The sequence below is a fragment of the Streptomyces sp. NPDC055099 genome, from assembly GCF_053607685.1.
This window is the reverse complement of sequence record NZ_JBSGUA010000002.1, coordinates 394,088-619,979: the sequence shown is the minus strand read 5'-3', so window position 1 is coordinate 619,979 and position 225,892 is coordinate 394,088. Positions and strand designations below refer to the sequence as shown.

The window sequence follows — 225,892 nt, the reverse complement described above, 5'->3', positions numbered from 1 at the left end:
CTTCGTAGAGGAATCCGAGGATGGCCAGTTCGAGCATGCCGTGCATTCTGCCGCACCGGCGCTGTACCTCTCACACGCAATACATCGGTGACGATGTATTGTCCTCCCGGAGTAGGAGTGGGACGAGTCAGGGAGTGGCGATGCGACAGGCACGGTTCGACGCGCAGGGCAGCTGTGTCCGCTGGACGGAGAGCGAAGGGTCCGACCCGGCCCGGGTGTACGTGCACGGGCTCGGCGCGGCGTCGTCGGTCTACCACGCCCACATCGCGGCCCGGGCCGAGCTGAGCGGACGCCGGTCGCTCTTCGTCGACCTGCCGGGCCACGGCATCAGTGACCGCCCGGCGGACTTCGGGTACTCCCTGGAGGACCACGCGGACGCCCTGGCCGCGGTGTTGGACGCGGCCGAGGTGACCGGCGCGGAGATCGTCGCGCACAGCATGGGCGGCTCCGTCGCCATCGTGCTCGCGCACCGACGCGGCGACCTGGTGTCCCGGCTGGTGCTGACCGAGGCGAACCTCGACCCCAACCCTGCCGTGACAGAGGGCAGCAGCGGCATCGCGGCCTACGAAGAGGAGGATTACGTCGCCCACGGCCACGCGCGCGTGCTCGACAAGGTCGGCCCCCTGTGGGCGGCGACCATGCGGCTTGCCGACCCCCGCGCCCTGCACCGCAGCGCGACGGCACTGGTGAGGGGGACGCGGCCGACGATGCGCGCGATGCTCATGGAACTGCCGGTCGAGCGTGTCTACTTGCAGGGCGCGCGGAGCGGGGAACTCCCGGGGGCGGAGGAGCTGACGGCATCCGGGGTGCAGGTCGTGACCGTGCCGGAGGCGGGGCACAACGTCATGTTCGACAACCCGCAGGCGTTCGCCTCGGTCATCGCCGGACGCGGGTGACAGTCCGACGCCACGGTCGTCCTAGTCCCCTCGTACGGCCAAGGCCTAGTCCTCTCGTACGGCCAGGGCGAGGAAGCGCGCGTCCTCGTCGACGTAGGAGGTCAGCCGCCAACCGGCGCCGGTGAGCAACGGGCGGAGGTTCGCCTCGGCGCGCAGATCGTCCTGCGTGATCTGGCGGCCCTGCCGCGCCGCGAGCGCCGCCCGGCCGATGGGATGGAAAAGGGCGAGGATCCCTCCGGGACGCACGACACGCCTCAACTCCCGCAGGTCCTCGGTCGGATGGGCGAGGTGGGAGATCAGGCCCGCGCCGAACACGGCATCGAGAGACGCGTCGCGCACCGGAAGCCGGGACACGTCCGCGAGCAGGAGTCGCCCTGCGCGGTCCCTGCCCGCCCGTGTGGCGGCCTCCAGCATGGCGGGCGTCAGATCGATCCCGAGCACGACTCCCGAGGGCCCCACGGCGTCCCTGAGCGCGGGCAGTGCGCGTCCGGTGCCGCACCCGGCGTCGAGGACACGGCCGCCGGGGCGCAGGCCGAGCTCGGCCGCGGCGGCCCGATAGGCGGGGCCGTCGTCGGGGAAGCGGCTGTCCCAGTCTGCTGCTCGGGCGGAGAAGAAGTCACGGACGCGCGTGTGGTCATCGCTCATGTGGCCATGATTGCTCAACGACCGGCATGCGCGTCGGGGGCACACGTTCGAGCGTCACGCGATCGTTCAGGGCCCTCTCTCAGTCATATTCCAACACCTTTCGAACTGCGCCCCCGTTGTGCGCCCCTGTTCGGACTAGCGTCCCGGGGCCATGGGACACCTGGACCACGCCACCTTCGGCTGGCTGACCCCCGTGCTGTCGTACGTGATGGCCTGTATCGGCGCCGCTCTCGGGCTGCGCTGCACCGTCCGTGCGCTCGGCGCCACGGGTACATTGCGCCGCAACTGGCTCATCACCGCGGCCTCCGCCATCGGCGCGGGCATCTGGACGATGCACTTCGTGGCCATGCTCGGCTTCGGGGTCACCGGCACGGAGATCCACTACAACGTGCCCCTGACCATCCTGAGCCTCGTCGTGGCGATGGCCGTCGTCGGAGTCGGGGTCTTCGCCGTCGGCTACGGCCGTCACCGCGGACGCGCGCTCGCGCTCGGCGGGCTGACCACCGGGCTCGGCGTGGCGTCCATGCACTACCTGGGCATGGCCGCGCTGCGGCTGCACGGCAACGTGCGCTACGACCCCGTGCTGGTCGGTCTCTCCGTGGTGATCGCCGTCGTCGCCGCGACCGCGGCCCTGTGGGCGGCGCTCAACATCAAGTCACCTCTTGCCGTCGCCGTCGCCTCACTTGTTATGGGCGGCGCGGTGAGCAGCATGCACTACACCGGCATGCTGGCCGTGAGCGTGCGGGTCACCGAATCCGGCGCCGCGCTGGCCGGCGCGACCACCATGCAGTTCATCTTCCCCCTGGCGGTCGGCCTCGGGTCCTATCTCTTCCTGACCTCGGCGTTTGTCGCGCTCTCCCCGACCTCGGATGAGCGCGAGGCCTCCGTGGCGGCCCAACGGCCGGTGGAGGGTGCCGCCGGATAGCGGCGCATCCGGGCCGGTCACGGACGGGCGGACACACCCCGAAATCTCTCCGAGCGAGGAGGCCATGCCTACCCCCCGTAGGACCCCTGACCCGGCCGACGGCGCAGCGCCGCCGCGGACCGGCGCCCCGGCGCGCGGTCGACGCGCGCACGCGGGACCGCCCGCCGACGAACGGCCCGACACGAAAGCCCCCTCGGAACCCGGCCCGCCGAAGGCCCAGGCGTCGCGAGACCGCACGTGGTGGCCACGCCCTCGCACCGTACGAGCCAAGATCGTCTGCCTGCTGATGGTGCCGGTCGTCTCCCTGATCGGACTGTGGGGGTACGCCACGGTCAGCACGGCCCAAGACGTGGCGCACCTACGGCAGTTGCAGCGCGTCGACACAGAGGTGCGTGGCCCCGTCGACTCGGCCATCGCCGCACTGCAGGCAGAGCGTGTGACAGCGGTGCGCTACGCGACCCGGCCCGCACCCGACGGCGGCAGCGAACTCAACCGGCGCGCGGAACGCACGGACCGCGCGGTCGCGAAGCTGCGCCGCGGCGAGGACGGGACGGTCGCCGACGGTGCCGACCTGCCCACCGGCGTGGCAAGCAGGCTCGCGTCCTTCGTCACCGCCGCCGAGGGCCTGAGTTCCCTGCGGGCCGACGTGATCGACGGCCGCACGGGCTGGGACGCGACCTACGGCCAGTACACCAAGACCATCTCGGCCGCCTTCGGGGTCGGCGGCGCGCTCACCGGCGTCCAGGACGCCGAACTCGGCTCCGACGCGCGCGTGCTGCTCGAATTCGCCCGGGCCGCCGAGATGCTGGCCCGCGAGGACGTCGTCCTGGCCAGCGCCCGGCTCGACGGCACCCTCGACGGTGAGCGACTGCGGCAGTTCACCGGAGCCGTCGACACCCGGCGCACCCTGACCGAGGCGGCGGTCGCGGATCTGCGCGGTGCCGAACGAGCAGCCTGGCAGGACCTCACGGAGGGGAGCGCGTACGCCGACGTACGCGCCTTGGAGGACAAGGTGCTCCTCGCGCCACCGGGCCGCAAGGCCGCCGAAGCGGCTTCGGCCGCCAAGTGGGACAACTCCCACGCGGCGGTACGCGACGAGCTGCGCACGATCGCCGCGCGCGCCGACCGCGACGGCCGGGCCGACCCCTTGACCAGCGGACTGCTCACACCGGCAGGTGCCGCCGTGCTGCTCGGGCTCGTGGCCGTGGCCACCTCACTGGTCATCTCCGTACGCATCGGGCGCGGCCTGGTCGTCGAATTGGTGAGCCTGCGCAACGGCGCCCTGGAGATCGCCCGCCACAAACTTCCGCACGCCATGCGGAGGCTGCGCGCCGGCGAGGAGATCGACATCCACGCCGAAGCACCCCCGGGACCGCCCGCGGAGGACGAGACGGGACAGGTCTACGAAGCGCTCGGCACGGTGCACCGGGCGGCCCTCCACGCCGCCATCGAGCGCGCCGAACTCGCCAGCGGAATCTCGGGCGTCTTCGTCAACCTAGCCCGCAGGAGCCAGGTCCTCGTCCACCGCCAGCTCAACCTGCTCGACGGCATGGAGCGCAGGGCGGACGACCCGAACGAACTCAGTGACCTCTTCCGGCTCGACCACCTCACCACCCGCATGAGGCGACATGCCGAGAGCCTGATCATCCTCTCCGGTGCCGCACCGGGGCGCGCCTGGCGCCTGCCCGTGTCCCTGACGAACGTGGTCCGAGCGGCCGTCTCCGAAGTCGAGGACTACGCGCGCGTGGAGGTCCGACAGCTGCCCGCCGCCGCGGTCCTCGGGACAGCCGTCGCCGACCTCACCCACCTCCTGGCCGAACTCGTCGAGAACGCCGCCCAGTTCTCGCCGCCCCACACCAAGGTGCGCGTCAACGGCGAACCGGTCGGCAACGGCTACGCCCTGGAGATCGAGGACCGGGGTCTTGGCATGGGCGCGGAGGCCCTGGCCGAGGCCAACCGCCGCATCGAACAGTCCGAAGCACTCGATCTCTTCGACAGCGACCAACTGGGGCTCTTCGTCGTCAGCAGGCTCGCCGCGCGACACGGAATCAAGGTGCACCTGCGCACGTCCCCGTACGGCGGCACCACCGCCGTCGTCCTCCTGCCCACCGCACTACTGCAGAGCACCACGCCGGAGAGTCCCGGAGATCACACCATGGAACGTGACCGCCAACTGAACGCGCACGCACGCGTGCCCGACGCCGCCCCGCTGAACGGCACCTCGGTGCCGGCCCCGGCCGCCCGCCCCGCGTTGGCTCCCTCGACGGACGCTCCGCCCAAGACACCCCCGGGCGTCACGGCCCTGCGCCCGCACAAGCCGCCGGCGACGGAACCCGAGGCCGCCCCAGGGCCCTCGGACGATCTCCCGCGCCGGGTACGTCAGGCCAGCCTGGCCCCCCAGCTGCGCGAGCGCCCGCACGACGTGGCAGCCGGATCCGTGAGCGTCCGAGAAGACACCGAACGCAGCCCCGAAGACGTACGGGACCGCATGTCCGCCTACCGCGACGGCTGGGCCCGCGGCGGCGGCCGCAGGCCGGGCATCGTCGGCGCGGTCCCGGACATCCCAGGGCCGGCCCCGGCCAGTGACAGCACCGAAGGAGACCAGGCATGATCCAGGATCAGAGCATCACCGCCGGCAGGACCGGCGAACTCGACTGGCTGCTCGATGACTTGGTGCTGCGCGTCGGAGAGGTGCGGCACGCCGTGGTGCTCTCCAACGACGGACTCGCCGTCGGCGCCTCGACCGCCCTCAACCGCGAGGACGCCGAACACCTCGCCGCGGTCGCCTCCGGGTTCCACAGCCTCGCCAAGGGCGCGGGCCGGCACTTCGGAGCCGGGGGAGTGCGCCAGACCATGGTGGAGATGGACGACGGCTTCCTGTTCGTGGCAGCGGCGGGCGACGGCTCATGCCTCGCCGTGCTCAGCTCCGTGACCGCCGACATCGGCCTCGTCGCCTACGAGATGGCACGCCTGGTCAAACGCGTGGGCGAGCATCTGCACACCCCGCCGCGCTTCGCGGCGCAGCCGCCGGCCGTCGGATGAAACAGGGCGGCCGACGCGGATGACCGAGGACAAGAGCGCCGCCCCGCGCGACGCGGGCAGCCAGTGGTACGACAACGAGGCCGGACCCCTGGTCCGTCCCTACGCGATGACCGGCGGGCGGACCCGACCGGGCCCCAGCGGAGTGCGCTTCGACCTGATCGCACTCGTCGCACTGGACGCGAACGCACCGAGCCCCGGGGACGACACCGCGCTCGGCCCGGAACACCGGTCGCTCATCGAACTGTGCCGCACCGAGACCCAGTCGGTGGCCGAACTGGCGGCCGAAGCCGATCTGCCCGTGGGGGTGGTCAGGGTACTGCTCGGCGACCTGCTGGAAATGGGCTGCGTGAAGGTGAACCAACCCGTGCCACCCGCACAGCTACCCGACGAGAAGATCCTGCGAGAGGTGATCGATGGGCTCCGAGCACTCTGACGCCGACGGCGGCGACACGACCGCCATGGCGTTGAAGATTCTGGTCGCGGGCGGCTTCGGGGTGGGCAAGACCACCCTGGTCGGCGCGGTCAGCGAGATACGCCCGCTGCGCACCGAGGAAATCCTCAGTGAGGCGGGCCAGTCGGTGGACGACACCGGCGGAGTCGACCGCAAGACCACGACGACCGTCGCCATGGACTTCGGCCGCATCACCATCAGGTCCGGCCTGTCGCTGTACCTCTTCGGTACGCCGGGGCAAGACCGTTTCTGGTTCCTGTGGGACGAGCTGTCCCAGGGCGCGCTCGGAGCCGTCGTCCTCGCGGACACCCGGCGGCTCGAGGACTGCTTCCCCGCCGTCGACTACTTCGAGCACCGGCACATCCCGTTCGTGGTGGCCGTCAACTGCTTCGCGGCCGCGCGTACGTACGGTGCGCACGAAGTGTCACGGGCCCTGGACCTCGACCGCGGCACCCCTGTGGTGCTGTGCGACGCACGGGACCGCGATTCGGGAAAGGAGGTGCTGATACGCCTGGTCGAGTACGCCGGGCGGATGCATACCGCCCGGCTGCTCGACACGGTGGGCTGAGATCGGGCGTCGAGAGAACGTCAGTCGTCGGCGACCGCGCCCTGCGCGATCACCTTGTCGATCTTGACGCGCACGAGCAGCTCACCGGGCACGCCATTGCGCTCCCCGAACTCCTCGGCACGCCCTTCGCCCATGTAGCGGGCGCCGAGCCGGGTGGCCCAGTGCCGCACCTCGTCGAGATCGTCGCTCAGCCGCGCCTGCCCCTGCAGGATCACGAACGTGAAGGGAGGCCTGTCGTCGTCCACACAAAGGGCGACACGCCCGTCTCGCGCCAGATTCCGCCCCTTGACGGTCTCTGCCCCGGTGTTGAACACCAACTCGTCCCCGTCCAACAAGAACCAGATCGGTGCGATATGGGGGCTGCCGTCCGCCCGGACGGTCGACAGCTTGCCGGTACGGGTGCCCTGTGAGACGAAAGCCCGCCACTGGTCCTCGGTCATCTTCTGTGCCATGTCCTCATCATGCTTGCCGGAGGGCCGATGGTGGGGAAGGCTGGCAGGTCAGTTCCTTCAGCCAGGGGGAACAGAAGGCGGGGAGACGGGAACATGGTGCAGAACACGGGCCTCGGTTGGCTGCTCGACGACTTGACCAAGCGCATGGAGCCCGTACGGCACGCGCTGGTGCTGTCCAACGACGGCCTGGTGACCGGCGCGAGCTCGGAACTCAAGCGCGAGGACGCGGAGCACCTGGCCGCGGTCTCGTCGGGTCTGCACAGCTTGGCCAAGGGCTCAGGGCGGCATTTCCGTGCGGGCAGCGTGCGCCAGACGATGATCGAGTTCGACGACGCGGTGCTGTTCGTGACGGCGGCGGGCGACGGCAGTTGTCTGTGCGTCCTCAGTTCCGCGGAGGCGGACATCGGCCAGGTCGCGTACGAGATGACACTCCTCGTCAACCGTGTCGGCGAGCACCTCGCCGTAGGCGCCAGGCAGCCGGAGCGGACACCGGTCGTAGATCTCTGATCCACCCTCTGACCTGCTGAAACGTCGTCGCGTCGAGAGTTATCCACAGGCTCGGCGCGGATCGCGTTGATCGCGCTACGGTCTTCCCGAGAGCAAAGACGCCTCACGGGGGAGAGCCACCATGACAGGTCACACGATCACGCAGGAAACCATCGAGACCGCCGCCACGACAGCGCAGACCTCGGTCGCGCAGAGCCGAGCGGCACGAGAACTGGGATTGAAGCGCGGCGAGTTCGAGCTCGCCGTGATGCTGGGACGCATCCGCACCGTCGCCGACACGGCCGGTGGGCGCCGCCGCGTCACACGCGAGGAGATCGAGCGCGTCCGCGCCGGGGACGGCTTCCCGGCGGCGTGGCTCGAGCGCATCAGAGCCGTGGGGACCACTGAGGGCGCGGCACTCATGGGCATCTCCACGGCCCGGTTCACCCGGCTCACACGCGCAGGCTTCGTCACCCCGGTGAAGTTCTATCTCAACCGCTATCGAGCAGTGGTCTGGCTATATCTGGCGGAAGAGCTGAAGCACTTCGCCGAATCCGAGGTCAACGCCAGCCTGCTCACCGGCCGAGCCCCCAGCACGATCCGCGCTCAAATGGAGGCGGGCGTCGACCTGCGGGCACGGAACTGGCGGGGCCGCCATGCCGGAGCACTGCTCCGCCAGTCCGACGACCCCTGGGAGCGCGCCGCGGCCGTGGCCTCACTGCTCGACCCGGTCCAGATCGCGGAAATCATCCGGGACCCGTACGAACGCGCCTATGTACGAAAGCTCATGCCTGACCCCTTCGGCCAAAGCGTGCCGGAGTCTCCGGCGGGACGGATCATCCACAAGATCATGACCGCGGACCAGCCGGACGAGATCCGCTGGCTGCGGGCCAACCTCACCATCGGTCTCTCCCAGGCCCGAGGCCTGCGTCCGGCGCCACGGCCCGCGCCGAAACCAGAGCCGATTGCCGAACCGCGCCCGCACGACCCCGCGACGCACCGCACGCCACAGCCCGCGTCGCATCCCGAGGCTCAGCCCGCCGCGCTGCCCGAGGAAGGCAGGAGTCAGCGGGTGTCGGAGCCACGAGGTCTGCTCAAGTGGATGCGCCGCAGAGGAGCGTAGACACGGCCGCTCGGGCGCGAAGGCAGGACTCGTGCGGATCGCGCCGCTACATGGTGGCGTCGAGGTCCTTGGCGTAGTGCTCGATCGCGCGGCGGTACGTGGCGATGTCCGGGTCCTGGCTCGTGGTGGCGAGCAGGGTCAGCAGGATCTCCATCGCGTCGTGTGCCCGGCCGGTGTTGTAGAGAGCCATGGCCAGGAAGGTCTTGAGGGCGGCGTCGTCGGGGAACTCGGCTGCCGCGTCCCTCAAGGTCGTGACCGCTTCCGGATACCGGCCCAGGACGCGGTAGGTGCTGCCCAGCCCCAGGAGCGCACCCCGGCGATCGTCGGGAGACAGGCCCGTCTCCTTGACCGCGCGCACGTAGTGCGGCACGGCCTCGGCTTCCAGACCGAGTGAATCGTGCACCCACGCGGTCTGGTACGCCACCTCCGCGTCCAGGGGGAACTGCGCGCACAGGGCGAGCAGTCGTTCCCGGGCCTCCTCCCGGCGGCCGTCCTCGCGCAGCCCGATGGCCTCGGCGAGCAGGCGGTCGCGGTGCGCGGCCAGGTCCCCGTCCTTTGTCAATTCCCCGTCCCTCTCTCTGCCTTGTCCCGAGCCTTGACCGAATGATCGGAGGCATCAATGTCATTCTGCCGGAAGTGGATGCGTCGCCTAAAGGCGTTTCGGTGGCGGGCCCGTGGACCCTCGTGGCGTGAGGGTGGGTGTGGGCACCGGGTGAGGCGCGACGCGCCGGCCGGACAGGACCTCGTAGAGGGAGCGGGCCACATCCGTCCCGAAGGCGTGGATGTCGTGGCTCATCGCGGAGAGCGTCGGGTGGGTCAGCTTGCACAGCTGCGAGTCGTCCCAGGCGAGCAGGGAGATGTCTGCGGGCACCCGCAGGCCCATCTCGGCGGCGACGGACAGCCCGGCCACGGCCATCAGGTCGTTGTCGTAGATGATCGCGGTGGGTCGCTCCGCCGCGGCGAGCAGCGAGCGCGTTGCTCGGGCGCCCGCCTCTCCGGAGAAGTCGGTGGCCAGCTGACGGCCTTGCGGCAGCCCGAGGTCGGCCATGGTCGTGGTGAACGCGGCGCCGCGGATCAGGCTGTGTCCCAGCTCGGCGGTGCCGCCGATCCGGGCGATGGAGCGGTGTCCCAACGCCGCGAGATAGCGCACTGCTTCGGTGACGGCCGTGGTGTCGTCGGTCCACAGCGAGGTGAACGGCCCCGTCAGCGAGGGGTGGGCTACGGCGACCACGGGCATGCCGAGCTGCGAGAGGACGGGGACGCGGGGGTCGTGCTCACGGAAGTCGACCAGGACGGAGCCGGCGATCTGCCCCGACCGCCACCAGTGGCGCTGCAGGTCGATCTCCTCGTCCAGGCTCTTCACCAGGCGCAGGAGCAGGGCGCTGGACTGGTCGGAAAGGACGCTCTCCAGGCCGGAGATGAACTCCATGTAGAAGGGTTCGAGGCCGAGTTGGCGTGCGGGGCGGCTGATCGCGAGGCCGATCGTGCCCGTGCCCTGCTTGTTGAGCGCCCGAGCCGAGCGATTCGGCTCCCAGCCCATCGACCGGGCGACCTCCATGATCCGGGTGCGTGTCGCCTCCGACACTCCTGGTTTGTTGTTGAACGCCAGGGACACGGCCGCTCGCGACACCCCGGCGCGGGCCGCGACATCCCGGATGGTCAGTCTCTGCTGCGTCATGCGGGCTCCATCAGGAAGAGGGCTGACTTGACCGCGGCGAAGGCGGTGGCGGTTGTGCGTGTCATCTGCCTTGTCCTTCAGGGGAGTTGCGGGCGGCCCTGACGTGGCCCGCTGATGACCTGGCGCACAACCTAGACAGGAATTGGGGCCTCGTCCATAGACCGGTTCAGTTTTCGTTTCCGTGGAACATCAACCCATCCATGGCGCATTACTGAACCTTTGCTTAATTAGACAAGCATCTAGACAACGTTGTCTCCGATGGGCAGAGTGTGCGCTCGACCGCGAGCCGCTCCGGTCTCGCGTCCCCGACAGAGGGGCTTTCCCATGCACAGAAAACGCATCACCGCGTTCCTCGCGGCGGCGCTCCTTGCGCTGTGCCTCACCCCCGACGCCCAGGCGTTCCCGAGCAGTTCCAAGCAGCAGGTGATCAACTACCTGCGTTCCGTCTCGGGTTCGAACATCGTGTCCGGCCAGCACAACAAGGAGCCCGCGAGCAATCCGGGCCAGTACACCCAGCAGGTCAAGGACGTCACCGGGCAGTACCCGGGCCTGTGGGGCGGGGATCTGATGTTCCGGGCCGAGGACGTCGCCAACCGGCAGCGGGTGATCGACCAGGCGAAGACGGAGTGGGCCAACGGTTCACTCGTGTCGCTGACCTGGCACGTCTGTCCGCCGACGATGGGCAGCTCCTGCGAGTTCGAGGGCGGCGTCAAGTCGCGCATCACCGACGCCCAGTTCTCGCAGGTCGTCACCGACGGCACGGCGCTGAACAACGCCTGGAAGCGCCGCCTCGACGAGGTCGTCCCGTACTTGCAGCAGCTGAAGGCGGCCGGAGTGCCCGTGCTGTTCCGGCCGTTGCACGAGATGAACGAGCAGTGGAACTGGTGGGGCAAGCGTCCGGGTGCCAACGGCGGGGCCAAGCTCTACCGGATCACCCACGACTACCTCGCGGGCAAGGGCCTGGACAACCTCATCTGGGTGTGGAACGTCCAGGACAACCCGGAGGGCGGCTGGGCCAACTACTACCCGGGCAACAGCTACGTCGATGTCGCCTCGCTCGACGTCTGGTACAAGAACTACCCGAGCACCTCCGACTACCAGCAACTGCAGAGCATCGCGGGCAGCAAGCCGATCGCCCTCGCGGAGATGGGCAAGGTCCCCAACGCGGCGCTGCTCAACAGCCAGACCCGCTGGTCGTACTTCATGATCTGGTCGGAGCAGCTCAAGGGGAACAACACCAACGCCGAGATACAGGCCTGCTACTTCCACCCACGCGTACTCAACCAAGGTGAGGTGAAGCTTCCAGCCGCCTAGCCGGTGCCCCGGCCCAGGCGCGCAAGCGGCCCCTCACGCCCCCTCCTGCGGGGAGCGAGGGGCCGTCACCCGTTTCGCCGACCCTGGGTGCCGGGCGTGCCGGCGTTGCGTTGAATCCGGAGTGACCTATGCCTCCGGGAGCAAGCATGTCTGTGCCACACGGGCCGAGCGAGCCACGGCCGAGCACCCCACCGCCGGGCTCGGGCGCTTCACCGGCGGGGTCCGGCGCTTCACCCTCCCGCCCGAATGCCTCCCGCCCGAGTTCCTCCCGGCCCCGGCGCGGACGGCTTCGCGGGATCGGTCAGTGGTGCGCCCGCCACTGTGTGACCGTCATCGTGGTGTGGCTCGCCGCGCTGGTCGGGCTGCAGGTCCTCAACCACGCCTACGGCGGTGCGTACTCCGACGACTTCTCCCTGCCCGGCACCGCCTCGCAGAAAGGCCTCGACGTACTCAAGGCACACGAACCCGCGGCCGGCGGCTACAGCGCCCAGGTCGTCCTGCACGACGCGGCCAAGCCCCTCAGCGACCAGAGCGACCAGGTCAGCTCGGCGGTCAGCAGTCTGCAGAAACTTCCCCACGTGCTGTCCGCGCAGAGCCCGCTGCCCGCACAGCAGCAGCCCGCCGGGACGCCGAACCTGGGACCGCTGTCCTCCGACGGCAAGACGGGCTACATCACCGTCCGCTTCGACGTACAGCCCTCCACCCTCGGTGCCGACTATCTCAACGGCGTCGACAAGGCGGTGCAGCCGCTGCGTTCCGCCGGTGTGGAGGTGGAGTACGGAGGCCCGCTGGGCGAGCTCGCCCGCCCCGAGGCGGACGACCGCACGAGCGAGGCCATCGGTTTCGGCGTGGCGATCGTGGTCCTCCTCATCGGATTCGGCAGCGTGCTCGCCGCACTGCTGCCCCTGGTGACGGCGCTGGTCAGCGTGGTGTGCGGCCTTGCCTGCCTGGGCCTGCTCGCGGCCGCCTTCACCTTCGCCACCGTGTCACCGACGCTGGCCACGATGATCGGTCTCGGCGTCGGGATCGACTACGCCCTCTTCCTGGTCACCCGCCACCGGCAGAATCTCCTCACCAAGGACCCCGTCACGGCGGCGGGGCACGCGACGGCGACCAGCGGCCGGGCGGTCCTGGTCTCCGGATGCACGGTGATCATCGCCCTGTCCGGGCTGTGGGTCTCCGGGATCTCGTTCATCGGCAAGCTGGGCCTGGCCGCCGCGGTCACCGTCGTCACGGCGGTGCTCGGGGCGCTGACCCTGGTGCCCGCCCTCCTCGGCCTGATCGGGCGCCGCATCGACACGCTGCGGGTGCGGACCCCGATCGCCGAGACGAGCACCGGCCCGGGGACCAAGGATCAGGGCGGCTGGCATCGCTACGCGCAGCGCGTGGAGCGGCGGCCCTGGTGGTTCCTCGTCGGCGGCGCCGTCGTGCTCGCCGTCCTGTCCGTCCCGGTCTTCTCCATCCAGCTCGGGCACATCGGCGACGGGGCCGACCCGAAGTCCTTCACCGACCGGCGCGCCTTCGACCTGATGTCCTCCGCCTTCGGCCCCGGCTCGAACGGCCCGATGACCCTCGTCATCGACCAGAGCGACGTACCCCAGTCGGACAGGGCGGCACTGAAGAGCCAGGCGCAGAAGGCCCTCACCGATGTGCCGGACGCGGCCGCCATCACGCCGCTCACGGCCACGTCGGACGGCGACGTCCTGATCTCCACGGCCTACTCCGTGGCCGCCCCGCAGGACGAGCGGACCACCGACCTGCACAAGAACCTCAGCGACGACGTGCTCCCGCACGCGGTCTCCGGGACGAAGGCGAGCACGTACGTCACGGGGACGACCGCCGCGCAGGCCGACTTCCTGGAGATCGTCTCCAAGAAGCTGCCGCTGATCATCGCGGTGGTGGTGGCGCTCGCCTTCCTCGTCATCCTCGTCGTGTTCCGCGGCCTGCTCGTCGCGGTCAAGGCCGCGGTGCTCAACGTCCTGTCGATCGCCGCGTCGTACGGGGTCGTGGTGGCCGTCTTCCAGTGGGGCTGGGGCGGACCGGCGCTCGGGGTGTCGGGCAAGGTCCCGATCGAGAGCTACGTACCGATGATGATGTTCGCGATCGTCTTCGGTCTGAGCATGGACTACGAGATCTTCCTGCTGTCCCGGGTCCACGAGGCGTGGCAGCGCACCCGGGACGCCAGGGCGAGTGTCGCCCACGCCCTGGAGATCACCGCACGGGTCATCACCTGTGCCGCCCTGATCATGGTGAGCGTCTTCGCCGCGTTCATCATCAGCGACAACATCGTGGTGAAGATGCTGGGGCTCGGCCTCGCGGCCAGCGTGCTCATCGACGCCACCGTGGTCCGTCTGCTGCTGGTGCCCGCGGTGATGACACTCCTGGGCAAATCCGCCTGGTGGGCGCCGCGTTGGCTGGACCGGCTGCTCCCGCACATCGATGCCGAGGGCGAGAGCCAGGCCGTACCACCGGTCGGCAAGCGTGACTGAGGCGAGCGCTCACGCCCTCGTGGAGGGCCGGCCGTCCATGTGGCGCTCACCGTAGGGCCGGAAGAGCCCCTCCTGGACGACGGAGACCAGCAGCCTGCCCTCGAGGTCGTAGATGCGGCCGCGTGCCAGACCGCGGCCGCCCGTCGCGATCGGCGACTCCTGGTCGTACAGGAACCATTCGTCCGCGCGGAAGGGACGGTGGAACCACATGGCGTGGTCCAGCGAGGCCATGTCGAAGCCGCGCGGACCCCACAGGGGTTCCACCGGGATGCGGACGGCGTCCAGGAGCGTCATGTCGCTCGCGTACGTCAGCGCGCAGGTGTGGACGAGGGGGTCGTCGCCGAGCGGGCCGACCGCGCGCATCCAGACCGCGCTGCGCGGCTCTGCGTCCTTGATCTCCTCGGCGGTCCAGCGCAGCCGGTCCACGTAACGGATGTCGAAGGGCTGGCGCCTGGCCATGCGCTCCAGTTGCTCGGGGAGCTCGCCCAGATGCTCGGTGATCTCCTCGACGACCGTCGGCAGCGACTCGGGGTCGGGAGCCGTGATGCGCGGCGGCAGCTGGTGCTCGAAGGCTCCTTCCTCGGGCTGGTGGAAGGAGGCCGTGAGGTTGAAGATGGTGCGCCCCTGCTGGACCGCGGTCACCCGGCGCGTGGTGAAGGAGCGCCCGTCCCGCACCCGCTCGACCTGGTACACGATCGGTACGCCGGGACGGCCGGGCCGCAGGAAGTAGGCGTGCAGCGAGTGCACCGGGCGCTCGCCCTCGGTGGTGCGCCCCGCGGCCACCAGGGCCTGCCCGGCGACCTGCCCGCCGAAGACCCGCTGCAGGGACTCCTGCGGGCTGCGGCCACGGAAGATGTTGACCTCGATCTGCTCCAGGTCCAGCACGTCGACAAGACGGTCGGCGGGGTTGTTCATGGCGGTTCCTCGACTCCTGTCCGGGGGAAGCTCGGGGCGGTCAGCGGTCAGCGGTCAGCGGTCAGCGGTCAGAGCTGGCCGACGTCCGTGACGCGGACGACGGCGCGGCCCTCCTCGTCGGAGGCCGCGAGATCGACCTCCGCGCTGATGCCCCAGTCATGGTCGCCGTTCGGGTCGGCGAACGTCTGCCGGACGCGCCACAGACCGTGCTCCGGGTCTTCCTCGATGAGCAGCAGCTTGGGGCCGCGCGCGTCGGGACCGGTGCCGAGGTCCTCGTACTCGTCCCAGTACTTGTCCATGGCCGCGCCCCAGGCGTCCGCGTCCCAGCCGGAATCGGCGTCCAGCTCGCCCAGCTCCTCGACGTGGTCGAGCGCGGCGAGCTCGACGCGGCGGAAGAGCGCGTTGCGGACCAGGACGCGGAAGGCGCGGGCGTTGGCGGTGACCGGCTTGACCTGGTCGGCGCGCTCCTGGGCCTCCTCGGCGGTCATCACCTCGGGGTTGGCCAGCTGCTCCCACTCGTCGAGGAGGCTTGAGTCGACCTGACGGACCATCTCGCCGAGCCAGGCGATGAGGTCCTCCAGGTCCTCGGACTTCAAATCGTCCGGGATGGTGTGCTCAAGCGCCTTGTACGCGCTCGCGAGATAGCGAAGGACGATCCCCTCGGTGCGGGCGAGCTCGTAGAAGGACGTGAACTCCGTGAAGGACAGCGCCCGTTCGTACATGTCGCGGATCACGGACTTGGGCGAGAGCGGGTGGTCGCCGACCCACGGGTGGCTCGTCTTGTAGGTGTTGTACGCGTGGAAGAGCAGCTCCTCCAGGGGCTTGGGGTAGGTGACGTCCTGGAGCCGCTCCATGCGGTCCTCGTACTCGACGCCGTCCGCCTTCATCAGCGCGACGGCCTCGCCGCGCGCCTTGTTCTGCTGGGCGGCGAGGATCTGGCGCGGGTCGTCCAGGGTGGACTCGACGACGGACACCATGTCCAGGGCGTACGAGGGGGACTCCTGGTCGAGCAGGTCGAAGGCGGCCAGGGCGAACGTCGACAGGGGCTGGTTGAGCGCGAAGTCCTGCTGCAGGTCGACCGTCAGACGCACGATGCGGCCCGAGGCGTCCGGCTCGTCGAGCTTCTCGACCACACCGCCGTCGAGCAGCGATCGGTAGATGGCGATGGCGCGGCGGATGTGCCGCAGCTGCTGCTTGCGCGGCTCGTGGTTGTCCTCAAGGAGGTGACGCATCGCTTCGAAGGCGTTGCCCGGGCGGGCGATCACCGCCAGGAGCATGGTGTGCGTGACGCGGAAGCGGGAGGTCAGCGGCTCGGGCTCGGAGGCGATGAGCTTCTCGAAGCCGGACTCGGTCCATCCCACGAAGCCCTCGGGGGCCTTCTTGCGCACCACCTTGCGGCGCTTCTTCGGGTCGTCGCCCGCCTTGTTCAGCGCCTTCTCGTTCTCGATGACGTGCTCGGGCGCCTGCGCCACGACCAGGCCCGCCGTGTCGAAGCCCGCGCGTCCCGCGCGGCCCGCGATCTGGTGGAACTCCCGGGCGCGCAGGGTACGTACGCGCGTGCCGTCGTACTTGGTGAGGGCGGTGAAGAGGACCGTGCGGATCGGGACGTTCACGCCGACGCCCAGCGTGTCCGTGCCGCAGATGACCTTCAGGAGGCCGGCCTGCGCCAGCTTCTCGACGAGGCGCCGGTACTTGGGCAGCATGCCCGCGTGGTGCACGCCGATGCCGTGGCGCACGTACCGCGAGAGGTTGCGGCCGAACTTGGTGGTGAAGCGGAAGTTGCCGATCAGCTCGGCGATCTTGTCCTTCTCCTCGCGGGTGCACATGTTGATGCTCATCAGCGACTGCGCGCGCTCGACGGCCTGTGCCTGCGTGAAGTGCACGATGTAGACCGGCGCCTGCTTGGTCTCCAGGAGCTCGGTGAGCGTCTCGGTGATGGGCGTCAGGCGGTACTCGTACGACAGGGGGACCGGGCGGGTCGCGGAGCGGACCACGGAGGTGGGGCGTCCCGTACGGCGCGTCAGGTCCTTCTCGAACATCGAGACGTCGCCGAGCGTGGCGGACATGAGGATGAACTGGGCCTGCGGCAGCTCCAGGATCGGGATCTGCCAGGCCCAGCCGCGGTCGCCCTCGGCGTAGAAGTGGAACTCGTCCATCACGACCTGGCCGATGTCGGCGTGCTTGCCGTCCCGCAGCGCGATCGACGCGAGGACCTCGGCCGTGCAGCAGATGACCGGCGCGTCGGAGTTCACGGACGCGTCACCGGTCAGCATGCCGACGTTCTCGGTGCCGAAGAGCTTGCACAGGTCGAAGAACTTCTCCGACACCAGCGCCTTGATCGGAGCCGTGTAGAAGGTGACCTTGTCCTGGGCCAGTGCCGTGAAGTGCGCGCCCGCCGCGACCAGGCTCTTTCCGGAGCCGGTGGGCGTGGACAGGATCACGTTGGCTCCGGAGACCACCTCGATCAGCGCCTCCTCCTGAGCCGGATAGAGAGTGATCCCCGTTTCCTCGGCCCACGAGGAGAAGGCTTCGAAGAGGGCATCGGGGTCGGCATCCGGCGGCAGCTGATCAATAAGGGTCACACCCCCATCTTGCCTTCCTTCTGTCCCGATCCGGGAACCGGCGGTCTGTCTGAAGATCACGAACGCTACGCTGTGTGGCCAACGGGGCGTCAGCACAACAGAAATGGGGCGGGCAACAGCCATGATGGGTCCGGCACACTCACTGTCGGGGGCCGCGGCCTGGCTCGGCGTCGGAGCGGCAGCGGCGGCCGCGGGGCACACGATGCCCTGGCCGGTCCTCCTCGTAGGTGCCCTGATCTGCGCCGGGGCCGCGCTCGCACCCGACCTGGACCACAAGTCGGCGACCATCTCGCGAGCTTTTGGACCCGTCTCCCGAGGCCTGTGCGAGATCGTCGACAAGCTGTCGGCCGCCGTCTACAAGGCGACCCGCAAGCAGGGCGACCCGCGCCGCGCCGGCGGGCACCGCACCCTCACGCACACCTGGCTGTGGGCCGTCCTCATCGGGGCGGGCGCCTCCGCCCTCGCCATCTTCGGCGGCCGCTGGGCGGTCCTCGCGCTGCTCTTCGTCCACATGGTGCTCGCCATCGAGGGCCTGCTGTGGCGGGCCGCGCGCGGGTCGAGCAGCGATGTGCTGGTGTGGCTGCTCGCCGCGACGAGCGCCTGGATCCTGGCCGGAGTCCTGGACAAGCCCGGCAACGGCGCGGACTGGCTGTTCACCGCGCCGGGCCAGGAGTACCTGTGGCTGGGTCTTCCGATCGTGCTCGGCGCCCTGGTGCACGACATCGGGGACGCGCTCACGGTCTCCGGCTGCCCGATCCTGTGGCCCATCCCCATCGGCCGCAAGCGCTGGTACCCCATCGGGCCGCCGAAGCTGATGCGGTTCCGGGCGGGCAGCTGGGTCGAGCTGAAGGTCCTGATGCCGGCCTTCATGCTGCTCGGGGGAGTGGGCGGGGCGGCGGCTCTCAACTACATCTGAGGGCGGATTCTCATCCGGGCGCTCCCCGGCGATGAGTTCCGGCGGCAAGCGTGGTCTATACGGTCATGACGACAACGCACACGCTCAAGACACCCGGCGCCGAGCTCACCTACGACGTGCACGGCCCCGTGCCGACGGCGGACGGGCGCCCCCCGCTGTTCATGATCGGCCAGCCCATGACCGCCGACGGTTTCGCGGCCCTGGCGGCCCGCTTGCCCGATCGCACCGTGGTCACCTACGACCCGCGCGGCCTCGGCCGCAGCAGCCGCAGCGACGGCAGGGACGATCACGACCCCGAGGTCCAGGCCGGTGACGTACACGCCCTGATCCACACGCTGGGAGCCGGGCCCGTCGAGCTGTTCGGCAGCAGCGGCGGTGCCGCGGTCGGGCTGGCACTGGTGACGGCGTATCCCGACGACGTGATCACCCTGGTCGCGCACGAGCCGCCGCTGCTCTCCGTGCTCCCCGACGCCCGAGCCGCCGAGCGGGCGCGGGGCGGTGTGCGGGAGGCGTACGACAAGAGCGGCTGGGGCGCGGGTATGGCGGCCTTCATCGCGATGACGTCGTGGCAGGGCGAATTCACCGACGCCTACTTCGCGCAGCCCGCCCCCGATCCTGCCGCCTTCGGCCTGCCGACACAGGACGACGGCTCGCGCGACGACCCGCTGCTCTCCGACCGGTCCTGGGCGGTCAGCGGCCTTCGGCTCGACGTCGGTGCCCTCGCCGCGGCACCTACGCGGATCGTGCTCGCGGTGGGGGAGGAGTCGGAGGGCGTGTTCACCTGGCGTACCTCGGAGGCGGCGGCCGCGCTGCTGGGACAGCGGCCGGTCGTGTTCCCCAGCCACCACGGCGGCTTCACGGACGCCAGTTCCGGATACCCGGGCAAGCCGGACGAGTTCGCGCTCAGGCTGCGCGAGGTGCTGGACAACGGGCCTGACTCCGCGGGCAGCCAAGCGTAGGGGCGGTCCGGTCCCCGGTGTCCTGGTCGGCGGGACGGAGCGCGAAGGAACGCTTCGTCCCGCCGGTACTTCGTCCCGCCGAAGCGGGGCTCCCCCTACCCGTGCCAGGACCGCCACAGTGCGGCGTACGCGCCGCCCGCGCCCACCAGCTCGTCATGGCTGCCCAGCTCGCTGATCCGGCCGTTCTCGACCACCGCGATGACGTCCGCGTCGTGTGCGGTGTGCAGCCGGTGGGCGATGGCGACGACCGTACGGCCGTCCAGGACGCGCGCGAGGGAACGTTCCAGGTGGCGTGCCGCGCGCGGGTCGAGGAGCGAGGTCGCCTCGTCGAGGACCAGGGTGTGCGGGTCGGCGAGGACCAGGCGGGCCAGTGCGATCTGCTGGGCCTGCGCCGGGGTGAGGGCGAAGCCGCCCGAGCCCACCTCGGTGTCCAGGCCCTCGCTCAGGGCCCGCGCCCAGGTGTCCGCGTCGACCGCGCCAAGGGCCGCCCACAGTTCGGCGTCCCGCGCCCCGGTCCTCGCGAGCAACAGGTTGTCGCGCAGGGAACCCACGAAGACGTGGTGCTCCTGGTTGACCAGCGCGACGTGGGAGCGCACGTCCTCGGCGGGCATGGCCGACAACTCCGCGCCGCCCAGCGTGACATGACCGTCCCGCGGTGCGTAGATCCCGGCGAGCAGCCTGCCCAGCGTGGACTTGCCCGCGCCGGACGGGCCCACCAGGGCGACCCGCGAGCCCGGCTCGACGGCGAGGGAGACCTCCCGCAGGACGTCGACGCCCGCGCGGTAGCCGAAGTGCACGTCGTCCGCGAGCACATCGCGTCCCTCGGGGGTGACGGAGCCGTCGCCCGCATCCGGTTCGATGTCCCGTACGCCGACCAGGCGGGCAAGTGACACCTGAGCAACCTGCAGCTCGTCGTACCACCTGAGGATGATCCCCAGCGGATCGACGAGCATCTGCGCGATCAGTGCGCCCGTGGCCAGCTGGCCGACACCGATCCAGCCCTGCAGGACGAACACTCCGCCGATCATCAGGACCGAGCAGAGCACGAGGGTGTGGGTGAACGTGATGACTGGGAAGAGGACGGAACGCAGGTAGAGCGTGTGCCGTTCCCACGCGGTCCACTCACGGATACGACGCTCCGACAGGTCCACGCGGCGCTTCCCGAGCCGGTGCGCCTCCACCGTCCGCCCCGCGTCGATGGTCTCGGCAAGAGCGGCGGCGACCGCGGCGTACCCGGCGGCCTCCGAACGGTAGGCGGAGGGCGCCCGCTTGAAGTACCAGCGGCAGCCGACCACGAGCAGCGGCACCGCGACGAGGATGGCGGGGGCCAGCGGCGGCGCGGTCACGGCGAGTCCGCCGATGAGCAGCGCGGCCCACACCACGCCGATCGCGAGCTGAGGCACCGCTTCCCGCATGGCGTTCGCGAGCCGGTCGACGTCCGTGGTGATCCGTGAAAGGAGGTCGCCTGTCCCGGCCCGCTCCAGCACACCCGGCGGGAGCCCGACCGACCGCACGAGGAAGTCCTCGCGTAGATCGGCCAGCATCCGCTCACCGAGCATCGCCCCGCGCAGCCGCACCTGATGGACGAAGAGGGCCTGCACGACGAGAGCGACGGCGAAGAGGCCGATGGTGCGGCCCAGATGGAGGTCGCGAGCGCCGTCCGCGACGTTCTCGACCAGATCGCCCAGCAAGTACGGACCGGCCATCGAGGCGATCACGGCGCAGGTGTTGACCGTGATGAGCAGGGCGAAGGCCCGGCGGTGCCGCTTGACCAGCTCGCGTACGTAGGCCACTACCGTCGCGGGCGCGCCCACGGGCAGGGTGTCCGCGGTGGTCGGGGCCGCCGGGTCGTACTCCGGTGGCGCCAGGCCGATCATGCCGTCTCCTCGATGTCGATGTCGATGTCGGTCCCCATGTCGGTCCCGATGCCGGTCTGCGCTTTCGGCGCCTGTTCCTCGTCCGTCTCGCGTGTGACGACCGCCCGGTAGCGCGGCTCGGTGTGCACCAGTTCGCGGTGCAAGCCCACCGCCGCGACCTCACCCTCGTGCAGGAAGACGACCCGCTCGGCCCGGTCGAGGAGGAGCGGCGACGAGGTGAGGACCACGGTCGTCCGTCCCTTGCGCAGGCCCTTGACGCCGTCGGCGACCCGCGCCTCGGTGTGCGAGTCGACGGCGGACGTCGGCTCGTCGAGCACGAGGACGCCGGGGTCGGTGACCAGCGAGCGGGCCAGTGCGAGCCGCTGCCGCTGGCCGCCCGACAGGGAGCGCCCGCGCTCGGTGACATGGGCGTCGAGCGGGGCCTCGTCCACCGATGCCTGCGCCAGGGCGTCCAGGACGTCCGCGCACTGCGCGGCCTCCAGGGCCTCGTCGGCGCTCACCGCTCCCGACGCCGGTACGTCGAGGAGTCCGCGGAGCGTGCCGGAGAGCAGCACCGGGTCCTTGTCCTGTACGAGGACGGCGGTTCGGGCGGTGGCCAGCGGAACCTCGTCGAGCGGTACCCCGCCGAGCCGTACGGACGGCAGCTTCTCGGCGTCGTCGAACGCGGCGTGTCCGCCCAGGCGTTCGGCGAGCCGTCCCGCCTCGTCCGGATCCCCGCACACGACGGCGGTGAGACGTCCCGAAGGCGCGAGGAGCCCGGTCGCGGGGTCGTACAGATCACCCGTGGGCGTCATGGCGTCGCCACGCGGTTCGTCATGCGCGTCGTCACGCGGTTGGTATGGGGCTTCGTCACCGGCCTGCGTGGTGCGTTGCAGGGAGAGCACTCGGGCGGCGCGCTTGGCCGAGGGGCGCGAGAAGCTGTAGGCCATCGCGATCTCCTCGAAGTGCCGCAAGGGGTAGGTCAGCAGTGTGACCGTGCTGTAGACGGTGACCAGCTCGCCGATGGTGATGCGGCCCTCGCGGGCCAGGTTCACGCCGTGCCAGACGACCACGATCAGGAGCAGCCCCGGCAGCAGCACCTGGACGGCCGAGATCGCCGCCCACATGCGGGCGCTGCGCACGGCCGCCGTACGCACTTCCTGCGAGGCGTGGCGGTAGCGGTCGAGGAAGAGTTCCTCGCCGCCGATGCCGCGCAGCACCCGCAGGCCCGCCACGGTGTCCGATGCCAGTTCGGTCGCGCGCCCGGCCTTCTCCCGCTGGTGGTCGGCCCGCCGGGTGGCGCGCGGCAGCAGCGGGAGCACGGCGAGCGCGAGCACCGGGACCCCCACCGCGACGACGACACCGAGAGCGGGCTGGTACACGACCAGGCCCACGCAGACGAGGACGACCGTCAGCGCGGCCGCCGCGAAGCGTGAGGCCGCCTCCACGAACCACCCGATCTTCTCCACGTCGCCGGTGGACACGGCGACCACCTCACCGGCGGCGACGCGCCGCGTGAGCGCCGAGCCGAGCTGGGCGGTCTTGCGGGCAAGGAGCTGCTGGACCCGGGCGGCCGCGGTGATCCAGTTGGTGACCGCGGTGCGGTGCAGCATGGTGTCGCCCAGCGCGATGGCCATGCCGCACAGCAGCATCACCGCGCCCGCGACGGCGAGGCGTTCCCCCGACCGGTCGACCACGGCCTGCACGGCGACGCCGACGAGGTAGGGGAGCACCGCGATGGAGCCGAAGTGCAGCAGGCCCCAGGCGAGGGACTTCAGCTGGCCGCCGAGCTGGTTCCGTCCGAGCCAGCGCAGGAAGTGGGGGCCCGAGCGGGCATCCGGCATGCCCGGGTCGGCGTACGGAAGATCGCGAATCTGCATGACGTGTGACGTCCCAGGGTCGGAGAGACGGAATCGTCGGTTCGGCGGAGCGTGCCGGCGTGAACGGACGGTGGCGAACGGGCGGGGAGCGGCTCCGCGAAGGGAGCGGCCGACATCGGGCGAAGGTAAGAGGCGTGGAGGTAACAGGCGCGGAGGTAACAGGCCGTGAAAGGTTCGCCTCGCACGGTCGCGCGAGGCAAACGATTTTCCGTCGGCGAGTAAAGATTCGGCCCCTTCTCGGTCGCGGCCAGGGCGCCGACGCGGCTCGCGTGAACCGAGTGCGACCATGGACGGATGCGTATAGCCGGTGCGGTGCGAGCGGCGGCCGCCGTCGCGGCCTGCGGTGTTCTTCTGACGTCCTGCGGCAGTTCGGACGGAGCGGGGCCCGGAGCCAGGGACGACCAGGGCGCGGGCCACGCGAAGAGAGCCGAGGCGTCGCCGACGACCGACCTCAAGCGCATCCCCGACGTGGGTGACCGCCTGCAGAGCAAGATCCCCGGGAACTCCCGGCAGGTCGTCGCGGTCTACGGCGAGGGCGTGGACTCGGCGAAGTCGACGGTCGTCCTGTACGAGAAGTCCGGCTCGACATGGGACAAGACCCGTAGCTGGGCCGCGCACAACGGCAAGAAGGGCTGGACGACCGACCACCGCGAGAACGACAAGCGCAGCCCGGTCGGCGTCTTCACGCTCACCGACGCGGGCGGCGTCCTCGCCGATCCCGGCGCCGGCCTCCCGTACACCCGCAGCGCGTCGATGCAGGCGCCCCGCTACTGGGCCAAGTCGCACTGGCACGACTTCGACTACGTCATCGCCATCGACTACAACCGCGCCAAGGGCACCCCGCCCACCGACCCGACGCGCCCCCAGGGCCAGTCCAAGGGCGGCAGCATCTGGCTGCACATGGACCACGGCAGCGGCACGTCGGGCTGCGTCAGCCTGTCGAAGGAGGGCATGCGGTACCTCCTGAAGAACCTTGACCCGAAGCAGCACCCGGTCGTGCTGATGGGCGACAAGGCGAACTTGAAGGCCTAGGGCTGGGCCAAGGCCCTTAAGGCCCTTCTGGCATCACCTTTCCCCGGGGCGGGAGCGACTACCCCGGAGCGGTCACGCGGCCCCGCATCCCGGAAGGCACTGTTCCGGTTCGACGACGCGGTGGGCCTCGTCCTGCCGACGGGGTACTCCTTCAACCTCGACGGTGCCTCGATCTATCTCTCCGTCGGCACGCTGTTCATCGCGCAGGCCGTGGGCGTGGACCTGAGCCTGGGCCAGCAGATCACGGTCGTCCTCGTCCTGATGCTGACCAGCAAGGGCATGGCGGGCGTGCCCGGTTCGGCGTTCCTCGCGCTGTCCGCGACCGCTTCCGCGCTCGGGGTCATCCCGGCCGGCGCCGTCGCCCTGCTGCTCGGCGTGGACCGCATCATGGACGCGATGCGCGTCGCCACGAACCTGCTCGGCAACTGCGTCGCCGTCTTTGTGGTCTCTCGCTGGGAAGGCGCACTGGACACGGCACGGGCGAAGAAGGTTCTGGGCGGTGAGATCGCCTTCGTGCCGGAACAGACGGAACAGGCGGAACAGATGGAGCGGGCGGAACACACGGAACAGACGGAGGGGACGCAGGAACCCGGCAGCGCCGATGTGCGCGCTGCCGGGCCCAAGCCCCTTACGCCTGCGGCTTCTCCGAGTCCACTCCCGGACGCGCCTTCTTCCACATCCCGCGAGTGAAGTCCGGGATGGCCTGCGGCGCGCCCTTCGCCTTGATCGAGAGATGGCTCAGGGGGACGGGCGACGTCCAGACCGCGGCGTCGTAGACGTCGAAGTCCGGCACGAGGCCGAGCTGCATGGTCTGCATCAGTCGGAAGATCATGATGTAGTCCATGCCGCCGTGCCCGCCCGGCGGGTTGGAGTGCTCCTTCCACAGCCAGTGGTCGAAGTCGTTCGCGTACTTGGCGAAGTCGCCCCACTGGTCGTTCGTGTGGTCCGGCTCGATGTAGATGCGCGCCGGGTAGTCCTCGAAGACGCCCTTCGTGCCGCCGAGGCTGTTGATCCGGGAGTAGGGGTGCGGGGTGCTGACGTCGTGCTCCAGGCGGATCACCCGGCCCTTCGCCGTCTGGACGAGACTGATGGTGCGGTCACTCTCGATGTACGTCTCCTTCCAGCTCGGGTCGCCCGCGGGCATGTGCTCCTTGCGGTACTCGGCGAGACCGAGGGCGGGCGTGCCGAAGCTGGAGATGTGCGTGACGCGGTCGCCGCGGTTGATGTCCATGTAGTTGGAGACCGGACCGAAGCCGTGGTTGGGGTAGAGGTCGCCGCGCAGCCGCGTGTGCCACAGGCGCCGCCAGGGGCCCTCGTAGTAGTCCGGGTCGAACATCAGTCCGCGCAGATCGTGGTTGTAGGCACCCGCACCGTGCAGCAGATCGCCGAACTTGCCCGCGTGGGCCATGCGCAGGACACGCATCTCGTTCTTGCCGTAGCAGCAGTTCTCCAACTGCATGCAGTGTCTGCGCGTGCGCTCGGAGAGGTCGACCAGTTCCCAGAGCTGGTCGAGCTGGAGGGCGACCGGACACTCCACGCCGACGTGCTTGCCGTTCAGCATCGCCGTCTTGGCCATGTCGAAGTGCCAGTCCCAGGGCGTCGCCACGTACACGAAGTCGACGTCACCGCGCTTGCACAGGTTCTCGAAGTCGTGATCCCCCTTGGTGTACGTCGCCGGGGCGGGCTGGCCCGCGTCGGTGACCTTCTTCGCCGCCGCTGCCGTCTTGTCCTTCACCGGGTCGCAGAGCGCGACGACCTTCACTCCCGGGATCGCCAGGAACAGGTCGATCATGCTGCCGCCGCGGTTGCCGAGCCCGACGATGCCGACCCGCACCGTGGAGCGCCGCTCGAACGGTACGCCGACCATGGTCTTGCCCTTGCGCGGCGGCGCGTCGGCGGCCGTGGCCGCGCCCGCGGGCGCGCCCTGCGGGGCGTCGGCGTGCGCCGTGCCGCCGGTGAGTGCGCCGAGTCCGAGCCCGGCTCCGGCGAGGCCGGCGGTGCGGAGCACGGCGCGGCGGGAGGCGCCGTCCGCGGAGTCTTCAGGGGTCGCGGACTCGTCGGGGTTCGGGGTGGCGTGCTCGTCGTGCATCGGACCTCCGTGGCTTGGATGCCTGCGCTGGAACGGATGCCACCCTGATGGCGGGAGGGGCGTGGCGCAAGGGACCGAAGTGGCCAGGGAGTTGGACTTATTTCATCGGCGTGTGGTGCTCACGGATACGGCGTGTGGTGCTCGCGGATCCGGCGTGTCGTGCTCACGGACGCGTGGCGCGCTCCAGCTCCAGGAGTACGGAGTAGTAGGAGCGGCCCGTGGCGTGGTCCATGCCCACCTCGCACATGCGGTTCGCCGAGAGGTGCGCGTCGAAGGGGCGGGCGGTGACCTCGGCCGCTTCCTTGCGGGTGGCCGACTCCGTCAGCTCCTTGTGCAGCATGCCGCGATCGCCCGCGAAGGCGCAGCAGCCCGCGTCGTCCGGGACGACCACCTCGTCCGCACAGGCCTCGGCGAGGGTGCGGAGCTGCGCCTCGTCGCCGAGATGGCTCATGGAGCAGGTGGGGTGCAGGACGGCGGAGCCGACCGTGCGGTGCACGGTCAAGTGCGGAAGTAGCTCGTCCGCGGCCCAGACTAGGGAGTCGACGACGGTCAGCTCCCGGTGCAACTCGCGGTTGTCGGCCGTGAGATAGGGCACCACCTCGTGCGCGATGCCGAGCGTGCAGGACGAGGCGTCCACCACCAGCGGCAGCCTGCCGCCCGCCGTCCAGGCCCAGGCCGCCTCGACGATGCGATTGGCCATCACCGCGTTGCCCTGGTCGTAGCCCTTGGAGTGCCAGATCGTGGCGCAGCACGTCCCCGCCACGTCGTCCGGAATCCAGACGGGCCTGCCCGCGCGCGCGGCGAGCGCGACCATCGCCTCCGGCAGGGAGCGGTCACCGGGGCTACCGAAGATGCGGTTGACGCACGCCGGGTAGTACACGGCGCTCGCGCCCCCGCGCGGCGTGCGCGGGAGTCTGCGGGCGGCCGCTCCCGGGATGTCCGGCAGCCATTCGGGGACCAGGTCGGGGCGGACGGCCTTGCGGGCGGCGCGCGTGACCGAGGTCAGGAGCCGGTCGCTGATCCGGTCGGCCGCGGCCACCGCGAGCCTCGCGGCAGCCTCGACCGCCTTGAAGTTCCTGGCGGCGACGGCGGCCGCCCTCTCCTCGCGTGGCGAGTGCCGTGCGTGCCGGAAGTCCTTCATCAGGGCTCCGGTGTCGATGCCCACCGGGCAGGCCAGCTTGCAGGTGGAGTCGCCGGCGCAGGTGTCCACGGCGTCGTATCCGTACGCCTCGACCAGGCCGTCCTCGACCGGGGAGCCGGGCGTCTGACGCATCATCTCGCGGCGCAGCACGATCCGCTGGCGCGGAGTGGTCGTCAAGTCCTCGCTGGGGCACGTCGGTTCGCAGAAGCCGCACTCGATGCAGGGGTCCGCGATCAGCTCCACCTTGGGGATGGTCTTCAGGCCGCGGAGGTGGGCCTTGGGGTCGCGGTCCAGGACGATGCGCGGCGCGAGCACGCAGTCCGGGTCGATGACCTGCTTGGTGCGCCACATCAACTCCGTGGCCTTCGGCCCCCATTCGAGCTCCAGGAACGGGGCGATGTTGCGTCCCGTAGCGTGCTCGGCCTTGAGCGAGCCGTCGAAGCGCTCGACGGTCAGCCGGCAGAACTCGTCCATGAACGCGGCATAGCGCTCCACGTCCGAGGGCAGGCCCGCGTCGAAGGCGAGCAGGAAGTGCAGGTTGCCGTGCGCGGCATGTCCGGCGACGGCGGCGTCGAAGCCGTGCCGTGTCTGGAGCTCGAGGAGGGCCCCGCAGGCGTCGGCGAGCCGCGACGGCGGCACCGCGAAGTCCTCGGTGATCAGTGTCGTCCCGGAGGGCCGAGAGCCGCCGACCGCTGTCACGAAGGCCTTACGGGCCTTCCAGTAACCGCCGATCGCCTTCGGGTCGCGGGTGAAGGTGTTGGTCACCGAGGCGACGGGCGCGACGAGTTCGAGTCCTTCGAGGACCTTGGCGGCCGCCGCTTCGTACGCCTCGCGGCCTGCCTCGTCCGGGGCGCGGAACTCCACCAGGAGCGCGGCAGTCGACTTCGGGAGCTGTGCCCAGTCGGCGGGCACTCCCGCGACGCTGGTCGAGGCGCGCAGGGTGTTGCCGTCCATCAGCTCGACAGCCAGTGCTCCCGCTTCGTTGAACAGGGGGACGGCCGTCGCGGCGGCCGGCAGCGAGGGGAAGAACAGCAGGGCCGTGGAGAGATGCCGGTCCAGCGGAAGCGTGTCGAAGACGACCTCCGAGATGAACCCGAAGGTGCCCTCGGAGCCGACCATCAGGCCGCGCAGGATCTCTACGGGGGTCGCACCGTCGAGGAAGGCGTCCAGGCGGTAGCCGTTCGTGTTCTTGATCTCGTACTTGGCGCGGATGCGGGCCGTGAGCTCCTGGTCCGCCTCGATCTCGCGCTTGATCTGCAACAAGCCCTCGCACAGGGCAGGTTCGGCGTGCGCGAGCTGCTCGTCGGCGTCCGGGTCCGCCGTGTCGACGACCGTTCCCGTCGGCAGGACGAAGGTGAGTGAGGCCACCGTGCGGTACGAGTTGCGGGTGGTGCCCGCCGTCATCCCTGAGGCGTTGTTCGCGACGACTCCGCCGATCGTGCAGGCAATGGCGCTCGCCGGGTCGGGGCCGAGCACACGGCCGTGCCGGGCGAGTGTGGCGTTGGCCCGCAGGATGGTCGTCCCGGGCCCGATGCGGGCCTGCTCGCCGTCGCCGATGACCTCGACGCCCGCCCAGTGCTTGCGCACGTCGACCAGGATGTCCTCGCCCTGGGCCTGGCCGTTCAGCGAGGTGCCCGCCGCGCGGAAGACGACCTCGCGGCTCCTGCCGTGCGCGTACGACAGGACGGCCGAGATGTCGTCGATGTCCTCGGCGACGACCACGACCTGCGGCACGAAGCGGTAAGGGCTCGCGTCCGAGGCGTACCGCACGAGGTCGGAGATCTTCGTCAGGACCTTGTCCTCGCCGAGCAGCGCGCACAGCTCCGAGCGCAGGGGCTCGGGGGTGCCCTTGGCCTGCCGGTCCGGCACCCGGTCGTGCGCCGGTGCCTCCGGGTGCGAGACGGGGCGCAGGGCTTCCGGCTTGGGCTCCAGGAACGGCATCGGCTCTCCTCGGCGGGGTCGGACGGTCGGACGGTCGTGCGGCGGCGGACGTCCGGCGGTGTCAGCGGCCCGGGGCGTCCCGTACGTCGAACAGCGCGTTCAGCAGGCCGCCGAGCTGCTTGCGCTGCTCGGCGTCCAGTGGAGCCAGGATGTCCTCCGCGGCGGCCAGGCGCGCGCCGCGCAGCTCGCCGAGTGCCTTGCGGCCCGCGTCCGTGAGCTCGATGCGGATCACCCGGCGGTTGGTCGGATCGGGGACGCGACGCACGAGATCACCGGCCTCCAGGCCGTCGACCAGGCTCGTCACGGCACGCGGGACCACTTCGAGGTGCTGGGCGAGGTCGGCCATGCGCGGCGGGGTGTCGTACTGCACGAGGGTGCGCAGCAGGCGCGACTGGGCCGGGGTGATGCCGATCGGCACCAGATGGCGCTTCTGGATGCGGTGCAGCCTGCGGGTCAGCCGCAGGAGCTGTTCGGCGAGGAGTCCGTCGGCGTCCGGGGTGTTCATGCGGGAACATTATCAGGACCTTGTGCATTGTGAGTATAGGTAACAGTGAGCTATGATCGCTCAGCCATCGTCGGCGGTGTCCCCGTCGGCGGCCGTCCCACCTCCCGTAGGAGCCCATGCCTCACGACGAACCCAAGTGGACACCGCAGCCCCTGGTCCCCGGCCAAGAGGAACAGCCGCGGCAGATCCGCCGCATCCTGCGCCTCTTCCGGCCCTACCGCGCCCGCCTCGCGATCGTCGGCCTGCTGGTCGCCGCCGCCTCCCTGGTCTCGGTCGCCACCCCCTTCCTGCTGAAGGAAATCCTCGACACCGCGATCCCGCAGGGACGGACCGGCCTGCTGAGCCTGCTCGCCCTCGGGATGATCCTCAGCGCCGTCGTCACCAGCGTCTTCGGCGTCCTGCAGACCCTGATCAGCACGACGGTCGGACAGCGCGTCATGCACGACCTGCGCACCGCTGTCTACGGCCGGCTGCAGAGCATGTCGCTCGCCTTCTTCACCAGGACCCGCACCGGAGAGGTCCAGTCCCGCATCGCCAGCGACATCGGCGGCATGCAGGCGACGGTCACCTCCACCGCCACCTCCCTGGTCTCGAACCTCACCAGCGTGATCGCCACCATCGTCGCGATGCTCGCCCTCGACTGGCGCCTGACCGTCGTCTCGCTGCTCCTGCTGCCGATCTTCGTGTGGATCAGCCGCAGGGTCGGCCGCGAACGCAAGAAGATCGCCACGCAGCGCCAGAAGCAGATGGCCGCGATGGCGGCGACGGTCACCGAGTCGCTCTCCGTCAGCGGCATCCTGCTCGGCCGCACGATGGGCCGCTCCGACTCGCTCACCAAGACCTTCGCCGACGAGTCCGACCGCCTCGTCGACCTGGAGGTCCGCTCGAACATGGCGGGGCGCTGGCGCATGGCCGTCATCTCGATCGTCATGGCCGCCATGCCCGCGGTCATCTACTGGACCGCGGGCCTGGCCTTCCAGATGGGCGGCCCCACGGTCTCGATCGGCACGCTCGTCGCCTTCGTCTCGCTCCAGCAGGGCCTGTTCCGGCCCACCGTGAGCCTGCTCTCCACCGGTGTGCAGATCCAGACCTCGCTCGCGCTCTTCCAGCGCATCTTCGAGTATCTGGACCTGCCGATCGACATCACCGAGCCCGAGCACCCGGTGCGCCTCGACAAGATCAAGGGCGAAGTCCGCTTCGAGGGCGTCGAGTTCCGTTACGACGGGGAGGACGGCCGCAGCCGCCCGATCCTCGACGGCATCGACATCACCGTCCCCGCCGGCGGCAGCCTGGCCGTCGTGGGCCCCACCGGTTCGGGAAAGTCGACCCTCAGCTACCTGGTGCCGCGGCTGTACGACGTGACGGGCGGCCGCGTCACGATCGACGGCGTCGACGTACGCGACCTGGACTTCGACACGCTGGCCCGCGCGGTCGGCGTCGTCTCCCAGGAGACGTATCTCTTCCATGCCTCGGTCGCCGAGAACCTGCGCTTCGCCAAGCCCGACGCCACGGACGAGGAACTGATCGCCGCCGCCAGGGCCGCCCAGATCCACGAGCACATAGCGTCTCTGCCCGACGGGTACGACACGGTCGTCGGCGAGCGTGGCCATCGCTTCTCCGGCGGCGAGAAGCAGCGCCTCGCCATCGCCCGTACGATCCTGCGCGATCCGCCCGTGCTCATCCTGGACGAGGCGACCAGCGCCCTGGACACGCACACCGAGCACGCCGTGCAGGACGCCATCGACGCGCTGTCCGCCGACCGGACGACGCTCACGATCGCCCACCGGCTCTCCACGGTCCGCGGTGCCGACCAGATCGTGGTCCTGGACGCGGGCCGGACCGCCGAGCGCGGTACGCACGAGGAGCTCCTGGAAAAGGACGGCCGATACGCCGCTCTGGTCCGCAGGGACGCCCAACTGGAACCAGCGACATGAAAATATGCTCGGTATGTCCGCATTTGCGAGATAATGTGCCCGCATGCTGCAGACCAAGACTCCGCGCCGGGGCACGATTCGACTGACGCGTCGGGGCCGGATCGCCCTGATCGCGACCGGAACCGTCGCGGCGGTCACCGCCGTGGCGGTGCCGCTGCTGCTCCCGGACGACGAAGCGGGCCCCGAATCGCTGACCATCCCGGAAGGCTGGCGCACCAGCCAGGTGTACGAGGCCGTCGACAAGGCCCTCGATGTACCGGCGGGCACCACGAAGAAGGCCCTTCCCCAGGCGAACCTCAAACTCCCCGGTGACGCCCGCGGAAACCCGGAGGGTTACCTCTTCCCGGCCACGTATCCCATCGACAAGAAGTCGACCCCCGCGTCCGTGCTCTCGTACATGGTGAACACGGCCGCCAAGAAGTTCGGCGGCAATCAAGTCACGGCGGGCGCCGACCGCAACACCCTGAACGTCTACCAGACCGTCACCATCGCCAGCATGATCGAAGCCGAGGCCGGCTCCAAGGCCGACATGGGCAAGGTGGCCCGGGTCATCCACAACCGCCTCGAACAGGGCATGCCGCTGCAGATGGACTCGACGATCAACTACGCCCTGAACCGCTCCACGCTGAAGACCCGCGACAGCGACACGAAGATCAACAGCCCGTACAACACCTACACGCGCATGGGCCTGCCCCCCACCCCGATCGGCAACCCCGGCGAGGAGGCGATGCGCGCGGCGATCAATCCGACGCCGGGCAACTGGCTGTACTTCGTGACGGTGAAGCCGGGGGACACCCGCTTCACCGCGAACTTCGAGGAACAGCAGAAGAACGTGGCGGAGTTCAACAAGAACCAGAGCGAGAAGAAGGGCGAGGCCAAGCAGGCCGGCTAGGTCCCGGACGTCCTGGTCCCGGGTCTCACACCGTGACCGGGGCGTCCTCCAGCAGGGAGTCCTTCAGCAGTCGCTTGATGTCCCGCACCGCCGCGCGCCCGGCACGGTTGGCGCCGATCGTGCTGGCCGAGGGGCCGTAGCCCACCAGATGGACACGGGGCTCGACGACGGCACGGGTGCCCTCGATGCGGATGCCGCCGCCCGGCTCGCGCAGCCGCAGCGGTGCCAGGTGTTCGATGGCCGCCCGGAAACCGGTGGCCCAGAGAATGACGTCGGCGTCCACGCGGTGCCCGTCGTCCCACTCGACGCCGCTCGGCGTGATGCGGTCGAACATCGGCAGCCGGTCGAGCACCCCGTCGGCCCTGGCCTGACGGATGGCGTCGTTCACGGGCAGCCCGGTCACGGACACCACGCTCCGCGGCGCGAGTCCCTGCCGCACCCGCTCCTCGACCATGGCGACGGCCGAACGCCCCCAGTTCTCGTCGAAGGGTCCCTCGCGGAAGACGGGCGGGCGCCGGGTGACCCAGGTGGTCTCCGCGGCGTACGGGGCGATCTCCATCAGATGCTGGGTGCCCGAGGCCCCGCCGCCCACGACGATCACCCGCTGCCCCTTGAACGCCTCGGGCCCCGGGTAGACGGCCGTGTGCAACTGCCGTCCACGGAAGGTCTCCTGCCCGGGGTAGCGCGGCCAGAACGGCCGGTCCCACGTCCCCGTGGCGTTGATCAGCGCGCGCGTCGACCAGACCCCGGCCGACGTCTCGACGAGCAGCCGCCCGCCCTCGCCCTCGCGCACCTTGTGTACGTCGACGGGACGGTGCACCCGCAGGTCGAAGCGCTGCTCGTACTCCTCGAAGTACTTCTGGATGACCTCCGAGGAGGGGCGCGCGGGGTCGGCGCCCGTCAGTTCCATGCCGGGCAGCGCGTGCATGCCGTGCACTTTCCCGTAGGTGAGCGAGGGCCAGCGGAACTGCCACGCGCCGCCGGGTCGCGGCGCGTGGTCCAGGACGACGAAGTCCCGGTCCGGCGCGAAACCGGCCTTGCGCAGGTGATGGGCGCTGGACAGCCCCGCCTGCCCGGCGCCGATGACGACGACGTCCACCTCGCGTGCTGCCGCGTCGTGCACCGCTGCGTCGCGTACCGCTTCCTGTGCGGTCGCTTCCCGCGCCGCCGCGTCCCGTACCCCGATGTCGTTCACGCTTCTACTAACTCCATCGGGGTACGGGATCTTCCCGCGCGGGCCCGTGGGTCAGCGCCCGCCCGCCACCAGGAGCGGGGCACCGCCCGGAGCGGAGGCCGGACGCCCGTTCGCCGCGGGCACCCCGGCCGGCTGCGATGCCGGAATCCGGGGCAGCAGCCCGCGCGCCGCCAGGTCCGGGATCACGCCCTCGCCGAACCAGTACGCCTCCTCCAGATGCGGGTAGCCCGACAGCACGAAGTGCTCGACGCCCAGCGCGTGATACTCCTCGATCCGGTCGGCGACGTCCGCGTGGCTGCCGACGAGCGCGGTACCGGCGCCGCCCCGCACGAGACCGACGCCCGCCCACAAGTTCGGCGAGATCTCCAGCTCGTCGCGGGAACCGCCGTGCAGCGCGAGCATCCGCTGCTGGCCGACCGACTCGCTGCGGCCGAGCGCCTGCTGGGCGGCGGCGATGGTGTCCGGGTCCAGGTCGTCGAGCAGCCGGTTCGCGGTGGCCCACGCCTCGGCGGCCGAGTCGCGCGAGATGGTGTGCAGGCGGATCCCGAACCGGACCGTGCGCCCCTGCTCCTCGGCGAGACCACGAATCCAGTCGATCTTCTGCTTGACCTGCTCGGGAGGCTCGCCCCAGGTCAGGTACACATCCGTGTGCCGCGCCGCGACAGGACCGGCCGCCGCCGACGAGCCACCGAAGAAGATCTCCGGCAGCGGGTCCGGCGGCAGCGCGGTCACACCGCCCTCCACGTCATAGTGCTCGCCGTGGAAGTCGAAGGGCTTCCCGCCCCACACACCCCGTACGACGGACAGGAACTCGTCCGTGCGGGCATAGCGGCGATCGTGGTCGAGATGGTCGCCGAAGCGCCGCTGCTCGGTCGAGTCGCCGCCCGTGACGACGTTCAGGAGCAGACGTCCGCGCGTGATGCGCTGATACGTGGCCGCCATCTGCGCGGCGAGCACCGGCGAGATGACGCCGGGCCGGAATGCCACCAGAAACTTCAGCCGCTCGGTGTGCTGGGCGAGGGCCACCGTCGTCAGCCAGGCGTCCTCGCACCACGTGCCGGTCGGGGTCAGCACCGCCTCGAAGCCCAACTGCTCGGCCGCCTTGGCGATCTGGATCAGATAGTCGATGTCGGGGGCCCGCACCCCGCTGACCGGGGTGACGCGGGAGCGCTTGATCCCGCCGTCGGTGTAGGCGTGCCGGTCGACGAGGGTGCGGCCGTCGCCGCCGGTCGGCAGGAACCAGTTGAGGTGGACGGTCATGGTCAGGACTCCTTGCGGTACGTGCGCGGCTTGCTGGTCGAGGGCGGCAGGTCGCCGTTGAAGCGGGTGTCGACGAAGTCGCCGAAGTCGATGCGGCGCGGGATGAGCTTCTGCTCGGCGAAGGTGTCCGCGATCTCCTGCTCGGAGGCGATCACGTTCTTGTCGACGGCCACCGGGACCCGCGTGCCGTTGCTGCGCTTGACCGCGGCGAGCGCCACCTCGTAGGGCAGGCCGGTGTCCTTCGCCCAGACCTTCGCCCATGCCTCCGGGTGGTCGTGGACCCAGTCCTGGGCCTTGCGCAGCCGCTTGAGGTAGTCGTCGATCGCGGCGGACTTCTTCTTGTCCTTGAGCGCGCCCGGCGCCGCCACCTGGAAGGTGAGGCCGTTCACCAGACCGTCGCCGTCGGTCAGGACGTGCCCCTTCTTGCTCTCCAGAACCTGCGAGGTGTACGGGTCCCAGACGGCCCAGGCGTCCACCTTGCCGCTGGTGTACGCGGCCAGCGCGTCGGCCGGCTGCAGATACTTGACCTTGACGTCCTTGATGCCGAGCCCGGCCTCCTTGAGGGACGCGATCAGCTGGTAGTGGGCCGACGAACCCTGCGCCACGGCGACCGACTTGCCCTTGAGGTCCTCGGCCTTCTTCACGGGAGAGCCGTCTGGCACGAGAATCGCCTCGCCCGACGCGGTGCCGTGGTGCGCGGCCACCACGGCGATCTTCGAGCCGGCTCCGGCCGCGAAGACGGGCGGCGTGTTGCCGACGGCGCCGATGTCCACGGCCTCGGCGTTGACGGCCTCCAGGAGGGGAGGCCCGGAGGTGAAGGTGGACCAGCGGATCTTGTACTTCAGGTCGTCGAGCTCCCCGGCCGCGCGCAGCACGGCCTCCGAACCGCCCTTCTGGTCACCGACGTTGAGGGTGAGGGACCCTTGGCCGTCGGTTCCGCCGCCCGAGCCCGCGGACGAGGTGCTCGCGGAGGGGGAGCCGGAGCAGGCGGCGAGCAGCAGGGCCAGGGAGAGGAGCAGGGCGGGGGCGGCGAGGTGTCGTCGCATGGTGAGTCCGTTCGGTCTGGGCGGGCTGTTGGTTCTGTTCGTGCTGCTGGGGAGGCAGTCCGTGGTGGTCATGCGGGGGTTTGTGCTGGTCATGGGGAGGGGGGTCAGCGGGGATCACGCCGCAGCGGCGTCCGCGGAGTGGTCGGGAGCGTCGACACCAAGGCGCTGCAGCAGCTCGGCCCGCAGTTCGCCGAAACGCGGATCGGAGATGCCGCGCGGCCGGTCCAGATCGATCTCGGTCTCGTACGCGATGACCCCCTCGTCCATGACGAGCACCCGGTCGGCGAGGAGCACGGCTTCCTCCACGTCGTGGGTGACCAGCAGGACGGCGCAGCCGCGCCGCTGCCACAGCTCGTCGACGAGGCGCTGGGCCTTGATGCGGGTGAGCGCGTCGAGCGCGCCGAACGGCTCGTCGAGCAGGAGCAGATCGGGTTCGCGCACCAGGGCGCGGGCCAGTGAGGCGCGCTGGGCCTCGCCGCCCGAGAGCGTCTTGGGCCAGGCGCTGGTGCGGTGCTTGAGGCCGACCTCCTCCAACGCCCGCTCGGCGACACCGCGTTCGGGCTTCCCGGGCAGTCCGAGCAGGACGTTGCGCCACACCCGCTTCCAGGGCATGAGCCGGGGCGCCTGGAACGCGACGGCCTTGCGGCGCGGCACGAGGACCGTGCCCTCGATGTCCCGGTCGAGCCCGGCGAGGATGCGCAGAAGAGTCGACTTGCCGCAGCCGCTGCGTCCGAGCAGCGCCACGAACTCGCCGGGCCGCACATCGAGGTCGAGGCGATCGATGACGGCACGCCCGTCGAAGGAGCGGGTCAGCCCCTCGACCCGTACGGCCGAACCGGCCGCCTTCGTCCGCGTGTTGGGGGTCACCGGCCGGTGAACGTCGGTCGCCATTGCAGCAGCAGCCTTTCGAGGGTGCGGACGATGAAGTCGGCGATGAGGCCGAGGAAGGCGTAGACGATCAGGCAGACGACGATCACGTCGGTCCGCAGGAAGTCACGTGCCTGGACCATCAGGAAGCCGATCCCGGAGTCCGCGTTGATCTGCTCGGCGAAGACGAGGGCGAGCCAGGCGATGCCCAGGGAGTAGCGCAGCCCGGTCATCGCGCCCGGCAGCGCGCCCGGCAGGATGACGTGCCGCACGAGTCCCCACCGTGAGAGCCCGAGGGACTCGCCGGCCTCGATGAGCTGCGAGTCGACGCCGCGGATGCCCGCGTACACGTTCAGGTAGAGCGGGAAGGAGACGCCCAGCGTGATGATGGCGACCTTGGGCGCCTCGCCGATGCCGAACCAGATGATGAACAGCGGGATGAGCCCGACGAACGGCACGGTGCGCAGCATCTGCACGCTGGCGTCCACGAGATCCTCGCCGACCCGGAACAGCCCGGAGATGAGCGCGAGCGAGGTCCCGACGACGGTGCCGAGCAGCAGTCCCACCGCGACCCGTTGCAGGGAGACCCCCATGGCGGAGGTCAGCGAACCGTCGGCGAGGAGATCACGGGCGACGCCCGCGATGGTCCCCGGCGACGCGAGGATGTCTTTGCTCAACGCCCCTGTGGAGCTGAGGAGTTGCCACAGGGCGAGCAGCGCGAGCGGGCCCGAGGTGCGGCGCAGCCAGCGGGGGACGCGGGCCCTGCGGGTGGATGAGGGGACGATGGGAACGAGACGCGGTTCATCCGGCCGGACGTCTCCCGCGTCCCGGGCGGGGCGATCGGACTTGGATATTCCCGAAATGTCCGGCGGGGAATCCGGCGGGGCATGACTGATGCTCATGGCTGCTCCACGGCAGGAGGGAGGGATGCCCGAACGGCCTACGCGCGGGACGGGGAAATCAACCGCGCGAAGGCATCAGGGCAGAGAAGGGCGAGAGAGAAAAAGAGAACTGAGAAGGCGTCAGCAGCCGCGACGACACGCGGCGGAGGCCACCCGCAGCAGGTCGATGTGACCGCGCGTGGTGAGCAGGGCTGAACGCAACATGCCGCAGAACGTAGCCAGGTCGTCCGCGTACGGTCAATGCCGTCTCGAAAGGCGGACGCCGCATATCAGCGAACGGAAGATCCCTGAGGGAGGATGGACCCATGTCCGATGCTTTCACCACACGTGTCCTGAACGTCACGACCGGGTCGTCCGAGAAGGTCTTCGACCTCACCGGCGACATCGAGGGTTTCCTGAGTGAGGCGGCGGCCGGCCGCGACGGCCTGCTCAATGTCTTCGTCCCGCACGCGACTGCCGGCGTCGCGATCCTGGAGACCGGCGCGGGCAGCGACAACGACTTGCTCGCCGCGCTGCACACCCTGCTCCCCGCCGACGACCGCTGGCAGCACCGCCACGGCAGCCCCGGCCATGGCCGCGACCACGTCCTGCCCGCCCTGGTGCCGCCGCACGCGACGCTGCCGGTGGTGGGAGGCCGCCTCGGGCTGGGGACGTGGCAGTCGGTGTGCCTGGTGGACACCAACCGGGACAACCCCCGGCGTGAGGTCCGGTTGTCGTTCCTCGGATGAAGGGCGCGGGTCTCGGCGGTTTCCGGCCGGTTTGCGGGCGGATCATGGCCGAGACCCGAACGCTCCGTTGACAGGTTTCCGGGGCCTTCGTAGCTTTTCAAATCGTTGGGAACATCGATGATTTGAGAAGTAGATCATTTAGATCTCGGGGGAATGATGTCCGGACGAACGACCTCGGTGGGCGGACGGGGGTGGACCCTGACCGTGGTGTGTGTGGCCACGTTCATGCTGCTGCTCGACCTGACCGTGGTGAATGTGGCGCTGCCCGACATCCGGGATGCGTTCGACGCGAGTTTCACCTCGCTCCAATGGGTGCTCGACGCATACGCCCTCGGTCTCGCCGCCGTGCTGCTGACAGCCGGATCACTGGCCGACCGCCTGGGGCGCAAGCGCGTCTTCAACATCGGCTTCGTCGTGTTCCTGGCGGCCTCGCTCGCCTGCGGCCTGGCGAACGACGCCGTCGTCCTGTCCGTGGCCCGGGGGGTCCAGGGACTGGGGGGAGCGGTCCTGTTCGCGGTCGGTCCCGCGCTGATCGGCCAGGAGTACCAGGGCAAGGACCGGGGCAAGGCCTTCGGCGTCTTCGGCGGCGTGGTCGGACTGTCCATCGCCTTCGGCCCCCTCATCGGGGGCGCGCTCACCGACGGCCTGAGCTGGCGCTGGATCTTCCTGGTGAACGTGCCGGTCGGGCTGCTCGCCATGGCCGTGAGCGCGCTGCGGATGCGTGAGTCGCGGGCGGAGTCGGCCCCGGCGGTGGACTGGTGGGGGATGGTGCTGTTCACCGGCGCGCTGACCCTGCTGGTCCTTGGGCTGCTGCGGGGGGAGGCCGAGGGGTGGGGCAGCGCACCCATCGTCGGCATGTTCGTGGCCGCCGTGCTGCTGCTCGTCATGTTCGCCGTCGTGGAGCGGCGGCGGGGCGAACGGGCCATGTTCCAGCTGTCGTTGTTCAGGAACACGACGTTCAACGGGGTGTCGGTGGTGACGCTGCTGTGCGCCGCCGCGACCATGTCCGCGATCTTCCTCCTGGTGTCGTACGTGCAGAACGTCCTCGCGTACTCGCCGTGGGAGACGGGCCTGCGGTTCCTTCCGCTGACCGGGACGCTGTTCGTGGCGGCCGCGATCTCCGGGTCGCTGACCACCCGGGTGCCGCAACGGCTGCTGATGGGAACCTCCCTCGCACTCATCTCGGTCGGGCTCTTCCTGGTCGCGCTCACCGGTCCGGACACGTCCTGGACCGCGCTGCTGCCGAGCATGTTCGGGATCGGCCTGGGCATGGGGCTCTTCAATCCGCCGCGTGCCTCGCTGTCCATCGCCGTCGTGGAACCGTCCAAGGCGGGCATGGCTTCGGGGATCAACGAGACGTTCCAGCAAGTGGGCGTCGCCATCGGCATCGCGGGGTTCGGCGCCGCGTTCCAGGGCAGGGTGACCGACCTCTTCACACAGTCCGACGCGGGGCGGCAACTGGGGGCGTCCGCCCACGAGTTCGGTGAGGCCGTGGCGGCGGGCGGCGGCGCGGAGGCTGCCGGCCGTGCGCCCTCGGGGGCGGCTCCCGCACTCGAAGCGGCGGCCCGCGCCGCCTTCGTGGACGGGCTGACGGATGTGATGGTGGTGTGCGCGCTCGTCGCCGCGGTCGGTGCGGTGGTGGGCTTCGCCTTCATCCGTACGCGCGACCTGCACGAGAGCGCCCGGGGCGAGACCGTGGACGTGGAGAGCGGCCCGGCCGTGGTCAATGCCGCCGAGGCGCACGGGCTCTTGGAGGGGGAGAGCGCCGGAGCGCCGGTCGTGGCTCACTCCGTACATGCCGGGGGAGACGGGTGAGCCACCGGGTCGGGGGAGATGGGTAACCCGGTCGGAGACGGCCGGGCTACCCGCCCGAACGCCCGCGGCACCCTGCGGGACACCGGCCTTGGAGGCCGGTGTCGGCGCCAGTACCCTTGACGTGATCGACGATCGGCACGGGGGATGCTCGGCAGGACCGAGCAACGACATCCCCTGATCCGGTCCCTTCACCGAGATGTCAGCAGCAAAGGGGAGCGGCCCGGATGACTGAGGCGACGCCCACTCCGGCGCAACCCGCCGGGCTCGACTTTCCCCTCGTCCGCAGGACCGGTTATCTGCTGAACAAAGCAGGGTCGATCCTGATGGAGGACGCGGAGAAGGCGCTGATGGCGCAGGGCATGCGCCTGCGCTATTTCTACGTTCTCGCGGCGCTGGAAAGTGATCTGAGTCTGTCCCAGCAGGATCTGAGCAGACTCCTCCACCTCGATCCGACGACCATGGTGGCCCTGATCGACGAGATGGAGCGGGCCGGTCATGTGGAGCGGCGGCGCAACCCGTCGGACCGCAGGCGCTACATCCTGCGTCTCACCGACGACGGCCGCGCGGCGCTCGAACGCGCGGGGCGCGCCGTCGACGCCGTGGAGCAGGACTTTCTCTCCGTCGTACCCGCGCAGGACCGCGAGCGGTTGCGGACACTGCTCGGTGATCTGCTGGCCGACCGCTGGCCGCGCGTGGTCGCCTGCGAGTGAGGTCCTGAGGTCCTGAGGTGCGGATGCCTGGAGCCCGGATGCGCGGCCGAATTCCAAGAATTCTGCGGTGCAACTGGAGTTAAAGAATCCCTATTTGAGGTTTACTTTGGGTCGATCTGTGGAGGCCGTCACAGATTATCTTGACTAATTGCTTTCCCCTTGATGCGCCGGATAGTGTTTTTTCTGTCCGGGTCGCATGACTCGTGACACGGGGGAAGGTAAGGGTAAACGGGGAATGAGCAACAAGGAATTAGTATACGGATCTCTGGAAAGTTGCCTGGGGCCGGGCAGCTCCCGCTTTTTCGGAAGCGGATACAAGCGCGTCACCCAGGGCCTCAAGGACATCACCACCGATGGCTCCGCCGACCCGGGTGCGCTGGTCACCGCGCGCGGCACGCTCACCTATCCGCGCGACTGGTCCCGCAAATCGGGCGCCGGTGAGCTGCGGCCGCATCTGAGCAGCATCGACGCGCTGGTGCTCGCCGCGAACCTGGCGGAGACGCACCTCGGGCGGGCCTTCGGTCTCGACGCCGCCGAGCGGCGCAGGATCTGGCTGCGCAGCGCGGACGTACGCGCCGGCAGCACGCCCCACGAGGACCTCGCGGACTTTCCCGTGCACGGCAAGCTGGTCGCCGTCGACGGTCCGAGCGGGGAAAACGCCACGCTGGCCAGTACGTTCGACTGCCGTGTCGGGAGCCTCAAGGTGCGCTGCACACTCGTGCACGACCAGGGCAGCCGGGCGGGGACCCCGGTCACGTACGACGACGAGAAGCAGGCGCTCGGACCGGCGCGAGCCCGTCACTACGGGGTGGGCTACAAGCGGCGCGACCAGTACGCCGAGCAGGTCCGCGTCGACCTCGACCGGCAGCAGATTCAGGGGCTGCAGCGCGTCGTGGCCACGGACGAGGACGCGCACCCCTGGGGAGACGCGCAGACATGCGGGGCGGAAGCGGCCTACGGGCCCTCGGTCTCCCTGGTCGACGCGCTGGTGGGCGTGGCCCAGTTGGCGCAGGTCCTGCTCTACGCACAGGACGGGCTGACCCGCGGCAGCACCGACACCCTCTGGATGCGGCGCTTCGTCATCAGCGCGGGCACGCCGGTGCGCCCCTTGGGGCACAGCTTCACCCCGACCGTGCGCACCGCGAGTTCCCGGCTCCTGTCCATGGGCGACGCCCGCTGGCGCACCGCGGAACTGACCGTCGACGACTTCGCGGGGATCGACGGCCGCTGCTGGCTGGCGCACCGCCTGCCCGGCGTCGCCGCATAACCGCAGGGGCAGGCGCAAAAACAAGGCACGTCCGCAATGCAAGAAATGCAAGACGCGCAGGGAACGCAGGGAACGCGAGAAACGCAAGAAACGCAAGAACAGCAACGGGGGAAAGAGATCATGCGCTTTACGCCCACGCTCCGATCAGGAGACGTGCTCGTCGTGCTCGAAGGGCCGGCCCGCCTGGTCTGGAAAGAGCACGCTCACGGGTTTGGCCCGAGGCAGTGGACACCGACGGGATTATGGCCGGACGAAAAGCAGCGTGCCGAGGTGCGCGAGCATCTGGAGGAGGGACGGCCGCTGCTCGTCCTGCTGGACGAGGCCCGGTGCCGCGTACCCATGCTGCGCGAGGAGTGGCGGGCCGCGCCCGGTCAACTGCTGCGGCACCAGACCGAGTTCCAGGCGGACAGTCAGACTGACATCGGCTTCGAGGGGGCCGCGGACGACGAGGTCGTCGAGGTCGCTCTGCCGTTCCTCGACTGGCTGCCCGAGGTGCACCGGGAGCGTGCGGCGCGCTTCCTCGCGGAGAGCGACGCCGAACTGGCCCGGACGCCGATGGCGTTCCTGCCGCCGCTGATGACCGAGGAACCGCGTGCCGGAACACCGCTGAGCCCGCGTTTCGCCCGGCGGCTGCTGCCCACCGCGCTGACGGCCGACCGCCTCGCGGCGGCCGTCGAGCACCTGTTCGCCGATGCGTCGCGCTACTGCGTGGCGGCGACCGGCGCGGCGAGGTGATCCCGATGAGCGAGCACGCGATGGACGAGCACCTCAGCCTGGGGGAGATCGGCCTCCTGATCGCCACGACAGCCACCCGGAATCTTGCGCTCACCGGCCGGCGTACGGCAGAACTCCGCCGCCGGAAGGCCCAGCGGGCCCGTCAGGCACAGGACACCACCACCCCCGGGAGTCACTGATGGGACGCTCCGTCATGGTCACCGGCGGCAACCGCGGCATCGGACTCGCCGTGGCCACCGCCCTGGCGGCCGACGGTGAGCGTGTCGCCGTCACCCACCGGGACACCGCACCGCCGAAGGGGCTGCTCGGTGTCCGCGCGGAGATGACGGACACCCAGAGCATCGATGCCGCCTTCAAGGAGGCGGAGGCCGCACATGGGCCGGTCGAAGTGCTCGTCGTCAACGCGGGCATCACCCGGGACACCCTGATCCTGCGCATGGACGAGCAGGACTTCACGGACGTCGTCGACGTCAACCTGCACGGCGCTTTCCGTACGGTGCGACGTGCCGTGCGCGGCATGGTCCGGGCCCGCTGGGGCCGGATCGTGCTGATCTCCTCCATGACCTTCGCGTACGGAGCGCCGGGCCAGGTCAACTACGCGGCGGCCAAGGCTGGGCTGCTCGGCATGGCCCGCTCCCTGGCCTGGGAGCTCGGCCCGCGGAACATCACGGTCAACATCGTCGCGCCAGGCCTGATCGACACGGACATGAGCCGCGAGATCACCGACGACCGCCGCGAACACCTGCTGTCCATCACGCCGCTCGGCCGTGTCGGTGAGGCATCCGACGTCGCCGCCGCCGTGCGCTACCTCACCGGCGAGTCGGGCCGCTTCGTCACCGGAGCGGTCCTGCCGGTCAGCGGAGGCCTGGGCCTGGGCGCCTGACCACACCACCCACCCCTGGCTTCGGCCGGGCCACCCACACCCGGCTCCGACCGGGCCACACACCACGGGAAGAGAACACACCATGGGGAACACAAGCACCCCCACGCCGCACACCGGTCTGCACCTGGCGATCTCCGGGACCTACTCCAGCGGCAAGAGCACCACGACCGAGACGCTGTCGATGGCCACGGGCATCCCGCGCACACACGCGATGACGTCACGGGAGATCCTCGTGGACCTGGTTCCGGGCAAGCAGGTCCAGGAACTCAGCGCGATGGAACTGACGATGCTGGGGTTACGCCGGCTCGAGGAGCGGATCCACCACGAGGCGGGCGAGGGCCCGTTCATCTCGGACGGCTCCGTGATCCACGAGTGGATCTACGGCGAGGCCCGCATGCGGGTCGGCATCAACCCCGGGGCGAACCTGTTCCTGCGGGCGGTGAAGAACCTGGCCGGACTCCCGGTCAAGCGGTTCTACCGCCAGTACATGGACGCCTACGGCGCGGTCGCCAAGGCCCGTGCCAAGCGGATCTACGACGCCTATGTGCACCTGCCGGTCGAGTTCGAGATGAAGGCGGACGGCCACCGGCCGGTCTCCGAGAAGTTCCGCCAGATGTCCGACGACCTGCTGATCGAGACCCTGGAGGAGCTGGAGATCCCGTACCACGTGGTGGGCGGCAGCGTCCGCGAACGCGTGGAGCGGATCGTCGAGATCTTCGGGCTGCCCCTGGTGATGCCACTCGACGAGGCGATCGAACGGGCCGGGGCGAAGGTGCGCCGGGCCACCGAGATCCTGGAAGAGGACGCCCGCTTCCACGAGGCCCAGCGAACCAAGTCCCTGCGCCGACGGGCCGCTTACGCGGTGCGCTTCTGACCGCGGCTTCCGGTGGGCGGCTCTGGTCGCCCACCGGGAGCGGGGCCGGCCGGCTCAGGCGGTGAGCTCCGCCAGAACGGCCCGGCCCGCCGCGCGGTGTTCGGCTGCCGTGGTGGGGTCCGTCGTGTCGAGGATGGTGGCGATGCCCTCGTGTGCCAGGGCTTCCTCGTTGCGGTAGCCCAGGCGTGGGGCGAGGTCGAGGGCCTGGCGGTGCAGGCGCAGGGCCTCTTCGGGCAGGCCCGCGAGGCGGCAGGTCTCCGCGTAGCCGTTGAGGAAATGGATCTTCCAGTGTTCCTCGAAGAGCTCGTCGAGCAGCGCGAACGCCTTGCGGTGGCTGGCCAGCGCCTCTTCGTGGCGGCCCATGCGCCGGAGCGCGACACCCAGGCAGTTGAGGCACCACGCCTCGTTGTGCAGGTGCCCGTCCTCGCGGGCCAGCGCCAGCGCCTGGTGCAGGTGCTGCGCAGCCTCGTCGGGCTCCTCGTCGGCGATGGCCACGCCGAGGGTGATCCGGGCCGTCAGCGCGGGCGGCGCCGCGGGGTCCGCGTGGGGGATGTCCAAGACCTCCCGGGCCCGCTGCGCCGCCTCCTCGCGGTGTCCCAGTTGCAGCATCGCCCAGGCCTCGGACGCGGCCGCGGCGGCCTTGCCCGTCGGGCAGTCGGCCTGCTCGTACAACTTCCCGGCCAGCCGGAAGAGTTCGAGCGGCTCCTCGACGAACCCCTCGTCCCATTTCAGGTAGCCGCGCCGCAGGGTCAGCTCGGCCTCCGACCCCAGGTTTCCCACGCGAGCCGCTGCCTCGTACGACGCGGCGGCCTCCGCCATACGGCCCGCGTTGTAGCGGGCGAAGCCCAGGTCGCTGTGCGCGTTCGCCAGTTGGAGCGGATCGCCGATGCGTTCGGCGGCGGCCAGCGCCCGCTCGAAGAGGACGTTGAGGTGCGTCGTGCCGCACCGCCGGGCGAAGTACGCCCGCAGGAAACGCGGCAGCTCGCACACGTGCGCGTCGGCCCCGACGGCGGACGCCGTCTCGAAGGCGGCCACCAGGTTCTCGTACTCCGCGACGAGCCAGCCGAACGCCGCGTGCTTGTCGGGGAAATGACGCAGGGCGGCCGGAGCCCGGCCCGCCGATGGCGCCCGGACGGGGGACAGGAACGGCATCGCGGCGTCGGCGGCCGCCGCCGCGTGCACGTAGTAGTCGAGGAAGCGGCCGAGGGCCCGCTGCCGTTCCTCCGGTGAGTCCTGCTCCTCCCCGGCCCGGCGCGCGTGCTGGTGCACCAGATCGTGCAGGCGGTAGCGGCCCACCGTCGACTCCTGTACGAGGTGCGCGTCGACCAGGTCCTCCAGCATCGCCCGCGCGCTGCTCAGCGGCACGTCCGCGAGGGACGCCGCGAGATATTCGTCGAAGGAACCTCCCGGCAGCAGGCCGAGCAGCCGGAACAGGCGGGCCTGGGCGCGGTCCAACTGCCGTACGGACATGGCGAACGCGGTGTCGAACTCGCTCGCCCCTTCGGCCATCCGCTCGACCAGGATGCCCGCGGTCCAGCCGGGCCGGTGTCGCAGCCGGGCCGCGGCCAGGCGCAGCGCCAGCGGCAGGTGGCCGCACAGCCGCAGCACCTCGGCGGCGGACTCCGGGTCGCGGGCGAGCCGTCCCTCGGGACCGGTCGGGTCGCCGCTGGCACGGGCCAGGAGTTCCGCGCTCTCCTGCGGGCTCAGCACGTCGAGCGACACAGGCGGCACCTCGTCCAGGCCGAGGAGCCGGTTGCGGCTGGTGATCAGGGCCACGGACGGTCCGGCGCCCGGCAGCAGGGGGCGGACCTGGTCGGCGTCGGCGGCGTTGTCGATCACCACGACGACGCGCCGGTCGGCCAACTCGGCGCGCCAGCAGGCGGCCAGTTGCTCCACGCCTTCGCGGGGCACCTTCTCGGAGGGCACATCGAGCGCGCCGAGCAGCATCCGCAGCGCGGAGTCGGGGTCGAGCGGCTCCCGGCCCTCGGTGAACCCGTGCAGATCCACATAGAGCTGCGCGTCCGGGTAATCGGCGGCCAGCCGGTGCGCGGCATGGATCGCCAGGCAGGTCTTGCCGACCCCCGCCATGCCGTCGACGGCGACCACCCGGTGACTGGCCACCGCGGCGAGTACGGAGGCGAGTTGAGCCTCGCGGCCGGTGAAGTCGGGCACGTCGCGCGGCAGGTCGTTGCGGGGCCTCGGCCTGCCGTGGCGGCTGGATCGCGGGGGCGCGGGAAGCGGGTTGGAGGAGCGTTCCCACAGGGGGCGCAACGGGCGGGGGTCGCGCTTGACGAGACGGCAGAGCGCGACCACCGCGGGCCAGGGCGGCAGGGTCTGGCCGCTGAGGTAGCGGGACAGCGACGAGGAACTGAGGCCCGCGTCGCGCGCGAGGGCCCGTACGCCGAGCCCGGACAGTTCCTGGATCAGGCGGAGCCGCGCGGCCAGTTCGTTCTGCGGATCCGCCTTCGCCGTGCGTCCCGGCTCATCCACCAGATACCCCCCGTGTCCCGTGTCGCCAGAAACCTACCGGGCCACGTCGTCGCTGCTCAAGGGTGTTTCAGCTGTCCCACGGTGTCCCACCGCCGTGGTCGGGGCGAGCGGATCGGGCTGATATGGAGTCACGCCCCGGGGGAACGGGGCCGACCCGGAAGAAGGAGAACACCGAGATGCAGTCCCGTATGCAGAACCCCGCCGTCGTCCTGTCCGACGCCATGCCGGCCATCCAGACGCTCTTCAAGGCCGTGCACTCCGGAGGGGTGGAGGCGCAGACCCTGGAGCTGGTGCACCTGCGGGTCAGCCAGATCAACGGCTGCAGCGCATGCGTCGACGGCGGCGCCAAGTCGGCCCGCAAGGCGGGCGTCAGCGACGAGCGGCTCGCCACGGTCGCCGCCTGGCGCGAGGCCCCGTACTTCACCGAGCCGGAGCGGGCCGCGCTGGAGCTCGCCGAGGCCGCGACGCGCCTCGCCGACCGCGCCGACGCGGTGAGCGACGAGGTGTGGGACGCCGCCGCCACCCACTTCGACGAGAAGCAGCTGGCCGCTCTCGTCCTCATGACCGGTGTCACCAACTTGTTCAACCGCCTCAACGCCACGACCCGCCAGATTGCCGGCGCCTGGGGCTGACGCACCCCGTCGGAGGAGCCGCCACGGCGGCTCCTCCCGGGCACAACCGCTCATCACCCACTCACGTACGTAAGGAACCCACCATGACGACCGCACAGAAGACCGCGAAGTTCGACGGATTCACCGACGAGGAGCGCGGCGCGATGAAGGCCCGCGCCCAGGAGCTCAAGGCATCCGCGCGCCGCGGCTCGCGCGCCGACAAGGCGGCGGAGGAGGAGGCCGCCGTGGTCGCGAAGATCGCCGAGATGCAGGAGTCGGACCGCGTCATGGCCGAGCGGATCCACGCCGTGATCAAGGAGAACGTGCCGGAGCTGGCGCCGAAGCTCTGGTACGGGATGCCCTCCTACGCCAAGGACGGCAAGGTCGTCTGCTTCTTCCAGAGCGCACAGAAGTTCAGCGCGCGGTACGCGACGTTCGGCTTCAGCGACAAGGCGGGCCTCGACGAGGGCGCCATGTGGCCGGCCTCGTACGCCCTGAAGGAGCTGACCGCAGAGGGCGAGGCGCGGATCGCGGAGCTCGTGCGGAACGCGGTGAGCTGAGCCGCCACGTCAGGGTGAGGTCGCATACCGCGTGCCGACGTTCCCCGCGTGCCATTCGTGGTTGCCACCGACCCAGTTCGACAGGCCCGTCATGAAGCGGGCGACGAGTGGGTCGGTGGTGGAGAGCGCGGCGGCCTGTTCCTCGAAGAGGTGGACGATGTCGTTGTGGACCTCGATCGCCTTCTGGAAGGCGTCCTCGATGGAGCACTCCTCCTCGGCGGCGATCACGGTCGGCAGGCTGTAGTGGAAGCGTTCGCTCTGCTGCTCCTTGCGCAGCGAGTAGAGGTCGTTGCAGAGGGTCGCGGCGTTCGAGGACAGGGCGACGGCGCGCTGTACGGCGGGCTCGGCGAAGAGGTGGGCGGACAGCTCGTAGCCGCCGACGGCGTCGGTGATGGTCAGGCACGGGCGGAAGTTGTTGAACTGCCGCTGCACCAGGTACTCCCACACCGCAGGTGTGCGGCGCTGGGTGATGCAGTCGCCCTCGGCGTTGTAGCCGAGGTAGAGGCCGGCGATGTCGTGCCGGTAGCGGTGTGCCTGGGCCGGGGTGGACAGGGCCCGGAAGTGGTCCATGGCCGAGCGCATCGCGCGCAGCGCGGGGTGGGATTCCACCCCGGACCGCCAATCGGTCTCGTAGCGGGGGGTGTTGTGAGCCGGGTCTATCGCCGACTGGGCGACCGCGAGTGCCGCGCCGCGCCGGTCCGCGTGGCCGCCGTACTCCGCTTCGCAGAAGTAGTCGTCCACGGCGTTCTCGCCGACCAGCAGGCGTGCCGCGGCCATGAGGTGGTCGATGCCCGGCGCGTCCGGGTGGCACAGGACCACCGACCGCCCCGGGTCGAAGCCGACGAGCGCCTCCCGGTGCTCGGGGCCCGGGTAGAGGCCCACCTCCTGCTCGGCCCACTCGACGAGCCGGTGGTTGATCTCGTCGGCGAGCGCGCGGTCGTCCCGCACGGCCGGCGGGCAGTAGAGGCCTTCGATCCGTCGAGAGGACGGTTCGGAGTCCGCGTGGGTCTCCGCGGGTGACGCCGCGTCCGCTTCCGTGCCCGGTGCGAGGCGCAGGGAGTCGGTCCCGATACCGGACGGGCCCGAGAGGATCCGTGCCAGCGGCCGGGGTGAGGGAAGAGCCTTCGTGGGTCCGTCGGGCGTATGCGTTCCGGGAATGGGCGCCTTCATCCGCAACTCCGTCCACGGAAGGCTTCTCGGGCTTCGACGCAGGGATAGCACGGCCCTTGGGGCGCAACAAGGCGGTCCGCTCGATTTCCGGCCGTCCTCGGACGCGGAGGCTGCCGCTCCCGCAGCGGGTCACGCGTTGTTTGTGCAGCGTATCCGGGATGTGGGGAATCTGGCGCAAATGCGTGGTGTGGGCCTGAGGTCGCTCTCGACCGGCATCCTGGCGCGCTGCTTCACTTGCCGCGCAGCTCCTGGCAACGCAATGCGTGGGAGGGGACGAGGATGGCGACCGCAGCGTCGGCAGAGCAGTCGGAGCAACCTGAACAGAGCGCGGGGCAGGCGCAGTTGAGCCTGGGCATCGCGGCCGCACGCAATCTGGCGACCACCACCAAGACCGTTCCGCAGATGCAGAACATCAGCTCCCGCTGGCTGCTGCGGACGCTGCCCTGGGTGGAGGTGGGCGGCGGCACCTACCGGGTGAACCGGCGCCTGGTGTACGCGGTCGGTGACGGCCGGGTGACCTTCGTCCAGGAGGGCGCCGAGGTCCGCGTCGTCCCCGCGGAACTGGGCGAGCTCTCGCTGTTGCGCGGATACGACGACCCCGAGGTCCTGCGTGCGCTGGCCGAGCGGTTCCAGCAGCGGGAGTTGGCCCCGGGAGAGGTGCTCGCCCAGCAGGGGCGGCCGGCCGACCACGTCTACCTGATCGCGCACGGCAAGGTGGAGAAGACCGGGACCGGCAAGTACGGCGAGGAGACCAGGCTCGGGATGCTCGCCGACGGCGGGTTCTTCGGCGGGCAGGTGGTCGCGGACGAGCCCGGCGACTGGGAGTTCACGACGCGTGCGGTGACCGCGTGCACCGTCCTGGTGCTGCCCCGGCAGGCGTACGAGGAGGTCGCGGGGCAGAGCGAGGGGCTGCGGACCCACGTGCGGCAGCGTCAGGCCGAGGGGGAGCGGCCGCGCAACAAGCGCGGCGAGGCCGACATCGCGCTCGCGGCCGGGCATGCGGGCGAACCGATGCTGCCGGGGACCTTCGTCGACTACGAACTCGCGCCCCGCGAATACGAGTTGAGCGTGGCCCAGACGGTTCTGAAGATCCACACCCGGGTCGCCGACCTCTACAACGACCCCATGAACCAGGTCGAACAGCAGCTGCGGCTCACCATCGAGGCACTGCGCGAGCGCCAGGAGTACGAACTCGTCAACAACCGGGAGTTCGGGCTGCTGCACAACGCCGACTACGGCCAGCGCATCTCCACCCACTCCGGGCCGCCCACGCCCGACGACTTCGACGAACTGCTGAGCATGCGGCGCCAGACCAGGGCGTTCTTCGCGCACCCGCGTGCCGTCGCCGCCTTCGGCCGTGAATGCAACAGGCGGGGCATCTACTTCGGCGACACCGAGGTCGGCGGCCACCGGCTGCCCGCATGGCGTGGGGTGCCGATCTACCCCCTGGGGAAGCTGGAGGTCTCCGCCGAGGGCGCCACCTCCATCCTGGCGATGCGGATGGGCGAGGAGGCGGAGGGGGTGGTCGGCCTGCGTCAGACGGGGATACCCGACGAGTACGAGCCGGGTCTGAACGTGCGCTTCATGGGCATCAACGACCAGGCCGTCATCTCCTACCTGGTCAGCGCCTATTACTCGGCGGCCGTACTTGTCCCCGACGCGGTCGGAGTCCTGGAGAACGTCGAGGTCGCCCGGACGCCCGCCTGACACCGAAGGAGCTCTCACGATGACGGTGACTCCGGATGCCTCCGCCCGCGTGGTGCGCACGGCCTACCAGCGGGCGGTCGCGGACTACTGGAACAACGAGAAGGACCCGGTCAACCTCCGCCTCGGCGATGTCGACGGCCTCTACCACCACCACTACGGGATCGGCGACTGGGACCCGTCGGTCCTCGACGGTCCCGAAGAGACCCGGGACGAGCGCGTCATCGAGGAGATGCACCGTCTGGAGTCGGCGCAGGCGGACGTTCTCCTCGACCACTTGGGGGCGATCGAGCCCGGCCACCGTCTGCTCGACTCGGGCTGTGGCAGGGGCGGCACCAGCATCATGGCCCATCAGCGCTTCCGCTGCCGGGTCGACGGTGTCTCCATCTCCGAGGCACAGGTCGCATTCGCCAACGACCAGGCCCGTAAGCGTGGTGTGGCCGGGAAAGTGGGCTACCACTTCCGTAACATGCTGAACACGGGCCTCCCGGTCGGCGCCTTCCAAGGGATCTGGAACAACGAGTCCACCATGTACGTGGACCTGTTCCCGCTGTTCGCCGAGTACTCCCGGCTGCTGGTGCACGGCGGGCGCTACGTCTGCATCACCGGCTGCTACAACGACGTGACCGGTGGCCGCTCCAAGGCGGTCAGCCGCATCGACGAGCACTACACCTGCAACATCCACTCCCGTGGGGACTACTTCAAGGCGCTGGCGGCCAACGGCCTGGTCCCCATCAACGTCGTCGACCTCACCGCCGCGACCATCCCCTACTGGGAACTGCGGGCCAGGTCCCCGCTGGCCACCGGCATCGAGGAACCCTTCCTGACCGCGTACCGCGAAGGCAGCTTCCACTACCTCCTCATCGCCGCCGACCGCATCTGACCCGCCCCGCGTTCGCCCCGCTCGGGACTCAGTACGCCGCCGTGAACCGGGCGCGGTGGTGCTTGGGTCGCTCGGCCTCGTCGAGGAGGGCCACCGCGAGGTCTTCCATCGAGAGCGCGGAGACTCCGTGGGCGTCGACGATCAGTTCGTCGGCGCCAAGGCGGAAGCGGCCGGTGCGCTCGCCCGGTTCGAGGAGGGACGGCGGACTGAGGTAGGCCCAGTCGACGTCATGGGCGGTGGTGCGGCAGGCGTCGAGTTGTTCGTTGCAGGCCAGGGCGATGGGGCGCAGGGACGGCGGAAAGTCGGGGGCGTCCACGACCAGGGTCCCGTCGGTGCCGGGGAGGGTGAGACCGGCGGCGCCGCCGACGAGCAGGAGCCGTACGCCCGTGGCGTGCAGTCCGGTGAGCAACGCCCGGGTGACAGCGGCCAGTTCGGGTTCGCGGCCGGGGGCGGGGCGGGTCGCGGTGATCACCAGGTCCTGGCCCGCGGCGAGCGCCGTGACGGTCCGCGGGTCGGCGGCGTCACCGGTGCGGATTCTGGCGGCGGCGGGCAGTCCCGACGCCCGGGCCGGGTCACGGACTACCGCGGTGACCTCGTGCCCACGGGCCAGGGCCTCGCTGACGACGCGGCGGCCGACGTTGCCCGCGGCTCCGAAAACGGTGATGTTCATGGGTGCTCCTCAACTACGTGGATACGGAGGGCCAATGGGCGGGGCGGTAGCGGTCCCAGGCCCACACGGTCACGGCGCCGATGGCCAGGGCCGCCCCCAACGCGCAGGTCCCCGACCAGCCGGCCGCCGCCCAGACCACGGAGGCGAGCGCGGAGCCGGTGGCGCCGCCGAGGAAGAGGCTTGTCGCGAACGCCGAGTTGATGCGGTTGCGTGCCTCGGCGTCGAGCGCGAACAGGATGGTCTGGCTGCTGTTGAGGACCGCCTGCTGGCCGATGTTCAGGGCGACCACCCCGACCGCGAGCCAGAGCAGGGACCGCTCTCCCGCCAGCAGGGTCAGCCAGCCCGTGAGCAGCAGGGCTGTCGCGACGCCGGCCACGTGCTGGGCGTGGCCGGTGTCGCTCAGGCGCGCCGCGAACGTCATCGACAGGATGCCCACGGCGCCGACCAGGCCGAACAGCCCGATCGCGGGGGCCGCCCAGTGGAAGGGCGCACCGGCCAACAGGAAGGTCAGCGCGGTGAGCTGGACGCTGTAGGAGGCGAACGACAGGGCGCCGAGGAGGGCGCGGCGGCGCAGCACGCTCTCCTCGCGCAACAGGGAGAGCGTGGAGCGGAGCAGGGCCGGGTAGCGCAGGTCGGCGCTGACCGCGAGGTACGGCAGGCGGTGGTGGAGGACGACGGCGGCGCCCGTCATGAGGGCGGCGAGCACCCAGTACACGGTGCGCCAGCCGCCCAGTTCGGACAGTCCGCCCGCGGCGGTACGGGCCAGCAGACCGCCGAGCAGCACGCCGGACATGACGGTGGCGACGGCGCGGCCCCGGGTCGCCGCGCCGGCGAGGGCGGCGGCGTGGGCGACGACCACCTGCGCGCCGACGGAGGTGAGGGCGGCGAGGACGGTGCCGGTGAGGAGGACCGGGCCGCTGGGAGCCAGAGCCGAGACGCCGAGGAAGAGGGCGGTGGCCAGGAACAGGGTCACCGCGAGGCGGCGCCGGTCGACGACGTCGCCGAGCGGGACGAGCATGAGGAGCCCGAGCGCGTACCCGGCCTGGGACGCGGTGACGATGAGCCCCGCGAGGACGCTGCCGAGGTGGAGGTCGTGGGAGATGAGGTCGAGCAGCGGCTGGGCGATGTAGTTGCCCGCCGCGGACAGGCCGGTGGCGACGGCCATGAGGAGCAGCAGGCCGCGGCTTGGGGCGCTGCTCGCGTCCGGGTCCCTCGCGCGATGGTGGTCAAGTCCCGTCTGTGTCATGGCAGTCAGCCTGCGGCCGATGCCATTGATGAGTCCAACACATCCTTGTCATCCGAACGATCGCGCAGCACGATGGATCGCATGGAATTGCAGCAGTTGCGCTATGTCGTCGCGGTCGCCGAGACGGGTGGGTTCACGCGGGCCGCCGAACGGTGCCTGGTGGTGCAGTCCGCGCTCAGTCATCAGATCGGGAAGCTGGAGAAGGAGCTCGGGGCGCGGCTGTTCGAGCGGACGAGCCGGCGGGTGGCGCTCACGCCGGCGGGCGAGGCGTTCCTGCCCGCCGCGCGGCAGGCACTCGAGGCGTCGGAGCGGGCACGGGCCGAGGTGGCCGCGGCGACCGGTGAGATCCGGGGGCGCCTGGCCATCGGGGCGATCTCGACGGTGACGGCGGTCGACGTGCCGGGCCTGATGCGGGCCTATCACGCCACGTATCCGCAGGTCACGATGCGGCTGATCGACGGCATGAGCGAGGCTCTGGTGCGTGGGGTGCGGGAGGGGGCCCTGGATCTGGCGTTCCTGGGGGTGCCGCCGTCGTTCCGTACGGACGAGCCAGGCCTTGGCAGCCGGACGCTCGTGGTCGACCGCCATGTGGCGGTGGTCGCCCCCGACCACCCGCTGGCCGCCGCGGCGTCCGGTGAACCGCTGCCGCTCGAACGGCTGTCGGACGAGGTGTTCGTGGACTTCCCCGCGGGCATCGCGGCGCGGGCGCAGACCGACGAGGCGTTCCAGGCCGCGGGGCTGCGGCGCGAGGTGGCGTTCGAGGCCAAGGGGCTCGAGTTCTTCGCCGACCTGGTGCGTGGCGGGCTCGGCATCGCGCTGCTGCCCTCCCGCCTGGTGCCGAGGCTGCCCCGGCTTGCGGTGCTGCCGGTCGAGGGCGGGCCGGTCCGTGAGGAGCGGCTGGTGTGGAGCCGGACACGGAACTCACCGGCGGCGGCCGCGTTCCTGGAGTCGATCCCGCAGTCCATGCCGGACTGATCGTCGGCTGCCGCCGGGCACAGATACCGGCACCCGGGTGAGCCGTGTCTCACCAGGGCGGCGCCACTTGTTTATGCAACGAGTTGCATAGCAGGATCGGGGCATGGCGCTAGAGCACGCGATCCTCGTCTCGCTCCTTGAGAAACCGGGCTCCGGCTATGAGCTGGCCCGGCGGTTCGAGCGGTCCATCGGCTACTTCTGGACCGCCACCCACCAGCAGATCTACCGCGTCCTCAAGCGCATGGAGAGCGACGGCTGGATCGACGTCCGGGAAGTCGCGCAGCAAGCGCGCCCGGACAAGAAGGAGTACTCCGTCGCCGCCCTCGGGCGGACCGCGCTCTCCCGGTGGCTGCACGAGCCGATCGAACCCGAGAGCGTGCGGCACGAGCTCGCCGTGAAGATCCGCGGCGCGGCCTTCGACGATCCGGCCGCGCTGATCCAGGAGGTCGAGCGGCACCGCCAGGCGCACACCGACCGGCTCGCGCGCTACCTCGCGGGGGAGCTGCGTGACTTCACCGGACCCGACGCGCCCGCCACGCCCGACGCCGGGCAGGAGCTCCAGCATGTCGTGCTGCGCGGAGGCATCGCCTACGAACGCATGACGCTGGCCTGGCTCGATGACGTGCTCGCCACCCTCCACCGGCTCGGCCCCCAGGGCTGACCCGGCCTGACGTGCCACGAACCACCCCTCATCTCTTCGAACCCGACCAAACCTCCCGAGCCGGAAAGGCGAACACCCATGGCCGACCCGCTGCTGTTCAACCCGCGCACCTACGACCCGAAGCACTTCGACCCCGAGACCCGCAGGCTGCTGCGCGCCACCGTCGACTGGTTCGAGGCCCGTGGCAAGCGCCGGCTGATCCAGGACTACCGCGACCGCGCCTGGCTGGCGGACTTCCTGGAGTTCTCCGCCAAGGAGGGCCTCTTCGCGACCTTCCTCACCCCGGCGTCCGCCGCCGGGGACAAGCCGGACGCGCGCTGGGACACCGCCCGGATCGCCGCCCTGAACGAGATCTTCGGCTTCTACGGGCTCGACTACTGGTACGCGTGGCAGGTCACGATCCTGGGCCTCGGCCCGGTCTGGCAGAGCGAGAACGAGACCGCCCGTGCCCGTGCGGCCGAACTCCTCGACCAGGGCGAGGTGTTCGCCTTCGGCCTGTCCGAGAAGACGCACGGCGCCGACATCTACTCCACCGACATGCTTTTGGAGCCGGACGGCGACGGCGGCTTCCGGGCCACCGGCTCCAAGTACTACATCGGCAACGGCAACGCGGCCGGGCTCGTCTCCGTCTTCGGCCGCCGCACCGACATCGAGGGCCCCGACGGCTACGTCTTCTTCGCCGCCGACAGCCGCCACGAGTCCTACCACCTGGTCAAGAACGTCGTCGACTCGTCGAAGTACGTCAGTGAGTTCCGCCTGGAGAACTACCCGGTCGCGCCCGCGGACATCCTGCACACCGGCCGCGCCGCCTTCGACGCCGCCCTCAACACCGTCAACGTGGGCAAGTTCAACCTCTGCACCGCCTCGATCGGCATCTGCGAGCACGCGATGTACGAGGCCGTCACCCACGCCACGGGCCGCGTCCTCTACGGCCGCCCCGTCACCGCCTTCCCGCACGTGCGCCGCGAGCTGACCGACGCGTACGTCCGCCTCGTCGGGATGAAGATGTTCAGCGACCGCGCCGTCGACTACTTCCGCTCCGCGGGCCCCGACGACCGCCGCTACCTCCTCTTCAACCCCATGACGAAGATGAAGGTGACCACGGAGGGCGAGAAGGTCATCGACCTGATGTGGGACGTCATCGCGGCCAAGGGCTTCGAGAAGGACAACTACTTCGCGCAGGCGGCCGTCGAGATCCGCGGCCTGCCCAAGCTGGAGGGCACGGTCCACGTCAACCTGGCCCTGATCCTCAAGTTCATGGGCAACCACCTGCTCAACCCCGCCGAGTACGAGCCCGTGCCCACCCGCCTGGACGCGGCCGACGACGACTTCCTCTTCCGGCAGGGACCGGCCCGCGGCCTGGGCGCCATCCGCTTCCACGACTGGCGCACCGCCTACGACGCGTACGCCGAGGTGCCCAACGTCGCCCGCTTCCGCGAACAGGCCGACGCGCTCTGCGAGTTCGTCACCACCGCGGCTCCCGACGAGGAGCAGAGCCGCGACCTCCTGCTCGCCGTCGGCCAGCTGTTCGCGCTGGTCGTGCACGGCCAGCTCATCCTGGAGCAGGCACGCCTGACCGGCCTCGACCAGGACGTGCTCGACGAGCTGTTCGCCGTGCTCGTACGCGACTTCTCCGCGCACGCCGTCGAACTGCACGGCAAGGACTCCGCCACCGAGGCGCAGCAGGACTGGGCTCTCGGCGCGGTACGCCGCCCGGTCGTCGACGACGCGCGCTCGGCACGCGTGTGGGAGTGCGTCGAGGCGCTGGCCGGGGAGTACGAGATGGCTCCCTGATCCTCTTCAGCATGCATCCCGGGCGGATGGTGGAGGCGATCAGGCCTTACCATCCGCCCATGGGGCGGGACATGAGGGTTGTGCTGAAGGGGCGCGGGGGCGCCATGCGGCTGGAGAGCGGAGAGGTGCGTGTGGTGCGGGGGCGCGCGACGTGGCGGATACCGCTGCGGGCCGTGGGCGCCGTGGAGAGTGATGGCATGACCTCGGTGCGGCTGCGGATCAGCGGCGACACCTCGGGGGACGGGTTCCAGGTCAGCAGCGGCAACAGCAACGCGGTGGGCGCGTTCACCGAGGCGCTGCGGCAGGCCATGGAGGGCGTCACGCCGGTGGCGGACGGCGCGGCGCTGGTGACGACCGGGACCACGCCCCGGCCACCGCTTTCGCTGAGTACGCGCGCGGCCCAAGTGAGCATGGGAGTGTGCGGCTATCTGCTGCTGCTCGTCCTGCTGTTCACGGTGGTGCAGGCACCGGACCAGGTGAAGTGGCTGGCTCCCACCGCGTTCTTGCTGCCCGGCGGCGCCGGACTGCTGGCGCTGGCCTGGAAGTTCTTCCTCCGCGACCCGTGGATCCTGCGGCGTCGTGGCGTGACGGTGCCCGGTGAGATCGTCGACTACCGCACGTCGACCAGGCAGCAGGCCATGAACCCCGTCCTGCGGTTCACCACGACCGGGGGCGTGACGGTGACGCATGAGTCGTCGGTCACCGTGCTGATGCGGCGCCGCGATCCGGCCGTGGACGTCACCTACGATCCGGACGATCCCAGCAGGGTCCGCGGGGGCCGGGCGCTCGCCCACATGGGCGCCGGCCTCGTCCTCGGCGCGTTCGGCGCGACCGTGGCCCTCGTGCCTGTGACCGGATTCCTGATGACCGTGCTGGGCGATCTGCTGCAGGGCTAGACGAACCCCGGCGCACGCACCGCGGGAAACCCCTTGGATCAGACGGCGAACACCTGGGAGTCGTCGGCGAACGCCTTGAACTCCAGGGCGTTGCCTGCCGGGTCGAGCAGGAACATCGTGCGCTGCTCACCCTTCTCGCCCTCGAAGCGTACGTACGGTTCGATGACGAACTCGATGCCTGCCGTGCGCAGGCGCTCGGCCAGTTTCTGGAACTCGGGGACCGGCAGGATCAGCCCGAAGTGCGGCACCGGGACGTCGTGGCCGTCGACCGGGTTGTGCACGCGCTGGGCGCCCTTCGGCGCGAGATGCGTGACGAACTGGTGGCCGTGCAGATTCCAGTCCACCCAGGTATCCGCGCTGCGGCCCTCCTCCAGGCCGAGCACCTCACCGTAGAAGAGCCGCGCCGCGGCGAGGTCGTCGACCGGCATGGCCAGGTGGAACCGGGGGATGGGGGAGTCGGGGTCGGTCATGGCGCTGCCTCCTGTGACGGGAGTCTTGGCGGACCTTGGGACGAGCCCCCGGGTCACCCGCGGGCGCAGTCCGGGCACATTCCCCGGTACGTCACCTCGGCGGCGGACACGGTGAAGCCGTACCGCTCGGAGGCCGGCAGCGCGGCCAGGGGGTCGCCGCCGGGATGGACGTCGCGGATGGCGCCGCAGCCCGAGCACACCAAGTGCTGGTGGGGCTGGTGGGCGTTGGGGTCGTACCGCTTCGCGCGGCCGGTGGACACCTCGATGACCTCGCCGAGGGTGACCAGCTCGCCGAGGGTGTTGTAGACCGTGGCACGGGAGATCTCCGGCAGCCGGTCGGTGGCGCGCGCGAGGACCTCGTCCGCGGTCAGGTGGACATGCTCACCGTCGAGTACCTCGGCGACCACCCGACGCTGCGCGGTCATCCGCCAGCCACGTCCGCGAAGCCGTCCCAGAAGATCGCTCATGCTTACCAGCCTAACTGTGCTTTGTCTGACGACTGAATTCGTACGGACCCGTCTGTCGTATTGACTTGGACTTGGTCCATCGTAGGATCAGTTCCGGCCGACGGCCAAGGGACAGGGCAACAGCAGGGAACAGCACGTGACTTCAGGAGACGGGTCCGCTCGGCCCGGCATCCGGTACCCCGCTCGTGGAATCTCAATCCGGCGGGTCCTCCCGGCCGCCGAGGCCCGTGCCACCTCTGGGCGCCCCAAACTTTCCCGCCGTTCGCAGTTCCAGAGCACCGTGATCCGCCCCGTCCGGAAGGATTCCCATGACTGAGAACCATGACGCGATCGTCACCGACCCGAAGCCGGAAGAGACCGGCGGCTGCCCGGTCGCGCACGGTCGCGCGCCGCACCCGACCCAGGGCGGTGGAAACCGCCAGTGGTGGCCGGAGCGGCTCAACCTGAAGATCCTCGCCAAGAACCCCGCGGTGGCCAACCCGCTGGGTGAGGAGTTCGACTACGCCGAGGCGTTCAAGAGCCTCGACCTGCCGGCCGTGAAACGCGACATCGCCGAGGTCCTCACCACCTCGCAGGACTGGTGGCCCGCCGACTTCGGCAACTACGGCCCGCTCATGATCCGCATGGCCTGGCACAGCGCCGGCACCTACCGCATCAGCGACGGCCGCGGCGGCGCGGGCGCCGGGCAGCAGCGCTTCGCCCCGCTCAACAGCTGGCCGGACAACGTCAGCCTCGACAAGGCCCGCCGGCTCCTTTGGCCGGTGAAGAAGAAGTACGGCCAGAACATCTCCTGGGCCGACCTCATGGTCCTCACCGGCAACGTGGCCCTGGAGACGATGGGCCTCAAGACCTTCGGCTTCGCCGGTGGCCGCGCCGACGTCTGGGAGCCCGACGAGGACGTGTACTGGGGCCCCGAGACCACCTGGCTCGACGACGAGCGCTACACCGGCGACCGCGAGCTGGAGAACCCGCTCGGCGCGGTCCAGATGGGCCTCATCTACGTCAACCCCGAGGGCCCCAACGGCAACCCGGACCCGGTCGCCGCGGCCCGCGACATCCGCGAGACGTTCCGCCGCATGGCGATGAACGACGAGGAGACCGTCGCGCTCATCGCGGGCGGCCACACCTTCGGCAAGACCCACGGCGCGGGACCGAGCGAGGCCGTCGGCGACGACCCCGAGGCCGCGTCCATGGAGCAGCAGGGCTTCGGCTGGAAGAACACCCACGGCACCGGCGTGGGCAAGGACGCGACCACCAGCGGCCTCGAGGTCATCTGGACCACCACGCCCACGAAGTGGGGCCACGACTTCTTCAAGCACCTCTTCGAGTACGACTACGAGCTCACCCAGAGCCCGGCGGGTGCGCACCAGTGGGTGGCGACGAACGCCGAGGAGATCATCCCCGACGCCTTCGACGAGTCCAAGAAGCACCGTCCGCAGATGCTCACCACGGACCTGTCGCTGCGTTTCGACCCGGTGTACGAGCAGATCTCGCGGCGTTTCTACGAGAACCCGGACCAGTTCGCGGACGCGTTCGCCCGCGCCTGGTACAAGCTGACGCACCGTGACATGGGCCCGGTCGTGCGCTACCTCGGCCCGGAGGTGCCCGACGAGGTGCTGCTGTGGCAGGACCCGCTGCCGGCGGCCGAGGGCGAGCCGGTCGACGCCTCGGACATCGCATCGCTCAAGGAGAAGATCCTCGCCTCGGACCTCACCACCGCGCAGCTCGTCTCCGCGGCCTGGGCCGCGGCGTCCTCCTTCCGCGGCAGCGACAAGCGCGGTGGCGCCAACGGCGGTCGTATCCGTCTGGAGCCGCAGCGCAGCTGGGAGGTGAACAACCCGGACAGCCTCGCGCAGGTGCTGCGTACGCTCGAGGGCATCCAGTCGTCCTTCAACTCCGGTGCCAAGAAGGTCTCGTTGGCCGACCTGGTCGTTCTCGGCGGCTCCGCGGCGGTCGAGAAGGCGGCCAAGGACGCGGGTGTCCAGGTCGAGGTGCCGTTCACGCCGGGCCGTGTGGACGCCACGCAGGAGCAGACGGACGTCGAGTCGTTCGCCGCGCTGGAGCCGACCCACGACGGCTTCCGCAACTTCGTCGGCAAGGGCAACCGCCTGCCGGCCGAGTACCTGCTGATCGACAAGGCGAACCTGCTGACCCTGAGCGCGCCCGAGCTGACGGTCCTCGTCGGCGGTCTGCGCGTCCTGGGCGCCAATCACGCCGGTTCGAAGCACGGCGTGTTCACGGACAGGCCGGGCACCCTGTCGAACGACTTCTTCGTCAACCTGCTCGACATGGGCACGACCTGGAAGTCGACGTCCGAGGCGCAGGACGCGTTCGAGGGCCGTGACGCGAGCGGCGCGGTCAAGTGGACCGGCACCCGCGCCGACCTCGTCTTCGGCTCGAACTCCGAGCTGCGCGCGCTCGCCGAGGTCTACGCGAGCGATGACGCGAAGGAGAAGTTCGTGAAGGACTTCGTCGCGGCGTGGAGCAAGGTGATGGACCTGGATCGGTTCGATCTGGTCTGAGTTCTCTGAGTTGGGTGGGATGTCCGGGGCGGCCTGTGCGGGTCGGCCCGGACATCCTTTTGCGGATGTCCCGAAGGTCTCGCTCTAGGTGTGCTGTTCCGGCATGTCACCCGGTCGTGTCACCTGTGCGGCGACAAGGCCTACAGTTCCCGTCGCAACCACCGCTACCTACGGCGGCGTCAGATCAAGCACACCAACCCGGAGCCGGCCAATCAGCAGGCGAATCATGAACGTGCTCAAGGGGTTTCGGGCCCTCGCCACGAGGTACGACAAGCGTTCCTACGTCTTCCACGGCACCGTAGCTGCCAGCCGGATCTGGCTCCGGCCCTGAGCACGGGATACAAGCTGTCGCGCACGGCTCCCGTGCCTGACGATGCACCCGCGCAAAGTCCACTTGATCGACCGGCTTAGGGTTCCTGCATGACGAGCACACTCTGTCTGCGGGAGATCACCCAGGACAACTTCGACGCAGCGATCGGTCTGCGGGTTCATCCGGATCAGGAGCACTTGGTCGCGCCGGTCGTGAAATCTCTGGCCGAGGCGTACATCTATCCCGGCATAGCCTGGCCTCGCCTCATCCTTGACGGTGACCGTCCCGTCGGTTTCCTCATGGCCTTCTTCGATATCGACTGGAGGGGCGACGGCACAGGCTCCGACATCCGTTCCGGCCTCTGGCGGCTCAACATCGCAGATGGCGAACAGCGTCGAGGCTACGGTCGTTTCGCGGTGGAGTCCGTTGCTGCTGAAATCCGCGGTCGCGGCGGCGCTCGTCTGACCACCACTTGGCATCCGGGCACGGGCGGCCCTGAAGCTTTCTACCTCGGGCTCGGATTTCGTCTGACAGGTGAGACCAGCGGAGGCCAGACAGTCGGCGAGCTGGACTTGTGTTAGGACTCGACCTATCGGACATGTCCTAGACCCCCACGGCCGGTACGCGCCGAGTGCATCGCCTCGACAGTCGTCGTCAGCAGCACGTCGAGCAGAGCCGCACGCGCTTGGTTTTCAAACGTTCCCCGCGATGCCCGCAGGCCCGCGGGCAGGATCAGTGGTGTGCGATCGACGCGGCGAAACTCAACGGGGAGCTTGATGGACAGTTCGGCCCACACGACCTTCCCACCCACGAGCGGCCGGTAGACATCCCATCGCTTGGCAAGCTGCTCGACCAGCAGTAGGCCGCGGCCGCCTTCCGCTTCAAGCGAGGGGTTTCTCCGCACGGGCGGTGCTTCCACTCGGTCCCAGACCTCAACGTAGAGGCAGGGTCCGAGGGATCGAAGCTGTATCCCGATGACGTGCTCGTCGACGATCTGCCACGGCTGTGGCTCCGGCTCTGTGATGCCACTCGCCTTCACCGCGTTGGTGACCAGCTCACTCATGATGAGCGACGCGGTCTCCGTGTGGTCTGCGAGTTGCCAGAGCGCCAGTGTGTGACCAACGAACATCCGCGCGCAACCGACGGCCCTTGGTACGGCAACCACGCGAAGCGAGGATGCGTACAGAGGAATCGGGATCACGGTCTCGGCGCTCACGACGCAGCACTCCTCGGCTGCGCGATCTTGCTCTGGATGACCCAGAGGTGCGCGCCGATCTCGCGCTCGATGTGGTCACGCATGGCGGTTTGCAGACCAGGAAGCCGGGCGAAGTGCCAGAGAGACGGCACGATCACGTGGTTCACGTCTGTGGTCCTGAGCGCATCGATCATCGTGAAGTAGGCCGACTCTTCATCGGAACCGAGCCTTTCGACGAAGAGCCGTCCCAGCTCGAAGCCTTCGTGGGTGGCATGGACAGCCAACTCACGCTCGATTGTTTCGTTCTCGCTTGGGTGATCACCTGTGGCAAGACGCATGTAGCCAAAGACGATGGGTCGCATCCGTTCCTCCTGAGTGGCTGGAAACGGTTGGCGAGCGGTGGTACGGGGATTCCATCTGCTCGCCAACCTGTGAGCCAGAGAAGCGGATCTACCAGCGAGGACGCCACAGCGAACGTGCTGCACACGTGCCGCATCCGTGTGGCATTGCCTGGTCTGGCCTGCACGGACGCCGGGGGTGCCGATACGGTGGAAACTCGCCCCGAGCACCGGAGGGTTGGGCGGTGGCAACGAAGCGCGTACGTCTGGCTCAACGTCGCAAAGCTGCAGGCTTCACGCAAGAAGGCTTGGCGGAGTCCCTCGGCGTCGAGCGTTCAACAGTAGGTCGCTGGGAGAGCGCCGACACGGAGCCACAAGCCTGGGTACGGCCAAAACTGGCGCGGGCACTTGAGGTCTCGAGTGACGAACTGCAAGCGCTCCTGGGCGACGTCATCGCTACCGATGTCCGCCCCGGTGCGCATGTGGCATATGCGCTGGAGAACCCGGCGTCGGCCGACCTCGTGGTGGTGGCCTACCTTCACGAACAGCTGCGCCAGCTCGATGAGTCCTACGACCAAGAGGCGTCGACGGCTCTCCTCGGCCGAGCCGGTCAGCTGCACGGTCAGGTGCGCTTCCTCCGCGAAAACGCCACGAACCCTCGCGTACGTCGTGCGCTCTACGCGGTCGAAGCCGACTCAGCGACGTTCATGGGGCAGCTGGTGTGGGATGTCAGTCAACGACGAGACCACCATGCGCCCGTGCAGTACTTCAATGAGGCAGTTGGTGCAGCGAAGCACGCGCACGATCCCTCGGCCGAGGCATACGCCACGCTCCGAAAGAGCTTCGTCGCGCTCTACGGTGAGAAGAACCCGGTACGCGGGGTGACGCTCGCCGAGCAGGCTGCCGAGGCCGCCAAACTGGCCAGTCCGTCACTGACAGGACTCTCGCTTCTTCACGTCGCCGAGGGTCACGCCATGAGCGGCGCGCTCTCCGAGTGCGAAAATGCCCTCAAGAAGGCTGATACTCAGTTCAACCGTGTGCACCCCGATGACGTGGCCGCGCCGTATTACACAGTCAACGAGTTCAACCGGCTCGCCGGGTCGTGCTACCTGTTCCTCGACCTACCGGAGCGGGCTGAGCCCATTCTGCGCATGAATTCGCGGGCGCTGGCGTCCAAGAAGAAGAGTCAAGCCATCGCGCTGGGGAATCTGACCTTGGCGCTCATCCGTCAAGGCAAGCTGGACGAGGCGGCGAGCGTCATGCATCGCACAATTGATGCCGTCGAGCTGACGCGCGGCGGAGGTGGTCTTAATCTGGCGTTCACTGCCGGGCGCGAACTACGGCAGTGGCGGCACGAGCCGTGGGCGCAGGAAATCAATGACAGGTTGCTTGCACTCATGGCCATATAGGACAGGCGGGGCGTGACTGACATCGACCAGGCCAAGCAAGCCGTCCGCGAGCGAGTGTGGCGGCGACTCATTGACGGTGGTGGCGCACCAGCTGATTCGTACGGGAAGATCCCCGGCTTCTACGGGACCGAGGGAACGGCCGTTCAGTTGGCCGGTCTGGATGAATGGCAGCGAGCCGCGACCGTCAAGGCGAACCCAGACTGGGCACAGCTCCCCGTCCGTGTCCGCGCCCTGAAGGACGGCAAGCGCGTCTACATGGCCGTACCGAGGATGGCGAGCGCCGAGCCCTTTTACTTGCTCGATCCCAGAGCACTTGGCATGCCGCCCGAGGCGGCCGCCGAGAAGCAGGGCGCGGCCGAGGTTGCCCCGCGGGTCGGTGTGCAAGAGGTCGCACCGATCGACATCGTCGTCTGCGGCAGCGTGGCCGTGAACCGCTCCGGTGCCCGCATCGGCAAGGGCGCCGGGTACTCCGACCTAGAAGTTGCGCTTCTTGTCGAGGCCGGCCTGGTCACGGAGAAGACCATCATCGTGGCGCCTGTGCATGAGCTCCAGGTCATCGAGGATGACATTCCTGAGACGGAGCACGACTTCTCGGTGGACTACATCGTCACGCCGGACCAGGTGATCCACTGCCCTGACCGCCGACGGCCGCCTGGCCTGGTGTGGGATGACCTCACGCCCGAGAAGATCGCGGCGATCCCGGTGCTGGCGCAGCGGAAAGCTGCGCACTAAGCACAGCCTTCCGTCAGTTCACCGCTCCATAACCCCGTGGCGAAAGACCGGGCGCGTCCTTCGCCTACCGCTACCGCGTCGTGGTGGCCGACGGAGCCTGGGACCACGGGCGTGTCACCACGCACCTGAAGGGACTGACATGGTGAACCTTCCCCACCCGCTGCCGAGCCTGCCGCACCCCCTGCCCGGAGCCGTCGGCCTCTCCCACCTGAGCGCCTACGACTGGGAGGCCGCCGACGGCGTATGCGGCGGCAGCCCGCATCTGCACCTGGTCTGCACGGAGGCGTACGTCGTCACCGGTGGCCGAGGCGCCGTTCAGACCCTCAGCCCCGAGGGATATCGCGAGGTGCCCCTGGAAGCGGGCTCCGTCGCGTGGTTCACGCCCGGAACCGTGCACCGCATGGTGCAGGGCGGCGACCTGCGGATCACGGTCCTGATGCAGAACAGCGGCCTGCCCGAAGCCGGGGACGCCGTCTTCACCTTCCCGCCCGACGTCCTCGCCGACCCCGAGCGGTACGCCGCCGCGGCGAAACTCCCCGCCAAGACGGGCCCGGAGGCGGAAGCCGCCGCCCGCAAACGCCGTGATCTGGCCGTCGAGGGATACCTGCCGCTGCGCGAGGCCCTGGACGCCGGGGACAACGGCCCCTACCTGGAGTTCCAGCGGGCCGCGGCCCGGCTCGTGCGGGACAAGGTCCCCACCTGGCGCGAGCTGTGGCGGGCCGGAGCCCTCGCCACCGCCGAACGCACCGGCGCCCAGCTCGACGCCCTGGAGTCCGGCAGCCCCGATTACCTCGCGGGCGCGGGCTCGTACGACAGCCGTCCGTCGCGCCGCGGCGGCTACGGCATGTGCGGGCGCCGCGACGAGTACGAGCTGCCGGGGACCACGCTGCCGTACCACGGCGCGTAACCGCCCCCGCTCGTAGGAGCGTCCGTCAGGAAACAGAGGGGAGAGGTGTCATCGGCATGCCCGGAAACAGGAAAAAGTGGTACTGCGTGGGGGTGCATGCGGGCCCGAGGTCGGGTCGGCCGACCTGCCGGCATGACGAAACCCCGCACCTGGGCGGCGCGGGGTTGGCGGGTGTTGCTAGCGGAGGGGAGGCAGTGCCGCCTCCGCGTGGTCGATGACGTTTCCGTTGGAGCAGTTGTTCTTGTGGTCGCTCACGTAGTCGCCGAGTACGGGCACGACGGCGACCTCTTGCAGGCAGACGGCCGCGGCGGTGAAGTTCCAGTTGTTCGCCGCGTTGGGGCCGCCGCCGAAGTTGCTCTCGTTGTCGGCGTGGGCGGGGGTGGCGAGAGCGATGCCGCCGAGAGCGAGTCAGGCCAGCGCGGTGATCTTTTTCATGGGCTGAGAACGACCAAGTGCTCTCGGTGTCACGGCCGGACAGATCCGGCTGGACGGTGCTCTACTCCGGTCGGCGGACGAGAAAGACGAGTTCCTTGCCGGGGCGGTCCGGGGCCTCGCGGATCTCGTCCACCGCGTAGCCGTGCGCGGTGAGCGAGGTGACCACCTCGTCGCGCTCCCGGAAGCGCAGGGTGGAGTCGGAGGTGAGCGTTTCGCCCGTCGCGGTCAGGACGACGGTGCCGCGGAAGCTCACCAGCGGCAGGCTGACGTCGGTGACGTCCACCCACGTCTCGACGTCGCCGACGCCGTCGACGGTGACCGTGCGCAGGGTCGCGGCGCGGTTCCATTCCTCCCATGCCCGCCGGGCCGGGTCGCGGGTCTCGAAGACGAGGTGGCCGCCGGGCCGCAGTGCGGCGTGGACGGCACGCAGGGTGTCCTCCCACGTCTGCGGGTCCACGATCGCCTGCGCGACGTTGGCGGTCATGGTGGCGAGGTCCACCTGCAGCTCGGGGAGCGCCGTCGCGTCGCCGTGGACCCATCGCACGCGCTCGCTGCCGGGCTTGGAGCGCGCCACGTCGAGGGAGGCCGCGGCCGGATCGACGCCGGTCACCCGCATCCCGCGGTCGGCCAGGAGCAGCGCGAACGTACCCGTTCCGCACCCCACGTCCAGGACCTGACGTGCCTTCAGTTCCGTTGCGAGGTCGGCGTACACATCCAGGTCGCCGCGGTCCGCGTCGAGCGGATCGTAGAGCGCCGCCAGCCTGGGGTTGTCGAACGCCTCGTCCGCCATGCTCGGCACGCTATCAACGGGAGCGGCGGTGGAAGCATTTGTTTTGCTGCTTTCACCGCCGCTCCTCATGCGATCTGCCTGTCTATCGCTTGACGGTCAACTCCTGGATGCCCGCGGGCTTTTTCGCGTCCTTGGACGTGAACGTCACGCGGACATAGCGGGCCGTGCCCCCGTCCGGGTCGGCGGTCTTCCAGTGCCGCCCGTCGATCGAGGTCCGCACCGTCTTCTTGACCGGCTTCACGTCGGTCCAGCGCGGGCTGATCTTCGAGAACCGGGCGGGCTTTCCGAGGTCCGCGGTGAGGGTGGCGCGGGTGGTCTCGGGGACCCAGGCGGTGGCGGTGCTGCCGTCGAGCGCGGCGTCCGCGTACTGGCCCGGCTGCTCCGAACTCGCCCGCGCGTCACGGCACCTGGCGAGGTTGTCGGTGGGCTCCAGATCCGGGCGGCGGGTCTTGAGGTGCGCGGGCGCGCCTTGGCTGACGATCTGCTTGCCCTGCGGCGTCTCGATCTCGAAGGGCTCTCCGTGGGTGAGGCGCACGGTGGTGTCATGGGCGCCGATGGAGATGTCGTACGTACGGCCCTGCCAGTGCAGGCCGTTCAGCTTCACGCCCTGGGAGAGCTGCGGCGGCAGCATCGGGTCGAGGTGCACGCTGTTCTCGCGCATCCGCTGTCCGGTCAGGCCGTTGGTGAAGACCTGGAGGAAGCCGCCCTGGCCGGTCGTGAAGTTCTGCGCGGGGGAGCCGGAGAGCGGGTCGGAGGCCCCCGCCTTCTCGCCGCGCGCCTCCGAGAACAGGTCGAACGGGCCGCGCACGAAGGGTCGGATGGAGCGCGTCAGGTAGGTGTACGCGGAGCAGCCGGGCTCGCCGATGGCGGCGGCGTCGATGGCGTGCACCGAGTCGGTCATGGCGGGGCCGTCGGGGTCGGTGCGGGCCGCGTAGTAGTCGAGGGTGTTCGTGGCGGCCTTCTTCGACATCGGCCACTCCAGCGGGTACATCAGGAGCACGGTGTCCGCCTGCTTGATCACCGAGCCCTTGTAGCCGTCGTACTGCTGGAAGACCTGCTTCTTCTCGTCGTAGGGGATGCGCAGCTTGTCGGCGACGGTGTGCCAGCCCGCCGGGGCGTCCTTGCCGAGCAGCTTCGCCGCGCGGGTGGCGGTGCGCAGGGTGGTGGCGGCGCCGGCGTTGGTGAAGACGCCGTCGTCGACTCCGTTGCTGTACTCGTCGGGGCCCGCGACATCCTTGATGGAGTAGCTGCCGTCGGCGTTGCGCGTGGCGCGGTCGGCCCAGAACTCGGCGATGCCCTTGATCACGGGCCAGCCGCGGGTGCGCAGCCAGTGGGTGTCCTTGGTCGCGAGGTAGTACTGCCAGGCCGCCAGGGCGACATCGCTCTGCAGGTGGTTCTGGGTGCGGCAGTGCGGCGGGTCCACGCTGTGGCACTCGGCCTTGAGGTCGCCCTTGCTCGCGCTGGTCCAGGGGTAGAAGAGGCCGGGGTGGCCGAGCTTCTGCGCGTTGGCGCGGGCGGCGTCGCGGGTGCGGTAGCGGTACTCCACCACGGACTTGGCGAGGTCGGGGTGGGCGGCGAGCAGGGCCGGGTACATCCAGGTCTCCGCGTCCCAGAAGACGAGGCCGGCGTAGTTGTCACTACTCAGGCCGGTGGGGGAGATGCTGTTGGCCGAGCCGGTGCGGGAACTGGAGAGCAGGCCGTACTGGGCGGACCGCACCCACGACTGGAGCTCGCCCCGGCCGGGCACCTCGATGTCGCTGCGCCACAGCTCGCGCCAGGCGGCGGTGTGTCCGGCGAACAGCGCGTCCCAGCCACGTGAGGCGGCGCGCTGCGAGGCCACCACGGCGTCGCGCTTGGGGGAGCGGGAGGTCAGTGCGGTGTCGACGCCGACGTACTTGGTCAGCTCGTAGGTCCGGCCGGAGCGGACCGGCATGCCGACGGACTGATGCGCGCTCAACTTGCGTGCTGGAGCCGAGGTTTGTTCATTTCCTGTACGCACGCCGTGCCCCGCGCGGAGTGTCGACGCGACGGTCCCGTCGGTCTTCGTGCCGTCCGTGCGGAACCCCACGGACATGGTCCCCCCGGAGCGTGCGCCGCTTCCGGTGGCGGAAACGCGCCTCGCGCCGCGTCCGTCGATGCGGTCGGTGACCTTCGCCTCGCCGTCCCAGTGCGGGGTCATGCGCAGGCGTACGGCGCCGACGTGGGGGTTGGCGCGGTCCGCGAGGACGTCGTAGACGAGGTCGGTGGCCCGGCCGTCGGCGGCCGTCCAGGTGAGCTCGGTGCGCACCAGGCCGCGGCGCAGGTCCAGGCTCTGCCGGTAGTGCGAGATCCGGGCGGCCGGGGTGGCGGAGGTGAACGTCTCGGAGCCGGATCCGCCGGTGGACACCGTGAGCGGGCTCCAGGTGGGGATGGCCGCCGCGACCTCGCGGTTCTCGGTGGTGTCCTTGTTGTGCGCGTAGAGCCCGGAGACGAAGGAACCGTCGTATCGGCGGCTGAACAGCGGCCATCCGGTCTTGGCCTCGGACGCGGTGTAGCCCGAGCCGTTGGGTGCGACGCGCTGGCCGAGATAGCCGTTTCCGACGAAGGCGTGGTGTGTGTCCTTGGGATCGATGCGGTGGGACGTCAGTGTCCAGCCGTCGTCGTGCGAGGACGTGGGTGTCGCGGCCTCGTCGTTTCTCGGGGACGCGATGTCGGCCGCCGCGGTGGGGGGAACGGCCGCGGCGAGCACACTCACGAGGAGGGGTGCGATGAACCGGGCCGTGCGGGGGAGGGACCTCATTGTGCTCCGTTGCGGGATCGCCGGGCAAGGTCAGGCGACCATAAAGATGTGAACGGTCCGCGTCAATGAATCGCGCGATGTGTTGAAGAATCAAACGAACCCGCGAGTAGACCCTGCCCCGTAAGCAGCCCCTGGCTCGTGCTTAGGCCCTGCCCCGTCAGGAGTGCTGCCCTGCCGTCAGGCCCTACTCCTTGGTGCCGCGCGCCCAGAGTGAGCGCACATGCCCGAGATGCCGGGCCATGCACTGTTCGGCCCCTTCGGCGTCGCCGGCCACCATCAGGTCCAGGAGTTCGATGTGCTCCTGCGCGGAGGGGATCAGACGGCCGCGTTCGTCCAGCGCCGTGAGGCCGTAGAGCCGGGAGCGCTTGCGCAGGTCGCCGACGGTCTCGACGAGCCGGTCGTTGCCGCCGAGCGCGAGCAGGGAGAGGTGGAACCGCCGGTCGGCCTCCAGGTAGCCGATGAGGTCGTGGTCGCGGGCGGCGCGCACGATCTCCTCTGCCACGGGGCGCAGCTCCTCCAGGTCGGCGCGTGAGGCGGACCGGGTGATGCGGCCGATCACCGGGACCTCGATGAGGGTGCGGATCTCGGTGTACTGGTCGAGATCGCGCTCATTGACCTCGGTGACGCGAAAGCCCTTGTTGCGGACCGGTTCCACCAGGCCCTCGCTGGCCAGGTCGAGCATCGCCTCGCGTACCGGCGTCGCGGAGATCCCGAAGTCCTCGGCGAGCACGGGCGCCGAGTAGACCTGGCCGGGCCGCAGTTCACCGGATATCAGCGCGGCCCGCAGATGGTGGGCGACCTGATCGCGCAGCCGCTCCCGGGGAGTGACGAGGGTGCGCTGTGTGAGGTGACCCATGGTGGTGATCCCTTCGTGACCCCGCAGGTCGTGGCCCGCGCGCCCGCCCCGAGTGGCTCACCAGCGTACAAGGTCACCTACCTCTCGCCCTGAGATCCGATGCACGTCGTGCACACCCATACTCGGCGTGAACGCGGCGCAGGAGTAGGGGAGTTGCGGCACAGGGGGGCGTGAGACGCCGGGCGCCTGAGGGGTTGTCAGTGCCATTTCACATTACTACGTTACGCATCACATGGCGCGCCCCGCATGCTTCAACTGGCCCTGACCGCACGGTGATCGGGGCCGGGCGTGACCCCGCGTCGTGCGCACGCACCGCTTGCCCCACCTCCCACACATCAGGAGCCTGTCGTGCACCAGCCCCGTACCCTGCGCAGATCCGTGGCCGCCGCGGCGATATCCGTGGCCTTATGTGCCACAGCCGCACCGGCCGCCCATGCCGGCGCCCCCGAGCCCGCCCCGCGTGCGGCCGCTCCCGCGACCGCGGCGCCCGCACCCGAGAAGCCGCGCCCGTCCGACCACGTCGACCGCCGCGCCAAGGCCCCGAAGTCCCCCACCTGGAAGCTCCCCGCCCCCGGCGGACTCACCGACGGGCGCGTCCCCGGCCCGCGTACGGACAAGCCGAAAGCCACGGCCGATGTGCCCCGCGCCACCGTCGGCACGATGTCGGTGCCGTGCACGCTCGACGGCGTCACCGGCCTGACGCCCGCCCAGTTCGTCGACTTCCTCGCCGATCCGGCGGTCACCGCCGACGGTTGTCTGCGCGGACTCGTCTGGACCTGGGACCGGCGCCTCGCCCCGGTCATGTCGGGCGCGCACATCCAGGCCGTGGCCCAGCGCGCCACCCAGCTCGCCGCGACCCACGACGGCACCAACGCCGGCCACCTCCTGGAGATGTTCACCTATCTGCACGCCGTCTCCTACCAGGGTTTCTCGCACGACGAGGTCGACATCACCGACCCGGCGACCCTGGCCGCCATGCGACGCGCCGTGGACGCCTTCGGGACGGCTCCCCACGCCTTCGACGTCACCCGTTCCAACGCCGAGACACTCCGCGAGGCGCTCACGGCGGCCAGTGCCGCGGGGCTGCGGCAGCATCAACTCCCGCTCGTCAAAAGGGTCCTGGCGACGATGGACGCCGCCCATCCCGACACCGCGCAGGACACCGCCTGGGCCGGCGCGGCCCTCTCCGCGCTCACCCTGAACTACCTCGGCGTCTACCCCGGCAACCAGGACACCGCCTTCCGCGCCGCGGTGACCGCCGACCCCTCCTACCGCGCCGCCTTCAAGGCGTTCGCCGGGCACACCCATCTCAAGGGCAGGCCCAACGCCTGGGTGGTGCGCGACGCGGTGAGCGAGTACGGCAGGTTCGGTCAGATCGACGCCCTGCGCGCCGAGACCGTCGCCGGGCTCGGCCCGCTCCTGGACACCACCGCCCGCAACTTCGGTGACGGCAGCGCCCCGTGGGCGAAGGTCGTCACCTGGCTGATCGCGTTCGAGGCCTGCGAGTCGTACAAGGTGTGCAGGGGCGACATCGAGCGCCGCCTCTTCCCGCAGACCTACGTGTACGACACGGGTGGCATGAAGGTGCGCACCGCCCTCGACCGGGACACCGTCGACCAGCTCTACTACGCGAGCAAGCAGGTCAAGGCCCAGTTCCACCGCGTCCTCGGCACCCAGGAGCCGCTCAAGGGCGACCCCAACACCGCCCTGACCACGGTCCTTTACGCCTCCCGCGCCGACTACGAGAACTTCCACCCGCTGCTGACCGGCATGGGCACCGACAACGGCGGCGTCTACATCGAGCGGGGCGCGACCTTCTACACCTACCAGCGGCGCGTCCCCCAGGACTCCTCGCTGACGCTGGAGGAGCTGTTCCGCCACGAGTACACCCACTACCTCAACGGCCGCTGGGCCGTGCCCGGCTTCTTCGGCGAGGGGCCGTGGTACGAGAAGGACCGGACCACCGCGATGGACGAGGGCACGGCGGAGTTCTTCGACGGCGCCACCCGCGACGACGGCATCAAGGTCCGCAAGTCCCTGATCCAGGGCATCATCGACGACACCGCGGGCGGCGGGCCGCGCATGACCGTGAACCAGCTGCTGCACGCCACCTACGACGGGGACGGCTTCCGCTTCTACGACTACGCGGGCGCGTTCTTCGAGTTCCTGTGGACCGAACGCCCGGCGCTGATCAAGGAGATGTACCGCCACCTGCGCGCCGACAACCCGAGCGCGTTCGACGCCTGGCGCGACCGCCTGGGCCGTGACGCGGGGCTGCAGAGCGCCTACGACGCCTTCCTCGACAAGCAGATCGCGCACGTCGACGACCTGTTCGTCCCCGACACCACCTACGTCCCCGTCGACCGGCTGCGGGACAGCACGGCCGGCCAGGTCCGCTCCTCGTTCATCGCCACGACCGGCATCACGCCCGACTGTCGCTCCACCAAGGCGTCGGCCCGCCCGCGGTTCGTGTGCACCGGCCGGATCACCGCCAACCTCGGCGACGCGGCCGACCCCGACCTCGTCTTCAAGGACATGTCCGAGACCGTGGACGCCTTCATCCTCGACCGCGCCGCGGGCGGCGACAACAACCTCACCGACATGAACTGCGCCTTCGGCGAGGTGGACATCTGGACCAACGGCCGCGCGGGAACGTCCTCCTACACCTGCGAGGGCCCCCTGCGGGGCTGACTCCCCGAAAGTCAAAGGCTGTACGACACCGGTGATTTCACCGATGTCGACACCCTGTCAGCAGCGCCACGGTGGGGACCGCCAACGAACACGGCGGTCTCCACCGGGGTGTACCTCCCTCTCCCGGGTGGCTCCGCCACGACCGAGAGGACCCCTCCGTGCGCCTGCACGTCTTCTCCCGCCCTGTGGTGCGGGCCTGTCTGGCCGCCGCGGTCGCCACCGCGGGACTCCTCGGCACCGGCCTCGCGCCCGGCGCCCAAGCCGCCGCCGACAACCCGTACGAGCGTGGCCCGGCCCCCACCGAATCCAGCATCGAGGCCTCGCGCGGCTCGTACTCCGTGTCGCAGACCAGCGTCTCCTCGCTGAGCGTGTCCGGCTTCGGCGGTGGCACCATCTACTACCCGACGTCCACCGCCGACGGCACCTTCGGCGCGGTCGTCATCTCCCCGGGCTTCACCGCCTACCAGTCGAGCATCTCCTGGCTCGGGCCGCGGCTCGCCTCCCAGGGCTTCGTGGTCTTCACCATCGACACCAACACGACGCTCGACCAGCCCGACAGCCGAGGACGCCAACTCCTGGCCGCCCTTGACTACTTGACGAAGAGCAGCTCGGTACGGGGTCGCGTCGACGCCTCCCGGCTCGGCGTGATGGGGCACTCGATGGGCGGTGGCGGCACCCTGGAGGCCGCCAAGAGCCGTACCTCGCTGAAGGCGGCGATCCCGCTGACCGGCTGGAACACCGACAAGACCTGGCCCGAGCTGCGCACGCCCACGCTCGTCGTGGGCGCCGACGGCGACACCGTCGCCCCCGTGTCCTCCCACTCTGAGCCGTTCTACGAGTCGCTGCCCAGCACCCTGGACAAGGCGTATCTGGAGCTCAACGGCGCTTCCCACTTCACGCCGAACTCGTCCAACACGACGATCGCGAAGTACAGCCTCTCTTGGCTGAAGCGGTTCATCGACAACGACACCCGCTACGAGCAGTTCCTCTGCCCGCTGCCGAGGCCGAGCCTGACGATCGAGGAGTACCGGGGCAACTGCCCGCACGCCTCCTGATCCTGATGACCCGTCATGGGGGCCCGTCGTCCGTCGCCGGTCAGCCGGCGGCGGACGACGTGTGTCGTGTCCGGCAAGCTGGATTGTGCTCGTGCACACCCACGGGCGGCAGCCGCTGGTGGCGTGCCCAAAGCGCCGGACGCAGGGCTTCCGGACCGTGTTACGCGGAAGTAACGTGCCCGCGTGACCCTTTCGACGACCGAACCCGGCGTACTCAGGGCCCCCGAGCTGCACGGCCGCCGTGCGGAAGTCGCCGCGGTGGAAGCCCTGGTGGGGCGCCTGCGGACCGGCCGGGGCGGGGTGCTGGCCCTGACCGCGCTGCCCGGCCTCGGCCGTACGGCGCTGGTGGAGCACGCGCGGGCGGTCTGCGTCCCGGTCCCCTCAATTCAGCCGGCCACCCCGGCAGTACTACCGCTCGAGCGGGAGGGCCCGCTCCTCGTGTGCGTCGACGACGCGCACACCTGGCACCCCGCGGACAGGGCCGCCCTCCTGTCCGACCTGCGACGCCTGCCCGCCGAGAGACCCATGGCGGTCCTGCTCACCGTGGCCGAACACCACGCCATGGCAGGGGAGTTGTATGGTCTCGCGACCCTGCGTCTCGGACCCCTCGACGACAGCGCGGCCGCCGCCCTGCTCGACCGGCTGACCCGTGGCGCGGCCGACCCGGTCGTCGGAGCCTGGCTGGTCCGCGAGGCGGCGGGCAATCCGCGCCTGCTCTCCGCGTTCGTCGCGGCCCTCGCCCCCGACCAACTGGCGGGCCGCACCCCGCTGCCCGATCCGCTGCCCGGCGGGGAGGACGTACTCCACGACTACGCCGCCCGCGTCGACGATCTGCCCGGTGAGACCCGCACCCTGCTGCTGCTCGCCGCGGCGGCCGGGGAGCATGAACCCGAGGGCGCGGGCGCGGACCTCGCCCTGCTGCTGCGGGCCGGCGGCGACCCCGCGGGACTGGCGCTCGCCGAAGCCGCCGGAGCGGTCGTCGGAGCGGGCGGGCGCATCCACTTCACCCATCCCCTCCTGCGCAGGGCCGTGCTGCACCGCGCCCCGCTCGCCCGGCGCAGGGCCGCCCACGCGCGCCTCGCCACGGCCTGCCGCGACCGCCTGTCCGGCCTGGTGCAACTCGCCTGCGCCGCCGAGGACCACGACGCGCGGCTCGCCGGGGCCCTCGCCGCCGCGGCGAGCGCACCACGCCCGCACGCCGAGCGATCCGCCGCCCTGGCCCGGGCCGCGGCCCTCACCGCCGACACGGCGCTGCGCACCGACCGGCTCGCCGAGGCGGCGGAAGCGGCCCGGCAGGCAGGCGACCCCGTGCGGGCCCGTGCCCTGCTCGCCCGCACCGCCGGCGCTCCCGCCCACGGCGGCGTCCACCAGGTGCGCGGCCTGCTGTCCCTCGCCGACGGTCCCGCCGCCGACGCCAGGGAGGACCTGCTCACCGCGGCCGTGCTGCTCCCGCCCGAACCGGCCCGCCACGCGCTGATCGGCGCGGCGGAGGCGGCCTGGGCGATGGGCGACGCCGCCGCCTACAAGGAGGCGATGGCGCGCGTGCCCGTGTGCGCGGACGATCCTTTGCTGGAGGCGTACCGCGGCGGGATGTGCGCGGTCCTCTCGGGCCGCGTCGCCGAAGGCCACGCCCTGCTGCGCCGCTGCCTGGACGAACTGCCCGGCACGGACGAGCCCGCCGGACTGCTGCGCGCCGGGGCCGCGGCGCTGGTCGTCGGCGAGGTCGAGACCGCCTGCGGGGCGGGCGCCCGAGCGCTGGCCGCCGTACGCGCCTACGGTCCCGAGGTCCTGTTGCCGCGCGCCCTGGAACACCTGGCGTACGGGGAACTGCGCGGGGGCCGCCACACCACGGCCCGTGCGCACGCCCTCGAAGGACTCAGGGCCGCGCACCGCACCGGGCAGCCCAACATCGCGGCCTGTCTGCACGCCGTCCTCGCGCTCGCCGCGTCCGTGGAGGGCGACGCGGAGGCATGCGCGGGGCACGCGCAGGCCGCGGCGGCGGGCGCGGGCCCGCACGGTCTCAACCAGGCCGCCACCCTCGCCGTCTGGGCCGTCGCCCGGGCGGATCTCGCGGCGGGGCGACCGGGCGACGCAGCCGCGCGCCTCGCCCCCCTGGTCGCCCCGGGCCCGCGGCGCGGGCACTTCGCCGTGCGGATGCTGGCCGTCCCGTGCTTCGTGGAAGCGGCCGTCCAGGCAGGGCGCACGGCAGAGGCCCGCAGCGCCACCGCCGAGTTCACCCGCTGGACCGAGGCCACCGCCGACCGGCTCGCCCCGGCCCAACTCGCGCGCTGCCGTGCTCTGCTGGCCCCGCCGCAGCAGACGGCTGCCGCGTACGAGAGCGCGCTCGCGCACCACGACCGCTCACCCGGCGAGTTCGAACGTGCCCGTACGCAGCTGCTGTTCGGCCAGTGGCTGCGCCGCAGGCGCCGTACCCGCGAGGCGCGCGGCCCGCTGCGCGACGCGCTGGTCGGCTTCGAGCGGTGCGGGGCACGCGCGTGGGCGGACCGCAGCCGCGGTGAACTCCGCGCCGCGGGCGAGGCGGTGGCCGGGGACCCAGGCCCGGGACCGCTGGCGGCGCTCACCCCGCAGCAGCAGCGCATCGCCCGTCATGTGGCGGAGGGCGCCACCAACCGTGAGGTGGCCGTGCGCCTGTCCGTGAGCCACCGCACTGTCGACCACCACCTGCGCAATGTGTTCTCCGCGCTGGGCGTACGTTCGCGGGTCGAGCTGTCCCGGCTCCTCGCCGGCGACGGACGGTTGCCGGACCGTGATGAGGAGATTGCCGCCAACCTCTAGGTACCGACCGGGCGGTATGCCATTCTTCGGGCGTCAAGAAGATCCGGCAGTGCGCACACTTCCCGTGGAGGCCTCATGCCACACGTCCTGCGGTCACGGGTCGGGCCCCTGCACGAAGTGCCCGCCATCACCCCGCTCGCACCGGGCGCCCGCTCCCTGCTCGACGCCGAGGCCGTCGCCGTACTGCACCGTGCGGCCCGCGCCCTGCTGAGGGACCTGCCCACGATGACCGACCGGCTCGTGGCGGAGCTGCGCGAACAGGAGCCCGCCTACCGCGCGGACATCGAGGCCCGCCCCACCGAGGTGTGGAAGGAGGTGCACCGCTCGCTGCGGTACAGCGTCACCTCGCTCCTCCAGCCGGGCGAGACCAGGGAGGCCGCCCACCGCACGTCCATCCAGATCGCCGGGGTACGCGCCGAACGGGGCCTGCCGCTCGACGCGCTGCTGCACGCCTTCCGGCTCGGCGGCGCGATGGTGTGGCAGGGCCTGGTCGAGGAGGTCTCGCGCGGCAACCCCGAGGACATGGGGCTGCTCATCCATGTCGCCACGGACGTCTGGAACTTCGTCGACGAGCACTGCGGTGTGGTCGCCGACGCCTACCGCCGCACCGAACGCCGCATGGCCTGGCGGCACGAGAACCGCCTGCGGCTGCTGACCGCGAGCCTCCTGGACGGCAGCGCCCGCCTCACCGACCTGCCCACCGCCGCCGACGTCCTCGGACTGCCCGAGGACGGGTGGTACGCCGTGATCGCCGTGGCCGGAGAAGACACCAGCCTCGCCCTGCCGCCGGGCACGCGCACACTGCGCCACTGTGGCCCCGACGCCCAGTACGCCCTGGTCCTGCTCGGTGACGCCGAGGGCGACCCGGCGGGCGAACTCTCCGCGCTCGGCGCCGGTCTCGCCCTGCCGCCCGGGGCCCGCGCCGGCATCGGCTCACCCGTGGAGGGACTGGCCGCCGTCCCGCACGCGCGCCGCCTGGCCGACACTGCGCTGCGGGCCTGCCCCCGCGGCGGCGGCACCGTACTCCTTGACGAACGCCTGCCGGACGCCCTGGTCGTCTCGTCGCCCGAACTCGCGGAGGCGCTGGCCGAGCGCGTCCTCGGCCCGCTGCGCTCCCTCGACCCCGCCGACCGGGACCTGCTCCTGGACACGCTCGTCGTCTGGCTGGAGGCCGACGGCTCCGCGCAACGTGCGGGCACCCGCCTCTACTGCCACCGCAACACCGTCCTCAACCGGCTGCGCCGCGTCGAGCAGCTCACCGGCCGCAGCCTCACCCGCGTCGGTGACCTCGTGGAGATCTCCCTCGCCCTGGGGGCCCGCAGGCTGCTCGGGGGATGAACGCGAGACAAAGGTGGGGCGGCAAGGGAATCCCTTGCCGCCCCACCGCTGCTGCGTACCGCCGGGATCAGACCACCGGCACCGGGTACGTCGGGTACTCCACGCCGGAGACGTGCTGGACGACGCGGATGACCTGGCACGAGTAGCCGAACTCGTTGTCGTACCAGAGGTAGAGGATCGCGTTGTCGCCGTCGACCTTGGTGGCGCCCGCGTCGACGATCGAGGCGTGCCGCGAGCCGACGAAGTCCATGGAGACGGCGTCGGGAGCGGTCGTGAAGTCGATCTGGCGCTTCAGCGGCGAGTGCAGCGAGACGTCGCGCAGGTGCTCAAGGACCTCCTCGCGAGTGGTCTCGCGGCCCAGGCGCAGGCTCAGGATGGCGATCGAGACGTCCGGGACGGGGACGCGGATCGAGCTGCCGGTGATGGGCGCCTTGAGGTCGGGCAGCGCCTTGGCGACGGCGGAGGCGGCGCCGGTCTCGGTGATGACCATGTTCAGCGGCGCGGAGCGGCCGCGGCGGTCGGCCTTGTGGTAGTTGTCCAGGAGGTTCTGGTCGTTGGTGAACGAGTGGACGGTCTCCACGTGGCCGCGCAGCACGCCGTACTCGTCGTCCATCGCCTTGAGCGGCGGGACGATGGCGTTGGTGGTGCAGGAGGCGCAGGACAGGATCTGCTCGTCCGGCTTGATCGTGTCGTGGTTGACGCCGTGCACGATGTTCGGGACGTCGCCCTTGCCCGGCGCGGTCAGGACGACCTTGTCGATACCGGGGCGCAGGTGCTTGGAGAGCCCCTCGCGGTCGCGCCACTTGCCGGTGTTGTCGATGAGGATGGCGTCCTTGATGCCGTACGCCGTGTAGTCGACCTCGGAGGGGTCGTTGGCGTAGATCACCTTGATCTCGTTGCCGTTGGCGACGATCGTGCTGGTCGCCTCGTCGACGGTGATCGTGCCCTGGAACTGGCCGTGGATGGAGTCACGGCGCAGCAGCGAGGCGCGCTTGACGATGTCCTGCTCACCGCCCTGGCGGACGACGACGGCGCGCAGGCGCAGGCCGTTGCCGGAACCGGCCTTCTCGATGAGCAGGCGGGCGACGAGGCGGCCGATGCGGCCGAAGCCGTAGAGGACGACGTCGCGTCCCTCGCGGCTCTCGATCTTGTTGGCGCCGGTGGCGCCGGCGACGGCCTCGGCGGTGAACTCCGCCACCGACAGACCGCGGTCATCGGTCCTGTAGGCCTCGGCGAGCAGGCCGACGTCGATCTGCGAAGGGCCGAGATCGAGAGTGGTGAGGGCCTGCAGGAAGGGCAGCGTCTCGGTGACGGAGAGCTCCGCACCGGCTATCTGTCGCGCGAATCGGTGGGTCTTGAGGAGGCTGACCACCGACTTGTTCACCAAGGAGCGGCTGTGGAGCAGGACGGTCACGTCCCGCTCGCGGTGCAGCTTCCCGATGATCGGGATCATCGACTCCGCGATCTCCTCGCGGTGCTTCCAATTGGTGAACGAGTCGTCATTGACAGTCACAGGAGTATCTTTCGAGCTAGGCGGCGCTCATATGCTAACCCGACGCCACTTTTGATCTTGCAATGGGTGCCGCCTGCCCGTGCTTCAGGGGAGATTCAGAGGGAAACGGCGACGGCGTTGAACGTCGTCGAGGGCTCCTGCGGGCTCGTGAAGCGGGCGTTGACCAGATAGAGGCGCTCGCCCCAGCGGGCCGCGGTGGTGGGGACGTCGAAGCGGGGATCGGTGATCGTGCGCCGCAGGGTGGCGGTGCCCGCCTCGGCGTCCAGGTGGAACACGCTGATCAGGTTCAGCCGGTTCTGTACGACGTACAGGGTGCGGCCGACGCGGAGGAGGCCGTCGCCGTTGACCACGTTGTCCGCGCCGATCAGCGCGATCTCGGTGGCGTGCCCGGTCCTGAGGTGTACGCGGTAGAGCTTCCCGGGCGAGCTGCTGACGACGATCAGGCCCCGGCCGTCCGGGGTGCCGACGATGCCGTTCGCGTTGATCACGTCCGGTGTCTGCACCCAGTCGCCGCCGAGCGGCAGCGCGCGCACCTTGCCCTTGCGGCCGCGTGGCACGCCGTAAAGCACGCTGTCGCGCGAGTCGGTGAACCAGGCGCGGTCGCCGAGCAGCGTGACGTCGTTGATGAAGTGGCCGGGGGCTTCGGTCAGCTGGTGGGTGGCCACGAGCTTGCGGGTGCGGGTGTCGAGGACCCGGGCGACGCCGGTGTTTCCGGCGATGTAGAGGAGGCCGTCGTCGTCCACCTTCAGGCCGACCGCGATCATGCCGGTCGCGCCCGCGTAGAAGACCTCGCCCCGGCCGGTGCGCAGGTCGGTGCGGTAAATGGCGCCGTTGGCGCGCGAGCCCATGTAGGCGTACGGCTGCTTTCTGCCGATGGCTATCCCCTCGGGCAGGAAGCCGTCGGGGAGCGGGAACTCGGTCGGCCATGTGGCGCCCTGAGGTGCGGGGCTCGCGACGGCCGTGCTGGCGCCGGTCGCCGCCGCGAGGGCGGCGAGGGTGGCGCCGCCGAGGACGGTGCGGCGGGACGGCTGGGAGTGGTTCCGGTGATCACGGGTCATGGTTCCGGGCCTCCGGGGGAAGAGCGGGGACAGGTGCCGGGAGCCTCAACTCGTGGGCGGGCCCGGCCAGTTGACAACGAGACGCCGCGCGCCGGAGTTCCCTCGTGCCCCGGGGACCTCTTCCTGTCCCGGCGGCTGGCGCGGTGCCGTGCAGGGCGGGTGGGAGACTCAAACCCTGCCTTCGCGACCCCATAAGCCGCCCTTATGAGGTCATAGGTCAAGGCCGGGTACTAACTTAGGATTGCCTTAGTTTAGGCTTCCCCACGAGCCCCATGTCTTCGCTCGAAGGGAAACCTGATCATGTCTCGCCCTCTGCGGGTAGCCGTTGTCGGAGCCGGTCCGGCCGGCATCTACGCCGCCGACGCGCTGCTGAAATCCGCAGTGGCGGTCGAGCCCGGTGTGTCGATCGACCTCTTCGAGCGGATGCCCGCGCCCTTCGGCCTCATCCGCTACGGCGTCGCCCCCGACCACCCCCGGATCAAGGGCATCATCACCGCCCTGCATCAGGTCCTGGACAAGCCTCAGATCCGCTTCTTCGGCAATGTCGACTACCCGAACGACATCGACCTCGACGACCTGCGCAGCTTCTACGACGCGGTGATCTTCTCCACCGGCGCGACGGCCGACCGGGCGCTCGACATCCCCGGCATCGACCTCGAGGGCTCGCACGGCGCCGCCGACTTCGTCTCCTGGTACGACGGCCATCCGGACGTGCCCCGCACCTGGCCGCTCGACGCGGAGAAGGTCGCCGTCCTCGGCGTCGGCAACGTGGCCCTCGACGTGGCCCGCATCCTGGCCAAGACCGCCGACGAGCTCCTGCCGACCGAGATCCCGCCGAACGTCCACGAGGGCCTCAAGGCCAACAAGGCGCGGGAGGTCCACGTCTTCGGGCGTCGCGGCCCCGCGCAGGCCAAGTTCAGCCCCATGGAGCTGCGGGAGCTCGACCACTCCCCGAACATCGAGGTCATCGTCGACCCCGAGGACATCGACTACGACGACGGCTCGATCGCGACCCGGCGCGGCAACAAGCAGGCCGACATGGTGGCCAAGACGCTGGAGAACTGGGCCATCCGCGACATCGGCGAGCGGCCGCACAAGCTGTTCCTGCACTTCTTCGAGTCGCCGACCGAGATCCTCGGCGAGGACGGCCGCGTGGTGGGCCTGCGCACCGAGCGCACCGCCCTCGACGGCACCGGCAATGTCAAGAGCACCGGCGAGTTCAAGGACTGGGACCTCGGTGCCGTCTACCGCGCCGTGGGCTACCTCTCCGACGAGCTGCCCAAGCTGCCCTGGGACGTCGCGTCGGGCACGGTGCCCGACAAGGCCGGCCGGGTCATCGAGGAGACCGGCGAGCACCTGCAGTCGACGTACGTCACCGGCTGGATCCGCCGCGGACCCGTGGGCCTGATCGGCCACACCAAGGGTGACGCCAACGAGACGGTCGCCAGCCTCATCGACGACCACGCGAACGCCCGTCTCCACACGCCCACCGCCCCCGGCCCGGCGGCCGTCGAGGCCTTCCTCGGCGAGCGGAACATCCGGTTCACCACGTGGGAGGGCTGGTACCGCCTGGACGCCGCCGAGAAGGCACTCGGCGAGGCCGAGGAGCGCGAGCGCGTGAAGATCGTCGAGCGCGAGGACATGCTCAAGGCGAGCGGGGCCTGATCCGAGCCGGTCAGGCCCGGAAGGCCAGGAGTTTGGCGATTCCGTTCCGCTGGATCTCCGATGTTCCGGTGAGAATCCGGAACATGCGGATCTTGCGGAACAGGAACTCGATCTCGTGGCCCTGGGTGAGGCCTTCCTTGCCGTGGATCTGGACGGCCTCGTCCAGGATGCGGAAGGCGGACTCGGCGACGAAGAGCTTGCACATGAAGGCCTCGGCGTGCGCGTCCTCGCCCCTGTCCAGGGCCGCGAGCGCCGCGTACGTCATGGAGCGGGCCGCGTAGAACTCCGTGGCCATGTCGGCGACCTTGTGCTGGATGGCCTGCAGCGCGAGCAGGGGCGTGCCGCCCGCGACCTTGCGGTGGCGGGTGCGGTCCAGGGTCAGGCCGATGACGCGGCGGGTGGCGCCGATGACGGTGGGGCAGTGCAGCAGCCGGTTGGTGGTGACACGGCCGAGCGCGATGCGCATGCCCTTGCCCTCCTCGCCCAGGAGGTTGGCGGCCGGGACGTGGCAGTCGTCCAGGATGATGTCGCTCTCGATGTGCTCACCGGACATCGGGGTGGCTCCGTCCTCGACGCGGCATCCGGGGCTGTCCAGGTCGACGAGGAAGGCGGAGAACAGGGGCTTGTCGCCCTCCTGTTCGCCGGTCCCGGCCATCCGGGCGACCACGATGGCGAAGTCGGCGAAAGGACCGGCCGACGAGAACACCTTGTGGCCGGTCAGCCGGTAGCCGTCGCCGTCGCGGACGGCGGTGGTGCGCATGGAGCGCACGTCGGAGCCCGCGTCGGTCTCGGTGAGGGAGAAGCAGCAGGCCCGCTCGCCGCGGACCAGAGGCAGCAGGTACTTGGCGAGCTGGTGGTCGGTGGCGTGCTTGAGGATGTCGCCCGCGCGCAGCGGACCGCCCATGTCGCCGAGCACGCTGTGGGCCAGGACGCGGCCGCTGGCCCCGATCTCCTCCTTGAGCGCGGCGAGTTGGGTGTACGTGAGGTTCTGGCCGCCGAACTCCTCGGGCAGGTGGATTCCGTAGAAGCCCAGTTCGCGGCTGCGGCGCCAGATCGGTTCGAGGTCGGCGCGGGTGAGGCGGCTCTCGTGGGTGAGGCCGCGCTCCCGCTCATGCTCGGCGAGTTCGCCGTCGAGGTAGGCGCGCAGCCGGTCGACGAGGTCGGCCAGGTGCGGGTCGTCGTAGGTGGGGCGCAGGGAGAAGGTCATGTCCGGGTCGTTCCTCGTTCAGGGGGAGTGGGGCGGAGGCTCAGTTCACGCGGCGGACCGCGTCGGCCCAGAAGGGTTCACGCACGGCCTTGCGGTCGAGCTTGCCGTTGCGGTTGTGGGGCAGTTCGGCGACGAAGTCGACGGAGCGTGGCTTCTTGAGGCGATCGAGGCGCTCGGCGCAGAAGTCGATGAGCCGGGCGGCGGTCACGTCGGCGCCGGGCTCCGTCACGACGACCGCCTTGACGGCCTCGCCCCACGTCTCGTCCGGCACGCCGATCACACACGCCTCCCGGACGGCGGGGTGCTCGTAGAGGGCGGACTCGACCTCGGTGCAGTAGATGTTGAAGCCGCCGGAGATGATCATGTCTTTCTTGCGGTCGACGAGGAAGAGATAGCCGTCCTCCCGCGTCCATGCCAGGTCACCGGTGTGCACCCAGCCGTCGCGGAAGGTCTCGGCGGACAACTGCGGTTCCTGCCAGTACTCCCGCACGCAGTCGGGTCCGCGCACGATGACCTCGCCGATCTCGCGCGGCGCGCACTCGCGTCCGCTCTCGTCGACGACGCGGATCTCGGTGTCGTACGAGGCCCGGCCGCAGGACTGCAGGAGCTCGGGGTCCTCCGTGACCGCGCGGGCGATCTCCTCGCTGCTCAGCCCGGCCACCACGCTGGTGGTCTCGCCCAGGCCGTATCCCTGGGCGACCACGGGCCCGAAGAACTCCACCGCGTCGCGCAGGCGTTGGGGCGAGATGGGTGCGCCGCCGATCCGTACGCTGGTCAGTGACGAGAGGTCCCGCGCCGCGGTGCCCGGGTGGGCCAGCACCATGTTCAGCATGGCGGGCACGAGGAACGTCGCGGTGATGCGTTCCTTCTCCACGGTCTCGACGAAGGTGTCGGGGCTCCAGGTGGGCAGGACGTGCGTCGTCGAGCCGCCGAACACCCCGGCGAGCAGGCCCATGCCGGTGGCGTGGGTGATGGGGCCGCAGGCGAGGTAGCGGGTGCCGGGCCGCGGGCGGGACTCGTCGCTCATCAGATGCTTGCGCATGTTCGCGAGCCGGTTGCCGACGGTCTGCACGGCGGCCTTGAGAGCTCCGGTGGAGCCCGAGGTGAAGTTCAGGACGCAGGGGGCGTCTTCGTCGACCTCGACGGCGACCGGGTCGGCACTGCCTTCGGCGAGCAGCGTCTCGTAGGAAGCGCCCGGGGCGTCCCCGTCGAGCGGGACCGGCAGGCAGTCGGTGCCGGCCTCGGCGATCGCGGCGAGGGCGTCCTCACGGTGGGCCGCGTCGAAGAAGAGCGCGCGTACGGGGGCGTAGCGCAGGATGTGGGCCACCTCCCCGCGGCCCAGGCGGGCGTTGACCGGAGCGCGCGTCAGCCCCGCCTTGTAGAGGGCGAATTCGACCTCCACCAGCTCACCCCGGTTCCAGGCGAGCGAGGCCACGGCATCGCCGGGGCGCAGGCCGCGTGCGATGAGAGCGGAGGCCAACCGGTTGGTGCCGGTGTCCAGTTGGTCGTAGGTCCACGAGCGGTCACCGCAGACGAGGGCCGTCGCCTGCGGCCAGTAGCGGGCGCTTCGGGTCAGGTAGGTGCCGAGATTCATCACGGTCTCCGAAACAGTAAGTAAACGCTCTGCTCAATTACGGACAGCTTGTTCAGTAACCTCTGACCTGTCAAGAGTCTTCTAGACTGGGCCCGCAACCACGGGAATCACGACTGCTGCGGGCGAGGAGGGCCTACATGGCCGAGGACAGGCGGACACGACGCTCACGACGGGCTCTGGGCTCGGCGCTGGTGCAGCTGGTCCTCGAACGCGGCTTCACCGCCCTGACCGTGGAGGACATCACCGAGCGCGCCGACGTGGCCCGCGCGACCTTCTACGCGCACTTCAAGGACAAGGAGGGCCTGTTCGCCCGCGTGACGTCCGACCTGCTCGAAGAGCTGGGGGAGCGGTTGCGGCCGACCATCGCGGACAGCGCCGTGGGCTTCACCGGCAAGCCGGTCCTGGAGATGCTGCGCCACGCCCGCGAGGAGCGGGACCTGTACCGGATCGTGTTGCGCGGCGAGGGTGACGGGAAACCCCTGCAGATGTTCGTGGACGCCTGCGCGCGGGTCACCGCCGAGGAGTTCCGCGCCCGCGCCGACCGCAACGGCGTCGAACCGCGCATGGACGCCGACCTCCTCGCCCGCGTCTGGGTGGGCGAACAAGTCGCCGTGCTGCGGTGGTGGGTGGAGCAGGAGACGCCGCCGATGCCCCCCGAGGAGGTCGTGCGCCAGCTCCTGGACCTGGCCCTGCGTGGCCGCTACTGGGCCAGCGGCTTCGACGCGCCGGCCTGAGCCGGCTCGTCCGCGGCCAGGCCGAGCCGCCGGGCGTCACGCTCCGGCCGTATGTACACCAGCGCTACGAGCCCGGACAGCACCATGACCGCGGCCGAGAGCAGGAACGAGGCGGTGTAGCCCGCGCCGTGTGAGTCCGCGGTGTCGAGCAGGTGCCCGGTGAGGTAGGGGGCGACGAGTCCGGGCAGCGTCCCCGTCGCGGCGACGATGCCGAAGAGGGCCCCGCGCTGCTGGGTGGGGACGACGGCGGCCGTCGTCATGTAGTGCAGCGGGAAGACGATGGCGTGTCCTCCGAACGCCACGGCGATCAGCAGGATCTGGGGCCACCCGCCGCCCACGAAGGAGAAGCTCGCCATGGCGAGACCGGCGACGGCGACCGCGATCCCCTGTGGCGCGCCGTTCGCCCAGCGGCTGGAGATACCCCGCCGGTTCAGCGCGTCGGCGAACGGCGACACCGCGAGGAGCAGGACGAAGCTGAAGGCGGAGATTCCGCTGATGACCGTCGCCGCGCCACCGGGCGTCATGTCGAGCTGGGTCCTGAAGTACGCGGGCAGCCAGGCGTGGCTGACGGCCAGCGCCCATGAGGCACCGAAGGCGCCCGCGATGCTCCCCAGGACCGTGCCGTTCAGCAGGAGTTCGCGGTAGGGGAGGCGGAGTTCGGCCGCCCCGGGGGTGCTCGTGCCGACGGCAGCGGAGGCCTTCGGGCGCGCCTGGCCGTACGGACCGTCGTGCCCGATCCGCCACCAGATCAGGCTCCACGCCACGCTGGTCACTGCGAGCGCCGCGAAGGCCGAGCGCCAGCCGAAGGCCGTGATGAGCCAGGTGACGACGGGCGCCGCTATGAGGGTGCCGAGGGCGGCGCCGCTGATCTGCAGCGCCGACGGCAGGCCGCGCCGGTCATGGGGGAACCACTTGTAGAGCGCGTGCATGGACATCGAGGCGGCAGGGCCCTCGGCCGCGCCGAGCAGCACCCGCCCCGCGATCAGCGTCGGGACCGCCGCCACGATCAGCACGGGCAGTTGGGCCACCGCCCACAGCAGGGACATGGTGAACAGCAGGGCCCGGCTCGAGACGCGTGCCGAGACGAATCCGACGACAAGGCCGGAGAGGCTGAACAGGATCGAGAACGAGCTGGAGATCATGCCGTACGTGCTGTTGCTGATGTCCAGCTCGTCCATGATCGGGACGGCCGCGAGCCCCAGAACGGACTTGTCGGCGTAGTTGATCAGCATGAACGTGACGATCATCGCGGTGATCAGCCAGGCGTGCCGCCGGTCGAACTCGATGGGCGCCGGGGCGTCTTCGAGGGCCAGTGGCGGGGTGTGCGGGGCAGCCATGGGGACTCCTGCGGTCGAGGAAGCAGGCGGTGTCGGACTACTGAACAGTTTGTATGTTAACGATTAGAGTGAAGTGAATCTATGGCTTGATGCCGCCTACCTGAACGCTGTTGACGGGAGCGATCCATGACCACCGAGACACCGCCGCTGAACGACCTGATGTGGAGCCGCGGATACACGGACCCCGACTGGCTCCGGCGCTACACGACATCGGGCCGTGAGTTCTCTCCCAGCCGGCGGGTATGGCGCGGTGGGGCGCCCGCCCGCGATCTGCCCGTCAGGCCGCACGATCTGGACACCCTGGAGATCCCCGTTCCGGGCGGGGCCTCGCTCAAGCTTCCGGAGCTGTTCGCCGCCGCCCGGACCGATGCCTTCGTCGTGCTGCACCGCGGAGCCGTCGTCCACGAACGCCACCTCCACGGCACCGAACCGCACACGCCCCACTTCAACGCCTCGGCGGCCAAGTCCTACCTGGGCCTCCTCGCGGCGACGCTCGCGCACGAGGGACTCCTGGACCGCACCGCCCTGGTCTCGCACTACGTCCCCGAGCTCACGGGCACGGCGTTCGGCGACGCCCAGGTCGACCACCTGCTCCACATGGGCACGCGGATGAGCTACGCCGGCCGCCGCTTCGACAAGGCCATCGAGGCACAGCGCTACGCCGCCGTCGTGGGGCCCGGTCTGCGGCCCTACGGCTACAGCGGGCCCACCAGCATCCGCGAGCACCTGGCCACCGCGCGGGCCACCGGCGCGCCGGGCACCGGGTTCCGCTACGAGAACGGCAACGTCGAGGCCCTCGCCGAGGTCCTGCGCCGGATCACCGGAAAGAGCACGTCGGCCCTGCTCGAGGAAGTGATCTGGTCCCGCATCGGCGCGGAGGAGGACGCGTACTACATCCTCGACGGTGAAGGTGTCGAAGCCGCGTGCGGCGGATTCAGCGCCACGGCACGTGACGTGGCCCGGATCGGCGAGATGCTCCGCTGCGGCGGAGCGGTCGGCGATCAGCAGGTCATACCGGAGGCCGTCGCGAACACCATCGTCAGCGGCGTGCCCGACGGCTACCCACGACGCGTCCGCTTCCCGGCCGCGCCGCCCGACTCGCCCGCCACGCTTTCGTACCACGACCTGTGGTGGATCCTGAACGACCCCCACGACTCCTTCATGGCCAGCGGGATCCACGGCCAGCGCCTGTTCGTGTCACCCCAACTGGAGGTCGTCATCGTCCACTTCGGCTCGCAGGTCATGTCGCCCGCGGTCCCGGCGGCGCCGCTCGTCCGGGCCTTCCTCCAGATCGGCGCCCACCTGAACGACCGGGGCTGACCGGGAACCAGGAGCGGCCCGCGGCCGACCACTGGTGAGCACGTCCCGAACGGCTCACTGGATCGAGGTTGCCGCAGCATGCACTGGTACGAGGACGACGGGTTCTGGTCCGACTTCTCCGAGACGATGTTCTCCGAGCGGCGGCGGGCGGAGACGGCGGACGTCGTCGCCCGCTCGCCGCTGCTGGCCTTCCCGGCGGGCAGCCGCGTACTGGACCTGTGCTGCGGGCCCGGCCTCTACCTCGCACCGCTGGCGCGCCGCGGCTACACGGTCACGGGGGTGGACCTCAGCGCCGCGTTGCTGAAGCGGGCCGGGGCGGCATGTGAGGACGCCGGGGTCGATGTCCGCCTGATCCGGGCCGACATGCTCACCCACGTCGAGCCGGACGCGTACGACGTGGTGCTGAACGTCTTCACCTCCTTCGGCTACTTCGACGACGCGCGGGACAACTTCCAGGTGCTGCGCAACGCTTATGACTCGCTGGTGCCCGGCGGGCACCTGCTGATCGACGTGATGGGCAAAGAGGTGCTCGCCGGCTGGATCGGCCGCCCCCAGGTCGTCGAGCTCGACGGCGCGTACGTGGTCCAGCGCGACACCGTCCTGGACAACTGGGCGCGGCTGCGGACCGACTGGACCCTCGTACGGGACGGGATCGCTCGCGAGGCCTCGATCACCTCCTTCCTCTACAGCGCGGCCGAACTTCGCACGCTCTTCGAGGACGCCGGATTCACCGGCGTGGAGTGCTTCGGCGGCTTCGACGAAGAGCCCTACGACCAGCACTCACGGCGCCTGATCGTCCGGGGGACCAAACCCGGCAAGTGATCCGGCGGATGAGCGGGGCGGTCCGTGAATCTCCGGGAACTTCGCGGCGCCGCCCGCCGACTACTGGATCGTGCCGCACCGCGCGGGAGCGGCCGCACCACCGTGAACGGTCCGACGGGCGAAGGGACTTCATGACCGAGGCCACATCCCAGGCCGCATCCGAGGCCCCCTCGGGGACCGCCTCCATAGAGGCGCCCCTCGACGGGACGCCGACCGGCAAAGCAGGCCGCGGCCGGCTCCTGACCACACTGACCGTGCTCTCCGTGACCCTGGTCGTCTCCGTCCTCGCCGGGATCGCCCTCGGCCCCACCGTCGTGCCGCTCGCAGACGTCGTGCGCTTCCTGACCGCCGCCCTCACCGGCGGCAGCATCGGGGCCGACGACGTCACCGGCTACTCCATCGTCTGGCACGTGCGCACCCCACGGGTGCTGCTCGCGGCCGTGGTGGGGGCGGGGCTCTCGGTCGTCGGCGTCGCCATCCAGGCGCTGGTGCGCAACGCCCTCGCGGACCCGTTCGTCCTCGGCATCTCCTCCGGCGCCTCCGTCGGGGCCACCGCGGTCGTGGTGTTCGGGGTCTTCGCGGGTCTCGGTGTCTACGCGTTGTCCGCCGCCGCGTTCCTCGGGGCGCTCGGAGCCACCGTGCTCGTGTATCTGGCGGCGCGTGGGCCGCTCGGTCTGACGCCGTTGCGCCTGGTCCTGACCGGGGTCGCGCTGGCTTACGGGTTCCAGGCGCTGATGAGCGTGCTCGTCTTCCTCTCGCCCAACGGACAGGCCGCCCGCACGGTCCTCTTCTGGCTGCTGGGGAGTCTCGGCTCGGCGTCCTGGGAGTCGCTGCCGCTCGCGGCCGGTGCCGTCGTGGTGACGGTCGTGGTGCTGCTGCGCCAGAGCCGGTCCCTTGACGTGCTGTCGCTGGGGGACGAGACCGCCGCCAGTCTGGGCGTGGACGCGGAAGCACTGCGGCGCCGCCTCTTCCTCCTCACGGCGGCGGTCACCGGGCTCATCGTCGCGGTCAGCGGCGCGATCGGCTTCGTCGGGCTCGTCCTGCCGCACGTCGTGCGCATCCTCGTCGGCTCCACGCACCGCCGGGTGCTCGCCGTCGCGCCACTCGCCGGTGCCTGCTTCCTGGTCTGGGTCGACCTCGTCGCCCGTACCGCCTTCGCCCCCGAGGAACTGCCGCTAGGAGTCATCACCGCACTGATCGGCGTACCGGTGTTCATCGTGCTGATGCGCCGCCGCGGCTATCTGTTCGGAGGGCGGTAGATGACCCTCGTACTGCGGGACCTCTCCGTCGAGGCGGCGGGGCGTGCCCTGGTCGACCGGCTGAACATCGAGGTGGAGGCGGGACGGGTCGTCGGACTCGTCGGCCCGAACGGCAGCGGCAAGTCCACCGCCCTGCGCTGCGTCTACCGGGCGCTGCGGCCGACGTCGGGCGCCGTCCTCCTGGACGGCGCCGACCTGACGACGCTCAAGCTGCGCGACAGCGCCCGGTCGATCGCCGCGCTCACTCAGGAGAGCCACACCGAACTCGACTTCACGGTCGGGGAGGTCGTGGCGCTCGGCCGCGCCCCGCACACCAGCGGAAACCAGCCCCTCACCGCACGCGAACAAGCCCTGTGCCGACAGGCGATGGACCGCCTGGACGTCACCCATCTCGCGGCCCGCAGCGTGCTCACCCTCTCCGGCGGTGAGCGGCAACGCGTGCTCGTGGCGCGCGCCCTCGTCCAGGAACCCCGCGTCCTGGTCCTCGACGAGCCCACCAACCACCTGGACATCCGTCACCAGGTGGAGCTCCTCTCCTTCCTGCGCGGATCGGGCCTCACCGTGCTCACCGCCCTGCACGACCTCAATCTGGCGGCCGCCGCCTGCGACACCATCGCCGTCCTCAGCTCCGGCTCCCTGGTCGCCACCGGAACCCCGTCGGACGTCCTGAACCCCGAGCTGATCCGCAAGGTGTTCGGCGTCGACGCCACCGTCGTGCACCACCCCCGCACCGGGACGCCCCACCTCGTCTACGACCTCGCCCCCACCGGCGCCCCGGCACCCGCCGACGCCCTGTCAGAAGGACCGCACTCATGATCCGACCACCGCTGCCCCGCACCCTGGCAGCCGCACTCCTTGCGACCGGGCTCCTGGCCACCGGCTGCGGCGCCGAGGTGGAGCCGTCGGCGAAGAGCAAGGCCAAGACGGTCACCGTCTCCAACTGCGGCAAGGACGTCACCTACACGCGCCCGAAGCGGCCGGTGGCCTACGACGTCAGCGGTGCCGAGAAGATGTTCTCGCTGGGCCTGGCCGACCGCATGCGCGGCTACGTCATGAACAAGCTCGGCGACCCCTCCATCAAGGGCTCGCCCTGGCGCGAGGACTACGCCGACGTGGAGCGCCTGGGCACCGAGCGCATCACCCGCGAGATCGTGGCCGACGCCAAGGCCGACTTCGTCCTCGCCGGGTGGAACTCCGGCTTCAGCGAGGAGCGCGGCATCACGCCCGCCCTCCTCGAGAAGGTCGGGTCCGCCAGCTATCTGCACACCGAGACGTGCTGGGACTACGGCGACAAGAGCGTCGACGTCACACCGCTGGAGGCGCTCTACACCGACCTCGGCAACCTGGGCCGGATCTTCGGCGTGGAGAAGCGCGCCGAGACGCTCGTCACCGATCTCAAGGGACGCGTCACCGCGCTGAAGAAGACCTGGCCCGCCAAGGGCGACCCGGCCAAGGTCTTCGTCTACGACTCGGGCACCGACCAGCCCTTCACCGCCGGACGGCACGCCGCGCCCGACGACATCATCAAGGCCGCGGGCGCCACCAACGTCTTCGACGACCTCAACAAGGGCTGGACGACCGTGGGCTGGGAGCCCGTGATCAAGGCGAAGCCCGAGGTGATCGTCATCATCGACTACGCCGACCAGCCGGCCAAGGAGAAGATCGCCTACCTGAAGTCGCTCTCCAGCCTCAAGTCGGTCCCGGCCGTCAAAAAGAACCGCTTCTTCGTGATGTCCTACGGCGACGCCGTCAGCGGCCCGCGCAACGTCAAGGGCGCAGAAGACCTGGGCGGCTACCTCCGGTCGGTCGGACGGTGACCCCCTCGCGCACGGCCGCGGCCCCGGCGGCCACCGCCGCCACCGTGCACGGACACATCACCGACGCGATGAAGGCCCCCGACCTGCTGCGTCTTGCCGACAACGTCGTCCTCGCGCGCTTCGAGACGATGAAGGTGTACGCGGCGCTCGGCGCGGTCCGCACCCTCCTGGAGCGCGGGACCGTGCGGCGCGGCCAGACCCTCGTCGACAGTTCCAGCGGCATCTACGCCCTTGCCCTCGCCATGGCCTGCCACCGCTACGGGCTCGGCTGCCACATCGTGGCCTCCACCACCGTCGACGGCGCGATGCGGGCCCAGTTGGAGATCCTCGGCGCCACGGTGGACCAGATGCCGCCCTCCGACAGCCTCCGGCTCGACCAGGAACGACGCGTGCACCGCGTGCGCCAACTGCTGGCCGAACGCGGCGACTTGCACTGGATGCGCCAGTATCACGACGGCGTCCACTACGCGGGTTACGAGGAGTTCGCGGACCTGGTCGAGGCCGCGCTGCCCGATGCCCCGCTGACCGTGGTCGGCGCCGTCGGCACCGGGGCGTCGACCGGCGGGCTCGTCCAGCCCTTGCGTCAACGCGGCCGCGAGGTGCGGCTGTTGGGCCTCCAGCCCTTCGGCAGCGTCACGTTCGGGAGCGAGGACTTCCATGATCCCGAGGCGATCATCGCCGGGATCGGCAGCTCGATTCCCTTCGACAACGTCCGCCACGACCTGTACGACGCCCTCCACTGGGTCGACTTCCGGCACGCCATGGCGGGCGCCGTCGACCTGCTGCGGGCCCATGCGGTGTTCGCCGGTCTCTCCACCGGTGCGGCGCACCTCGTCACGGCCTGGGAGGCGGCCCGCAACCCGGACCGTACGCATCTGGTGATCGGCGCCGACACCGGACACCGCTACACCGAGCGGGTCTTCTCCCGGCACCAGGAGGCGCTCGACCCGCGCACCCTCAAGCCGCACCAGATCACGGATCTGGCCGACCTCGCGCTGCCGTGGTCGGCGATGGAGTGGAACCGGCGGAGCTACGACGTACGCACGCGCACAAAGCACGAGAAGCACCAGCAGTACGAGAAGCACGACAAGGAGGGACAGGCATCGTGACGATCGCCGCCCTGGAAGCACTCACCTTCGGCCTCGGACGGCTCGTCGAGGCGGCCGACGCCGCCGGGCACCGGCTCTGCCTGCTCACGGGCAACCGCGCCGTCTACCGGCATGAACTGCAGCGCCTGGACCCGGGAGCACTCGACGTCGTCGACGTGGACACCCGAGACGCGGACGCGTGCGCCGAGGCCCTGGCCGCCGTACCGGACCTGAAGGGGCTCATCAACTCGACCGACACCTGGAGCGTTCCCGGCGCCGACCTCGCCGCCCGACTGGGCCTGCCGGGACCCGACCCGGCCGCGGTCCGCGTCCTGCGGGACAAGTGCCGGGTGCGCAACCTCCTGCACGAACAGAACCTGAGCCGTGGCCCCGCCCTCTCGGTCCCGGCCGAACCCGCGGCGGCCGAGGAGGTGCTCCGCCAGATCGGCCTGCCGGTGGTCCTCAAGGACTCGGCGGGCACCTCGTCCCGCAACGTCTGGCTGGTCCGCGACGAGCGTCAGCTGCACGCGGCGCTACGGGAAGCCTCCCGGCGCGCCTTTTCCGGGCGGCTGTTCGCGGAGCCCTTCTTCGCCGGGCCCGTCTACAGCGCGGAGACGCTCGGCTGGGCGGGCGAGACGAAGCTCCTGGGTGTGCTCAGCCGTCAGATGTCCGCCGAGCCGTCCGTCCGCGAGGAGGCCGCCTCCTTCCCCGTCGCCCTGGCGGAAGGGGACTTCGGCCTGCTCCAGGACTGGGTGGGGCGCGTTTTGGCGACCGCGGGCCACGACGAGGGTTTCGCGCACGTCGAGTTCGTCCTCACCACCGACGGGCCGCAGCTCGTCGAGATCAACCGCCGCATCGGCGGCGCGCTCGTCGGCGAGGCGCTGTGCCGCGCCCTGCGCACCAACGTGTACGACGCGATGGTCGCCGTCGCGCTCGGCCTGCGTCCCGCCCTGCTCGACGCGCCCACGGCCACCGGCCCCGCCACGGGATTCGTCCTCATCTACCCCGACCGGCCGGGCACCCTCACCGGATGGACCGGTCTGGACGGCCTCACCGCCTTCCCCGGCTCGCCCGAGTGGTATCCCACCGCGGCCCCCGGCGACCGCCTGGAACACGTGAGTGATCAGCGCGGCTGCACCGGGATCGTCCTGGCCGAGGGCGCGACGGCCGAACTCGCCCTGCACCGTGCGCTGAGCGCGGCCGGGAGCATACGGCCGCTCGTCGCCGCCGACGCCGAGGGGTGACACTCCTGGGCAAGCCGCGCGGGCGCCTGCGATCGGGCGTCGCGCGGCTCACCGGGCCGCAACGCTTCCTGCTCGCGGGGTCGTTCCTGATCCCGCTGGGCAGCTTCGCCGTCCTGCCCTTCATGTCGGTGCTGCTGCACGAGCGGCTCGGCATGGGGCTCGGCACGATCGGCGTCGTGCTTGCCGTCGCCTCGCTGGTGCAGTTCTCGGGCGGAGTGGTGGGCGGCGCGGTCGCCGAACGCATCGGGCTGCGGCACACGATGCTGCTCGCCCTGACGATCCGTACGGCGGGCTTCGCCTGCTTCCTTCCCGGCCTGCGCCACCCGGCGGCCGCCGTTCTCGCCCTCTTCCTGGTGTCGGTCGGCGCCGCCCTCTACCTGCCCGCGAACAAGGCGTACTTGATACACGAGGCCGACGCCGGGCAGCGCCCCTTGTTGCTGTCCGCGAGCAGCTCCGCCCTGAACGCGGGCATCGCCCTGGGGCCGCCGGCCGCGGCGCCCTTCGTCCTCAGTGCCTCCGCCGGACTCTTCACCGCGGTGACCGTGCTGTTCGCGGCGATCACCGTGGGCCATGCTCTGCTGCCGGTCGAGAGCCCGGACCGCGCACGGAGCGCCGGGACCGGACAAGAGCAGACGCCTCCACGCCGGGAGAGGGTATTCGCCGGTCTCGCCGTGCTGCCCTTCGCGACCACCGTGCTGAGCCTGTACGTGTTCATGTTCTTCCAGCACTACCTCGCGCTGTACGCGGTGCCCCGCACCTCGACCATGTACTACGGCCTGGTCCTCGCGCTCTACGCCCTGCTGCTCGTCGTCGCGCAGCCCCTGCTCTCGGACCGGATCGCACGGCTGCCCTACGCCCAAGCCCTGTGGGTCGGGTTCGGCGCGATGGCCGCGGGGATGGCCACGCTCGCCGTCGGCAACCACGCCGCGATCATGGGTGGCGCCCTGCTCGTCTGCCTCGGTGAGATCGTCCTGTTCCTCAAGAACGACCTCGAGGCCCTCGACCGTACGCCGCGTGCGCCGGCGGTCGTGTTCGGCCACCAGCGGCTCGCGGCCGGGATCGGGGCTTTCGCGAGCGGAATCATGGGAGGCGCGGGTTACCGGCTGGCCGAACGCGGCGGCGGGGCAGGTCTGTTCTGGGTCGCGGTGGCCGCGCAGTGCGTACTGCTGCCGCTGTTCCTGAGCCGCTGGGCCGCGGTCAGAGGCCGAGGTCGCTGAGGCCGGGGTGGTCGTCGGGGCGGCGGCCGAGCGGCCAGTGGTACGTGCGGTCGGACTCCTCGATGGGCAGGTCGTTGATGGACGCGTGCCGGGCCCGCATCAGGCCGTCGTCGTCGAACTCCCAGTTCTCGTTGCCGTACGAGCGGTACCACTGGCCGGAGTCGTCGTGCCATTCGTAGGCGAAGCGGACCGCGATGCGGTGGCCGTCGTGTGCCCACAGCTCCTTGATGAGGCGGTAGTCGAGCTCCCGGTCCCACTTGCGGGAGAGGAAGGCGGTGATGGCGTCGCGCCCGGTGACGAACTCCGCGCGGTTCCGCCAGCGGGAGTCCTTGGTGTAGGCGAGGGCCACCTTCTCGGGATCGCGGGAGTTCCAGCCGTCCTCGGCGAGGCGGACCTTCTCCGTGGCGGACTCCCGGGTGAACGGCGGAACGGGGGGACGGGTGCTCATGACTTGCTCCTCGGGTCGAGGGGGACGAGGACGGTGAGAACGATCGTTCTCCGTCGAAGCGACACAATAGGAGAACGGGCGTTCTCGCGCAATGGTGCGGCGACGTGTGGCTCCGTAGTAGCCTGCGAGAACGTACGTTCTCACCCGTCCCGGGAGTCCTCATGGATCGCGCCGAAGCGGAAGTCAGGCTGCTCGACGCCGCCGACGCGCTCTTCTACGAGCGAGGAGTCCAGGCCGTCGGCATGGATCAGGTGCGTACGGCGTCCGGGGTGTCGCTCAAGCGCCTCTACCAGGTCTTCCCGTCGAAGTCGGAGCTGGTACGCGCCTGGCTCGAACGGCGCGACGGCCGCTGGAGGGCGCGGCTCGCCGAGTACGCCGACGCCCGGCCCGCGGGCGCGGAGCGCGTCCTCGCGGTCTACGACTGGCTCTACGAGTGGTTTGGCGAACCGGACTTCCGGGGCTGCGCGTTCATCAATTCCTTCGGCGAACTCGGGGCCGTCGACCCGGCGGTGGCGGACGCCGTCCGGGCGCACAAGCGCGCCTTCCATGACTACATGGCGGGACTTGTGGCCGCGGCGGGCGAACCGGGGCAGACTGTCGGCCCGTTGGTCCTGCTCGCGGAGGGGGCCATGACCGCGGCCGCCATCTCGGGCTCGCCCGAACCGGCGCGCCAGGCCCGGCAGGGCGCGGTCCAGTTGCTGGCCGCGCGGTGACCGGCGTGGCCCCACAGGAAGAAGGCTGATGGCGAAGACGTATCGCGTCGGATTCGGGACGCGTCTGATCAACGGCGTGTTCGGGGCGATGACCCGGCGCGGGATGGGCAAGAGCTACCGGTACATCCTGACCGTGCGCGGCAGGAAGTCGGGCCGCCTGTTCTCCACGCCGGTCGACGTGATGTCGGCCGGGGGCGAGCGCTGGGTCGTCGGCGCCTACGGGGTGAGCAACTGGGTGCGCAACGCCCGCGCGGCCGGGGAGATCGAGCTCAGCAGGGGCGGCACGTCGCAGACCGTGCGCGTGATCGAGCTCGGCCCCGAGGAGAGCGTCCCCGTGCTGCGCCAGTACTGGCGCGAAGTGCCCGTCACCCGCCCCTACTTCGACGTGACGGGCGACTCGACGGACGAGGAGTTCGCCGCCGAGTCGCCCCGTCACCCGGTGTTCCGCCTGGAGTCCTTCTGAACGGAAACCTGACGGATATGTGACGGATATCCGTCAGGTCAGCCCGCCTTCGCCCCGGTGTGCAGGGCCAGGGCGCTGCGGGCGGGCAGGGTGGTCTCGATCTTCCCGTCGTCCCCGACGGTGACCGTGTTGCCCGCGCAGTCGTCCGCAGGGGCCTTGGCGACGTTGCAGTAGGTGCCGCCGGGCAGGGACGTCGCGAAGGTCCGGGCCAGCTCGCCGTCGCCGTTGTTGAGGGCCACGAACCCCTTGGCGCCGCGGCCGAAGGCAAGGGCGCTGCCGCCGTTGTCCCACCAGTCGGTCAGCTCGGCGGTGCCCACCTCGTTGCGGAATCCGACGAGGCCGGTGATCGCCTGCTGGGCGTGGGTGTTCGTCCAGCCGTCCGCGCCGCCGGGCGGGCCCGCGTCCTTCTCGGACCACTCATAGCCGGAGTACACGTTCGGTGAGCCGTAGGGCGAGGCGAGCATGAAGACGTTGGCCAGGGCGTAGGTCGCGCCGTCCTTGTAGGTGAGCGTGGAGTCGTTGCGCTCGGTGTCCCAGTTGTCGACGAACGTACGGGCCGATCCGCTGCCCAGTTTGCCGTCGGCGACCGATTTCAGCTGCGCGATGTCGCCGCCCTGGAAGGCGCTCTTGAGGTGCCCGCCGTAGCGGAACTCGTCGACGTCCCCGACGCCGGTGTACTCGTCGGGCTGGACGGCCTCGCCGCCGCCGTGGATGACCTCCGACACCCAGAACCCGGGGTCGCTCATCTTGCCCTTGATGGCGGCCACGTCGTCGGCGGCCATGTGCTTGGCGGCATCGATGCGGAAGCCGTCCACGCCCAGGGACCGCAGGTCGTCGAGGTAGGCGGCGATGGTGCTGCGGACCGCGTCGCTGCCGGTGTCGAGGTCGGCCAGGCCCACCAGTTCGCAGTTCTGGACGTTGTCACGGCTGGTGTAGTCGTTGATGCTCGTGCGGCAGGTGTGGAAGTCCGCGTCCCGGAAGTAACCGGGGTACTCGTACTTGCCGTACGCGGTGCCTCCGGTGCCCGTGCCCGAGCCCGCCGCCATGTGGTTGATGACGGCGTCCGCGATGACCTTGACGCCCGCCTCGTGACAGGCGTCGACCATGCTCTTGAAGGCGGCACGGTCGCCGAGACGGCCCGCGATCTTGTAACTGACGGGCTGGTACGAGGTCCACCACTGGTCGCCCTGTATGTGCTCGGAGGCGGGGGAGACCTGGACGTAGCCGTAGCCCGACGGGCCGAGCTGCTCGGTGCAGGCCTTGCCCACGTCCGCGAACTTCCGCTCGAACATGGTGGCGGTGACGGTCTTCTCGCCGGGCGGTGTCGCCTGCGACTGCCAGGGCGCGAACGTCGCGAGACCGGCCGCGGCCAGGACCCCGGCCGATGTCGCGCCAAGCAGGCGGGAACGGTACTGCATGCTGCGGCTCCTTCGAGACCGGGCACAGCTGTGCCCAAAGAAGGCAACTACTCGTGGGGGAGGCTGCCGTGGGGGGATTCCGAAGGGGAGCCTGCCTCTCACTCATGTACGCGTCAATGCTTTCTGCAAGATATTTCAACTATCCCGCTCGCGGGTGGGGTTGTTGCTGCAAGAACTTGCGTGAATTCACTTCTTACTCAGGGGTAGGCTCGCCGCTTTCCTTGTTATACGGTCTGTCTAACAAGCGGGCCGCGGCGCGTTGCGGGACGGCGCCCCGGTCCGTTGCCTGAGCGAACAAGACAACGTACGCATCAGAGTCAAGGAGCCGCAGCATGGCAAGCAGCACTGTTCGGCCGGCATCGCAGGATCACCCCGAAGAAGACGACGTGGCCCGGCGGTTGCTCGACTCGGCCGCCGAGCTGGCCTACGACCCGGCCGTCGAAGTGGACTGGGAGACCCCCCTCGACCGGGACTTCCACGGCGCGAGCCCGGAATGGTGCTCCCTGTACGGCACGGCCTACTGGCAGGAGATGACCGAGGCGCAGCGCAAGGAGCTGACGCGGCAGGAAGCCGCCTCGGTGGCCAGCACGGGCATCTGGTTCGAGATGATCCTCCAGCAAATGGTGCTCCGCGACGTCTACATGAAGGACCCGGCCAGCGACGAGGTGCAGTGGGCGCTCACCGAGATAGCCGAGGAGTGCCGGCACTCGATCATGTTCGCCCGCGGCGCCCGGAAGCTGGGCGCGCCCGCCTACCGGCCCAAGCGGTTCGCGATGGAGCTCGGCCGTGCGTTCAAGACGGTGGCCTTCGGCGAGGCGGCCTACGCCGCGATCCTCGTGGCCGAAGAGGTGCTGGATGTCATGCAGCGCGACTGGATGCGCGACGAGCGTGTCGTGCCGTTCGTCCGCACGATCAACAACATCCATGTCGTCGAGGAATCCCGGCACATGAAGTTCGCCCGCGACCAGACGACCAAGCGGCTCTCCGGGGCGGGCCCGCTGCGCCGCCAGATCAACGCCTTCGTCGTCGCCATCGCCTCGTACTACATCGTCACCAGCATGGTGAACCCCAAGGTGTACGAGAACGCCGGGCTCGACGAGAAGCGTGCCCTCGCCGAGGCGAAGGCCAACGAACACCACAAGTCCATGATGCGGTCCAGCTGTTCGGGCCTGATGGAGTTCCTGGCCTCCTCCCGGCTGCTCACCAAGCCGGCCCTCGCCTTCTACAAGCGCGCCCACCTCATCTGAGCCAGCCTCACCGGACCCGAGCGAGTCGAGCCGACGACATGACCTCCTACGCCATCACCCAGACCTGCTGCAACGACGCCACCTGCGTCGCCGTCTGCCCGGTCAACTGCATCCACCCGACCCCGCAGGAAAGGGCGTTCGGCAGCACGGAGATGCTGCACATCGACCCGGCCACCTGCATCGGCTGCGGCGCCTGCGCCGACGCCTGCCCGGTCGAGGCGATCTTCCCGGTGGACAGCCTGCCCGCCTCCCAGCGGGAGTACGAGGCGATCAACGCGGCGTACTTCGCGGACCGGACGCCCGAACCGGCCCCGGACGGCCCGAACTTCCACGCCTGGGACGAGCCGTCCTTCCCGCGGGTCCTGCCCTCGGACTTCGCGCCGCTCAAGGTCGCCGTCGTCGGGACGGGACCGGCCGGGATGTACGCGGTCCAGGACCTGCTCCTGCACACCAGCGCCGAGGTCACCCTGATCGACCGGCTGCCCGTCACCGGCGGGCTCGTGCGTTTCGGGGTGGCGCCGGACCACCCCGCCACCAGGAAGGTCGGCGACACCTTCACGCGGTTCCACACGCATCCAAGGGTGCGGATGCATCTCGGTCTCGACGTGGGCGCCGACGTCACCGCGCAGGAACTGGCCGCCCATCACGACGCGGTCATCTACGCCGTGGGCGCGTCGGCCGACCGCACGCTGTCCGTGCCGGGCGAGGATCTGCCCGGCAGCATCTCCGCGAGGGCCTTCGTCGCCTGGTACAACGGCCACCCGGATGCGGCGCCGGACGCGATCGACCTGTCCGCCGAGCGCGTGGTCGTCGTCGGCAACGGCAATGTGGCCCTCGACGTCGCCCGCATCCTGCTCGCCGACCCCGACAGCCTCGCCCGCACGGACATCGCCGGGCACGCGCTCGCGGCGCTGCGGTCCGCGAAGGTGCGCGAGGTGGTCCTGCTCGGACGGCGGGGCCCCGAGGACGCCGCCTACACCAAGTCCGAACTGCTCGCCCTCAAGCACGTGCCCGGCCTGGACCTGCTCGTGGACGACCACGACCCCCGGATCGCCGCCGCCATCGACGAGGCGGACCGGGCCACCGACCCCAAGAGCAGGGCGGCCCTCCTGCGCGGCGTCACGCGTGAGCCCGTCGACTGGGCGCAGGCACCGGCCCCGGGGCGGCGCATCGTGCTCCGCTTCCACTCGGCCCCGCTGGAGATGGTCGGCGACGAACGCCTCCAGGGCGTGCGCGTCGCCGAGGCGTCGGGGGAGCGGACGATCGCGGCGGGCATGGCCCTGCGCGCCATCGGCTACCGCGGGGTGCCGGTCGCCGGACTGCCCTTCGACGAGGCCACCGGCACCGTCCCGCACGAGGGCGGCCGGGTGGCCGGACGGCCCGGCACCTACGTCGTGGGCTGGATCAAGCGGGGGCCCAGCGGTGGCATCGGCGCCAACCGCACCTGTGCCGCCGAGACGGTCACCACGCTCCTTGCCGACGCGGTCGCGGGCGCCCTGCCCGCCCGGCAGGGCGCCCCCAAGGCCTTCCACCGGCTCGCCCGGCGCCGCAACGGAAAGAGGAGCGCCGTGCTCAGCCGGTAGAACGGCTCACTTCGCGCGGTCCTCGGCCAGGGTGTGCGCGACCAGGGCGTTGGCGTGTCCGTGCCCCAGACCGTGATCGGTCTTGAGCCAGCCGACGAGGTCCATGTGCTTGGTCAGCGCGGAGGAACGGATGAGGTCCTTCCACTCCGCGATCGGACGCCCGTACTTCTTCTCGATGGAGGGGAAGTAGCTGGCAGGGCCCTTGGTGGCTTCGGTCATGGTGACGCCGTCCCGTCTCGCGGAGTGTTGTTGTCAGTTAGACGGGCGGGACGCGATCAAGTCATCGGCCGGCCGGAGTGCCGTGGGTCACACTCCGGCCGGAGCTTTCTGCGATTGGCGGGGCCCGAGGGCCGGGCTTAGCCTGAGAGCAGTGAACGCCGCCGTTCACTGCCGAACCGATTCACCGGCACTCTCATGACAGGCCCGCGCACGACACCCCCGGAGCCTGCCGCCTCCCCGGAGCGGGGCAGCGGCAGCGGTATCGCACTCCTCGTCATCGCCTCGTGCCAGCTGATGGTGGTCCTCGACATCACCATCGTGAACATCGCGCTCCCGCACATCCAGACCTCGCTCGGCTTCTCCACCGAGACCCTGTCCTGGGTGATCAACGCCTACACGCTGACGTTCGGCGGTCTGCTGCTGCTCGGCGGGCGCCTCGGCGACATCCTCGGACGCCGCAGGGTGTTCATGTTCGGTGTCCTGCTCTTCGTCTTCGCCTCACTGCTCGGCGGACTCTCCCAGGAATCCTGGCAGTTGCTCGCGGCGCGCTCGCTGCAGGGCGTCGGCGGAGCCATCGCCTCGCCGACCGCCCTCTCGCTGATCACCACGACCTTCCGCGAAGGACCCGAGCGCAACCGCGCGTTCGGCGTGTTCGCGGCCGTCTCCGCGGGCGGCAGCGCCATCGGTCTGCTGGCGGGCGGACTGCTCGTGGAGTGGCTCGACTGGCGCTGGGTCCTGTTCGTGAACATCCCCATCGGACTGCTCATCGCCTTTGCCACACCCCGCTACATCCGCGAGTCCGAGCGGCACCCGGGGCACTTCGACATCCTCGGCGCCCTCACCTCCACGGTGGGCATGGTGCTGCTCGTCTACGGCTTCATCCGTGCCTCCGAGGACGGCTGGAGCGACAGCGTGACCCTCGCGGCCTTCGCGGCGGCGGTCATCCTGCTCGGTCTGTTCCTCGCCGTCGAGCGCCGCTCGAAACAGCCCATCACGCCCCTGTGGATGTTCCGCGACCGCAACCGCGCCGGTGTCTACGGGATGATGCTGTGCCTGGCGGCGGCCATGTTCGGCATGTTCTTCTTCCTGACGCTCTTCGTGCAGAACATCCTGGACTTCAGCCCGCTGCGCGCCGGTCTGGCCTTCCTGCCGGTGAGCGCGATCATCGCGGTCGGGGCGGGGCTCGCCTCGCAGTTGCTGCCCAAGTGGGGGCCCAAGCCCTTCATGGTGGTGGGTGCGGTGCTCGCCGCCGCGGGGCTGGGCTGGCTGACGCTGACCGACGTCGAAAGCACGTACGCGGGAAGCCTGCTCGGACCCATCCTCGTCTTCGGCTTCGGCATGGGCATGCAATTCGTGTCGCTGACGCTGATGGCGGTGTCGGGCGTGGAATCGCGGGACGCCGGAGCGGCTTCGGGGATTCTCAACGCCACCCAGCAGGTGGGCGGTTCGCTCGGCCTTTCCGTCCTCGTCACGGTCTTCGGCACGGCCAGCCGCAACGAGGCCACGGACCAGGTCCCCCGCTTCCTGGCGGAGGCGACCCGGGCCGAGCAGCTCCAGTTCCGCAGGACGGGGGAGCTGCCGGGGCGCTGGGGTGACCAGGTCCTCGCCTCGGGCATCTCCGGCTCCTTCATCGCCGCGGCCGTCTTCGCCGTCGTCGCCGCGTTGATCGCCCTGCTGGTCATCCAGGTGCGGCCCGCCGACCTGGAGCGCCTTCAGGGTGGCGGCATGCCGCTCGCGCCCGCCGCGGACACTCCGGAGCGGGACGCGGGTGAGGGTTCCCCTCCCCGCGAGGGCCCTCCCGCGCCCGACTGAGACCGCCCCTGCACAGGCCCGCGCGGCGCCCGCCGACTAATGGCCTGATTCCCTTGGTGTGCACGTGAGTTGATTGCGGGCAGACGTAGTATGACCAGCCGATCGGGGACGGGGTGGTGGGGGCGGCGCGGGGCAAGGACCCATGGAGACGGGCTTGGACACGGACACCGATTACCGCTTGCTGGGCCCTGTCGAGGCATGGCGTGCGGGCCGCCGCCTCAGTCTCGGCGGACCCAAGCCGCGGGCACTCCTCGCGGCGCTGCTCCTGGAGCCGGGGCGCGTGGTGTCCGTCGACGCGCTGATCGACGCCATCTGGGGCGAGAGACCGCCGGACACGGCACGCTCCCTGATCCAGTCCTACGTCTCCGCGCTGCGCCGCGCGCTGTCCGCCGATGCGATCGAGACCCGGCCGCCCGGCTATCTGATCCGCGCGGACGCCACCTTCGTCGACCGCGTCGAGTTCGAGCGCCTCGCCGTCCAGGGCAGACAGGCGGCCGCCGAAGGGGATCACGGCGCGGCCGCACGGCTGCTGGGGGACGCCCTCGCGCTGTGGCGCGGCCCCGCGCTCGGCGGCATCGGCGGGATCGGCGAGACGTTGCGGGCCATGGCCGTCCAGTTGGACGAGGCGCGGCAGGCGGCGCTGGAGGAGCGGATCGCCGCGCAGCTCGCCCAGCCCGGCCGCGAGACGGAACTGGTGGCCGAACTCACCGCGCTGGTCGCCAGGCACCCCACCCGGGAGCGGCCACGCGGCCAACTGATGCTCGCCCTCTACCGGTTGGGCCGCCAGGCCGACGCGCTCGCGGTCTACGCCGAGGGCCGCGACGTCCTGGCCCAGGAGCTCGGCATCGATCCCGGCCCCGACCTCAGACGGATGCACGAGGCGATCCTGCGGGCCGACGAGGACCTGCTGCCCGCCGAACCGGGCACCCCCGAGCCCACCACCGGCTCCCGGGACGCCGCCGCTGTCCCCGTGGCGGCCCTTCTGCCACCCACCATCGGCGACTTCACCGGCCGGGACGCACAACTGGCCGACGTACGGGCCGCGCTGTCCGGGCCCCGCGAGGCCATGCCGGTCGTCGTGCTGTCCGGACCCGGCGGCGTCGGCAAGTCGGCCCTGGGGGTGCGGGCCGCGCACCAGGTCGCCGACGCGTACCCGGACGGGCAGCTGTACGCCGAACTGCGGGGCGCCACGGACCCGGTGGCACCCGGCGAAGTCCTCGGCCGGCTCCTCTACGCCCTGGGCGCCGACCCGCCCGACGGGGACGCCGAGCGGCGCGACCTCTTCCGCAGCCTGGTCTCCGGACGCCGCGTCCTGCTCGTGCTCGACGACGCGGCCAGCGAGTCCCAGGTACGCCCGCTGCTCCCCGGCAGCGCCACCTGCGGGGTGCTCATCACCGCGCGGGCCCGCCTCGGCGCCCTGCCCTGTACGCACCGCACCGATCTGGACGTCCTCGACACGGAGCCGGGCACCGAGCTTCTCGGCCGTGTCGCCGGGGAGCGGCACGTCAGGGACGAGCCGGACGCCGTCCGGCGCATCGTCGAGCTGTGCGGCGGGCTCCCGCTCGCCATCCGCATCGCGGGCGCCCGTCTGACCACCCGCCGCCACTGGACCGCGCGCATGCTCGCCGACCGGCTCGCCGACGAACACCACCGCCTGGACGAACTCGCCGTCGGTGACCTGGAGGTCCGGGCCGGCCTCGGCATGAGCTACCGGGCCCTGGACGCCCCCGCCCGCACCGCCCTGCGCCGCCTCGGCCTGCTCGCCGCACCCGATGTCGCGGCCTGGGTGGTGACCGCCCTGCTCGACGTGCCGGAGGCCGAGGCCGACCGTGTCGTCGAGCAGCTCATCGACGCGCAGCTCCTGCACTGCACCGGCGTCGACCGCGCAGGCCAGCCCCGCTACCGGCCCCACGACCTGGTCCGCGTGTACGCCGCCGAGCGCGCCGACGCCGAGGATCCGCCCGCCGAACGGGCCGCCGCCGTCGGCCGCGCGCTGGGCGCCTGGCTCTGGCTCACCGGCCTCGCCGCGTCCGCCACCCCCTCGGGCGCCGTCGAACTGCACCGCGGGCTCCTCGACTCCACCAGCCCGAACGGCTCCGCCCGCTCCCTGCGGCAACTCGTGCGGCCCGTCGGCCCCGAAGCCACCCAGCGGGCGCTCGCCGACCCGGCCGCCTGGTTCGAGGCGGAAGCCGACGCGATAGCCGCCGCCGTCGAGCGCGCGGCCGCCCTCGACCTGCACACCCTCTCCTGCGAGGCCGCCGCGGCGCTGTGCTCCTCCGCGTACACCGTCGGCAACCGTTTCGAGGCGTGGTGGCGCACGCACGACGCGGCACTGGCCGCGGCCCGCCGCGCCGAGGACCGGGCGGGTGAGGCACTGCTGCTCATCGGTCTCGGCCAACTCCGTTACGAACAGGACCGGTTCGCCGAGTCCCAGGGCTACTTCAAGCAGGCGGCCGGGCTCTGCGCCGAACTCGGTGACGTACGCGGACAGGCCGCCGCGTTCGCCGGGCTCGGCAGCGCCCTGCGCGAGGCGGGGCGGCTGCGCGCGGCACAGGAGACGCTGGTGCGCGCCGTCGACGGGTTCCGCGAACTCCACGACGACCCGGGCCTGGGTCTGTCCTGCCGCTACGCCGGGTCGGTCCAGCTCGAACTCGGCGACTTCGCGGCGTCCCGCTCCTTCCTCGACGAATCGCTGCGGGCCTACCGCAGGCTCGGCAGCCGTCGCGGCGAATCACTCACGCTGCGCTCGCTCGGCCTGGTGCACCGCGCCCTGGGCGAATACGCGGCGGCGGAGGAGCTGTCGGGGCGCGCGGTGGACCTGCTGAGCACGCTTGGCGACCCGCTCATGCTCGCGTACGCGAGGCAGGCGCGGGCCAAGTCCCGCATCAGGCTGGGGCGTTCGGCCGAAGCAAGGGCCGAGATCCGCGACGTACTCGACATCTGCCGCGGCCAACGCGACCGCTTCGGCGAAGCCCTCGGCATGCGCACCCTCGGCGAGTGCGAGCTCGCCGAGGGCCGCCTGGACGCCGCCGAACAGCACCTGACCGCGGCCGCCGACCTCTGGAACGACCTGGGACTTCCGCTTCCGCGCGCCCGCACCCTGCGCGATCTCGCGGCGGCGCGCGAGGCCGCGGGGGACCGGGCGGCGGCCAGTGCGCTGCGTGCCGAGGCACGGGAGGTCTTCACCGCGTACGAGGCGCGTGAGCGGAACGAGCCGGGGCTCTAGGACTTCGGGCCGCCTGAAACGGCGGTCCTGCAATCCGCTTGTCCCGGACTTGCAGAGAATTTGCAGCGGCCTGCGTCACGCTGTGGTTGTCGGCGGGTGAACACGCCGGCGGCAACGGGGGAACGCAGTAAACAACGGGGGACTCAGCGGAATTCATCGGGGGAAGCACGGGGGAAGGCCACTGATGCCTCGTACGGCCCACACCACCGACACCGTCGGTCGTGTGGGCCGCTCGTCGCGTGGCGCCCTGCCAGGGCACGGAGGGGACTTCGGGGCCGGGCGGCAGCCCGTCCCCGGAGCTGTGCCCGCCGTCGTCGCCACGAAGGGGCAGACATGTCGTCGATCATCCTCATGAACGACCCCAGAGTCGTCGGCATTCCGGTCCACGACTGCGGCGAAGCCCTCGTGGACCTGCGTCAACTGCCCTTCGTGGACGTCGACGACCGCCTCGCCGACGACGACGGGGCCTACGCCCAGCTGCGCGAGGGCGTCGCCTGGCGCCTGGCCCGCGCCGCCCGGCTGCTGCCCGAGGGCCTGCGCCTCCTGGTCACCGAGGGATACCGGCCGCTGGCCCTGCAGATCCAGTACTTCGAGGAGTACGCCGCCGAGCTGAGGAAGGCCAACCCCGACTGGTCGGACAGCTACCTCCAGCGGCAGACGAGCCGCTCCCTCTCGCCGCCCGACGTGGGTCCGCATGTCGCGGGAGCCGCCGTCGACCTCACCCTGCGCACCGCGTCGGGCACTGAACTCGACCTCGGCACCCCGGTGAACGCCAGCCCCGAGGAGAGCGACGGAGCCTGCTACACGGACAGCGCCCTGATCTCCCCGGCGGCCCGCCGCAACCGCCGCACCCTCACCGCCGCCCTCGCCACCGCGGGCCTGGTCAACTACCCCACGGAGTGGTGGCACTGGTCCTACGGCGACCGTTACTGGGCCCTTGCGACCCAGGCCCCCAGCGCGCGGTACGGGCCCGTGACGATGGACGTCCCGGCGCCCTGATCACCGGCACACCTCACCCGAAGCGGGCGACGTGCGGCGGGCCGCCGGATCGGAGGGTGCCCGGCAGGAGAGAGCTTCCTGCTACGGAGAGGACACCGTCATGCCGATCGCCGGTGCGGCACGGCCGCTGACGGGGCGTGTGATCAAACAGCTCGTACACGTCACCATCCTCGACATGTCGACACGGCTGGCGGCGCAGGCGTTCCTGGCCGCGCTGCCCATGCTCATCGCGGTGGCCTCGTTCACCCCGGAGGCCGTCCGGCGCGAACTGCTGCGCTCGCTGCGCTCCATGGTGGGCTCCGGCGGGCCCGTGGTGGCGCAGGCGGAGGGGGTGCTCGGCGGCGGGGACACCGCGACGCACAGCTGGGGCGCGGCGGGCGTGCTGGTGGCGCTGCTGTCGGCGACCGCCTTCACCCGGGCCCTGCAGCGCACCTGCGAACGCTCCTGGGACCTGCCCCGCGCCGGTGTGCGGCTGGTGGCCTGGCGCTGGGCGGCCTGGCTCCTCGTATGGGTCGCGATGCTGATCGTGCAGGGCCTGTTGTACCGGGCCTTCGGAGCGGGCCCCGCCCTGGGGGTCCCGCTGCAACTGGTGGCGTCGGTCCTGATGTGGTGGTGGACCCAGCACCTGCTCCTCGTCGGCCGCGTCCCCTGGCTGCCCCTGTTGCCGGGGGCGCTGCTCACGGGCACGGGCGCGGTCTCGTTCTACGCCCTGTCAGGGCTGTGGCTGCCGCGCGCGCTGCGGGTGAGCGAGGGCCGCTACGGCGCGCTCGGCTCGGTCTTCACCGTGCTCTCCTGGCTGATCCTCTACTTCACCGTCGTCGTGTTCGGCATCGCCGTCGGACGGACCCTCGCCCAGGAGGACTGGGCGCGACGACGGCTGGGCGGAACGAGCGGCGCCTCACGCTGACACGGCGGCCACCCGGCCCTTGCGCACCGCCGCGGCCAGCGCCCGGTGGTCGCGCTCGTTCTGGTCGGCGTACGCCTCCGCGAACCGTGCCAGGGCCTGGTCGAAGACGTCGGAGTCGCCCAGATAGGCGGCGACGGCGATCCGGTCGCCGGAGCGCGCGTGCGCCCGGGCCAGGGTCGCCCCGCACATCCGGCCGAACAGCCGCATGACGTCGGGGGTCATCAGCTCCGCCTGCGGTATGGCCTTCCAGTCCCGCAACTGCCGCAGATAGAAGTCGCGTTCACGGCCGTCGAGCCCCTCGACCCGCTCCCAGCCCAGGAACATGTCGCTGGTCGCCTGCATCAGACGCTGTCCGGTGACCACCCGCTCCCCCTGGTTGAGGTGGCTGCTCGCGCCCGCGAACTCCGCGAGCACCGACGGCTGGGCCTCCTTCGCCTGCAGCAGGAGCGGGTCGGAGTCGTCGCGGCCGAGCAGCAGGATGATCCAGCAGCGGGTCCCGACACTGCCCACCCCGACCACCTTCCGGGCCATGTCGACCACGCGGTACTGCGCCAGGAGCGCCCGCCGGTCGGCGGACAGCGTCAGCGCGTACCGGTCGACCAGTTCCCGGAGCTGGTGCTCGAGCTGCTTGCGCTCGACCCCCGGCATGAGGTCGTCGAGGGGAGTGATCAGGGGCGGGTCGGGTGCGAGCCGCAGCTGGCCGTCGACCACCCGGGCCAGCTTCTCCAGGGCCTGGAGATGGTCGCGGGTGCGGGCCTTGCTGAACGTCTTGGACACCCTTCGCCGCGTGCGCGCGTCGAGCTTGGCGGACATCAGGGCGTGCAGATCCTGCGCGTCGATCCGCGAGTACCACACGGCGAGCGTCCGCATCCGGGCGAACTCCCTGATCGACTCCCGGTACGAGCGGACCGTCGCACGCACCACCCGGGCCCGCTCCGAGCGCTTGAAGCCGTTGTCGCGCCCCGCGATCACAAGGCTGACGACAAGGCGTTTGACGTCCCACTCCCACGGTCCGGGCAGCGTCTCGTCGAAGTCGTTGACGTCGAACATCAGATGCCGCTCCGGTGAGGCGAGCAGCCGGAAGTTCAACATGTGCGCGTCCCCGCACAGTTGGGCCCGCAGACCGCTGTCCGGAGTGCGGGCCAGATCGGTGGCCATGATGGCGGCCGCTCCCCGGAAGAACCGGAACGGCGACTCGAGCATGCGGCCGTAACGGATCGGCACGAGCTCCGGGAGCCTGCTCGCCGACTGCCGCTCGATCACGTCGACGGGGTCGGGGCGGTCCGGCGCGGGGGTGTACTCGGCGTGGTCGGACCGCCGGGCACGGGACCGGCCGGCCCGTCCCAGGGCCGCCCGCTCCCGCGGGGTGAGGTGAAGATGCGTGGTCTCGGTCATGGCGCGCTCCCTCCAGGCGCTGAGGACTCTGGGGGCGGCCGGGCGCTCCGGCGTCACCCCGCCGGTGTGAGGTCGCCTTCCAGGGGTGAGGCCCGGCGGGCGCGGGGGCCGCAGACTGAGAGGCATGGAACCGACGATGCGAGGACAGCGATGGCTGGCCCGTGCGTCCCTGGCATCCGCCGCTGCCGCGGTGCTGGTGCTCGGAGTGTTCGCGGGTGTCAAGACCTTCGCCCTGCTGGGCGTGGGGCTCGCGGGCCTGGCGATCACGGCCGCCGCGGTCTGGTGGATCCTCAGCAGGCGGGGCCTGCCACGGATCCTCGCGGTGCTGCTTGCCGTCACCGCTCCGGTCTGGGTGCTGGTGGAGTACACCCAGGCCCGGCTCACCTGGGTGGTCCTGCTGTCCGGCGGGCTGTGGCTCCTCGCGGCGGGCACGGGCCGCGCGGCCCTCTTGCGGCACAAGGCCCCCGAGCCGATGCCGGAGCGTCCGGCCGCCACGTTCCGCCATCCGGTGCTGATCATGAATCCGCGCTCCGGGGGCGGCAAGGTGGACCGGTTCGCGCTGCGCGAGCGGGCGGCCGCGCTGGGGGCCGAGGTGGTGCTCCTGGAGGGAAGCGGCGAGATCGATGTGGCGGCCCTCGCCCGCAAGTGCGCGGCCGAGGGCGCCGACCTGCTCGGCGTCGCCGGCGGGGACGGCACCCAGGCGCTGGTCGCCGACGTCGCCGCCGCCCTCGACCTGCCGTTCCTGGTGATCCCGGCGGGCACCCGCAATCACTTCGCGCTCGACCTGGGCCTGGACCGCGACGATCCGTCGACGGCCCTGGACGCCTTGAACGACGGCGTGGAGCTGCGGGTGGACCTCGGCCGGGCCGGCGGGCGGCCCTTCGTCAACAACGTGTCGTTCGGCGCCTATGCCGAGGTGGTGCAGAGTCCGGCCTACCGTGACGGCAAGACACGCACCACCCTCCAGCTGCTGCCCGACCTCCTCGTGGGTCACAAGGGCGCGCGGCTGACGGCGCGTGCCGGGGAGCATGACTTCACGGACCCGCAGGCACTGCTCGTGAGCAACAACCCGTACGGCACGAACGACATCGCAGGCCTTGGCCGCCGCACGCGCCTCGACGGCGGGGTCCTCGGCTGCGTCGGCGTCCGGGTCACCAGCGGCGCGCAGGCCGCGGGGCTGCTGCGCGGCGGGTCGGCCACCGGACTGACGCGGGCGACGGCCACCGCCGTGGCCGTCGACGCCGACCAGGAGGAGATCCCGGTCGGCATCGACGGCGAGGCGGTGCGTCTGCGGACCCCCGTGCACTGCGAGGTACGGCCGGGAGTTTTGCGCGTGGTCGTGCCCCGGCTGCGGCCGGGGCTGTACCGGGAGCGCCCGCGCCTGGACTGGCGGCTGCTCGTCAGGCTCGGGCTGACCTCCACCGCACCGGCGCCCTCCGCTACATAGGCGCCCCGTAGACCTTGTGCGCCTGCCGGTGCCCGTACGTGGCCAGGGACCAGATCACCAGGACGTCCATGGCGATGATGATGGCGGACCACACCGGGTAGTACGGCGTGAAGAAGAAGTTCTGCAGGGCGCTGAGCGCCGCGACGCCGATGCCGACCGCGCGGGCCCAGGTCTTGCCGGAGAAGATGCTGAACGCCGCCGCGAGGACCAGGGCGCCGACAAGCATCTGGATCCAACCGCGGACGTTGACGTCGAAGTCGAAGGGGTAGTCGTTCTGCGATTGGTAGAAGTTGTCGTCGAGGATCGCGGTGAGTCCCGCGATCGCGTGGAACGCGCCGATGATGCCCAGCAAGCACACCGCGAAGACGACACCGCCGACGGCGACCGGATTGACACGGGGCTGTGGTTCGGGCGGGTTGGAACGCGACTGGCCCGGTGACATCTGCTCAGTCATGTCGAACCTCCTCCTGGGTGAATCCGGAGCATCCCGCCTGGTGTCACCCGGCCGGTTCACCCGCAAGGGATGACTCCGGAGCCCCAGGTGGCGGCACCGTCACCCGCACAAGGTGATGCCGCAGTCCGTGCTGCCGCGAGAATGGCGGCCGATGGCAGAGCCGTCGCACAGGAGGTGGCGCCATGGGCGGGGCACAGCAAGGCTCGGGGCCCGAACCGGCAGGGACCCCACCTGGCGGCGCCGATTTCGAGATCCGCGTGCGGGGCCGGATCGGTGAGGCCTTCCGCTCGGCCTTCGGCGAGATGACGGTGGTGCTGCGCCCGGCCGAAACGGTGTTGATGGGCGCGGGACTCGACCAGGCCGCGCTGTACGGGATTCTCGACCGCATCCAGGCGCTGGGCCTCGAACTCATCGAGGTGCGCCGATTGCCGGAGGCAGGCGTCTAGAACGAGTTCCAGGCAAATAGAGCCGAACAGCCTCTTTCGCCGCCGTGGTGGCGGACCCACGGTGTAGGGACAGTAAATATGCCCTGCACATGGGGAGGTGAGGGGCATGTCCGCGGCGCTGTGCACGGAGCCGGGAAGTGGTTCGTCGAGAGCGGTGGGTGAAGTCTCCGCCCTGCACGGGTGTTTGAGTGTGCTCAGCCGGGAGGCGCGGACGGCCGACTCGACCATGACGACCTGCCTGGTGTGGGTCGCGGGCACCTTGGTGCGGATCGCCGGGGACGTGGGCGATGTGCGCAGCGCGGGAGCGCTGGTGAGCGAGGCGGCGGCGGTGCTCGCGCTGGTGCCCGTGCAGTCGGAGCGACCCACGGAGCTGCCCACGGAGCGCTTGACGCAGCGTGAGCTGGTGGTGCTGAGCCGACTCCAGCAGGAGGTGTCGCTACGGCAGATTGCCGACGGCTTGTACGTCTCGGTGAACACGGTCAAGAGCCACGTCCGCTCCGTGTACCGCAAGCTGGGCGTGTGCTCCCGGGCCGAGGCCGTCCGCAGCGCCCGCGCGCTGGGGCTCGTGTAGACGCCTGCCGGTGACGACGACACCAACGGACGTACCCCTCATAGGAGTTGGAGCTCGCGGGCGCGTCGGACCGCCGCTGAGCGCCGGGTCACGGAGAGCTTGCGGTACACGCTCTTGAGGTGTGTCTTCACCGTGTTCACCGAGAGGTACAGCTCCTCGGCGATCTCCTCGGTGGTCATCATCTGCGCGAGCCGGTCCAGGACGTCGCGCTCCCGTGCGCTGAGACGCTCGGTGATCGCCGGTGTGGCGGTCGCGAGGGTGAGCGTCGGGTGCGCGGCCGACTGCGACGGCGTGGCGGTGGCGGTGGCGACCTTGTGGCGGGCGGAGTCGAGCAGCGGCACGCACGCCGGTGCCAGGGACCGCAGCACGGGCCGGGGCAACCGGGAGGTGGCCACCACCTCACCGACCGAAGCGGTCGCCGAACCGTCCTGCTCGGCCGCCGTGGCAAGCGCGGTCACCAGGGCGTCGACATCGGAGAGGAAGGCGTCGGGCCGTCCTCGCAACACGGCACGGGCGGCGCGCAGTTCGAACTTGGCCCGGCCCGGCTCGGCACGCGCGAGCTCGACCCACGCGCGCACCAGATGCAGGGACGCCTGCCCGCGCTCGGCCACCGCCCAGGTCGGCAACGACGGCTGGGTGGCCTGGGCGGCGAGTTCGTCGGCGGCACGGAAGCGGCCGCGCAGGGCTTCGAGGAGCGCGAGGTCGACGAGGCAGTCGCGGCGCAGCGCGCCGTTCCCGGCGGCCCCCGCCGCCTTGAGCGCCCCGGTGAGGGATGCCTCGGCCGCCTTGAGGCTGCCCGCCCGCAGCTCGCCGCCGCCGCGGATCGCCAGCGTGAGCGCGATGATCTCAGGGTGGCGCGCCAGGGCCGCGTGCGGCAGCCGCGCGAGGGCGGACTGCGCGTCGGCCGCCGCCGCACGCGCCTCCGACGGGTTCAGGGAACGCTGCTGTTCCATCCGGATCAGGGCATGGGCCAAGCGGCACCGGGCCGTGCGCTCCTCGTCCGCCGGCAGGTCGGCCAGCAGACCGTCGGACAGGTCGAGATACCGGCGGCACAGCGGGTCGTCGTCGCGCGCGCGGGCGACCGCCGCGGCGAGCAGCGCGGGCTCGGGGTCCCCCGTCGACGAGGGTTGGGGCGGCCGTCCGGTCAGCTCGGCCGGCAGCCGCAGCCTGGTGAGGCCGAGCACCTGGCCGATCGCCAGACGGTCCACGATCAGCCGGCCCGTCTGGTCCCAGTCTCCGGCGGCGAGCAGGTGCCGTACGGCGTCGCCCAGCAGACCGTGCTCACCGAGCCAGGCCGCGGCGCGGCGGTGCAACGGGGCGACCAGGCCGGGCTTCTCGTGGCGCAGGCACATCCGCAGGACGTCGGCGAACATCTGATGGCAGCGGTACCAGCCCTGGCCGACGGGCTGCAGGAACGAGTTCTCCCGGACCAGGGAGGCGAAGTGCAGGCCCGCGTCCTCGCCCGAGAGCTCGACCGCCAGCTCGGCGTTCACCCGGTCGAGAACGCTCGTCGTGAGCAGCAACCTGCGCATCCCCGCGGGCTGCAGGTCGAGGACCTCCTCGACGAGGTAACTGGCGATGGCCTCGTCGTCGCCCGCGAAATGCGCCACGAACCGCTCGGGATCGCTCTGCTTCTCCATGGACATCGCGGCGAGGCGCAGTCCCGCCGCCCAGCCGTCCGTACGCCGCCGCAGCGCGCTGACCGTCTGCTTCGGCACGTCGATCCCGTGCTGCGCGAGGAGCGCCGCCGTCTCCTGGTCGTCGAAGGCCAGGTCGCCGGTGCGCAGCTCGGTGACCTCGTTGGTCAGCCGCCCGCGGTGAAGATGCAGGGGAGGGTCCCGGCGGGCCAGCACGATCAGATGCAGCACGCCCGGCAGATGCCGCAGGAGGCTGCTGACGCCTTCCGCGATCGGGGAGCCGGGCGCGGGCTGGAAGTCGTCGAGGACCAGGACGACCTGCTCGCCGCACCTGTGCAGATCGGCGGCGAGCGCCGCCACGATCAGCGGTTCCGCCTGCTCGCCGTGGGGTTCGGGAAGGTCGAGGCCCGCCGCGCGCAGCGTGTTGATCACGCGCGGCCAGAAGACGCGGGACTGCTCGGACCGGCCGTCGCAGGTGACCCAGGCGAGCGGTCCGGGCAGTCGCCGGGTGTGTGCCCACTCCAGGGCCAGGGCCGTCTTGCCGGCGCCGACGGGACCCACGATCACCGTCAGCGGACCGAGGGCGCCGCGCGCCAGGCGGTCGGTCAGCCGGGGCCTGGGGACGATCCAGGTCGGCACCGCGGGCGCCGTGCCGACGGATGCCGCGGCCGGGCGGGTGTCATGGGAAGGGGGTGAGCACTCGGCCATGGACGGCACCTCGCTCTCGGAGCAAGTGGTGCGGCTGCGGCAAGTATGGGGCGCATAAGGAGGCGCGAACGCACGGCAGGCGCCATCTCACCCGGGTGAAGTTCCCGGGGGAGACGGCGCCTGAAGGAGCGCCCGGCCCGGAGTGCCGGGCCGCTCGGTCACTGCGGCTGAAGTGCCGCGATCAGCTCTTCCTCCCGGTCCTTGGTCAGGGAGGTGCGGATGACGGTGGGGTTGAAGGGGCGTACCGCGTCACGGACGCGGTCGGGCGTGGAGCGGCGGACGAGGGCGAAGACGGCGGCACGGCCGGGTTCGAGGGTGCCGGCGATCTCCTTGACGAAGGCGTCATTGATGCCGACGTCGCTGAGCTTGCCCGCGACGGCGCCGGTGGCGGCCCCCACCGCGGCACCGAACACCGGCATCAGGAAGAGCAGCCCGAACAGCGAGCCCCACAGGGCGCCGCCGGCCGCGCCGGTGGCCGTGGTGCTGAACGTCTGGCTCACATGGATCTTGCCGTCCATGGTGCGCCAGGCGAGCGCCGCGTCCTCCAGGTCGAGCAGTTCCTGGCGGGACAGTTCCTTGGAGAGCCGCAGCACGCCCTCCGCCTTTTCCTTGTCCGCGAATCCGAGTACGACGAGATCGGCCATCAGGACCTCCTGCGTTGGTTGCGGGTCGTCGGGTCCGGCCGCACCGAGGGGGTGACCGGGTCGCCCAACTTCTGTGCCATTGCGGTGAGTTCGGCAAGGACGGGGGACAGGGCCTCATCTGTGAGGAAACCCTCGGCGACGGGGACGGCACCCGCGTCGCGCAGGGCCTTGCGCAGGTACTTGGCCCAGACGTGCTCCAGGAGGACGAAGGCCGCCGCGGCCCCGGGGTCGAGGGATTCGCCCATCTCCCTGATCTCGTCCAGGGTCAGCCCGAAGGCGTTGCCCTCGGCCAGGCTCGGGTAGGCCTCCTCCGCGGCCCGGACCTCCTCGGTGGTGATGCCGAGCAGCGCGGCGACCGTCTCGCCCATCCCCTCCGCCTGGAAGTCCAGGGAGAAGAGAGTGCCGCCGGGTTCCTTGCGGACGAAGAGCATGTCGAGGACGCGGATCTGTCCGTTCGCCTCGAGGATCGCCAGCTCCTCGATGATCCGTCCCTCGAACTTGGCGTCGGGTCCGAACTCGACCGCCAGGAGTTGTACCGGTCCGATCCCAGCCATCGTGTCTCCTCTCGGGGGATTGCCGCCGTCACGTCCGTCATCACAGCGTCGGCACCCGGGGCGGCGCGTCACCCGCCGCAGGTGAGGGAAGCGGGCGCGGGCGCCGTGACGGTGGAAGGCGGAGGTGCGACGCCCATGACGCAGCAAGAGACGCCAGACGGTGACACCCGGGACAGCGGAACCGAGGCCGAACTCAGGCGCCTGCGCGCCGAGGTCGGCGAACTGCGTGCGCGCGCGGGCACCGAGCGGCGGCGCCGGGTGCGGCTGCTGGCCGTCCGGCGCGTCGTCGCTGCCGTGCTGATCGCCCTGGTCGCCGTCCTCGCGGTCACCTCGATCGTGGGGGTGTGGGGAGCGCGGACCACGCTCAACACGGACCGCTGGATCGCCACGGTGGGCCCCCTGCCCGAGGACCCCGACGTGAACGCCGCCGTCTCCACGTATCTGGCGCGCGAGATCTTCGACCAACTGGACGTCGAGCAGCGGCTGTCCGATGCGCTGCCCCCGCGTGCCTCCTTCCTCGCGGCGCCGGTCACGGGCGCGGTCCACGACTACGTGCGCGACTCCATCTCGAAGCTGATCGCCAACGACCGGTTCCAGGAGATATGGCGTGCGACGAACCGCCGCGCCCACGAGCGGATCGTCGAGGTACTGGAGAAACGCAACGAGAACGTGCGGGTGGACGGTGACACGGTCACCCTGAACCTGCTGCCGGTGGTCAACAACGTACTGCGCTCTCTCGAGGAGCAACTGCCCACCATGTTCGGCAAGAAGCTGGACCTGCCGCCCCTCTCCTCGGGCGAGATCCCGCCGGGCCTGCACGAGCGCATCGAGTCGGCGCTCGGCGTGTCGCTGCCCGAGAACTTCGCGCAGATCCGCATCTACAACCGGGGCGAGCTGGGCCAACTCCAGGAGAGCGTGCTGCTGTTCAAGCGCGCGGTGGTGGGCCTGGTGATCGCCGTGCCGGTGCTGCTCGGGCTCGCCCTGTGGATCTCGCCCCGGCGGCGGCGCACTCTTCTCCAGCTCGGGCTGTGGCTGGTGGTGACCGTCACGGTGCTGACGACCGTGCTGCGGGCGGTCCGGGACCAACTGCTCGGCCAGGTACCGGACGGCGTCTACCGCGACGGGGTGCGGGCGGCGATGTGGACGGTCTTCGAGACCCTGCGCGAGCGGGGCGACCAGTTGCTGTGGCTGGGTGTCGCCATCGCCGTTCTGGCGTACCTGGTGGGGCCGGGGCGGCTGCCCAAGGCCCTGCGCCGGTACGTGGCGCAGGGCGCGCGGGCCACGGGCCACTTCCTGGCCAAGGCCGGCGACCGGGTGGACGGTGCGCGGGTGCGGCCGTGGGTGGCCCGGCACGCCGACGTGCTGCGGGTGGCCGGTGTCGCCGTGGCGGCCCTGATCGCGCTGCTCCTCTCGTCGTGGACCGGACTGTTCGTGACCGGCGCGCTGCTGGCCGCGTACGCCATCGCCATCACCCTCGTCGCGCACGCGGCAGGCGGCCCCCCGGAAGGCTCACCCCCGGAAGGTGAGGCGGGTCCGGGGCCCCTTGCGAAGACTGGCGCATCCGGTTGACCGAGGCAGGGAGACGCGCATGAAGACGCGGACGCACGCCGGGCGGATCGGAGCGATCGGTGACGGCAGCGCACGGTCGCGCCTGTGGGGCCCGTATCTGAGCGAACGGCAATGGGGCACGGTCCGCGAGGACTACAGCCCCGGCGGCGACGCCTGGTCCTACTTCCCGCACGACCACGCGCGTTCACGTGCCTACCGCTGGGGCGAGGACGGCCTCGGCGGCATCTGCGACGACAAGCAGCGCCTGTGCCTGGCCCTCGCCCTGTGGAACGGCCGCGACCCGATCCTCAAGGAGCGCGCCTTCGGTCTCACCAACGGCGAGGGCAACCACGGGGAGGACGTCAAGGAGTACTACTTCTACCTCGACAGCACCCCCAGCCACTCCTACCTGCGGTACCTCTACAAGTACCCGCAGGCGGAGTTCCCGTACAACGACCTCGTGTCCGTCAACCGGGACCGCACCCGCCAGGAGTTCGAGTACGAGCTCATGGACACCGGAGTGTTCGACGAGGACCGGTACTTCGACATCACGGTGGAGTACGCCAAGGCCGACCACGACGACATCCTGATGCGGATCACCGTCGACAACCGGGGCCCCGACGAGGCGACCCTGCACGTGCTGCCCACCCTGTGGTTCCGCAACACCTGGTCCTGGGACGATCAGCACGACGAGCGGGGCGCGCCACGGCTGCGGGCCGTCGAGGGGCCGCACCCCACGATCCGGGCCGACCACCCCGAACTCGGCAGCTACGCCCTGCGGTGCGCCGACGGGGTCCCGCTGCTGTTCACGGAGAACGAGACCGACAAGGAACGTCTCTTCGGCTCGCCCAACGCCTCCCCCTACGTCAAGAACGCGATCGGCCGGTACGTCGTCGAGGGGGAGGAGAGCGCGGTCAACCCGGAGCTGGAGGGCACGAAGGCCGCCGCCCACCACACACTCAGTGTTCCCGCGGGAGGGTCGCAGACGCTGCGGCTGCGCCTTGGCCCCGCGGATGCGAAGCTCTCCCTGACGCGGGGCTTCGACACGGTCTTCACCGACCGCATCGCCGAAGCCGACGCGTTCTACGGCGAGTTGACGCCCGAGCGGGCGAGCGAGGACGAGGCACGCGTACTGCGCCAGGCCCTGGCCGGCATGCTCTGGTCCAAGCAGTACTACGCCTTCGACCTGGAGAAGTGGCTCAGCGAACACGACATGACCCCATGGAGTCCGCCGCGGCCGGGGCTGCGCAACGGCGAGTGGTTCCACATGGTGAGCGACGACATCGTCTCCATGCCGGACAAGTGGGAGTACCCCTGGTTCGCCGCCTGGGACCTGGCCTTCCACGCCGTGGGCCTGTCGGTCGTCGACATCGGCTTCGCCAAGGAACAGCTCGAACTGCTGCTGCGTGACGCCTACTTGCACCCCAACGGCCAGATCCCCGCGTACGAGTGGAACTTCGGCGACGTCAACCCGCCCGTGCACGCCTGGGCCGCGTACTTCGTCTACACGGTGGAGAAGGGCACGACCGGCCAGGCCGACCGGGCTTTCCTCGAACGCACCTTCCAGAAACTGCTCACGAACTTCACCTGGTGGGTCAACCGCAAGGACCCCGGCGGCCGCAACATCTTCCAGGGCGGCTTCCTCGGCCTCGACAACATCGGCGTCTTCGACCGCAGCGCCCCCCTGCCCACCGGAGGCACCCTGGAACAGGCGGACGGCACCGCGTGGATGGCGCTGTACTGCCAGTCGATGCTGCAGATCGCGCTGGAACTGGCCGAACACAATGAGGCCTACGAGGAACTGGTCCTCAAGTTCGTCGAGCACTACCTGTGGATCGCCGCCTCCATGGACCGGGTGGGCGACCTCCACGACGAGCTGTGGGACGAGGAGGACGGCTTCTTCTACGACGTGCTGCGGCTGCCCGACGGAGAAGCCGTCCAGCTCAAGGTCCGCTCCATGGTGGGGTTGCTGCCGCTGTGCGCGTCGACCGTCTTCCGGCCGGACCAGCTGGAAGGTCTTTCAGGGCTCAGTGACCGGTTGCGCCGGTTCGCCGAGCGCCACCCCTCGCTGTCGGTGACGCTGACCTCGGCGCAGGCCGGCACGGCGGGCGGTCCACGGCTGCTGTCCGTCCTGGACGAGAAGAAGCTCGTGCGCGTGCTCGCCCGGCTCCTGTCGGAGGACGAGTTCCTGAGCCCGTACGGGATCAGGGCGCTCTCGCGCCACCACGCCGAACACCCCTACACGTTCTGGGTGCACGGCGAGGAGTACAAGGTCTCCTATCTGCCCGCCGAGTCGGACACCGGCATGTTCGGCGGCAACTCCAACTGGCGCGGCCCGGTCTGGATGCCGATGAACGCCCTGGTCATCCGCGGGCTGATCAACCTGTACGGCTTCTACGGCGACGACTTCACCGTCGAGTGCCCGACAGGATCGGGAGTCCACAAGAACCTGTACGAGGTCGCCGAGGACATCGGCTCCCGCCTCACCCGGATCTTCCTGCGCGGCGAGGACGGCCGGCGGCCCGTGTACGGCGGCCAGGCGAAATTCAGGGACGACCCGCACTGGCGCGATCTGATCTCCTTCTACGAGTACTTCCACGGCGACAACGGCGCGGGACTCGGCGCCTCGCACCAGACGGGCTGGACCGGTCTGGTCGCGGCCCTGATGAAGATCTTCGGCGCACTCGGACCGGACGACTTCCGTTCCGGCCCCGTGAGGAGGCAGAACCGATGACCCAGTTGCCCGCGCAGCCCGTCGTGCACGAGGTCAACACCCGCGTATGGCTGCGGGAGACCGCCCGGCGCACCGGGGGTCCGGCCGACCTGGCGGACGTGCCCAAGGAGGCCTGGGACGAGATCACGCCCGCCGGGGTCGACGCCGTCTGGCTGATGGGCGTGTGGGAGCGCAGCGCGCGAGGGCGCGCAATCGCCCTTCAGGACCCGGCGCTGCGCGGCGCGTTCGCCGGAGCCGTCCCGGACATCGGCGAAGAGGACATCGCCGGATCGCCGTACTGCATCCGGCGTTACGAGGCCGACGCGGCGCTCGGCGGCCCGGCGGGGCTGGCCGCGGCCCGGACCGAACTCGACCGCAGGGGAGTGGGGCTGCTGCTCGACTACGTGCCCAACCATGTGGCCCCCGACAGCCCTTGGGTGGACGAGCACCCCGAGTACTTCGTGCAGGGGGACGCGGAGGACGCCCGGCGCGACCCGGCCGGGTTCCTCGACACCGGGAGCGCCGTGCTCGCCCGGGGCCGCGACCCGTTCTTCCCGCCCTGGCCGGACGTGGTGCAGCTGAACGCCTTCGCCCCCGCCCTGCGGCGGGCGACCGCGGAGGTGCTCGACGGCATCGGCCGGGTCTGCGACGGGGTGCGTTGCGACATGGCGATGCTCCTGATGAACGACGTGTTCGCGCGGACGTGGGGCGAGCGGGCCGGGCCCGTGCCGCGGGAGGACTTCTGGCCCGAGGTGGTCACCGCCGTGCGCCGCCGTCACCCCCACATGGTCTTCGCCGCGGAGGCGTACTGGGACCTCGAATGGGCCCTGCAACAGCAGGGGTTCGACTTCTGCTACGACAAGCGTCTGTACGACCGCGTGCTGAACGAGAGCGCCGAGTCGGTCAGGGCGCATCTGCGGGCCGACGAGCAGTACCAGCGCGGACTGGTCCGGTTCCTGGAGAACCATGACGAGCCGCGGGCCGCAGCGACGCTCCCCCTGGCCAAGGAGCGGGCGGCGGCCGTGCTGATCGCCACGCTGCCCGGCGCGACGCTGTGGCACGAGGGCCAGTTCACCGGACGCCGGGTCCACTTGCCGGTCTTCCTCGACCGCCGCCCCGACGAGCCGGCGGACCCTTCCCTGAAGGCGTTCTACGAGCGGCTCCTCGCGGGCGTGCACCGCAGCGGCATGCGGACGGGACAGTGGCGGCTCCTGGACGCCGAAGGCTGGCCCGACAACGACTCGGGCCGTGACCTGATCGCCTCGTCCTGGACCGGTGAGTCGGGCAGGTTCCTGACCGTGGTGAACCTCTCGGAGCACCAGGCACAGGCACGCATCCGGCTGCCCTGGAGCGATCTGGGGCCAGGCGCCTACGAGTTGGTCGGGCTCCTCGACGCCGAGCGGTACGAGCGTTCGGGGGCGGAGCTGACGGCGGACGGGCTCTATGTCGACGTGCCGCCCTGGGGCACGCACCTGCTCTCGGTCGTCGCGACGGGCTGACCAGGATCAGCTCTCGTCGTCGGCGGGCGGGTCCGCCGGGGCCCAGTCCGTGCCGTGCTCCGTGCGGAACGCCTCCACGGCGGCTTCCACGGTGGGGTAGAAGCGGTACGCGTGGAAGGTACGGCCAAGGCCATAGCGCTCGACCTTGCGCCGCACCGGGTCCTTGAGCTCGGCGAAGACCAGGTCCACGCCCAGCTCCCGCAGAGCCGAGTCCAGCTCCTCCAGGACATCCGCAGCGGTGGTGTCCACGTCGGTCACCGGTTCCGCGGCGATCAGCACGCGCCGCGTGGCCGGTTCGGCATGGGCGTAGCGCAGGACCTCTTCGCGGAACGACTTGGCGTTGGCGAAGAACAGCGGGGCGTCGAAGCGGAAGATCACCAGGCCCGGCAGCCGTCGGGCGGTCGGGTGCGACCGTACGTCGTGGTAGCCCTCCAGGCCGGAAACCCGCCCGAGGATGGTGCTGTACGGCCACCACGCGCGCCGGAAGACGTTCAGGATGGACAGGCCCACCGCGACCGCGATCCCCGGCAGGACACCCAGCAGCGCCACCCCGAGGAACGCCGCGATGCAGAGCCAGAACTCCGCCTTGCGCTGACGCCACAGCCGCCTCGTGCCCGCGAGGTCGGCCAGCGACAGCGAGGCCGTGATGACCACGGCGGCGAGCGCGGGCTGCGGCAGATCGCGGAAGAGCCCCGGCAGCAGCACGAGCATGAGGACGATGAGACCCGCGCCGACGAGCCCGGTGAGCTGCGTCTTGGCCCCGGCCCGCTCGGCCACCGCCGTACGGGAGCCGCTGGTGCTCACGGGGAACCCCTGGAACAGGCCCGCGGCCATGTTCGCCGTGCCGATCGCGATCATCTCGTCGTTGCCGCGCACTTCTTGGCCGGTACGGGCCGCGAAGGCGGACGCGTTGGAGATGGTGTCGGCCAGGGACACCAGGGCGATGCCCAGCGCGCCGATGAACAGCGGACCCAGGTCGTCCCACCCGATGTGCGGGACCGTGAACGGCGGCAGTCCTTCGGGAAGGTTGCCGACGGTCTTCACGCCGTGCTCGTCCAGGTCGAGGACGACGGAGACGGTGATGGCCAGCACGACCATGACGAGGACGGCCGGGACCTTCGGCATCAGCCGCTGCAGCAGCAGGATGACGAGGATGCAGCCACCGCCGACCGCGAGGGCGGCCGGCTCCGTCGCCCCCTCCGCCAGCCCCCGGACGAAGGCCTCCACCTCGCCGACGAGCCCGTCGGCATCGATGGAGAAGCCGAACAGCTTCGGCAACTGCCCGATGAGGATGGTCAGGGCCAGGCCGTTCATATAGCCGATCATGGTCGGCCTGGAGATGAGGTCGGCGACGAAACCGAGCCGCGCCACCCCCGCGAGAAGCGTGATCGCGCCGACCATCAGGGCGAGCACCGAGGCGAGCGCGACCGCGCGTCCGCTGTCCCCGTCCGCTGCGAGCAGCGGCAGGACCGTCGCGGCGATCATCGGGCCGAGGGAGGAGTCGGGGCCGAGCACCAGGACGCGCGAGGGACCCGCGACGGCGTACGCGAGCAGGCACAGCACAGAGGTGTAGAGACCGGTGATGGGCGGCAGACCGGCCAACTCCGCGTACGCCATGCCCTGTGGCACGAGCAACGTGCTCAGCACGATGCCCGCGACCACATCCTTGAGCAACCACTCCCTGCGGTAGGTCCGCAGAGTCCTGACCCCTGGTGGCGTCCCGCGCACACGCACCGGCCCCTCACCTCTGTCCGGCGCGCTGGTGCGCCCGTCCGTCACTCATGGGCCACTCCGGTCAGTAGACGGTGTCCTTCTCCACCACGCACAGGGCCCAGATGATGAACCCGTCCATCGCGATCAAGGTGATGGACCAGATCGGGTGGTAGGGGAGCGACAGGAAGCTGGCGATGATCATCAGCGAGGTGATGCCGATGCCCATGATCCTGGCCCAGGTCGCGGCCACGAACAGGCCGAAGGCGACCACCACGGCGATGGTGCCGATGGCCATGTGGATCCAGCCCCAGCTCGTCAGGTCGAACTCGAAGGTGTAACCGGGGGTGCGCAGGAAGATGTCGTCCTCCAGGACGGCCATCAGACCCCGGCAGAAGTCCAGGGACCCGGACAGGAACAACAGCACCCCCGCGAAGATGGTCAGCCCGGCGGCCGCCGTCTGTTTGGCGCTGGGGGTATGGCGCTGGGTCGTCGAGGCGGTCATGACAGAACCTCCGTACCGAGGGTGCCGGTTGCACCGCGTTGCCCCGAGTGTTGCCCCCGACCGGTGCCCCCGGTCGTCACCCTCCGAGGGTGACGCCGCGCGGCGGGCCGCCCACGAGGCTGGCCGACGCCGACCGCCAACGGGAGGCACCCGTCAACGGGAGGCAACGGGAGGCGAGGCGATGACCGTGCCGTCCACCCCTGGGGGAGCACACGCCCGGCAGCAGAAACGCCCCGGGCCGCGTCAGGTGCTCGCGCCGCTGGCCCTGGCGCAGTTCATCTGCAGTTTCGCGGGCTCGAACATGACGGTCATGATCCAGGACATCAGCGAGGACCTGGACACGACGGTGCAGGGCGTGCAGACCGCCATCACCATTTTTCTGCTGGTCATGGCGGCGCTGATGATCCCGGGCGGCATCCTGACCGACCGTTACGGCCGCAAGCGCTGCCTTCTCGTCGGCCTCGCCGTGTACGGGATCGGCGCCCTGCTCAGTGCTGTGTCGCCCGGCCTCGGCGTCCTCATCCTGGGCAACTCGATCCTGGAGGGCATCGGCACCGCCCTGCTCATCCCGCCCGTCTACATCCTGACCACGCTCCTGTTCACCAATGTGACCGACCGCGCCCGTGCCTTCGGGGCGATCATGGCGATGGGCGGCATCGGCGCCGCCGCCGGGCCGCTGATCGGCGGGCTCATCACCTCGACGATCAGCTGGCGGGCGGCCTTCGTCTTCCAGGCCCTGGTGGTCGCGGTGATCATCGTGCTGGCCCGCCGCATCGACGACCCCGTCCCGCCGGACCCCCAGCGTGTCTTCGACACCGGGGGAGCGGTGCTTTCGGCCACCGGTCTGGTCCTGGTCGTCATGGGAATCCTCGCCGCCGACGAGAACGGCTGGCTGATGGGCGGCCTGCTGCTGGTCGGCACGCTGGTCCTGGTGGCCTTCTTCCGCTGGGTACGGGCCAAGGAACGCGCCGGGACCCAACCACTGTTGCGTACCGCCCTTTTCCACAACCGCCCCTCCAACCTCGGCCTGATCACCCAGCACACCCAGTGGCTGATGCTCATGGGGGTGTCGTTCGTCGTGGCCGCGTACCTCCAGGTCGTCCGCGGGTACGACGCGATCAGCACCGGCGTGATCTTCAGCGCCTCCACCATGGGTCTGCTCGTGTCCTCGCTCGGCGCCGCGCGTCTCGCGAAGCGGCGCGAGCAGCGCACGCTCGTGATGGCCGGGTTCGCCCTGACAATCTGCGGCATCGGGGTGCTGCTCGCCATGTCCCACGGAGAGCCGGGCGCCTGGCACTTCGTCCCCGGGCTGCTGCTGATCGGGCTGGGGATGGGGGTGATGCTGACGCCCTCGGTCAACGTGGTGCAGTCGGCCTTCCCCGAGGACCAGCAGGGCGAGATATCCGGGCTCTCGCGCAGTGTGTCCAACCTCGGTTCGTCGGTGGGCACCGCGATCGCGGGCACCATCCTCGTCGCGGACCCGGCAGCGGGACCGTACGCCGTGGCCCTCGTCGTCCTCGCCCTCATCGGGGTCGGCGGGTTCGGCGCCGCCGCGATGCTGCCCCGGAAGGCGGCCCCCACCCGGCACGGGTGAGGGCGCGTGCACCATCCGCGGGTGGCGTCAACCCCAGTCGTAGCGCACCGTGCTGGCGACCAGCAGGTCCTGGACGGACGCGCGGTGTCTGCTGAGCGGAACCCAGTACAGCCCCAGCGGGAACGTCACGCACAGCGCCGCGCGCACCAGGGACCGGGGCAGCCCGAGAAGCGCGCCGGCGCGGTCGGTGACGCGCAGCCCCATCAGGTGGTCTCCCGCCGTGCGCCCGATGGCGGACCACGAGCAGCCGAAGTACAGGACGGCGAGGGTCCAGCCCGAGAGGCCGGTGAGCCAGCCGGGGAGGTCGGGGAACCGGAACGGAGGCCCGATGAGCAGCAGACGCACACATCCGGCGCCCGCCTGCACCGCGAGGCCGACGGCGGCGAGGACCAGCACGTCGACTATCGCCGCGACCCCGCGCGAGACGAGCCCGGCGTGCTCGGCCCCGGCTCCGGCCTGCGGCTCGGTCACCGCTCGGGCTCCGGTGGCGGTCCCGCGCCATTGACCCGCGGCGGCCCCGCACGCCGGAGCAGCCGGTCGCTGAACCGGTTGACGCCCCGGTCACCGCGCCTGCCGAGCAGCCGCACCGCGTCGGCGGTCTCCGCGGCCATCCCGCCCCCGGTGTCGCGGACCACCCGCCCCAGATCGATCTCTGACAGCACGTCACGGGTGAGCCCCACCAGATCGACCCGCACGATCACCGCGTCGACGTCCACGCGCGCCGCGATCCGGTCGACATCGGCCCGGTCCGCGACGCGGTCCACGTCGACGCGGTCAGCCACGCGGTTCACGTCGACCCGGTCGGCGATGCTGTCCACATCGACCCGGTCGGCGACCCGGCGTACGTCGACCCGGTCCGCGACCCGGTCCACGTCGACCCGGTCCGCGACCCGGTCCACGTCGACCCGGTCGGCGATCCGCCCCACGTCGATCCGGTCGGCGATCCGGTTCACGTCGACGCGGGACACGAGGGCGTCCAGGTCGATGCGGTCGAGAACCACGCCCGCCAGCACGCGGACGACCGTGCCCGCCGCCTCGTCCACGACGCCCAGCACACTGCGTGCCCGCCGGGCGACGAACGCCACCGGGCCCCACGCGTCTTCTTCAGCCATCCGGTGATCGCAGCGGTAAACGGCGGCCCTGACATCCTCCGCCACGGGTGAGTCGCCCGCGGCGGAAGATCCCTCAGTAGTGCGGCACGACGACGACCGGGCATTTGGCGTGATGGATCGCCGCGTGCGCGGTCCGGCCGAGGTGCGGTCCGACGGGGACACGGCGGCCGATGACCAGCAGGCAGGCCCTCGAGGCCGCCTTGACCAAGTGGTGGCCCGCCAGGCCGTGCACGAGCAGGTCGGTGACCTCGGTCCCCGGGAACTTCCGCCGCCAGGGCGCGAGTTCGGCCGCCAGCTGCTGCACCTTCTCCGGCATGGGGTCGATGGCGTCGGCCGAGGGGACCAGGGGGGCGGTCCAGACGTGCACGACATGAAGCGGTGCCTTACGGGATGCCGCCGCGTCGAAGGCGTACTCCAGGAGTTCGTCGCCGGGGCGGGCCAGGTCGATGCCGAGCACGACCGGGTGCTCCGGGTCGCACGTCGGGCCCTGGTGGGTGTTCTCGGTGTGGTGCCGCGTGCCGACCAGAGCGGTGGGGCAGGAGGCACGTGCCGCGACGGCCTGCGCGACCGAGCCGACCAGCGCCCCGGCGATCGCGCCCGCGCCGTGCGAGCCGACCACGAGCAGGGCCGAGGAACTGGCCGCCGCGAGGAGCGCGCCCACCGGTGAGCCGGTGACCTGCTCGTCGAGGATGCGCAGGGTGGGGTGGATGTTCGACAGATGCAGGACGGCGCGGCCGAGTGCTCCGCGCTCGCGGTCGTACGGGGCGTCGATCTCCGGGAGGCGGCTGCGCTCGGGCCGCGGGGCACTGGCGTGGACGAGGTGGAGGGGCACGTCACGTCGCAGGGCTTCGTGGGCTGCCCAGCCGGCGGCGCCCAGGCTCGCGGGTGAGCCGTCGACGCCGGCGGTGATGGTCTGCTGCAGGGACATGGTGCGCACCTCCGCGTTGCGGTCGGGGCGTGGCGGGAGCGGGTGTCGGCCAGGGTCTGGCGGACGGCAGCGGCGCGGACGGCGTGGTGGCAGTGCCGTCGTGGGGCAGACGCAAAGTTCCCGGGCGGGTCGGGGCCAAACGTGGCCGACAAGCCGCCGGGCGCACTCGCCCGCATGCCACCAGCTCCGGCGTGCCCCCGGCGGTCCCACATCACCGCATCGCCGTACTGCCGCGTCACGGCTTGGCCGTACGGCCCTCCATGGCCGCGTCGACTTCCGGTCGGTGCGCGGGACCACTGTGGCCGGTAGACGCCTGTTCGACGTTCTTGACCGGATCTATGGTGACGGAAGCCCCAGACCTCGGCGTTCTACCTTTCTGTGCTGTTTTCAACTGACAGTGGGAGAGCCTGGATGTCACGCCTCGGGAACCGGACGGCCGCGGACGCAAGCAAAGGAGCCGCGGCATGAACATCCTGGTCGGATACACCGGGGTGCACGGCTCCACCCATGGCATCGCGGAACGCCTCTCGACGCGGCTCGCGGAGTGCGGGCACGTCACGGTCATCGTGCCGCTGGCGGCGGAGCAGAAGACGGGCGGCTACGACGCGTTCGTGCTGGGCAGCGCGGTGCACAACGGGGGCTGGCTCCCGCAGGCCACCGACTTCATCCGCAGCCACCCCAGCACCCTGGCCACGCATCCCACGTGGCTCTACAGCGTCGGCGTGCCGCCCCACGCGGGCCGGTGGCCCGGCCGTCGCCGCGCCGAGCCCAGGCAACTGCCCGACATCCGGACGCTCATCCGGCCCTGCGAGCACCAGATGCTGGCGGGGGCCGTCTACCGCGACCACGTACCCCGGTGGCGGCATCTGGCCTTCCGGACACGCGGCGGACGTTACGGCGACCACCGGGACTGGAAGGCCGTCGACAACTGGGCGGAAGGCATCCACCGCCGGCTCGCCCTCGCCGACAGCTCCGACACGGGCCTGTGACGCCGCGGGCCACGACCGGTAGAGGCGGCTCCGGTCCGTCCGCCCCCGAGGTGCGCACGGACTCCGTCCTGGGCGGGACACGCAGCCTCCTGGAGGCGGTCCTGCGCGAACTCCACCAGGGCCTGAACAGCCGTCAGGTCAGGGCGACGCCAGTAGCACGGAAGCGGGCGGGGCGGCAACAGGGCTGACACCAGCGGGACGTGACGGCCTTGTGGCGTCCGCCGCCATTCTGCCCGGCTCGCGACGGCTCCTACGGTAACCGGCACCCCAGCGTCCGGGTCCGCGACAACTGGCGTGGACGAGCCCTGGGGTCGCGTGATCCGCCCCGGAGACCGCGCCGCCCTCCGTCGGGAGCCGCCATGCCGTCGTACGAGAGACGCCTCAACCCAAAGCCGTCCGCAGGACACCCGACCCGGGCGCCACGGAGCGAGAGGGGGAGGTGGCGCCGGGCCCTGGGACGCGTGAGCGCGGTGGTGGGCCTGGTCGTGACCGCGGCGGTGGTCGCGCCCGCGCCCTCGGCGCAGGCGGCCGTCGCCCTGGAGAGAGTCGGCAACTTCGGCGCCAACCCCGGCAGCCTGAACATGTACGTCTACCGGCCGGCGACCCTGGCGGCGGCCCCCGCCGTGGTGGTGGCCATGCACGGCTGCAGCCAGAGCGCGCAGCTCTACGCCGACAACGCGGGCCTGACCAAGTTCGCGGACCGGCACGGCTTCCTGCTCGTCTTCCCCGAGCAGACGTCCGCCAACAACAGCAGCAAGTGCTTCAACTGGTTCCAGCCCGGCGACACGCGACGCGGCCAGGGCGAGGCCGCCTCGATCCGTCAGATGGTCGGCCATGCCGCCACCGCGTACGGCGCCGACCCCGAACGGACCTACGCCACCGGCCTGTCGGCCGGCGGAGCCATGACGTCGGTGATGCTCGCCGCCTACCCCGATGTGTTCAAGGCGGGCGCCGTGGTCGCGGGCCTCCCGTACGGCTGCGCCGACGACGTCGTGTCCGCATACAGCTGCATGAACCCCGGCGTCGACCGGACCCCCTCGGCCTGGGCGGGGGACGTGCGGGACGCCCACCCCGGCTACACCGGCCCCTGGCCGAGGGTGGCGATCTGGCACGGGGACAACGACCCGACCGTCGCCAAGAAGAACGCCGACGAACTGCGTGACCAGTGGACGGCCGTCCACGGCCTTGACCAGAGCCCCGACCGCACCTCCACCATCGGCCCCAACTCGACCCGCAGGGAGCAGTACCTCGGGGCGGACGGGTCCGTCGCCGTGGAGGTCGACCGGGTTCCCTCCATCGGCCACGGCACCCCCGTCGACCCCGGAACAGGCGCGACGCAGTGCGGAGCGACCGGTACGGCCCACTTCATCGACTCCATCTGCTCCAGCCACTGGATCACCGGCTTCTTCGGCCTGGACGGCTCCGCCCCCGACCCCGGCGGACTGCCCGCACCGAGCGGTCTGGCCGCGACCGGCGCGACCGACACCTCCGTGACCCTGAAGTGGAACAGCGTCCCCGACGCCGCTTCCTACGCCGTGTACCGGGACGGCACCCGTGTCGCCACACCGACCGGCCCTCCCTTCACGGACACCGGCCTCAGCCCCGGCACCGGCCACACCTACAGCGTGGCGGCCCGCGACGCGGACGGGACGGAAGGGGCGCGGTCCTCCCAGGTCACCGCCTCCACCACGGGCTCCGCGGCCAAGTGCTGGACCGCGAACAACTACCAGCAGGTGCAGGCCGGACGCGCCACCACCAGCGGCGGCTACACCTACGCCAAGGGCTCGAACCAGAACATGGGCCTCTACACCATCGCCGTCACGCACACCTTGAAGGAGTCGCCGGCCGGCTACTTCGTCATCGCCGACGGCACCTGCCCCTGACGCCGCCGCTCCACGTGACCGCCGTACGCCCTGCACACCCACCGGAGGAACCCGTGCCCGCCGTAGATCCGCCCAGACGCAAGCCCCGCATGCCCCGCCTGCCGCGCATGTTCCGCGGCACGCTTGCCCTGACGGCGCTGCTCGTCACCCTCGGCGCGGTCCCGGCCGCCGCCAAACAGCCCGCGGGAGCCGCAGGCGGCGGCGCGGGGCACTGCGCGTCGGCGGCGAAGCTGAAGGTGCCGGGCGCCGAACGCCAGAAGACCTCCTGCCTGGAAGAGTTGACCACCGCGGGGACGGTCGCCTCGGGCCACACCGACCCGGCGGACTACGCGGGCCTCACTCCGGCCGGGCTCACGACACCGCGCGGTGTGCCCGGCATCCAGATCGACGGCTACTTCCCCGACAGCTCGGCGACCAACACCAACCACGGCTGGCAGCACGACGCGCAGTTCGTCGTCCGCCTTCCCGACCGGTGGAACGGCGGCCTGGTCGTCGCGGGCACACCCGGCGTGCGCGAGCAGTACGCCAACGACCGGGCCATCGGCGACTGGGTGCTCTCCCGGGGGTACGCCTTCGCCTCGACCGACAAGGGCAACGCCGGCGCCGCCTTCCACCGGGACGGGGCCCGGCCGGGCGACGCGATCGCCGAATGGAACGAGCGCGTCACCCAACTCACCCGCGCCGCCAAGAGCGTGGTCGCGCAGCGGTATCACCGGCCCGCCGCGCGCACGCTGGCCACCGGCATGTCCAACGGCGGGTACCTGGTGCGCTGGCAGCTGGAGAACCACCCCGAGCTCTACGACGGGGGAGTGGACTGGGAAGGCACGCTGTGGCGGACCGAGGGACCCAACCTGCTCGACTTCCTGCCGCCCGCGCTGCGCGCCTATCCGGTGTACGCGGCAGGTGGTGAGGGAGCGGACAAGGCCCACCAGGAAATGCTCGCCGCCGGTTTCCCGGCCGGTTCGGAGTTCCTGTGGCCCTATCACCACCGGGTCTACTGGGACTTGACCCAGCGGATCTACCGCGAGGAACTCGACCCGGGGTACGACGGCGCGACCGAGGCCGGAACTCCCTTCTGCGCACCGGGAACACCGGCGTGCGACGCCGACTACTCCTACCCGTCCCGGCCACGGGAAGTCCGCGAGGCCGTGCGGAAGATCGCCCTGACCGGACGCATCGGCAAACCGCTGATCACCGTGCACGGCACCCTCGACGTCCAGTTGCCCATCACCAAGGACTCGGACGTCTACGCGAAGATGGTGCGCGACGCCGACCGGGGCGGCCTGTTCCGCTACTACCGCATCGAGGACGGCACGCACGTCGATTCGCTCGTCGACGCCTACCCCGACCGACTGCGGCCCCTGGTGCCCTGCCACCGCTCGGCCCTCAAGGCGATGGAGGCCTGGACCGGCCGGGGCGAACAGCCCCCGACCAGCCGCACCGTCGTGCGCCCGGACACCGCCGATCCGGCGTCCCTGCTCACCCGATGCCCCCTTACCGGGCGGTAGTTTCGGCCAAGCCCCGGCGAACACCCGAGTCCCGGAAGCCCGGCTTCCTCAACGACCAGCCAAAAAACGCCGAGTTGACCTAAGATCGCCTCGCTCCCCATTCGTAAGGGAGTTCGGTGCGTTCGGGGAGGGTTCGTTCGTCGTGGTGAAGGTGTGCAGGATTGCCGGGGCAAGCAGGCCGTGGTGAGCCGACTCAAGCGCGGGTCCGTGGGACGCGAGGCCGTGGTCTGGCTGATGGCCGTGATCCTCGCGATCGCGGGCGCGGTGCTCGCCGCACTGGACGCCGCGGCTCAGTGGCGCCAGGTCCTGGCCGGCGGCTGCGCCGCGGTCGCGGTGCTGCTACTGGCCTGGGTCCTCGTGCTCGTCCGGCAGTTGTCCGCCGAGCGGGCCGAGCGGGCCCGCCAGGAACGGCTCGCCGCGGCCCGGGAGGCCGAGGTCGCGCACCTCGCCGGTGTACGGCTCCCGGCGATCGCGGAGCGCGTACGCGCGGGGCAGCGGCTGGAGGGCGTGCCGGGACCGTTGGCGGCGCCGACGGAGACCGGTGAGGAGTTCTCGCGGGCCCTGTCCGCCGTGGCCGTCGCCCTCGGGTCGGACGAGGCGGTGCGCCGCGAGCGCGGCCTGCGCGACTCGGTGCAGGCCGCCTTCGAGTCCGTCGCCCGCACCATGCACGCGATGGCCACCGTGCAGCAGCAAGTCCTCGACAGGGTCGAGCGGTCCATCGACGACCCGCACCTCATGGGCGAGGTGATGAAGGCCGACCACGCGGCGGCGCAGATGACCCGCAAGGCCCAGACGCTCCTCGTGATGTGCGGCATCTGGCCCGCCCGCAGGGAGACACGGCCCGTCTCGCTCTACGACTGCGTGCGCGGCGCACAGTCGCGGATCGTGGAGTACAGCCGGATCGAGGTGCACGGCGGCCAGACGCTGTACGCCGTGCCGCCCGCGGTCGAAGGGCTGATGCACGCCATCGCCGAACTCCTGGAGAACGCCACGGTGTTCTCGCCCTCGCGCTCCCAAGTCGTCGTCACCATCCGCGAGGTGGGCGCCGGCGCGGTCCTGGAGATCGACGACGCCGGACTCGGGATGCCGCCGGACGTGCTGCACCGGGCGATGGGCCAACTCCGCGACGACCAGGACCTGGCACGGCTCGGCGCGGTGCCGCGCCTCGGCCTGGCCTGCGTGGGCCGCTGGAGCCGTGAGCTCGGCTTCAACGTGGAACTGAGCGGGGCGTCGGCCTACGGCGGCACGCGAGCGGTGACGTTCGTGCCGTTCCGCCTGCTGACCGAACCCCCTTCGCAGCTCACGGGATCTCATCGCGTCAGCGGCCAGACACCGCAGCAGCCCGCCGAGCCGGAGCCCGCCCCCGTTCCCGTACGGCAGCCGACGGCCCCCGGCGGAACGCCGGAGCATGCCGCCGCGCAGCACACTCGGCGGGAGCCGCACGAACAGCACGACCCCGCCGAGCAGGCGGAGTTGCCCGTACGGACCGCACCCGCCGTGCCTGCCGAGCGCGAGACGCCGGCCGGTCTGCCCAAGCGCCGCAACCGCCGTCAGGCGGCCCCGGGCGCACACCGCATGCCGGTCCCCGAGCACCACCAGGCACCTCCTGCCCCGCCCACGACCCCCTGGACGCCGGAGGCGGCGCGCGCGTCGATCGCCAGCGTGGTGTCCGGATCGCTGCGTGGCCGCGCGGCCCTCGACGCGGAGCAGCCGGCGGCGCGCGAGGCGAACCCCCCGACCCAACCCCCCACCCCTGACGAGCATGACGGAGGCCGGCAGTGACCGGAATCATCACCCCCCTTCCCGACCTGGGCTGGATGCTCCGCCCGCTGATCGAGATCCCCGGGGTCCGGCACAGCGTGGTGGTGTCCGAGGACGGGCTGCGGCTCGGACACGCGTCCGCCGAGAACCTCTCGGGCCCGGTGTCCGAGCTGAGTGTCGCCGAAGCCGAGTCCCTCTCCGCGGCCTGCGCGGCGATGACCATGACGGGCCGGTCCACGACCTCGCTGCTCTTCGGCTCGGGCGCGGGCGTACGGCAGTTGATGCTGGAGTCCGACCACGGGTTCGTGCTGTTCACCCACGCCGGTGTCGGCGCGCACCTGGGGGTCGCCACCGACCTGCAGGCGGATGTCGGCCTGGTGGCCCAGCAGATGCAGCTGCTCGTGGTGAAGATCGGCTCGCACCTGAGCAGCCAGCCGCGGGATCCGGCCACCGCGGCGTCATGACGGGCCCCCGGCCGGAGGAGCCGACGGCCTCGGCGATCCGCCCGTACGTGATCACTCGCGGGCGGGCGGCAGCCGACACCGAGGCGCTGGCCTGGGAGTCCCTGGTGATGGCGACGGACGCGGCGTTCCCCGCGTCGCTCCAGCCCGAGCACCAGACCATCCTGGCGCACTGCCAGGGGCTCCTCTCGGTGGCCGAGGTGGCCGCCCACATCGGGCAACCCCCCTCGGTCGTCCAGGCGTTGCTCTGCGATCTCCTCGAATGGGGGCTCATCGTGACCCGCCCGCCGGTGCCCCCGGCCGAATACACCGATGTGACCATGCTCAGAAAGGTCCTCCATGGTCTCGAAAGCCGCCTCTGACGCGCCGTCCCCCGCGCCCGGAGCCCCGCGACCGCCCGGTTCCACCGGGACCGAGTCCGGGCCCGGGTCCGGGAAGTACCTCACCTCCAGCGTCGCGGGCGCCGCCAAGATCCTGGTCGTCGGGCCGCTCGGGGTCGGCAAGACCACCCTGATCGGCACGGTCTCGGAGATCAAACCCCTGTCCACCGAGGCCGTCATGACCCAGGCGGGCGCCCGGGTGGACACCGTCGCGGCGAGCGGCAAGACGACCACGACCGTGGCCCTGGACTTCGGCCGGATGACCATCGACGGCGAGCTGGTGCTCTACCTGTTCGGCACCCCCGGCCAGCAGCGCTTCCTGCCGGCGTGGCGGGACCTGGCCAAGGGCGCGCTCGGCGCCCTGGCCCTGGTGGACACGCGTGACCTGGAGGCGTCCTTCGACGCCCTGGGCAACCTGGAGGACCTCGGACTGCCCTTCGCGGTGGCCGTCAACATCTTCCCCGGCAGCCCCCAGCACAGCGTGGACGACCTGCGCTCCGCCCTCGACCTGCTCCCCGGAACCCCCGTGGTGACCTGCGACGCACGCGACCCCGCGTCCTCGGTCCGGGCGCTGATCGCCCTCGTCAAGCACCTCATCCACCTCGCCACGGAGACCCCATGACCTCGCCCCACCCCGCGGCCGGGCTGCCGCCGACCCGCTGCCCGGTCGCCGGAGCCGCGGCGCCGACGACCGCGCTCTACGGACCGCACCTCGACGGCGACGCCATGACCGCCCTGTACGAGCAACTGCGCGGCGCCCACGGACCGGTGGCGCCCGTGTCCATCGCCCCTGGCGTCGACGCCTGGCTCGTCATCGGCCACCGCGAGCTGCTCCAACTGACGCGCGACGAACAGGACTTCTCCCACGATCCGCGCCGCTGGGGCCTGCTGCGGGAAGGCCGGGTGCCCGCAGACTCGCCGATCCTGCCCATGGTCGGCTGGCGTCCCGCCCTGCTGTTCGCCGACGGACAGCAGCACCGCAGGATGCGCGCCGCCGTCTCCGCCGCCCTCGCCGGGATCAACGGCCACGAACTGCGGCGCACCGTACGGGCCGAGGCGGAGCAGGTGATCGTGTCGTTCGCGGAACGCAGCGAGGCCGACCTGGTGGCCGACTACGCCCGCAAGCTGCCGATGCGCGTCATCACCGCACTGCTCGGCGTGGACGACCTGACCGGGCGGCAGCTGGTTGAGGCCGTCGCCGGAACGGTCGCCGCCACCAGCGCATCGGCCGACGCCAGCAAGCGCATGGGCGCGATCCTGCTCCAGCTGATCGAGGAGAAGCGGCGCCGCCGCGGCAACGACATCACCTCGGCCCTGCTGCACCACCCGGCCCGGCTCAGCGACGAAGAGGTCCTGCACAACCTCGTGGTCATGTTCGTCGCGGGCAACCAGACCACCGTCAACTGGATCGCCACCACCCTGCGCATCCTGCTCTGCGACCCGCAGTTCCGCTCCTCGCTGACCGGTGGCCACCTCAGCGTGGACGACGCGCTCGACCTGGTCCTGTGGCGTTTCCCGCCCACGCAGAACTTCCCCGCCCGCTACGCCACCCGCGACATGACCTTCGGCGGGCAGTCCATCCGCACCGGCGACATGCTCATCCTCGGCCTGGCCGGCGCCAACGCGGACCCGGAGATCCTGCCGGACGACGGCACCCCGGTCGTGGGCAACCGCTCGCACCTGGCCTTCGGCGCGGGCCCGCACATCTGCCCCGCCCAGGACCCGGCCCGGCTCATCACCCGTACCGCCGTGGACACGATCCGCCACCGGCTGCCCGACCTCGAACTGGCCATCCCGCAGGCCGACCTGGAGTGGATCAAGTCGCCCTGGAGCAAGGGACTCGCCTCGCTGCCGGTCCGCTTCACCGCCCCGGTCCTTTCGCAGCACCCCGCCCCGTCGCCGGAGCCGCACGCCGTGCTCTGACCGGACACCCCGCACGCCCCGCAGCAGCCCGCCCCCGGACCAGGAGAGCCCGTTGAACACGTCACCGGTGAACACCGACGCCGCAGCAAGCCAGCCGCACCGCTTCGACCCATCCGGCGGCTGCCCGCACGCGGACAACGCCCGCCTGCTCGCACGCGGCGCCGTCGCACCGGTCGTGCTGCCCGGTGACGTACAGGGCATGGCGGTCCTGGGCCACGACGCGCTCAAGGAGTTCCTCGCGCACCCCGATGTCGCCAAGAACGCCGCGCACTTCGCCGCGCTGCAGGCCGGGGAGATACCCGACGGCTGGCCGCTGAAGACGTTCGCGACGGTGCAGGGCATGACCACCGCCGACGGCACCGACCACCGCAGGCTGCGCTCCCTGATGGGCAAGGCGTTCACCGCCCGCAGGGTGGCGGAACTGCAGCCGCGGATCATGGCGCTGACGACCGAGCTGCTCGACGGCCTGGAGCGGGCCGCCGCCGCGGGCGACGGCGTGGCGGACCTGCGCAAGCACTTCGCGCTGCCGCTGCCGATGGGCGTCATCTGCGAACTTCTCGGCGTGGACGCCGAGTACCACGACCGGCTGCACCACCTGTCGAACCAGATCGTCGCCACCGACATCGGCCCGCAAGAGGCGATGGCGGCCAACAAGGAGATGGTGGAGGTGCTCGGCGCGGTCGCCGCGGCCCGCGCCGCGAACCCCGGCGACGACCTGACCACCGCGTTGATCGCGGCCCGTGAGGAGAACGGCGACCGGCTCAGCCCGCACGAACTGCTCGGCACCCTGATGCTCACGATCATCGCCGGGCACGAGACCACGCTGAACCTGATCACCAACGCCGTACGCGCCCTGTGCACCCACCGCGAGCAGCTCGCCCTCGCCAAGGACGGCAAGGTGAGCTGGGCGGACGTGGTGGAGGAGACCCTGCGCTGGGACAGCCCCGTCAGCTACTTCCCCTTCCGGTACCCGACCCGGGACCTCACGCTCGACGGCACCGTCATCCCCCAGGGCACCCCCGTGCTGGCCGGCTACTCCGCGGCGGGCCGCGACAAGCAGGCGCACGGCCCCGATGCCGACCGCTTCGACATCACCCGCGACAACACCGCCACCCGGCATCTGTCCCTCGGCCACGGCGCGCACTTCTGCATGGGCGCCCCGCTGGCCCGCATGGAGGCCACCATAGCCCTGGAGCAGCTCTTCGCCCGCTTCCCCGACCTCGACCTGGCCGTGCCGGAGCCCGAACTGCCCCGGCACGCCTCCTTCGTGGGCAACAGCGTGCAGAAGCTTCCCGTGCGCGTGGGGGTCCGGCAGGCGTAGCGCCGGTCAGCCGCTCACTCCGCCGCTCAGGCCAGCACCTTCTCCTTGGCCTTCTCGTACTCCTCGGTGGTGATGTCGCCGTTCTTCCGCAGCTCGGCGAGGCGCGCCAGCTCGTCGACGTGGCCGCCGCCCGGTCCTGAGCCGGCCGCCTTCTGCACGTAGGCGAGGAACGCCTGCTCCTGTTCCTTGGCCTGTGCCACATCGCGCTCGCTCATGCTGCGGCCGCGCGCGATGAGGTACACGAGGACGCCGAGGAACGGGAGGACGAGGACGAAGATGAGCCAGCCCGCCTTCCACCAGCCGCTGAGCGTGTGATCGCGGAACAGATCGGTGATCACCTTGAACAGCAGGAAGAACCACATGATCCACAGGAAGAGGTAGAGCATCGTCAGGAACAGATTCAGCAGCGGGTAGTCGTCCATGGCGGGTGCCCCTTTCACGGAGTCCGCGAGGTCGCGGAATCAATTCCCGTGCACCAGGCATATCTCCGAAAACGGGCGCCCGCATCTTGGACGGCCGGAGCCCGCGATCAGGGCCCCCGTGCTCAGGGCCCTAGGCGGTATGCGGCGCGGTCCCGCCAGCGTGTGCCGTCGAAGGCGATGAGGTGGACCGCCCGGACGTGACAGCTCAGCGGCAGCAGGGGCTCCAGTTCGGCCTGCAAGGCGTCGTAGGCGGCGTCCTGGGTCGCGGGGCCCTCGTGGTTGGCGACCGTCAGGTGCGGGGCGAGCGGCGGGTCGAATATCCCCCGGTAGGGCACGGCTTCCGGCCAGCGCGCCGTGAGGTCCTTGGCCAGGGCCGTGACCGGGGCGTGCGGCCACGGGTCGAGGTAGAGCACACCGGGATAGCGGGCGAACTCGGCGAAGGTCAGCGTGAAGGCGTCATGACCGGCGAAGAGAGCGGCCAGATCGCGGCGGGCCGTGGCGTCGAGGCGGCTCTCGTGCACGAAGGGGTAGAGCACCGTCACATGGGCCGGGACCCCCGCCCGGACCAGCGGATCGGCTTCGGGCACCTTGATCGTCAGGGCGGTGTCACCCGGTGTGTCCGGCCACCCGCCCCCCGCGGGCTCCCGCTCGGCACGCTCTTCCTCGGCATTCATCACGCGCAATGATCGCACCGGGCGCGGATTGCCCGCGTTCCGGCGGAATGGGCGGGCCCCCGCCGGAGTTCGATCAGACATGACGACCGATCAGCGCACCATCACGAACCCGGACACACTCCACGACCCGACGCCGTTCGGCTACAGCCACGCCGTGTCGGCGCCCGGCGAACTCGTCTTCATCGGCGGCCAGTACGCCTCCGACGCCACCGGCGCCCCGGTGCCCGGCGACTTCGCCACGCAGGTGGACCTGGCCTTCGACAGGCTGCTGTCGGCCCTGGAGGGCGTCGGCCTCGGATACGAGCACGTCGTCCGGCTCGGCACGTTCATCGTCGCCCACGACCTGGAGAAGCTGGAGATCCTCGGCAAGGCACTGCACGCACGCTTCGGCGACCGGCTCCCCGCGCAGACACTGAGCGGTGTGGCCTCGCTCGCGCTGCCGGGCATGCTGTTCGAGGTCGACGCCGTGGCAGCGCGGCCGTAAGAGCGGAAGGGACTTCGAGCATGGCGAACAACGCCCTCCTCGTGATGGACGTCCAGCGCGAGATCGTGGACCTCGCCGACGACGGCTCGGGGTATCTCCCGCGGCTGCGCCGGGCGATCGACGGAGCCCGCGCGGCGGACATCCCCGTGATCTACGTGGCCATCGCGTTACGGCCGGGCCCCGCGGGCGTCAGCCCCCGCAACAAGGCACTCACCGCCGTGGCGCGGGCGGGCCTGCACGCCGAAGGCGGGCCCGGCACCGAGATCCACCCCGACATCGCGCCGCGGGCGGGCGACACCGTGATCACCAAGCGGCGCGGGAGCGCGTTCTCGGGCAGCGACCTGGAGCTGGTGCTCAGGGCGCGCGACATCGACCACCTCGTCCTCACCGGCATCGCCACCAGCGGCGTGGTGCTGCACACCGCGTGTCACGCCAACGACCACGACCTCGGGCTCACCGTCCTGTCGGACGCCTGCCTCGATCTGGACCCCGAGGTGCACGACGTCCTGATCGGCAAGCTCTTCCCGCAGTGGGCGGAGGTCATCGCCGTGGAGGAGTGGCTCAAGGCCGTGGAAGCCCGGTAGCCCCTGGGAGCCGCTTGCTCAGACCTCGGTGACGGCCGTCAGCACGACGGCCGAGTCATCCAGCGCGGTCAGGCCGTGGCGCTCGTGCGGGATGGGCGCGAACTCACCCTCGCCCAGTTCGAGGGTGTCGCTCCCCGTGGTGAGTCCGACCCGGCCGCGCAGGACGAACAGGGTCGCGGCCGTGGGTGTTTCGTGCTCGCTCAGCTCGGTGCCGGAGGTGAGCACGATCAGGCTCTGCCGCAGCGGACCGTCGTGCAGGAGCAGCTCCGCGCTGCGCCCGTGTGCGGCGGTGCGGGCCTTTTCGAGGTGCTCGCCGACGAGGGCGTAGAGGTCGGCCACGGGAGATCCCTTCGACGGGGCGCGTGCGCACCCGCGGTACGGACATGCGCCCCCCAGTGTTCCCCTTGCCCGCGTGGGCCGCATCCGGCGGGCGGAACCTGATCACCCGATGGTGGCGTCCTACCAGCCACGCGTCGCTCACGGCCGGGGAGCGGGGGAGTCAGGGGAGTCAGGGGAGTCGAGTGGAGCGAGTGGACAGCGGGGCGGCGCCGGAGACGCGGAGCGCTCGCCCGTGGCGAAGGCCGGGGCGCGGTCACTGGCCGCGGTGGGGAGAGGCCGCGACGGGCCGGTCGCCCTGGGCACGCGGCCGGATTCTCGCCGCGCAGGCCGCTCTGACCGCCGCCGTGCTGGTTTTCCACTCCGCGGTGCCCAACACCGTCGGCCGCGTCGGCAGCCTCCTGGAGACGTTCCTGCCGTGGCTCGGCCTCGCCGTTCCCCTGCTGCTCGTCTTGGCTCTGCTGCGCCGCTCAGCCCTGGCGCTGGTGGCCCTGCTGCTCCCCGTGGCCGCGTGGGGAATCCTTTTCGGCGGGCGTGCGACCGCCGGGGGCGGCGGAGCCCACGACATCACGGCCGTCCAGCACAACGTCAGCGACGTGAACGCCGACCCCGCGGGCACCGCGCGCGCCCTGAGCGACGCCGGGCCGGACCTGATCGCCCTGGAGGAGGTGACACCGTCCGCGCTGCCCGCGTACGAGAAGGAACTGGCGCCGAAGTATCCGCACCGCGCCGTGCGGGGCACGGTCGGACTCTGGTCGAAGCATCCGCTGACGGACGTCAGGGCGGTGGACATCAGGCCGGAGGGCGTCGGGAAGGGCTGGAACCGCGGGGTGCGGGCGACGGCGCGTACGCCGTGGGGCGCTGTCGCGGTGTACGTCGCCCACCTGCCGTCCGTGCGCGTGCAGTGGAACGGTTTCAGTTCCGGGCGCCGGGACGAGAGCGCGGGCCTGCTGGGCGCGGCGCTGGCCGCCGAGAAGCTGGAGAAGGTGATTCTGCTGGGCGACCTCAACGGCACGGTGGACGACCGCGGCCTGGACCCGGTCCTCACGCGCCTGGACTCGGCGGGGCGGGAGTTCGCCTTCAGCTGGCCGGCTTCCTTCCCCGTCTCCCGGATCGACCACGTCATGACCCGCTCGGCGACCGTCACCGACGTCCGGACACTGCCCGCCACGGGAAGCGACCACCTCCCGGTCACCGCCGGCATCACTTTCGCTCCTTGATCAGGGGTCAGGATGCGGTGATCGGTGGCGAGGTGCTGTGCGCGGCGGTACGGGATGTGCCGGCCGCGCTCCTGGCTCCGATCGGTCAGGACCTGTCGCTCCTGCCGATGACCGAGGCCCTGCTCGACTCCTTCGCGGACGGCGGCGGTCACGGCGTACTGGGGTTCTGGCGGTTTCGGACAGGTTCGCGAAGATCCTCGCCGACTGGTCGGCTGCCGGCCGCGGCCCCAGGCAAGGACGAGTTCACCGCCGTGGGCCTTGGTCAAAGGAAGCTGACGTTCTGGGCCAGGGACAGGTGGCCGGAGTAGTTGATGGTGTTGGTGGCCGGTCGCATGTACGCCCGCCAGGCGTCGGAGCCTGACTCGCGGCCGCCGCCCGTCTCCTTCTCGCCGCCGAACGCGCCCCCGATCTCGGCGCCGGACGTGCCGATGTTGACGTTGGCGATTCCGCAGTCGGATCCCTCGCTGGACAGGAAGAACTCGGCCTCCTGCTGGTCGCGCGTGAAGATGCTGGAGGACAGCCCCTGCGGGACGTCGTTGTGCAGCGCGACGGCCTCCTCCAGGGTGTCGTACGTGAGCACGTACAGGATGGGCGCGAAGGTCTCCTGGCGTACGACGTCGGTCTGTTCGTCGACGCGGACGAGGACCGGCTCGGCGTAGGCGGCTCGCGGCGCCGCGTCCGCCGGCCGCCTGTTGCCGCCGGCGAGGATCTTGCCTCCTTGCGCCTGTACGCGGGTGAGCGCGTCCTGCATGCCGTCGAGGGCCGCGGGGGAGATGAGCGGGCCGACGAGGGTGCTCTCGTCGAAGGGGTCACCGATCGGCAGCTTGGCGTACGCGGCCGAAAGGCGCGCGATGAGCGTGTCGGCGATGTCGCGGTGGACGATGAGACGGCGCAGCGTGGTGCACCGCTGGCCCGCCGTGCCCGCCGCCGCGAAGACGATGCCCCGCACCGCCAGGTCGAGGTCGGCCGAAGGCGCCACCACCGCGGCGTTGTTGCCGCCGAGTTCCAGCAGGCAGCGCCCGAACCGTGCCGCCACGCGCGGCCCGACCTCGCGGCCCATGCGGGTGGACCCGGTGGCGCTGACGAGCGCGACGCGCGGGTCGTCGACCAGGCGCTCGCCCACCGCGCGGTCACCGAGCAGCAGACGGTGCACGTCGGCCGGGGCGCCGGTCTCCTCCGCGGCCCGCGCCAGCAGCCGGTCGCAGGCCAGCGAGATCAGCGGGGTCAGCTCGGAGGGCTTCCAGACCACGGTGTCGCCGCAGGCCAACGCCACCGCGGTGTTCCACGACCAGACCGCGGCGGGGAAGTTGAACGCGGAGATCACCCCGACCACCCCGAGCGGATGCCAGGTCTCGGCGAGCCGGTGGCCGGGTCGCTCGGAGGCGATGGTGCGGCCGTAGAGCTGGCGCGAGAGACCGACCGCGAAGTCACAGATGTCGATCATCTCCTGGACCTCGCCCAACGCCTCGGAGCGGATCTTGCCCGCCTCGATCGTGATCAGGTCGGCCAGGTCGCCCTTGTGGACGCGCAGCAACTCGCTCAGACAGCGCACGAGTTCACCCCTGCGAGGTGCCGGTGTGGTGCGCCAGACGAGGAACGCCTCGCGGGCGGCGGCGACGGCGTCCCCCGTATCGGCATCGGTCGACGCGGTCAGGCCGAAGAGGTCCTCGCCCGTGATGGGCGTACGCGCCTGGAAGTCGCCGCCCTCCGGCACGTTCACGCCGAGTCGCCGCAGGCTCGCGCGGGCACGGGTGCGCAGGTCGTCGGTGGTGGGCAGGGCGGTGTTCAGGGCGGTGGTCCCGGTCATGACGCTCCCTGGGTGAGGTGTGCGGGTTGGGGCCGAGGGCGGAGGGGATCAGTGGTGTGTTTCGTCGGTGTCGTCGATGTCCTCGATGGCGAGGCCCAGTTCGCGGCCTGCCTGGGTGATCGAGAGGCTCCGCTGACGCGCATAGAGGGCGTACGGGTCCAGAACCTCGCGGCCGATGGCACCGGACAGCCAGTCGCTGTCGTACGAGGCGCCCTGCTGCCCGGTGTTCCGGGAGCCCTCGCCACTGAGGTTGGACTGGAAGATGCCCGCGGCGGAACGCGGCAGGAAGTCCTCGTAGACGACGGGCTCGGCCCGCACCCAGCCACGCCGCTCCAACTCCCCAATAGATATGGGGGGTTGTGTGCCGTTTCGCGGGCGGTCGGGCGCGGCGTGGTAGGTGAAGTAGGCCAGCCCCTGTGCGGCGAGTTCACGCTCGGTGGCCGGCACATGTGCGGTCCACAGGGCACGGGCCACCTCGGTGCGGTCGGCCGCCGGGCGCCGGGCGGTCTCGTCGTCGACCAGCGCGAGCAGGCGGTCGTAGAGCGCGCGGCCCGCCGGGGTGAGGGCGATGCCGCGGGCCTCGACCTCGCCGAACCGCACCCGCAGGGCACCGCGGACGACGCTGCCGTCGGGCAGGCGCAGGGCACGCGGTTCGGCGAGGGCGCGGAAGGACGTCTGGCGCAGCAGCAGGTCGGGTCCCTTCCAGCCGGGCGGGCCCTGGATCGCGTCGATCATCTCGATCCCGCGGCCGGTCATCCGCCGGTACAGCTCGTCTATGTCCAGGACGCGCGGGGTGAGGTGGTTGATGTGGGTGGAGCGGACGCCCCCGATGTCCGCGGCGACCGCCGACACCCTCTCCAGCTCCTCGTACCAGGCGCGGTCGATCGGCTCGGCCGACAACTCGAAGGCCTGGACGGCGAGACGGAGGAAACGCCCGGCATCCGCCTCGGGCAATTCGCGCTCCGCCTCGGCCCGGTCGGCCAGGGCGAGCAGTTCCGGCGGGAAGAGTTCGCGCCCGGCGAGGAAGGTCTCGAGCCGGGAGCGCAGGCCCGCGTCGAAGAAGCGCGGGTCCGCGGTCGTGAGCAGCGAGGTGAAGACCCGGAAGGGATTAAGCGCCAGCTCATCGGCGTCCACCGGGCGAAAGGCCGTCGACACGACCGGCACCGCGCTCGCTGCCGCCTCCCGCAGGTCGTAGAAGCCGACCGGACGCATGCCGAGGGCGCCGAACACCCGGGCCACGTCGCGTAGTTCGGCGGGAGTGCCCACGCGGATGGCGCCGTGCCGCTCCGCGGTGACCCGGCTGATGGAGCCGAGCCGTTGGGCATCGGCACCCTGCGCGCGCAGCGTGTCCTCGTTCACCTCGCGTGAGACGTCCACGAGCGTGTTGTAGGCCGGGACCTCCCGCCCGTACATCTCCGAGAGTCGCGCGGCGAAGGCGGCCCGCAACTGCCACTGGCTGATCATCGATGGTCTGCCTTTCGAACTGCCGGGTGCCGGGTGCCGGATGCCGATGCGGAGGGTGTGCGGCTCACACGACATGGACCTCGGGGCGGGGCGCGGACCCGGCCCGGAAGCGGTCGGCGCTCATCGGTGCGATGTCGACGCATGGCGCACGTCCCAGATGCAGATCGCGCACGATCTCGCCGACCGCCGGTGCCTGGAGGAAGCCATGCCCCGAGAACCCGGTGGCGTAGAAGAAGTTGGGGAGTTCTCCGGAGCGCCCGATCAAGGCGTTGTGGTCGGGCGTGACCTCGTAGAGGCCCGCCCAGCCGCCGACGGTCGGCATGGTGGCGAGGGCGGGGGCGCGACGGCGTACGACATCCCGGAACAGGTCGAGCCACTCCGGGGTCCAGGTGGTGTCGAAGCCATCGGTCTGGCGGGGGTCCGCGAGGCCGAGGAGCAGACCGTCGTCGCTGTTGTGGAAGTACGCCGACGACGTGAAGTCGATGGTGAAGGGGATGCGCGGGGCGGACGGGGACAGCCGCTCAGTGAAAGCGAGTTGGCGGCGGACGGGCCGTACCGGCAGGTCCACGCCGACCATGGCGCCGATCTGCTCGGACCACGCGCCCGCCGCGCAGATGACGGTGGAGCAGAAGACATGGCCGCGGTCGGTGTGCACGGCGCTGACGCGGTCGCCGGTGGTGTCCATGCCGGTGACGCGGGTGTGCGTGGCGAGGCGGACACCCGCACGGGCCGCCGCCTCGGCGTAACCGTGCACGACCAGGCCGGGCCGTGCGTGTCCGTCGGTGGGGGAGTGCACGGCGGCCACGAGGCCGTCGGTGCTCAGATACGGGCACAGGCGCCGGGCCTCGTCGGCACCGATCACGCGGCTCGGCACGCCCAGGCCGTTCTGGAGCCGCACGCTCTTGGTGAACTCCGTGACCTGCCGCTCCTCGGTGAGCAGGAAGAGATAGCCCACGGTGTCCAGACGGATGTCCGCGCCGGGCCGGTGCGGGAAATCCTGAAAGGCGCGCAGACTCCGGCGCCCGAGCTCGATGTTGAGCGGGTCGGAGAAGTGGGCGCGCACCCCGCCGATGGGTTTGCCGGAACTGCCGCAGGCGAGTTCGCCGCGTTCGACGACGAGGATGTCCCGCACGCCGGCCTCGGCGAGATGGAAGGCGATGGAGGCACCCATCACGCCCCCGCCGACGATCACCACATCGGCGGTCGACGGAAGGGCATGGAAGGCGGGGGTGGCGGAGGGGCGAGGTGCGGAGGACGGGCGCGCCGCGGAGGGCGGACGCGGTGAACGGGGCATGAGGGGCCCATCCTTTCCAGAGACCGGGCGCCCGGACGAGGTGACATGAGGGGGCGTCAGTTCACGGGCGTGGCATGGCCGTCAGCAACGTGCGCGGAAGCTCGGTGACGTGCGGGGCGCCGATCAGCCGACTGTCCGCCATCGTGACGCACGCCCACCGTTGACGTCCATGAACAGTTCCTGCTCCTGATCTTTGACGGTCTCTATACGGTCGCCTCATGGACTGGACGAGTTCCCAGCTGCGCTCCCTGGTCGAGCTGACCCGGCGCGGCACCATCACCGCCGTCGCGCACGCGCTCGGCTACACCCCGGGCGGCGTCTCCCAGCAGATCGCCGCGCTGGAGAGGGCCGCGGGCACGCCGCTGCTGCGCCGGGCGGGCCGCCGGGTGGAGCTGACCGACGCCGGGACCGCGCTGGCCCGGCACGCGGAGCGAATCCTGGCCGCGGAGGCCGAAGCCGTCGAGGAGCTGGAGCGCGGTAGCGGCGTGGTCCGCGGCACGCTGCTGGTCGGCCTGTTCGCCACGGCCGCCGCCGAGATCCTGCCGCCGGCCCTGCGCCAGGTACACGCGGCCCACCCCGAACTCGCCGTGCACAGCCGTGACATGGACGTGGACGAGGTGTATGACGCCGTCGCCTCGGGAGGCGTCGACCTGGCGCTCGGCCTCGACTACCCGGACGTGCCCATCCCGCGCGACGCCGCCCTGCGTGTGACCCGGCTCTACCGCGAGCGCTTCGGCCTCGCGGTGCCCACCGGCTGGATGGGCGGCCGGGAGCGCGCCGCCCTCGCCGACACCCGGGAGCTGGCGTGGATCCTGCCGTCTCCCGACAGCTACTACGGCAGAGCCGTCCGCACCGCGTGCCGTCGCGCGGGCCTCGAACCGGACGTGCGGCACGAGGTCACCGACACCGCGGCGACCCTGGCGCTCGTCGAGGCGGGCATCGGCGTGAGCACGGTGACCGAGCTGATGCTCGGCCTGCGCGCCTCGCGCTTCGACGTGCTGCGACTGCGGGAGAGGATCGAGCGGCACATCGTCGTGGTGTGCCGCGCCTCCGCCGAACGGCGCCCGGCCGTGGCCGCCCTGGTCGAGGTGTTGCGGACGGTGGCCGACCAGCGGTGCGGGCCACACGCGTAGGGCCTGTGCCCACGCGGGGAGTCCGCGCTCCGGCCTGGGGCCCGCACCCGCGTGCGGGCCCTTCGATCGGCCCCCGTCACCCCTCGCGCAAGGCCATGACCAGATCGCGCGGCAGACCGTGGGTGTCGTGGAGATAGTGGAACTCCTCCTCGCCGAGCGGGCCCCGGAACCGGGGCCGGGCCAGTACCTGCCGCCCCCGCTCCAGGAGCCGCCGGAACCGCCGCTCCTCCTCCACCAGGACGCGGTGCACGTCGTCCGGGTCCACGCCCTGACGGAAGTGATCAAGGGTGTGCTCCACCAACTCACGCGGCAGATCGCCCAGTTGGCGCGAGTTGTCCTCGCGCCACAGCACGGTCAGTGCACGCCTTACGAGCCGGCGCAGCACGTAGCCGCGGCCGGTGTTGGCGGGACGCACCCCGTCGCCGATCACCACCATGGCCGAGCGGAGGTGGTCGCAGACCACCCGCAGCGATGTCTCGTCCACCTGCCACAGGCCCGGCACGGTCCGGCGCCAGGGGTCGAAGAGGTCGCACTCGAACACCGATGTCTTTCCCTGCAGGCGCGAGGCCAGCCGCTCAAGACCGAGGCCGGTGTCGATGTTGCGCTGGGGGAGCGGCACCAGTGACCCGTCGTCGAGCCGGCGGTGGCGCATCATCACGTGGTTCCACACCTCCACCCAGCGGTCGTCACCTGTCGGCGTGGACTCGGGCGGGGTGTCGCCGGTCCACAGGAAGATCTCGGAGTCGGGACCGCACGGTCCGGTGGGCCCGTTGTCCCACCAGTTGTCCTCGACGGTGAGCTCCACCGGAACCCCGCGCTCCTGCCACACACCGAGGGAGGCGGTGTCGGGCCCGACCTGGTCGTCGCCGCCGAAGACGGTGGCGTGCAGGAACCGCGGGTCGATGCCGAACCCGTCGGTGAGCAGGTCGTATCCCCAGTCGAGGCTCCGCTGCCCCTCGTAGTCGCCGAGCGACCAGGTGCCGAGCATCTCGAAGACGGTCAGATGGGTGGAGTCACCGACCTCGTCCAGGTCCGTGGTCCGCAGACAGCGCTGCACGTTGACGAGCCGCCTGCCGAGCGGATGCGGCCGCCCCTCCAGATAGGGCGTGAGGGGATGCATGCCCGAGGTGGTGAACAGCACCGGATCGCCGGGCGGGGGCATCAGCGTCGAGCCGGTGATCCGGCGGTGGCCGCGCTCCTCGTAGTACTCGACGAACGTACGGACGACGTCCTCGGTGGTCATTTCGTTGATGCTCATGGGTGGCTCCTTCGCGTGCGCGGCGGGGAGGCGCCGGACATCGGGTCCGCCACAGGAGCCGGGGCGACAGGGCCACGGAGAAACCACCGGCGGACCGTGTCCGGTCGCCGGTGGAAAGGGGAATGACGTCAGGCGGCGGCGACCGGCGAGCTGGGCGCTCGCGCGGTCGCGGTGGTGAAAAGGCCGTTGACGTTCATGCGGCCGAGGATAACGCGCACCGATATTGGGGGCACGCGATTTTTCTCGGGCGACGGTCCGGCGCCTCACTGTCGGGGCCAGCGGCAGGAGTTGCCTGTGACTACCACGGACGGAGTACCGCGGCCGTGGTAGCCACCTCGCAATAGTGCCTTCATACGCACGTCGACGCGGCAGACCCTGATCACGAGGATTGAGCGCAACGCTCAATGACTCGAGGAGAAGACGATGCCAAGCGAGACTCCCCGTACGGATGGAGCTCTGGCGGGACTGGCCCGGTTCTGTTTCCGGCGCCGCCGGCTGGTCCTCCTGACGTGGATCGTCGGCGTGATCGCCCTCGCGTTCGTCGGATTCGGATTCGGCGCCGCGTCCGACAACGACTTCACGGGCGGAGACTCCGGGTCCGCCAAGGCCCAGGTACTGGTCGAGAAGCACTTCCCCGAGCAGCAGGGCGACACGCTGACTCTCGCCATCAAGGCGGAGAAGGGCATCGACGACCCGGCCGCCCGGAAGAAGATCGAGAAGGTCGTCGCCGAACTGTCCGACTACTCCGTCACCGGCCCGGTGACCTCGCCGTACGAGGACAAGGACCTGGTGACGGAGGATCGTCGCATCGCGCGCACGACGATCCCGCTCACCGACAAGGACGTGGCGAAGACCGAGGTCAAGCCCTTGGTGGACACGGTCAAGGACGCCTCGGGTGACGGCGTGATCCTGGGGCTCGGCGGGGACAAGGCGGAGAAGGCCGAGACTCCCAAGCAGGGGCCGGCCGAGAGCGTCGGCGTCCTTGCGGCAGCGGTGATCCTGTTCATCGCCTTCGGGTCGCTCGTGGCGATGGGCCTGCCGATCGTGACCGCGCTGATGGCGATCCTCGGCGGCATCGCCCTGATCAAGCTCGTCGGGCATCTGGTCCCCTCGCCCGACTTCACCGTGCTCGTCGCCGCGTTGATCGGTCTCGGTGTCGGCATCGACTACGCGCTGTTCATCGTGACGCGCTACAAGGAGAGCCTGCAGGAAGGCGACGAGCCCGAAGCCGCCACCGTCAAGGCCATCACGACCGCGGGTCACGCGGTGCTGTTCGCCGGAACCACCGTCGTGCTCGCCCTGCTGGGTCTGGTCACCATGGGCCAGCGGCTGATGACCGGTGTGGCCATCGGCGCTTCGGTGACGGTGCTGGTGACGATGATCGCCGCGGTGACCCTCCTGCCGGCCTTCCTCGGCTTCACCGGCCACAAGATCAACTCGTTGCGCCTGCCCCGCCGCACGTCGCGCAAGAACCGCGGCAAGCCCGCCGCTGTCCCCTCCCGCGAGCGTCGTACGCCCGCCGAGCGCTGGGCCGGCGTGGTGCAGCGAAAGCCGCTGATCGCCGCGGTGCTGGCCGGAACGGGCCTGGTCGTGCTCGCTCTCCCCGCGCTGTCGATGCGGCTGAGCCTGCCCGACGCCAGCGTGCAGCCCCGCGACAGGAGCAGCTACACCTCGTACGAGATCGTCTCCGAGGGCTTCGGTCCCGGCTATGGCGCGCCCCTGATCTTCGCCACCGAGATCGACTCCAAGGACGCCGATCTGAGTCCCGTCGTCGAGGCGGTCAGAAAGACCGAGGGCATCGCCTACGCCACGCAGCCGCGGGTCAGCAAGGACGAGCGGGCCGCCACCTTCATGGCCTTCCCCAAGACCGGGTACCAGGACGAGGCGACCACGGATCTGGTGCACGAGCTCCGCGACGACGTGCTGTCCAAGGCGGCCGGTGACCAGGAGGTCTACGTCGGCGGCCCCAACGCCGGTGCGAGCGACTTCGCCGAGGAGACCGGCTCCCGCCTGCCCTTCATGATCGCCATCGTCATCGTGATGTCCTTGCTGCTGCTGATCGCGCTGGTCAGGTCGGTCACGATCGCGCTGCAGGCCGCCGTGATGAACCTGCTGTCGATCGGTGCCGCCTACGGCGTGCTGGTGGCGGTCGTGCAGTGGGGCTGGCTCGGCTCGGCCCTCGGCTTCCCCACCGAGATGCCGATCACGACATGGGTGCCGATGATGATGTTCCCGGTGCTCTTTGGTCTCTCGATGGACTATGAGGTCTTCCTGATCTCGCGGGTCCGTGAGGAGTACGAGCGCACGGGTGACACCCGGATCGCCGTGACCCGCGGCCTCGCACGTACGGCCAAGGTCATCACGGCCGCGGCCGCCATCATGATCGCCGTCTTCACGACCTCCCTGCTCGGCCCCGACGTCTCGATCAAGCAGATCGGTCTGGGCATGGCCGTGGCGGTGTTCATCGACGCCACCGTCATCCGGATGGTCCTCGTGCCTGCGGTGATGGAGCTGTGCGGCAAGGCCAACTGGTGGATGCCGGGCACCCGGAAGACGGCACCGACCCCGGCTTCGCCGGCCGGGGTGGAGGAGAAGGCCAGGGTCTGACCCGGCGTGAAGCCGGAGTGCGGGAAACTCGTGGGCTGAGATTCCCGCACTCCATTTCATGCTTTCGCGCGGTGCATTTCGTGCCCCCGTTCCAGGTGAACGGGGGCTTTAGAGTTGCATCGCAAGGGTGAATATATGAGGTGGCGACCCATTACTTATGTCATGGTCGGCTGTGGTAGCCCGTAACGCAGGTAGGCGTGAGCCCTGCACTCGGATGCCATGACAAAACTTCTATGGAAACAACTGAAAATTCAGGCCATGATTTCGCTATGCTGTCTGGAAAGCTCCGGTGGAATTATCGCGGGGTCGGCCGGGTTGGTGTCCGCGGCGCGCGACAGATTTTCCATACGTTCGGTGTTCTGTAGTCGATCAACTTTCGAGTGTGCTCTCCAGTCGCACGAGCATAATCTGAGTGAGGTTATGGCAATGAGACCGACGATAGTGAAGCAGCAGCAAGAAGTCGTGTCCGGAGTCGGAAGTTCCGCCAAGTGGTCAGCGCTGGCAGTATTGAACGAAGAGGACAAAAGCCAACTCTTGCGGGACATGCTCAGGGCCGACGTGGACGACGAACTGCTCGACTTCGCGGCCGGGGCCAGCGGAAACCCTCTGTTGCTCGCCGAACTCGCGCTCGGACTCGTGGAAGAGGGGATCATCAAGGAACGCGAGGGGACGGTACGGCTGCTCGGCCGGAAGGTTCCACGGCGCGTGCTCGTGTTCGTGAAGAATCGGTTGCGCGATCTGAGCCCGAATGGTCAGCAGTTCCTGAAGGTCGCCGCGGTGCTGGGAAAATCATTCATGCTGGAGGACGTGTCCAGAATGCTGGACCGATCCTCGGCCACCTTGCTTCCGGCATTGGACGAGGCGATGGCGGCGGGCTTCATCATCGCGGCGGAGCATCAATTCTCTTTCCCCAGTGACTTCCTTTTGCATGGCGTCATGGAGTCCATTCCCGCTCCCGCCCGCAGCGCATTGCAGCGCGAGGCGCTCGGAGAGTCCGGAAGGCGGTCGCAGGCGTACGATCAGCAATTCTGGGTCACCGGGCGGCCGGCGGAACCCTCCGAGCGCTTCAAGGAGGAAACCGAAGGAGCATGCTCGCGGGCCCACAGCTTGATGATGAACGGAAAGGCGACAGCCGGTATACGGGCCGCCGAGCGCGTTCTCTCCAGCCCGGGCGCGTCCGCTGCCGACCGGCAGGACGCGGAGGCGTCCGTGATCCTGGGCCACTGCCTCCTAGGCCAAGAAGAAGCCGAAGAGAACTCCGTGCGGATCTTGCGGGAGCGAGGGACCGGGCAAGGCGATGTCGCCGCACTGATGGCCCTGACGAGCCTGTCCAACGCTCGCTGGCGCGCCGGGGAACTGGCCGAGGGGCTGAGCCTGGGGCGCACCGCGGTGCGGCACAGCGACGGCGTCGATCCCGTCTGGCGCCTGCACTTCCGGCTCGCCCTGGCGGGGAAGCTGGCCAACCTCCGGGAATTCGACAAGGCCGAGTCTTTGATCAACGACGCGGAAGTCGGTCTGCACGAACTGCCCACGCCCGTGTGGACCGCCGCGCCCGCGGCCATGCGCTCCCGGCTGTTCCTGCAGGCCGGGCGGTTCGGAGACGCCCGTCGGCAGGCGGATCTCGCGACCGCCGCGGAAGAGGGGCAGGCTGTTCCCGTACTCAGGCCCCTCGCGTACTCCGTGCTCAGCACCGTCTCCCTCTACATGGGGGACTTGCCCACCGCCGCCGAGTATTTCAAGCGCGTGCAGAGCGAGTTGGCGCGCGACGAGGTGGTATTTCACTCCGCGCAATATGCCTGGACGGAATTGCGCATCGCCGTGAAGAGGGAAGGCCCGCAGGCTGCCGTCGATCTGCTGGCGGACAAGTACAGCCACCTCCCCACCCAGCGAAGTCTGTACATCGAGGATCCAGGAGCCGCGGCCTTCCTGGTCCGCCTGGCGCTCGACGTGGGCGACACCAACCTCCTGCACCGGGTCCTCGAGACCGTGGACGGCCTCGCGGGGGACAACCCCGGTATCTCCGTGATCAGCCTCGGCGCCATGCACGCCTACGCGCTGGCCAACAGCGATCCGGCCGCATTGGCGCGCGTCATCGCGCAGTCGCCGGACCCCATCTCGGTCGCCCTGGCCACGGAGGAACTCGCCAAGCTCTATGCCGCGGCGGCCCCGGGCAAGAGACGTCAGGCCGACTCGATCTACTCGGCGCCGCAGCCCGCGAGCCCCGACGACGTCGGCTCACAGCAGAGCGCCATGTGCTGGGCCGGTCTCTCCGACATGGAGCGGCGCATCGCGTATCTGGTCAGTGTGGGAATGACGAACCGCCAGATAGCCAATCGCGTGCACTTGTCGGCGCACACGGTCAATTACCACCTCAGGAAGGTCTACAAGAAGCTGGGCATCAACACCCGTGTCGAACTGGCGCGTGGAGCCGCGCTCTATTCGAGCAGAGCCGCGATCTATTCCCTTGACGACGAGGCGGACCAAGGTGCCGGAAACATCGGCGGCGAGGCATTCTGATGTCATGTCAGCCCGCCGACCCGTGCTGACGCGAGGCGGTCATCTCGGGTGAGCAGGACTCGTTCGCCAGGAAGTGTCTGGTCAATTCGACTCTGCTGTTGATGTCGAGCTTCGAGAACACGCGCCGCAGATGGCTGTCGACGGTGTGGGGCGACAGGAACAGGATGCTCGCGGCCTCCCGGTTGGTCCGACCGTCGACGATCGCCCTGACGACGCGAAGTTCCGCACTCGTGAGGCTCTCCCAGCCCGATTTGAGGTCCGCGCCCAGACCGCGCACCTCGTGCACGCCCAGGTGGCGCAGCTTCTTCTGCACCCGGGCCGCGTCACGCTGCGCCCCGCACTCCCGGTAGAGGTCCATGGCGGACTCGAGGAGGCGAACCGCCCGAGGCTGGTTCCGCATGCTCTGTTCGACCTGCGCCGCGTCCTCGAGCGCGCTGCCCGCTGCCAGCGGGCGTCCGGCGAGCCGGTGGAGTTCCACCGCGCGGTGCAGGGCGGCGGGATCGCCGCGCAGAATACCCTCGGCGTGTTCGGCGGCACCCGCCGACGACTGCACGGTCGGGTTGCACTCGCAGACGCGACGGGCGAGGTCGGCTGCGCGCTCCGCCTCCGCGCCGAGTCCCACCTGCTTGGCCAGGCGCACGAGTGTGGCCGCCGCTGTAGGGGCCTCGGCGAAGAGCAGCGGGTCGGGGGCGTCCTGCCCCTCGGCGTCGACCAGCGACTGGACCGCCGCCGCCGGACGCCCGCCGACTGCGTGGAGCTGCGCGAGCGTCCAGTCCAGAGCGGTTCTGTCGGCTGCACCGTCGCCGGTCACCAGGCGCTCGGCCGTACGCACATGCTCGTCGGCGGTGGCGAGATCACCGCGGTGCATGCTGACGCGGGCCAGGACGAGGCGCGCGGGCACGGCGTCCTGCGGTGCGGAGCGGTCGCTCAGGCGTAACGCGGTCTCGGCTTCCACGCGCGCTTCCTCCAGGCGCCCCGCCGACGCGAGGAGTTGGGCGTGGTGGCCGTACCACAGGGGCTCCGGCCAGGGCGTCCCGCGCTTTTGCGCCTCCTGCTTGATCGCGGCGCAGACGGCGGTCGCCTCCTCGAACCGATCGGCGGCGACGAGGGCCCGGAGCAGCCACGTCCATAGCGGGCGTCCGCCCGCCTCACCGCACTCTCCGCCCGCTGCCTGTCCTGCGTCCCTGCCCGGAACGAGCGGCGCCGGCAGGCCGGCCTGCCGGCCGCGCCACGGACCCGGGACGGCGAGGCCGCTCACGCGCTTCGCCGTGCCCCCGATGGCCCCCTTCAGCTTGGCGCGGTCCAGCTCGCAGACGTCGTGGCGCGCCAGCGTCCGCTGGAGCAGCTCGGCCGACATGCCGTGGCGGCCCGCGTCCCGCAGTCCCTGCCCCAGCTCAAGGGCCAGATGCGTCTCGGCCGCGGCCTCGATGCCGGGGCGTACGGCGAGGTCCGCGAGACGCCTTGCTTCGGCGCTCCTGCCTGCCGCGGCCAGCAGACGCACGGCAGGCGCCAGGGCCCGGGGAACTTCGTCGAGCGGGTCTCCCAGCGCCGACAGGGCGCGAGCCGTCAGATCGTCGCACCCACATCCGCAACCGAGCGCTTGCGCCGGCCGAGACGCTGCGGGAGCGATGCCTGAAGGAGGGGCGCCCGCCCGGTCGGAAGGGGCGTCCACCACACTCGTCAGGGATCGGCGTGTCTGCGAAGTGGTGGCCGGCAGGGCCGAAGGGGCGAGGGCAGCCAGGGGCGTTGGTGCGACCGCGGCGGCTCCCTCGTGGAACGTCGCCTGCCGAAGTGCCTCTCCGAGCACTTCGTGGACGAAGGACAGTTCGGCCCCGGCCCTGTGCAACAAGCCCGCCTGCACCGCCTCATCGACCTGCGCGGACACTTCGGCAGCCGGCGAGCCGAGCAAGGCTGCCGCCTTCTCGACCGTGAACGTACGACCGATGCTCCGGCCGCACGTGAGCAGGCGTCGAGCCGTGGAGGGCATCGAGTCCAGCAGACCACCGACAGCGGTGTGGAAGCCCTCCGGCAGCCGGTCGGCCACGACCGAGGCCGTGCCGTTCACGACGACCACCTGTCCCGCCTGGACGAGCGCGTCGAACAGGCTCTCCACCAGCCACGGATTGCCGCCACAGCGAGCCGCCCAACTGAGCACGGACGCATCGGGCTTGGCGCCGAGGAGGTTCGTGCACAGCGTGGCCACCGCCTCGTCGTCCAGCGCCCCCAGAGGCAGCCGCACCGCGGCGTGCTCGGCCAGCCAGCCCATCGCGTGGTGGGCGAGCGAGCGGGTGGGTGTCGGCCGGCGCGCGAAGAGCCACAGCACCGGTGAGGCGGCGAGCGACTGCACGAGCCCTCGGAGCACCAGGGCACTGGCATCGTCGATGCGGTGCACGTCGTCCAGCACGACCACGAGCGGGTGGCGCCGGGACGCGTGCTCGACCAGTTCGCCCATGCGGTCCGTCAGCCAGAAGGGATTTCCGTCGGGGCGGACGAGATCGTCGAGGCCGCTCTCGCCGGGCAGCACACGCCGCAACAGGTTGATCAAAAGCTGAACGGGGGCCGGCCGATCGGTTCCGTTCACCCGTCCGGAGACCACGGCCAGGCCACGTTCGGCGCCTTCCAGGGCCGCGGTCCTCAACAGAAGGGATTTCCCCGTGCCGAAAGGCCCTTCCACGATCACACAGTTGCCGGAGCCGTGTTCGGTGGAATCCAAATGACCGCTCAAAGCAGCCAGTGTCTGTTCGCGTCCTGCCGACGTATTCATATTTACCCCCCGTGTGGACCGCAGAATCATCCAACGCTTGCCGCGGACATGGCAATGAATGTTCAACTGTCCGGCTCGGACAGTTGAACGCCGTGGCGTGAATACGTGGATGAGGGGGCACTACTCGCGCGAGTAGTGGGCACGGCGAAGCATCGTGATTACTGTCGTGCCATGCCGATTCGATGTCGAGCAGCGTAGCGACCCTGCGTGCGCTGTTCCCGAAATCGGCATTACTTTCCTGGAGATGCTCGACCACGTTCGTCACGCAGCCCAGCCGTCGTCCGGCGTGGTTTTCACGTCCGGAGTGGTGCGCCGCAGAATCGCGGTGCCGGGAATCGTGTATGCGCGGTCGTGGGTGCGTCACGGACCGGAGACCCCGATCGAAGTGACGTGATCTCAGGGACCTTTCCGGAGTTCGAGACGCATGTGCATGTGCATGACCGTCGCCTTGATCGGGAGATGAGAGCATGACCGTCAGCTATCTGGGGGCAGCCGCGGAAACGGCTGCCTTCGATGCCGCGATCGAGCACTTCTTCGCCGAGCGCAGAGCCGAGGCCGACCTGCTCGGCCAGGACTTCACGGCCGCGGTCGCCGAGCTGGAGAGCTTCGTCCTACGTGGTGGTAAGCGCGTCCGGCCGACCTTCGCCTGGCTCGGCTGGATCGGCGCCGGAGGCGACCGGGACGACCCGCTCGCCGCGTCGGTGCTGAACGCCTGCGCGGGCCTTGAGCTGCTCCACGCGTCAGCCCTGATCCATGACGACATCATCGACGCCTCCCGTACCCGCCGCGGGCACCCCGCCGCGCACGTGGCCTTCGCGGAGCGGCATCGGCTGCGGGGCCTGTCCGGTGACCCCGAAGCCTTCGGCACGGGCGCCGCCATCCTGGTCGGGGATCTGGCCCAGGTCTGGGCCGACGTGATGATCCGGGAGTCCGGTCTGCCGACGGACGCGCAGGACCGGGTCGCACCGGTCTGGTCCGCCGTGCGCGCGGAGGTCCTGTACGGCCAACTGCTCGACCTGAGCAATCAGGCGAGCGAGGACGAAGGCATCGACGCGGCCCTGCGCGTGAACCAGTACAAAACCGCCTCGTACACGGTGGAACGCCCGCTGCAGTTCGGCGCCGCGATCGCCGGCGCGGGACCTGGACTCGTCGGCGCCTACCGGGCGTTCGGCGCCGACATCGGGATCGCGTTCCAGCTGCGCGACGACCTGCTGGGCGTGTTCGGCGACCCGACGGTGACGGGCAAGCCGTCGGGCGAGGACCTCCGTGAAGGCAAGCGAACGGCTCTGCTCGCGATAGCACTCGACCGTGCCGATGACCGCGATCCGGCAGCGGCGAGATTCATCCGGTCGACGATCGGCACCCACCTCTCCGATGCCGAACTCGACGCCGTGCGCGCGGTGTTCGTCGACGTCGGAGCCGTGGACCACGTCGAGCGGCTGATCGCGCTCCGCACCGACCGCGCCCTGGCCGTGCTGGAGGCCAGTGACGTGACCGCACCCGTCAAGGGCCAGCTCGCCGAGATGGCGATCAAGGCGACGCAGCGGGACCGCTGATGGCGTCGACACACACGCGCACCCCCGATCACGCGAACTCCGCGGGTGACGCAGCCGACGGATGGGGCAGAGCCGGCGTCGGGCATGCCCACGGCAAGGCCATCCTGCTCGGGGAGCACGCCGTGGTGTACGGCGCTCCGGCCTTGGCCATTCCCGTTCCGCAGCTCACGGTCACGGCGAAGGCGACGCGCCACTCGTGTCCGGGTGACGGCGCGGACGAAGTGTCCTTCTCGATGAAGGGATCAGGCTCCGCGGGGCCGACGCCGCTCGCGACGGACGGCCTGCGGCGCCTGGTGGCGGAGTTCAAGGAGATGACCGGTGTCGCGGGCCGCATGTGCGTCGATGTGCTCATCGACTGCACGATCCCGCAAGGGCGTGGCCTCGGCTCCAGTGCCGCATGTGCCCGGGCGGCCGTGCTGGCGTTCGCGGACCTCTACGACCGCAGGCTCGACGCCAGGGCGGTGTTCGATCTCGTACAGGCCTCCGAGAAGGTGGCGCACGGCAGGGCGAGCGGCATCGACGCCCTGGCCACCGGCTCCACATCGACCCTGCTCTTCCGCGCCGGGGCCGCCCGCGAGCTTCCCCTTTCCCTGCCGGGCACTGCCCTGCCTCACCCGCCGCAACAGTCCGACGACAGCACCGCTACGGGCCAACGCCTCGCGTTCGACGGGGTGTTCGTCATCGCCGACAGTGGGGTCGGCGCCAGCACCAAGGACGCGGTCGAGCGGCTGCGGCGCACGTTCGAGCGCGACGCGGACGCACGGACGGACTTCGTGGACGGGGTGGCGGGTCTGACCGACGCGGCCGCGGACGACCTCGCGCACGGCCGATGCGGCGACTTCGGAGCCCGCATGACCGAGAACCACCGGCTGCTCCGTGGGGTCGGGCTCAGCACGGACCTCATCGACGCCCTGGTCGATGCCGCGATCGCCGCCGGCGGCCTGGGCGCCAAGATCAGTGGTGGTGGCCTCGGCGGCTGCATGATCGCGCTGGTCGAGGAGCCGCGCCGGGCTCAGGCGGTCGTACGGCGACTTCGCGAGACCGGCGCCATCCGGGCCTGGGTCGTGCCGACGGGGAGGTTCGCGAGCCATGACGACTGACCACGAACGGGTGCGGACGCAGAGCGGGCCGCCCGGGCAAAGGCCCCTCGACGGGGGCGCCGCCGCCGTCGCCCATCCGAACATCGCGCTGATCAAGTACTGGGGCAAGCGCGACGAGCGCCTCCTCATCCCCTACGTCGACAGCCTGTCGATGACCCTGGACATCTTCCCGACGACCACCACCGTCCGGCTCACCCCTGCGGCGCGGACCGACGACGTCCACCTCGACGGAACGCCCGCGCAGGGCGAACCGAGGCAACGTGTCATCGCCTTCCTGGAGTTGATACGGGAGCTGGCCGGGCGGACCGAAACCGCGTCCGTCGACACGCACAACACCGTCCCCACCGGGGCGGGCCTGGCCTCATCGGCGAGCGGATTCGCGGCCCTGGCCCTCGCGGGCGCCGCCGCCTACGGACTCGACCTCGATGCCACGGCGCTCTCCCGCCTGGCCCGACGCGGATCCGCTTCGGCGGCCCGGTCGATGTTCGGCGGCTTCGCCCTGTGCCACGCGGGCCAGGGTGAGGGCGCGGCCGCGGACCTCGCCTCCTACGCCGAGCCCGTCTCCGTCCCCGACTTCGACCCCGTACTCGTGATCGCCCTGGTCAACGCGGGCCCCAAGGCCGTGTCCAGCCGTGCGGCGATGCGACGCACCGTCGAGACCTCTCCGCTCTACCGGGCGTGGGCGATCTCGAGCAAGGCCGATCTGACCGACATGCGAGCGGCGCTGCGGCACCGCGACCTCGACGCGGTCGGAGAGATCGCCGAGCGCAACGCCCTGGGCATGCACGCGACGATGCTGGCCGCGCGGCCAGCCGTGCGCTACCTGTCACCGGCCACGCTGGCCGTGCTCGACGGCGTGCTCCAGTTGCGGGCCGACGGGGTGCCGGCCTACGCGACGATGGACGCCGGACCGAACGTCAAGATCCTTTGCCACCGTGCGGACGCGGCCCGTGTGGCGCAAGCGGTGTCCGACGCCGCGCCGGGATGTGCGACGGTCACCGCGGGACGCGGGCCGGGCGCCCGCCTGCTGGTGAGGGACGCACAGTGACGGGCCGGGGAACGATCAGCCGTCACGCCCCCGGCAAGCTGTTCATCGCCGGGGAGTACGCGGTCCTCGAGCCGGGCCGTCCGGCGATCCTGGTGGCGGTCGACCGGCAGGTCAGCGTCACCGTGTCGCAGGGCGAGGGCGCCGATGTCGTGATCGATTCCGACCTCTGCCCCGGCGAGACACAACTCGGGCGGGGAAACGGCGGGCTCGCCGGACTGGGCGCGGACGACGAACGGCAGGCGGTGGACAGCCTGGCCCATGTGGTGTCGGCGATCGACGTGGTCGAGGCACTGCTGGCCGAACGCGGGCTGAGCGCGCCCGCACTGCGCGTCGCGATCAGGAGCGGTCTGCACCACGACGGAACCAAGATCGGCCTGGGGTCGAGCGGCGCCGTGACGGTCGCCACGGTGGACGCCGTGGCCGCGTACTGCGGCCTGGAGTTGTCGCCCGACGCGCGCTTTCGGCTCGCCCTCCTGGCGACGGCGCGACACGCCCCACGCTCATCCGGCGGCGATCTCGCCGCGAGTGTCTGGGGCGGCTGGATCGCGTACCGGGCACCCGATCGGGCCGCCGTCCTTGACGTGGCGCGGCGCGAAGGCATCGAGCAGGCCCTCCGCGCGCCCTGGCCGGGCTTCGGGCTGTGCCGGCTGCCGCCGCCCCGCGGCCTCGCGCTGGAGGTGGGCTGGACCGGGCGGCCCGCGAGCACCGCGTCGCTCTCGGGACGCCTCAGGGCGCTCGACTGGTACGGCAGTGCGTCGCACCGGCGCTTCCTCGCGCGCAGCGGCGCCTGCGTGGGCGCGTCGATCCGCGCGCTCCGGCAGGGGGACGACGACGAGCTGTCGCGACAGGTGCGAGAGGCCCGCCGGGTGCTCGCGGAGCTGGACGACGAGATCGGCCTCGGCATCTTCACCGCCGAGCTGACGGCGCTGTGCGACGCGGCCGAAGCCGTCGGCGGCGCGGCCAAACCGTCGGGGGCAGGGGGCGGCGACTGCGGCATCGCGCTGCTGGACGCCACGGCGCAGACAGAGATTTCGCAACTGCGGGACGGGTGGGCCGCCGCCGGGGTGCTTCCCATGCCGATTCAGGTCCAGCCGACGAATCCGACGACAGGGAGCGCAGAATGATCGCGGATCGCAAGGACGACCACGTCCGGTTCGCAGCCGAGCAGCAACGCGACCTCGGTGGGTACAACCAGTTCGACGACGTGTCCTTCGTCCATCACGCCCTGGCCGGCATCGACCGGCCCGACGTCTCGCTCGCCACACGGTTCGGCGGCATCGACTGGACGGTTCCGCTCTACATCAACGCGATGACCGGCGGCAGCGTCAAGACCGGTGCCATCAACCGGGATCTGGCGATCGCCGCACGGGAGACCGGCGTCGCCATCGCCACGGGCTCCATGAGCGCGTGCTTCGCCGACGCGTCGATGGAGGGCACGTTCAGTGTGATGCGCCGTGAGAACCCGGACGGCTTCATCATGGCGAACGTCAACGCCAACGCCTCGGTCGAGAAGGCCCGACGAGCCGTCGGACTGCTGCGGGCGGACGCCCTGCAGATCCACCTCAACTCCATCCAGGAAACGGTGATGCCGGAGGGCGACAGGTCGTTCTCCTTCTGGGGCCCGCAGATCGAGGAGATCGTGGCCGCCGTCGACGTCCCGGTGATCGTCAAGGAGGTCGGCTTCGGGCTGAGCCGCAAGACCGTACTGCTGCTCCAGGAGATGGGCGTGCGCGCCGTGGACGTCGCCGGCCGCGGCGGCACCAACTTCGCGCGCATCGAGAACGACCGGCGCGAACGTGCCGACTACTCCTATCTCAACGGCTGGGGGCAGTCAGCTCCCGCCTGCCTGCTGGATGTCCACGGTTCGGGCATCCCCGTGCTGTCCTCCGGCGGAGTCCGCAACCCGCTCGACGTGGCGCGCGGTCTGGCCCTCGGCGCGTCCGCCACCGGAGTGTCCGGCCTGTTCCTCAAGACAGTGCTCGACGGCGGTGTGCCGGCGCTCATCTCGCAGATCTCCGCGTGGCTCGATCAGCTCGAAGCACTGATGACCGTACTGGGCGCGCGGACGCCCGCCGACCTGACCCGATGCGACGTGCTCGTCCGGGGTGAACTGCGGGCCTTCTGCGCCGACCGGGGCATCGAGACCCGGCGGCTCGCCACTCGCTCCAGTTCCTACGGCACCACTCACGAGACGATGGGAAGCACCCGATGAACGACACGCAGACCACGGCCGGCGTTCCCATGAGATGGGTCGGCCCCCTGAGGATCTCGGGAAACACCGCGACCACCGAGACAGAAGTGCCGCTCGCCACCTACGAGTCGCCGCTGTGGCCCTCCGTCCGCCGTGGCGCGAAGATCTCCATGATGGTCGAGCAGGGGATCACCGCCACGCTCGTCGACGACCGGATGACACGCTCGGTGTACGTCAAGGCCGAGGACGCACAGACCGCGTACATGGCCGCCCTGGAGATCGACGCGCGGCTCGACGAACTGCGCGACATCGTCCGCAAGTGCAGCAGATTCACCGAGCTGATCGGGTTCCGCCACGAGATAGCGGCCAACCTGCTGTTTCTCCGGTTCGAGTTCACCACCGGCGACGCCTCCGGACACAACATGGCCACGCTCGCCGCCGACGCACTCCTGACGCACATCCTGCACACCGTGCCGGGCATCAGGTACGGATCGATCTCGGGAAACTACTGCACCGACAAGAAAGCCACCGCGATCAACGGCATCCTCGGTCGCGGCAAGAACGTGGTCACGGAACTGATCGTCCCGCGCGACATCGTCCATGACGTGCTGCACACCTCGGCCGCCGCGATAGCCGAGTTGAACGTCCACAAGAACATGATCGGCACCGTGCTCGCCGGCGGTATCCGCTCGGCCAACGCCCACTACGCGAACATGCTGCTCGCCTTCTACCTCGCGACGGGCCAGGACGCGGCCAACATCGTCGAGGGTTCCCAGGGCATGACGGTGGCCGAGGACCGAGACGGCGACCTCTACTTCTCCTGCACCCTGCCGAACCTGATCGTCGGCACGGTCGGCAACGGCAAGGGGCTCGACTTCGTCGAGGAGAACCTGACCCGGCTGGGCTGCCGGAGCGCGCGCGAACCGGGCGACAACGCCCGCAGGCTCGCCGTCATCGGGGCGGCGACGGTGCTGTGCGGCGAACTCTCCCTCCTCGCGGCCCAGACGAATCCGGGCGAGTTGATGCGGGCCCATGTCCACCTGGAGCGCAAGCCCGCGACCACGAAGGCCGGAGGCCGCTGATGTCCGGGGAAACCGCCATAGGAATCCACGACCTTTCCTTCGCGACGACGCAGTACGTCCTGACGCACGCGACGCTGGCCGCCGAGACCGGCACCGACGTCGCCAAGTACCACGTGGGCATCGGTCAGCGTGCGATGAGCGTGCCCGCCGCCGACGAGGACATCGTGACCATGGCGGCGGCCGCCGCCGCGCCCGTCATCGCCCGGCACGGTGGCGACCGGATCCGGACGGTGGTCTTCGCGACGGAGACATCCGTCGATCAGTCCAAAGCCGCCGGGATCTACGTCCATTCGCTGCTGGGTCTGCCGTCGGCGACCCGGGTCGTCGAGCTCAAGCAGGCCTGCTACGGCGCGACGGCGGCCCTGCAGTTCGCCGTCGGACTGGTGCACCGCGACCCCTCGCAGCAGGTGCTGGTGATCGCCTCCGATGTCTCGCGGTATGAACTGGGCAGTCCCGGTGAGGCCACCCAGGGAGCGGCCGCGGTGGCCATGCTGGTCGGCGCCGACCCCGCCCTGGTGCGGATCGAGGACCCGTCGGGTGTCTTCACCGCGGACGTCATGGACTTCTGGCGGCCGAACTACCGCACCACCGCTCTGGTCGACGGGCAGGAGTCCATCTCCGCGTATCTGCAGGCGGTGGAGGGGGCGTGGAAGGACTACGCCGAGCAGGGCGGCCGCGGGCCGGCTGCCTTCAGGGCGTTCTGCTACCACCAGCCGTTCACGAAGATGGCCTTCAAGGCGCACAGGCACCTGCTCCACCACTGCGGGCACGACACCGACGAGAGCGAGATCACCCGTGCCCTCGGGCACACGACGACGTACAACGCCGACGTCGGCAACAGCTACACCGCGTCGACCTACCTCGGCCTCGCCGCGCTGCTCGACCACGCCGACGACCTGACCGGCGAGGCCATCGGCTTCCTCAGCTACGGGTCGGGCAGTGTCGCGGAGTTCTTCGCCGGCACCGTCGTCCCCGGGTACCGGGCGCACCTGCGAACCGAAGCGCACCGTGAGGCGATCGACCGGCGTCAGAACATCGATTACGCCAGGTATCGCGACCTGCACGAGCAGTCCTTCCCGGCCGACGGCCAGGACCATCTGGTGCCGAGGGAAACCACGGGGCCGTACCGGCTGGCCGGACTTCTGGGCCACAAGCGCATCTATGAGCCGCGCTAGCCGCACCAGCGCACCGATCCCGTCTCGTCAAAGACCGGGCCAGGCCCGGAAGTTGGAGGACAGATGTCTCAGACCACCGAGGTGGCGGAGCTCTATGCGGCCATCGAGGAAGCAGCGCGACAGCTGGACGTGCCCTGCTCGCCCGAGACGGTCCTGCCCGTCCTGACCGCGTACGGGGACGCGTTCACGCAGGAAGCCACCGTGGTCGCCTTCCGGGTGGCCACCGGCGTCCGCCACGTGGGGGAGCTCGACTGCCGCTTCACGACGCACCCCAAGGACCGCGATCCCTACGCGCTCGCCCTGTCGAAGGGACTCACCGCGCAGACGGAGCATCCGGCCGGCGCCCTGCTCTCGGAGCTCCAGGGGCGCTGCCCCATCGACAGCTACGGCATCGACTTCGGCGTCGTCGGAGGCTTCAAGAAGGTCTACGCGTTCTTCACTCCGGACGACCTCCAGGAGCTGTCCAAGATCGCCGACCTCCCCTCCATGCCACGCGCCCTGGCCGAGAACATGGATCTGTTCACCCGCCATGGCTTGAGCGACAGAGTCGGCGTGGTCGGCCTCGACTACCCGCACAGAACGGTGAACATCTACTTCAACGACGTGCCCGCCGCCTGCTTCGAACCGCAGACCATCGTGTCGATGCTCCGGGAGACCGGCATGGTCGAACCGAGCGAGCGGATGCTCAAGCTCAGCGAGCAGGCGTTCGGCCTCTACATCACCCTGAACTGGGACTCCTCAAGGATCGAACGGATCTGTTACGCCGTGACCACCACCGATCTGGACTCGCTTCCCGTGCGGATCGAGCCGCAGATAGAGCGGTTCGTGCGCAGCGTCCCGTACGGCGGCGCGGATCGTAAGTTCGTCTACGGCGTCGCCCTGTCCCCCGAAGGGGAGTACTACAAGATCGAGTCCCACTACAAGTGGCAGCCGGGAGCGATGGACTTCATCTGAGGCCGCGCCGGGTCCCCCCGCCCGCGTCAGCGGCTGCGGGGGGACACCAGCCCGGATTCGTAGGCCAGGACGACGAGTTGGGCGCGGTCGCGGGCCTGGAGCTTGTGCATCGCCCGGTTGATGTGGGTCTTCGCGGTCAGCGGGCTGATCACCATGCTGTCCGCGATCTCTTCGTTGGACAGGCCCTGCGCGACCAGGACGACGGCCTCGCGCTCACGGTTGGTCAGCTCGTCGAGGCCGGTGCCCGCCTCGGTGCCGAGCGGCTGCGCGACATAGCGGTTGATGAGCATCTTGGTGATCGAGGGCGCCAGCAGGGCGTCTCCGCGCGCGGCGACACGGACGGCGTGCAGGAGGTCCTCCGGCACGATGTCCTTGACGAGGAAACCGGCGGCGCCGGCACGCAGCGCGTTGAAGACGTTCTCGTCCAGGCCGTAGTTGGTCAGGATGACGACGTGCATCTGCGTCAGGACCGGGTCCGCGGCGACCTCCCGGGTCGTCTCGATGCCGTCCATGACGGGCATCGAGATGTCGACGAGGGCGAGGTCGGGCAGGTGCTCCCGGGCCAGGGCCAGACCCTCCTTGCCGTTGGCGGCCTCGGCCACCACCTCGATGTCGTCCTCGGCGTCGAGCAGCGCCCGGAAGCCGCTGCGCAGGAGCGGCTGGTCGTCGACAAGCAGTACACGGATCATGAAATCCTCGCCACGGGGAGCTCGGCCCGGACGGTGAAGCCGCCCTCGGTACGTGGTTCCGCGCGCAGTCGACCGCCGAGGGCGGTGACCCGCTCGCGCATCCCGAGCAGTCCGACGCCGGGCACCGGGGCGGTGCCCGGCTTGGCGTTGCCGTCGTCGTCGACCTGAATGGACAGGGCGTCGGGGAGGTAGTCGATGCGGACCGACGCGCTGGCGGCCGCCCCGTGGCGGGCGGTGTTGGTCAGCGACTCCTGGACGATCCGGTAGGCCGTGCGGTCCACCGCGTCCGGTACGTCATGCCGCTGGCCCTCGATCGTCAGCGTCGTCTTCAGACCGATCCCATGCGCGCGTTGCACCAGTTCAGGGAGGTGGTCGAGCCCGTGCGAGAGCGGCTGGACGGTGTCATCGCGCAGTGTCTCCAGCGTCGCCCGCAGCTCCCGGGTCGCCTCACGGCCGGCCACCTGGATCGCGAGAAGCGCCTCGGGCACCTGCTCGCCGCGCTTGCGGGCCAGATGGACGGCGACCTCGGACTGCACCTTGACGATGGAGATCTGGTGGGTGAGCGAATCGTGCAACTCCCGTGCGATGTGCAGTCGTTCCTCCGTCGCCCGCAGCCGCGCGGTCTCCTCGCGGGTGCGCTCGGCCTCGTCGGCCCGCCGCTCGGCCTGCCGCAGCGCCTCGCCCGCGGCGCCGGCCGCGACCAGCCAGGCGATCTCGAGGACGCTGCGGGCCTGGGCCAGCGCCTCGGCCGTCGCCTCGTCCGCCGGGGAGGCCAGGACGGCGAGCGGCAGAAGGATCAACAGGGCCACAGAGGTGAGCACGGTGAACAGACGGTGCCCGGCCCGCACGGCGGCGTACACCGCGAACAGGTAGGCCACGGCGGGCACTTCGAAGCCCGCCGCGTTGTAACCCGCCACGCACAGCCCCGTGACGACCAGGACGAGCAGGGGAGTTCGCCGACGGGCGATGAGTGCGAGGCCGCTGGCCACGACAAGTGCGTAGCCGAGTGAGTCGAGATCCGTGGCGGAGTGATCCTCGGCCAGCGCGGTGACGAGGAGTGTCGCCGTCACGCCGATCGCGATCACCCAGTCCTTGGTCTGGGCCCAGACTCTGGACAGTCCTGTGGTCATACGCGCACCTTAACCGGACCTTGTCCCGCAGGAGTCGCTCTCGCGGACGAACGATCCACTACCGCGCGCGCAGTAGCTTTGCGGCATCTACTGCTGCTGCGGCAAGAGCGCCTTGGTCCGGTCCCGTCGCCCCCACGCGACCATCGTGCTCAGCAGGAGCAGGATCACGGCCAGGAGCGAGAAGGCGTCGACGACGACATTCGTGATCACCGCTCCGACCATCAGGCCGACCAGCCCGAGCGCGGCGAGGCCGACCAGGCGCGGTACCAGGAGCCCGACGACCCCCAGAAGTTCGACGCAGCCGACGACGTACCTGAGCCATTGGCCGGCCCCGATCTGGTCGAAGGCCTCGACCATCGCCTCCGCGCCGGCGAGCTTCGCGGCGCCGGCGGCCAGGAACACCAGCACCAGCAGGGCCTGGCACACCCGCAGCGTGATGTCCGTGGCCCGGCCGGTCCCCTCGACCGTTGCTCTCCTGTTGCCGTTCATCAAAGCCTCCAGTTCTTTTCCAGCAGGGAGGCGAGCAGGTCGCCGAGGATCTGCGGGCCGTGTTGGGTGAGGATGGATTCGAGGTGGAACTGCACGGACTGAAATCCCGCGCCGCGCAGGGCGTGCACTTCGCCGGTACGGGGATTGCGGCTGATGTCGATGGGCTTGCGCTGCCCGGTCCCGGGAATGAAGTCGTGCTCGGTGCGGGCGGCATAGGTGTTGTAGAAGCCCACGAGCTCAGCGCGGTCGAACAGGTCGACCCGCTTCTGCACTCCTTGGTTGGGCACCGCGCGCCGCACGAGATCGAGACCGAGCTCGTGGGCGAGTATCTGGTGGGCCAGGCAGATGGACAGGAACGGCACGTCACCTTCGAGCAGGTCACGGGTGAGCGCGCGCAGCGTGTTCATGCGTGGGTCGGTGGTGTCGCGCGGGTCGCCGGGGCCGGGGCCGACGACGACGAGGTCGAAGCCCGCCGGGGGGAGCGGCTGGTCGAAGCGTGTGATCGTGGTGCGCAGGCCAAGGGCGCGCAGTTGATGGCCGAGCATCCCCGTGAAGGTGTCCTCGTTGTCGACGACCAGCACGTGCCGGCCCTCCAGCGCCGGGTCGGGTCGTCTGGCGTGCGGCCCGTCGAGCCAGAAGCGCGAGAGCGTGGTGTTGCGGGTGCGCAGTGCCCGGCGCACCAAGGGGTGGACGGTCGGCGACGGGTGTGCCGGCGTCAGGCCGGTGGAGGCGTCGCTGGTGTCGGAGCGTGTCCCGGTGAGGCCGAGCGCCTCGAGCATGCCCGCGGCCTTGGCCCGGGTCTCGGCCACCTCGGAACCCGGTCGGGAGTCGCGGACGAGGGAAGCGCCCACGCCCAGGCGCAGTTGGCCCTCGCCACCGATCTCGGCGGTGCGGATCATGATGGCCGAGTCGAGGGTGCGGCTGCCCGCAGCGTCGTGTCCCATCAGCGCGAGGACACCGCCGTAGTAACCGCGGCCCGTCGTCTCATGACGGCGGATGACCCGGAAGGCGTTCTCCAGGGGGCTGCCGGTGACGGTCGGGGCGAGCAGGGTCTCCCGCAGCACGTCGCGCACGTCGAGCTCGCTGTGCCCGGTCAGGACGTATTCGGAATGCGTCAGGCGCGCCATTTCCTTGAGGAACGGTCCGTGGACCTGCCCGCCGAACGTGCACATACGGGCCATCATTTTCAGTTCTTCGTCGACGACCATATAGAGCTCATTGGCCTCTTTGGGGTCGTTCAGGAAATCCAGAAGACCGGCAATGTCCGGGCCGGTCACAGGGTGTCGGTACGTTCCGCTGATGGGATTCATCGAGACGGTGCCGTCGGCGTCCCTGCTGACGTGCCGTTCGGGCGACGCGCCGATGAAGGTGCCCGCGCCGGTGTGGAACAGGAAGGTCCAGTACGACCCCAGTTCACCGGTCAGGAGCCGGCGGAAGATCGCGAGCTCCGTGGAGATCGAGTGGTCGTCGAGCCGCGCCGTGAAGGAGCGTCTGATGACGAAGTTCGATCCCGCTCCTTGCCCGATCTCGTCGCCCAGGACCCGCTCGACGATCGCCGCGTAGTCCTCGTCGCTGATGTCGAAGCCGGAGGCGGACACGTGCACGTCACGCGCGGGAAGGCCCAGCAAGGCCTCGCTGAGGGGGAGTTCGGTCTGCTCGTGTACGCGCATGGCGAGCAGCGGCGCGTGATCGTCGATGCAGTCGAAGCCGCGTTCGGTGATCTGCCGGTAGGGGACCGCCACGAGCAGATCGTGCCGTGAGTCGCCCGTCGGCTGGTCGGGCAGAGGCAGTTCGGCGAGGCTGCCGACTGCGCGGACCTCGCCGGTCAGCACCTCCACGAGTGCGTGTGGCGACGCGCCGGGCCGGTGCAGAAGGGCGAACGGACGCCCGTCGTCGCCGAGTCCGGCCAGCGCGTGCGGGGGACCGGCCGTGCTCGAATCCGTCCCGTACATTTCGCTCCCCTTTGCGTGAGATCAGATCACGCCCCTGGATACTGCGGCGGCAAAAAGCGTCGCACAATGACGTGATGCCGCCATCGCGTGTTTCCGGTAACGCACCACGCCATGGCGTGAATATCTGAAAGGAGCGCACTACTCACGCAGGTAGTGGGCGGGCAGGTGCGGCGCAATTACTGTCGTGGCATACCGGGTCGACGAGAGCGGTGAAAACGACTGTGGATGTGCTGGTCCAAAAATATGGCGGTACCTCTTTGCAGACGCTCGACCGCGTTCGCCACGCCGCCCTGCGCGTCGCCGAGGCGCGGCGTCGCGGATCGTCGGTCGCCGTGGTCGTCTCGGCGCGCGGCGGCAGGACGGATGATCTGCTGCGGCTCGCGGCGGACGTGGGCGCCGCGGCGCCGTCCCGGGAACTCGACCAACTCCTCGCGGTGGGCGAGTGCGAGTCGGCCGCGCTGATGGCACTGACCCTCAACGGGCTCGGCGTGCCGGCGGTGTCACTCACCGGGCGGCAAGCCGGGATACGTACCACCGAGCGGCACGGCGACGCGCTCATCGAGGGGATCGAGGCGGTGCGGGTGAGGGCTGCCACGGACGGCGGCGCGGTCGCCGTGGTCACCGGCTTCCAAGGGGTCGACCACGCCGGGGACGTCGCCACGCTCGGACGCGGCGGCTCCGACACCACCGCGGTGGCGCTGGCCGCCCAACTGGGCGCCTCGGCCTGCGAGATCTACACCGACGTGGACGGCGTCTTCAGCGCCGACCCACGCATCCTGCCCGCGGCTCGCTGCCTGCCCTGGGTCGATCCCGGCGTCATGGCGGAGATGGCGTTCGCGGGCGCACGCATTCTGCACACCCGCTGCATCGAACTGGCCGCAATGGAAGGGGTCGAAGTGCGCGTCCGCAACGCGTCAACGCAGGCACGGGGGACGACCGTTGCCGAACGGCAGGACGGCCGCCCGCTGGAGACACGGCGCGCGGTGGTGGCGGTCACCCACGACACCGACGTCGCCCGCGTCCTGGTGCACTGCCGCGACATCCGCCGGGACCTGGCCCCTGACGTGTTCGAGGTGCTGGCCGCCCAGGGAACGGTGGTGGATCTGGTCGCCAGGTCCGGGCCCCACGAGAGCGAGTTCCGCATGGGATTCACGATCCGCCGCAGCCAGGCGGACCCGGTGCGGGCCGCGCTGCACGAGCTGACGGACGCCTTCGGCGGAGGCGTGCACTTCGACGAGAACGTCGGCAAGGTCTCGGTGGTCGGGATGGGCCTGCTCAGCCGCCCGGAGTACACGGCCAGGCTCATGGCGGCCCTCGCCGCGGCCGGCATTCCCACGAGCTGGATGTCCACGTCCCAGATGCGGCTCTCGGTGATCGTGCCGCGCGAACGCACCGTCGACGCCGTCGAAACCCTCCATCGCGAGTTCCAGCTCGACCGGTCCCAGCCGACAGGCGGCATGTCCGTGAACTCCGGGCGTTCCGCCACCGTTTGAGAGAGGCAGGACACAGTGGTTGCTGTACACAACGCTACGTTCGCTCGCGACCTCCGCCTGCGACGCCTGTTCCGGCATGGCGACGGGCGCCTGCTCGTCGTGCCGCTCGATCACTCCGTCACCGACGGACCGCTGCCTCGCGGGGACCTGAACTCCCTGCTCGGCGAGCTGGCCGGCACCGGGGTCGATGCCGTGGTGCTGCACAAGGGCAGCCTGCGTCATGTCGATCACGGATGGTTCGGCGACATGTCGCTGATCATGCATCTGAACGCGAGCACGCGACACGCTCCCGATCCGGACGCGAAGTACTTGGTCGCTCACGTGGAAGAGGCCCTGCGTCTGGGCGCCGACGCGGTCAGCGTGCACGTCAACCTGGGATCGCACCAGGAGGCCCGGCAGGTCGCGGACCTGGCCGCCGTGGCGGGCGAGTGCGAGCGCTGGAACGTGCCGCTGCTGGCCATGGTGTACGCCCGCGGTCCGCAGATCAGTGACTCGCGGGCCCCGGAACTGGTCGCGCACGCCGCGTCGTTGGCGGCCGATCTCGGCGCGGACATCGTCAAGACCGACTACGCGGGCACCCCTGAGCGGATGGCGCAGGTGGTGGCCGCCTGCCCGATCCCCGTCATCGTGGCCGGCGGCCCCCGCTCGGCCGAGACCGACATCGTGCTGGCCCATGTGTCCGACGCGCTGCGGGGCGGTGCGTCCGGTGTGGCCATGGGCCGCAACGTCTTCCAGGCCGATCAGCCCGGCTGGATGGCCGCGTCGATCGCCCGGCTCGTGCACGAATCGAGGCGCCTGCCCGACCGGGACGGCGTCGACAACCGGCTCGCCCTTACGTCCTGACTCTCTTACCGCTCTCCAAGGAGATTTCTGTGAAGCTGTGCTGGCTGGACATCCGTAGCGCGAACGGTGCCAAGGAAGCCATCGTCGAGGAAGCCGTCCACCAACGGGTGGACGCCATCGTGGCGGCCGACCCGGCCGACCTGGAGACGCTTCCCCCGACGGTGAAGAAGGTCCTGTTCCCGCAGAACCAGGTGCTGCCGGAGAAGCTGGAACCCGCGGACCTGGTCATAGTCGACCCGGCCCGCCACGGGGAGCCCGCCGAGCTGGCGGTGCAGTACCCCGGTGTCGAGTTCGGCCGCTACGTGGAGATCACGGACGCCGCGAGCCTCGACGACGCCTGCCGTGCGGCGCGCCTGGACAAGTGGAGCCTCCTGTACTTCCGGGACCCCACCAAGATCCCGCTGGAGATCGTGCTGGCCGCCGCGGCCGGGGCGGACGGCAGCATCATCACGCAGGTGGCCGACGTCGAGGAGGGCGAGATCGTCTTCGGCGTTCTCGAGCACGGCTCCGACGGCGTGATGCTCGCTCCGCGCACGGTGGGAGAGGCCACCGAGCTGAAGGCCGCCGCCGTCAGCAAGGCCGCCGACCTGCCGCTGGTGGAGCTGGAGGTCACCGGCATCCGGCGCGTGGGCATGGGGGAGCGGGCGTGCGTCGACACCTGCACGAACTTCCGGCTCGACGAGGGCATCCTCGTCGGATCGCACTCCACCGGCATGATCCTGTGCTGCAGCGAGACCCACCCGCTGCCCTACATGCCGACGCGGCCGTTCCGCGTCAACGCCGGTGCGCTGCACTCGTACACCCTGTCGGCCGAGGGGCGCACCAACTACCTCAGTGAGCTCGTCTCCGGAGGCCGGGTGCTCGCCGTCGACGCGCAGGGCAAGTCACGGGTCGTCACCGTGGGCCGGGTGAAGATCGAGACCCGTCCGCTGCTGGCGATCGACCTGGTCGCGGCCTCGGGGGTGAAGGTCAACCTCATCGTCCAGGACGACTGGCACGTACGCGTGCTCGGTCCGGGCGGCACGGTCCTCAACGTCACGGACCTGACGGCGGGCACGAAGGTGCTCGGCCATCTGCCGGCCGAGCAGCGGCACGTCGGCTACCCGATCGACGAGTTCTGCATCGAGAAGTGAGTGACGGCCTCGACGCGCGGCGCGCGGAGCCCGCGATGACGACACAGCCTGTGCTGGATTTCCACGTACGACTGGTCCCCCGGCCGGGGGCCGGGGGACGGCTGCTGGCGGCCATGGACGACTGCGGCCTGGCGCGGGCCGTGGTGTGCGCGGGCGGCACGATCGACCTGGACCGCCTGTCCCGCCAGCTCGTCGAGGGCGGACATGTCGAGACCGACGCCGACAACGACGCCGTGCTGAAGACGTGCGCGGACTCCGACGGGCGCCTGGTGCCGTTCTTCTTCGCCAATCCGCACCGGTCCAGCGAGGAGTACCGCGCCCGGGCCGCCGAGTTCCGCGGCCTGGAGGTCTCACCCGCCGTGCACGGGGTCGGCCTTGCCGATCCCCGTGTCGACGAACTCGTCGGCGTGGCCGCCGAGTTCGGTCATCCGGTGTACGTGGTGTGCCTGAGCCGTCCCGGAGCGGAGGTGGCCGACCTGGTCGGCCTGGCCCGGCGCTTCCCGCGGTTGCGATTCGTGCTCGGGCACAGCGGCATCGGCAACATCGACTTCCACGCACTGACCCTGATCCGGGACGAGACCAACATTTTTCTGGAGACCTCGGGCGGCTACACGTGTGTGGCGCAGGCCGCCCTGACCCGCCTCGGCGCGGGGCGGGTGGTGTTCGGCTCCGAGTATCCGCTCCAGCACCCGACCGTGGAGCTGGCCAAGTTCCAGGCGCTGCGGCTACCGCCCGAGCAGTGGCGGCAGATCGCCTGGGACAACGCGCATCGACTCTTGGGAGAGGAAAAGCGGTGACTGACCCCCGTTCGAGCCTGCCTCAACTCGGCCAGTGGAACGGCCCGGAGGAGGTGCGGCGCCTGCAGGAGAAGCAACTGCCGCAGACCGTCGCCCGGGCCGCCCGCTCAGCCTTCTACCGCCGGCGCCTGAACGAGGCCGCCCTGCCCTCGACCCCCGCCGAGCTCGCCGCACTGCCGCTGACGACCAAGCAGGACCTGCGGGACAACTACCCCTTCGGCATGCTCGGCGTCCCGAAGGAACAGCTGGCGACGTATCACGAGTCGAGCGGGACCGCGGGCCACCCCACGCCCTCGTACTACACGGCGGACGACTGGGTCGACCTGGCCGAGCGCTTCGCCCGTAAATGGATCGGCATCTCGGGCGCGGACACCTTCCTGGTGCGCACGCCCTACGCGCTGCTCCTGACGGGCCATCTCGCGCACGCCGCGGGCCGGTTGCACGGAGCCACCGTGGTGCCCGGCGACAACCGCTCGCTGGCCATGCCGTACGCCCGCGTGGTCCGGGTCATGCACGATCTGGAGGTCTCGCTGACCTGGTCGGTGCCGACCGAGTGCCTCATCTGGGCCGCCGCCGCGAAGGCTGCCGGGCACCGGCCCGGCGCCGACTTCCCCGGCCTGCGGGCACTGTTCGTGGGCGGTGAACCGCTCACCGACGCCCGCCGCCGCCGCATCAGCCGGCTGTGGGGAGTGCCGGTGATCGAGGAGTACGGCTCCACGGAGACCGGCAGCCTCGCCGGAGAGTGCGAGCACGGCCGGATGCATCTGTGGGCCGACCGGGCACTGTTCGAGGTGTACGACCCGGACACCGGCTCCGTCAGCGCGGAGGGCGAAGGCGAGCTCGTGGTCACTCCGTTGTTCCGCGAGGCGATGCCCCTGCTGCGCTACAACCTCGAGGACAACGTGTCGGTCTCGTACGACGACTGTGCGTGCGGCTGGGGCCTGCCCACGGTCCAGGTGCTCGGACGGGCGGCGTTCGGCCACCGGGTCGGCGGCTCGACGATCACCCAGCACAAGCTGGAAGAGCTGGTCTTCTCCCTGCCGGACTCCTACGAGGTGCTGTTCTGGCGGGCGAAGGCGGAACCGTCGGCGTTGCGCATCGAGATCGAGGTGCCCGACGAGCATCGGGCCGCCGCCCAGGCGGAGTTGGCGGCTTCGGTGCGCGCCGTGCTCGGTGTCGACAGCGAGGTCATCGGCCTCGCCCCGGGAACGCTGATACCCCATGAGGCGCTGACCGCCATGCCGGACGTGGTCAAGCCGCGCAGCCTGTTCGGGCCCGACGAGGACTGGGGCAAAGCGCTCCTCTACTACTGAGGAGGACGACATGCCGCAGATGAGGGTGGCCGTGGCCGGAGGCGGCATCGCGGGGCTCGTCCTGGCCGTCGCGCTGCGCAAGGCCGGCATCGACTGCCACGTCTACGAACAGGCGGGGCGGCTGACCGAGGTCGGCGCGGGGGTACAGGTGGCGCCCAACGCCAGCCGGCTCCTTCGCCGCCTCGGACTGCGCGATCGGCTGCGCAGCATCGCGGTCGCACCGCAGGCGATCGAGATGCGCCGCTGGGACGACGGCACCTTGCTGCAGCGGACTCCGCTCGGCGAGGCGTGCCACCGTCGCTTCGGGGCGCCGTACTACACCGTGCACCGCGCCGACCTGCACAGCAGCCTCCTCGCGCTGATCCCCTCCGACCGGGTGCACCTGGGCGCCCGTTGCGTCGCCGTGACGCAGGACGACGGCGCGGCGCACCTGCATCTCGCGGACGGCACGGTCGTCACGGCGGATCTGGTCGTGGGCGCCGACGGCATCCATTCCGTGGTGCGGGAACAGATCGTGACGGACCGGCCCCGGTACTCCGGGCAGACCATCTACCGGGGCCTGGTGCCGGCCGAGCGTGTGCCACGGCTGCTCGCCGAGCCACGGGTGCGGTTGTGGTTCGGACCGGACCAGCACTGTGTGTGCTACCCGGTGTCCGCCGGGCGCCAGGTGAGCTTCGGCGCGACCGTCGCGGCCTCGGACTGGCGGGAGGAGTCCTGGTCGGCGCGGGGTGACGTGGCCGAGCTCGCAGCCGCGTACAAGGGCTGGCACGACGACGTCGCCCAACTGATCGGCGCGGCGGAGACGGTCAGCAGATGGGCGCTGCACGACCGGGACGGCATCGACCGGCTCAGCTCGGGCCGGGTGACCGTCATCGGTGATGCGGCGCATCCGATGCTGCCCTTCCAGGCGCAGGGGGCGAACCAGGCGGTCGAGGACGCCGTCGTGCTCGCGGTCTGTCTGTCCGAAGCGGGTTCGGGCGGCCTGAGCGGGGCGTTGCGCCGCTACGAGCGGATCCGACTGCCGCGCATCACGCGGATACAGCGCCAGTCACGCGACAACGCCAAGGCCTTCCACCTGGCCGACGGGGAAGAGCAGCACCGCCGCGACACCGCCGCCCAGGCCGCATCGGGCCTGGACCACCACCAGTGGCTGTTCGGGTACGACGCCGAGGAAGCCGCCATGACCAGCAGGAGTTCTTGATGGAGCTGACCGGGATCGAGTCGACGGTCGCACTGGTCACCGGTGCGGCCCAGGGCATCGGCGCCGCCGTGGCCGCCACCTTGGCGGCGGCGGGAGCGCACGTGGCGGCCGTGGACCGCAACGGCGAGGCGCTCGCCACCGTCGTGACCGAACTCGAGGCCAAGGGCATGTCCGTGCGCGGCCACGCCGTGGACGTGTGCGACAGCCGGGCCGTGGACACGCTCGTACGGCGCGTGGAGGACGAGCAGGGGCCCATCGGCATTCTCGTCAACGCGGCCGGCGTCCTGCACACCGGCCGGGTCGTCGACCTGCCCGACCGGCAGTGGGACGAGATCTTCTCGGTCAACGCGGGCGGCGTGTTCCATGTGTCGCGCGCCGTGGCCCGGCGGATGATGCACCGCCGTCGTGGCGCGATGGTGACCGTGGCGTCGAACGCCGCCGGTGTGCCGCGCGTGGAGATGGCCGCGTACGCTGCGTCGAAGGCCGCGTCCGCCCAGTTCACCCGGTGCCTGGGGCTGGAGCTGTCCGACTTCGGAATCCGGTGCAACGTCGTCTCGCCCGGTTCGACCGACACCCCGATGCTGCGCTCGATGCTCGGCGACGACGCCGATCCCCGGCAGGCGATCGAGGGTTCGCCGGCCGCGTATCGCGTCGGTATCCCGCTGCGGAAGGTGGCCGAGCCGAGGGACGTGGCCGAGGCCGTCGCGTATCTGGTGTCCGACCAGGCCGGCCACGTCACCATGCACGACCTGTATGTCGACGGCGGCGCGGCCCTGCACGTGTGACGTCAGCGTACGGAAACAGGAGGCGAACCATGGCCATGACCCCCATCGCGCCCTACCGCATGCCCGGCGCCGCTGATCTGCCGAGCGCGGCGGTCCCCTGGCGCCCGGATCCGGACCGGGCCGTCGTGCTGGTGCACGACATGCAGCGGTACTTTCTGCGGCCTTTCCCGGCCGGGCAGTCGCCGCTGAACGAGCTGGTCGGCAACGTCACGAAGGTGCTGGCGGTGGCGCGCGCCGCCGGGGTGCCGGTGATGTACACGGCACAGCCGGGTGGCATGAGCTCGCGGGACCGCGGGCTGCTGAACGACTTCTGGGGCCCGGGCATGGGCACCGAGGAGGCCGACCGCGGCATCGTCGACGACGTCGCCCCCGAGCCGGGCGACACGGTGCTGACCAAGTGGCGCTACAGCGCGTTCTTCCGCAGCGACCTGGAGGAACGGCTACGGCTCGCGGGGCGGGATCAGCTCATCGTCTGCGGGGTGTACGCGCACATGGGGTGTCTCATCACCGCCTGCGACGCGTTCAGTCGCGACATCCAGCCGTTCCTCGTGGCGGACGCGCTGGCGGACCTGACGCTCGACGACCACCTCATGGCTCTGCGCTATGCCGCGGATCGTTGCGCCGTGCCGATTTCCGTGGCCGATGTCCTGGCCGAGTTGGTGAACCGGCCGGCGGCCGTCGAAGCACCGTAGAAGTCACCTACGGATCACTCGAATACAGGGAGGGACACATCAATGTCCGATCGCACGCAGGTCGTCGTCATCGGCGGAACATCGGGGCTGGGGCGGCATTTCGCCCAGTCGTGCGCCGACCGAGGAAACGACGTGGTCATCACCGGCCGTACGGAGGAACGGACCAAGGCCGTGGCCGACGAGATCGGCGGCAGGACCCGCGCGATCGCCTTGGACCTGACCGACCCGGAACAGATCGAGGCCGGTCTCGCCGACGTGTCACGCGTGGACCGGCTGGTGCTCGCGGCGGTCAACCGGGACCACAACACGGTGCGCGGATACCGGCCGGCCGACGCGACCCGCCTGCTGACGGTGAAACTCACCGGATACACCGCGGTGTTGCACGCCCTGGCCGAGCGGATGCCGGACGACAGCGCGGTCGTCCTCCTCGGGGGGCTCGCCAGTCACCGTCCCTATCCCGGCTCCACGACCGTGACGACCGCGAACGGCGGCATCGGCGCGCTGGTCAGAACGCTGGCGGTGGAGCTCTCACCGATCCGCGTCAACGCCCTGCACCCGAGCATCGTCTCCGACACACCGTTCTGGAGCGACAAGCCCGGTGCACGCGAGGCCGCGGCGACGCGCGCGCTCACCAGGCGGCCGGTGACGATGCAGGACTGCACCGAGGCGATCACGTTCCTGCTGGAGAACCGCTCGATCAACGGCATCAACCTGAACATCGACGGCGGCGACGTGCTCATCTGACGCATGTCGTGATCTGCCACCGGCCCCACCGGCCGGTCGCCCCCTGTCCGTGCTCCCGCTCCGCGCGCGCGTAGCGGGAGAGATCACGGGCCGAGAAGAGGCCCATGCCCGCGTGGAAGCCCGTCACCGGAACCGGAAGCCCTGCCCAGTAGGCGAGTCGGCCGTCGACGCGGAACTCCACCCGCGACGTCCCGGGCCGGTAGGAGATGGCGTAGCGGTGCTCACGACCCGGCTCCGTCGGCACCTCCAGGACCACGCGGTGGACGTAGTGCTCGTGCGCCTCGGTCACTCCCGGGATCACCAGGCGTTCGACCAGCGCGTAGACGGTGTCATTGGTCGCGGCGGCATTGAGCACCACGCCGGTCTCCAGGTCGAAGAGGTTGACGGTGCCGAAGGCGTCGAGCGGGTCGTGGGGGATCTGGCCGTAGGTCCGCACCCCCATGTCGACCTCGAACGTCAGCTCTCCGGCCGCCGGGACGGAAAAGCGCCGGACGGACCGGTACATCTGCTTGGCGTTGTTCTGCCGTGGGTCCGTGTCGTGAAAGCGGCTGAACGGGTTCACGGTCAGTTCGAATCGTCCGTCACCGGTACGCGCCCGCGCGTTGCGGTCCCGGTATTGCTGCGGCTTTCCGTCGGCCCCGTCAATCGCCATGATCTGCCAGCGGGCGGGGTCGAGCTCGCCGCTCGTGAAATCGTCGTACGTCCACGTGGTCTTCTCCGGAGCCGAGGTCATTCAGACACCATCGGCGGCCGCGCCCCTACCGGACATCACCTGTTCACGCGGTTCGGCCGACGCGCCACGCCATTTCACCACCGCACGTCCCTGATCCCGTGAATGGGCGATGCCCGCGCGGGATTCGGGGTCCGAGACTGCTGTCCTGACCGCCACGCCACGACGTCGTATCCACGGCGTCCTCAACAGGAGGAGGTGTCATGGGCACGATGAACTCGCCGGCGGCTGCCGACCGCTACGTCGCCGTACATGACAGCGCTCAGTTCAAGGCCCTGCGTCGGCAATCGAATGCCTTCATCCTCTGGGCGAGTGTCATCTTCTTCGGGTGGTGGTTCGCCGGGTGCGCGCTCGCCACCTTCGCCCCGGACGTCTTCCGCCAGGGGCTCGGCGGCCCCATGAACGTGGGCCTGCTGTTCGTTCTGCTGTCCTTCGCCTCCGTGGTGACGATCTCCGCGGTCTACCTGCGATTCGCCCGTACACGGCTGGACCCCCTCAGTGAGCAGATCCGGGCGGGCCTGGAAGGAGATCCCCGATGAGCACCGTCTTTCTCGCCGACCCACCACCCCCGATCGACAACACGTGGGCCGCGCCCGCGGTCGCCGTCCCCCTCACCATCGCGGTCGCCGTCCTGGTCTTCTACCTGGTGAAGGCGGTGCGCGGGAGCAAACAGGACGCGGACGAGTTCCTGCTCGCCGGGCGCGGCATCGGCCCCGGTCAGAACGCCGTCGCGCTGGCCTCCGCGCCCATCATGTACTCGACCATGTTCATCATCACCGGTCACATCGCGCTGAGCGGCTACGACGCCGTTCTCCTGCTGACGGCCTTCACGATGTCCATGATGCTCGGGGTGCTGGTCTTCGCCTCGCCGGTACGCAACTTGGGCGTGCGCACGCTGGGCGATCTGTTCGCGCTGCGGGCCCGTGAACGCCCGGCGCGGATCGCCTCGGCCGTCGTCATGCTGCTGATCTACGGCATGTTCACGATCATCAGCATGGCTGCCGTCGCCTTCATCTTCAACCGGTGGTTCGGCCTCGACTCCCTCGTGCTCCTGGCCCTCATGGTCGCCGTCGTCGGCCTGGTCACCGTGGTGTACGTGTACGTGGGCGGCATGCGCGGAGTCACCCGGATCCTGGTGTTCAAGGCGGCCCTCGCGTTCGCCGTCGTGGCGGTGCTGACCACGCTGGTGCTGGCCAAGTTCAACATGAACCCCATCAGCCTGCTCGAACAGGCCGAGGCCAACGCCGTGGCGCACAAGGGCGGTTACGACCTGCTGGGCCCGGGCCGTCTCTTCGGTGAGGGCTCCGACCGGTGGGTTCATCTGTCGAAGCTCTTCTGCATCGTCGTCGGCGTCGCGGCCATCCCCTTCCTCTTCATGCGCAACCTCGCGGTGACCAACGGAAGGGACGCGCGGAAGTCGGCCGGCTGGGCGTCGATGATGGTCGTGGCGTTCTACCTGTGCATGTCCGTCGTCGGCCTCGGCGCGGTCGCGGTGCTCGGCGGCGAGAACATCGGTGTGATCAAGCCCCACCGTGACATCAGCCTGCCCAAGCTCGCGGACGACCTCGGCGGGCCGTTCATGATCGGCACGCTCGCCGTGATCGCCCTGCTGACGATCGTCGGAGTCTTCGCGGCGCTGCTGATCAACGCGGTGACGGCAGTCACCAAGGACCTCAACGTGGCGCGCGGACGGCGGCTGGACCCCGCCGCCGAACTGAAGGACATACGCCGCAACGTGAAGATCATCGGCATCGCCTCCGTCATCGGAGGCGTGGCGATGCTGCCGGTGCGCACCCACATCTTCATCCCGACATCGATCGACGTGGCCGGCGCGGCGGTCCTGCCGGCCGTCGTCTACGCGTTGTTCTGGCGGCGCTTCAACACCTCCGGACTGCTGTGGACGGTGTACGGAGGCATCGCCGTGACCCTGTTCATGGTCGTTTTCTCCAACGGTGTGTCGGCGGAGGACGACGCGATCTTCCCCAATGCCGACTTCAAGTTCGTCGACATCGAACCCGGACTGATCTCGGTGCCGGTGGCCTTCCTGCTCGGTTACATCGGCACGGTCATCAGCAGGGAACGCGACGACGCCGGTTTCGCCGAGATGCAGGTCAGGTCACTCACCGGGGTTGCCCCGCTCGTTCATGAGCAAGCCCCGGCCGTGGTCGGCGCCCAGAAGGCCGAGGGGGCGAGGCGCGATCCGGAGAGCCGAACGCCCAGCCAAGCGCACTGAACAACCGCGAACGGTGTGGGGCGGGCCGAACCGCCCCACACCCCTGGGAGGCAAACGTGGATCCGGCACCGGTTCTGGTCGTGGGCGCGGGCCCTGTCGGCATGGTCACCGCACTGGCGCTCGCGCGCCAAGGCGTGCGCTGCGTGCTCGTCGACCGAGACTTCGAGACGTCCGTTCATCCGAAGCTGGACTACGTGAACTCCCGCAGCATGGAGTTCTTCCGGCAACTGGGCATCGCCGAAGAAGTCCGGGCCGCCGGCGTCGGCCCGGAACATCCGGCGGACGTGATCTGGTCCACGGGCCTTGCCGGTGAGCCGATCACTTCGTGGGAGCTTCCCTCGGTGGCCGAGGAATGGCGCCGTATCACCGGGCACAACGACGGCACTCAGCCCGCCGAGCCCGGCCAGCGGATCTCGCAGATCGACCTGGAGCCGGTCCTGCGGGCCCACTGCCGACGTCATCAGCTCGTCGATCTGCGCTGTGGCCTGCAGTTCGATTCCCTCACGCAGGACGAGGACGGTGTGACCAGCCACCTGGTCGACGTACTGACGGGTGATCAGGTCCTGGTTCGGTCCCGGTACGTGATCGGGTGCGACGGTGCGTCGAGCCGGGTCCGCGCGGCCGTGGGCATCGGCCAGGAGAGCTTCGACGTCCCCGGCCTGCCGGGCGCCTTCATGGTGCACTTCAAGAGCCGTGATCTGGACACCCTGCACCGGCACGGGCGGTTCTGGCACTACTTCGCCTTCAGATACATCCTCATCGCCCAGGACGAGGCGGACACCTGGACCGCGCACGTCAACGGCATGGAGCCCACGGAGTTCGACACGCCACCGGCTGACCCGGCGGCCTTCCTGCGCGACACCATGCAGGTGGACCTGAAGATCGACAAGGTGCTGCTGACCTCGCGCTGGCGCCCTGGCTTCATGATCGCGGACCGCTACCGCGCCGGTCGCGTCCTCCTGGCCGGGGACTCCGCACACCGCATGTTCCCGACCGGCGCCTATGGCATGAACACCGGCATCGGCGACGCCATCGACGCGGCCTGGAAGATCGCTGCCCTGGTCAGGGGCTTCGGGGGCCCCGCCCTGCTCGACAGCTACGAGGCCGAGCGCCACCCCGTGGGCCTGCGCAACATGCGGACCTCGCACCGGCACCTCGGCGTGCACCTCGAGGCGGGCCGGCTTCTCCGTGACGGCGCCCCGCTGGAGGCCGTCGCCGCGCTGCTCGGCGCCGAACGCGGTGAGAACGAGTACAGGGGCATCGAACTGGGCTACCGCTACAACGACTCGCCCGTCGTCTGCCATGAGGAGGCGCCCGAACCTCCCTGGGACCCGCGGGAGTACACACCGACGACCTGGCCAGGAAGCCGCCCGCCCAGTCTTCTCCTCGAAGACGCGACACCGATCTACGACCGCTTCGCCCCCTCCTTCACCCTCGTCGACTTCGTGGGCGACGGCAACGCCGACGCACTTCTGGACGAGGCAGCCGCACAAGGCCTGCCCGTCAGCCATGCCGTGGTGACCGACGTCGGAGCCCACAAGACATGGGAACGCGACCTCGTACTTCTCCGGCCCGACCACCATGTGGCCTGGCGCGGGAACGGTGCCTGCCCGGACCCGGCGGCCGTGGTCCGGCGGGTGCGAGGCGCCCTGTGAGGCGACGCGCGAACTTTGAAGGCACGTCTCGCTGATCATCCGACGGGAGCAGTCATGCAGCCATCCACTTCGACAGTGAGCTCGGCGGGCTCGGTGCGTGCGGTGGGCTCCACGCGGCTCGGGCCGTGGGAGGACCTGCCGGCGGTCCAGCAACCGGACTGGCGGAACCACGCCGACTACCGCGAGGCCTGCGAGCAGCTGGCGTCGGCGCCTCCGCTCGTGTCGGCCACGGAGATACGACGGCTGCGACAGTCACTGTCGCGACTGCTGACGACCGAGGCCCTGATCCTCCAACTGGGCGACTGCGCCGAGAGCTTCTACGAGTGCGAGCCGCGCCATACCGCGCAGAAGCTACGTGTCATCGACCGGTTGGGGGACCGGTTCAGCGAACTCACCGGCCGGAGCGTCATACGCGTCGGACGCATGGCCGGACAGTTCGCCAAACCCAGGTCGCAGCCGACCGAACGCCACGGATCGCTGACCATCCCTTCCTTCCAGGGGCACTTGATCAATTCCGAGATCGCTTCACCCCTGACCCGGCAGGCCGACCCACGGCGCATGCTGTGGGCCTATGAGGCGAGCGAGAAGGTGCAGCGCGCGATGAGGACGCGCCGGCAAGGCGGCTACCGGCTGCCGGCGACGGAAGGGCCCTGGTCGAGCCATGAGGCACTAGTGATCGACTACGAATCCCGCTCGGTCCGCCACGACCCGGAGACCGGCGGCCTGTACCTCACCTCGACACACCTGCCGTGGGTGGGGGAGCGTACACGCCAACTGACCCACGCACACGTCGCCTTGCTCGCCGCCGTGGACAACCCGGTGGGGTGCAAGATCGGGCCTACCGCGCACCCGGACGAGGTGGTGCGTGTGTGTGAGGTGCTCGATCCGCGCCGAGAGCCCGGCCGCCTGGTCCTGATACCGCGGATGGGACGAGACCGGATACAAGAGGTCCTGCCGCCCATCGTCCGCCAAGTCGCCAAGGCCGGACATCCGGTGGTCTGGCTGAGCGACCCCATGCACGGCAACACGGTGACGTCACGGCTCGGCCTGAAGACCCGCCACCTCAGCGACGTGATCACCGAGGCGCTGCGCTTCCGCGACATCCTCGCGGCGCACCGGCAGCACGCGGCCGGACTGCACATCGAGGTCGCGGCGGACGACGTGACGGAATGCGTCGGCGGCACCGTGGAGAACGAGGACGATCTGCGGCGTCACTACACCTCGCTGTGCGATCCGAGACTCAACGCGGATCAGGCGACGGAGCTGATCGAGGCATGGGCCAAGGGAACGGCGGAATGCTGATCCCGCGGGAGCCCTGCCACGCACTCGGCACCTGGCACCGGACTCGGGAAGGAGGAGGTGGACCCCCTCACGAGTCCACGGCCTCCAGGGAATCGTCGGACGGCACCACGCCCGCGGCCACCACGAGTTCAGGCCGCGTCCGCGCCCGCTGCTCGAGTTCCTGCGCCAACGCCAGCCAGGCCGCAGCGCACGACCGGGCCAACTCGGCGACGGAACCCTGCCAGTGCGGCGGCACGGCATCGACAAGACCGCCCCACTCGACCGGTTCGATCACATGGCCGTCGATCCAGCGGACGAAGGCGCGGCCGTTCTCCGCGTACCTCACGGCGGGATCTCTGCTCAGATCTCCCCGTACCGAGGGCCAGTCGACGTTCTGCCGGGCGGCAACCGTCGTTCCCTGCCGCGGCGCGGGTGCGGTGCGCTCCCGCTGGGACACCACAGTCTTGCCGACGGACGGTCTGTGCTCCGGCGCGGTTTTGCGCCGAGGGGACAGCACCGGGTCCTGGCCGGCCCGAAGGCGCTCGCGTACATCGCGCGCCGTTCCCACCGAGACGCCTGCCTCCCGCGCGATGGCCCGCAGGGGCGCATCGGGGTTCATGGCGATCACCTCGCCGGCCCGTCGTCTGCCGGCCGAGGCGTCGACGGGACGGATACGTCCGTCTCTCCCCATGCGGCCGCTCTCCGGCTCGGCCGGAGCCAGGCAGTGCTGACGGATCGCGCTCACCGTCGTCGGGGACAGCCCCGCGGCGACCGCGACGGCCCGGTCCGACCATTGCGGATGTTCCGTGAGGATACGGCGGGCCGCCGCCTCACGATCGGCCCGTGAAAGCGGAAGACCGTGCCTGATGTTGGACTCGACGGAGAGGAGAAAAGCCTCTCTGTCATCACCCAGGTCCTGCGCGGCAGCCAACAGCTCCACTGGTTCAACGTGTTCGGGACTTTCCCCGGCAGGCCGGGGCGAATCAGCGGGCAGAAGCGAAGATGTCGAAACCGAAGTCGGAGCCGTCTCTTCCAACGTGACCGGACCCTCCATATTGCTCCACATCCGAACACTCACCTGTCGATGGGTAGTTGCCAGTGTGCGTACGGAAAATTCCGTCCCCCGGAAAGCAATACGCCCTCCGTCCGGCATCATCGCCAGTCCGTCTCACCGTGGGCAACACCTGCCAGGACACCGGCGTAGGTAGTCTCAACTACTCGATCGAGCAGTAGTGATACGTGCCTGAACTGGCAATACTTGGCGGCACGCGAGTGGGAAGCCCGATCGAAGGAGAATTTCCGGTGACGAAATTGAGGCGGCTGCGAAGTCGGCGCCTGGGGGGTGTGGTGGCGGTCGCCACCGCGTTTGTCCTGGTGGGATCACTGAACAGTGCCGCGCCTGCTGCCCCGCAGAAGGCGGCTGCCATCGACCTCGACAAGGGGAATGCCCTGATCGAAGTCGTCTATCCGAAATTCCAGCGGGTGTCGCGCGAACAGAGCTCCGGCCGTTCCGTGTCGTTGACCGTGGACCACGCCATTCTGATCGAAATGCCGTGGTTCGACGCCATAGCCCCCTATCACCCGACGGCGAAAGGCATCTTCTCCGACCTCGGCCGCCGACCGAAGGAAGAACGCACGGTCCGCAACAAGAACATCGCGGTCATCTACTCCGCCTTCACCTCGCTCAACGAGGTCCTCCCGCAGTACAAGTCGCGATGGCTGGAGATGATGGAGTCGGCGGGTCTGGACCCGAACGACACCAAGGAGGACCCGACCACGCCCAGCGGCATCGGAATCCTTGCCGCCAAGAGCGCCATGTCGGCGCGGATGGGCGACGGCTCCAACCGCGACGGCGACAAGGGCGGGCGCACGTACAACCGGCAGCCCTACGCCGACTACACGGGCTACAAGCCGGTCAACACGGCGGAAGAGCTGCGCGACCCCTCACGCTGGCAGCCCAATGTGACCTCGACGAACAATGTCCTGAGGTCGCAGCAGTTCGCGACACCCCACTACGGCCGCGTGAAGCCGTTCTCGTACGAAAGCCCCACCCGGTTCAAGGTCTCGCCTCCGGCCAAGAGCGACCACCACAACCGAAAGGCCTACAAGAGCCAGGCGGACGAGGTCCTGAAGGCATCGGCGAACCTGACCGACCAGCAGAAGATGAGCGCCGAACTCTTCAACGACAAGGTCATCACCTTCGGGGCCGTCGCCGGTACCCCCGTGGTCACCGGGGGCAAGTACGACACCGAGAAGATGGTGCAGTACATCACCACTTCCGATGTCGCCTTCGTCGATGCCACCATCGCCACCTGGCACTTCAAGCGGAAGTACGACTCGGTGCGGCCGTTCAGCGCGATCCGCCATCTGTACGGGAAGAAGAAGGTGACGGCATGGGGCGGGCCGGGCAAGGGTACCGTCAGCGACATCACCGGAAATGAATGGCGGGGATACCTCGCCACGAACTCGGCCGACCACCCCGAGTACCCCTCCGTCACGTCCTCGCTCTGTCTTGCCTTCGCCCAGCAAGTGCGGCGGTTCACCGGAACCGACAAGATCGACATAGCTGTCCCCGCGGCCAAGGGTTCCTCGCTCATCGAACCCGGAGTCACTCCCGCAGGCGACACCACGCTGCGCTGGAGCAACTGGACCGACTTCGCCGACGACTGCGGTCGCAGCAGGGTCTGGGCCGGCGAGAATTTCCCGTCCGCCATTGAGGCATCGCGCCAGTACGCCCCGGAGATCGGCGACCTGAGCTACGAGTTCGTCCAGCGCAAGCTGAACGGCAGCTGAACTTCTCCGTTCACCGACGCCGGTTGCCCGGCGGAGCCCATGGCTCCGCCGGGCAACCGGCGTGATCGGGATCGCCTCCCATAGCGCCTTCTGGCGAAAGATCAAGGGTGGAAGTGTGGAAGTCGGGGAGCTACAGTGCACGCTTGCGGCTCGCACGCATGACGGGGGATTCAAATGACGATCTTTCACGCGTTCTCAGCAAGGTGCCATTTACCTGATGTGACGGGATCGGACACTGCATTCGGCGACACCCCTCCGGACCACGTGCACACGTGCCCACGGCAGATGACCGGTACGCGTCCTGCGGCAGCGGCCCAGGTCTCGCGACCGGCGGTGCCGGCGCTCGCACTCAGGCCGAACCCAGGGGGACAAGACAGCCATGGCGGACGCCCTTCCACCTTGCGGTACGGCGGCGAAAACGTACGCGGTACTGGTGGCCGAGCCCGAGGCGCCGGTCCGCGCCCTGCTCGCGTCGGCGATCGGGGCCACGCCCGGGCTGCGCATGGTGGGCGAGGCAGCCACCGGTGAGGACGCGGTGGCCCGTGCCGCCGAAACACGCCCGGACGTGGTGGTACTGGGCGCCGGCGCCCCCGGCATGAACCTCGCCACCACGACCAGGCAGCTCATGGAATCCGGCGACGCCCCCAAGGTCGTCCTCCTGGCCGACCCGGATCAGCAGGAGTGGTGCCGCGGCGCACTGCGGGCCGGGGCGTCCGGTCTGTTCTCGCGCGGCGGGCCCCCGGAACAACTCCTGGGAGCCATTCCCGCCATCGTGGCGGGATATGTCCTCATGGCCCCGGCCGAGGCCCTCCACACGGGGAAGTACGCCGGAGACGTGCGTACGGGGCGCGACGGAACCTGCGTGAGGGCGTACCCGCAGCCCGACCGCGGGACGATGCGGGTCTCGATCCCCGTGGACCAGCGGCTGTTCGCACGGGACGTGCACGACGTACTGGGCCGCACGCTCGGCGCGATCAACCGGAAGGGCGAGCTGGTGGCGCAGCTCCTGAGCACCCAACCGGACCGCGCCCGGGCCGAGTTGGAGACCGTCCTCGTGCTCGCGCGCCGGTCCATGGGGGAGGTCCGTGCCCTGGCCGCCGGATACCGCATCGGCGACCTGGCCACCGAGATCGCGGGGCTGCGCGCCGACCTGGAGCTCATGGGGGTGTGCGTGGAGGTCAGCCGGACTCCGGTCACGCTGCCCCGGCCGGTCCAGGAGGTCTTCGGGTGGGTGGCGCGGGAGGCGGCCGCCAACATCATGCATCACAGCGAAGCCGGACACTGCTCCATCGAGGTCTGGACGAGCGGTCGGACCGCGCATCTACGGATCACCAACGACGGCGCCGGGCAGCACAGCCGGACCCCCGGGACCGGGCTCGCCGGTCTGACCGCGCGGCTGCGCGCGGTCGGCGGCACGCTCAGCCACGGTGCGGGCACTGATCTCACCTATCGGGTCGAAGCGACAGCTCCGTTGAGCCGTGGCGACTGGGGGAGCGAACATGGCGATCAAGGTTGTGCTGGCCGAGGACGAGGCACTCACCAGGGAAGCGCTCGCTGAACTGCTCCAACTGCCGGGAGACATCGAGGTAGTTGCCCACACGGGCCGTGGCGACCGCGTTCTGTCCCTGGTGAACGGCCACCGGGCGGAGCTCGCCGTCCTCGATCTGCACATGCCGGGGATGAACGGGATCGAGGTCGCCGATCAGCTGAACCGTGAACGGCCCGGTTTCCCGATGGTCCTCCTGACCTGTGACGCACGGCCCGGCTACCTGCAGCGCGCCTTCGCGGTCGGAGTACGCGGAATCCTCACCAAGGAGACCTCGATCAGGGAGCTGCGCAGGGTGATCCGTGAGGTGCACGCGGGGAGACGGCACATTCCGGCCGAACTCATCGCCCAGTTGCTGGCCGTCGGCGAGAACCCCCTGACGGCCCGCGAGGCGGAGATACTCAAGGCGGCGGAGGACGGACGGCCGCTCAGCGCCATCGCCTCGCAGCTGCATCTGAGCCCAGGAACGGTCCGCAACCACATCCATTCGGCCATCCACAAACTGAAGGCCGGCAACAGGATCAGTGCGGTGCACGCCGCCTCGCGGGCAGGCTGGATCTGAGCCGGCTCCACTGTCGGCGGCAAGAGGCGCGGCGGGATCGAATGCTGCGGCTGCGGTACATGACTGCTGTGGAAGCAGGCGCCGCCGCGAGCGTCTACCGCCCTGGTGGTAGCGCTTATTGGCAACTCCCGTAGGACGACCGGAGACCCCCCAAATCCCTAGGCTCCTGCCTGTACCTGCCAGGCAACCGAAGGGGTCCCCGATGTCCGTCCGCCACTTGCTCACCGCCACCGCAGCCGCAGTGCTCGGAGGGCTGGTGCTTGCCACACCGGCCGCCGCGCAGGTCTCGGTCGCCGCCGATGAGGGCGGATCCGGACGAGGCGGCGCCATGGTGGCCATGGTGATCGCGCTGATCAGCGTGATCATCGGTGGTGTGGCGCTGGCCCAGTCCGCGGGACGCATCGGCACCGGCAACGGTCGCGGCGGCGCCATGGTCGCCCCCGTGGTGGCTCTGATCGGCATGATCGTCGGCGTGATGCAGCTGACCGGCTCGGACGGCGGCGTGGGCAGTGGCAATGGCCGAGGCGGGGCCGTCGTCGCTCTGGTGATCGCGCTCATCGCCATCGTCCTCAGCGGCATGGTCCTGTCCCGCACCCGCCGCACCAGCTGAACCCCCACCCCCTGGACGGGGCCGACCCGGACCTCCCCCGGCTGGGTCGGCCCCCTTTTTTCTCCCGGTTGCGTCCTCCGCACCAGTGGGTCAGTCGCGACCGGCGACCCTCCGGCGCACGAAGTAGGCGACCGCCCCGGTCGCCAGGACGATGGCGCCGGAGATGACCGACGAGAGCGGAAGGCTGAGGGCGAGGAGCAAGCAGCCGGCCAGGCCGACGGCCGGGACGGCGCGAGGCGGGCGTCCTTCGGAGGGCGTCAGGGTCCAGGCGGCGGCGTTGGCGACGGCGTAGTACGCGAGGACCCCGAAGGAGGAGAAGCCGATCGCTCCTCGCAGGTCGGCGAAGGCCACCAGGGCCACCACGACGGCACCGACGGCGAGTTCGGCCCGGTGGGGAACGTGGAACCGCGGGTGGACGGCCGCCAGCGCGTGCGGCAGGTGATGGTCGCGGGCCATCGCCAGCGTGGTGCGCGAGATGCCGAGGATCAGCGCGAGCAGGGAGCCGAGCGCGGCGACGGCGGCCCCGGCCCGGACCACCGGCGCCAGTTCGGGCACCCCCGCCGCGCGCACCGCGTCCGTGAGCGGGGCGGTGGTCCCGGCAAGGCCGCCGGGACCGAGCACGACCAGGACGGCGACGGCGACCGCGACGTACACCGCGAGGGTGATGCCCAGGGCGAGGGGGATCGCGCGGGGAATGGTGCGGCGCGGATCGCGCACCTCCTCGCCCAGGGTGGCGATGCGCGCGTAGCCGGCGAAGGCGAAGAACAACAGCCCGGCAGCCTCCAGCACACCGCCCGCGCCGGCGTCCCCGCCCAGCTCCAGGCGGCTGACATCGGCCGCGTCACTCGTGCAGGCGGCGGCGACGACCGCGGCGAGGACCGTGAGGACGAGGGCGACGATGCCGCGGGTCAGCCAGACGGTCTTCTGGATTCCCACGTAGTTGACGGCGGTCAGTGCCACCACGGCGGCGATCGCGACGGGCCGTTCATGACCGGGCCAGGCGTAGGCCCCGACGGTGAGGGCCATGGCCGCGCAGGAGGCGGTCTTGCCGACGATGAAACCCCAGCCGGCGAGGTAGCCCCAGAACTCGCCGAGCCGTTCGCGGCCGTAGACGTAGGTCCCTCCCGAGGCGGGGTAGCGGGCCGCGAGCCGTGCCGATGAGGTGGCGTTGCAGTACGCGACCACCGCGGCGAGAGCGAGGCCGACGAGCAGGCCGGAGCCCGCGGCGCGGGCAGCCGGGGCGAACGCGGCGAAGATCCCCGCCCCGATCATCGATCCGAGGCCGATCACCACCGCGTCACCCACCCCGAACCGTCGCTGCAGCTGGGGAGCGCCCGCGGCGGAGGGCGGAGTAGGCATGAGTGTCTCCTCGGCAGTCGAACGGCTGGTCTTGAGAGGCACGATATTTTGCCGGGCCGGTGTGCGCTGTGCCGGGGCGGCCGACGCGAAAGTTGACCATGGCAGGCACGAGGAAGGGAAGGCGCCCCGAGGTACATCACGATCACGGACGCACACCAACCGCGGCACCAGGACGACTGCCCCGATGCCTGCCCTGGACGGCTATCCCAAGTGGAGGGTCGCGGCGGCGGGACAGCACGGCGGGGCGTGCCGCGGGTGCAGATGCAAGTGCAGGCTGTGTTCGTTACGCATGATCACTTGCTCGACGGGGGCACTGACCGCGATCAGGCCGAGGCTGCCCTGCGCGGTCTCCAGCGCATGCCGCAGACCGAGAAGCATGTAAAGGCTGCCGTTGTCACACCAGGCCACGTCTCTCGCGTCCAGGTGCAGATGCCGGTGACCATCCTCCACGTGGGTGATGGCCAGATCGCACAGCATGTTGACGCTGAGCACATCGAGTTCACCGGCCAGTTCGAAGGTGAGCGTGCCACTGTCGTCCGTGGCCGCCAGTACCCGCACGCTGAACCGTGGCGGGTCTGCCTCGGACCAGGTACGAGTGGAACCTTTCCGCATGATCTGCCTTGCGTAGTGGGGCCAAACATGGGGCTTCACCCAGCACTCGTACCGGTGGCGGAGCGCATGGGGGCTGGATCCGTCTCATCGGCGAGAGGCAGTTTCAGCCGCTGGTGGTTGGTCGGGTGTCTGCGGCCCGGGGCCGGAAGCGGAGCAAGCGGTCAGGTATCTCGCGCGTCGGTCTTTCCCGGCCGAACAGTCGGCTAGCGGATATGCGAAGTAGGTTTCCGGCAATCACATGCCGGTGTCCGGCACAGTTTACTCACGGCGTCGGGGGCAGGGAATCTGGTCGGGCGAAGGAAAGGTCGGCAGCGCGGAGCGCTCACGGGGCAGAATCGAATGCGTGTCGAGACGTGTTCGGCAATGGCTCGCACAACCGGCAACGCGTCGCACGGGTGGGCGATTTCCCTTCCCGTCCGCTGGTTCTCACCCGCTAGTTCGCCGCGCCAGTTCCGCGCCTCCCCGCTGCTCCGCCACCCCGCCGCCCAGAAGACGAGTGGCCGAGTAGCTGAGTGCCGTCTCCGGATAAATCAGGGGCGATGCGGCCGCCGCCCGACCTATCGTGACCGCTGCCGCCCACACCGGGGCGGCCCGATCGGAAAGGCGGCGGAGTGCCGGACGCGTACGAGGTCATGCTGGAAGCCGAGTTGAGCAAGGCCTTCGATGTGTGGTCCGGGTATCTGGACGCCCGGACGGGGGAGGACCCCCAGGTCCGTGCTCGACTGCGCTCGATGCTGGACTCGGCCCGCACCGCGGCCACCGAAGGCGACCTCGCCACCGCACGCTCCCTGGTGGCGGACATGTACGACGACGCCAGCAAAGCCGCTCTCCCCTGGGCTCCGTCGAGGCCTCGCCCCCGTGAGGCGGACTTGCAGACGCACGACTATGCGAAGGACACGCTGAGGCAGGTGCTCCCCGTGGGCCTGCGGGAGCGCCTGGACCACGTTGCGCTCTCTCTCAGAGTCACGGGACGCCATCTCCAGGACGCCCCCGGCCTTGACGCGGCAACCCGCCAGGACATCCTCTACATCAGCGCCCGCGGCGCGATGGCCCTCGACCTCGCTCACCCCGCGGCGGCAGGACACGAACTGGAACGCCTCGAGGAAATCGCGCGGCGTTGCGGCGTGGTGGCATGAGGACTTGAGGGGCGGAGGGGCCCAGGGCTCAGGAGTCAGGGGAGCGCGGTTGCGCCCGCACCTAGCGGCGGCGGCTTCGTCCCGCCACCGCGACGGCCGTGCCGACTCCCGCGATCACCAGGCCGATCCCGCCGAAGATCAGCGGCAGCAGCCACAGTGAGACGAATCCGTTGATGCGTGCGTCCTCGGGGTCGTCGGCGCGGTACAGCACCTCGACCTGTTCACCCCGGTCGTACGACGGCGGGTTGGAACCCATCGAGCTCTCGAACGTCCTCGGCGTGCCGTCCGACGAGGTGAACTCGACCACCGGGTACGCCACGGGCTCGTTGCTCCCCTGGTTCTTGCGGGACGTGCCGCTGCTGTCACTGCGCCACTCCAGCGCCACCACCGTGCCCTTGGCCCGCTCGGCATCCGCCAGGAACGAGATGGACACCCCCGCGAGGATCAGCCCGATGACGGTGAACAGCGTTCCGAACGCAATCGCGCCGAAGGAGATCCACTTGCGGGCGCCCCACCCACGTACCTGCAACCGCACAACGTCCCTCTCACCTGCGCAAAGCAGTCAGTCCAAAGCAACTCGACCAAAGGAGAGGGACGTTATCCCAGAGGGTTTCGCCGCCGTTGCCCGCCCCCTGCCCATCGCTCTGGAGTGGGGGCCGCAGCCCGCGCGCCCTAGCCCTGCAAGGAGGAGCGCATGTAGCGGAAGCGGTCGAGGGAGCGGCGGCGCATCCAGAGGACCCAGCCACAGAACCCGATCAGGCCGACCGCGAGGATCAGCGGAGTGACCAACGAGCCGCTGGCCGCCCCGATGCCGAGCATGCCAAAGGCGAGGAGCACCATGAAGCCCAGCCAGTACGGCAGCCATGTGCGGGCCCGCTCCATCTGCCCCAACTGCTCGGCGACGAGCCGCCGCATGGAAGCCCGCTCCTGGGGCTCACTCGGAACCTCGCGGTGCCGGATCTTGCGGTTGAGCTCGGCGACCCCGCGCGCGTCGGTACCGGCGGCCCGGCCGGCCTTTCGACGCTGCACGGCCACGATCGTCGTCGCGATCGCGGTGTAGAGCATGCCCTGGATGATCCACACGACCGGATGCTCGTCCGGGCGGAACACGGCGGTGACCCCCACACCCACCACGAAGATCATGGCCGCCTGTGCGGCCAGACTGTGGTCGAGCCAGCGCTTGAAGGCGCGCATGGAACGTACCTCCTCGGAATCGACGGAAACCGCAGCCGCTACCAAGTACCCCGCATGGGCAAGCCCATGAGCTGCCGACGGAACGGGGAGCGTACGCCCGTACCTTTCAGAGCGTACGATCGTACGCATGCCGACGGACTACTTCGCTGATGACCCGCGCACCAACCTGGAACGCATGCTCGCGGGCGACCTCTACATCGCCGACGACCCCGACATCGCCCGCAGGCAACAGCACGCCATGCGGCTCGCCGCCCGCTACCAGTCCGTGTTCCTCGACGATGCGGGCGAGGCCCGGGCGGTCCTGGCCGAATTGCTCGCCTCGGTGGGCGAGGGCGTGGAAGTACGGCCGCCGCTGTACGTCGACTACGGCAGCAACATCTCCATCGGCGCCCGCACCTTCGTCAACTACCATCTCACCGCGCTGGACGTCGCCAGGATCACCATCGGCGAGGACTGCCAGATCGGCCCCAACGTCCAACTCCTCACCCCCACCCACCCCGTGGAGCCGCAGCCGCGCCGCGACAAGCTGGAGGCCGCGCTCCCCATCACCATCGGGGACAACGTCTGGCTCGGCGGGGGTGTCATCGTCTGTCCCGGCGTGACGATCGGGGACAACAGCGTCATCGGTGCCGGTGCGGTGGTCACGAAGGACGTACCCGCCGACGTGGTCGCCGTCGGGAATCCCGCCCGTCCCGTCCGTAGTCTCTAGAGGGCCGTCGCGATGGCCACCGGACACGCGGATCCCCGGCGGCGCGAGCGCATCCTCGCCGCCACTCTCGACCACATCGCCGACGAAGGCGTTGCCGGTGTCTCCCACCGCAAGATCGCCGCGCGTGCCGCGGTTCCGCTCGGCTCGATGACGTACCACTTCACCGGCATCGACGAGCTGCTCCGCGAAGCCTTCACGCTCTTCGCCGACCACATCGTGGCCGTCTTCGCACGGCATTTGGACCACGCCGACAGCCCCGAGCAGGCGCGCGAGGCGGTCACCGATCTCATCCACGTCCTCTCGGAGGGGCCTCGGCGCGACCTGATCCTCACGCAGGAGCTCTACACCCTCGCCGCCCGGCGCCCGGAGTACCGGGAGTTGACCCAGGCGTGGATGCGGGACAGCCGGCGTCTGCTGGAACGACACTTCGACCCGGACACGGCCAGGCAGCTCGACGCGCTGATCGAAGGACTCACATTGCACCGAGCCTTGGACGGCGAGGGCGAGGGCGAGGGCGAGGGCGACGGCGGCGATGGCGACGGTGCGTCGCGCGCTCGTGAGCTGACGCGCCAAGCGGTCGAGCGCATCACCGCCTCGACCGTCGCGAACGCCCCGGTGTAACGGCGGTGCCCGGCGACAGCTCGGTGAGGCCAACGCCAGATGCGCACCAGTCACCAATCACCGCTCATCGATCACCGCTCCATGTTCTGCCTCCGGTGGCGCAGGTGCAGGACGGTTCCGCCCGCCAGGACCACCGCGCCGGCGCCTGCGAGGGCGCCGACCAGGCTGGCGGCGTCCGGGGAACTCGTGGGCGACCCGGCGGCGGCGTTCTCGATGCCTGGTGCGACGTCGGAAGCCGAGTGGGCCTCCGCCGAAGAGCGCCTGCCCTCTCCCTGGTGGGCGTCATGCTTCGCATGGGCCTGGTGCGCCGCCTCAGCCTGTTTGGTGTTCTCCTTGCCGGCGCCGAGCGCGGTCACCGCGGCACCGGACCGTTCGCCGCCGCTCAGTCCGGTGACCTCGCCGTTGCCCCCGTCGAAGACCACGTCCGAGCAGGAGAAGAAGTTCTCCTGGCTGTCGGAGCGGATCCACTGGACGAACAGGATGTGTCTGCCGGTACGGTCCGGAAGCTGCAGGTCCCAGTAGTAGTGGCCCGCCTCGCTGCCGGGTCCGCCCTTCTGCGGCGGGTTCTGTATGGTCTGCACGTTCTCCAGGTCGGACCAGCCCAGCGGCTGTTCCGGGTCGTAGCCGTCCTTGGTGACGTACACCTTGAACGTGCCCGGATGGTGCGCCCAGTTGCTGTAGTTCATCTCGATCGTGGCACCGCCCGTGAGATGGGTGACGGGCCAGTCGGTGCGGGGGGCGTTGTAGGGGGAGAAGTCGTACGGGCTGCGGTCGCCCGCGCTGCACAGGGTGCCGTCCTCGACGTACCCCTCGCCGCGGCCGCCCGCGTTGGAGTCGAGCACCGCGAACCAGTTGTAGAGCGGAGTGGTGCCCGCGTCCTGAACGGCCGCCTTACAGGCGGGATTTGACGGCATCTGGGTGGAGGAGTTGGCGAGGAGGTCCTTGTAGCACAGGTAGGTGCGCGACCCGGGCATCATGGCCACGCCATGAGCGGCGGCCGTACCCGGGACGGCCAGCACCGCCGCGGCCGCGAGACCGGTGGCACCCGCGAGCGAGGCAAGGCGCCTGGCGCGCACCGAACCGCGTACGCGGGATCGGAGGCGTGCTCCGGCGGGCAAGGGAGAGCGGGGGATGGTCATGGGAACGTCTCCTTCGGGGAGTTTCCGATGAGCGGCTCACCCCCTGGTCGACGCCGCGCCCGAAAAGGTTGCCGCGACGACGACATCTGTCGGCAGTACGGCAGCAGTACGGCAGAACCGGCAGTGTTGGCAGCGCGAGAACCCGCACCGGCCGGAGTTCGGCCCACGCCGCCGCAGACCAGCACTCCGGCTGTGGCCTGGGACCGCAGCGGGCTCCGTCGGCGTCGGGTCAGTATCGTCATCCCGTGTGCTTCTACGCGATGACCTATTACAAGCTGCACTACGCGTGCCCGTCGTGTCGTGTCAGCTTTAAGCGGCATGCGAACGTGCAGCGGCAGCACTCCTGCCCGAACTGCGCCCGTCCCCTCGTATGCGCTGGTCACGACTTCGCCCCGCCGCGCAGGCATGATGTCCGCGGATGGTCGGTCGTGGCCGCGGTCCTGGGCGCCGGGCTGCGGTACGAAGGGCGAGAGGCCTGCGGGTGCGGCAAGGAGCCCAAGTACCGTCCGCGCACGCGTGCCGAGCTGCGGGTTCGTGAGGTCGTCGCGGCGAGAGAGGAACTCCCGCTGACCGAGACGCTGGCCCGTCCGGACCCGTGGACCCCGACGGCACACTGAAGCGCTGCTCAACAGCCCCCACAGTGGGCTATTGCCGCGCCACAAGGCGGACCACCCCGACCGAGGTCTCTTCGGTCATGACATGAGCCGCCTGAACCTCCCAACGCCCCGCCGGGGTGTCGACGGGGGCGTGATCCGGCAACTCGGGCTTCGGTGAGATGAGTTCGGCGCCCGCGATCGCGGAATCCATGAGTACCGCTGGACCGCTCGTCTCCCAGACCCCGCAGTCCTCCCACTCGGCGCCCGGGTCCGCCAACACCTGCTCGGCGGCGGCGAGCAGTCCGGCCTCGGAGTCGGCTCCGAGCCAGCGTACGAAGGCCTTGTGCTCGGGCAGGTAGCAGGTCATGGCGGGCTCGTCACCCAGCACGAGTGCACGGGCACCGTCGCTGCCCACAGGGATCACCTCGGCGTAATCGTCCACCGCGCAGGCACGGTCGTAGTCGTCCGTGCCGCCCGGGCCACCGAGAATCTGCCCTGTCTCGGCGCAGCCGTGCCACGCGGAGAGCGCCGGTACCGGCACCGCGATGAGTGGGCCGCCCGTCGAATCGACCCAGTTCGTTTCGGGCAGTTGGCGTCCGGAGGACTTCGCGTCCTGGGGGGTGGTCATGTGGCAAGTGTGCGGCCCGCGGCCGGGAGGCGGCCGTAGGGGGGGGCACGGAATGGCCTGGCATGGTCTGTCTGCCTGTCTGGGCGGGACGGGGAGGTCGGCTCAGTCCAGGTCGGACATGTCGAGTACGAAGCGGTAGCGCACGTCATTGCGGCGGAGCCGGTCGAGAGCCTCGTTCACGCGGGCCGAGGGGAGCAGTTCGATGTCGGCGGTGATGCCGTGCTCGGCACAGAAAGCGAGCATGGCGGCCGTCGCGGGCCTGCCGCCGCTGCCCGCGGAACTGAGCTTCTTGCGACCCACGAGCAGGTCGGTGGTTTCGACAGTGACGGGGCCCAGGTACCCGAGCTGGCTGAGCGTGCCGTCCATGGCGACCAACCGCAGGTAGGGGCCGAGTTCATGCGGGGCGGCAATGGTGTCGATGACGACGTCGAAGCGGTCCCGGGCGGCAGCCATCTGCTCCGGGTCGGTGGAGATGATCACCTCGTGGGCGCCGAGGCGGTGCGCGTCCTGGGCCTTCTCCGGTGACCTGCTGATGACCGAGGTCTCGGCACCGAGCGCCACGGCGAACTTGACCGCGAGATGCCCCAGCCCGCCGAGTCCTGCCACGGCGACGCGGGAGCCCGGTCCGACGTCCAGGGCTCGCAGCGGCTCCCAGACGGTGACCCCGGCGCAGAGCAGGGGAGCGGCGGCCGCCGGGTCCAGGCCTGGCGGAAGCGGGTGGGCGAAGTCCGCGCGGACGACGTACTCACGGGAGTAGCCGCCCTGGGTGGTCGATCCGTCATGGCGGTCGACGCCGCCGTACGTCAGCGTCGGGAAGCCGTGGCAGAAGTTCTCCTGGCCGGTCCGGCACATGGCGCACGTACCGCACGAGTCGACGATGTTGCCCACCGCCACCGGAACGCCGACGGCGAAGTCCGTGACCGCGGACCCCAACTCGGTCACCACGCCCGTGAACTCGTGCCCGGGTACGACCGGTTGCCCCTCGTCGCGTGCGTGCACGGCGTGCAGATCCGTGTGGCAGACCCCGCAGTAGTCCACACGTACCGCGAGATCGTCGGGGCGCAGATCGCGCCGCTCGAGCGGCGTGCGCCGCAGCACCGCGTCCGCTGCGTCGGCCTGCCAGCTCACAGTGGTCCTCATGAGTTCCCTCTCCCTCTCCCTCTTCCTCTGTCTCTCCACAAGCAGCTGCCGTCCCCACCAAGACAGACTGTTCGGTCTATTTGGAGAGTAAGGGCTCACAGGCCGCCAGGCAAACCAACTGTTCTGTTTGGTAGCCTGGCGGGCATGGCCGACCAGCCCCTGACCACCCGCGGAGCCGCGACCTACCAGCGCATCCTCGATGTGGCGACCCAGGAATTCGCCGAGCACGGGATCGCCGGGGCGCGCATCGAGCGGATCGTGTCCGCCGCGCGCACGAACAAGGCGCAGCTCTACTCCTACTTCGGGAACAAGGAAGGCCTCTTCGACGCCATCTTCTTCGGTTCGCTGGAGCGGATCGTGAACGTCGTCCCGATCGACGCCACGGACCTCGCGGACTGGGCGGTGCGCCTCTACGACGAGTACCTCCGCCGCCCGGACCTCATCCGCCTCGCCACCTGGGCACGCCTGGAGCGACGCCCGGCAGGTCATCTGGTCGAGGACCCCGACCGCCTCGACGACCACAAACTGCGGGCCATCGCCGAGGCGCAGGCCGCGGGCCGGGTGCGCGACGGGGACCCGTTCGATGTGATGGCCATGGTCATCGCGATGTCCATGGCCTGGTCCCCGGTCAGCAACGTCTACGCCGCCACAGCCGAGGAACCCCCCGAACTGCACGAACAGCGCCGCGCGCTGCTTCACGAGAGCGTGCGGCGCGCCATGGCCTGCGAGTAGTGACCGGTCCTCTCGTGCGTCGAGGAGCGCCGGGTGCTCGTCAGGAAACCCGCACCAGGTGCACCGCCGCACTCGCCCAGTCACCTGGCGGCAGCTCGGGCCGCAGGCCGTAGTTGCTCAGGACCGCCGCGGAATGCACCGCGCCGGTGCGGGTGTCGCGGTAGTGGCCTGCGGGGTCGAGGTCGGCGAGGCGCAGGGGTGGGCTCGTGGTGCCGTGGCGTGGGGCGCGCCGCCAGATCAGGAGCAGGGTTTCGTCGGCGTTCGGCGCGGTGTACTGGACGGCGGACGGGCCGTCGTCGACGGGGCCGCGTGGCCGGTGGAGCGTCCCGTGCTGGACCAGGTGGCGTACGCGCTTGTACTGCGCCACCAGGCTTGCCCCTTCGGCCAGTTCGTCCTCGGACCAGCGGGTCAGGTCGCCGCCGAGGCCGAGAACGCCCGCCATGGCGACGTGGAAGCGGAAGCGCAGCGGCACCGAACGGACGGTCAGCTGGTTGGGGACGTCGGTCACCCAGGCGGACATCGTCCGGGCCGGATAGATCTGGCCGTAGCCGTGCTGGATGAGGACACGGTCCGCCGCGTCGGTGTTGTCCGACGTCCACGCCTGGTCGGTGCGGGACAGCATCCCCAGGTCGACCCGGCCCCCGCCGCCGCTGCACGTCTCGATCCGCAGGGCGGGGTGGTCGGCGCGGAGGCGGTCGATCACGTCGTAGAGATGGTGGACGTACGCCGTCCAGACGCGTTCCGCGCCGTCCGCCCTGTCCGGCCGGCCCGCTTCGGTGAAAGGCCGGTTCATGTCCCACTTGAGGAAGTCGATCCCGTGCTCGCCGACGAGGCGGGTCAGCCAGCCGTAGGCCCATTCCGCGACGTCACCGCGGGCGAAGTTGAGCACGAGCTGGCTGCGCAGCTCGGTGCGGGTGCGGTGCGGGAAGTGCAGGACCCAGTCAGGGTGCCGGCGGTAGAGATCGCTGTCCGGGTTGACCATCTCGGGTTCCACCCACAGTCCGAAGCGCATCCCGAGCCGGTGCACCTCGTCCACCAGGGGCGTGAGGCCGCGTGGGAAGCGGTCCGGTGACGGCGTCCAGTCGCCGAGCCCCGCGGTCTCGTCGCGGCGCGCGCCGAACCAGCCGTCGTCCATGACGAAGAGCTCCGCGCCGAGTGCCGCCGCGCGGGTCGCCAGGGCCAGTTGGCCGGCCTCGTCGACGTCGAATCCGGTGGCCTCCCAGGAGTTGTAGAGCACCGGGCGTATCTCGTCGGGGTGGGGCAGCACATGGGCGAGGACGTAGGCGTGCCAGGCGCGGCTCGTCGCGCCGAAGCCGCCGTCCGCGTACAGACCGGCGAGCCGTGGGGTGGTGAACTCCTCGCCGGGGGCGAGCGGTTGGGTCATGCCCTCGTGTCCGGGGCCTGCGGTGAAGCCCGCCCTGCCGTCGGGAGTACGTTGCACGGTGACGCGCCAACTCCCGCTCCAGGCAAGGACCGCGCTCCAGACCTGGCCGTGGTCCTCGGTCGCCTCGCCCGCGTCGAGCATCACCCAGGGGTTCGCGTGATGGCTGGTGATGCCCCTGCGGCTGGTCAGTACCGTCTCACCGAACGGCAGGCGATCCCGGCGCAGTTGGGTCTCGGTCGACCACTGGCCCATGACGTGACTGAGCCGGTAGTCGTCCCTGGGCGGCAGGGTCCACGCGGCGGAGTCGGCGCGCAGCAGTGCCACGGTCTCCTCGCCGCTGTTGCGCAGCACGCACCAGCGCTCGATGACGTCGCTGTCGTGGACGCGGTAGTGGAGGGTGACCTCCAGGGGGTGGTGGCGGTCACGGAACACCAGGGCCAGTTCCGACGATCCCGGAGCGGGCTCCCGTACGTGGTGGCCCGACGCCTCCCATTCGAAGGCGCGGGTGCCGTCGGCGAAGCGCACCTGCAGCGAGGGAGTCCCGTACCGCGCCCCGCCGTCCACGGGCAGCTCCTCGCCGACCGGTGGCCGTCCCTCGAAACTGCTGGCGGGTGGCGGCGGGGAGGCGGCGAGTTCCTCTGCCTGCGCCAGGGCCAGCCGCGGCCCCCACGCGAGATGGCAGGGAGCTCCCGTCTCGTCGATGCGCAGGGCGTACGACGTGCGCGGCGTGCTCAGCAGCCAGACGCCGGTCTCGGGGGCGAAGGAGATCACAGGCATGCGTCCTCACGTTCGGGAGCGGGTCGAGACCATGCTGCTGTCGCGACCGCGTCGCCCGCCACCGTTTTCGATCAACGGCCGGGGCTTGCCATGGCCTTTGCCGAAACGGCAAGGAAGCTTGCCGGTCCGTTGCGGTCGGGCGCACGGTGTCGGCATGACTGAGACGAACGAGCGAGACATCGCCGAGATGGAAGCGGACCTTCAAGCCGACGTGGACGTGCTGGTGGTCGGAGGTGGCGCGGCCGGGCTGTCCGCGGCGCTGACCCTGGCCCGGGCCAGGCGTTCCGTGCTGGTGGTGGACTCCGGGGAGCCGCGTAACGCCCCCGCCGACGGGGTGCACGGATTTCTTTCCGGCGAGGGCCTCGCGCCAGGGGAGCTGTTGCGGAAAGGCCGGGAGGAGGTCAAGGGGTATGGCGGGCGGATCGTGTCGGACACGGTGACGGGTGTCCGGCGGGTCGGTGAGCGCTTTGTCGTGGAGACCGCAGGAGGGCGCAGCCATCGCGCGCGGCGGCTGCTGGTGACGACGGGGCTCGTCGATGAACTGCCCGATGTCACCGGCGTACGCGAGCGCTGGGGCCGTGACGTCCTGCACTGTCCCTACTGCCACGGCTGGGAAGTGCGCGACGAACCGATCGGTGTCCTGGCGACCGGACCGATGGCGACGCACCAGGCTCTGCTGTTCCGCCAGTGGTCCTCGGACGTCACCCTGTTCCTGCACACCGCGCCCGAGCTGTCCGAGGAGCAGTGGGAGCAACTGGCCGCCCGCGGCATCGCGGTGGTCGACGGCGAGGTGGCCGGCCTGGATGTCGAGGACGACCGGCTCTCCGGAGTACGACTGACCTCGGGCAGGCGCATTCCGGTTCGGGCGCTTGCCGTGGCGCCGCGGTTCGAGGCGCGCGGCTCGATGCTGGCGGAACTCGGCCTGACGAAGGTCGACCACCCGATGGGCGTGGGGAGTTACGTGGAGTCGGACGCGACTGGGTTCACGGGCGTCGCGGGTGTCTGGGCCGCCGGAAACGTCACCGACCTGGTGGCGGGAGTCATGGTGTCCGCAGCGGCTGGCATGACTGCGGCCACGGCGATCAACGCCGATCTCGTGACCGCCGACACCACGGCGGCGGTGGCGGCACGGCGCGCCGCCGATCACTTCGGACCGGCTGCGGAAGCCGCCAACAGCCGTCGTGTACTGGGAGAAAGGCGGCACGGCATCGAGTCCGTACTGGCCGCCGAGAAGGCGCGCCACGGCGGAAGCGCGGGACGGTGACAGGCCGCGACAGCGGGCGGCACGGCGGATGGCGCTATTCCGTCGAAGCCTGTCATTAATGCCACTGGGAGGCGGTCGCGGACCCGGATAGCTTCGGCGGTGATCTCGCGATCCCGGCGACGACCGGCCGCGCACCGCAACCCGAAGGAATTCCATGCAGGTCATGCCGTATGTCGCACCGATCCTGATCGGCGTCATCTACGTCCTCGTGATGTCCCTGATCCGCGAACCGCACCGGCGCCGCTTCAACGCGATCATGGTGGCCGGTGCGGGAGCGGCCTACCTCAGCGGCGGCGGCCTCGGGGGCTGGGAGTTCGTCTTAACCGCCGCCGTCACCTACTGCGCCTACCGCGGCCTGGAGTCCTGGACGTTCATCGGAATCGGCTGGCTGCTCCACACCGGATGGGACCTGGTCCACCATCTCAAGGGCAACCCGATCATCCCCTTCGCCCACGACTCGTCGCTGGGCTGCGCCATCTGCGATCCCGTCATCGCGCTCTGGTGTCTGCGCGGCGGCCCCTCGCTCATCGGACTGATCCGCGGCCGGGCCGGTAAGCCCGTCCAGCCGGGGACCTGACTTTCTTTCCCGTGCGTGTGTCGATCCCGTGTGTCGATCCTGAGGCTGTTCGTTCGACGTGATGATGAGAGCAGGAACGCCGAGCAGGAACGCCGAGGAGGAGGACGTCATGCCGAAGGTGCGCGTTCACAACATCACCGTTTCGCTGGACGGCTTCGCGGCCGGATCCCACCAACGCCTGGACGAACCCTTCGGGGACAACATCGAGGGGCTGCACGACTGGATGGTCGCAGCGATGCGCGACCGCGCCGAAGGCAAGACGGGGATCGACGTCGACTGCATCGAGCGCAGCGAGGAGAACATCGGCGCCACGATCATGGGCCGCAACATGTTCGGACCGCAGCGCGGGCCGTGGCAGGACGAGTCGTGGCGGGGCTGGTGGGGAGAGAATCCGCCCTACCACCACGACGTGTTCGTGCACACCCATCACCTGCGGCCCTCGCTCACGATGGAGGGCGGGACCACCTTCCACTTCACCGATGAGCCCGTCGAGACGGTCCTCGCGCGAGCCTTCGAGGCGGCGGAGGGCCGGGACGTACGCATCGGAGGCGGTTCGGCCGTCGTGCAGCAGTATCTGCGCGCGCGGCTGATCGACGAACTGCACCTGGTCGTCGTGCCGCTCCTTGTCGGCAGGGGCGAGCGGCTGCTCGACAACGTCGCGGACGGCATCGACGGCTATCGGGTGACCGACCTGGTGAGTTCCAAGGCGGCGACCCACGCCTACCTGGTCCGTCGCTGACTCGGACCGCGAGGCCGAGAGGCAACGCGAGGGGCCGAGCGGGCAGTTGCGGCACTGTGACCGATTTTGCCGGATTCTGTTACGCGCTCTCCGGGTGATCGCAATGTCGGGTGCATACGTTTATGTTCCTCATTGTGCGACTCGTCGCACGACGAGGAACGCGTACCGACCGACACCCAAGGGGATCACTGCCGCCATGCGAAACAACCGTCGCAGCCTTCTGCGTACCACCGCCGTCTCCGCACTCGTCGGGTCGGTCCTGCTGATTCCCGCCACCGCCGCGCTCGCCGCGGGGGCCGACCCGGAGCTCCGGCCGGCACAGCCCGCGGCGGCCGAGCCCGTGCCGGGCGGGCCTGCCGCGGCCAAGCCCGTCGCGGCCACACTGACGGCGAAGGCGTCCGTCTCCCACGTCCGCGCGTGGCAGGAGCTGCGCATCACGGGCAAGGCCACCGGGCTGAAGGCCGGCAGCAAGGTGACCCTGCAGCAGAAGCAGCACGGGGCGTGGAAGGCCCTTCCCGCCACCACGGTCACCAACGCGTCCGGGAGCTACGGCCTGCGCGTCAAGCTCGGCCTCAAGGGCAAGAACGAACTGCGCGTGGCGAGCGGCGCCACCGTCTCGACCGTCGTCACGGTGACCGTGAGGTGACGCGCGGATCCGCCGGCCCGGCGCGGGCCGGCGGATCAGGTGCCACCGGGCGCGACCGCGCGCGTCAGGCCCCGGGCGCGCGCACGACCAGCAGGTAATAGTCCATGTGGTCGCGGCAGAAGGAGCGGTAGGGGGCCATGAGCGGATCGGTGTGGGCCAGGGACTCCTTGCCGAACCGCTCCTCGATCTCGCCACGCCGGTCCTCGTAGAGCACGCACATGAGCTCGCCGCACAGCGCCGCGTTCGCGGTCATGTCCCGTATGGACTCCACGCGGAAGCCGGCCTGTTGGACCTCGTCGACGAGGGTGGCGAAGGGGGAGAGCGGGGGACAGGACCACATCTGGGTGAAGGCCGCCACCTGCTCCGCGGTGGGGCTGCCGCGCAGGGCGAACTCCGTGAACAGGAATCGCCCGCCCGGACGCAGCACGCGCAGGGCTTCCCGCAGCCCCGCGGGGCGGTCCGAGAGGTGGGGGATGCAGTCGATGGACCACGCGGCGTCGAAGGCCCCGTCGGCGAAGTCCAGTTGCATGGCGTTGCCGTGGACGAAGTCCACCCGGTCCGCGAGGCCTTCGGCTGCTCCCCGCGCGGTGAGGTGCTCCTGACAGCGGGCGAGCTGGCTCTTGCTGACGTTGATCCCGGTGACGCGGGCGCCGGTCCGTTCGGCCAGGCGGACGGCTGGGCCTCCGGTGCCGCAGCCGATGTCGAGAAGGTGCTCGTGGGGTGCCAAGTCGATGGTGTCGACGAGGAATTCGGTCTGCCGGTCCTGGGCGAGGTCGGCCATCGCGGCCAGGGTGGTGACGGGCGGGTGCGCCCCGTGCGGCGCGTACATGCCGATGTGCAGGGCGGTCGAACCGAGCGTCATGGCGAGCATGTCGCCGAACTGGTCGTACATCGCCCCGACTTCTTCGGGAGTGGGGGCCGTCGAACCGCTTGCGCCGAGGTCTTCCACGGTCATGGTGCATCCCTTTCAGCGACGGTGTGGTCGGTCAAGGAAGTGCGCCCGCGATAGCGCGTACGGGGGAGGGGTTCGAGGGGCGTGATACGAGGGGGGAGCGTGATACGAGGTACGCGCCGGGCGCTGGGACGCTAGCACCGGCCGGGCTCACGTTGGAGCCCCGAAAGCGCCATATGCAAGCCTCATACGCCAAGCGCCACGCATGCGCCGCCGGGCGCCGACCGGCTCTGGCTCAGCCTGGGCCAGCCGGTGCCCGGCGGCGGTCAGTCACGTTCCGTGCGTCCCGACGGCTCGGCGGAGCCCTCGGCCGCGGCGTGCGCGTCGACCTGTCGTTCCACCTCGCGTGCCTCGTCAGTCAGCATCCGCAGTCTAGCCTCGGCCTGATCCGCGCGGGCCTGGAGGCGGGCGGTGTCGTCGGCGATGACCTGGCAAGCCAGCTCCATCGCTGCGTCCACGTCCTCGGCGGAGCCGCGCTCGGCCAGCTCCTCCAGGGCGCCTTTGACGGCGGGGATGCCGCCGCGGGTGTGGATGTCGTTCCAGAACTCATAGTCCATCCGGGCAGTTTGCCGGATTCCGTACCGCGGGGCGAACCGCGCCCGTGTGCCCGGACCCGCCCGCGGGTCCAGCTGGCAGAGCGGGTCAGGCGCGCAGGCTCCGCAGGGCCTCGTGGCACGCGGACGCCGCGCTGTCGGTGGCCTCGGAGCAGAGACGGCAGTGCTCGTGCCGCGGGGCGTGCTGGGAGCACAGCTCGTGGCTCTGTTCGCAGGCGATCGCGCACGCCGCCAACTGGGCCACGAGGAGCGCGGGATGGGCATCCGTGCCGCGCGTCAGGACAAGCCGCGTGGCGGAGGCCACGTCGGCGCAGTTCAGGTCGCGGTTGATGGCGGCCCGCAGTTCGTCGGCCTCCTTCTCGGCGAGCATGCCGACCGCGCAGGCGGTGACGGCCAGTTCGCACGCCGAGAGGGCGTCCACGGTGGTGGCCAGGGTCTGGTTGTCGAGGTGGTCGGCACGAGTGGCAAGGCTGTCGAACAACTCGCGTGTCTGGAGCATCGTGTCTCCAACGGGCAGTGTCGAGGGAGCCCCGGCCCCGGGGGATCCGGTCCTGAGGACGCCCGGACTCTCGACGCTAGTCCCGCCCTTGCCGTCGGTGAAGGGCGCGGCGCCGGCCAATCGTGGTGCCGGCCAATCGCGACGCACGCCAGCCGCGACGCACGGGCCAGCCGCGACGCACGCAGTCGCGACCTACGCCCATCGCGACGCACGCAGTGGCGGCCCATGGTGGCCCACCGGTCTCAGGTCCCCGCGCCATCCCCTCCCCGCGAGGGTGTGGCGCGCATCACACAACTCCCGCGCATCGTCGGGAACTCATCCGCCCCGGCGACCGACTCCTGCACCGGCCCACTACGGCCGAATCGCGCCACCTTCAGCCAGGAGAGCAGCTCATGTCCGCCGAACCCACACTCCTCGCCCCGGACGACGGGCAGGAGACCCAGGGGGCGCCGCCCTCCGCAGGACGGTCTGGATGGGCGTCACTGCGTCCGCTCGTGCTGCGACTGCACTTCTACGCCGGAGTGCTCATCGCGCCCTTCCTGCTCGTCGCCGCCACCACGGGACTCCTGTACGCCTGCTCGTACCAGGCCGAGAAGATCGTGTACTCCCACGAACTGCGCGTCCCCGTGGGCGAGAACAAGACCGAGCTGCCGATCTCGAAGCAGGTGGCCGCCGCCCGCAAGGCGCACCCCGAGGGCACGGTCAGCGCGGTGCGGCCCTCGCCCGAGGACGGCGCCACCACCCGTGTCCTGCTGGCCGGAACCCCGGGCGTGGACGCCGATCACACCCTCGCCGTGTTCGTGAACCCGTACACCGGTGAGGTGCGGGGCGCCCTGGAGCAGTACGGCTCCACCGGCGCACTGCCGCTGCGCACCTGGATCGACGAACTCCACCGCGATCTGCACCTGGGTGAGACCGGCCGGCTCTACAGCGAACTCGCCGCCAGTTGGCTGTGGGTCATCGCGGGCGGCGGCCTGGTGCTGTGGTTCGCGCGCCGCCGCTCCCAGCGCAAGCTGCGCGGTGCCACCGGCCGTCGCCGCACGCTCTCGCTGCACGGCTCGGTGGGCGTGTGGGCCGCCGGCGGGCTGATCTTCCTGTCGGCGACGGGGCTGACCTGGTCGGCGTACGCGGGTGAGAGCGTCAGCGACCTGCGTGAGGCCATCGGGCAGACGACACCGGCGCTGGCGGCGACCGCCGGGGGCGGCGGGGAGCACGCCGGGCACGGCGGACCGGGCTCGGGAGGCGCCGCCGACGGGGTGGGGCTCGATGCCGTCCTGAAGGCGGCCCGTGCCGAGGGGCTCTCCAACCCGGTGGAGGTCGTACCGCCCGCCGATGAGTCGTCCGCGTATGTCGTCCGGCAGATCCAGCGCAGCTGGCCCGAGAAGCAGGACTCCGTCGCGGTCGATCCCGCGACCGGTGAGGTGACCGAAGTGCTGCGGTTCGCCGACTACCCCGTGCTCGCCAAACTGACCCGCTGGGGCATCGACGCGCACACCGGCACGCTCTTCGGGCTCGCCAACCAGATCGCCCTCGTCGCTCTCGCCCTCTGCCTGATCCTGATGATCGTGTGGGGGTACCGCATGTGGTGGCAACGCGGGCGCGGCAGTTCGTTCGGGCGTCCGCTGCCGCGCGGGGCGTGGCAGAACGTTCCGGCGTACGTCCTGGTCCCGCTGATGGCGGCGATCGCCGTGCTCGGCTACTTCGTGCCGCTGCTCGGCATCCCGCTGGCGGCGTTCCTCGCCCTGGACATCGTGGTGGGGGAGATCGCCTACCGGCGCGGCAGGCGCAACTACGCCTGAGCCCGGCTCAGTCGTGCGTGGCCGCACCGCTGAGGTGGTGGTCGGCGAGGTTCAGGACCTCGTCGACCACGCGGCGCAGGTGCCCGTCGGGAGGGCCGTAGACCATGCGGCGCCCTTCCTTCCGTACGGACACGAGTCCGGCGAGGCGCAGTCGGGCCAGGTGCTGGCTGACCGCCGGGCGAGCCGCGCCGCATGCGGCGGTCAGCGTCGTGACGTCCGCCTCGCCCTTGCCGAGGGTGTGCAGCAGGGCGAGGCGGGTGCGGTCCGCCAGGAGGCCCAGGACCTGGGCTGCGTGGGTGTAGTGCTCGGCGCCCGGATCTTGCGGGTGCGCATCGTGCGCAGGTGATAGGTGCATGCGTGCGCTCATACGCACATAATGGGCTCGGGCGCCTCGCGGTGTCCACTCCCCGTCCCGCGTCGGAAGGCCGTATACGTGAGTGAGCAGCACGGACACGTTCATCGCCAGCACGGACATCTTCACACTTCGCACGAGCACCCCGACGAGCACCGCCACGGGCATGGCCACGGTGACGGCGACGGCCACGGCGGGTCGGACCGGGCGGCGCGGTGGCGGCACAGGCTCAACCACCTGTTGAAGCCGCACTCGCACGAGGCCGCCGACAAGGTCGACACGGCGCTGGAATCGTCCGCGCGCGGCATGCGCGCGCTGTGGATCTCCCTGGCGGTGCTGGGTGTGACGGCCGCGGTCCAGGCGGTGATCGTCGTGCTCACCGGTTCGGTCGCGCTCCTCGGCGACACCGTGCACAACGCGGCGGACGCGCTGACCGCGATCCCGCTCGGCATCGCCTTCGTCCTGGGCCGCCGGGCCGCCACCCGCCGCTTCACCTACGGGTACGGGCGCGCGGAGGATCTCGCGGGCATCGTCATCCTCCTGACGATCGCCGCGTCGGCGGCCTTCGCGGCCTGGGCGGCGGTGGACCGGCTGCTCAACCCCCGCACCCTGGAACACCTTTGGGTGGTGGCCGCGGCTGCCGTCATCGGTTTCATCGGCAATGAATGGGTCGCCCGCTACCGCATCCGCGTCGGCCGCGACATCGGCTCGGCGGCTTTGGTGGCCGACGGTCTGCATGCCCGGACGGACGGATTCACCTCGCTGGCGGTCCTCTTGAGCGCGGGCGGCGCCGCTCTGGGTTGGCGGCTCGCCGACCCGATCGTGGGCCTGCTGATCACCGCGGCGATCCTGCTGGTCCTGCGGGACGCGGCGCGCGAGGTGTTCCGCCGGGTGATGGACGCCGTGGACCCGGCCCTGGTCGACGCGGCGGAGGAGGCGCTCCTGACGGTCCCCGGCGTGCGTGGCGTGGGTGAACTCCGCCTGCGCTGGATCGGCCACAGGCTGCGCGCGGAGGTGGCGGTCGTGGTGGACGGCGAACTGTCGGTGCGGGAGGCGCACGAGGTGGCGGTCGACGCGGAGCACGCCTTGCTGCACGCGGTGCCGAGACTGACCGCGGCGCTGGTCCACGCGGACCCGGCGGTGGAGCCCGGGGGGTCGGATCCGCATACGGCACTCGCGCATCACGTGGGGTGAGGCGGGTGGTTGGTGCGCGGCGTCGTCCGTTGCCCACTTGGTGTGTCCGGCCGCATGCGGGGCTGAAGTCATGCGGGGCCGAAGGTGAGCGCCGCTCCCGCCCTGCGCCCCGGTACCGGTCCCGCAGCGGCTACTATCTGCGCCCATGGCGTCAGGGCTGAGGGGCATGGTGCGCGAGGGGCGGCAAAACGCCGCGCGTTGCGTCGTGTCAGTGATCGGCCTGGTGACCCTGCTGGCCGTCCTGTGCGTGTGCTTCTCTTCTGCCGCGCATCACGACGAGGCGCTCGACCGTGACGTGGTCGCCCTCTCCGCCGATTTCACAGCCACGGGCGGGAGCCCCGCCCCCGCCACCGATGACTCCTCCGTCGGTCACAGTTGCCCGCCCGGCGAGCGGTGCGCTTCCGTCACGCACACCGCAAGGATCACGCTTCCTGCCCCCGAACCATCGGTGCCGACGACGCTGGGGGAGGCCGGGCTGCCCGCGGCTCAGGTCGGCGCACATCCCGCCCCGCAAGCGCCTGTTCACCGTCATGCCCCGGATCTCCACGTCCTTCAGGTGCAGAGGACCTAGGCCGAAACAAGCGCCGCGGACCCCGTCCGGCATCGGACCCGGCTCCGGCGCGCCAGTGCCGATCACCTCACACCATCACCACTGCCGTGCCCCGGGCGGGCATGGCGGGGACAAGGACATAGCCGGACATGGGCACCTCCAAGACAGGCAAGAAGCCCGCGACCACCGCCGCACGCAAGGCCCGCATACAGGAGCTGCGCCGCGCTGAGCTGGCGCGAGACCGCCGCAACCGTGTCATCGCCATCACCGCGGGCGTCGCCGTGCTGGCCGGGCTCGCCGGATTCGGCTCGTACGTCCTGCTCGACGCCTCGGAGAGGAAGGACAAGGAAGAAGCCGTCGCGCAGGCCCCCGTCAAGGGAGAGAAAACGTGGGACGCGAAGAAGCTCGGGCGCAACCACGTCGAGAAGAAGGTCGACTACCCGATGACCCCGCCCGCGGGCGGCGATCACAGCCAGGCATGGGCCAACTGCCAGGGAGACGTGTACGACAAGCCGCTGGGCGAGGAGAACGCCGTCCACTCGCTGGAGCACGGCGCTGTCTGGATCACGTACAGCGACAAGGCGGCGCCCCGAGACATCAAGACGCTGAGTCAGAAGGTCAGCACGACGCCCTACACGCTGATGAGCCCGGTCGAGGAGCAGAAGGGCGCCCTCACGCTCACGGCGTGGGGCCGTCAGCTCACCGTGGACAAGGCATCCGACGCGCGGGTGGAGCAGTTCCTGGACAAGTACGTCCAGGGTGAGCAGACCCCCGAGCCCGGCGCGGCCTGCACGGGCGGGGTCGGACCGGCGTAAGGGGGGCGTCCGGGCGGGAGTGGCCGGGCGGAGAGCTACGGCCTCCACGGTGACTCCCGCCCGGCGACTCCCGCCGGGTGCCTTCGCGCAGCCCTGCGCCTAGTCTCTGAGGTGTGCTGAGCATCGTCGATGATCTGGCCGGGTTCGGACCGCTGCGGATGTGCGCCCACGCGCGGTCGGGCGACGACCCGGACGACCCGGCCGGTCTGCGCGTGCTCCTCGTCGCGGACGTGCTGGCCCGCGTCGCCGAGTTGCGCGGCCGCACTGTCCTGGTCGGGTGGACCTGCCCGCCGGCAGCGGCGGCCGACGCCGCCGGTATCCGTCCGGCCGACGCCCACGGCACCGTCGACGAGCTGGCCGAAGCTCTCGGTGGCCCGCCGACCGTGCACCTCACCAGCCGCACGTACGAAGGCGCCGACGGTCTCTCGCTCCACGTCGGCGAAGCCATGACGGCCGCAGGCGCGGCGGACGAGGACCAGCAGCCGGGCCGGGACACCCTGGCCCTGCGGCTGCTCCTGCTCGGCCGCCCGCACCACGAGCCCGTCGACGTATCGAAGCAGGCCCTCGACGCCGCGGGCGAGAAGCTGGCCCACTGGCGTGCACGCGTGGCCGCGTGGGCGGAGGAGCCGTCGAAGGCGATGCCGGCCGACCTGGTGAAGAGGGCCCGCGCCTCTCTGGAGAACGGTCTCGACACCCCGGCCGTCCTGAGGCTCCTCGGCGCCCTGGAGACCGCCGCCGATGTCCCGGGCGGCGCCAAGTTCGAGACGTTCGCCCACCTCGACCGCGTACTCGGACTGGAAATCGCCCGCGACGTGGGCCGTTCCCACTCTGCCGAGGTGTATCGCTGACCGATGACCGCGTCGGCGAAAACGCGATCATCGCGAGGTGGTCACGCCCCGCGCGTGTGCGGAAGCCGGCGGCATCTCCGCCAGCGAACCTGCCCACGCCAGGAAGCCTCAGCCTGAGTGCGCCGCCTGCGAAGCCCTGACGTCGACCACGAGTTTGCCGCGGATCCCGCCCGCTTCCAGCGCGCGGTGCGCCCCGGCGATGTCAGCCAGCGGGTACACCGTGTCCACGACGGGCCGGATCGCCCCGCTCTCGGTCAACCGGGCGAGTTCCGCGAGGAGTTGATGTCCGGGGTTGCCGCTGAAGAACCGTACGCGTCGCGGGCCGAAGACCGCGGACCCGATGATGTACGAGAGCGATGCCGCCATGCGGCTCGCGTCGAAGGTGACCGACACCATGCGCCCTCCCGGTGCCAGCAGTCGGCGGTACGCGCCGAGCTCCGTGCCGACCGTGTCGAGCACGACATCGAAGGGGCCGAGGTCGGCCGCGGCTGTGGTGGCGTAGTCGTACGCGTCGTCGGCTCCGAGGTCCCGTACGAAGTCGAGCTTTCCGGCGCCCGCGAGCGCCGTGACATGGGCGCCGTACGCGCGCCCCAACTGGACGGCCGTGCTTCCGACGCCGCCGCTCGCGCCGCGCACCAGCAGCCGTTCGCCCGCCGTCACACGGGCCTTGTCCCGCAGCGCCGTGATCACCGTCGTGCCGACGCCGGGCAGGGCCGCGGCCTGGACCAGGTCGAGGCCGGCCGGTGCGAGGGCCAGCTGCCGTGGCCGCACGACCACGAACTCCGCGGCGGAGCCGAAGCCTTGGGACCGGGCCAGGGCTCCCCACACCCGGTCGCCCGGGGCGAGAGCGGGCGGGGGAGAACCCACGGTCTTGGGGGACCCCAGGGCCGCCACCTCACCGGCGAAGTCGATCCCCGTGCGCTTGGGAAAACCTCGCCCGACGAGCTCCGTCACCAGCCGTATCTTCCCCGCCCGGCCCGTCAGCTCGCCGCCGTTCACGCTGGCGGCATGGACGCGGACCAACACCTCACCGGGGCCCACGACCGGCTTCGGCACCATCCCTTCGTACAGCACGTCCGGAGAGCCGTACCTGTCGTACAGAGCCGCGCGCATGTCACTCATCGTCTTCCTGTCCCCGTCGTGGCCCTGTCCCAGGCCGCCGGATGTCCCTGCGGATGTCACTGGCAGCGACGCTAACCCGCTAAACGGAGAGGGTCGTCCACTTGAGCTAATGTGAGAAACATGCCTGCTGATGCGTCTCGGATGCGGCCGGGGGCGGGGCTGCGCGCGGACGCGCTCGACAATCGGCGGCGCGTCCTCGAAGCCGCCCGCGAACTGTTCGCCGCGCGCGGCCTCGACGTGCCGATCGCCGCCATCGCCCGCCGGGCCGGGGTCGGCGTCGCCACGCTCTACCGCCGCTTTCCCACACGGGATTCCCTGGTCACGGAGGTCTTCGCGGACCAGCTCGAAGCGTGCGTGGGCGTCGTCGAAGTCGCCCTGGCGGCCCCCGACCCCTGGCACGGATTCCGTACGGTCATCGAGAAGGTGTGCGCCATGCACGTGGTCGACCGTGGATTCAGCACGGCGTTCATGACGGCGTTCCCGGACGCCATGGACTTCGAACGGGAACGCCGGCGCGCCGAGCGTGGCTTCGAGCAGCTAGTGCGCCGTGCGAAGGCCGCCGGCCGACTGCGTGCCGACTTCGACCCGGCCGACCTCCCGCTCATCCTCATGGCCAACAGCGGCATCACCGCGGACTCCACCGAGGCGGCCCTGGCCGCCTCCCGGCGGTTCGTCGCCTACCTCCTCGACTCCTTCCGCGCCGATCGCGCCGCCCCCGCCGAGCCCCTTCCGGCGCCGGTTCCCCTGGAACTCAACGACGTAGGCTCCCGCAGGTGAGACGACACATAGACTTCGAGCACCTGCACAACTTCCGGGATCTGGGCGGTTATCGGACCGCTGACGGGCGAACCCTGCGCTGGGGTCGTCTGTACCGCTCCGACTCGCTGGCCAAGCTGCGGGGCGCCGACTGGGACCTCTTCCTCTCGCTGGGCGTCCGCACCGTGATCGACCTGCGCTACCCGTGGGAGATCGAGGCCAAAGGGCGGGTTCCCGAGGCGGAGGGGCTCACCTACGTCAACCTCAGCGTGGAGCACCGCCCGTACGACCAGGCGGAGATCGACCCCGCACTCGACCCCTGGCGCTATCTTGCCGACCGGTACGCGGAGGTCGCCCTCGACGGCGCCGAGGAACTCCGCCAGGCTCTGGAGGTCATTGTTGAGGGCGACGCCCCGCAGGTCTTCCACTGCGCGTCGGGCAAGGACCGCACCGGTCTCCTCGCGGCGCTCGTCCTCGCACTGCTCGGCGTCGAAGAGGATGTCATCGCCGCGGACTTCGCCCTCACCGAACTGGCCACGGACCGGCTGATCGCGGACTGGAAGGCGGGCCACCCGGACCGGCCCCTGAACTGGCCCGGGTACGGGCGGGCCCCCGAAGAGATCATGCGCCTCTTCCTCGCCGACCTCACCACCACCCATGGCTCGGTACGCGATTACGCGGTCAAGCACCTCGGCGTCGACGACGCCCTGATCGACCGCCTGCGTACGCGGCTGCTGAACTGAACCACCGCTGAGACGGCGCGGCGGCTCAGCCCCGGAGTGCCGCGTACGTCCGCTCGGCGATGTCGACCACATTGTCCGGCCGGAACTGGTCCGCGAAGTGCCGCAGGCCCAGCTCGCGCTCGTCGTCCCCTTCGCGCGGCGTGCCGACGAGCAACTGATCGCAGTACTCGGCGACGTCCTGGACGATGCGCTCACACCGGTAGTACGCGAGCGTCCGTGCGTCGATCTCTTGCGTGCCGTAACCCCGGTAGAAGGCGGCGCACTCGGCGGCATCGTTCCAGACGCCGCCCACGCCACCGCCGACGAACATCAGGTCACGCTCCCGCGGCGCCATCACGGGATCATCCCAGTCGACCACCACGAGCGCACCGTCGTCGGTGACCATGACGTTCCCGGCGTGCAGATCACCATGGCAGAGCACCAGTTCGCCCTCCTTCCCGCGCAGCTCCGCCGCCAACTGCTCGGCCCTCTCGACGAGGGTGATCAGCTGCTGCCGACGGGCCTTGAGGAGGGCGGCCAACTCCCTTGCCGGGGCGTCGGGCAGACGCTCCGGTGGTGTGTCGGTGGCGAGATGACCGCGCACCTTGTCACGCCATTTCGGGCCGTACGTCTCCACCCGGACCGCCGAGCGCAGGGTGGGTGGCAGGTCGATCCGGTGCAGAGCCCGCACGGAAATCCCCAGCGCCGTCCACTGGTCACGTGTCAGGGGTGCGTCGAAGCCACTGCGCCCTACCACGAAGGGGTAGAGGACAGCGGCGTACCCGTCGAGGACCGTCGAGAGCCGGCCGTGGCGGTCGGGCACCGGCGCGACCACGCGGGCGGTCTCGAAACCGGTTCTGGCCTCGGCGGCAACGGCGGCAACGGCGGTAACGGCTTCGGCCAGAAAGCTCTGCAGCGGCGCCGTCGTGTCGTCCGCGGCTCCATGCCGAAGCTTCAGGAAGTACGTGCCGTCGTGCGCGGCGAGGCGGTAAGTGTCAGCTTCGGCGTCCGCACCGGAGGCCGTCGGAGCGACGTCGACGACGTGCAGCCCATAGGCGTGCCGGACGTGCCGGATCAGGTCCCCGCTGCTGACGCCGGACTTTCCGATCATTGGCTCATCCTGGCATGAGCCGCAAGTCGCACGGCCTCCTGACGGGGCGCCGGGTCAGACCCGCGAGGCCTTGCCCGCCGAGGTGCCCCGCCCGGCGACCGGCACATCCAGCGGCCGCGCGAGACCCACCACACCCTCGTCCAGGCGTTGCAGATGGCGCAGCACGCGGTAGGTGACGGTGCCCGAGCGCGGGGCGCCGGAGCCTTCGGCCTCCAGCATCGAGGCGATGCTGGCGCCCGACTCGACCTCGCCGGTGGCCTTGTCGTCCTCCACGTACGCGGCGATGACCTCGATGTTGCGGGCGATGCGCAGTCCGGCCCGTTCGAGCCGCGGGTCGGCCGCGACGTTCTTGCTGTACGGCACGAGCTCGGCCGTCGCCGCCAGGGAACGGGCGTGATAGGCGCAGGTCTCCAGGAGCGCCACCAGATAGCGGGCGGTCCTGCGGCGGCCGCGCAGCGGGGTGATCGGGTGGGTCAGCGGCTGGATGGAGGCGCGCAGATCGTCGAGCGCGGTGTCCAGGTCCCGCGCCTTGTCCAGGAGATCGGCCGCCGGACCGCCGCTGAGCTGTTCGACCGAGGCGGAGATGACGTCGGCGAGGCGGGTCAAAACCGTGTTCAGGAGGTCGTCGGTGCGGCGGTCGGTGTGCACCGGCAGGACGAGGACCGCCGCGATGATGCCGCAGGCGGCGCCGAGCGCCGTCTCCTCGATACGCAGCCAGAGCACGGCGAGGCTGTAGGTGTTCAACAGCGTGTAGAGCAGGCCCAGCATCGCCGTGACGAAGAAGGACATGAGCGCGTACGACAGGGGAGCGGTGAAGAACATCGCGAAGATGAAGAGCAGAACCAGAGCGAACGCGACCCAGGTGTGGTTGCCGACCAGACCCGCGAGCGCCACACCGGCGACCACCCCGAGCACCGTGCCCAGCAGACGCCGGTAGCCCTTGACCAGGATCTCGCCCGTGGACGCGGTGTTGAGGAAGACCACCCAGCAGGTGAGCACCGCCCAGTACCAGCGCTGGGTGGAGAGGAACTCGCCGCCGATGATGGCCAGGGTCGAGCCCACCGCGACCTGGAAGGCGGCCCGGGTGGTGGGGCGCCGCAGCCCGGTGCGGTCGTCCTCCTCGGGTTCGGCGGTCTCCTCGGCGCCGGCGATCGCGATGTCCTCGGCGTCGAACTCCTCGCGGGAGCGGGTCGTCGCCGGTGAGTCGTCGGACTCGTCCTGGGGGCCGTCGAGGGCGATGCGCAGGCCGAGGACGGCTCGGGCCGCCTCACCGATGCCGCGGAAGACGTCCTGGACGGCCATCGAGGCCCGCGGCAGATTGTCCTCGTCGCGGTAGCCGAGCAGCCGGTTGCGTACGTGGGCCAGGGCCGTGCCCCGGTCGTCGGCGATCGGGCGGCCGACCAGCAGGTGCAGCGCGTTCAGGTCCCGGCGCAGGGTGACCGTGGCGTCGTCCTCGGCACGGATGCGCGTCCCGGTCGCCGGTACGGGGGCGTGCGGCAGGTGCAGGGTGAGGGTGTCCGCGCGTTCGGCGCTGCGCGCGTTGAGGAGGAGTACGCCGAGGCGTTCGGCGGCGATCTCCGCGTCCGCCACGCGGCGTTGGACCAGGGTTGCCGTGGCCGCGTCGGGGGTCCCCTCCTCAAGGCGGCCCTGGATCATCAGGGCGGTCTCGTGCAGTCGGGAGGTGCCGCGCCGCAGTTCGGTGAGGACCTTCTCCAACTGCTCGGGCGTGGCGTCGAGAAGCTCGATCTGCGTGCCTACCAGCTGTGCGAGCCGCGCCCTGAAGGCGACGCGCAGCCGTCCCAGGTCACGCCCCGGCGTCTCCGGTACGACGGCGAACCGCACGATCGCGCTGCACACGAAGGCGACGCCGAGGGCCAGCCACAGGCTGGGCAGGGCGGACGTCGTGGCGCCCACGAACAGGGAGACGAAGTAGACCTGAAAGCCGATCAGACCGAGGGCGGTGCCCCGGTCGCCGAACCGGCGGCTGTAGACGGCGCCGAAGATCAGCGCGATGAAGAAGATGTCACCCGCGACGACCTGGTCGTGCAGCAGCGCACCCAGGGAGATCGCCGCGATCGCGACGGGCAGCCCGAGCGCGAGCGTGATCGCCTGGCCGCGCACCTCCTTCTCCTTGATGGCGAAGGTGGAGACCATCGCGGTCATGGCGCCCGCGACCATGTGGGTGACGTCGGTGCCGAGCAGGGCGAGGACGACGAGCGTGAACGCGATCGCGCCGACCGTCCGCAGCCCCGCCATCAACCGCAGGAGCCCCGGGTCCGAGGCCACGAAGCGGTCCCATGTGCCGGTCCTAGTCCGCCGTCTCACTGTGCTCACACCCTCATCGCCGCTGTTCAGGCGGAGATTCTGTCACGGCGGGATACAACCGGGGCTTGAGGGTTCACAGCGTGATACGCCGGGGCAGCCGACAGGAACAGGGGCAAAGTCTCCGGGGCGACTTCAACGAAACACTTGAAGTCATGAATCCAGCGGATGACGAACTGACCGGGGCGAAGCCGTGCGCGGACGCCCCCGAAACCCACGAGAGGGGCCGCAGTCTCACCCCCGCCCTGCGGCGCCGGTGGACGCTCCTCGCGGTGAGCGCGGCCCAGCTTCTCGTGGTCCTCGACGGAACCATCGTGAACATCGCGCTGCCCTCGGCGCAGGGCGCGCTCGGCATGTCCGACGCGAGCCGGCAGTGGGCGATCACCGCGTACGCGCTCGCCTTCGGCGGCCTTCTGCTCATCGGCGGCAGGGTCAGCGGCGCGCTGGGCCACCGGCGTACGTTCCTCGTCGGGCTCGTCGGCTTCGCCGCCGCGTCCGCGCTCGGCGGGGCGGCCGTGAACCCCGAGATGCTCTTCGGGGCGCGCGCCCTGCAAGGGGTGTTCGCCGCGGTGCTCGCCCCCGCGGGCCTTTCGCTGCTGACGATCACCTTCACCGAGCCGCGGGAACGCGGCCGTGCCTTCGGGGTGTTCGCCGCGGTGGGCGCCGCGGGATCGGCGGTCGGCCTGGTCGCCGGAGGCCTCCTCACCGAGTACGCGGGCTGGCGCTGGTGCCTCTACGTCAACGTGCCCGTGGCCCTGCTCGCCGTGCTCGGTGCGACGTTCGTGCCGCGGGACCGGCCGGTCCGGGGCGAGGGGCGGCTCGACGTCGCGGGCGCCCTGCTCAGCGCGGCGGGCTTCGCCGCGATCGTGTACGCCTTCAACGAGGCCGAGCCGCTCGGCTGGAGTGCGCCCAAGGTCCTCGTCCTGCTCGCGATCGGTGTCCTGCTGCTGGCCGCGTTCGCCGCCGTCGAGGTCCGGGCGCCGCGGCCGCTGCTGCCGATGCGTGTGCTCGTCCATCGCGCTCGCGCCGGGGCGTTCTCCTCCATCACCCTGCTGTTCGTCGCGATGTTCGGCTTCTACCTGTTCATGAGCTACTACACGCAGACGGTCCTGGGTTACTCACCCGTCGAGGCGGGCCTGACGCTGATCATCAACGCCCTGGCCGCCCTGGCCGGCGCGACGCTCGTCGCCGGGAGGCTCCATGCCCGGGTCAGGCCCGCCGCGCTGATCGTGCCGGGGTTGCTGGCCGCGGCGGCCGGGATGTTCCTGCTGACCCGCCTGACGGCGCAGAGCACGGATGTCTTCGGCCTCTACCTGGTTCCCGCGCTGGTGCTGACCGGCCTCGGCCTGGGCTGCGTCCTGCCGCCCACCGCGAGCCTGGCCACCGCGGGCCTGCCCCCGCACGACATCGGAGCCGCGGCGGCGGCCTACAACGCCTCCCAGCAACTGGGTGCCGCGCTGGGCACCGCCCTGCTCAACACGGTCGCGGCCGGTGCGGGCGCGTCGTACCTGGCGTCCACCGCGGAGGCCACGCGCACGGCGGCCTCCGTGCACGGCTACACGACGGCGCTGACGGTCGCCTTCGTGATCCTGCTGGCCGGGGCAGGCGTCAGCGCGGTGCTCCTGCGCGCAGTCCGTCCATGACCAGGTCGAGGAGGCGTCCGGAGCGTGCCTGCCAGTCGCCGTGCGGATCGATCTGCCAGAGGCCCGCGATGGCGAGCAGGAAGTCGTCGGGTGTGACGCCCGGCCGGATGGTGCCCGCCTCCTCGTTCGCCTTCAGGAGGAGTGTGACCGCCGAGGTCACCGGCCCGTGGCCCACTCCGGCCAGGGTGCCCAGGGTGCTGGTGGCCTTGCGTATCGCGTCGGCGAGGCCCGCCTTGGCCATGGCGTACTGGGCGAGGCGATCCATCCACTCCCGCAGGGCCTGGTCGGGCGGGCGGGTCTCCAGGAGCTGACAGGCGGTGTCGGCGACCTGCTGGACCTCGTAGCGGTAGACCTCCAGCACGAGAGCCTCGCGGTTGGGGAAGTTGCGGTAGAACGTCCCCTGCCCGACGCACGCCTTCTTGGCGATCGTGCTGACCGGGGCATCCGCCGAGCGGGTCAGCTCGGCCAGTGCCACTTCCAGGATGCGCTCGCGATTCCGTTGCGCGTCCGAGCGCAGTTGTGCGTCCTTCTTGTGCACTCGTCCTCCTCCCGAGAATCGCGGCCCGGGCCACTCTTGCTAAGCGGACAACTGTCCGTTAAGTTTTGAGGCTAACGGACAGCTGTCCGCTTAGGGTCACCATACCGGCAGACCCCCCTTACGCACAGTGCCACCACCTCCCGAAGCCTCAGTCGGGACCGCCTCACGCGACGATCCCGCTTTTACGTGACACAAGCTGACTCAAGCTGACGCAAGCTGACAGAAGCGAAAGAAGGCTGATCGTGGCCCCATCGACGTCCAGCGCCATCACGCTGAACATCAACGGCGAAAAGCACACGCTGCCCGTCGACCACCGCACCACCTTGCTCGACGCCCTGCGCGAGCGCCTCGATCTCACCGGCACCAAGAAGGGCTGCGACCAAGGACAGTGCGGCGCCTGCACGGTGCTCATGGACGGGCGCCGCGCCGTCTCCTGCCTGCAACTGGCCGTCGCCTCCGAGGGGCGCGAGATCACCACCATCGAAGGCGTCGCGCAGGGAGACCAACTGCACCCGGTACAACAGGCGTTCCTCGACCTCGACGGCTACCAGTGCGGCTACTGCACGCCGGGCCAGGTCTGTTCGGCCATCGCGGTCATCGAGGAACACGCGGCGGGCTGGCCGAGCGCCGCGACCACGGACGTACGGCCCGAAGCGGGCATTCCCGAGCTGAGCGCCGACGAGATCAGGGAACGCATGAGCGGCAACCTGTGCCGCTGCGGCGCGTACGTGTCGATCGTCCAGGCGGTCGCGCAGGCGGCGGCCGCCGAGACCAAGGGCACGGAGGCCGCGGCATGAGGGAATTCGGCTACCAGCGGGCACTCGACGTCCCCGGCACGGTCGCGCTGCTCGGCACCGACCCCGACGCGCGCGTCCTGGGCGGCGGCACGAACCTCGTCGACCTGATGAAAACCGGCGTGGAGCGGCCCGGACTGCTCATCGACGTACGCGAGTTGCCCCTCGACCGCATCGAGACCACGGACGACGACGGGCTGCGGATCGGCGCCACCGTCACCAACAGCGATCTCGCCGCCGACCCCGAAGTGCGGCGCCGCTACCCCGCCTTGGCGGAAGCCGTCCTGGCCGGCGCGTCGGGCCAGCTGCGCAACATGGCCACCGTCGGCGGCAACCTGCTCCAGCGCACCCGCTGCGGGTACTTCGCCGACCTGTCCAAACCCTGCAACAAACGCGCCCCGGGCACCGGTTGCCCCGCCATCGAGGGCGAACACCACAACCACGCCATCCTCGGCGCCACCGAGCACTGCGTGGCCGTCCACCCCTCCGACATGGGCGTGGCGCTCGCCGCCTTCGACGCCGTCATCTCGTACGAGACGGCGGAAGGCACCGGCGAACTCCCGCTCGCCGACTTCTACTTGTCCGTCGGCAGCACCCCGCACCTGGAGACCGCGCTGCCGTCCGGCGCGCTCATCACCGCCATCACGCTGCCGCCGGCCCCGGTCGCCGCCCGCTCCCGCTACCGCAAGGTGCGCGAGCGCGCGTCCTACGCCTTCGCCATCGGCTCGATCGCCGCGGCACTCGACGTCCAGGACGGCGTCGTACGCGAAGTGCGCCTGGCCTTCGGCGCGGTGGCGTCCCGGCCGTGGCGCGCCCGGGAGGCCGAGCGCGTTCTGACCGGCGGTCCCGCGAGCGCCGAGGCGTTCGCGGCGGCGGCGGACGCCGAGCTGGCCGCCGCCAGGACACTGCCCGACAACGGCTACAAGGTGACGCTGATGCGCAACCTAGTCGTCGCCCTGCTGACCGAGCTCACCGAGGAGGCAACCCGATGACGGCGCAGACCACGACGACCACCTCCACCGGGACGTCGAGCGCCATCGGCGCTTCATACACCCGCGTGGAGGGCCTGGCCAAGGTCACCGGCGCGGCCCGGTACGCGGGCGAGATCCCCTTCGCCGAACTCGCCCACGGCTGGCTGGTGTTGTCCACCATCGCCCGCGGACGTGTCCTGGCGGTCGAGTCGGAGCCCGTGCGCGCGATGCCCGGTGTCCTGGCCGTCCTGCACCACGGCAACGCGCCGCGCGTCGACGGGGACTACGTCGGCATGCTCGGCGCCCCCGACCCGATTGTGGAGGTCTTCCAGCACGACCGGGTGCCCTTCGTCGGCTGGCCGGTGGCGCTCGTCGTCGCCGAGACGTCCGAGCAGGCCAGAGAGGCCGCCGA

203 protein-coding genes and 3 pseudogenes (2 of these 206 cut by a window edge) are annotated in these 225,892 nt (G+C 70.5%); 128 read left to right on the top strand and 78 right to left on the bottom strand.

All coding sequences use genetic code 11. The annotated features are described in order from the left end of the window. Positions 1 to 37, bottom strand: the start of a protein-coding gene (locus ACWFRU_RS07235) for a PadR family transcriptional regulator (protein WP_453685110.1). It extends 485 nt beyond the left edge of the window; only the first 37 of its 522 coding nucleotides appear in the window; it begins with the start codon at positions 35 to 37; the stop codon falls past the left edge of the window. 103 nt (positions 38 to 140) lie between these two features. On the opposite strand from ACWFRU_RS07235, the gene ACWFRU_RS07230 reads away from it, so the two are divergent. Beyond that, a complete protein-coding gene (locus ACWFRU_RS07230; RefSeq protein ID WP_453685109.1) occupies positions 141 to 896 on the top strand; it encodes an alpha/beta fold hydrolase in 756 nt (251 codons plus the stop codon). Between the two features lie 45 nt (positions 897 to 941). Here the strand turns inward: ACWFRU_RS07230 and ACWFRU_RS07225 are convergent, their stop codons facing one another. Beyond that, positions 942 to 1,541: a class I SAM-dependent methyltransferase gene (locus ACWFRU_RS07225; protein ID WP_453685108.1), complete on the bottom strand. Its 600-nt coding sequence runs from the start codon at positions 1,539 to 1,541 to the stop codon at positions 942 to 944. 151 nt (positions 1,542 to 1,692) lie between these two features. On the opposite strand from ACWFRU_RS07225, the gene ACWFRU_RS07220 reads away from it, so the two are divergent. From ACWFRU_RS07220 to ACWFRU_RS07200, 5 genes are all read left to right on the top strand, one after another. After that, positions 1,693 to 2,466, top strand: a complete 774-nt coding sequence (locus ACWFRU_RS07220) for an MHYT domain-containing protein (protein ID WP_453685107.1) — start codon at positions 1,693 to 1,695, stop codon at positions 2,464 to 2,466. Between the two features lie 64 nt (positions 2,467 to 2,530). Next, positions 2,531 to 5,077: a nitrate- and nitrite sensing domain-containing protein gene (locus ACWFRU_RS07215; RefSeq protein ID WP_453685106.1), complete on the top strand. Its 2,547-nt coding sequence runs from the start codon at positions 2,531 to 2,533 to the stop codon at positions 5,075 to 5,077. After that, the gene (locus ACWFRU_RS07210) at positions 5,074 to 5,508 is read left to right on the top strand and encodes a roadblock/LC7 domain-containing protein (protein ID WP_453685105.1); all 435 of its coding nucleotides are present in this window, start codon (positions 5,074 to 5,076) and stop codon (positions 5,506 to 5,508) included. Before ACWFRU_RS07215 ends, ACWFRU_RS07210 begins: the two co-directional genes overlap by 4 nt. Before the next feature lie 19 nt (positions 5,509 to 5,527). Then, positions 5,528 to 5,941 (top strand): DUF742 domain-containing protein, encoded by a 414-nt coding sequence (locus tag ACWFRU_RS07205; RefSeq protein WP_453685104.1) that lies wholly within the window; start codon positions 5,528 to 5,530, stop codon positions 5,939 to 5,941. Continuing rightward, on the top strand, positions 5,922 to 6,527 hold the full coding sequence (locus ACWFRU_RS07200) for a GTP-binding protein (protein ID WP_453685103.1): 606 nt from the start codon (positions 5,922 to 5,924) through the stop codon (positions 6,525 to 6,527). The genes ACWFRU_RS07205 and ACWFRU_RS07200 overlap by 20 nt, the downstream gene beginning before the upstream one ends. Before the next feature lie 20 nt (positions 6,528 to 6,547). Here the strand turns inward: ACWFRU_RS07200 and ACWFRU_RS07195 are convergent, their stop codons facing one another. Continuing rightward, positions 6,548 to 6,979: a PPOX class F420-dependent oxidoreductase gene (locus ACWFRU_RS07195; RefSeq protein WP_453685102.1), complete on the bottom strand. Its 432-nt coding sequence runs from the start codon at positions 6,977 to 6,979 to the stop codon at positions 6,548 to 6,550. A gap of 93 nt (positions 6,980 to 7,072) precedes the next feature. Here ACWFRU_RS07195 and ACWFRU_RS07190 point away from each other — a divergent pair, with 93 nt between their 5' ends. Together ACWFRU_RS07190 and ACWFRU_RS07185 are read left to right on the top strand one after the other, a co-directional pair. Further along, the gene (locus tag ACWFRU_RS07190) at positions 7,073 to 7,486 is read left to right on the top strand and encodes a roadblock/LC7 domain-containing protein (protein ID WP_453685101.1); all 414 of its coding nucleotides are present in this window, start codon (positions 7,073 to 7,075) and stop codon (positions 7,484 to 7,486) included. A 121-nt stretch (positions 7,487 to 7,607) separates the two neighbouring features. Next, positions 7,608 to 8,588, top strand: a complete 981-nt coding sequence (locus ACWFRU_RS07185; protein WP_453685100.1) for a DUF6397 family protein — start codon at positions 7,608 to 7,610, stop codon at positions 8,586 to 8,588. A gap of 46 nt (positions 8,589 to 8,634) precedes the next feature. Here ACWFRU_RS07185 and ACWFRU_RS07180 read toward each other — a convergent pair whose 3' ends face one another. Together ACWFRU_RS07180 and ACWFRU_RS07175 are read right to left on the bottom strand one after the other, a co-directional pair. Continuing rightward, complete coding sequence (locus ACWFRU_RS07180; RefSeq protein ID WP_453685099.1) at positions 8,635 to 9,150, bottom strand: tetratricopeptide repeat protein; 516 nt, start codon at positions 9,148 to 9,150, stop codon at positions 8,635 to 8,637. A gap of 87 nt (positions 9,151 to 9,237) precedes the next feature. Next, complete coding sequence (locus tag ACWFRU_RS07175; RefSeq protein ID WP_453685098.1) at positions 9,238 to 10,266, bottom strand: LacI family DNA-binding transcriptional regulator; 1,029 nt, start codon at positions 10,264 to 10,266, stop codon at positions 9,238 to 9,240. 324 nt (positions 10,267 to 10,590) lie between these two features. Between ACWFRU_RS07175 and ACWFRU_RS07170 the strand changes: the two genes are divergently transcribed. Both ACWFRU_RS07170 and ACWFRU_RS07165 read left to right on the top strand, forming a co-directional pair. Beyond that, positions 10,591 to 11,580 (top strand): glycosyl hydrolase, encoded by a 990-nt coding sequence (locus tag ACWFRU_RS07170; RefSeq protein WP_453685097.1) that lies wholly within the window; start codon positions 10,591 to 10,593, stop codon positions 11,578 to 11,580. A gap of 323 nt (positions 11,581 to 11,903) precedes the next feature. Further along, entirely contained in the window at positions 11,904 to 14,069 is a 2,166-nt protein-coding gene (locus ACWFRU_RS07165; RefSeq protein ID WP_453685096.1) for an MMPL family transporter, read from the top strand. 9 nt (positions 14,070 to 14,078) lie between these two features. Here ACWFRU_RS07165 and ACWFRU_RS07160 read toward each other — a convergent pair whose 3' ends face one another. Together ACWFRU_RS07160 and ACWFRU_RS07155 are read right to left on the bottom strand one after the other, a co-directional pair. Further along, positions 14,079 to 14,984 carry an acyl-CoA thioesterase gene (locus ACWFRU_RS07160; protein ID WP_453685095.1) on the bottom strand — a complete coding sequence of 302 codons (906 nt, stop codon included), beginning with the start codon at positions 14,982 to 14,984 and terminating at the stop codon, positions 14,079 to 14,081. A 68-nt stretch (positions 14,985 to 15,052) separates the two neighbouring features. Then, positions 15,053 to 17,689: a DEAD/DEAH box helicase gene (locus ACWFRU_RS07155; protein ID WP_453685094.1), complete on the bottom strand. Its 2,637-nt coding sequence runs from the start codon at positions 17,687 to 17,689 to the stop codon at positions 15,053 to 15,055. Between ACWFRU_RS07155 and ACWFRU_RS07150 the strand changes: the two genes are divergently transcribed. Together ACWFRU_RS07150 and ACWFRU_RS07145 are read left to right on the top strand one after the other, a co-directional pair. Beyond that, positions 17,688 to 18,482, top strand: coding sequence for a metal-dependent hydrolase (locus ACWFRU_RS07150; RefSeq protein WP_453685093.1), 795 nt, complete (start codon positions 17,688 to 17,690; stop codon positions 18,480 to 18,482). The genes ACWFRU_RS07155 and ACWFRU_RS07150 overlap by 2 nt on opposite strands. A 65-nt stretch (positions 18,483 to 18,547) precedes the next feature. Next, positions 18,548 to 19,441 (top strand): alpha/beta fold hydrolase, encoded by an 894-nt coding sequence (locus ACWFRU_RS07145; RefSeq protein WP_453685092.1) that lies wholly within the window; start codon positions 18,548 to 18,550, stop codon positions 19,439 to 19,441. Positions 19,442 to 19,536: 95 nt separating this feature from the next. On the opposite strand, the gene ACWFRU_RS07140 is transcribed toward ACWFRU_RS07145, so the two are convergent. Further along, positions 19,537 to 21,318 carry an ABC transporter ATP-binding protein gene (locus ACWFRU_RS07140; RefSeq protein WP_453685091.1) on the bottom strand — a complete coding sequence of 594 codons (1,782 nt, stop codon included), beginning with the start codon at positions 21,316 to 21,318 and terminating at the stop codon, positions 19,537 to 19,539. Beyond that, on the bottom strand, positions 21,315 to 23,177 hold the full coding sequence (locus ACWFRU_RS07135; RefSeq protein ID WP_453685090.1) for an ABC transporter transmembrane domain-containing protein: 1,863 nt from the start codon (positions 23,175 to 23,177) through the stop codon (positions 21,315 to 21,317). The genes ACWFRU_RS07140 and ACWFRU_RS07135 overlap by 4 nt, the downstream gene beginning before the upstream one ends. Before the next feature lie 294 nt (positions 23,178 to 23,471). Here ACWFRU_RS07135 and ACWFRU_RS07130 point away from each other — a divergent pair, with 294 nt between their 5' ends. Together ACWFRU_RS07130 and ACWFRU_RS07125 are read left to right on the top strand one after the other, a co-directional pair. Next, positions 23,472 to 24,209, top strand: coding sequence for a L,D-transpeptidase family protein (locus ACWFRU_RS07130; protein WP_453685089.1), 738 nt, complete (start codon positions 23,472 to 23,474; stop codon positions 24,207 to 24,209). A gap of 111 nt (positions 24,210 to 24,320) precedes the next feature. After that, positions 24,321 to 24,899, top strand: a pseudogene (locus ACWFRU_RS07125) (cation:dicarboxylate symporter family transporter); the annotation flags it as partial. Here the strand turns inward: ACWFRU_RS07125 and ACWFRU_RS07120 are convergent. From ACWFRU_RS07120 to ACWFRU_RS07110, 3 genes are all read right to left on the bottom strand, one after another. Further along, a complete protein-coding gene (locus ACWFRU_RS07120; RefSeq protein ID WP_453685088.1) occupies positions 24,838 to 26,298 on the bottom strand; it encodes a Gfo/Idh/MocA family protein in 1,461 nt (486 codons plus the stop codon). The pseudogene ACWFRU_RS07125 and the gene ACWFRU_RS07120 sit on opposite strands and share 62 nt — an antisense overlap. Positions 26,299 to 26,461: 163 nt before the next feature. Next, on the bottom strand, positions 26,462 to 29,380 hold the full coding sequence (locus ACWFRU_RS07115; protein ID WP_453685087.1) for an FAD-binding and (Fe-S)-binding domain-containing protein: 2,919 nt from the start codon (positions 29,378 to 29,380) through the stop codon (positions 26,462 to 26,464). Between the two features lie 61 nt (positions 29,381 to 29,441). Continuing rightward, the gene (locus ACWFRU_RS07110; protein WP_453685086.1) at positions 29,442 to 29,885 is read right to left on the bottom strand and encodes a MarR family winged helix-turn-helix transcriptional regulator; all 444 of its coding nucleotides are present in this window, start codon (positions 29,883 to 29,885) and stop codon (positions 29,442 to 29,444) included. A gap of 116 nt (positions 29,886 to 30,001) precedes the next feature. Between ACWFRU_RS07110 and ACWFRU_RS07105 the strand changes: the two genes are divergently transcribed. Next, complete coding sequence (locus tag ACWFRU_RS07105) at positions 30,002 to 31,819, top strand: ABC transporter ATP-binding protein (protein ID WP_453685085.1); 1,818 nt, start codon at positions 30,002 to 30,004, stop codon at positions 31,817 to 31,819. A gap of 46 nt (positions 31,820 to 31,865) precedes the next feature. Beyond that, entirely contained in the window at positions 31,866 to 32,711 is an 846-nt protein-coding gene (gene mltG, locus ACWFRU_RS07100) for an endolytic transglycosylase MltG (RefSeq protein WP_453685283.1), read from the top strand. A 25-nt stretch (positions 32,712 to 32,736) separates the two neighbouring features. On the opposite strand, the gene ACWFRU_RS07095 is transcribed toward mltG, so the two are convergent. The 6 genes from ACWFRU_RS07095 to ACWFRU_RS07070 all read right to left on the bottom strand — a co-directional run bounded on the left by ACWFRU_RS07095 (position 32,737) and on the right by ACWFRU_RS07070 (position 38,185). After that, complete coding sequence (locus ACWFRU_RS07095) at positions 32,737 to 33,834, bottom strand: NAD(P)-binding domain-containing protein (protein WP_453685282.1); 1,098 nt, start codon at positions 33,832 to 33,834, stop codon at positions 32,737 to 32,739. A gap of 123 nt (positions 33,835 to 33,957) precedes the next feature. Next, positions 33,958 to 35,166 carry an LLM class flavin-dependent oxidoreductase gene (locus ACWFRU_RS07090; RefSeq protein ID WP_453685084.1) on the bottom strand — a complete coding sequence of 403 codons (1,209 nt, stop codon included), beginning with the start codon at positions 35,164 to 35,166 and terminating at the stop codon, positions 33,958 to 33,960. 2 nt (positions 35,167 to 35,168) lie between these two features. Continuing rightward, on the bottom strand, positions 35,169 to 36,212 hold the full coding sequence (locus tag ACWFRU_RS07085; protein WP_453685083.1) for an ABC transporter substrate-binding protein: 1,044 nt from the start codon (positions 36,210 to 36,212) through the stop codon (positions 35,169 to 35,171). A gap of 114 nt (positions 36,213 to 36,326) precedes the next feature. Further along, the gene (locus tag ACWFRU_RS07080; protein ID WP_453685082.1) at positions 36,327 to 37,103 is read right to left on the bottom strand and encodes an ABC transporter ATP-binding protein; all 777 of its coding nucleotides are present in this window, start codon (positions 37,101 to 37,103) and stop codon (positions 36,327 to 36,329) included. Then, on the bottom strand, positions 37,076 to 37,981 hold the full coding sequence (locus tag ACWFRU_RS07075) for an ABC transporter permease (protein ID WP_453685081.1): 906 nt from the start codon (positions 37,979 to 37,981) through the stop codon (positions 37,076 to 37,078). Before ACWFRU_RS07075 ends, ACWFRU_RS07080 begins: the two co-directional genes overlap by 28 nt. A 120-nt stretch (positions 37,982 to 38,101) precedes the next feature. Then, complete coding sequence (locus ACWFRU_RS07070) at positions 38,102 to 38,185, bottom strand: putative leader peptide (protein WP_349817350.1); 84 nt, start codon at positions 38,183 to 38,185, stop codon at positions 38,102 to 38,104. Between the two features lie 101 nt (positions 38,186 to 38,286). Between ACWFRU_RS07070 and ACWFRU_RS07065 the strand changes: the two genes are divergently transcribed. The 8 genes from ACWFRU_RS07065 (at position 38,287) to ACWFRU_RS07030 (ending at position 44,993) form a co-directional block, all read left to right on the top strand. Further along, entirely contained in the window at positions 38,287 to 38,709 is a 423-nt protein-coding gene (locus tag ACWFRU_RS07065; protein WP_453685080.1) for a secondary thiamine-phosphate synthase enzyme YjbQ, read from the top strand. A 153-nt stretch (positions 38,710 to 38,862) separates the two neighbouring features. Then, positions 38,863 to 40,524, top strand: a complete 1,662-nt coding sequence (locus ACWFRU_RS07060) for an MFS transporter (protein ID WP_453685079.1) — start codon at positions 38,863 to 38,865, stop codon at positions 40,522 to 40,524. A gap of 224 nt (positions 40,525 to 40,748) precedes the next feature. Continuing rightward, positions 40,749 to 41,234 carry a MarR family winged helix-turn-helix transcriptional regulator gene (locus tag ACWFRU_RS07055; RefSeq protein ID WP_453685078.1) on the top strand — a complete coding sequence of 162 codons (486 nt, stop codon included), beginning with the start codon at positions 40,749 to 40,751 and terminating at the stop codon, positions 41,232 to 41,234. Positions 41,235 to 41,469: 235 nt separating this feature from the next. Further along, positions 41,470 to 42,501 (top strand): AvrD family protein, encoded by a 1,032-nt coding sequence (locus ACWFRU_RS07050; protein WP_453685077.1) that lies wholly within the window; start codon positions 41,470 to 41,472, stop codon positions 42,499 to 42,501. A 270-nt stretch (positions 42,502 to 42,771) separates the two neighbouring features. After that, positions 42,772 to 43,236 carry a hypothetical protein gene (locus tag ACWFRU_RS07045; RefSeq protein WP_453685076.1) on the top strand — a complete coding sequence of 155 codons (465 nt, stop codon included), beginning with the start codon at positions 42,772 to 42,774 and terminating at the stop codon, positions 43,234 to 43,236. A gap of 5 nt (positions 43,237 to 43,241) precedes the next feature. Further along, positions 43,242 to 43,415 (top strand): hypothetical protein, encoded by a 174-nt coding sequence (locus tag ACWFRU_RS07040; RefSeq protein WP_453685075.1) that lies wholly within the window; start codon positions 43,242 to 43,244, stop codon positions 43,413 to 43,415. Next, entirely contained in the window at positions 43,415 to 44,119 is a 705-nt protein-coding gene (gene fabG, locus ACWFRU_RS07035) for a 3-oxoacyl-ACP reductase FabG (RefSeq protein ID WP_453685074.1), read from the top strand. Before ACWFRU_RS07040 ends, fabG begins: the two co-directional genes overlap by 1 nt. Before the next feature lie 82 nt (positions 44,120 to 44,201). Beyond that, on the top strand, positions 44,202 to 44,993 hold the full coding sequence (locus tag ACWFRU_RS07030) for an AAA family ATPase (protein ID WP_453685073.1): 792 nt from the start codon (positions 44,202 to 44,204) through the stop codon (positions 44,991 to 44,993). 54 nt (positions 44,994 to 45,047) lie between these two features. Here the strand turns inward: ACWFRU_RS07030 and ACWFRU_RS07025 are convergent, their stop codons facing one another. Next, a complete protein-coding gene (locus ACWFRU_RS07025) occupies positions 45,048 to 47,483 on the bottom strand; it encodes an ATP-binding protein (protein ID WP_453685072.1) in 2,436 nt (811 codons plus the stop codon). A gap of 176 nt (positions 47,484 to 47,659) precedes the next feature. Between ACWFRU_RS07025 and ACWFRU_RS07020 the strand changes: the two genes are divergently transcribed. Next, positions 47,660 to 48,115 (top strand): carboxymuconolactone decarboxylase family protein, encoded by a 456-nt coding sequence (locus ACWFRU_RS07020; RefSeq protein WP_453685071.1) that lies wholly within the window; start codon positions 47,660 to 47,662, stop codon positions 48,113 to 48,115. Positions 48,116 to 48,198: 83 nt separating this feature from the next. Next, positions 48,199 to 48,654, top strand: coding sequence for an iron chaperone (locus tag ACWFRU_RS07015; RefSeq protein ID WP_453685070.1), 456 nt, complete (start codon positions 48,199 to 48,201; stop codon positions 48,652 to 48,654). 9 nt (positions 48,655 to 48,663) lie between these two features. Here ACWFRU_RS07015 and ACWFRU_RS07010 read toward each other — a convergent pair whose 3' ends face one another. Then, positions 48,664 to 49,824 (bottom strand): family 2 encapsulin nanocompartment cargo protein terpene cyclase, encoded by a 1,161-nt coding sequence (locus ACWFRU_RS07010; RefSeq protein ID WP_453685069.1) that lies wholly within the window; start codon positions 49,822 to 49,824, stop codon positions 48,664 to 48,666. 279 nt (positions 49,825 to 50,103) lie between these two features. Between ACWFRU_RS07010 and ACWFRU_RS07005 the strand changes: the two genes are divergently transcribed. Both ACWFRU_RS07005 and ACWFRU_RS07000 read left to right on the top strand, forming a co-directional pair. Continuing rightward, positions 50,104 to 51,531, top strand: coding sequence for a family 2B encapsulin nanocompartment shell protein (locus ACWFRU_RS07005; RefSeq protein WP_453685068.1), 1,428 nt, complete (start codon positions 50,104 to 50,106; stop codon positions 51,529 to 51,531). Positions 51,532 to 51,550: 19 nt separating this feature from the next. After that, positions 51,551 to 52,411 carry a geranyl diphosphate 2-C-methyltransferase gene (locus tag ACWFRU_RS07000; RefSeq protein ID WP_453685067.1) on the top strand — a complete coding sequence of 287 codons (861 nt, stop codon included), beginning with the start codon at positions 51,551 to 51,553 and terminating at the stop codon, positions 52,409 to 52,411. 28 nt (positions 52,412 to 52,439) lie between these two features. On the opposite strand, the gene ACWFRU_RS06995 is transcribed toward ACWFRU_RS07000, so the two are convergent. Continuing rightward, positions 52,440 to 53,081, bottom strand: coding sequence for an NAD(P)-dependent oxidoreductase (locus ACWFRU_RS06995; RefSeq protein WP_453685066.1), 642 nt, complete (start codon positions 53,079 to 53,081; stop codon positions 52,440 to 52,442). Between the two features lie 13 nt (positions 53,082 to 53,094). After that, the gene (locus tag ACWFRU_RS06990; protein WP_453685065.1) at positions 53,095 to 54,327 is read right to left on the bottom strand and encodes an MFS transporter; all 1,233 of its coding nucleotides are present in this window, start codon (positions 54,325 to 54,327) and stop codon (positions 53,095 to 53,097) included. Positions 54,328 to 54,408: 81 nt separating this feature from the next. Here ACWFRU_RS06990 and ACWFRU_RS06985 point away from each other — a divergent pair, with 81 nt between their 5' ends. The 4 genes from ACWFRU_RS06985 (at position 54,409) to ACWFRU_RS06970 (ending at position 58,653) form a co-directional block, all read left to right on the top strand. Then, complete coding sequence (locus tag ACWFRU_RS06985) at positions 54,409 to 55,302, top strand: LysR family transcriptional regulator (RefSeq protein ID WP_453685064.1); 894 nt, start codon at positions 54,409 to 54,411, stop codon at positions 55,300 to 55,302. Positions 55,303 to 55,405: 103 nt separating this feature from the next. Then, entirely contained in the window at positions 55,406 to 55,963 is a 558-nt protein-coding gene (locus ACWFRU_RS06980) for a PadR family transcriptional regulator (RefSeq protein ID WP_453685063.1), read from the top strand. 78 nt (positions 55,964 to 56,041) lie between these two features. Beyond that, positions 56,042 to 57,757, top strand: a complete 1,716-nt coding sequence (locus ACWFRU_RS06975) for an acyl-CoA dehydrogenase family protein (protein ID WP_453685062.1) — start codon at positions 56,042 to 56,044, stop codon at positions 57,755 to 57,757. A 71-nt stretch (positions 57,758 to 57,828) separates the two neighbouring features. Next, positions 57,829 to 58,653: a hypothetical protein gene (locus ACWFRU_RS06970; RefSeq protein ID WP_453685061.1), complete on the top strand. Its 825-nt coding sequence runs from the start codon at positions 57,829 to 57,831 to the stop codon at positions 58,651 to 58,653. A gap of 38 nt (positions 58,654 to 58,691) precedes the next feature. On the opposite strand, the gene ACWFRU_RS06965 is transcribed toward ACWFRU_RS06970, so the two are convergent. Both ACWFRU_RS06965 and ACWFRU_RS06960 read right to left on the bottom strand, forming a co-directional pair. Beyond that, positions 58,692 to 59,123: a VOC family protein gene (locus ACWFRU_RS06965; RefSeq protein WP_453685060.1), complete on the bottom strand. Its 432-nt coding sequence runs from the start codon at positions 59,121 to 59,123 to the stop codon at positions 58,692 to 58,694. A 53-nt stretch (positions 59,124 to 59,176) separates the two neighbouring features. Further along, positions 59,177 to 59,590 (bottom strand): Fur family transcriptional regulator, encoded by a 414-nt coding sequence (locus ACWFRU_RS06960; protein ID WP_363308688.1) that lies wholly within the window; start codon positions 59,588 to 59,590, stop codon positions 59,177 to 59,179. 308 nt (positions 59,591 to 59,898) lie between these two features. Here ACWFRU_RS06960 and katG point away from each other — a divergent pair, with 308 nt between their 5' ends. The 3 genes and pseudogenes from katG to ACWFRU_RS06945 all read left to right on the top strand — a co-directional run bounded on the left by katG (position 59,899) and on the right by ACWFRU_RS06945 (position 63,003). After that, on the top strand, positions 59,899 to 62,112 hold the full coding sequence (gene katG, locus ACWFRU_RS06955) for a catalase/peroxidase HPI (protein WP_453685059.1): 2,214 nt from the start codon (positions 59,899 to 59,901) through the stop codon (positions 62,110 to 62,112). A gap of 108 nt (positions 62,113 to 62,220) precedes the next feature. Further along, positions 62,221 to 62,443, top strand: a pseudogene (locus ACWFRU_RS06950) (IS5/IS1182 family transposase); the annotation flags it as partial. A gap of 89 nt (positions 62,444 to 62,532) precedes the next feature. After that, positions 62,533 to 63,003: a GNAT family N-acetyltransferase gene (locus tag ACWFRU_RS06945; protein ID WP_453685058.1), complete on the top strand. Its 471-nt coding sequence runs from the start codon at positions 62,533 to 62,535 to the stop codon at positions 63,001 to 63,003. Between the two features lie 8 nt (positions 63,004 to 63,011). Here the strand turns inward: ACWFRU_RS06945 and ACWFRU_RS06940 are convergent, their stop codons facing one another. Both ACWFRU_RS06940 and ACWFRU_RS06935 read right to left on the bottom strand, forming a co-directional pair. Continuing rightward, entirely contained in the window at positions 63,012 to 63,638 is a 627-nt protein-coding gene (locus tag ACWFRU_RS06940; protein WP_453685057.1) for an ATP-binding protein, read from the bottom strand. Then, on the bottom strand, positions 63,635 to 63,979 hold the full coding sequence (locus tag ACWFRU_RS06935) for a recombinase family protein (RefSeq protein ID WP_453685056.1): 345 nt from the start codon (positions 63,977 to 63,979) through the stop codon (positions 63,635 to 63,637). The genes ACWFRU_RS06940 and ACWFRU_RS06935 overlap by 4 nt, the downstream gene beginning before the upstream one ends. A 221-nt stretch (positions 63,980 to 64,200) precedes the next feature. Between ACWFRU_RS06935 and ACWFRU_RS06930 the strand changes: the two genes are divergently transcribed. The 4 genes and pseudogenes from ACWFRU_RS06930 to ACWFRU_RS06915 all read left to right on the top strand — a co-directional run bounded on the left by ACWFRU_RS06930 (position 64,201) and on the right by ACWFRU_RS06915 (position 67,003). Beyond that, entirely contained in the window at positions 64,201 to 65,364 is a 1,164-nt protein-coding gene (locus tag ACWFRU_RS06930) for a helix-turn-helix transcriptional regulator (RefSeq protein WP_453685055.1), read from the top strand. A 12-nt stretch (positions 65,365 to 65,376) separates the two neighbouring features. Next, positions 65,377 to 66,096, top strand: a complete 720-nt coding sequence (locus tag ACWFRU_RS06925) for a 5-formyltetrahydrofolate cyclo-ligase (RefSeq protein WP_453685054.1) — start codon at positions 65,377 to 65,379, stop codon at positions 66,094 to 66,096. A gap of 47 nt (positions 66,097 to 66,143) precedes the next feature. After that, a pseudogene (locus tag ACWFRU_RS06920) lies at positions 66,144 to 66,242 on the top strand (oxidoreductase); the annotation flags it as partial. Then, on the top strand, positions 66,236 to 67,003 hold the full coding sequence (locus ACWFRU_RS06915; protein ID WP_453685053.1) for a cupin: 768 nt from the start codon (positions 66,236 to 66,238) through the stop codon (positions 67,001 to 67,003). The pseudogene ACWFRU_RS06920 and the gene ACWFRU_RS06915, both read left to right, overlap by 7 nt. Before the next feature lie 177 nt (positions 67,004 to 67,180). On the opposite strand, the gene ACWFRU_RS06910 is transcribed toward ACWFRU_RS06915, so the two are convergent. The 4 genes from ACWFRU_RS06910 to ACWFRU_RS06895 form a co-directional block, all read right to left on the bottom strand. Then, entirely contained in the window at positions 67,181 to 67,396 is a 216-nt protein-coding gene (locus tag ACWFRU_RS06910) for a hypothetical protein (RefSeq protein WP_453685281.1), read from the bottom strand. A 103-nt stretch (positions 67,397 to 67,499) separates the two neighbouring features. After that, a complete protein-coding gene (locus tag ACWFRU_RS06905; protein WP_453685052.1) occupies positions 67,500 to 68,228 on the bottom strand; it encodes a class I SAM-dependent methyltransferase in 729 nt (242 codons plus the stop codon). A gap of 82 nt (positions 68,229 to 68,310) precedes the next feature. Next, positions 68,311 to 71,007, bottom strand: a complete 2,697-nt coding sequence (locus tag ACWFRU_RS06900) for a discoidin domain-containing protein (RefSeq protein ID WP_453685051.1) — start codon at positions 71,005 to 71,007, stop codon at positions 68,311 to 68,313. Between the two features lie 184 nt (positions 71,008 to 71,191). Next, on the bottom strand, positions 71,192 to 71,863 hold the full coding sequence (locus tag ACWFRU_RS06895; protein ID WP_453685050.1) for a GntR family transcriptional regulator: 672 nt from the start codon (positions 71,861 to 71,863) through the stop codon (positions 71,192 to 71,194). 348 nt (positions 71,864 to 72,211) lie between these two features. Here ACWFRU_RS06895 and ACWFRU_RS06890 point away from each other — a divergent pair, with 348 nt between their 5' ends. From ACWFRU_RS06890 to ACWFRU_RS06875, 4 genes are all read left to right on the top strand, one after another. Continuing rightward, positions 72,212 to 74,554: a collagenase gene (locus ACWFRU_RS06890; RefSeq protein WP_453685049.1), complete on the top strand. Its 2,343-nt coding sequence runs from the start codon at positions 72,212 to 72,214 to the stop codon at positions 74,552 to 74,554. A 158-nt stretch (positions 74,555 to 74,712) separates the two neighbouring features. After that, positions 74,713 to 75,609: a bis(hydroxyethyl) terephthalate hydrolase gene (bdeA, locus tag ACWFRU_RS06885; protein ID WP_453685048.1), complete on the top strand. Its 897-nt coding sequence runs from the start codon at positions 74,713 to 74,715 to the stop codon at positions 75,607 to 75,609. Between the two features lie 183 nt (positions 75,610 to 75,792). Beyond that, positions 75,793 to 78,405, top strand: coding sequence for a LuxR C-terminal-related transcriptional regulator (locus tag ACWFRU_RS06880; protein ID WP_453685047.1), 2,613 nt, complete (start codon positions 75,793 to 75,795; stop codon positions 78,403 to 78,405). 75 nt (positions 78,406 to 78,480) lie between these two features. After that, positions 78,481 to 79,743: a PucR family transcriptional regulator gene (locus ACWFRU_RS06875; protein ID WP_453685046.1), complete on the top strand. Its 1,263-nt coding sequence runs from the start codon at positions 78,481 to 78,483 to the stop codon at positions 79,741 to 79,743. A 67-nt stretch (positions 79,744 to 79,810) separates the two neighbouring features. On the opposite strand, the gene ACWFRU_RS06870 is transcribed toward ACWFRU_RS06875, so the two are convergent. Both ACWFRU_RS06870 and ACWFRU_RS06865 read right to left on the bottom strand, forming a co-directional pair. Beyond that, a complete protein-coding gene (locus tag ACWFRU_RS06870; RefSeq protein ID WP_453685045.1) occupies positions 79,811 to 81,256 on the bottom strand; it encodes a glyceraldehyde-3-phosphate dehydrogenase in 1,446 nt (481 codons plus the stop codon). Between the two features lie 95 nt (positions 81,257 to 81,351). Beyond that, on the bottom strand, positions 81,352 to 82,314 hold the full coding sequence (locus ACWFRU_RS06865; protein ID WP_453685044.1) for an SMP-30/gluconolactonase/LRE family protein: 963 nt from the start codon (positions 82,312 to 82,314) through the stop codon (positions 81,352 to 81,354). Positions 82,315 to 82,614: 300 nt separating this feature from the next. Here ACWFRU_RS06865 and ACWFRU_RS06860 point away from each other — a divergent pair, with 300 nt between their 5' ends. Further along, the gene (locus ACWFRU_RS06860) at positions 82,615 to 83,979 is read left to right on the top strand and encodes an FAD-dependent oxidoreductase (protein WP_453685043.1); all 1,365 of its coding nucleotides are present in this window, start codon (positions 82,615 to 82,617) and stop codon (positions 83,977 to 83,979) included. A gap of 10 nt (positions 83,980 to 83,989) precedes the next feature. Here the strand turns inward: ACWFRU_RS06860 and ACWFRU_RS06855 are convergent, their stop codons facing one another. Together ACWFRU_RS06855 and ACWFRU_RS06850 are read right to left on the bottom strand one after the other, a co-directional pair. Beyond that, a complete protein-coding gene (locus ACWFRU_RS06855) occupies positions 83,990 to 85,186 on the bottom strand; it encodes an acyl-CoA dehydrogenase family protein (RefSeq protein WP_453685042.1) in 1,197 nt (398 codons plus the stop codon). 40 nt (positions 85,187 to 85,226) lie between these two features. Then, positions 85,227 to 86,780 (bottom strand): class I adenylate-forming enzyme family protein, encoded by a 1,554-nt coding sequence (locus ACWFRU_RS06850; protein ID WP_453685041.1) that lies wholly within the window; start codon positions 86,778 to 86,780, stop codon positions 85,227 to 85,229. Positions 86,781 to 86,917: 137 nt separating this feature from the next. On the opposite strand from ACWFRU_RS06850, the gene ACWFRU_RS06845 reads away from it, so the two are divergent. Next, a complete protein-coding gene (locus ACWFRU_RS06845) occupies positions 86,918 to 87,514 on the top strand; it encodes a TetR/AcrR family transcriptional regulator (RefSeq protein WP_453685040.1) in 597 nt (198 codons plus the stop codon). On the opposite strand, the gene ACWFRU_RS06840 is transcribed toward ACWFRU_RS06845, so the two are convergent. Next, positions 87,481 to 88,851, bottom strand: a complete 1,371-nt coding sequence (locus ACWFRU_RS06840) for an MFS transporter (RefSeq protein ID WP_453685039.1) — start codon at positions 88,849 to 88,851, stop codon at positions 87,481 to 87,483. The genes ACWFRU_RS06845 and ACWFRU_RS06840 overlap by 34 nt on opposite strands. A gap of 126 nt (positions 88,852 to 88,977) precedes the next feature. Here ACWFRU_RS06840 and ACWFRU_RS06835 point away from each other — a divergent pair, with 126 nt between their 5' ends. The 8 genes from ACWFRU_RS06835 to ACWFRU_RS06800 all read left to right on the top strand — a co-directional run bounded on the left by ACWFRU_RS06835 (position 88,978) and on the right by ACWFRU_RS06800 (position 97,618). Continuing rightward, positions 88,978 to 90,171 carry a serine hydrolase domain-containing protein gene (locus ACWFRU_RS06835; protein WP_453685038.1) on the top strand — a complete coding sequence of 398 codons (1,194 nt, stop codon included), beginning with the start codon at positions 88,978 to 88,980 and terminating at the stop codon, positions 90,169 to 90,171. Between the two features lie 78 nt (positions 90,172 to 90,249). Next, positions 90,250 to 90,993: a class I SAM-dependent methyltransferase gene (locus ACWFRU_RS06830; protein WP_453685037.1), complete on the top strand. Its 744-nt coding sequence runs from the start codon at positions 90,250 to 90,252 to the stop codon at positions 90,991 to 90,993. A 131-nt stretch (positions 90,994 to 91,124) separates the two neighbouring features. Beyond that, entirely contained in the window at positions 91,125 to 92,252 is a 1,128-nt protein-coding gene (locus ACWFRU_RS06825; protein WP_453685036.1) for a FecCD family ABC transporter permease, read from the top strand. Continuing rightward, positions 92,253 to 93,068 carry an ABC transporter ATP-binding protein gene (locus ACWFRU_RS06820; RefSeq protein ID WP_453685035.1) on the top strand — a complete coding sequence of 272 codons (816 nt, stop codon included), beginning with the start codon at positions 92,253 to 92,255 and terminating at the stop codon, positions 93,066 to 93,068. Continuing rightward, on the top strand, positions 93,065 to 94,069 hold the full coding sequence (locus tag ACWFRU_RS06815; RefSeq protein WP_453685034.1) for an ABC transporter substrate-binding protein: 1,005 nt from the start codon (positions 93,065 to 93,067) through the stop codon (positions 94,067 to 94,069). The genes ACWFRU_RS06820 and ACWFRU_RS06815 overlap by 4 nt, the downstream gene beginning before the upstream one ends. A gap of 68 nt (positions 94,070 to 94,137) precedes the next feature. Then, positions 94,138 to 95,178, top strand: a complete 1,041-nt coding sequence (locus tag ACWFRU_RS06810) for a pyridoxal-phosphate dependent enzyme (protein WP_453685280.1) — start codon at positions 94,138 to 94,140, stop codon at positions 95,176 to 95,178. Next, entirely contained in the window at positions 95,175 to 96,401 is a 1,227-nt protein-coding gene (locus ACWFRU_RS06805) for an ATP-grasp domain-containing protein (protein WP_453685033.1), read from the top strand. The genes ACWFRU_RS06810 and ACWFRU_RS06805 overlap by 4 nt, the downstream gene beginning before the upstream one ends. Next, positions 96,398 to 97,618 carry an MFS transporter gene (locus ACWFRU_RS06800; RefSeq protein WP_453685032.1) on the top strand — a complete coding sequence of 407 codons (1,221 nt, stop codon included), beginning with the start codon at positions 96,398 to 96,400 and terminating at the stop codon, positions 97,616 to 97,618. Before ACWFRU_RS06805 ends, ACWFRU_RS06800 begins: the two co-directional genes overlap by 4 nt. On the opposite strand, the gene ACWFRU_RS06795 is transcribed toward ACWFRU_RS06800, so the two are convergent. Then, positions 97,599 to 98,066, bottom strand: coding sequence for a nuclear transport factor 2 family protein (locus ACWFRU_RS06795; protein ID WP_453685031.1), 468 nt, complete (start codon positions 98,064 to 98,066; stop codon positions 97,599 to 97,601). The two genes, ACWFRU_RS06800 and ACWFRU_RS06795, sit on opposite strands and share 20 nt — an antisense overlap. 161 nt (positions 98,067 to 98,227) lie before the next feature. On the opposite strand from ACWFRU_RS06795, the gene ACWFRU_RS06790 reads away from it, so the two are divergent. Further along, entirely contained in the window at positions 98,228 to 98,779 is a 552-nt protein-coding gene (locus ACWFRU_RS06790; RefSeq protein ID WP_453685030.1) for a TetR/AcrR family transcriptional regulator, read from the top strand. 28 nt (positions 98,780 to 98,807) lie between these two features. After that, the gene (locus tag ACWFRU_RS06785; protein WP_453685029.1) at positions 98,808 to 99,242 is read left to right on the top strand and encodes a nitroreductase/quinone reductase family protein; all 435 of its coding nucleotides are present in this window, start codon (positions 98,808 to 98,810) and stop codon (positions 99,240 to 99,242) included. A gap of 38 nt (positions 99,243 to 99,280) precedes the next feature. Here ACWFRU_RS06785 and ACWFRU_RS06780 read toward each other — a convergent pair whose 3' ends face one another. Beyond that, a complete protein-coding gene (locus ACWFRU_RS06780) occupies positions 99,281 to 100,660 on the bottom strand; it encodes an alpha-amylase (protein WP_453685028.1) in 1,380 nt (459 codons plus the stop codon). A gap of 332 nt (positions 100,661 to 100,992) precedes the next feature. Here ACWFRU_RS06780 and ACWFRU_RS06775 point away from each other — a divergent pair, with 332 nt between their 5' ends. Further along, positions 100,993 to 101,907 carry an AurF N-oxygenase family protein gene (locus tag ACWFRU_RS06775; RefSeq protein ID WP_453685027.1) on the top strand — a complete coding sequence of 305 codons (915 nt, stop codon included), beginning with the start codon at positions 100,993 to 100,995 and terminating at the stop codon, positions 101,905 to 101,907. Between the two features lie 38 nt (positions 101,908 to 101,945). Beyond that, positions 101,946 to 103,490 (top strand): FAD-dependent oxidoreductase, encoded by a 1,545-nt coding sequence (locus ACWFRU_RS06770; protein WP_453685026.1) that lies wholly within the window; start codon positions 101,946 to 101,948, stop codon positions 103,488 to 103,490. 6 nt (positions 103,491 to 103,496) lie between these two features. On the opposite strand, the gene ACWFRU_RS06765 is transcribed toward ACWFRU_RS06770, so the two are convergent. Beyond that, on the bottom strand, positions 103,497 to 103,709 hold the full coding sequence (locus ACWFRU_RS06765) for a DUF4287 domain-containing protein (protein WP_453685025.1): 213 nt from the start codon (positions 103,707 to 103,709) through the stop codon (positions 103,497 to 103,499). A 195-nt stretch (positions 103,710 to 103,904) separates the two neighbouring features. On the opposite strand from ACWFRU_RS06765, the gene ACWFRU_RS06760 reads away from it, so the two are divergent. From ACWFRU_RS06760 to ACWFRU_RS06745, 4 genes are all read left to right on the top strand, one after another. Further along, positions 103,905 to 105,521: an MFS transporter gene (locus ACWFRU_RS06760; RefSeq protein ID WP_453685024.1), complete on the top strand. Its 1,617-nt coding sequence runs from the start codon at positions 103,905 to 103,907 to the stop codon at positions 105,519 to 105,521. Between the two features lie 154 nt (positions 105,522 to 105,675). Beyond that, complete coding sequence (locus tag ACWFRU_RS06755; protein WP_453685023.1) at positions 105,676 to 108,747, top strand: BTAD domain-containing putative transcriptional regulator; 3,072 nt, start codon at positions 105,676 to 105,678, stop codon at positions 108,745 to 108,747. Between the two features lie 333 nt (positions 108,748 to 109,080). Beyond that, entirely contained in the window at positions 109,081 to 109,746 is a 666-nt protein-coding gene (locus ACWFRU_RS06750) for a M15 family metallopeptidase (RefSeq protein WP_453685022.1), read from the top strand. Between the two features lie 100 nt (positions 109,747 to 109,846). Then, positions 109,847 to 110,653, top strand: coding sequence for a YhjD/YihY/BrkB family envelope integrity protein (locus ACWFRU_RS06745; RefSeq protein ID WP_453685021.1), 807 nt, complete (start codon positions 109,847 to 109,849; stop codon positions 110,651 to 110,653). Here ACWFRU_RS06745 and ACWFRU_RS06740 read toward each other — a convergent pair. Further along, positions 110,645 to 112,048 carry a DUF2252 domain-containing protein gene (locus tag ACWFRU_RS06740; RefSeq protein WP_453685020.1) on the bottom strand — a complete coding sequence of 468 codons (1,404 nt, stop codon included), beginning with the start codon at positions 112,046 to 112,048 and terminating at the stop codon, positions 110,645 to 110,647. The two genes, ACWFRU_RS06745 and ACWFRU_RS06740, sit on opposite strands and share 9 nt — an antisense overlap. Positions 112,049 to 112,172: 124 nt before the next feature. On the opposite strand from ACWFRU_RS06740, the gene ACWFRU_RS06735 reads away from it, so the two are divergent. Further along, positions 112,173 to 113,495: a diacylglycerol/lipid kinase family protein gene (locus ACWFRU_RS06735; RefSeq protein WP_453685019.1), complete on the top strand. Its 1,323-nt coding sequence runs from the start codon at positions 112,173 to 112,175 to the stop codon at positions 113,493 to 113,495. Here the strand turns inward: ACWFRU_RS06735 and ACWFRU_RS06730 are convergent. After that, positions 113,488 to 113,949: a DUF7144 family membrane protein gene (locus ACWFRU_RS06730; protein WP_453685018.1), complete on the bottom strand. Its 462-nt coding sequence runs from the start codon at positions 113,947 to 113,949 to the stop codon at positions 113,488 to 113,490. The genes ACWFRU_RS06735 and ACWFRU_RS06730 overlap by 8 nt on opposite strands. 182 nt (positions 113,950 to 114,131) lie before the next feature. Between ACWFRU_RS06730 and ACWFRU_RS06725 the strand changes: the two genes are divergently transcribed. Both ACWFRU_RS06725 and ACWFRU_RS06720 read left to right on the top strand, forming a co-directional pair. Then, positions 114,132 to 114,395: a hypothetical protein gene (locus ACWFRU_RS06725; protein ID WP_363205870.1), complete on the top strand. Its 264-nt coding sequence runs from the start codon at positions 114,132 to 114,134 to the stop codon at positions 114,393 to 114,395. A gap of 106 nt (positions 114,396 to 114,501) precedes the next feature. Further along, positions 114,502 to 114,966, top strand: coding sequence for a response regulator transcription factor (locus ACWFRU_RS06720; protein WP_453685017.1), 465 nt, complete (start codon positions 114,502 to 114,504; stop codon positions 114,964 to 114,966). A 38-nt stretch (positions 114,967 to 115,004) separates the two neighbouring features. On the opposite strand, the gene ACWFRU_RS06715 is transcribed toward ACWFRU_RS06720, so the two are convergent. The 3 genes from ACWFRU_RS06715 to ACWFRU_RS06705 all read right to left on the bottom strand — a co-directional run bounded on the left by ACWFRU_RS06715 (position 115,005) and on the right by ACWFRU_RS06705 (position 118,509). Continuing rightward, positions 115,005 to 117,311 (bottom strand): LuxR C-terminal-related transcriptional regulator, encoded by a 2,307-nt coding sequence (locus tag ACWFRU_RS06715; protein ID WP_453685016.1) that lies wholly within the window; start codon positions 117,309 to 117,311, stop codon positions 115,005 to 115,007. A 158-nt stretch (positions 117,312 to 117,469) separates the two neighbouring features. Next, complete coding sequence (locus ACWFRU_RS06710; protein ID WP_453685015.1) at positions 117,470 to 117,955, bottom strand: DUF1269 domain-containing protein; 486 nt, start codon at positions 117,953 to 117,955, stop codon at positions 117,470 to 117,472. After that, on the bottom strand, positions 117,955 to 118,509 hold the full coding sequence (locus tag ACWFRU_RS06705; protein WP_453685014.1) for a DUF1269 domain-containing protein: 555 nt from the start codon (positions 118,507 to 118,509) through the stop codon (positions 117,955 to 117,957). The genes ACWFRU_RS06710 and ACWFRU_RS06705 overlap by 1 nt, the downstream gene beginning before the upstream one ends. A gap of 135 nt (positions 118,510 to 118,644) precedes the next feature. Here ACWFRU_RS06705 and ACWFRU_RS06700 point away from each other — a divergent pair, with 135 nt between their 5' ends. The 3 genes from ACWFRU_RS06700 to ACWFRU_RS06690 are packed head-to-tail and all read left to right on the top strand — an operon-like array spanning position 118,645 to position 124,269. Continuing rightward, positions 118,645 to 120,078 carry a hypothetical protein gene (locus ACWFRU_RS06700; protein ID WP_453685013.1) on the top strand — a complete coding sequence of 478 codons (1,434 nt, stop codon included), beginning with the start codon at positions 118,645 to 118,647 and terminating at the stop codon, positions 120,076 to 120,078. Positions 120,079 to 120,097: 19 nt separating this feature from the next. Further along, complete coding sequence (locus ACWFRU_RS06695) at positions 120,098 to 122,791, top strand: MGH1-like glycoside hydrolase domain-containing protein (protein WP_453685012.1); 2,694 nt, start codon at positions 120,098 to 120,100, stop codon at positions 122,789 to 122,791. Then, complete coding sequence (locus ACWFRU_RS06690; protein WP_453685011.1) at positions 122,788 to 124,269, top strand: alpha-amylase; 1,482 nt, start codon at positions 122,788 to 122,790, stop codon at positions 124,267 to 124,269. The genes ACWFRU_RS06695 and ACWFRU_RS06690 overlap by 4 nt, the downstream gene beginning before the upstream one ends. A gap of 6 nt (positions 124,270 to 124,275) precedes the next feature. On the opposite strand, the gene ACWFRU_RS06685 is transcribed toward ACWFRU_RS06690, so the two are convergent. Both ACWFRU_RS06685 and ACWFRU_RS06680 read right to left on the bottom strand, forming a co-directional pair. After that, positions 124,276 to 126,003, bottom strand: a complete 1,728-nt coding sequence (locus tag ACWFRU_RS06685; RefSeq protein WP_453685010.1) for a SulP family inorganic anion transporter — start codon at positions 126,001 to 126,003, stop codon at positions 124,276 to 124,278. A gap of 61 nt (positions 126,004 to 126,064) precedes the next feature. Next, positions 126,065 to 126,484 carry a DUF7144 family membrane protein gene (locus ACWFRU_RS06680; protein ID WP_453685009.1) on the bottom strand — a complete coding sequence of 140 codons (420 nt, stop codon included), beginning with the start codon at positions 126,482 to 126,484 and terminating at the stop codon, positions 126,065 to 126,067. Positions 126,485 to 126,665: 181 nt separating this feature from the next. Between ACWFRU_RS06680 and ACWFRU_RS06675 the strand changes: the two genes are divergently transcribed. Further along, positions 126,666 to 128,078 (top strand): MFS transporter, encoded by a 1,413-nt coding sequence (locus tag ACWFRU_RS06675; RefSeq protein WP_453685008.1) that lies wholly within the window; start codon positions 126,666 to 126,668, stop codon positions 128,076 to 128,078. Positions 128,079 to 128,105: 27 nt separating this feature from the next. Here ACWFRU_RS06675 and ACWFRU_RS06670 read toward each other — a convergent pair whose 3' ends face one another. From ACWFRU_RS06670 to ACWFRU_RS06660, 3 genes are all read right to left on the bottom strand, one after another. Further along, on the bottom strand, positions 128,106 to 128,549 hold the full coding sequence (locus ACWFRU_RS06670; protein WP_453685007.1) for an RDD family protein: 444 nt from the start codon (positions 128,547 to 128,549) through the stop codon (positions 128,106 to 128,108). Further along, positions 128,546 to 129,190: a hypothetical protein gene (locus ACWFRU_RS06665; protein WP_453685006.1), complete on the bottom strand. Its 645-nt coding sequence runs from the start codon at positions 129,188 to 129,190 to the stop codon at positions 128,546 to 128,548. Before ACWFRU_RS06665 ends, ACWFRU_RS06670 begins: the two co-directional genes overlap by 4 nt. 73 nt (positions 129,191 to 129,263) lie before the next feature. Further along, positions 129,264 to 130,118, bottom strand: coding sequence for a universal stress protein (locus ACWFRU_RS06660; RefSeq protein WP_453685005.1), 855 nt, complete (start codon positions 130,116 to 130,118; stop codon positions 129,264 to 129,266). Between the two features lie 464 nt (positions 130,119 to 130,582). Here ACWFRU_RS06660 and ACWFRU_RS06655 point away from each other — a divergent pair, with 464 nt between their 5' ends. The 9 genes from ACWFRU_RS06655 (at position 130,583) to ACWFRU_RS06615 (ending at position 140,344) form a co-directional block, all read left to right on the top strand. Continuing rightward, entirely contained in the window at positions 130,583 to 131,107 is a 525-nt protein-coding gene (locus tag ACWFRU_RS06655; RefSeq protein ID WP_453685004.1) for a flavodoxin domain-containing protein, read from the top strand. A 359-nt stretch (positions 131,108 to 131,466) separates the two neighbouring features. Then, positions 131,467 to 132,990, top strand: a complete 1,524-nt coding sequence (locus tag ACWFRU_RS06650; protein ID WP_453685003.1) for an extracellular catalytic domain type 1 short-chain-length polyhydroxyalkanoate depolymerase — start codon at positions 131,467 to 131,469, stop codon at positions 132,988 to 132,990. Between the two features lie 89 nt (positions 132,991 to 133,079). Further along, on the top strand, positions 133,080 to 134,498 hold the full coding sequence (locus tag ACWFRU_RS06645) for a tannase/feruloyl esterase family alpha/beta hydrolase (RefSeq protein WP_453685002.1): 1,419 nt from the start codon (positions 133,080 to 133,082) through the stop codon (positions 134,496 to 134,498). 234 nt (positions 134,499 to 134,732) lie between these two features. After that, positions 134,733 to 136,280, top strand: coding sequence for an ATP-binding protein (locus ACWFRU_RS06640; RefSeq protein ID WP_453685279.1), 1,548 nt, complete (start codon positions 134,733 to 134,735; stop codon positions 136,278 to 136,280). Beyond that, positions 136,277 to 136,723 carry a roadblock/LC7 domain-containing protein gene (locus tag ACWFRU_RS06635; protein ID WP_363205856.1) on the top strand — a complete coding sequence of 149 codons (447 nt, stop codon included), beginning with the start codon at positions 136,277 to 136,279 and terminating at the stop codon, positions 136,721 to 136,723. The genes ACWFRU_RS06640 and ACWFRU_RS06635 overlap by 4 nt, the downstream gene beginning before the upstream one ends. Continuing rightward, on the top strand, positions 136,720 to 137,082 hold the full coding sequence (locus tag ACWFRU_RS06630; protein ID WP_453449833.1) for a DUF742 domain-containing protein: 363 nt from the start codon (positions 136,720 to 136,722) through the stop codon (positions 137,080 to 137,082). Before ACWFRU_RS06635 ends, ACWFRU_RS06630 begins: the two co-directional genes overlap by 4 nt. Next, entirely contained in the window at positions 137,060 to 137,722 is a 663-nt protein-coding gene (locus ACWFRU_RS06625) for a GTP-binding protein (RefSeq protein ID WP_453685001.1), read from the top strand. Before ACWFRU_RS06630 ends, ACWFRU_RS06625 begins: the two co-directional genes overlap by 23 nt. Beyond that, on the top strand, positions 137,719 to 139,023 hold the full coding sequence (locus tag ACWFRU_RS06620; protein ID WP_453685000.1) for a cytochrome P450: 1,305 nt from the start codon (positions 137,719 to 137,721) through the stop codon (positions 139,021 to 139,023). Before ACWFRU_RS06625 ends, ACWFRU_RS06620 begins: the two co-directional genes overlap by 4 nt. A 52-nt stretch (positions 139,024 to 139,075) precedes the next feature. Then, a complete protein-coding gene (locus tag ACWFRU_RS06615) occupies positions 139,076 to 140,344 on the top strand; it encodes a cytochrome P450 family protein (protein WP_453684999.1) in 1,269 nt (422 codons plus the stop codon). A gap of 26 nt (positions 140,345 to 140,370) precedes the next feature. Here ACWFRU_RS06615 and ACWFRU_RS06610 read toward each other — a convergent pair whose 3' ends face one another. Together ACWFRU_RS06610 and ACWFRU_RS06605 are read right to left on the bottom strand one after the other, a co-directional pair. Continuing rightward, the gene (locus ACWFRU_RS06610) at positions 140,371 to 140,766 is read right to left on the bottom strand and encodes an SHOCT domain-containing protein (protein WP_453684998.1); all 396 of its coding nucleotides are present in this window, start codon (positions 140,764 to 140,766) and stop codon (positions 140,371 to 140,373) included. A 122-nt stretch (positions 140,767 to 140,888) separates the two neighbouring features. Then, positions 140,889 to 141,440, bottom strand: coding sequence for a 2'-5' RNA ligase family protein (locus ACWFRU_RS06605; protein ID WP_453684997.1), 552 nt, complete (start codon positions 141,438 to 141,440; stop codon positions 140,889 to 140,891). 79 nt (positions 141,441 to 141,519) lie between these two features. Here ACWFRU_RS06605 and ACWFRU_RS06600 point away from each other — a divergent pair, with 79 nt between their 5' ends. Both ACWFRU_RS06600 and ACWFRU_RS06595 read left to right on the top strand, forming a co-directional pair. Next, complete coding sequence (locus tag ACWFRU_RS06600) at positions 141,520 to 141,924, top strand: RidA family protein (protein WP_365818422.1); 405 nt, start codon at positions 141,520 to 141,522, stop codon at positions 141,922 to 141,924. A 20-nt stretch (positions 141,925 to 141,944) separates the two neighbouring features. Further along, positions 141,945 to 142,508 (top strand): cysteine hydrolase family protein, encoded by a 564-nt coding sequence (locus ACWFRU_RS06595; protein ID WP_453684996.1) that lies wholly within the window; start codon positions 141,945 to 141,947, stop codon positions 142,506 to 142,508. 18 nt (positions 142,509 to 142,526) lie between these two features. Here ACWFRU_RS06595 and ACWFRU_RS06590 read toward each other — a convergent pair whose 3' ends face one another. Then, the gene (locus ACWFRU_RS06590; protein ID WP_453684995.1) at positions 142,527 to 142,847 is read right to left on the bottom strand and encodes a cupin; all 321 of its coding nucleotides are present in this window, start codon (positions 142,845 to 142,847) and stop codon (positions 142,527 to 142,529) included. A gap of 311 nt (positions 142,848 to 143,158) precedes the next feature. On the opposite strand from ACWFRU_RS06590, the gene ACWFRU_RS06585 reads away from it, so the two are divergent. Both ACWFRU_RS06585 and ACWFRU_RS06580 read left to right on the top strand, forming a co-directional pair. Beyond that, a complete protein-coding gene (locus ACWFRU_RS06585) occupies positions 143,159 to 144,064 on the top strand; it encodes an endonuclease/exonuclease/phosphatase family protein (protein ID WP_453685278.1) in 906 nt (301 codons plus the stop codon). Continuing rightward, positions 144,061 to 144,372 carry a hypothetical protein gene (locus tag ACWFRU_RS06580; RefSeq protein WP_453684994.1) on the top strand — a complete coding sequence of 104 codons (312 nt, stop codon included), beginning with the start codon at positions 144,061 to 144,063 and terminating at the stop codon, positions 144,370 to 144,372. The genes ACWFRU_RS06585 and ACWFRU_RS06580 overlap by 4 nt, the downstream gene beginning before the upstream one ends. Here ACWFRU_RS06580 and amaB read toward each other — a convergent pair. The 3 genes from amaB to ACWFRU_RS06565 all read right to left on the bottom strand — a co-directional run bounded on the left by amaB (position 144,327) and on the right by ACWFRU_RS06565 (position 148,629). Next, positions 144,327 to 145,871 (bottom strand): L-piperidine-6-carboxylate dehydrogenase, encoded by a 1,545-nt coding sequence (gene amaB / locus ACWFRU_RS06575; protein ID WP_453684993.1) that lies wholly within the window; start codon positions 145,869 to 145,871, stop codon positions 144,327 to 144,329. The genes ACWFRU_RS06580 and amaB overlap by 46 nt on opposite strands. Before the next feature lie 48 nt (positions 145,872 to 145,919). Then, on the bottom strand, positions 145,920 to 147,335 hold the full coding sequence (gene hglS / locus ACWFRU_RS06570; protein WP_453684992.1) for a 2-oxoadipate dioxygenase/decarboxylase: 1,416 nt from the start codon (positions 147,333 to 147,335) through the stop codon (positions 145,920 to 145,922). 64 nt (positions 147,336 to 147,399) lie between these two features. Beyond that, a complete protein-coding gene (locus ACWFRU_RS06565) occupies positions 147,400 to 148,629 on the bottom strand; it encodes an NAD(P)/FAD-dependent oxidoreductase (RefSeq protein ID WP_453684991.1) in 1,230 nt (409 codons plus the stop codon). Positions 148,630 to 148,847: 218 nt separating this feature from the next. Here ACWFRU_RS06565 and ACWFRU_RS06560 point away from each other — a divergent pair, with 218 nt between their 5' ends. Beyond that, a complete protein-coding gene (locus ACWFRU_RS06560; protein ID WP_453684990.1) occupies positions 148,848 to 149,762 on the top strand; it encodes a LysR family transcriptional regulator in 915 nt (304 codons plus the stop codon). A 76-nt stretch (positions 149,763 to 149,838) separates the two neighbouring features. On the opposite strand, the gene ACWFRU_RS06555 is transcribed toward ACWFRU_RS06560, so the two are convergent. Beyond that, positions 149,839 to 151,005, bottom strand: a complete 1,167-nt coding sequence (locus ACWFRU_RS06555; RefSeq protein WP_453685277.1) for an alanine--tRNA ligase-related protein — start codon at positions 151,003 to 151,005, stop codon at positions 149,839 to 149,841. 438 nt (positions 151,006 to 151,443) lie between these two features. Here ACWFRU_RS06555 and ACWFRU_RS06550 point away from each other — a divergent pair, with 438 nt between their 5' ends. Beyond that, positions 151,444 to 153,627: an MMPL family transporter gene (locus ACWFRU_RS06550; protein WP_453684989.1), complete on the top strand. Its 2,184-nt coding sequence runs from the start codon at positions 151,444 to 151,446 to the stop codon at positions 153,625 to 153,627. Positions 153,628 to 154,068: 441 nt separating this feature from the next. Further along, positions 154,069 to 156,144, top strand: coding sequence for a helix-turn-helix transcriptional regulator (locus ACWFRU_RS06545; protein WP_453684988.1), 2,076 nt, complete (start codon positions 154,069 to 154,071; stop codon positions 156,142 to 156,144). Between the two features lie 7 nt (positions 156,145 to 156,151). Here the strand turns inward: ACWFRU_RS06545 and ACWFRU_RS06540 are convergent, their stop codons facing one another. Continuing rightward, a complete protein-coding gene (locus tag ACWFRU_RS06540; protein ID WP_453684987.1) occupies positions 156,152 to 158,908 on the bottom strand; it encodes a BREX system ATP-binding domain-containing protein in 2,757 nt (918 codons plus the stop codon). Between the two features lie 467 nt (positions 158,909 to 159,375). Between ACWFRU_RS06540 and ACWFRU_RS06535 the strand changes: the two genes are divergently transcribed. From ACWFRU_RS06535 to ACWFRU_RS06500, 8 genes are all read left to right on the top strand, one after another. Next, entirely contained in the window at positions 159,376 to 160,464 is a 1,089-nt protein-coding gene (locus tag ACWFRU_RS06535) for a polyprenyl synthetase family protein (RefSeq protein WP_453684986.1), read from the top strand. Then, positions 160,464 to 161,564: a mevalonate kinase gene (gene mvk, locus ACWFRU_RS06530; protein ID WP_453684985.1), complete on the top strand. Its 1,101-nt coding sequence runs from the start codon at positions 160,464 to 160,466 to the stop codon at positions 161,562 to 161,564. The genes ACWFRU_RS06535 and mvk overlap by 1 nt, the downstream gene beginning before the upstream one ends. Then, the gene (gene mvaD, locus ACWFRU_RS06525; RefSeq protein ID WP_453684984.1) at positions 161,554 to 162,612 is read left to right on the top strand and encodes a diphosphomevalonate decarboxylase; all 1,059 of its coding nucleotides are present in this window, start codon (positions 161,554 to 161,556) and stop codon (positions 162,610 to 162,612) included. The genes mvk and mvaD overlap by 11 nt, the downstream gene beginning before the upstream one ends. Continuing rightward, positions 162,609 to 163,736, top strand: coding sequence for a phosphomevalonate kinase (locus ACWFRU_RS06520; protein WP_453684983.1), 1,128 nt, complete (start codon positions 162,609 to 162,611; stop codon positions 163,734 to 163,736). Before mvaD ends, ACWFRU_RS06520 begins: the two co-directional genes overlap by 4 nt. Further along, complete coding sequence (fni, locus tag ACWFRU_RS06515; RefSeq protein ID WP_453684982.1) at positions 163,733 to 164,824, top strand: type 2 isopentenyl-diphosphate Delta-isomerase; 1,092 nt, start codon at positions 163,733 to 163,735, stop codon at positions 164,822 to 164,824. The genes ACWFRU_RS06520 and fni overlap by 4 nt, the downstream gene beginning before the upstream one ends. Continuing rightward, on the top strand, positions 164,821 to 165,885 hold the full coding sequence (locus ACWFRU_RS06510) for a hydroxymethylglutaryl-CoA reductase (RefSeq protein WP_453684981.1): 1,065 nt from the start codon (positions 164,821 to 164,823) through the stop codon (positions 165,883 to 165,885). The genes fni and ACWFRU_RS06510 overlap by 4 nt, the downstream gene beginning before the upstream one ends. Beyond that, positions 165,885 to 167,060 (top strand): hydroxymethylglutaryl-CoA synthase, encoded by a 1,176-nt coding sequence (locus ACWFRU_RS06505; RefSeq protein WP_453684980.1) that lies wholly within the window; start codon positions 165,885 to 165,887, stop codon positions 167,058 to 167,060. The genes ACWFRU_RS06510 and ACWFRU_RS06505 overlap by 1 nt, the downstream gene beginning before the upstream one ends. A 63-nt stretch (positions 167,061 to 167,123) precedes the next feature. Beyond that, positions 167,124 to 168,014, top strand: a complete 891-nt coding sequence (locus ACWFRU_RS06500; RefSeq protein WP_453684979.1) for an aromatic prenyltransferase — start codon at positions 167,124 to 167,126, stop codon at positions 168,012 to 168,014. A 26-nt stretch (positions 168,015 to 168,040) separates the two neighbouring features. Here the strand turns inward: ACWFRU_RS06500 and ACWFRU_RS06495 are convergent, their stop codons facing one another. From ACWFRU_RS06495 to ACWFRU_RS06480, 4 genes are all read right to left on the bottom strand, one after another. After that, positions 168,041 to 168,703 (bottom strand): response regulator, encoded by a 663-nt coding sequence (locus tag ACWFRU_RS06495; RefSeq protein ID WP_453684978.1) that lies wholly within the window; start codon positions 168,701 to 168,703, stop codon positions 168,041 to 168,043. Continuing rightward, the gene (locus ACWFRU_RS06490; protein ID WP_453684977.1) at positions 168,700 to 169,833 is read right to left on the bottom strand and encodes a sensor histidine kinase; all 1,134 of its coding nucleotides are present in this window, start codon (positions 169,831 to 169,833) and stop codon (positions 168,700 to 168,702) included. The genes ACWFRU_RS06495 and ACWFRU_RS06490 overlap by 4 nt, the downstream gene beginning before the upstream one ends. A gap of 87 nt (positions 169,834 to 169,920) precedes the next feature. Then, complete coding sequence (locus tag ACWFRU_RS06485; protein ID WP_453684976.1) at positions 169,921 to 170,322, bottom strand: DoxX family protein; 402 nt, start codon at positions 170,320 to 170,322, stop codon at positions 169,921 to 169,923. Next, entirely contained in the window at positions 170,322 to 172,274 is a 1,953-nt protein-coding gene (locus ACWFRU_RS06480; RefSeq protein ID WP_453684975.1) for an anthranilate synthase family protein, read from the bottom strand. Before ACWFRU_RS06480 ends, ACWFRU_RS06485 begins: the two co-directional genes overlap by 1 nt. Before the next feature lie 209 nt (positions 172,275 to 172,483). On the opposite strand from ACWFRU_RS06480, the gene ACWFRU_RS06475 reads away from it, so the two are divergent. Genes ACWFRU_RS06475 through ACWFRU_RS06435 form a run of 9 tightly spaced genes read left to right on the top strand, consistent with a single transcriptional unit; the run spans position 172,484 to position 181,275 of the window. After that, entirely contained in the window at positions 172,484 to 173,767 is a 1,284-nt protein-coding gene (locus tag ACWFRU_RS06475) for an aspartate kinase (RefSeq protein WP_453684974.1), read from the top strand. A gap of 15 nt (positions 173,768 to 173,782) precedes the next feature. Further along, positions 173,783 to 174,610 (top strand): 2-amino-3,7-dideoxy-D-threo-hept-6-ulosonate synthase, encoded by an 828-nt coding sequence (locus tag ACWFRU_RS06470; protein ID WP_453684973.1) that lies wholly within the window; start codon positions 173,783 to 173,785, stop codon positions 174,608 to 174,610. 29 nt (positions 174,611 to 174,639) lie between these two features. Beyond that, positions 174,640 to 175,743 (top strand): 3-dehydroquinate synthase II family protein, encoded by a 1,104-nt coding sequence (locus ACWFRU_RS06465; protein ID WP_453684972.1) that lies wholly within the window; start codon positions 174,640 to 174,642, stop codon positions 175,741 to 175,743. A gap of 35 nt (positions 175,744 to 175,778) precedes the next feature. Further along, on the top strand, positions 175,779 to 176,540 hold the full coding sequence (locus ACWFRU_RS06460) for an amidohydrolase family protein (RefSeq protein ID WP_453684971.1): 762 nt from the start codon (positions 175,779 to 175,781) through the stop codon (positions 176,538 to 176,540). Continuing rightward, positions 176,537 to 177,853: a phenylacetate--CoA ligase family protein gene (locus ACWFRU_RS06455; RefSeq protein WP_453684970.1), complete on the top strand. Its 1,317-nt coding sequence runs from the start codon at positions 176,537 to 176,539 to the stop codon at positions 177,851 to 177,853. Before ACWFRU_RS06460 ends, ACWFRU_RS06455 begins: the two co-directional genes overlap by 4 nt. Positions 177,854 to 177,863: 10 nt before the next feature. Next, entirely contained in the window at positions 177,864 to 179,054 is a 1,191-nt protein-coding gene (locus ACWFRU_RS06450) for an FAD-dependent monooxygenase (protein WP_453684969.1), read from the top strand. Then, entirely contained in the window at positions 179,054 to 179,839 is a 786-nt protein-coding gene (locus ACWFRU_RS06445) for a 2,3-dihydro-2,3-dihydroxybenzoate dehydrogenase (protein WP_453684968.1), read from the top strand. Before ACWFRU_RS06450 ends, ACWFRU_RS06445 begins: the two co-directional genes overlap by 1 nt. Before the next feature lie 29 nt (positions 179,840 to 179,868). Further along, positions 179,869 to 180,531, top strand: coding sequence for an isochorismatase family protein (locus ACWFRU_RS06440; protein WP_453684967.1), 663 nt, complete (start codon positions 179,869 to 179,871; stop codon positions 180,529 to 180,531). A gap of 42 nt (positions 180,532 to 180,573) precedes the next feature. After that, on the top strand, positions 180,574 to 181,275 hold the full coding sequence (locus ACWFRU_RS06435) for an SDR family NAD(P)-dependent oxidoreductase (protein ID WP_453684966.1): 702 nt from the start codon (positions 180,574 to 180,576) through the stop codon (positions 181,273 to 181,275). Here ACWFRU_RS06435 and ACWFRU_RS06430 read toward each other — a convergent pair. Continuing rightward, the gene (locus ACWFRU_RS06430; RefSeq protein WP_453684965.1) at positions 181,268 to 182,008 is read right to left on the bottom strand and encodes a DUF6081 family protein; all 741 of its coding nucleotides are present in this window, start codon (positions 182,006 to 182,008) and stop codon (positions 181,268 to 181,270) included. The genes ACWFRU_RS06435 and ACWFRU_RS06430 overlap by 8 nt on opposite strands. 200 nt (positions 182,009 to 182,208) lie before the next feature. On the opposite strand from ACWFRU_RS06430, the gene ACWFRU_RS06425 reads away from it, so the two are divergent. The 4 genes from ACWFRU_RS06425 to ACWFRU_RS06410 are packed head-to-tail and all read left to right on the top strand — an operon-like array spanning position 182,209 to position 187,195. Continuing rightward, on the top strand, positions 182,209 to 182,544 hold the full coding sequence (locus ACWFRU_RS06425; RefSeq protein WP_453684964.1) for a DUF485 domain-containing protein: 336 nt from the start codon (positions 182,209 to 182,211) through the stop codon (positions 182,542 to 182,544). After that, the gene (locus ACWFRU_RS06420; RefSeq protein WP_453684963.1) at positions 182,541 to 184,238 is read left to right on the top strand and encodes a solute symporter family protein; all 1,698 of its coding nucleotides are present in this window, start codon (positions 182,541 to 182,543) and stop codon (positions 184,236 to 184,238) included. Before ACWFRU_RS06425 ends, ACWFRU_RS06420 begins: the two co-directional genes overlap by 4 nt. A 56-nt stretch (positions 184,239 to 184,294) precedes the next feature. Further along, complete coding sequence (locus ACWFRU_RS06415; protein WP_453684962.1) at positions 184,295 to 185,893, top strand: FAD-dependent monooxygenase; 1,599 nt, start codon at positions 184,295 to 184,297, stop codon at positions 185,891 to 185,893. A gap of 54 nt (positions 185,894 to 185,947) precedes the next feature. Then, positions 185,948 to 187,195 (top strand): 3-deoxy-7-phosphoheptulonate synthase, encoded by a 1,248-nt coding sequence (locus ACWFRU_RS06410; RefSeq protein ID WP_453684961.1) that lies wholly within the window; start codon positions 185,948 to 185,950, stop codon positions 187,193 to 187,195. 67 nt (positions 187,196 to 187,262) lie between these two features. Here the strand turns inward: ACWFRU_RS06410 and ACWFRU_RS06405 are convergent, their stop codons facing one another. Beyond that, entirely contained in the window at positions 187,263 to 188,114 is an 852-nt protein-coding gene (locus ACWFRU_RS06405) for a ParB/RepB/Spo0J family partition protein (protein WP_453684960.1), read from the bottom strand. A 362-nt stretch (positions 188,115 to 188,476) separates the two neighbouring features. Between ACWFRU_RS06405 and ACWFRU_RS06400 the strand changes: the two genes are divergently transcribed. From ACWFRU_RS06400 to ACWFRU_RS06385, 4 genes are all read left to right on the top strand, one after another. Then, entirely contained in the window at positions 188,477 to 189,967 is a 1,491-nt protein-coding gene (locus ACWFRU_RS06400) for a DUF6851 domain-containing protein (RefSeq protein ID WP_453684959.1), read from the top strand. A gap of 379 nt (positions 189,968 to 190,346) precedes the next feature. After that, positions 190,347 to 191,525 (top strand): histidine kinase, encoded by a 1,179-nt coding sequence (locus tag ACWFRU_RS06395; RefSeq protein ID WP_453684958.1) that lies wholly within the window; start codon positions 190,347 to 190,349, stop codon positions 191,523 to 191,525. Next, positions 191,467 to 192,075 carry a response regulator gene (locus ACWFRU_RS06390; protein ID WP_453684957.1) on the top strand — a complete coding sequence of 203 codons (609 nt, stop codon included), beginning with the start codon at positions 191,467 to 191,469 and terminating at the stop codon, positions 192,073 to 192,075. Before ACWFRU_RS06395 ends, ACWFRU_RS06390 begins: the two co-directional genes overlap by 59 nt. A gap of 202 nt (positions 192,076 to 192,277) precedes the next feature. Continuing rightward, on the top strand, positions 192,278 to 192,685 hold the full coding sequence (locus tag ACWFRU_RS06385) for a DUF6223 family protein (protein WP_453684956.1): 408 nt from the start codon (positions 192,278 to 192,280) through the stop codon (positions 192,683 to 192,685). Between the two features lie 90 nt (positions 192,686 to 192,775). On the opposite strand, the gene ACWFRU_RS06380 is transcribed toward ACWFRU_RS06385, so the two are convergent. Next, entirely contained in the window at positions 192,776 to 194,044 is a 1,269-nt protein-coding gene (locus tag ACWFRU_RS06380; RefSeq protein WP_453684955.1) for an APC family permease, read from the bottom strand. 201 nt (positions 194,045 to 194,245) lie between these two features. Continuing rightward, positions 194,246 to 194,656, bottom strand: a complete 411-nt coding sequence (locus ACWFRU_RS06375; protein WP_453684954.1) for an STAS domain-containing protein — start codon at positions 194,654 to 194,656, stop codon at positions 194,246 to 194,248. Positions 194,657 to 195,267: 611 nt separating this feature from the next. Here ACWFRU_RS06375 and ACWFRU_RS06370 point away from each other — a divergent pair. Then, positions 195,268 to 195,792: a hypothetical protein gene (locus ACWFRU_RS06370; protein WP_453684953.1), complete on the top strand. Its 525-nt coding sequence runs from the start codon at positions 195,268 to 195,270 to the stop codon at positions 195,790 to 195,792. Positions 195,793 to 195,853: 61 nt separating this feature from the next. Here the strand turns inward: ACWFRU_RS06370 and ACWFRU_RS06365 are convergent, their stop codons facing one another. Both ACWFRU_RS06365 and ACWFRU_RS06360 read right to left on the bottom strand, forming a co-directional pair. After that, positions 195,854 to 196,327: a DUF3592 domain-containing protein gene (locus ACWFRU_RS06365; RefSeq protein ID WP_453684952.1), complete on the bottom strand. Its 474-nt coding sequence runs from the start codon at positions 196,325 to 196,327 to the stop codon at positions 195,854 to 195,856. 137 nt (positions 196,328 to 196,464) lie between these two features. Further along, on the bottom strand, positions 196,465 to 196,986 hold the full coding sequence (locus ACWFRU_RS06360; protein ID WP_453684951.1) for a hypothetical protein: 522 nt from the start codon (positions 196,984 to 196,986) through the stop codon (positions 196,465 to 196,467). Positions 196,987 to 197,113: 127 nt separating this feature from the next. Here ACWFRU_RS06360 and ACWFRU_RS06355 point away from each other — a divergent pair, with 127 nt between their 5' ends. Together ACWFRU_RS06355 and ACWFRU_RS06350 are read left to right on the top strand one after the other, a co-directional pair. Continuing rightward, positions 197,114 to 197,695 (top strand): sugar O-acetyltransferase, encoded by a 582-nt coding sequence (locus ACWFRU_RS06355; RefSeq protein WP_453684950.1) that lies wholly within the window; start codon positions 197,114 to 197,116, stop codon positions 197,693 to 197,695. Positions 197,696 to 197,707: 12 nt separating this feature from the next. Further along, entirely contained in the window at positions 197,708 to 198,316 is a 609-nt protein-coding gene (locus ACWFRU_RS06350; protein ID WP_453684949.1) for a TetR/AcrR family transcriptional regulator, read from the top strand. 71 nt (positions 198,317 to 198,387) lie between these two features. Here the strand turns inward: ACWFRU_RS06350 and ACWFRU_RS06345 are convergent, their stop codons facing one another. Then, positions 198,388 to 199,455, bottom strand: a complete 1,068-nt coding sequence (locus ACWFRU_RS06345) for a lytic polysaccharide monooxygenase auxiliary activity family 9 protein (RefSeq protein ID WP_453684948.1) — start codon at positions 199,453 to 199,455, stop codon at positions 198,388 to 198,390. Positions 199,456 to 199,883: 428 nt separating this feature from the next. Here ACWFRU_RS06345 and ACWFRU_RS06340 point away from each other — a divergent pair, with 428 nt between their 5' ends. Next, positions 199,884 to 200,072: a hypothetical protein gene (locus tag ACWFRU_RS06340; protein ID WP_453684947.1), complete on the top strand. Its 189-nt coding sequence runs from the start codon at positions 199,884 to 199,886 to the stop codon at positions 200,070 to 200,072. 28 nt (positions 200,073 to 200,100) lie between these two features. On the opposite strand, the gene ACWFRU_RS06335 is transcribed toward ACWFRU_RS06340, so the two are convergent. Together ACWFRU_RS06335 and ACWFRU_RS06330 are read right to left on the bottom strand one after the other, a co-directional pair. Continuing rightward, positions 200,101 to 200,679 carry an Imm21 family immunity protein gene (locus ACWFRU_RS06335; RefSeq protein ID WP_453684946.1) on the bottom strand — a complete coding sequence of 193 codons (579 nt, stop codon included), beginning with the start codon at positions 200,677 to 200,679 and terminating at the stop codon, positions 200,101 to 200,103. 102 nt (positions 200,680 to 200,781) lie between these two features. Next, entirely contained in the window at positions 200,782 to 201,819 is a 1,038-nt protein-coding gene (locus ACWFRU_RS06330; RefSeq protein WP_453684945.1) for an NAD(P)-dependent alcohol dehydrogenase, read from the bottom strand. Positions 201,820 to 201,963: 144 nt separating this feature from the next. On the opposite strand from ACWFRU_RS06330, the gene ACWFRU_RS06325 reads away from it, so the two are divergent. Then, positions 201,964 to 202,551, top strand: coding sequence for a TetR family transcriptional regulator (locus ACWFRU_RS06325; RefSeq protein WP_453684944.1), 588 nt, complete (start codon positions 201,964 to 201,966; stop codon positions 202,549 to 202,551). 40 nt (positions 202,552 to 202,591) lie between these two features. On the opposite strand, the gene ACWFRU_RS06320 is transcribed toward ACWFRU_RS06325, so the two are convergent. Further along, complete coding sequence (locus tag ACWFRU_RS06320; RefSeq protein WP_453684943.1) at positions 202,592 to 204,712, bottom strand: alpha-galactosidase; 2,121 nt, start codon at positions 204,710 to 204,712, stop codon at positions 202,592 to 202,594. Positions 204,713 to 204,866: 154 nt separating this feature from the next. Here ACWFRU_RS06320 and ACWFRU_RS06315 point away from each other — a divergent pair, with 154 nt between their 5' ends. From ACWFRU_RS06315 to ACWFRU_RS06300, 4 genes are all read left to right on the top strand, one after another. After that, entirely contained in the window at positions 204,867 to 205,976 is a 1,110-nt protein-coding gene (locus tag ACWFRU_RS06315; RefSeq protein WP_453684942.1) for an NAD(P)/FAD-dependent oxidoreductase, read from the top strand. Positions 205,977 to 206,139: 163 nt separating this feature from the next. Continuing rightward, positions 206,140 to 206,553: a DUF6010 family protein gene (locus ACWFRU_RS06310; protein ID WP_453684941.1), complete on the top strand. Its 414-nt coding sequence runs from the start codon at positions 206,140 to 206,142 to the stop codon at positions 206,551 to 206,553. Between the two features lie 109 nt (positions 206,554 to 206,662). Next, positions 206,663 to 207,292 carry a dihydrofolate reductase family protein gene (locus ACWFRU_RS06305; RefSeq protein WP_453684940.1) on the top strand — a complete coding sequence of 210 codons (630 nt, stop codon included), beginning with the start codon at positions 206,663 to 206,665 and terminating at the stop codon, positions 207,290 to 207,292. A gap of 196 nt (positions 207,293 to 207,488) precedes the next feature. Then, entirely contained in the window at positions 207,489 to 207,938 is a 450-nt protein-coding gene (locus tag ACWFRU_RS06300) for a hypothetical protein (protein WP_453684939.1), read from the top strand. 64 nt (positions 207,939 to 208,002) lie between these two features. On the opposite strand, the gene ACWFRU_RS06295 is transcribed toward ACWFRU_RS06300, so the two are convergent. The 3 genes from ACWFRU_RS06295 to ACWFRU_RS06285 all read right to left on the bottom strand — a co-directional run bounded on the left by ACWFRU_RS06295 (position 208,003) and on the right by ACWFRU_RS06285 (position 209,943). Continuing rightward, complete coding sequence (locus ACWFRU_RS06295; protein ID WP_453684938.1) at positions 208,003 to 208,893, bottom strand: SAM-dependent methyltransferase; 891 nt, start codon at positions 208,891 to 208,893, stop codon at positions 208,003 to 208,005. Between the two features lie 263 nt (positions 208,894 to 209,156). Then, the gene (locus ACWFRU_RS06290; RefSeq protein ID WP_453684937.1) at positions 209,157 to 209,447 is read right to left on the bottom strand and encodes a hypothetical protein; all 291 of its coding nucleotides are present in this window, start codon (positions 209,445 to 209,447) and stop codon (positions 209,157 to 209,159) included. 85 nt (positions 209,448 to 209,532) lie between these two features. Further along, a complete protein-coding gene (locus ACWFRU_RS06285; RefSeq protein ID WP_453684936.1) occupies positions 209,533 to 209,943 on the bottom strand; it encodes a hypothetical protein in 411 nt (136 codons plus the stop codon). 392 nt (positions 209,944 to 210,335) lie between these two features. On the opposite strand from ACWFRU_RS06285, the gene ACWFRU_RS06280 reads away from it, so the two are divergent. After that, complete coding sequence (locus ACWFRU_RS06280; protein ID WP_453684935.1) at positions 210,336 to 211,742, top strand: PepSY-associated TM helix domain-containing protein; 1,407 nt, start codon at positions 210,336 to 210,338, stop codon at positions 211,740 to 211,742. A gap of 7 nt (positions 211,743 to 211,749) precedes the next feature. Here ACWFRU_RS06280 and ACWFRU_RS06275 read toward each other — a convergent pair whose 3' ends face one another. Next, positions 211,750 to 212,097, bottom strand: coding sequence for an ArsR/SmtB family transcription factor (locus ACWFRU_RS06275; protein ID WP_453684934.1), 348 nt, complete (start codon positions 212,095 to 212,097; stop codon positions 211,750 to 211,752). A 78-nt stretch (positions 212,098 to 212,175) separates the two neighbouring features. On the opposite strand from ACWFRU_RS06275, the gene ACWFRU_RS06270 reads away from it, so the two are divergent. The 3 genes from ACWFRU_RS06270 to ACWFRU_RS06260 all read left to right on the top strand — a co-directional run bounded on the left by ACWFRU_RS06270 (position 212,176) and on the right by ACWFRU_RS06260 (position 215,501). Then, positions 212,176 to 213,288: a cation diffusion facilitator family transporter gene (locus tag ACWFRU_RS06270; RefSeq protein ID WP_453684933.1), complete on the top strand. Its 1,113-nt coding sequence runs from the start codon at positions 212,176 to 212,178 to the stop codon at positions 213,286 to 213,288. Positions 213,289 to 213,987: 699 nt separating this feature from the next. Further along, the gene (locus ACWFRU_RS06265; protein ID WP_453684932.1) at positions 213,988 to 214,653 is read left to right on the top strand and encodes a DUF3105 domain-containing protein; all 666 of its coding nucleotides are present in this window, start codon (positions 213,988 to 213,990) and stop codon (positions 214,651 to 214,653) included. Positions 214,654 to 214,766: 113 nt separating this feature from the next. After that, complete coding sequence (locus tag ACWFRU_RS06260; RefSeq protein ID WP_453684931.1) at positions 214,767 to 215,501, top strand: hypothetical protein; 735 nt, start codon at positions 214,767 to 214,769, stop codon at positions 215,499 to 215,501. Between the two features lie 108 nt (positions 215,502 to 215,609). Here the strand turns inward: ACWFRU_RS06260 and ACWFRU_RS06255 are convergent, their stop codons facing one another. After that, the gene (locus tag ACWFRU_RS06255) at positions 215,610 to 216,623 is read right to left on the bottom strand and encodes an NAD(P)-dependent alcohol dehydrogenase (protein WP_453684930.1); all 1,014 of its coding nucleotides are present in this window, start codon (positions 216,621 to 216,623) and stop codon (positions 215,610 to 215,612) included. A gap of 120 nt (positions 216,624 to 216,743) precedes the next feature. On the opposite strand from ACWFRU_RS06255, the gene ACWFRU_RS06250 reads away from it, so the two are divergent. Both ACWFRU_RS06250 and ACWFRU_RS06245 read left to right on the top strand, forming a co-directional pair. Next, the gene (locus ACWFRU_RS06250) at positions 216,744 to 217,400 is read left to right on the top strand and encodes a TetR/AcrR family transcriptional regulator (RefSeq protein WP_453684929.1); all 657 of its coding nucleotides are present in this window, start codon (positions 216,744 to 216,746) and stop codon (positions 217,398 to 217,400) included. Then, a complete protein-coding gene (locus ACWFRU_RS06245; protein WP_453684928.1) occupies positions 217,397 to 218,122 on the top strand; it encodes a tyrosine-protein phosphatase in 726 nt (241 codons plus the stop codon). The genes ACWFRU_RS06250 and ACWFRU_RS06245 overlap by 4 nt, the downstream gene beginning before the upstream one ends. Before the next feature lie 25 nt (positions 218,123 to 218,147). On the opposite strand, the gene ACWFRU_RS06240 is transcribed toward ACWFRU_RS06245, so the two are convergent. Continuing rightward, positions 218,148 to 219,212 (bottom strand): phosphotransferase, encoded by a 1,065-nt coding sequence (locus ACWFRU_RS06240; protein WP_453684927.1) that lies wholly within the window; start codon positions 219,210 to 219,212, stop codon positions 218,148 to 218,150. Between the two features lie 54 nt (positions 219,213 to 219,266). Continuing rightward, positions 219,267 to 221,468: an FUSC family protein gene (locus ACWFRU_RS06235; protein WP_453685276.1), complete on the bottom strand. Its 2,202-nt coding sequence runs from the start codon at positions 221,466 to 221,468 to the stop codon at positions 219,267 to 219,269. A 221-nt stretch (positions 221,469 to 221,689) separates the two neighbouring features. Here ACWFRU_RS06235 and ACWFRU_RS06230 point away from each other — a divergent pair, with 221 nt between their 5' ends. Then, positions 221,690 to 223,177 carry an MFS transporter gene (locus ACWFRU_RS06230; protein WP_453684926.1) on the top strand — a complete coding sequence of 496 codons (1,488 nt, stop codon included), beginning with the start codon at positions 221,690 to 221,692 and terminating at the stop codon, positions 223,175 to 223,177. Here the strand turns inward: ACWFRU_RS06230 and ACWFRU_RS06225 are convergent. Then, positions 223,143 to 223,715 (bottom strand): TetR/AcrR family transcriptional regulator, encoded by a 573-nt coding sequence (locus ACWFRU_RS06225; protein ID WP_453684925.1) that lies wholly within the window; start codon positions 223,713 to 223,715, stop codon positions 223,143 to 223,145. The two genes, ACWFRU_RS06230 and ACWFRU_RS06225, sit on opposite strands and share 35 nt — an antisense overlap. Before the next feature lie 242 nt (positions 223,716 to 223,957). On the opposite strand from ACWFRU_RS06225, the gene ACWFRU_RS06220 reads away from it, so the two are divergent. The 3 genes in view from ACWFRU_RS06220 to ACWFRU_RS06210 are tightly spaced (each overlapping or abutting the next) and all read left to right on the top strand, a layout consistent with a single transcriptional unit that may run on beyond the window. Beyond that, on the top strand, positions 223,958 to 224,512 hold the full coding sequence (locus tag ACWFRU_RS06220) for a 2Fe-2S iron-sulfur cluster-binding protein (protein WP_453684924.1): 555 nt from the start codon (positions 223,958 to 223,960) through the stop codon (positions 224,510 to 224,512). After that, entirely contained in the window at positions 224,509 to 225,501 is a 993-nt protein-coding gene (locus tag ACWFRU_RS06215; protein ID WP_453684923.1) for an FAD binding domain-containing protein, read from the top strand. The genes ACWFRU_RS06220 and ACWFRU_RS06215 overlap by 4 nt, the downstream gene beginning before the upstream one ends. Continuing rightward, positions 225,498 to 225,892: the 5' portion of a xanthine dehydrogenase family protein molybdopterin-binding subunit gene (locus ACWFRU_RS06210; protein ID WP_453684922.1), read on the top strand. The gene runs 1,741 nt beyond the window's last position; 395 of the gene's 2,136 nt are visible here — the first part of the coding sequence; its start codon is at positions 225,498 to 225,500; its stop codon lies off the right edge, out of view. Before ACWFRU_RS06215 ends, ACWFRU_RS06210 begins: the two co-directional genes overlap by 4 nt.

Coding starts and splice junctions, on each gene's coding strand:
- ACWFRU_RS07230 (WP_453685109.1), top strand. CDS start 141: ATGCGACAGGCACGGTTCGACGCGCAGGGCAGCTGTGTCCGCTGGACG.
- ACWFRU_RS07225 (WP_453685108.1), bottom strand. CDS start 1,541: ATGAGCGATGACCACACGCGCGTCCGTGACTTCTTCTCCGCCCGAGCA.
- ACWFRU_RS07220 (WP_453685107.1), top strand. CDS start 1,693: ATGGGACACCTGGACCACGCCACCTTCGGCTGGCTGACCCCCGTGCTG.
- ACWFRU_RS07215 (WP_453685106.1), top strand. CDS start 2,531: ATGCCTACCCCCCGTAGGACCCCTGACCCGGCCGACGGCGCAGCGCCG.
- ACWFRU_RS07210 (WP_453685105.1), top strand. CDS start 5,074: ATGATCCAGGATCAGAGCATCACCGCCGGCAGGACCGGCGAACTCGAC.
- ACWFRU_RS07205 (WP_453685104.1), top strand. CDS start 5,528: ATGACCGAGGACAAGAGCGCCGCCCCGCGCGACGCGGGCAGCCAGTGG.
- ACWFRU_RS07200 (WP_453685103.1), top strand. CDS start 5,922: ATGGGCTCCGAGCACTCTGACGCCGACGGCGGCGACACGACCGCCATG.
- ACWFRU_RS07195 (WP_453685102.1), bottom strand. CDS start 6,979: ATGGCACAGAAGATGACCGAGGACCAGTGGCGGGCTTTCGTCTCACAG.
- ACWFRU_RS07190 (WP_453685101.1), top strand. CDS start 7,073: ATGGTGCAGAACACGGGCCTCGGTTGGCTGCTCGACGACTTGACCAAG.
- ACWFRU_RS07185 (WP_453685100.1), top strand. CDS start 7,608: ATGACAGGTCACACGATCACGCAGGAAACCATCGAGACCGCCGCCACG.
- ACWFRU_RS07175 (WP_453685098.1), bottom strand. CDS start 10,266: ATGACGCAGCAGAGACTGACCATCCGGGATGTCGCGGCCCGCGCCGGG.
- ACWFRU_RS07170 (WP_453685097.1), top strand. CDS start 10,591: ATGCACAGAAAACGCATCACCGCGTTCCTCGCGGCGGCGCTCCTTGCG.
- ACWFRU_RS07160 (WP_453685095.1), bottom strand. CDS start 14,984: ATGAACAACCCCGCCGACCGTCTTGTCGACGTGCTGGACCTGGAGCAG.
- ACWFRU_RS07150 (WP_453685093.1), top strand. CDS start 17,688: ATGATGGGTCCGGCACACTCACTGTCGGGGGCCGCGGCCTGGCTCGGC.
- ACWFRU_RS07155 (WP_453685094.1), bottom strand. CDS start 17,689: ATGGCTGTTGCCCGCCCCATTTCTGTTGTGCTGACGCCCCGTTGGCCA.
- ACWFRU_RS07145 (WP_453685092.1), top strand. CDS start 18,548: ATGACGACAACGCACACGCTCAAGACACCCGGCGCCGAGCTCACCTAC.
- ACWFRU_RS07140 (WP_453685091.1), bottom strand. CDS start 21,318: ATGATCGGCCTGGCGCCACCGGAGTACGACCCGGCGGCCCCGACCACC.
- ACWFRU_RS07135 (WP_453685090.1), bottom strand. CDS start 23,177: ATGCAGATTCGCGATCTTCCGTACGCCGACCCGGGCATGCCGGATGCC.
- ACWFRU_RS07130 (WP_453685089.1), top strand. CDS start 23,472: ATGCGTATAGCCGGTGCGGTGCGAGCGGCGGCCGCCGTCGCGGCCTGC.
- ACWFRU_RS07120 (WP_453685088.1), bottom strand. CDS start 26,298: ATGCACGACGAGCACGCCACCCCGAACCCCGACGAGTCCGCGACCCCT.
- ACWFRU_RS07115 (WP_453685087.1), bottom strand. CDS start 29,380: ATGCCGTTCCTGGAGCCCAAGCCGGAAGCCCTGCGCCCCGTCTCGCAC.
- ACWFRU_RS07110 (WP_453685086.1), bottom strand. CDS start 29,885: ATGAACACCCCGGACGCCGACGGACTCCTCGCCGAACAGCTCCTGCGG.
- ACWFRU_RS07105 (WP_453685085.1), top strand. CDS start 30,002: ATGCCTCACGACGAACCCAAGTGGACACCGCAGCCCCTGGTCCCCGGC.
- ACWFRU_RS07090 (WP_453685084.1), bottom strand. CDS start 35,166: ATGACCGTCCACCTCAACTGGTTCCTGCCGACCGGCGGCGACGGCCGC.
- ACWFRU_RS07085 (WP_453685083.1), bottom strand. CDS start 36,212: ATGCGACGACACCTCGCCGCCCCCGCCCTGCTCCTCTCCCTGGCCCTG.
- ACWFRU_RS07080 (WP_453685082.1), bottom strand. CDS start 37,103: ATGGCGACCGACGTTCACCGGCCGGTGACCCCCAACACGCGGACGAAG.
- ACWFRU_RS07075 (WP_453685081.1), bottom strand. CDS start 37,981: ATGAGCATCAGTCATGCCCCGCCGGATTCCCCGCCGGACATTTCGGGA.
- ACWFRU_RS07070 (WP_349817350.1), bottom strand. CDS start 38,185: ATGTTGCGTTCAGCCCTGCTCACCACGCGCGGTCACATCGACCTGCTG.
- ACWFRU_RS07065 (WP_453685080.1), top strand. CDS start 38,287: ATGTCCGATGCTTTCACCACACGTGTCCTGAACGTCACGACCGGGTCG.
- ACWFRU_RS07060 (WP_453685079.1), top strand. CDS start 38,863: ATGATGTCCGGACGAACGACCTCGGTGGGCGGACGGGGGTGGACCCTG.
- ACWFRU_RS07055 (WP_453685078.1), top strand. CDS start 40,749: ATGACTGAGGCGACGCCCACTCCGGCGCAACCCGCCGGGCTCGACTTT.
- ACWFRU_RS07050 (WP_453685077.1), top strand. CDS start 41,470: ATGAGCAACAAGGAATTAGTATACGGATCTCTGGAAAGTTGCCTGGGG.
- ACWFRU_RS07040 (WP_453685075.1), top strand. CDS start 43,242: ATGAGCGAGCACGCGATGGACGAGCACCTCAGCCTGGGGGAGATCGGC.
- fabG (WP_453685074.1), top strand. CDS start 43,415: ATGGGACGCTCCGTCATGGTCACCGGCGGCAACCGCGGCATCGGACTC.
- ACWFRU_RS07030 (WP_453685073.1), top strand. CDS start 44,202: ATGGGGAACACAAGCACCCCCACGCCGCACACCGGTCTGCACCTGGCG.
- ACWFRU_RS07020 (WP_453685071.1), top strand. CDS start 47,660: ATGCAGTCCCGTATGCAGAACCCCGCCGTCGTCCTGTCCGACGCCATG.
- ACWFRU_RS07015 (WP_453685070.1), top strand. CDS start 48,199: ATGACGACCGCACAGAAGACCGCGAAGTTCGACGGATTCACCGACGAG.
- ACWFRU_RS07010 (WP_453685069.1), bottom strand. CDS start 49,824: ATGAAGGCGCCCATTCCCGGAACGCATACGCCCGACGGACCCACGAAG.
- ACWFRU_RS07005 (WP_453685068.1), top strand. CDS start 50,104: ATGGCGACCGCAGCGTCGGCAGAGCAGTCGGAGCAACCTGAACAGAGC.
- ACWFRU_RS07000 (WP_453685067.1), top strand. CDS start 51,551: ATGACGGTGACTCCGGATGCCTCCGCCCGCGTGGTGCGCACGGCCTAC.
- ACWFRU_RS06995 (WP_453685066.1), bottom strand. CDS start 53,081: ATGAACATCACCGTTTTCGGAGCCGCGGGCAACGTCGGCCGCCGCGTC.
- ACWFRU_RS06990 (WP_453685065.1), bottom strand. CDS start 54,327: ATGACACAGACGGGACTTGACCACCATCGCGCGAGGGACCCGGACGCG.
- ACWFRU_RS06985 (WP_453685064.1), top strand. CDS start 54,409: ATGGAATTGCAGCAGTTGCGCTATGTCGTCGCGGTCGCCGAGACGGGT.
- ACWFRU_RS06980 (WP_453685063.1), top strand. CDS start 55,406: ATGGCGCTAGAGCACGCGATCCTCGTCTCGCTCCTTGAGAAACCGGGC.
- ACWFRU_RS06975 (WP_453685062.1), top strand. CDS start 56,042: ATGGCCGACCCGCTGCTGTTCAACCCGCGCACCTACGACCCGAAGCAC.
- ACWFRU_RS06970 (WP_453685061.1), top strand. CDS start 57,829: ATGAGGGTTGTGCTGAAGGGGCGCGGGGGCGCCATGCGGCTGGAGAGC.
- ACWFRU_RS06965 (WP_453685060.1), bottom strand. CDS start 59,123: ATGACCGACCCCGACTCCCCCATCCCCCGGTTCCACCTGGCCATGCCG.
- ACWFRU_RS06960 (WP_363308688.1), bottom strand. CDS start 59,590: ATGAGCGATCTTCTGGGACGGCTTCGCGGACGTGGCTGGCGGATGACC.
- katG (WP_453685059.1), top strand. CDS start 59,899: ATGACTGAGAACCATGACGCGATCGTCACCGACCCGAAGCCGGAAGAG.
- ACWFRU_RS06945 (WP_453685058.1), top strand. CDS start 62,533: ATGACGAGCACACTCTGTCTGCGGGAGATCACCCAGGACAACTTCGAC.
- ACWFRU_RS06935 (WP_453685056.1), bottom strand. CDS start 63,979: ATGCGACCCATCGTCTTTGGCTACATGCGTCTTGCCACAGGTGATCAC.
- ACWFRU_RS06915 (WP_453685053.1), top strand. CDS start 66,236: ATGGTGAACCTTCCCCACCCGCTGCCGAGCCTGCCGCACCCCCTGCCC.
- ACWFRU_RS06905 (WP_453685052.1), bottom strand. CDS start 68,228: ATGGCGGACGAGGCGTTCGACAACCCCAGGCTGGCGGCGCTCTACGAT.
- ACWFRU_RS06900 (WP_453685051.1), bottom strand. CDS start 71,007: ATGAGGTCCCTCCCCCGCACGGCCCGGTTCATCGCACCCCTCCTCGTG.
- ACWFRU_RS06895 (WP_453685050.1), bottom strand. CDS start 71,863: ATGGGTCACCTCACACAGCGCACCCTCGTCACTCCCCGGGAGCGGCTG.
- ACWFRU_RS06875 (WP_453685046.1), top strand. CDS start 78,481: ATGCCACACGTCCTGCGGTCACGGGTCGGGCCCCTGCACGAAGTGCCC.
- ACWFRU_RS06865 (WP_453685044.1), bottom strand. CDS start 82,314: ATGACCCGTGATCACCGGAACCACTCCCAGCCGTCCCGCCGCACCGTC.
- ACWFRU_RS06860 (WP_453685043.1), top strand. CDS start 82,615: ATGTCTCGCCCTCTGCGGGTAGCCGTTGTCGGAGCCGGTCCGGCCGGC.
- ACWFRU_RS06855 (WP_453685042.1), bottom strand. CDS start 85,186: ATGACCTTCTCCCTGCGCCCCACCTACGACGACCCGCACCTGGCCGAC.
- ACWFRU_RS06850 (WP_453685041.1), bottom strand. CDS start 86,780: ATGAATCTCGGCACCTACCTGACCCGAAGCGCCCGCTACTGGCCGCAG.
- ACWFRU_RS06845 (WP_453685040.1), top strand. CDS start 86,918: ATGGCCGAGGACAGGCGGACACGACGCTCACGACGGGCTCTGGGCTCG.
- ACWFRU_RS06840 (WP_453685039.1), bottom strand. CDS start 88,851: ATGGCTGCCCCGCACACCCCGCCACTGGCCCTCGAAGACGCCCCGGCG.
- ACWFRU_RS06835 (WP_453685038.1), top strand. CDS start 88,978: ATGACCACCGAGACACCGCCGCTGAACGACCTGATGTGGAGCCGCGGA.
- ACWFRU_RS06830 (WP_453685037.1), top strand. CDS start 90,250: ATGCACTGGTACGAGGACGACGGGTTCTGGTCCGACTTCTCCGAGACG.
- ACWFRU_RS06825 (WP_453685036.1), top strand. CDS start 91,125: ATGACCGAGGCCACATCCCAGGCCGCATCCGAGGCCCCCTCGGGGACC.
- ACWFRU_RS06820 (WP_453685035.1), top strand. CDS start 92,253: ATGACCCTCGTACTGCGGGACCTCTCCGTCGAGGCGGCGGGGCGTGCC.
- ACWFRU_RS06815 (WP_453685034.1), top strand. CDS start 93,065: ATGATCCGACCACCGCTGCCCCGCACCCTGGCAGCCGCACTCCTTGCG.
- ACWFRU_RS06810 (WP_453685280.1), top strand. CDS start 94,138: ATGAAGGCCCCCGACCTGCTGCGTCTTGCCGACAACGTCGTCCTCGCG.
- ACWFRU_RS06795 (WP_453685031.1), bottom strand. CDS start 98,066: ATGAGCACCCGTCCCCCCGTTCCGCCGTTCACCCGGGAGTCCGCCACG.
- ACWFRU_RS06790 (WP_453685030.1), top strand. CDS start 98,228: ATGGATCGCGCCGAAGCGGAAGTCAGGCTGCTCGACGCCGCCGACGCG.
- ACWFRU_RS06785 (WP_453685029.1), top strand. CDS start 98,808: ATGGCGAAGACGTATCGCGTCGGATTCGGGACGCGTCTGATCAACGGC.
- ACWFRU_RS06780 (WP_453685028.1), bottom strand. CDS start 100,660: ATGCAGTACCGTTCCCGCCTGCTTGGCGCGACATCGGCCGGGGTCCTG.
- ACWFRU_RS06775 (WP_453685027.1), top strand. CDS start 100,993: ATGGCAAGCAGCACTGTTCGGCCGGCATCGCAGGATCACCCCGAAGAA.
- ACWFRU_RS06770 (WP_453685026.1), top strand. CDS start 101,946: ATGACCTCCTACGCCATCACCCAGACCTGCTGCAACGACGCCACCTGC.
- ACWFRU_RS06765 (WP_453685025.1), bottom strand. CDS start 103,709: ATGACCGAAGCCACCAAGGGCCCTGCCAGCTACTTCCCCTCCATCGAG.
- ACWFRU_RS06760 (WP_453685024.1), top strand. CDS start 103,905: ATGACAGGCCCGCGCACGACACCCCCGGAGCCTGCCGCCTCCCCGGAG.
- ACWFRU_RS06750 (WP_453685022.1), top strand. CDS start 109,081: ATGTCGTCGATCATCCTCATGAACGACCCCAGAGTCGTCGGCATTCCG.
- ACWFRU_RS06745 (WP_453685021.1), top strand. CDS start 109,847: ATGCCGATCGCCGGTGCGGCACGGCCGCTGACGGGGCGTGTGATCAAA.
- ACWFRU_RS06740 (WP_453685020.1), bottom strand. CDS start 112,048: ATGACCGAGACCACGCATCTTCACCTCACCCCGCGGGAGCGGGCGGCC.
- ACWFRU_RS06735 (WP_453685019.1), top strand. CDS start 112,173: ATGGAACCGACGATGCGAGGACAGCGATGGCTGGCCCGTGCGTCCCTG.
- ACWFRU_RS06730 (WP_453685018.1), bottom strand. CDS start 113,949: ATGACTGAGCAGATGTCACCGGGCCAGTCGCGTTCCAACCCGCCCGAA.
- ACWFRU_RS06725 (WP_363205870.1), top strand. CDS start 114,132: ATGGGCGGGGCACAGCAAGGCTCGGGGCCCGAACCGGCAGGGACCCCA.
- ACWFRU_RS06720 (WP_453685017.1), top strand. CDS start 114,502: ATGTCCGCGGCGCTGTGCACGGAGCCGGGAAGTGGTTCGTCGAGAGCG.
- ACWFRU_RS06715 (WP_453685016.1), bottom strand. CDS start 117,311: ATGGCCGAGTGCTCACCCCCTTCCCATGACACCCGCCCGGCCGCGGCA.
- ACWFRU_RS06710 (WP_453685015.1), bottom strand. CDS start 117,955: ATGGCCGATCTCGTCGTACTCGGATTCGCGGACAAGGAAAAGGCGGAG.
- ACWFRU_RS06705 (WP_453685014.1), bottom strand. CDS start 118,509: ATGGCTGGGATCGGACCGGTACAACTCCTGGCGGTCGAGTTCGGACCC.
- ACWFRU_RS06700 (WP_453685013.1), top strand. CDS start 118,645: ATGACGCAGCAAGAGACGCCAGACGGTGACACCCGGGACAGCGGAACC.
- ACWFRU_RS06695 (WP_453685012.1), top strand. CDS start 120,098: ATGAAGACGCGGACGCACGCCGGGCGGATCGGAGCGATCGGTGACGGC.
- ACWFRU_RS06690 (WP_453685011.1), top strand. CDS start 122,788: ATGACCCAGTTGCCCGCGCAGCCCGTCGTGCACGAGGTCAACACCCGC.
- ACWFRU_RS06680 (WP_453685009.1), bottom strand. CDS start 126,484: ATGACCGCCTCGACGACCCAGCGCCATACCCCCAGCGCCAAACAGACG.
- ACWFRU_RS06675 (WP_453685008.1), top strand. CDS start 126,666: ATGACCGTGCCGTCCACCCCTGGGGGAGCACACGCCCGGCAGCAGAAA.
- ACWFRU_RS06665 (WP_453685006.1), bottom strand. CDS start 129,190: ATGGCTGAAGAAGACGCGTGGGGCCCGGTGGCGTTCGTCGCCCGGCGG.
- ACWFRU_RS06660 (WP_453685005.1), bottom strand. CDS start 130,118: ATGTCCCTGCAGCAGACCATCACCGCCGGCGTCGACGGCTCACCCGCG.
- ACWFRU_RS06655 (WP_453685004.1), top strand. CDS start 130,583: ATGAACATCCTGGTCGGATACACCGGGGTGCACGGCTCCACCCATGGC.
- ACWFRU_RS06650 (WP_453685003.1), top strand. CDS start 131,467: ATGCCGTCGTACGAGAGACGCCTCAACCCAAAGCCGTCCGCAGGACAC.
- ACWFRU_RS06645 (WP_453685002.1), top strand. CDS start 133,080: ATGCCCCGCCTGCCGCGCATGTTCCGCGGCACGCTTGCCCTGACGGCG.
- ACWFRU_RS06640 (WP_453685279.1), top strand. CDS start 134,733: ATGGCCGTGATCCTCGCGATCGCGGGCGCGGTGCTCGCCGCACTGGAC.
- ACWFRU_RS06630 (WP_453449833.1), top strand. CDS start 136,720: ATGACGGGCCCCCGGCCGGAGGAGCCGACGGCCTCGGCGATCCGCCCG.
- ACWFRU_RS06625 (WP_453685001.1), top strand. CDS start 137,060: ATGGTCTCGAAAGCCGCCTCTGACGCGCCGTCCCCCGCGCCCGGAGCC.
- ACWFRU_RS06620 (WP_453685000.1), top strand. CDS start 137,719: ATGACCTCGCCCCACCCCGCGGCCGGGCTGCCGCCGACCCGCTGCCCG.
- ACWFRU_RS06610 (WP_453684998.1), bottom strand. CDS start 140,766: ATGGACGACTACCCGCTGCTGAATCTGTTCCTGACGATGCTCTACCTC.
- ACWFRU_RS06605 (WP_453684997.1), bottom strand. CDS start 141,440: ATGAATGCCGAGGAAGAGCGTGCCGAGCGGGAGCCCGCGGGGGGCGGG.
- ACWFRU_RS06600 (WP_365818422.1), top strand. CDS start 141,520: ATGACGACCGATCAGCGCACCATCACGAACCCGGACACACTCCACGAC.
- ACWFRU_RS06595 (WP_453684996.1), top strand. CDS start 141,945: ATGGCGAACAACGCCCTCCTCGTGATGGACGTCCAGCGCGAGATCGTG.
- amaB (WP_453684993.1), bottom strand. CDS start 145,871: ATGACCGGGACCACCGCCCTGAACACCGCCCTGCCCACCACCGACGAC.
- hglS (WP_453684992.1), bottom strand. CDS start 147,335: ATGATCAGCCAGTGGCAGTTGCGGGCCGCCTTCGCCGCGCGACTCTCG.
- ACWFRU_RS06565 (WP_453684991.1), bottom strand. CDS start 148,629: ATGCCCCGTTCACCGCGTCCGCCCTCCGCGGCGCGCCCGTCCTCCGCA.
- ACWFRU_RS06560 (WP_453684990.1), top strand. CDS start 148,848: ATGGACTGGACGAGTTCCCAGCTGCGCTCCCTGGTCGAGCTGACCCGG.
- ACWFRU_RS06555 (WP_453685277.1), bottom strand. CDS start 151,005: ATGACCACCGAGGACGTCGTCCGTACGTTCGTCGAGTACTACGAGGAG.
- ACWFRU_RS06550 (WP_453684989.1), top strand. CDS start 151,444: ATGCCAAGCGAGACTCCCCGTACGGATGGAGCTCTGGCGGGACTGGCC.
- ACWFRU_RS06540 (WP_453684987.1), bottom strand. CDS start 158,908: ATGAATACGTCGGCAGGACGCGAACAGACACTGGCTGCTTTGAGCGGT.
- ACWFRU_RS06535 (WP_453684986.1), top strand. CDS start 159,376: ATGACCGTCAGCTATCTGGGGGCAGCCGCGGAAACGGCTGCCTTCGAT.
- mvk (WP_453684985.1), top strand. CDS start 160,464: ATGGCGTCGACACACACGCGCACCCCCGATCACGCGAACTCCGCGGGT.
- mvaD (WP_453684984.1), top strand. CDS start 161,554: ATGACGACTGACCACGAACGGGTGCGGACGCAGAGCGGGCCGCCCGGG.
- fni (WP_453684982.1), top strand. CDS start 163,733: ATGATCGCGGATCGCAAGGACGACCACGTCCGGTTCGCAGCCGAGCAG.
- ACWFRU_RS06510 (WP_453684981.1), top strand. CDS start 164,821: ATGAACGACACGCAGACCACGGCCGGCGTTCCCATGAGATGGGTCGGC.
- ACWFRU_RS06505 (WP_453684980.1), top strand. CDS start 165,885: ATGTCCGGGGAAACCGCCATAGGAATCCACGACCTTTCCTTCGCGACG.
- ACWFRU_RS06500 (WP_453684979.1), top strand. CDS start 167,124: ATGTCTCAGACCACCGAGGTGGCGGAGCTCTATGCGGCCATCGAGGAA.
- ACWFRU_RS06495 (WP_453684978.1), bottom strand. CDS start 168,703: ATGATCCGTGTACTGCTTGTCGACGACCAGCCGCTCCTGCGCAGCGGC.
- ACWFRU_RS06490 (WP_453684977.1), bottom strand. CDS start 169,833: ATGACCACAGGACTGTCCAGAGTCTGGGCCCAGACCAAGGACTGGGTG.
- ACWFRU_RS06485 (WP_453684976.1), bottom strand. CDS start 170,322: ATGAACGGCAACAGGAGAGCAACGGTCGAGGGGACCGGCCGGGCCACG.
- ACWFRU_RS06480 (WP_453684975.1), bottom strand. CDS start 172,274: ATGTACGGGACGGATTCGAGCACGGCCGGTCCCCCGCACGCGCTGGCC.
- ACWFRU_RS06460 (WP_453684971.1), top strand. CDS start 175,779: ATGACGACACAGCCTGTGCTGGATTTCCACGTACGACTGGTCCCCCGG.
- ACWFRU_RS06450 (WP_453684969.1), top strand. CDS start 177,864: ATGCCGCAGATGAGGGTGGCCGTGGCCGGAGGCGGCATCGCGGGGCTC.
- ACWFRU_RS06445 (WP_453684968.1), top strand. CDS start 179,054: ATGGAGCTGACCGGGATCGAGTCGACGGTCGCACTGGTCACCGGTGCG.
- ACWFRU_RS06440 (WP_453684967.1), top strand. CDS start 179,869: ATGGCCATGACCCCCATCGCGCCCTACCGCATGCCCGGCGCCGCTGAT.
- ACWFRU_RS06435 (WP_453684966.1), top strand. CDS start 180,574: ATGTCCGATCGCACGCAGGTCGTCGTCATCGGCGGAACATCGGGGCTG.
- ACWFRU_RS06430 (WP_453684965.1), bottom strand. CDS start 182,008: ATGACCTCGGCTCCGGAGAAGACCACGTGGACGTACGACGATTTCACG.
- ACWFRU_RS06425 (WP_453684964.1), top strand. CDS start 182,209: ATGGGCACGATGAACTCGCCGGCGGCTGCCGACCGCTACGTCGCCGTA.
- ACWFRU_RS06420 (WP_453684963.1), top strand. CDS start 182,541: ATGAGCACCGTCTTTCTCGCCGACCCACCACCCCCGATCGACAACACG.
- ACWFRU_RS06410 (WP_453684961.1), top strand. CDS start 185,948: ATGCAGCCATCCACTTCGACAGTGAGCTCGGCGGGCTCGGTGCGTGCG.
- ACWFRU_RS06395 (WP_453684958.1), top strand. CDS start 190,347: ATGGCGGACGCCCTTCCACCTTGCGGTACGGCGGCGAAAACGTACGCG.
- ACWFRU_RS06390 (WP_453684957.1), top strand. CDS start 191,467: ATGGCGATCAAGGTTGTGCTGGCCGAGGACGAGGCACTCACCAGGGAA.
- ACWFRU_RS06385 (WP_453684956.1), top strand. CDS start 192,278: ATGTCCGTCCGCCACTTGCTCACCGCCACCGCAGCCGCAGTGCTCGGA.
- ACWFRU_RS06380 (WP_453684955.1), bottom strand. CDS start 194,044: ATGCCTACTCCGCCCTCCGCCGCGGGCGCTCCCCAGCTGCAGCGACGG.
- ACWFRU_RS06375 (WP_453684954.1), bottom strand. CDS start 194,656: ATGCGGAAAGGTTCCACTCGTACCTGGTCCGAGGCAGACCCGCCACGG.
- ACWFRU_RS06360 (WP_453684951.1), bottom strand. CDS start 196,986: ATGCGCGCCTTCAAGCGCTGGCTCGACCACAGTCTGGCCGCACAGGCG.
- ACWFRU_RS06355 (WP_453684950.1), top strand. CDS start 197,114: ATGCCGACGGACTACTTCGCTGATGACCCGCGCACCAACCTGGAACGC.
- ACWFRU_RS06350 (WP_453684949.1), top strand. CDS start 197,708: ATGGCCACCGGACACGCGGATCCCCGGCGGCGCGAGCGCATCCTCGCC.
- ACWFRU_RS06345 (WP_453684948.1), bottom strand. CDS start 199,455: ATGACCATCCCCCGCTCTCCCTTGCCCGCCGGAGCACGCCTCCGATCC.
- ACWFRU_RS06335 (WP_453684946.1), bottom strand. CDS start 200,679: ATGACCACCCCCCAGGACGCGAAGTCCTCCGGACGCCAACTGCCCGAA.
- ACWFRU_RS06330 (WP_453684945.1), bottom strand. CDS start 201,819: ATGAGGACCACTGTGAGCTGGCAGGCCGACGCAGCGGACGCGGTGCTG.
- ACWFRU_RS06325 (WP_453684944.1), top strand. CDS start 201,964: ATGGCCGACCAGCCCCTGACCACCCGCGGAGCCGCGACCTACCAGCGC.
- ACWFRU_RS06320 (WP_453684943.1), bottom strand. CDS start 204,712: ATGCCTGTGATCTCCTTCGCCCCCGAGACCGGCGTCTGGCTGCTGAGC.
- ACWFRU_RS06315 (WP_453684942.1), top strand. CDS start 204,867: ATGACTGAGACGAACGAGCGAGACATCGCCGAGATGGAAGCGGACCTT.
- ACWFRU_RS06310 (WP_453684941.1), top strand. CDS start 206,140: ATGCCGTATGTCGCACCGATCCTGATCGGCGTCATCTACGTCCTCGTG.
- ACWFRU_RS06305 (WP_453684940.1), top strand. CDS start 206,663: ATGCCGAAGGTGCGCGTTCACAACATCACCGTTTCGCTGGACGGCTTC.
- ACWFRU_RS06300 (WP_453684939.1), top strand. CDS start 207,489: ATGCGAAACAACCGTCGCAGCCTTCTGCGTACCACCGCCGTCTCCGCA.
- ACWFRU_RS06295 (WP_453684938.1), bottom strand. CDS start 208,893: ATGACCGTGGAAGACCTCGGCGCAAGCGGTTCGACGGCCCCCACTCCC.
- ACWFRU_RS06290 (WP_453684937.1), bottom strand. CDS start 209,447: ATGGACTATGAGTTCTGGAACGACATCCACACCCGCGGCGGCATCCCC.
- ACWFRU_RS06285 (WP_453684936.1), bottom strand. CDS start 209,943: ATGCTCCAGACACGCGAGTTGTTCGACAGCCTTGCCACTCGTGCCGAC.
- ACWFRU_RS06280 (WP_453684935.1), top strand. CDS start 210,336: ATGTCCGCCGAACCCACACTCCTCGCCCCGGACGACGGGCAGGAGACC.
- ACWFRU_RS06275 (WP_453684934.1), bottom strand. CDS start 212,097: ATGCACCTATCACCTGCGCACGATGCGCACCCGCAAGATCCGGGCGCC.
- ACWFRU_RS06265 (WP_453684932.1), top strand. CDS start 213,988: ATGGGCACCTCCAAGACAGGCAAGAAGCCCGCGACCACCGCCGCACGC.
- ACWFRU_RS06255 (WP_453684930.1), bottom strand. CDS start 216,623: ATGAGTGACATGCGCGCGGCTCTGTACGACAGGTACGGCTCTCCGGAC.
- ACWFRU_RS06250 (WP_453684929.1), top strand. CDS start 216,744: ATGCCTGCTGATGCGTCTCGGATGCGGCCGGGGGCGGGGCTGCGCGCG.
- ACWFRU_RS06240 (WP_453684927.1), bottom strand. CDS start 219,212: ATGATCGGAAAGTCCGGCGTCAGCAGCGGGGACCTGATCCGGCACGTC.
- ACWFRU_RS06235 (WP_453685276.1), bottom strand. CDS start 221,468: ATGGCGGGGCTGCGGACGGTCGGCGCGATCGCGTTCACGCTCGTCGTC.
- ACWFRU_RS06230 (WP_453684926.1), top strand. CDS start 221,690: ATGAATCCAGCGGATGACGAACTGACCGGGGCGAAGCCGTGCGCGGAC.
- ACWFRU_RS06215 (WP_453684923.1), top strand. CDS start 224,509: ATGAGGGAATTCGGCTACCAGCGGGCACTCGACGTCCCCGGCACGGTC.